A 230,686-nucleotide genomic window follows, 5' to 3' on the forward strand; every position below is an offset into this window, starting at 1 on the left:
GGAAATAGCAAAAGGAGATTTAGCTTATCGTATTGAGAGAAAAGGGCAAGATGAAATCGCTCTTTTAACAGATAATATCAATCAGATGGCAGAAGAAATCATGACAAATATTGAAATAGAAAGAAAAATTGAGCAACAAAAAAATGAGCTCATTACAAATGTTTCACATGACCTAAGAACACCACTTACCTCGATTATGGGTTATTTGCGTCTATTAAGAGAGGAAAAGTATGAGACAAAAGAGCAATATGACGAATATTTGAAAATAGCCTTTTCTAAATCCGAGCAATTAAAAAATTTAATAGATGATTTATTCGAGTATACAAAGCTAACGAATGATAAAAATACCGTAGTGCGACAACAGGTCTGTTTGAATGAGCTGCTCGATCAATTAATGGAGGAATTAGTGCCGCTTGCGGAGGAAAAGCAGCGCATATTTATTAAACACTTTTCGGAGGAACGAATTATCGCGGCGCTTGATTCGGAAAAAATTGTTCGTGTGTTTGATAATTTACTAATCAATGCTATTAACTATAGTGCTGGTGATGGGAAAATTTTGGTCTCCCTTGAAGGACAAGACAATCAGGTCCGAATTAGTGTTGCAAATAAAAGTGACAAGTTTACAGCGGAAGAGCTTGATAGTTTATTTGAAAGATTCTATAAAAAAGATCAATCAAGATCCAACGTTACAGAAGGCTCTGGGCTCGGGCTAGCAATTGCCAAGAGCATCGTGGAGCTTCACGGAGGAACAATTCTCGCTAAGTACAAGAACGGGACATTATACTTTATTATCACATTACCACTAGCGCAATAATATCGGCTACAGTGGATGAATAGTGATAGCGTGATGTGTTTGTTTATGTTGTGAAAGCATTTCTTGCATTGTTGCGAATATGGTCACGTCTTTTATCAATATTTGAATTTCGGTCTGTTTATATTGTCGTTGAAAGTCAAAAATATAATCTCTGATGATTGGTAAATTATACTGATTATTAATTTCTACCTCGACGAAAAATGGCAGTGTTAAATCGGGAAGCTTTGTACTGCCTCCACGACGAATCCAAACAGCTTCTTGCACATAGTAGCGAATAGGCAACTGGCGGTTACTAGCAATATATAAATCCATATAAAGCTCCTTTCATTGGCTAATTACAGCCTAAAGGAAATAAGTTCAGTCGTCAAAAGAAAACATGTGGAAATCTCATGAAGGGATTTTCTCATGTTTTTTTGTTTGTTTTTTGTTGATTTTAACTTGAATATGTCCGTTTTTTGGACTGATTGTAAAGTTGATGTAAACATTTAATTAATCCATTGTAAATGATATGTACAGACAGCTTAAAACTATTAATAATAAAGTCTGACAACAAGGAAAGGGTTGAATGGATTGGGTATCAATGTACAGGAGATGATTTTCCAATTTCTTGGAGGGTTAGGTTTATTTCTTTTTGCTATCAAATTTATGGGAGATGGCTTGCAAAAGGCAGCTGGTGACCGTCTACGAGATATTTTAGATAAATTTACAACAAATCCAATAATGGGTGTACTAGTTGGTATTGTTGTAACAGTTCTTATACAGTCAAGTTCTGGGACAACTGTGATTACAGTAGGATTAGTAAGTGCAGGACTAATGAAATTACGCCAAGCAATCGGAGTTATTATGGGTGCCAATATTGGGACAACTATAACTGCATTTATTATAGGAATTGATGTAGGTGCTTACGCATATCCGATTATGGCAGTAGGCGCGATTTGTTTATTTTTCTTTAAGAAAAGCATTATTCAAAATATTGGGCAAGTGTTATTCGGATTTGCAGGTTTATTTATTGGTTTAGAGCTTATGAGTGGTGGGATGAAGCCACTTCGAGATTGGCAACCATTTTTAGATTTAACTGTACAAATGTCTGATGTGCCTATTTTAGGCGTTTTAGTAGGAACGATATTCACGCTAATTGTTCAATCTTCCTCAGCCACAGTAGGTATTTTACAAGGGCTATATGCTGAAGATTTAATTTCTTTACATGGTGCATTACCTGTCTTGTTTGGAGATAATATTGGGACAACCATAACAGCCATCTTAGCTGCCTTGGGTGCTTCTATTGCAGCAAAACGAGCAGCTGCCACACATTTACTATTTAATGTAGTTGGTACGATCATCTTTATGCTGATACTAGGGTTATTTACGAACTATGTTGAATGGATTGCAGGTGTATTAAATCTGGAGCCAAAAATGCAAATTGCCTTCGCACATGGAACGTTCAATGTCATTAATACACTCATTCAACTGCCGTTTATTGGCGTATGGGCATATGTCGTAACAAAATTAATTCCTGGTGAAGATTCAGTCATCGAATATAAACCTAAATTTTTAGATAAAAACTTAATCGTCAAATCACCTTCGGTTGCACTAGGTCAAGCGAAAATGGAAGTAGTTCGCATGGGTGAGTATAGTATTCAAGGTCTAGAAGAAACGTTAACCATTTTGAAAACAGCAGATGCTAAATTGATAGGCAAGGTCAGTCAATTAGAGGAAGCAATAAATAATTTAGACCGTAAATCCACTGAATATTTAGTTGAGCTATCGAAGCAATCTTTATCGAAGCAAGATTCTCAAATGCATCATGCTTTATTTGAAAATATTCGAGATATTGAACGAATTGGCGATCACGTAGAAAATATTATCGAACTTCTTCAATATAAAGATAGTAATCGTGTTCGCTTAAGTGATCAAGCGCTGAAGGAGTTAGAAGATATGTTTGTTTTCACATTGGATACTGTGAAAATGGCAATCGAATGTTTAGATAAGCGGGATCTAACTTTAGCACAGCAAGTCATAGAAAAAGAGAATGAAATTGATAATATGGAGCGACGTTTACGTAAACTGCACATTAAGCGATTAAATGAGGGCGTATGCTCAGGTTCTGCAGGCATTGTATTTGCAGATATCGTAAGTAATTTAGAAAGAATTGGTGATCATGCTTCCAACATAGCGGAAACGGTTATTGCCTAATAGAGAGCTGTTCAGCGGAGAAATAGGCGCTGAACAGCTTTTTTAATAGACAGACAGGTAGAATTGCAAAAGTAACGGATGGCATTTTAAATGTGACGGTTCAGAAGTGATAGTTCAAACCCTCACAACGTTGGTAAGCATCTAGAGATTCTAAAAAGAACTGTAATATAGGTGACTGTACATCATCCTTACGATAAATAAACCATGTGGGAACATGTGCTTGCTTGTTCGTTAATTCGTGCAGTGTCAATGCTTGTGTCGTCATATATTTTTCCGCAATAGCACGGGGAAGTAAGGTGATACCTAGGCCAGCAGCAACACAGCCAATGATGCCGTCAAGTGTACCAAATTCCATTCTATTTTGTGGTTGTACGCCATCTTCATGTAACCAATGTTCCAAGATAGCCCGATAGGAACAACCATGACGGAATGTAATGACTGTGCTACCTTCTAAATCTCGTAGATTAGAAATAGGTTTATGCTTGTTGGATGTGATAACAACGAGCTCCTCACAGACAAATTCTTTCACCAATATATTTTCTTTGTATACAGGTCCAGTGACAAATGCGCCATCCAATTCATAGTTTTCTAAACGTTCAATATTTTGCTGAGACGGGCTTGTCAAAATCGTGATATCCACCTGTTCGTGGGCTCGATGAAATGTTGTTAACAGCGCTGGTAAGTGTAAAGCTGCAGTCGTTTCCATCGAACCAATCCGTAAAACGCCTTTTTGCTCCTCTGTATCTTGTACGATTTCAAAAGATTTTTCATAGAGATGAAGCATCTTTAATACTAACTCATAAAATTGTTCCCCTTTAGGAGTTAGCCGTATGCCTCGATGTCCCCGATAAAAGAATGTTGTATCATACGTTGCTTCAAGGCTTTGTATTTTCATTGAGATGTTAGATTGAGTGTAACTAAGTGCTGCCGCAGCTTTAGAAAAACTCCCTGTTTGGACGACTGTTCGAAAGATCGTTAAATCATTAATATGCATAGACCCTCCAGCTATCAATTTTTTTGATATCTATTATAACGAATTGAATCTATTTGTGATACCTGGATATTCGATATAGTGAGAGGGAAAGGATTGATACTATGCACAAGCAAACCAATCAATATTTAATTGGCGGGGTATTTACGTTGGTAATCGCCATGGGCATTGCTCGTTTTTCCTATACAGTTATTTTACCGTATATGCAAGAAACATTTGAATTTAGCCGTGCTACTGCAGGTTATTTAGCAACAAGCAATTATTTAGGCTACCTAGTTGGAGCTTTAGTGGCAGGGCGTTTGCCAATAGAAAATAAACGCATCCCATTTTTGCAAACTGCACTTGTTATCAGTATGTTGACTACTGCTTTTATGGGCTTTACGAATGCCATCATTTTATGGCACATACTGCGGTTTATCTCCGGTGTTATGAGCGCTTTTATTTTTGTGGTCATTGCTAGCCTCGTTCTTGATCAGTTGGCTAGTAGCGGTAAGACTCACTTATCAGGTCTTTTCTATAGTGGGGTTGGCGCAGGGATTGCGTTAAGTGCCATTATTGTTTCACCAATACATGCGGTCTTTAATTGGAATGGAACTTGGATTGCTTTAGCGCTGTTTTGTGCTATATTGTTTGTTTTTATCGTGATATTCATAAAATCCACTCCACAGAGTAAGCAACAAATGACGAGTCAATCTATTACATCAAAGAAGACGCCGCCTAAGACATGGATGAAGTGGTTAATCATGGCCTATAGTTTAGAGGGCATGGGCTATATTGTCACGGGTACCTTTATTGTGTCGATTGCACAAGAGTCGACTAGCTTTCATGGGAATGCAACCTTCGTGTGGTTTGTTGTTGGTATAGCAGCATTTCCATCATGTATTGTATGGTCAAAGCTTGCACAACATTATGGTTATGTAAAAACACTGTTTATTTCTATGCTACTGCAAGCAATTGGTATTGCTTTACCCGCATTTGCTACAAATACAATCACACTCTACGCTAGTGCCTTTATTTTTGGTGCAACTTTTATGGGTATTACAACGGTTGGCACAACACTAGCAAGACATATTGTTCCTGTTAACAGTCATCAAATTTTAGGCTATTTAACGGCTGGCTATGCTTTAGGACAAATGATCGGACCCTCCATTGCAGGGACACTTGCCAATGGTACAAATAGCTATCAATATGCATTGATTGGTGCTGCCGCAGTAGTAATGATTGGGGCATTATGCTTAATAGGTGGTCTTAAATATGAAATGACAAATGATTCTTTATCCTCTCAAAGTAGTAAATAAACAAAAAAGTAAGTAAGACCTTGTACGTCTTACTTACTTTTACATTAATGGATATCTCGTTTCTTAAAGTTCCCACCGCGAACCTCAGAAACATCTGAAATGACAACGAAAGCACCTTCGTCGATATCTTTAATAATAGTAACTAGTTTATTTTCTTCCATACGGTTAATCACACAGTTTAAAATTTCCGTTGGTTCATTGGAGAAACCGCCACGCCCATGTGTATAAGTAACACCACGACCTAGGCGAGCTTGGATTGCATCGCCAATCTCCTCAGATTTTGCACTGACCACACGAACTTCTTTTGATTTCTCTAAACCTACTTGGATAATATCAATAACATTTTTCGCAATATAGTACGTTAACGCTGAGTATAAAGCACTCTCTAAGCCGAAAATAAAGCTAGCCCCTAAGAAAATAAAGGCATTGATAAATAATATAATATCACCAACTGAAAATGGAATCTTACGCGATAATAGTACAGCTAAGACCTCTGAACCATCTAAAGCGCCACCGTTTCGTAAGACAATCCCAATCCCAACACCAAGCAGCATACCACCAGATAAGACAATCAGTAGTGGATCATTTGGGCCAAGAATAGTTTTAACATCATGCAAAAGTACAGTAGAAATAGATAATGCTGCGATACCAGCACTACTCATTAAAGCAAAGGTTTTTCCGACTTGCTTATAACCGATATAAATGAACGGAATATTTAATACAAAGAGCAGTAAGCCTAGCGGAATACCAAAGAGGTGAGCCCCCATAATGCTTATACCCGTTACACCGCCGTCAATAACAGCATTTGGAATTAATACAGCTTCTAGTCCGTAAGCGGCAATAACTGCCCCTATAATAATCATGATTAATTTTCGTGTATTTTCTAGTGACTTTCCTTTTTTCATAAATCTTCTCCATTTCTTTACGTCAATAGTACTAAGGTTTTGGAATAATATTTATAGCAATTGTTTTCGTCTCAGAACCTTTATTTGAGTCGGCCATATTATAGTATTTAGTAAACAAATCGTTTAATTCATTATCAAAGTTTCTAAATTGATCGATTGTTAACGTTAAGTCGACTAATGAAAAAGTTGCTAAATCAGTAGTATTTTCTTTTTCATCAAGAGAATGTAAATAATTTTGATATTGAGATAATAAAGCCAATTGATAGTAGGAAATATAATTTAATTTTTGCTTGGTTGTGAGTTGCGTCCAATCCTCCTTACTAAGTTTTGCTGCGCCTTCATTTAATGCATAAAACTTCTCTGTAACAGAACGTACTTTTCGCTCTTTCACAATTTTTATAATGTTTTCGTCCACTAAAATTTGGATATGTCGATATAGAGTTGCCTGTGGTACATCCTTAATGACAGAAATCATCTCCAAAGTGCTTAATCCTTCTTCTTTATTTTGCATTAGAGCTTGTAAAATTTTCATTCTCACAGGGTGCATTAATACCTCTGCTTTATTACGCATAAACCGATCCTCCTATCAGAAAAAATGAGATGGCATCAAGGGAAGCAATCAAATGTTATCAATATGAGAACATTATCAAAAAATATACTATAGATATTTTTTTTAATTGTACAGTAAAAAGGTAATGCAATTTTTTTATTCTTTTGTTATCATTATCGATAATGATAATGAAAGGGGCTATAAAAATGAAGTTACATTATGGCTTTGAAGATTTACATCAAATTGATTGGGCGAGTATACTTCCAATTCTTTTACCTTTTTTATTCGTAGGATTTTTACTCATCGTAATTGCCTTAGTTGATTTATACAGACATCGAGAATCGAGAGAAAACATACTTATGTGGACAGTTATTATTTTGTTCTTTAATACAATTGGCTCTGTTCTATACTTCGTTATTGGTAGAAAGGATGTAAATAAACGTGCGCTTAGAAATTAACAATATTACGAAAAGGTTTAAACAAAAAACGGCTGTGAATGATTTTTCTATGGTAATTGATGCGAATGAGTGTGTTGGTCTTATAGGACCAAACGGGGCAGGGAAATCCACCTTGATTCAAATTATTGCTGACATTCTGTATGCAGATCATGGGGACATACTTCTTGATGGACAAAAGATTTCAAAGATGAAAGAGCAAATTGGTTATTTACCGCAGTATCCTAATTTTTTCTCGTGGATGACAGCATTTGAAACATTGTCCTTTATGGGAACACTTTCCGGTCTATCAAAACACGATTTACAGGAAAAAATTCCACTCCTTCTAGATAAGGTGGGTTTAGGGAAAGAAGCGCATTTTCATGTCGGGACATTTTCAGGAGGAATGAAACAACGCCTTGGCATCGCACAAGCTTTATTGCACAAACCTGCATTAATAATTATGGATGAACCAGTATCTGCACTAGATCCAATTGGTAGGCGAGAAGTGTTGAACCTATTAAAGGAGATTAAAAAAGAAACGACTATATTACTTTCAACGCATATATTAAGCGATGCGGAGGAAATTTGTGAGCGCTTTGTGGTAATTAAAAATGGTTACAAAATAGAAGATGCCACAAAGCTAGAGTTGCTTGATCGTTATCATGACTCAGCTATCTTTCTAATGATTCGAAAGGAAGATTATTCTTGGTTAACAACGATTGAAAATTTACCGTATGTAAAGAAAATCGAAAGTTGTGGTAACGGCTTTAAAATATATGTAAATCGATTGGAAGATGATGCACATCGATTGTTACAACATGGATTGGATTCAAAAGTGGTATTTATAAAGTTTGATCTGGGCATTCAAGAAAGTTTAGAAGAAGTCTTTTTAGAATTGGTGGTGTAACGTGGCGTGAATACGTTTTTAGCATTAAGTAAAAAAGAAATAACCCAAATGACAAAGGAATATAAAATTGTTTGGTTACCAATTGTATATATTTTACTAGGGCTAACTCAACCAATCATGATGTATTTTTTGCCAGCTATTCTACAATCAATGGGCGGCATCGAAGGGATTATGATTGATCCTTCAATGGCAAAGCCAGAGGGAAGAGAGGTGCTTGCCTCAACACTTAATTCACAATTTGACCAACTAGGTATTATCATTCTAGCCATTGCAACGATGGGTATTATTCAAGGTGAAAAAGCCAATGGGATGATGGCATTTATACTAACAAGACCAGTTTCGGTCTCTTCCTACATAAATAGTAAAATCCTTATTCATTTTGGATTAGCCGTCATATGTATTACACTTGGATACGCAATGTCCTTTGGCTATACATCCTATTTATTTACTGCTGTTCCCATTACACAGGCATTTTTAGCCTTAGTATTTTATTGTGTTTGGCTATTATTTGTTATTACGTTTGTTGCAATGATGAGCACATACTTTAATAATTCTGCATTTATAGCGTTAATAAGTATCGTTGTCCTATTCGTATGTCGTTTCTGCGCTGGCTTACATCCATTGATAGACGTTATTAATCCTGCAAGCAATAGTTTGTATGCTACATCTATTCTATTGACAGGTGAAGTAGAATTTTTGTATTGCTTTAATATTATTGTCACAGGGCTACTTGTTTTATTAATGGTTGCTATCATGCATAATTTTATTGCGAAAAAGAAATTTTAATTTTAAAATGGAGGGATTTCTCGATAAATGAATGTCAATGTAAATCGAAGGAGTAAAATTCCATTTTATCAGCAGCTAACACAGCAACTTCTTTCAGTCATAACTACTGGTATTTTAAAAAAGGGTGACCAATTACCTTCCATTCGCAATCTAGCGACACAAACAAATCTCAATCTTCATACTGTTCATAAAAGCTATAAAGAACTTCAGAAAAAAGGGATCATCACGATTAAACCTCATTCCAGAGCTTTTATTATTGTTGATTCTAGAAAAGCGAAAAATATTTCCCTTCAACAAATATCTATGAGTATCGAACAAATAATGATAGAGGCTTCTATTTTAGAGATTAATGAATTTCACCTAAAACAGCTGTTCGAAGGAGGTTTACAAAAATATTATAGTGAACGTTAAATTAAAAGAGACGGCACCTGTTCCTTAAAAAAGGGCCATCTCTTTTTTACTGTATTTAAATCAAAAACACCGCTACAATCGTTGTCACAACAAGCCCAATGACCACAGGGATTAAGTTACGTCTTGCGAGTTCAAATGGGCTCACATTACAAATAGCTGCAGCTGGAATTAATGCCCAAGGGATCAATGCACCACCACCAACCCAAATAGCTGTGATTTGCCCTAAAGCAGTTAAAGTTGCCGTCCCTCCACCAATGGCATTACCAAACAAACTGCCGACAGAGCCTGCTAAGGAAATTCCTGAGAAGCCTGAGCCATCTAACCCAGTAATGGCGCCAACTACCGCTAAAGTGATAACAGCAATTTCCTTTGTTAAAGGTACTACCGCTGCAAGACCAACACCGAGATCATTGACAATACCGTGCGAGGTAGCGGGTAGGTGATCACCAAGAATCTGTGTAAAGCCAGCATCTCCAAGATAGAAAAATGCTGCGATTGGGATTACGGGTCCAAAGACTTTAAAGCCGAATTGGAATCCTTGAATCAAATAGCTTGTTGTTTTTTCAAGTCCCTCTGATTTATGAGCAACAATGCTAAGTAAAAGCAAGATGAATACAGAGGTTCCACCGATCAAGGCAGTTGCATCGCCACCCTGTAATTTAAAGACTGCCATAGCAATTACATCTAAGATAAAGGCAATGGGAATAAGCACAGCAAAGAATCGTTTTTGCCCAACTGACAGCAAATTTTCCAATATTTCTTGTTCATCGATTTGATCTGACTCGCTGACATTGTTTACAAGTAAAGTTCCTCGTTTCATATCTCGTCGCAGGAAAATATAAGCAACAATTGTCGTCACCACCCCCATTGTGATGACGAGCGGAATACTAGCGGAAACAACCTCTCCAACAGGTATACCAGCTGCATCAGCTGTAAGCTTTGGCGCCCCCTGTATGACAAAATCACTCGATAAGGCAATACCATGCCCAAATAAATTCATCGCCATGGCAACGCCAAGTGCAGGGAGGCCCGCACGGATCGCAACCGGCAAGAGCACTGCTCCTAACAATGCAACAGCAGGCGATGGCCAGAAAAACCATGAGATAAACATCATTAATAGACCAATCGTCCAATAGGCTAGGGCAGGCGTTTTAATGATTTTGGTGAAAGGCGCAACCATGACCTCATTAATACCAGAAGTCATCATCACTCGACTCATGGCAACAATAATAGAAATAATAAGTATCGTAGATAACAGCTCTGTAATGGCATAAATAAAGCTGTTAAAAACACCACTAATGGAAGAAGTTAAATCGCCAGTCGCAACAATTGCTAACATGAAGATGCCTACTACACAAATGAGGGTGGTATCGCGACGTTTAACCATAAATCCGATGATAAGCACAATAAAAACAACGTAAATCCAATGGAGAGCAGTGAATTCAATCCCCATAACGTTTCCCCCTCAATATTCGACCTGATTCTATAGAATATGAAGAGATAAAAAGATGGTGATGGATTTGAAAAATTTCGATTTAGGTAAAAGGTTAGATAATTGCAATTATATTAATAAAATAAAAAAGATGATCCCTAAGGCAATAGTATATTTAGTAGGATTAACTTGTTTTCCATCTTTTGTAGCATAGAAAATAATCTTCAAATCAACTTTTAGGAAGTGGGTATCTCATTGTTTGCGTCTTTGTAAATATATAGTAAAGTATGGATAAAATAAAAATGTATGGTGTGGCAATTAAATGTGTCAGCGATTCCTAAAGAAGGTTTTACAATTATGGTAGCAAGTTAAAATCTTTATCTCATCTTTATCTCATTAGGGTATTCTTACATCGTACTAACCTTTATGACATTGCGAGGGAGAAAAATGCAAAAAAAAATACTAATTGTAGAAGATGAAGACATTTTACGGGAAATAGCGAAAGATTATTTATTGAATGAAGGATATGAAGTATTAGAAGCAGTAAACGGAAATGAAGCATTGGCTATATTTGAAAAACATGAAGTACATTTAATTATTTTGGATATTATGTTGCCAGAGTTTGATGGATGGTCTGTTTGTAGACGAATTCGCAAGTCTTCTAACGTGCCTATTATTATGTTGACAGCCCGTGAGGATGAAGACGATACGTTACTTGGTTTTCAATTGGGTGCTGATGATTATATTACAAAACCATATAGTCCACCAATTTTATTGGCGAGAGTAAAACGATTAATTGAAAGCCGATATGCTCAAGCCGGTCATGTTCCTAATGAAGATAATTTGATTAATAATGGTATTCATGTCCATTTGCCTTCACGTACATTGACGGTAGATGGTGAAAATATAAATTTGACATACACAGAGTTTGAAATATTAACGTATTTAATGCAAAATCCAGGAATTATTATTACGCGAGAACAGCTAATTATTAAAATTTGGGGATATGAATTTGCTGGTGATGATCGCACGGTTAATAGTCATATCCGAAATCTACGAAATAAATTAGGGGATAAAGCAAATTGTATTGTAACTGTTATTCGGGCTGGTTATAAATTTGAGGGCAAAGCATGAAAATAGGCATTGTATCAAAATTATTTTTGCTAACAACGTCTTTATGTATGCTTATTTTGGTGACTATTTTTATAGGACAAACCATATTCTTCAAGCAATATTATGCGAACCAAAAGGTAAATGATATCGCAGAGCGTATTCAATCTTTTAAGGAAGAGTACTTAAAGGCAGGAGAAGATGTACCAACAATTCACAAGCTTGAGCAGAATTTTTACGAAGAAAATACGACATGGATTTTGACATTAGATAGTGTAGGAAATATTAAATACGCAAATGATTTTTCTGTAGAAATTCAATTAGATTCTTCTCAAAATAATAATTTTTCTAACCGTGTTATGAACATCCCACTATATAGCTTCACTGGTTTAGAAGATTTGCAAAGGTTAAAGTTTAACTTTGAACAGGGTAAAGGTATTATTGTCGACGGAGTGAAAAAAGATAATTTTGTAATTCCAGCAATTTTAACGGTAGAAAATATTGCATTAGAGAATAGGCTGCTATCAGAAAAGTTATATGGCAAAAAAGATACAGCACCTACTTTTCAAGGCACCTCCCCGTTATATCTAACGGGAGTCATTAAGAAATTACATTTACCAGAGGGTTCAAATATTTATGCAAATCGTGTGGTTATAGAAAGAATAAAACAATTTCAAGTCGATTTACTTTCAAATGGGAATCGAAAAAGCAATGTGGAGACAATGGACTATGAAGAAAATAATATAAACTACAAAATATTTATCAGTCCCGTAAAAGATATGTATGGCGAAACAATTTATATTTTTGCTATGACATCATTACAACCAGTGGATGAAGCTGTTCAAATGTTAGGAGATTATTATATATATCTAATTATATTAGTGCTACTCCTCATCGTTCTTGCATCATTTTTTTATTCAAAAATGATCGCTAAACCGTTATTACAAATAAATGATACTACCAATAAAATAGCAAATTTGGATTTTTCAGAGACAATACCGATTAAAACAAAAGATGAAATTGGTACTTTATCCTGCAATATTAATACACTATCCAAAACTTTGCATTCGTATATTAATCAGTTGCAACAAGATATAGAGAAAGAAAAGCAATTAGAAAATACACGTAAGGAATTTATTTCTGGGGTTTCACATGAATTAAAGACACCTCTAAGTATTATGAAGAGTTGCATCTCCATCTTGGAAGACGGTGTTGCAAATAATAAAAAAGATTATTATTTTAAGGCAATGGCAAATGAAGTAGATAAAATGAATATTCTCATTGTTGATATGCTTGAATTAGCAAAATTTGAGTCTGGTACGTACAAAATGGAGATGGATAATTTCTATATTGACCAGGTCATTGAGTATATATGTGAGCAATTAGATATTGACATAAAAAATAAGCAATTACATGTTCATAAACAACTTTCTAGCATTATGGTTGTTGCAAATCAACATCGAATTGAACAAGTTTTGACGAATTTTATTACCAATGCGATTCGATATACCACAGAAAATAATAAAATTATGATTTCCACGATAGAAGAAAACGAACGTATAAAAGTATGTGTGGAAAATCAAGGGGCACATATTGCGCAGGAACACTTAGCGAAAATATGGGATCGTTTTTATCGTGGTGACACGTCTCGTCAACGTTCGCAAGGTGGAACGGGACTAGGGCTTGCTATTTCAAAGAATATTTTAGAGTTGCATGGTGTACAATACGGTGTATCAAATACAGAAAATGGAGTGCTGTTTTACTTTTATTTAAATAAAAAATTGTAGTTGTTTTTATTGGAAACTTCTTATTATTTGTGCCATCCGTTCAAAGTTTTTTTGAACGGATTTTTTTATGACAATCTATAGCTACAACAACATTTCTCATTCTTTAAATGATATTGTCCTCGTCTTTACCTCATCTTTATCTCGTTATATTAATCTTTCTAATGTAAAGAACACTATAGCGTTCTTTAATCCAAATAATTAGGAGGTATATTGTTATGACGAAAAAAATTTTTTTAAGTGTGTTTATTGGAATTCTTGCAGTATTTGCTACGGCCTGCGGAAACAATCAAATTGAAAAGGAAATAGTTGTTGCTGATGCAAAGAACCCGTATAAATCTTTTTATGGTAAAAGTGTTTTTTTAGGTGATTCGCTTTTAATCGGTTTATCTGATGTGTTGGAGGACTCTAATGTAATTGCTAATGCAGGCGCAACAGCTCTATTCGCCATTGAAGAAGTTGATAATATTGTGAATCAAAAACCAGAACACGTATATATCATGTTGGGTTCAGATGACTTATTGTTCCCTGTAGACAACCCACAGAAAGATTCACTGGAGAATTACGTCAAATTAATAGAAAAAATAAAGGGAAAGCTGCCAAATGTGAAGATACATGTTTTATCAGTTCCATCTGTGACAAGAGAAGCAATTAAGGTAGAACCACGCTATAAAAATATTCCTGACTATAATAAGGGACTTGAAGAAATGGCGGTAATAGAGAAGATTGATTATATCGATTTATCTTCTATTTTCGAAAAAAATCAGGGGTTATATAAAGAAGATGGAATACATTTCAAGTCGGATTTTTTTCCTATTTACTTAAACCATATTAAAAAACATATCGAGTCCTCTAAAAATAATGAAGGATAAAGTAGAAATGGATGGAAATGAAATTAAGAAAAATCGTTATATGCCAGGGTTAGATGGAATAAGAGCGCTCGCCGTATTTGTTGTGATTGCCTACCATCTTGATTTTGAATGGGTTTCTGGAGGCTTTCTAGGTGTAGGCGTATTTTTTGTACTATCTGGATATCTCATTACAGATCTATTAATCTTGGAATGGGCTAATACAGGACAGATTAATTTGCGTCATTTTTGGATCAAACGCGCTAAACGTCTTTTACCAGGACAGATTCTCGTATTGATTGTAGTGGCTTTATGGCTATTGCTGTTTAACTTTTCAAGATTAGATATCCTGTGGGGCGACCTTTTAGCTTCAATTTTTTATGTGACGAATTGGTGGTTCATTTTTAATGATGTTGGCTATTTCTCAAATTTTGGAGAACCTTCACCTCTATTACATTTCTGGTCACTTGCTATCGAGGAGCAGTTTTATCTGTTTTGGCCATTTTTGCTCTTACTTGGACTCCGTTTCGTTCATAATCGTAAGCTGTTTATTGGGTTTATCCTTGTTGGTACATTAGCTTCTGCATTAGGAATGGCATATCTTTATCAACCAGGGTTAATGGATACAAGCAGAGTATATTTTGGGACAGATACTCGTGCGTTTGCATTGCTGATTGGAGCGGCACTCGCATTATGCTTTCCTAGCAAAATGTTTGAGGGGAATGTTGCAAACAACAAATATCTGCGTATTTCCTTGGACATAGTAGGTGGAATAAGTTGTGCTATTCTGTTTTGGATGATTTGGCAGACCAATCAGTACGAGGCTTTTCTTTACCGTGGGGGGATGGTGCTACAGTGTATCACTTCGGCTGTAGTTGTTGCTGCAGCGGTTCACCCATCAACTTGGATTACGCGTATTTTGGGTTGTAGGCTGTTACAATGGCTTGGTGTTCGTTCATATGGTATTTACATTTGGCATTACCCGGTTTTAGTTTTGTTCTTCCCACTGTCAGGTGGAGAAAATTCCATACCTCATATTCTTATACAAATTGGAATTACTCTTCTTGTCGCATCGATTTCTTGGCGATTTATAGAGCAACCAATTCGTTATGGAGAAGTAGGAAGTATGTTTAGGGGAATTTGGCGATTTGGAAGTAAAGAATGTTCCACTACTAAAAAGTAATAACACTGTCCTCTTCAAAACTGACCCTAGTCAATGAATACCTGACTTTAAATGTGGCAGATAAACACTGTGATGAAATCTGTTAATCTAATAGCCGATACACCTTGGTTATTGGCTAACAGATTTTTTGTGGATAAAATTTACAATCTGAGAGGAATGACTAAGTTTTTTTTCTTTAAATAACATCGACATTACCTTCACATCATCTTTATCTCTTTCTATTAATCTTTACAAAGTAGAAACATATTTTGAAATGAAGGGATTGATTATAGATGGCTATACAGTGTAAAAATAAAAAAAATCATAGAATAAAAAGGAAAATAATAATGTGGGTATTCCTAACAGTTACCACTTTTCTATTAATTTACATTTTGGGCACATTTACTTCCTATTCACCAAGAAAAATGATTGAAAATGGCATGGAAAAAGTTTTAGTCAATAAGAAAAATAGCGAAACAGGAACTCATCTCAATTCAAAAGATCCTTACGAAAAAGTAATTTATTTAACATTTGATGATGGTCCTTCTACTGCCACAGACGATATTCTTAATGTTTTACAAAAAAATAATGCTGCAGCAACGTTTTTTATGCTTTCACCCCATATGAAGGAACGTCCAAACACGGTTGAACGAATGATTAAGGAAGGCCATAGTGTTGGGTTACACGGTGTAACACATGATGTTAATCATTTTTACCATTCCAAACAAACGGTTCTTGATGAAATGAATGAAGCTCAAGAAGTACTAGAAAGTATTACTGGGATACCTTCCGTATTAATTCGTACTCCCTATGGAAGTGTACCCTATTTGATTGAACCTTTTAGAAAAGCTCTGAATACAGAGGGCTACAAATTATGGGATTGGAACGTGGACAGTCGTGATTGGGAACTGGCAGATGGGAATTACGTAAAAAGTGTTATTGATCAAATAAAATCATTGGAAGAAAGCGGAGCCACACCAGTAGTGTTGTTACATGACCAGCCCAAAACAGCGAAATATTTACCGCAATTAATGACCTATTTAGCAAATCAGGGATATCAAATAAAGAAACTCGATGATTCCGTTGAACCTGTAAAATTCGAGTGCGCTGACCGTTGTCATCCTATCGACGATTAAAGACAAAAAAGAATTTCATTGAATCCTTGTATTCATGAACGAAAAGGGGGGAACATACTGAGTAATTGAAATAAAGACCGATAATTCCTATTATTGTATATAAAAAAGGTCGATTCATTAACATGGAATTCGATCTTTTTTAATTCACTGTCAAAAACGGGGGTCAGTCCCATGATACTCATCAGCTTTTTTACTGTTATGTTTTGTATAGGAATTTCCAATGTCTGTCGGAACTGGTCGGGTACAATTGCGCTTTTGTTCATGAGAAAATATGATTGCATAAAATTAGAATTATCATAAAAGTTTAATTATTACAATGCTAGAGGATAAAGGACCTACTATTACTATTCTCATAAACATTGTAAAAGTTTAATATGTACTATTTTACATAAAATTTAGAATATTAACATTAAATTAGAATGTATTTATTATTTTTCTGTTAAAATTAATATGTTAACCAATATTTTGGTAAGGTAAATTTTAACAAAATTATCCTTATTAAATAGGGATGGGGAGGTATTACTCTAAGTATGAGTAAATCGAGGAAATCGAAGTATTTAAAAGCAATAACAGCAATGGCGTTAACGGCTTCAACGGTAGTAGTGGTAGCACCGATTGCATCTGAAGCGAGTAGTTTCAAGGATGTACAGCGAACACATCAATTTTATGACGAAATTAAAAATTTAAATGATCGTGGCATTATTAATGGGTTCCAAGATGGTACGTTTAAGCCTGAACAAAATTTAACACGTGGTCAAGCTGCTAAAATTATTGCGGGAGTATTAGGGCTGGATACATCGAATGTTAACAATCCAAACTTTAAAGATATTTCTACTTCTCATTTATATTTTGGAGCAATTGCTGCATTAAAGCATGAGGGAATTATAGATGGCTATGAAGATGGAACATTCCGTCAGGACGAATTTATTCAGCGTAACCATGTAGCAAAAATTTTAGCGAATGCCTTTAATTTAAAAGCTTCAAATACGAATTCATTACCATTCACTGATGTGCGTGCAGACTACAAAGACGCGATTGCTGCTTTATATGAAAACAACGTAACGACTGGTAAGACAGCTACATTATTTGATGGCTCTTCAAATGTAACACGTGGACAAATGGCTGCATTTATTACTCGTTCAGAAGCTGTTAGTAATCCGACTACTCAGCCTTCTCAAAGTGTAACGTTTAAAGTTGAAGAATATACAGCGAATGAAATTGCTATTAATGGTACGACTTATTTATTTGACGATTCAGTAAAGTCAATTTTTACAACTGAAAACAAAACCGCACTAACAGGGGCAAAAATTACAGCAACAATTAAAAATGGTGTTATCACAAAAGTAAATAATGTTGATTTAAATAATGCAGGTTCAGCAGAGATGGGCGTTGTATTCAATACAAATGCAACGCTCGATTCCATCACGATTAACGCAGATGGTGTGACAGTTAAGAATGTATCGGTTACAGGTAATGCAATCATTAACTCAAATGTTAAGACTAAAATTGAGTTTGATGGTGTGGCAATTACTGGCGATATTATTATAGCTGATGCAATCGATGGTCAAAGTACACCCGTATTGAAAATCAAAAATTCGAAAACTGGAAAAGTACAAGTCAAGCGTAATAATATGTCGATTGTGTCGGACACAGTGATTCCAGAAATTATCATAACAGCTACCATATCTGCTATAAATATTGACGGAGCAGCAACGAAGGTAACAATAGAATCTACAAAACTGAATATGACTGGGAATGTAAAGTTTGAACGACTAATAGTTTCAACGGCAGTGGAGTTAGCGTTGAATGCTGTTGGTTTAGTGAATTATTTAACGGTTCTAAGCCCTGATACTCGAATTACAATCGGTACTGGTTTACTAATAAATGACTTGTCGATTCCAGCAGGCTCAACGGTATCAAAAATTATTGTCAACTATGCCTCAGTTGCTTCCCAAATAAAAGCCATTATTGGCGGTTCTACGCCAAGTACTGGCGTGCCAAACACAGGTGGAGGAAATGTTGCACCCGATCCAGTTATTCCACCAGAAAAAGTGAATGAATATAATGTAAAGAATGCCGAGGAATTAACACAAGCAATAAAAAAAGCTAAAGCAGGAGACTTGATTAAGTTAACAGCTCCAGTGACTGCAGATGTAGCGCTAACAGATTTAGTAATGATTGATTTGAATGGACATACCTTGAAGGGGAATGTAACGATAACTGTACCAACAGCATCAGGGAAGTACTCTTTAATGCCATCTGATAGTACGGGTACTATTTCAGGGGATCTAATCATTTATGCGCCAAAAGTTAACATCAGTTTAGACGGGTTAACTGTTGAAGGGAACACAATAATTGAATAATAACTTCACGTAAATCCCTTTGCAAAATAGGGAAAAGGATTATTTTATAGATAAAAAATCATAAGGAGCTAAACGAATGAAGAAATATGAATTTAATTTCGTTTCCAAAATGGCGTTATCATTTATACTTGTCATTTCTATGATGTTGCCTTACTTATCAGTTGTAAAGGCGGAAACGACAGAAGCTATTGGAGTGGAGGAAGCGGTAAATCAATTTGATTCAACTTCTGAATTAACAATTGCCGAAGCTCGTGCAGCTGTTGGGACGGACCGCACAGTTCAAATTCAAGGGACGGTTACGACAACACCTGGTAACTGGGGGAGCAAGGCCTTCTATGTACAGGATGAGTCGGCAGGGGTATATGTTTACTCTAGTTCTGCAGAAGCAGGGAGCTTAACTGTTGGAGATATTGTCAAAATCACAGGGAAAACAAGTTTATATAATGGAGAAGTTCAATTTAATTCGCCGACAATTGAACGGATTTCTACAGGGACAGCACCAGCACCGCAAACAGTAAATCTCCCGATTGATGACAGTATACAAGGCGAATTAATTACACTTGAAAATGTGAAGATAAAAGATTTAAGGTCATCTGGTACGTCTGGCACATTTGAATTTAAAGCAGTCGATGCAGCAAATAACGAGCTGTTAATTCGCCATGATAACCGTACAGGCTATCAGCTCTCTCAATTTGAAGCAGATGGCTTCAATAACAATGATGTGATCACAGTGACAGGGATTGCTTCAATTTTTAACGGTACATATCAATTAAAAACGTTAAAAGCGGAAAGCTTCCAATTAGTATTAAACTATGAGCCAACACAAGTAGCGAATATAAAAGCTTTTCCAGCAACGGGCGAAGTCTATGCAGGAACAAAAGTAACATTGTCTACAGATACACCTAATGCAACAATCTATTACACGACAGATGGTTCTGAACCGTCAACAGCTAGTGAGGTTAATGATGCAGCAGCGGGCATTGTTGTAAATAAAGCAATGACAATCAAAGCATTCGCTACTGCAACGGGCTTAAACGATAGTGAAATGGCGTCCTTTAATTATGCAGTTAAAGAAGAGCCAACAGTTATTTCAATTACCGAAGCTCGTAATAAAGAAGTCGGACAAAATGTAATCATATCAGGTATTGTAACAGCAAAATTAGAAACTGCTACAGCGCACATTCAAGATGAAGATGGTGCGGCGATAGCAATTTATCCTGTAGATAGGCTTACTGCAAATGTCGGTGATCGGGTGACGGTGCAAGGTCAAGTAGCTGAATATAGCGGACTAAAGCAATTAATAAATATTTCGCTTGTTGGCATGCCTGTTCCTTCGACAATACCAGAGCCTCACATTATTAAAAGTATTGAGGTTGCAGAAGACAATGAATCGAAATTAGTAACGATTAAAAATGTTGCAATTACTGGTTCCGGTCAAAACTTTACAGGAACTGACGAAGTAGGCACATTTGCTATTTACGATAAAACACGAGACTCAGGTTTAGTGAGTGGAAAAACGTATGGGGAAATTACAGGGATTGTTGGTCAATATACAAACCACCAACTGCTCCCGATTCGCATTATTGAAGATGTAACAAAGGTTCAGGATATCAAACCTTCTCACGTTGGTGGGGTAACAGCTGGCACGAAAGTTACACTTTCTACAATGACAGAAGGTGCAACGATTTATTACACAGTGGACGGCTCAACACCAACTACAGCTAGTACAAAGTATACAGGGGAAATTCTTGTTAATAACCCGATGACGATTAAAGCGGTTGCGGTGAAAGAAGGTTTAGCAAATAGTACGATTGCTATTTTTATTTATGAAATTATTGATACTGAAAATGCCACGATTAGCGATATTCAAGGGGCAAGCCATATATCACCATATGTTGATTTAACGGTAAATGATGTGGAGGGAATTGTAACATTCGTTATTAATTCAACTAGCTTCATTATGCAAGAAGTCGAGTCGGAGTTCGATGGCGTAAAATCAACAGCAATCAAGGTAAATAAGTCGGCACATAATGTAGTGGTTGGGGAAATTATTAAAGTATCAGGAAATGTAAAGGAAGAGGGTGGAAACTCTCGATTGAAAGATACACAAATTTCAGCAACAAATATTACAAAAACAGGTACAGCAGCAATACCAGAAGCTCTTGTCATAGGGAAGGACCTAATCCCACCAACTAAAATCATCGATAATGATGCCTTTGCAATTTTTGACCCACAAGAAGATGGTATCGATTTTTGGGAATCAATCGAGTATATGCGGACATCATTCCCGGATGCGAGAGTGATTGGACCGATTTATAATAATGATTCACCAATTGTTGTACCGAGCACAACAAATAATACATTTAATGTGAATGGCGGTTTAAATATTGCGGCCGACGATTATAACCCTGAAAAAATTATGCTTGAAGGGGTAGCGGGGAAAAATTATGAATCAGGTGATCGTTTTAATGAAGCGCTTATCGGATTTGTAGAAAACTTTACAGATGGTTATCGACTAAACACAAATAAAGTCTTCCCGGAAGTGACAAAGGCAAATCTTCAACAAGAAGTGACGCATCTCGAACCAGTAGCGGACAAGTTAAACGTCGCTTCTTATAATGTAGAAAACTTTTCGAATAATCTTGCCAATACATCAAACGAAAAAGTAGCAAGAATTGCAGCGACATTTGTGAATAATATGAAGTCACCAGATATTATTACATTAGTCGAAGTTCAAGATAATGACGGCCAAATTGATTCAGGAAATGCTGATGCATCGGAAAGCTACATGCGATTAATTAATGCGATTAAAGCTGCGGGTGGTCCTGCCTATGATTGGATTGATGTCATGCCAATTAACAATACAGTAGGTGGTGCACCTGGTGGTAATATTCGTGTAGGTTACTTATATAACCCGACTCGTGTTTCATTAGTGACAGGTATAAAGGGGGTGGGTGACCAAGCGAATAAGTGGACAGCAGATGGAAGCCTTGCTTTAAATCCTGGCTTTGTTGACCCTTCAAAATTTGCAGATACACGTAAACCAATTGCTGCTGAATTTGAATTCCAGGAAGAGCGTGTAGTCATTATCGGAGCTCACTTAAATTCTAAAGGTGGAGACGGTTCACTTTGGGGACCAACACAGCCGCCAGTGTTAGAATCAGTAACGAAACGTCTTCAGCTTGCTCAAGCTATCAATGATTTTATCGATGAAGGACTTGCAATTAATCCGGATTTAAATTTCATAGTAGCAGGGGACATGAATGACTTTGAATTCACCCCAGCACTTGAAACATTAAAAGGTGATGTTTTAACGAATATGATAGATAAAGCCCCAGAAACAGACCGTTTTACGTACTTCTTCCAAGGGAACAATCAAGTGTTGGATCATATTTTAGTTTCGAATAATCTTGCTGACGTTACGGATATTGACTTGATTCATATTAATGCGAACTTTACAGAAGCACAAGGCCGTGCATCGGATCATGACCCAGTATTAGTTCAAATTGATTTGAAGGCAGGGAAAGAAGAAATACCAACACCAATAATACCTGAAAATGTATATAGCTTTAATAACTACAAAACAGGTAAATTAATAGTGAATCGCCCAAGTGTCTCGCTAACATTAGGGGAAAATACAATTATTAAAAATGGAATTGCAGTTTTTAGTGAATATGCGGAATTCCACGGTGTTGGATTTGTAGACAAAACGGTAACAATCAGTCCCAAAAAAGGAAATGCGATTATTGATTTTAAAGGTACGAAAATTGGTGAAATTATTATCGAAGGAAAAAATGTAAAAGAAATTCGTAATTTACCTGCTGGAACGACTATAACGTATACTAAAGGGGCTTCGGCAGCGGAAATTGAGTTTAAGTAATAACTAATTGCAGTTTTTAGAGGAGCATCATTCACATAAAGAATGATGCTCCTTAATTTTGAAAGAGATATAAGTTGAACTAACTATTTGAGAATAACCACCTTAAAGTAATGGATGCTTTAGTGGAATAAGGTGGTTTAGAATAATCAATCGTTTTTGGGAGACGCCTTTAAAACTAGTGTAAAGAGAAAATATAATTGCCCTATCCATCTGTTTACTTATAAAAGAAGTAAGTGAACAGATTTTTTGTCTGGTATAAATATTGACATTTATCCAAATAAATTGTTGCGTTTTTTTCATTGTTTCACCCTTTCATACAAACTATAATAACTTTGTAAATGATAATCATTTTCATTTAAAGGTAAAAAGGAAAGGGGTAATAAATGTGAAAAAGCTTCTACGAAAGCAAATTATACTATGGGGAGGGAGTTTCCTTCTGTTGCTGTTGATATTATCAGCATGCAATTCTAATGGCAACGCATCTGATACGCAGGAAAAGGAAAACGAGAAAACAGCTCAATCTGATGTGCAAGCAGAGAAAAGTGAGACAACAGTTCAATATACGACGATTACAGGCGAACAAGTTGAAATACCTGCAGATCCAAAGCGAGTGGTTTATATTGGTCAGACGACTGGTGATTTCTTGGCGATGAATATTCCAGTTGTTGGAAATAATATTCCTCAAGATCCTGCTAGTTACTATGGAGATAAACTTGAAGGAATCGTTGATATTGGAAATCCTGCTAACTTAGAGACGATTCTGACTTTAAAACCTGATCTGATTATTAATGGTTATTACAAGGCGGATCCAAATCTAAACGAAGAATTGTCAAAAATCGCTACTACGATTCCCTTCAATCCAGCTCTTCCTTATACAGAACGTGTAAAGGAGATGGGGAATATCTTGGGTAAACAGGAGGAAGTAGCTCAATTGATTGCTAAGTTTGAAACACAGTCTAAAGAAATGTTTGCTAAGCTTCAATTAGCAGAAGGGGAGACCGCAACAGTATTCTACCAGTTAGGTAAAATGCTTTATGTTATGGGCGATCGTAACTTTGGTGCCATTATATATGGAGAAAATGGTTTTGCCGTCCCACCAGCTGTACAGAAGAATATTATTGATGTAGAAGGTGTATCTTTCCTTGAAGTTTCCGAAGAGGTACTTCCAGAGTTTGCTGGTGATCATTTGTTTGTAATTGTACAAGAGGATGATGAAAGTGAAGCAGAAGCTGATCGACTGCTACAAAGCCCGATATGGGGAACTTTGCCTGCAGTCAAAAAGGGAAATGTTTATGTTGTACCTAATGGATGGAATACAGATAATTTATTAGCTTTGGAGCAATTGTATAAAAAGTTACCAGAATGGATGCACAAACAGTAAAAAATGTATTTGCCCAATCGATTTTTTAAACCGTTTGTATTCTACAATAGCACATACTCGAACAATAGTTGATAGAGGGTCATTATATGTTACAATAACGATAATGAGAATCATTTTCAATAGTTGGAGAGTTGCTTATGAATCTAGCACCCCTATATATTAGGCTACAACATTATGATCGATTTCAAGTTGATCAGATAATGCCAGCTAGTAGCCACAATGAGGGAATAAATGATAATGAAACAAATTTATGCACATTATTGATAGCACTCAGTCATGGCATACGACTGTATGTAGATAAAATGGCTATCGATCTACAACAAGGAAGCTGCATTCTAGTTTTACCTGTACAACGCTACATAGTTGAACCAAGAAACAAAGAGACACAGCTTGCGCGCTTTACTTTTGAAACCTTTGAAGTTGAAGGAATGTCTTTGAACCGGGTTGCTCATCCACCCTTGCTTTGTGGTTATCCCTATCATCTATTATTTTCTCAAGTCAAACAGATATTAGGAAATGAAGCATGGATAAATAATCAATTTTGCTCCTCTCTATCCACATCAGAAATGGCGATGATGCAAGGTAGACTTCAGCTGATACTAGGGTTGATGGCTCAGTTAGATGAGCAAGCTACCCAGTTGCAGAACAAAGACAAGATAAAATTAGTTCAACAAACTGTACAGTACATAGAACAGCATTATGATGAGGACTTGTCAGTAGAACAACTGGCTAACATGGCTGGAATGGTCAGATGGCAATATAGTCAAAAGTTTAAGACATTGACTGGCAAAAAGCCAAATGATTATTTGGTCCAGTTACGTATAGAACATGCAAAGGAGCTTTTGTGTAATTCCACCGAGCCATTGAGCAAAATAGCTAGACAAATTGGGTTTAAGGATGAATACTATTTCAGTCGGTGCTTTCATAAATTAACTGGAAACACCCCACGTGAATATGCAAACATTCATCTTCATGCGCAGCAAAGAACCGTTATCGATTCACTGGGCAGAAAGATTCATGTTCCTACAGGTGCAACACGTATTGTGACTGATGGTAAATTTACACTTGGGGAATTACTCGTTCTAGGCATCTCCCCTATAGGAGCGGCCATCTCTATCATGGGAGATAACGTGGTTTATCATAATAGGCTGCGAAATATTCATAGTATCGGGTGTTGGGCAGATCCAGATAAAATAGCACCGCTGCAGCCTGAATTCATATTGCTTAGCTATTATCCACAAGATTTGCAGGAACTGGATGCACTTGCTCCAACTGTGGTACTGGACAAGAAGTTTAGACTATTTGAACGGTTACGCTATATCGCTAAACTAGTTGAACGAGGTAAAGAGGCGGAGAAGTGGATTACTACATATGAGAACAAAGTAAGATTGGTACGTAGGCAATTAGCCGATGCTTATGTTGCTGGGGAGATGGCTACGGTTTATCTCAAGTTAGGTGCAAAATTTTATGTTATGTGTCAGACCGGGTTGGCTGCCAGCTTGTATGAATCTCTTGGTTTTCGCCCCACTCCCAAAGTAATGCAGCTAATTGAGCAAGGGCAAGCATGGATAGAAATTCAGCAACACCAAGTAAATCACTATGCTGGAGAGCGTAATTTTATCTTGGCTTCTCCCCAAGAATTACAAACTATTACTCACTGTCCACAGATCGCCACTTTAGCCGAGTTAACTCCCAGTAAGACTCATTTCGTAGATTTTACATGGAATCATTGTGATCCTATTACACGTGAGCGGTTGTTAGATGTGTTACCGTCTATTTTTAAGAAGAAAACGATGTAATTAGTAATTTTTCCTCCCAAAAGGTACACACCAAATATGTTGAGTTTTTGTCTGTCTATTTAACATTAAAGATTGACAACATAATAAAAATCATCTCTTAGTTATACTTTGAGGTGATTTTTTTTGATGCTAGTAGTTTCACTTGAGATAAACTTTGCTTAAATTAATGGAGCAGGAAAGTTACACAAAGTTATTCTTTAAATCGGAACTTTTACCAATATATACCGTTAAATTTACATGTGGAGAAATGTTACAGAATCTGTAGTTTATTATGAAAGGGGAAGTAGAAGTGTTGAAAAAAACTATAATTTCAGGAATTGTATTTACTTCAATTTTGTTAGTTGGGTGTAATGGAGAGGAGAAAGGAGGACAATTAATAGAAAGCGAGCAGGAAGCAGTAGTTGCTCCGGCAAATGAGGGAAATGATGAATTAAAGTTATTATCAGAATTAAAAAATGAAATAATAGTATCTATTACAGAACAATCGGAACTTGATAGTGAGTCAATAGCCATAATGGTAGATGGTAATCCTTTTAAAGAAATGACTATTTCAGTAAGTTTCCCGAAGGATGTAAAAGTTGATGATACGATGATTCAACAAATAATTGAAGATTCTATAAAGAAAGTTTCTGAAACAGAAAACGTAACAATTAGCGAAGAAAATATAAAAATAAAAATTGAGACATACAGAGAAGTTCTTAAAGGATACAATCAACCTTAAAGGTACAGTTACTTTATAAGATTGTGAAAAAATGTACTTAAACAATTGGGTGTTAGTTGAATAATGTAAAGTGATGAAAATAACGTTTTTAATTTTAAAAGTTCAAATAAGTATGACTCCATCTAAATTTAGGATGGGGTTATACTTATTTAATTTTGAATGCAAGATACCTTTCTACAATGTAACAATAAAGGAGTTTAAAAATGAATTCTTTTACTCTATGAGCGTTTATACATTTTCATCGTAATGAGAGTAGACTTAGTTTATAGGGTCATTGATACGTTTACCCTCTTTACATGTACCCAAGTATATTTATTGCACTTCATAATTTACTTCTCCTAAAAATGAATCTTTATTATAAAAGTTATAGCTAAAATATTACTTAGTATGTACCTTTAATGGAATATAGTTACTGAATGTTTTTGATGTTAACTCAAAGCTCCATATAATTAACGATGCAGGTTAGTTGAATAATATATCTTTCATCTGTTTTATTGTATGCCGGCTCATGTTATAATGAGGAACTTAAGATAAGTAATACCTTTTTTATAACGGATGCCAAGAAAAGCCTCCGCAACAATAAAATATGGAGGTGTAAGAAAATGAATAAACGTTGGACGATTGATAAAATTCAAGAATTTGTTGAGAACAATTCAGAAAGTAAGTTGCTAACGACGGAATACCACGGTTTTTCTCAAAAATTACTATTTAAATGTGCATGTGGTAGTAACTTTGAAAAAACTTTTACGAAATTTAAAAATAAAAACCAAAGAAAATGTGATGTATGCCAACCGCCAAAAGAGTCACGCTAAACGCATAGCAGAAACGTATCATCAAGAGCTAAATCAAAAAACGTTATAAAAAAAGGAGTGATACCTATTTGTCATTGACTAATAGGTATCACTCCTTTACTTCTTGTTCAACAATCGCACCATGTAATTGAATAAGAATTTCCTTCAAATATATTTACTTCAGTAAAGGCTTTTTATAAAACGTCCTTTACTTATTTATTGCCAAGTTGTTCCGCCAAACCGATTAGAAGTCCTTCGATGCCACGAATGTAGCAGAGTCGATACGAGTCCTCGTACTGAACCACTTCGCCAACGAGCTGAGCGCCATACTTAGTGAGTCTGGAAACCATTTCGTCAATGTCTTCAACGGTAAACATGACGCGTAGATAACCAAGGGCGTTTACAGGAGCAGTCCGGTGATCTGATATAGTAGGTGGGGTCAGAAAACGTGAAAGTTCAAGTCGGCTGTGGCCATCTGGGGTAACCATCATAGCAATCTCTACGCACTGAGCACCCAATCCGGTTACGCGACCAGCCCATTCGCCTTCGACAGTGGCTCGCCCTTCGAGGCTCAAACCAATTTCCTCGAAGAAAGAGATTGCGTCATCAAGGGATTCTACAACGATGCCGACATTGTCCATTCTTAGTAATTTGTTTTTTTCCATAATCGTATCTCCTTATGTGTAAAAATTTATTATCTGATCATCTTCATCATTATTCTATTAAAAAGTGACAAATTCCTTCTAAACAAAAACACCTTGTCACAGTATAGGATAATAAAGTTATTTCAAACCTAATTCAAAGAACTTAATTTTCAACCTTTTTGTTTTTTTTGTGTCAACCTGCTTGGATTATTAATGAAATATCGTGGACAAACAAAAGCCAAACCCTTGATATATCAGGTTTTGGCTTTTTTACTATTTCCGTAAATTGACTTTCTTTCACCCAGGAGATTCGTTTTTGTAATCCATTATTACCGAAAAAAAGATTGTAAAATAACAATCAGTGATTTATATTGGAGATTATGATTTTTTTTCAAAATCTCAAAATCATAATCGAAATTCAATTTATATAAAAGTTATAAGAGGGAAGTGAAAAATGAAGATGTATCTTTATCCCCTATTAGTAGTTATTGCAGCTAGTAGTTTTGGTATCGTTTCAACTATCATAAAACTGGCAATGCGTAGTGGTTTTTCTGTCTCTGAGGCAGTGACAAGTCAGTTTTTTATAGGCTTTTGTATAGCAGTATGTATCTTCATCGTTACAAACAGATCAAAACTAAGCTTTAACGGCGTTAAAATCCTTTTATTTGCAGGCATTTTAACAGGATTAACAAATATTTTATATGGTCATTCTTTGAACTTTTTGCCTGCTTCTTTAGCAGTTGTACTATTGTTTCAATTTACATGGATCGGTATGTTGATTTCTTGTATCACAAAGCGACAATTTCCAAGCAGAATTGAATTAATATCGTTAATCATATTGGTAGCTGGAACAATACCAGCAGCTGGTATAATTGATGTTGATTTATCCCAAATACCTTTACAGGGGTGGTTATGGGGGTTAGCAGCTGCTCTTTGTTATTCCTTATTTTTATACGTGAATGGAAAATCAACTGCAAGTATGACAACCTCTAACCGTTTAGTTTTGGTTTCTTTCTTTGCTTTCACGATTACAGCGGTTTTTCAGTCTCCAGAAATTATTTGGAATGGTACTTTGTTTAACGAAGGGCTTTGGATATATGGATTGGCATTAGGATTATTTGGCATGATCATACCTGTTTTCCTATTCACTATTGCAGTTCCTAAAGTTGGTTTAGGTATGTCATCAATATTAAGTGCTGTTGAATTGCCAATCGCGGTGATGGTATCTGTCATCCTATTAAGCGAAACGGTTACAACTTTGCAAATAGCAGGAATCGTAACGATTGTTATCGGTATAAGTTTACCAACAATACTAGATAAAGATGGCTTGTTAAAAAACGTCAAAACTAAATACAAAAAATCCAGCAAAGAAGTAGCAAAAGGATCTTCGATATGAAGATCCTTTTCCATGGAAGGTCTTCTAATGAAAGAAAAACTATGAAAATAGTTAAGTATTTAAAAGATAGTTTTCGGTACCCCAGTTGTATGAATCAAATGAATCAAGACAACCTTTTTAGGGTTACACTACGAATGATCTCTTTACAGTCAAGTTGAAGCAATTATTTATTAGCACCTACATCTTTTATGAAAACATGTATATTAAATTTTTGAATAGAATTTTCATCAATGGCATTTAATTCATCTACAGTCCATGATGAGGACTTGAAACGATAAGCTTTTTCTGAAAAATTGAAGATGTCGGCATTTATTTCTAAACCTTTTCCAAATGTTTTTTGAAATTGTGATGAAATAATTTTTTTAATCTCATTTTCAATTGTTTCTTTTTCGATATTTTCCTGATTTTCTCTAATGGATGCTTTTATTTCCAAATTTATAGTGTATTTAGGGATTTTATTACCTGATACTTCTATACGATAATTTATATTATCAATAAATAAAGATACAGACTTATCCTTTATTGCTAATTTCATTTTATTAAAATCCTTATTAAACCAATCTAGTCCTGAAAGTTCCTCCTCATTTATCCATCCTTTAAATTTTTGTTGTGAAAGAAAATAGGCGCCACTAATTTTTAATACTTCTTTTGTATGATTATCTTCTATCCAATAATCATTACTAATTTTTATTGAAGGGACCATGATAGATCCAACTGGTTCGTAATATCTTTTAATCATGTCTTGTACAGTACTAGTTGAGATGAAAGAATTAAAGAATAATTGCTCATTTGGATCATACGGAAATGTTAATGTAGGAGGTTTATTAAAGAGACCTTGTATATTCATTATTTCTTTTATATTATCCTCAAACCCATAAACTAACGTATTGTAACGTAAATAATAGTCCCTACTAAAAAAATCCAAAAATTTATCCAAATGCCCATCCAAAACATTTTTGGAAATGAAGATAGTTTGTATATGCCCATAATACAAAGGATTAACAGAATTTTTTTCAATATCATCTATAGCGCCCTGGATAGTTTCACCTTCTCCATGTCCGATAACAATTGGTGCAGGCCCAGGTGCAATGCCTGGATCTGAACCCGCAACATTATTAAAACCGAAAGCTTGAAAATATAAATGATACTTATCATCCGAATAATCTATACCAAGGGCGGTTATATAGACTTCACTTTGTATTTCTTTTGTACCTAAGCAACCGCCTAGTATAAATAATAATTGAAAAAATAAGGTTATTCTCAATGCGGAAGTAAAGAAATTGGCCATATACAAACTCCCTTCTGCTTAATTATTGTATAGACAATCAGTCTTTCATTTTGATTCTGAACGGCATTTTTAAGAAACCTTTGATAAGATTTGGAACATTAACTTTATATAGGGTGGAAAGGTAAGGATGCCCGAAGCTTTCTAATGAGGATATATACGTTAATAAGAATAGAACACTTAAAACAAAACCATACATACCAAAAAAAGTAGAGGCAATTAAAGTGGCAATTCTTAATAAAAATACATTCCCTAATATATTTTGATTAATTAATGTGTAACTAGAAATGACAGTAAGGGCTCCAATTACTAGTGTTGAAGGTGATGTAAAGCCTGCTCTTATTGCAGCATCACCAACTATTAATCCTCCTAAGACAGCAACAGTTTGACCTACAGCTTTAGGTAAACGTATTCCAGCTTCTCGAAAGAGGTCAAAAAAGATGAGCATTATTAGAATTTCAAATGCAGAAGAAATTGGTAGCCCAATTTTAGAAGCAGATATCGACACTAATAAGGGGAATGGTAACTGGTTAAGTTGGTGGACAGTTAGAGCAATCCAAAAACCAGGTAAAAAAATACTTGTCAATAAAGATGTAATTCTTAATATGCGTGAAAAACTCACAAATAAGAAATTTGTTTGATCATCTTCTGGAGCTTTTAAAATAAGTAATAAATTTACCGGTCCAATTAAACAGCTTGGGCTTCCATCTACCAATATGACAAAACGCCCTTTATTGAGGGAATTTACTACAAAATCTGGTCGACCAGTATAATCAAGGAGTGGGAAAAGGGTATAGGTCTTATCATAAAGTAATTCTTCAATATGATAACTACTTGCAACGTTATCTACTTTTATATTATCTAGTTTGTTTTGAACATTATCTAAAGTAACTTGTTCAATATAGTTGTCAATGTAAAGTAATAAAACTTTTGTTTTACTTGTTTTTCCAATTGTGTATTTTTTACTTGATAAATTATTACTTTTTAATCGCATTCTTATCAAAGAAAAGTTTGTATCTATATTTTCAATAAATCCATCGCGGGGTCCCCTCAATGAAACCTCCATATTTGATTCTTCAATTGATCGTTCAGGTAGTTTAGCTAAATTGATTGAATATAACTTATTTGATTGAACATGATAAAAATATAAGAAACCAGTGAAAATGCAACTGTTTATTTCATCCAATTTCGTAATGAACTCATTAATCTCTTTTACTTCTAAATAACGATTTATTATTTCTACATCATTTAAATTCCCTTTTTCAGCCAGGAGTCTAATATTTGGTAATAATGAATTAAAATAAAGAACACTATCAATTAAACTATGGCAATATATAAAAACCACTTCTTGTTTTTCGTTATTAAAAACATAAAATTTATTACTTATTGTTACATCCGATTGATTACTTAATTTTTGATATAGTATATCTTTATTTTCAGTCAAAGTTTTTACCTCCCTTTCCTCCTTTAATTTTTTGTAGCACATAGATAACAGTAATAAAAAAGGATAAAAACAAAAAATTAGAGAGAAGATAAACGCGATTTATAAATGATAAAAAATCAGAAACTGACCAAGGGATTAGTAATCCGATTGTTAAACATAAATAGACAATAAATAATATTAATTTTCGGTTTTTAAAAAAGGAAGAAAGGATATACATAAATAAACTTACGCGAACAAACGCTATTGATAATATTTGGAGAACAGATAAGGAATCCATTCTAGTAAAGTACTTTCCAAATGATAAAACCCGCCATTGTTCGTTAATAGGGAAGAGCATTTTTTGAGTTATATAAATGCCGAATTCTGATATAGTAGTCACAATTGTAATAAAAACTGATAAGACAAACAGTATAGAGAAAACTAATATTCCCTTAATATGCAGCCTTTCTTTTACATAATCCTTTAATACAATTAAAATGAATCCCATTTCTAAAACACCAATACATATGTATAATATTCCCCATAGAATGGACGGAGTATTACTTGTATTTACTGGTAATATAAGTTCATATTCATTGCTCATTGCGTTTCCTAAATTAAGGAGTACAAACAAAAAAATGTATAGTGTACAAATAATTAATGACTGGATAGCTATAGTTTGAATACCCTTTAGAGAACCATAAAAGCATAATAATATAAATAAAATAACTGTTATAAAGTATGGATAATCAGAGTTAAAACTTTCATCAGCCCAAATAATTGTAAATTTGAGCGAAACGAAAGTTGATGAAATTAAATAAACTATATATGAAGTAATTATGAATAAATAGAGTGGTCTATTAAGCTGGACAGATCTGAAGTCAAGGATTGCACTATTATTTGATGAAGAAGTAATTTTTGAAATAAGTAATGCAAAAAGAAATATTGGAAGTAAACTTACCAAAGCGCTTATCCATGCTTCACGTTCAACCACTGTAAAAATGGTAGGAATTAAAACGAAATTTGCTAAAAAGCTAACAGATAAGAATAACAAACAATATACATGTATGGGTTGTATAACTTTGTTCATTTTATCGTAAACCTCCTCCTCACAATGCTTCCCATGTTTGTTATCATCTAATCTAAATGGGCGTGTTTTAGTTGGGTTTAGTATGGATTCACACACTCCCGACAAGATGGGTTTAATATATTCGAACTATCAAGGAGGTCGAAATTGAATTTTATCAAATGGTCATTTTTAATTGTTAAAGTAAGGAGATCAATCCATTTTTAGTAATCTCCAATTTAGTATTAGCTGACTTTGAAAAATTTTGCCTTTAAGAATGCTGGCTATATGATGCATATAGAACCACCAATTATTATAGTGGTGGTTCTTGTTTTAATTGACAATGATAATCATTATCGATAATGTGAAAATAAGCGAGAGTTCTCATGTTCACCTTTCCGCATTCCAGCGGCTATTAGGTCCATTTATGGCGGCATGATGAGCGTTATAGAAGAAATGATTTAACCAAAATGGGGAATCGTGAATGTGGGGAAACACGGACCTAAAAAACTTCTCGATGCTAGTGTCTCCTTGCTGGAACAGTAGCTTGTTGAACTGTATATGCTCTTTGTGGTCAAAAGCTACACAAAATCTCCAGCTATGATTTTAGGGATTACACGGGCAAATTATTATTGAAATGAGGTATGCAATGTGAAAATCGATGTTAATCAATTAGCAGAGCATTTAGCACACACTCCTTTTCAAGTAGAAGGAGTCTATCGATATGATAAAAATTCAGGTGTGCCTTACGCTGACTATACAGATTCCTTTCCTGGTTTTGTTTTTCCACTTACAGGAAAGATACAATTTCAATTCAATGGCACGCCTTATATCTTTTCGCCAGGAAAAGTTGTGCATGGGGGTGCAAAAATGACATTAGATCAAGAAATTTTCGGTAACACAAATTGGGAATATATTCTTGTTTTATACCGGATATGTAATTCAGAGCTAGAAGAGTCAAGCTTTTCGCATCAGCATTTTGAATTATCAACTGGACAATCTCCCCGTCTTATCGAATTAATAATGCGTCTTTGGCATGTGTATAATCAGCGTGGGGGCATTTCGAAGTTTCAGACCGAAATGCTGTTTCGTGATGTATTGAATGAAGCCTTATTATGTGTTGTTAATAGGCAAAGTAACTGTGAATCACACACTTTATTCGAACGGGTAACGAATTATATTCATGAATACTATTATCAAAGCCTAACTATATCATCGCTTTCAGAGCAAAATAACGTTAATCGAAATCGACTTTCTTATGTATTTAGAAAACATGCAGGTATGGGACCGGCAGAATACTTATTAAAATATCGTATAAACATGGCGCAAGAAATGTTATTTACAAGTGACGTACCTGTACAACAAATTGCCGAAACTGTTGGCATTGGGGACCCCTTTTATTTTAGTAGAGTGTTCAAGAAACAATTTGGTATTTCTCCTACTGAATATCGAGAGAATTTCATCAATAATCCATGCTAATTTCAACAAGCATCCATTCTAATCTAAAAATACCTTTACTATACTAATAGCATATTAAAGATAATTTTTTTGGAGGATTTTCGGATGCAAAAGATTAAAGGACTGCTATTCTTACCGCTATTATTAGCAGGCATACTAGCAGGTTGCAATGAAACACCTGTTGAAAATAAAGGAGTAGCTACAGAAGACACATCTACATCAGCAGTTAATGTAGATGCAACAGATTGGCCAAGGACAATTAAGGATTCCCTTGGTAAAGAAATTGTGATTGAGAAAAAACCAGAAAAGATAGCCTCCCTATGGTATTTTTATCCTGAAATATTAGTTGCATTAGGTGAGCCACCTGTAGCTTCTACTGACAAAGAGTATCTATCCACTTTATCTTATTTAAATGGAAAGCTAGATTCAACTGAGGAATTAGGAGATAAATTGTCTCCTAGTATTGAAAAAATTCTATCGACTGAACCTGATTACATTTTAGCAACGGAGCATCATGAAAAATTATATGAGTCACTAGAAAAAGTTGCACCAGTCATTACGCTGAATTCGAAGGACATCTATGATGACTGGCAATATGGCCTCCGTACAGTAGCCGAGATTATAGGAAAAGAAGACAAAGCGGAAGAAGTAATTGATAAAATGATGCAAGAAATTGCAACTGGGCGTGAAGCATTAAAATCGATACAAGGAGAGTCAGTAGCACTTATATTGTCTTGGGATGGAAAAACTTTTAATGTTCTAGGTGAAGAAAATCCTGTATATACACTTGCATTTGATAAAGAAAAGGGATTGGGGCTTACACCAGACGTTACATTTAAGGGCAATAATAATCAATTTGCTGCGTTTGAAGGCATTTCAACTATTCAAGCAGACCATATTTTCCTTATAGGTGACATTACAAAAAAGGAAACATTAATGACTGAATTAAAACAAAATAATGTATGGAATAATATGAACGCCGTAAAGAAGGGTAATATACATTTGATGGATACGTCTGCTATTACTGGAGGTCCATTAGCTATCGAATACGCTTTGCAAAATATAATAAATGCCCTGCAAAGGCCATAAAACGAAGAATTTAATTTGAAAAACTAACAGTGTTAAGAAAGTCATTAAATAATAAGGAGAGATAATTATGCCCTACCAAGTAATAAATATAAATGAGAATTTAGCTAAAATAAATGAGCTCTGGTCTCCGAAAGTCGTAGGTGAAATAAACGATTTTCAATTCAAACTAATTAAGATTGAAGGGGACTTTATATGGCATGAGCATCAAGGTGCCGATAAGGTATTTATGGTGCTCGAAGGAGAGATGTTCATCGATTTTCGTGATGGTCAGGTGAAAATTTCTAAGGGAGAGATCTTTATTGTTCCGGGAGGAGCTGAACAAAAGCCTTTCGCTGAAAAGGAATGCCATGTTATGTTGGTGGAGCCTAAAGGGTACAAATAAAAAGTAGACTATGCTTCTATTATTTACTATTTGTTACGAGGATTAACTCAATGGATGATAAAAAGTTTCAAGTAACATAGGCTCGTCGAACGGATATTACATCCAAACCTAAAAAGCCTCACTAAGTCATATCAAAGAGAACTGAAGTACAAATAGTAGAATTAACCTTGGGGAAGAATGACATACACAATATGAAATGAAGGCGACCGTTTAAATACTATGAACGGTCGCCTTTTGTTTTCTTAAATTTGTCCTTTTCGCGCATCAATGCACGAGTGTTAGCTTCCATATATTTAAAAATACAAGAATTAATGGATGTGTTTGAAATAAAACCAAATTATACCCCTTAAATTGCTTCTTAACGGCATGAGGATGAGTGCCCAAATTATACCTCTATACTAATAAGTTGGCTTTTATTAGAATGATAGAATATTGATTTTTAAGAGGTGTTAGTATGAAAAAATGGGCAATTTCAGCATTTATATTATTTACTTTTACAATGCTAATCCCAGATGTGCAAGCTGCAAGTTGGCAACAAGGAGATGTCATCAAAGGCTATTATGCTGAAAATGTCTATGGTACACATTCATTATCGCTTGAAGAAGATGCACGTGTAGAGTTTTCATTAGTGGATGGTGTTAATAACTATAGAGGATATAGTTCGCCTAATTCCTATATTGTCATTTTATTTGATAGCAATGATCAGCGCATTGGAAGCATAACGACGCATCAAGATGATGGAGATCATTCAAAAACAGTACAGTTTATCAATTTAAAAAAGGGAACATATCACATTAAGGTTTCTAGTTACTGGGTTAGTACAATGGGTGATTATGAGGTAACGTACAAAACAAGTCCTATTGAAGGCACAGATGTGGAGCCGAATAACGAAAATTCAACTGCCAATTTGTCCACAATAGGAAATATGTATAGTGGTGAATTGTACGGGGCAGGCATTTCCTTAGATAAGGATACATACAAAGTAGAGATTCCTAAATTCGGTAAGGTAAAAGTTCAACTACAAGAAGCTACAGGTATGTCACTCGGCTCCAGTGAATTTAAGTTAGAAGCAGTTAATGAGAAAAACAGGAAAATTTTTTCGGTTAGGAGCACGGGAAAACCTAGTGAGATTTTTGTATTACTTCAGCCAGGAATATATTACTTTAAAATAAGCTTACAAAACTCCCTTAAACCAACCAATAATTATTCTTTTACAACAAGTTTTGAACCACTAGTGGAGAAAGATTGGGAAAGTGGTCGCAATATCGATGAGGCTAATGCCGATTTATTAGAAAGTAATAAAACATATAATGGTTTTTTATTCGGTGGCAATTACAGCTACGATCAGAGTCGAGATTTTTATAAGTTTACACTGACAAAGAACGCTACCGTGACATTTATCGCCCATTCAAAGCGGGAGGGGTTTGGCTCACTAATTTTCCTAGATGAAACAGGCTGGCAACTGAGATCAGGTGGTTACGCGACGAGTGATACGAATACAATTATTGAAACAAAAGAATTAAGTTCAGGTACATATTATGTGGAGTATATTCCCCGATATGGATTGGATGGCTATGAAGAGTATAATCTCACAATGCGCATTCAACGTTTTACAGACGTACCGGCGATGCATCTGTATTATGAACAAATAGAAGCACTTGCTCAATTAGGCATCAATAAAGGCTATACAGATGGTACGTTTCATCCAAATGAAGCCATCAAACGGAAACATGTTTTTGCCATGTTAAGTCGAATAGATGGACTCAAATTACCTAAATTAAGAACAATGAAAAATTTTAAGGATGTAACAACAATGCACCCCAATTATCCAGAAATAAAGACGTTTTATGAAGCGGGAATCATCGACGGTAGTGGTTTGTATATGAACCCTGATATGGATTTAACACGTGCACAACTGGCAAAAATTTTAGTAAATACATTTCATTTGAAAATGAAAGGAGAAGGAATAGCGTTTAGCGATATAAATTCGACTAATAGTTTATATAAATATGTTCAAATATTAGCGAGTAATGGAATCACTTTAGGATATAACGGAAAATTCATGCCAGATGATACAGTCACAAGGCAACATTTCTCTGTCTTTTTACAAAGGACTTTATAAATGATTTGGTAAAAATTAATTGACCATTTCGTCGAATCAATTGTGCAGTTGTTAAAAGAAAATACTGAGGGCATGTGGCGCAAAAGAGGAATATTTAAATAAGGTATTTATTTTGAACAGAACGCATATTTTTCACTAAAAAATTTTATTAAGATGCCCTTCATCTACGCGAAATTGCAATTTGAATGCAGTCTATTTCGTGTAGATGAAGGGATTTTTTTGTTGAGATAGGGAGAGAGCACATATAATGAATTTTGCAAACTCATGAGATATGAAGCACATTAAATGCTTAACGACAAAGGAAAGAAGGGGCATGCTTCAACTGAAGTTCAAAAGTAAGGGCTTTTAAGTCAAGTTGGATCGTAAATTGTACTTTCTCCCTCTAAAAAAGAAGAACTTTTATTTAAAAAGAAATTGCTAATTGCTTCTTTTAGTTTCGAAAATGATTATGTGCTAGTAGAGTTGCCGATTTATATTCATCAGGTAAATCGTCTTCAAAGAAAATAGCCTCTACTGGACAAACTAATTCACAAGCACCACAATCAATACAAATATCAGGATTAATTACATATTGGGTATCTGAAATAACAATGCAATTTACCGGACAGACATCCAAACAGATAGCTGCTTTTTCATCCCTACATAATTCTGTAATTACAAAAGCCATTATAAATCCTCCTGTATAGATAGTTGCTGTTTTAATTCATCAGGTGACTCTCTCCAGTACTCTTCATTAAATCCAGATAAAAACTGATGGAGTAGTTTTTTTGAATTTATATCGACATGATTTAATAGAAACTTCCCTTTAAGTGCCTTATCTAAATAATTTACTTGTTCTGGCAACGATTTATAGCCAAGTTTAATTCGGCGTACTTCTTTTGATACCCGTACTTCACTTGCTGTACATCCTGCATAATAAGGTCCATTTTGAGCAATCTGAATAGCTACCCAAACAATCCAATATCGATAATAATCGTCACTAGCATGAGCTAAATCAGGTGAAAAACGAACTTTTTTTTCAATTATACTTCGCCCATGTAAAGCTTCTAAATCTATAAACACGTGTTCATTTTCACAATCTATAATAATAGGCGTTACATTATTTAAATCAAGGGTACCTGCTCCGTAACCGCCATCTCCATCTGTTGAATCGTTACTTAATATGGTAAAATGTAATTTTTTTTTCATAGACATCACCCCACAAACGATTGTATTACATGTTTACTTAAGGTTAATAATTTTCATACACCAATAATTTTCAATTACTATTAGTCAATGGTCTGACAAAAAATACATGTCTTGTACATAGCTAAACTGACATAAAAAAACATTGTACTTTAAGAGTACAAGGTACTGCATATCGTAGTAATTTTTTCAGTGCACTATAACAAACACATTACGTATAGTTTTTTATAAAATAATGTAATTGAACGTTTTAGCAGTATTTTTTTACTATACGTAATGGTTGTCTAGGATTTCTCCTATTACTTTTTTAATTAAAAAGTATACATGAAATATACTATTTAATTTCATTACTTGTCTTCAGACTTACGTCTGAATTGTTATGGATTGGTAAATTAACTATATACAGTGATTCTACATCTTTTATTGAAATTCACATAAAATTAGTATAAAAAGCTAAACGATATGTATAAAAATTTCTTTTGATTCCCTCGGTACGCTAATTTCAGGGTGGCCCACATGTATCGCAATGGTTTCTATGATTTTTTTATAACTTTCGTGACAGTTAAACAGCTTGTAATTTTTCTTCTACAGTCCCTTTAGTTATTCTTTAAGTTATTTTTTTGGATATTTATGTTAAAATTGATGTTTATCGTTGTTTAAATTTTACTTAAACAACGAAACAGGTTAGTTCAAAAATACCTCTTATTCTAAAATAAGAGTAACTAATGAAGACCAACAGGAGGTAGATCATGAACGAAAACGAATTTTATGTTTATCATATCGTTACTAGAAATAAAATGAGCACAGGACAGATAATTAACTTTGACAAGAATCAAAAAATACCTTATACCGTTTCTTTTTTGAAAGGGAACAATTGAACGCTAAAGGTGAAGACTTTATTAAGATTTTATACGGTCACTATACGAATGAGGGCTTGAACATTAGTAAAGAGAATGCTGAAGTAGCTATTAAGTATGTAGAACAAACAATCAGGGCTATTAGAGAAGTTGTAGTAGAAATGGTTAGGCTTCAAGAACATCCTGAATATCCTTCAAGATTGTCTTGCTTATACACTGCAAAAAGCTATGAAGATGCTTTGAAATGGAAAGAAATATTTGATTCATACAATCGTCATGTTTTGCAGATTGTTAAACTTAGAGTTATGGGGAATTATTTTGAAGGTGATGCAAACCTTTTACCAAAGGAGGATGGAATTCCTTTCTCTCAAAAAATTGAACAAGCTAGAGAATATTGGAGGGGTAATGTTAAAAACGAGCTTACTGAACTTTTAATAAATGGAACAATTGAAGTTGTAGAAATTATTGATGATTTCTCAACTTTAATTTCTAAAATTCGTAAAATGTTATGGGTGCTGTGATACGTTTAATAGGGGGTTTGTTCAACTAATAATGGATCAAACTTTTTTTAACATGGAGATTTTACATTAGCTAATAAATAAAGTTTGCAGGAAATTTTTTAATTTTTTTCAAAAGCTACAAAAGATTTGCTCGTTCAGATACAGACGCTATAGCTAAACATCGTTCTAGTTGAGGACGTTGATTATTCATTAATAAATTATCTTTTCATAAAAATACTTCGTTTATTTAATCGTATATTAGTCCTTATTTTCCTGATGTACCTCAATTCAATAGAATAGACCCTAGGCAATAGGCATCCTTCTAATTTTCGCTAATTATTCAGAGACATCAAATTATTTACATATCTAAAGAAACGTTGAAATAGAATTAAACGGCACAGCATATATTGAACTTTAATCCTCAAACATAGGAGTGGGGCAAGTGAAGGGCATAGATTTGTTTTTAAAGAAATTAAATTATTTTGATAAACAATTTGAGTTATTTATCAATCAAAACAATGATCATCTATTAGTTGCGTATTCAGAGTTGTGTGAACTAATAGATGATTATTCTTCTTTTATTATAAATTTTGACAATGAAAAACATTGGAGTAATATAAGTCAATCAAATGAAATAATATCATTAATTGAGAATCTAAGAACTAATTCTTCTGTTTGTGTCCAAATTATAGAAAAATATCGAGCATTCGTATTAGAAATTGAAAATGAGGAGGTTACTGATTATTTTCGTAACATAGAAGACTGCATTGAAAAGCAATTTGGAGATGTTCAAATTACTAGTCAGTCAAAGGTACTCTTGGTAGGTTCGGGTGCTTTTCCAATAACATTATTAATGGTTGCAGAACGGACAGGTGCACAAGTTTTTGGAATAGATATTGATGATGAAGCGGTTCAGTTGGGGAAACATGTAGTAAATCAATTAGGAAGTCATTTATCAATTCAAATTGACAAGAAGACAGTAGGGGAACTAACAGTTATTAAGCAGATTAGTCATATTATATTTAGTTCAACCGTTAGTAGTAAATATGACATATTAGAACAATTATATGATTTAACGAATAAAGATGTGCTTATTGCTATGCGTTATGGAAATGGGTTAAAGTCTCTTTTCAATTATCCAAAGCAGAAAGTAGATGCGACTAAATGGCGTATAATGGAAAATATTAAGCATCCTCAAAGTGTATTTGATGTTATTTTATATCAAAAAGTATAATGTCCTAAATAGACGAGGAGAAAGATATGACTTATTTTAATAAGGTTTTACTGTTAGGAACAGGACCTACAGCAATCCAATTAGCTGTGAATTTCAAAAATTATTTTAATGGTAAAGTAGCTATCGCTGGAAGAGAATCCTTACGCTCAAAAAATTTTTTTGAAACTATCGTTCAGCATCAACTTGCACTGAAGGTATTTATACAAAATACACAACATGAGGCTGTTGCAGGAAAATGTACGATTGATACGTTTTTTAAGGGCTATCATAAAATATATGGAAATTGGGATACCGTTATACTTTGTGTTACTACAGATTCTTATTTATCAGTATTAGCACAAATTGATACTAAAGTGTTACAGGCGGCTAGCTGCTTTATTTTAATTTCACCTACATTCGGTTCTAGTCTTTTAATAACTAATTTCCTAAAAAATCTATCTCCTCAGGCAGAGGTAATTAGTTTTTCAACATATTATGGAGATACTAGATGGCTAGGTGAAGTTCCATCAAATGAGGTATTGACAACAGGCGTAAAGAAAAAAGTGTATATTGGTTCAACTTACTCAAATTCGGATAGAGTTGTTGAATTGTCTGAATTGTTTCGTCATTTGGGTATTCATTTGAAAAACCTAGCATCTCCGCTTGAAGCAGAAACAAAAAATATTTCTTTATACGTGCATCCTCCCCTATTTATGAATGATTTCTCATTAACAGCAATATTCGATGAGCATAACATAACTAAATATGTGTATAAACTTTATCCTGAAGGTCCCATTACTTATACAGTGATTCATCAATTATTAAATTATTGGAAAGAAATGATGGAAATTGTGAAACACTTCAATATTCAATCTCTAAATCTATTAAAGTTTATGGTAGATGATAATTATCCATTACAGCAAGCAAGTATACCGCGCCAAGAAATAGAGAATTTTAATGAACTTGAGTCCATACATCAAGAGTATTTGCTCTATATTCGCTATGCATCCTTATTAATTGATCCATTTTCTAAACCAAATCAAGAAGGAAGATACTTTGATTTTTCAGCAGTGCCCCTTAGAAGGATTTTTAAAAATCATGAAGGAGAATGGGATATTCCTAGAATGCCGAAAGAGGACTATTATCGTGTGAAAATCATTCAAGGAATTGCTAATGCCCTGAAATTGAAAAGTCCAACGCTCAATCATTTTGTACAAACTTATGAAGAAAAACTGCAACAGGTAGTGACTTCTTCTGAGAATAAACGATATTCAGAAGCCTTCCAAGTAAAATCTTTTTCACAAGATATCGACATGATATGTAAAGAATTACTAGCAAGTAAAAACAAAATACTACTAGATATAAACTAAGAAGCTAACGATTTTGGCTAAATAGACAAACAGTGTGGTAAAGAAGGAGAAAAAGGCTAGACATATAAGTTACCTCTAACTATTTTTAGACAGGTTCTATTTGAGTCATGAACAATGGGATTATAAGACATATTTTCTATCAAACGAATGAAGAGTATTGTTCGTTGCTGCAATCAATTTTTGTGGGTGCGATTGTTCAGCAATATACTACCGATAATACCAGGAGCTCATAACAGTGAGTACCTGGTTTTTTTAGATACACTTACATATAAAGGGTGATCACAGCCGAGGCAATTGACTCCAAACAAAGTTCACAATACAATCCACAACTCCTGCAATGGTAGAGAGTACAAAATAATACTTTAATCCCAATCCGATTAGTAACCGTGGGATAATTTGATGTATCTACAGTAAAGTAATTTCGCAAGAACGGATGAAGCATTGGTGATCTACCTGTGCTATAATGAGCATTTTCAGGGATAGCTATATACTTGGAATGATGTATAAAATAACGGCTGTAAAGTACAATAAGACTGGAGTAATCAAGGAGAAATGGCAGTTTTTTTATGGTATCTAAATGAGTTGTCCTCTAAGAAACATCGTTTGCTTGTCGCAGTCTGCGTTGTTTTTTCATTCCATATCAGTCTGTCTCATATAGAAGGGTTAAATACAATGATTAAAAATAAAAGGATAACATTAAAAACGAAAATACTAGGATTAATTAGTTCGCTTATACTTCTTATTATTACGCTTCTTGCAAGTGTGTTTGCTTATTTACAAGCTATAGATACTAGGAATCAAGTAGAACAATTAGCCTTGCAAGCGGCAAAATCGATTTCACTTATGCCTGAGTTAAGAGATGCGATTGAGCAAGAGGAACTTGAAACCCAATTCCGTCCTATCGCTGAGCAAGTGAGAGATCAGGTAAATGCTTCAAATATTATCATTGAAAATCGCGATAAGATCATTTATTCTCATGTAGACCAAAATGATAGTAGAGAAAGTGGTTTAGATGAAACCAATGATCTTGCACTTCTATATGGAGGTTCAACTATTTTTGAAGTTGAACGAAGAAGTGGCTCTGTTATTGTTGGTAAAGTACCAATAATGGCCGAATATGGTGATTTCGATCGCATAATTGGGGTCGTTTCAGTTGAGTTTTTAAAAACAGATATTTATCGAAATATCATTAGTAGGATTAAGACAATCGTTTTTGCCGCTATTATTATACTAACGTTAGGAATCATAGGAGGTATCTTTTTAACGAAAAGTATTCGAAAGGATATTTTAGGTTTAGAGCCACATGAGATTTCATCGCTATATCTGGAAAGAAGCGCAATTCTTTTGTCTATTAAAGAAGGAATTCTTGCAGTGGATCAGAATGGATTGTTAACACTAATCAATCATTCAGCCAAGGAAATGATGAATATTAATGAAAAGATGATAATTGGCCAGCATATTAATGACGTTCTAAAGATTTCAACAATTGAAGAGGTATTACAAACGGGAGAAACAATTCACGATGTTGAGATTTTCTTGAATCATAAAGTTTTTATTTTTAACGTTATTCCTATCATATATAACAATCAAATTAAGGGTGCAGTATCTAGTTTCCGTGATAAGACGGAATTAAAGAATTTAATCAATACAATATCGGAGGTTCGAGATTATTCAGAAGGATTACGAGCACAAACTCATGAATACACCAATAAATTATACTTACTATCTGGTTTGCTTCAGTTAGAACGATATAAGGATGCTTTTGATTTTATTCAAAAAGAATCAATCACCTATCAACATAGAAATCAGATATTATTTAATCAAATTCATGACACAAATGTTCAAGCCATTTTATTAGGGAAGCTTGGTAAAGCATCTGAAAAGAAAATAATATTAGAAATGGATCCTGAGAGCCATGTTGATCCATTGCCAAGCCATATTGGGGTAACAGACATCATCACAATTATCGGTAATCTTATTGATAATGCCTTCGATGCAGTCGCCAATCAACAGAGTAAGAAGGTGTCGTTTTCAATTACTGGCTTTGGTAATGACATTATAATAGAAGTAACGGATAACGGAGAAGGATTTCCCGAGGACAAAATTGATACTTTATTCACTTTAGGCTATTCTTCTAAAGGGAAAAATAGGGGATATGGCTTATTCAATGTTAAACGAATTGTGGAGTCATTAAGTGGCACAATCGAAGTGCATCATGTTAAAACCGGAGGAGCCATTTTTACAGTATACTTGCCCAAAAAGGCTTTGATGTGAGGAGAGAACTAAAGTGGTGAAAATTGTAATTGCAGAGGATGACTTTCGCATTGCACAAATACAAGAGGAATTTTTAAAAAAAATACCAGAAGTAAGCTTGGTTGGCAAGGCATTAAATGCTAAAGAAACATTGAAACTTCTCCAACAAGAAGAGGTTGATTTACTTTTATTAGATATCTATATGCCTGATGAGCTTGGAACCGAATTACTTCATAAAATAAGAGAGGCCTATCCTAAAGTTGATATTATCATGGTTACGGCAGCAACTGAAAAAGCAATGCTTGAGAAGGCTATTCGTCATGGAGTTTTCCACTATCTTTTAAAGCCAGTAACAATGGAAAAGTTTATTGAAATAATTGAAGAATATAAAAGGAAGAAAAAATTATTCAATAGTAGGGATGAGGTCGATCAGTCAATAATTGATAGTTTTTTTGGGACCTCTATCCAAACTGTGATGAATCAAAAATCCCTTCCTTCTGGGATCGATCGCTTAACCTTACAGAAAGTGAAAGAAATAATGACTGAACTTAAAGGTGGGGTTTCAATTGAGGAAATGGGAGAAAAGATGGGAGCATCTAGAACAACCGCAAGAAGATACTTAGAATATCTAGTTTCTATCAATGTTTGCACGACTAAACAGGATTATGGAATTGTCGGAAGACCTGAAAGGAAATATGACCTCCTATGACAGAATGCTATAAATTTATTACTAGGACATAGTGAATGAAGAAGAAACCATTATTCTTATTGCTACTGTTCGTTACAATTTTCTTTGTTTGCTCTTCAAATGAGTTTGAAATCCACGAACCAACCACAAAAGAGATAACAATTATTGCGCCTAGCTCAATTGGCGGAGGATGGGATATCACAGCTAGGGCAATGCAAAATATTTTATTAAGTGAAAATTTAATTGACAAGAATATTCACGTCATAAATAAAGCCGGTGTTGGTGGCGAATTAGGTTGGAAATATACAAAGGATCAAACGGATTCTGTCATTACAATTAATTCAAGCTTACTTATAACAAATCATTTATTGGGTCAAAGTAAATTGACTTATAAAGACTTTACACCAATTGCTACATTGGCTACAGAATGGGAAGTAACCATTGTCTCAAAAGATTCTCCAATTTCTAGTGCTAAACAGTTAATGGATGATCTCTATAAAGAGCCTCAAGCTTATAAAGTAGGTGTTTCCCCAAGGTTAGGAAATGACGATCAACTTTCATTTGTATTAGCTAGTCAACAGGTCGGATTGAAAACGGAACAACTCGGTTTTTATGTTTATGATAATAGTGAACAAGTCGTGGAGGCATTATTAAAAAAACAAATCGATGTTGCTACGATGTCTTTATCAGAGGCGAAAAAATACGCTGATTCTAATCAAATAAAATTACTGGTGATTTCTTCTGAAAAAAGGTTAAAGGTGCTACCAGAGGTTCCGACGTGGACTGAGCAAGGAATTGATTTAGTTTTTGAACATTGGCGTGGAGTAATGGGGCCGCCGAACATGTCAAATGCTGAAATTCAATTTTGGGATTTAACAATCGAAAAAATGGTGATGTCTGAGAAATGGGAGAAGACGCTGCAAAAGTATATGTGGAATGATTTTTATAAAAATAGAAGAGAAACAATTATTTTTCTAGAAGAGCAAAGTAGGATGTATCAACAATTAATGGGAATTAAAACAGATTCGTAAGACGAATTTTTAGTACTATTTGAACGAAAAAAAGGGCCGCTACATCTTAAAAGTAGCGGCCCCACTTGTACTAATTATTATTCATAGGATAAGCCAATAGGTATACATAGTGGTGATTGATCAACTGGATTTTCAATAATACAGCAATTTAGTCCAAATACTTCCTTAATCATGCTTTTCGTAAATACTTTTTCAGGTGGCCCCTCTTGATAGATTTTCCCATTAACAATACTAATGAGATGATCCGCATATTGTGCAGCTTGATTTAAATCATGTAAAACCATGACAATTGTTCGACCGTGAGTTACGTTTAAAGTGCGTAATAACTCGAGTATTTCAATCTGATGCGCCAAATCTAAATATGTAGTTGGTTCATCTAATAATAAAAGATCTGTGTCTTGTGCTAAAGCCATCGAAATCCATGCCCTTTGCCTTTGTCCTCCAGATAGTTCATCCAACGTACGATCCACAAAACCAGTCATTTTTGTTGCTAATAACGAACGATTTACAATCGCATCATCTTCCGGAGTTTGTCTAGATAACAATCCTTTATGTGGATGTCTACCATAATAACATAGGTCTTTAACCGTTATATCTTCCGGAGCTTCTGGGCCTTGAGGTAAAATAGCTAATTTCTTTGCAATTTCTTTTGAAGATTGCTGATGAATGGCTTTTCCATCTAAATAAACCATTCCTTCTTGGGGTGTTAATAGTCTAGCTAAGGAACGCAAAATAGTTGATTTTCCGCAACCATTAGCCCCAATAATCACACTTATCTTACCTTCAGGAACAACTAAATTTATATTATCAAGGATTTGAGCTGATCCATAGGTGAGAGAAAGATGCTCAGCTGATAATGTTGTCATTAATGTTCACCTTTCTTATGCCTTTTTTCGTTCAGAACGTAATAAATATAAAAAATAGGGTGCACCAATCACTGCTGTAATAATCCCAGCAGGTATTTCTAGTGGGGGAAATAGACCTCTACCAAGGCTATCGGCTACTAGCAAAAGGGCAGCACCGACAAGAGCGGAAGCGGGAAGTAAAACTTTAAATTTAGATCCTACAATTCTTCTAGCAATATGAGGAGCAATTAAACCGATAAATCCGATAGAACCTACTGTGGCAACACATACGCCAATTAAAATAACTGCAACGCTTAATAAAATATATCGCAGAAATTTTGATCGTTCACCAAGACTTGTAGCTATATCATCACCAAGGCTCAGAATATCTAATTTAGAAGTTAATCCAATTAATAGTGGGATAAGAATGAGGCATGGAAGTAGAATATACACATGTTCCCATCCTCTTGCCCATAAACTTCCCGTCAGCCATAAAAGAGTTGAATTTACGTTATCTGGGAATTTAATCATAAAATACTCTATCCCTGCTTGACATATTGCTCCTAGCGCTATTCCTACCAAAGCTAATGTATTTGGTTGTGCACCTTTCTTATAAACAAACAGCATTAAAATAGTAGCAATAATAGCTGCTCCAATAAAAGCTGAAAGGGGAAGAAAAATGATTGGTGATGATGGGAATAGAACGATAATGATAACGGCTGCTAACCCGGCACCTTTCGTCACTCCGATTACATCAGGTGAGGCTAATGGGTTACGGAGAATTCCTTGTAGAATCGCTCCAGCTGTTGCTAGTCCAGCTCCTACGATGATAGCGATTATAATACGAGGAAGACGATAATTGTTTAAAATAAATCTTTGACTTTGTGTCTCTTCACCAATAAAATTTCGAATGATTTCTGACGGTGTAATATAAATAGCACCTAAACCTAGACTTACTATTGATAAAATTAGGATGATGATCAACAGTACAAGAAGAACAAGGTTAGGGTGAAAATTACGATTTAGTAAAAGCTTTTGTTTAGTATTCATTGTTTAATATTTCTTCCTTTCTTTGCTAAATAAAGGAAGAATGGTGCCCCGATAATAGCTGTAACAATTCCAACTGGCGATTCAAAAGGATAAGCGATAAAGCGAGCGAGAATATCTGCATAAACTAAGAGTAAAGCCCCGAACAATGCAGAGAATGGAATGATTCTTCGATAATCTCCACCTACTAATCTCCTGACAATATGAGGAACTATTAATCCAACGAAACCTATAGGACCAGCGACAGCTACAGAAGAGCCGGCCAAAATAATGACCAGTATCCCAGCTAGAATTCGGATGTGATTTACTCGTTGCCCAAGCCCTTGTGCAGTACTTTCACCTAGGACGAGAATAGAAATTGACCGAGAAAGCAATAAGCTAATGAATAGTCCGACAATAGACCAAGGAAGAATGATCATAACGTGTGTCCAAGATTTTCCACTAATCGATCCCACTAACCAATATAGAACATCCTTTGCCTGTTCACTAAAGATAATGATCCCTTGAGTTAAAGAGGATAAAAGAAAGTGCACGGCAATGCCAGCTAACGCTAGTTTTACATGTGTCATTCCCCCTCCAGAGGCAAAGGAATAGACTGTTATTCCTCCTACTGCTGCCCCTATAAATGCAGAGAAAACGAGAGATGGGGAAGAGAGAGAAGGAAAGAGGGCAAAAGCAGTGACAATAAAGAATGAAGCACCTGCATTCACACCAAATACTTGAGGTGAAGCTAATGAATTTCGAGTAATTGCCTGCATAAGAGCACCTGCCACAGCCAAATTAGCACCAACTAATGCTCCGATTATCGCTCGGGGCAATCTAAGCGTTTGTATAATTAACTGTTCTTTTGAAGGATTTATTTCGAAAAAGGACTTCAACACCATTAAGAGATCTACATCTGCTATCCCTACTGAAACACTAATGATAATTCCTAAAATCAATAGAATGATTGCAGTTATTGCTGTACTATATATTTTTATTTTACCTTTAACTACAGATTCCATTAACTACAACACACTTTCTTACAAAATATAAGACTTATTAGAAAGAGAAGTAAGTAGGCTATTTTACTTACTTCTCTTTTGTTTACTTTACTTTTCATTCAGCTTTGTTAACGTGTCTTTAGCAATTGCTTCTGCTGAAATAATTCCTCGGAATCTTGTCCATAAATCTCGATCAACACTATAAATCTGGTCATTTTTTACTGCTTTTAAGTCTTTCCAAAGAGGATTATCCTTCCACTCATCAGTAAGTAGTTTGCCTTCATTATTAGCTAAAAGTAGTACGTCTGGATTGATTTCAACAAGTTGCTCTAGACTCATTTCAACATAAGGTTGTTCGTCCTGAATGGCTACCTTCAGGCCTAATTTCTCTAGTAATTCTCCATCATAAGAAGAAGTAGTATGTGCTTGAAATGATGTATCTCGTACAACTGCAGGTAAAACAGTTAGATTCGTATCAAGATTCAGCTTTGAATTGATTTCATTTATTATTTTTTCATGTTCACTTAATCTCTTTTCAGCAGTTTCAGCCTGACCTAATGTTTCTGCAATTGTTTTAAAAGAGTCTAAATTCTCCTGATAGGTCGATTCGCGACTCTTTAAGACAATTGTAGGAGCAATTTGCTGTAAATCTTTATAAATAGCACTATGTCGCTCAACATCGGCAATAATTAAATCGGGCTGTAAAGAGCTAATCACCTCTAAGCTAGGCTGTTCACGAGTTCCTACAGAAGTATAGTCTATGTCACTGCCGACCAGCTTTGCGATCATATCCTTTTTATTGTCATCGGCAATTCCTAGTGGCGTCATTCCTAAAGTATTTAAAGAATCAACAAAAGATAACTCTAAGGTAACTATCTTTTTGGGTGTATTTTTAATTACGGTTTCACCCATTTCATGTTTAATAACTCTACCTTTAGATTCTTTTGCTCCCGTAGAAGTTTGTTCCTCTTTCTCTTTGTCTGTATTATTTTGAGCAGCATTACATCCAGCTAAAACCATCATGATTGTGAATAACAAGATGAGCGTTAGCCCGCTCAATTTCCCTAATTTAATAAAACTTTGCATCCTTCTAACCTTCCTTTTCCGATGATGTAAATGAAAATGATAATCATTAACAGGGATTATAATAGAATGTTCAATGGGTTGGGTCAATATAATGAAAGTATTGTGAAATAAAATTAATATGAGTAAAACGTTCATTTTGAACATTTTGTTCATAGAATCATGTAGTTGCCTATTCGCTTTATTGTGGTTGAAACGTAGAAGAAAGCTATCAGTCCTAATTTCCTTTGAGCTACTGCACTAATGCTACTGTCGTCTTATATATTTTTTATATTAATTCGTTATTAATAATATATTATCCATATTAAAATCGGGTCTTTATAATAAAGCTATTACTATAAAAGGGAGGATTTAGAATGGAGTACTGTAAACTTGGCAATAGTGGATTATCATTAAGCAAAATTGCATATGGAAACTGGATAAATCATGGTGGGAAAGTAGATGAGGATACTGCAAATGCGTGTGTTAAAGCAGCACTAGATGTGGGTATCACAACATTTGATACGGCTGATGTTTATTCTGACACGAAAGCCGAAGAGATACTCGGTCGATCTTTACAAGGTATACGACGGTCGGGCATTGAGCTATGTACAAAGGTGTGCCATCCGACTGGGAACGGCCAAAACGATAAAGGTTTATCGAGAAAACATATCCTCGAAAATTGTCATGCGTCTTTGCGTCGGTTACAGACCGACTATATTGATGTCTATTATGCACACAGATTTGATCCAACTACTCCTCTTGAAGAAACGATGTTAGCTTTCGCAGATCTGGTACGACAAGGGAAGGTACTTTATATCGGTGTAAGTGAGTGGACAGCAGAACAAATCACCCGTGGTGCAGCGCTTGCACGAGAATTGAATATTCCGTTCATTGCTAGTCAACCCCAGTATTCCATGCTGTGGAGAGTTATTGAAGCCGATGTGATACCAACCTGTCAACGTGAGGGACTTGGGCAAGTAGTATGGTCTCCACTAGCACAAGGTGTTCTTACTGGAAAATATCTACCGCAAAGACCAGTGCCAACTCAATCACGGGCTAACTCTACTGCGGGGAAACCATTTTTTAATAAACTTGCACAGCGTTGGATGAATGATAATGTACTAACTGCAATACAGCAGCTTAAACCCATCGCACAAGAGATGGATCTTTCCCTCGCTCAACTTGCAGTAGCTTGGGTACTCCAAAACCAACATGTTTCCTCAGCTATTATCGGTGCCTCAAGCCCGGAACAGGTAAGAGAGAATGCATTAGCATCTAGCGTCAAACTAGAACCGGCACTAATGAAACAGATTGACGGAGTATTAGAAGGCCTCATTGAGTACGATCCAAGTAAAACAGGTTGATTTTTTACACTTGATACAATAGGTATTTCTTTCTAGTACCCATCCCTTTTAGGATGGGTTTTTATTCATGGTGATTAAGTTGAGAATTGGAATATACCTCTCTAACAATTGTTAAAAAATGATCTACTGCAGTAGATGTTTCATCTTGCCTCCATCCAACATATAGACTTACTTTTGGTGTAGTCTCTTTGATTTTTTTATAGGTAACCCCAGAACGTTTATAACTTTCCACCGATGAGGGAACGACAGAAACACCCATTCCTGTTGCAACTAGATTAACAATCGTTTGCATTTGAATAGCTTCTTGAACAACATTTAAATTTACACCGTGATCCCAAAAGTAGCTAATAATTAAGTCATAAAAATTTGGACCTAAATGGCGGGGAAACATAATAAAAGGTTCATTCCTTATCAATTGTAGTGGAATTTCAGGCAATGTGACCAAAGGATGATCTTGATGTAAAACCAATCTTAAAGCTTCTTCACAACAAACTTCAGTAGCCAGTGTCTCATTGTTCTGCTTAGAACGAATAAAACCAATATGAATTTGTTTCTCATAAAGTGCCTTCAGTTGCTGCTCCGTTGTCATCTCGCATAATGTAAGATGGATTTTAGGAAAGCGTGCTCTGAACTTATTTAGAACTTCTATAACAATTTCTGTGGAGTCGACAAAGCCAACAATTACGTTTCCTATTTTCCCCTCAGCTGCAAGTTGTGTTTCTTTTATCGCCTTTTCGAATTGAAAAAGTGTTTGCTGAGCCCCTTCTAAAAATATCTTCCCAGCATCCGTAAGTTCAACCATCCTTTTTGTTCGATGAAAAAGTTGAACGCCCAATTCATCTTCTAATTTACGAATTTCTTGGCTCAAGGGAGGTTGTGCCATCCTAAGACGTTCTGCTGCACGCCTAAAATTCAATTCTTCTGCCACTGTTATGAAATAGCGCATTTTTCTAATATCTATTTTCATCCATCCCTTCTACAAAAAAATCTATAGATCCAACTCAATTAAATACTTCAAGTCTAGCAATGCTTAGAGTTAATTTTAACAATTAAAAATTTTTAAGCATAGAATTTACTCTTTTATTGAGGTTAAAACAAATAATCTCAATAAAAGAGGATTAAGTATAAAAAAAGAAAGAGTTCGCCATTATATCAAGAAAGTAATATAACACTAGAAAGGTAATAGAAGTGCTTATCAAAGATTCCCTCAAAACGGATATATTTTATCTTCATTTTGTCACCACCTCATTATATTTTCTATATTATAGTAATTATTTATGAAGAAATTACCTATATATCCAATGTAGTATTAATATTACCTTATTTTTAGCGTTTATTTATTGGTAATCTAGTTATATTATTGTCTTGTAAAGCAAATTACAGTTTGATTGGGATATTTAATCTTGGTAATTTTAGAAGTTTGCTTTCCCTATAATTGGTTTTAATTATTATTTGTGAGAACACATTATACATATTTTATAATTAAATAGAGCGATAATATTGTTTTCACAGAATAATATATTTTATTAGAATTCTGGAGGAATAAACTATGAAAAAACAAAACAAAGGTCGTAAATTTTTCGCAACTACAGCTACAGCAGCACTTGTAGCATCAGCAATCGTACCAGTAGCATCAGCTGCTGAATTCAACGATGCAGATAGCATTTCATCTTGGGCAAAAGAAGCTGTACAATTTTTAACTGACAAAGGCTTCATCCAAGGCGATGAAAAAGGAAACTTCAACCCAGCTGGTACACTAACTCGTGCAGAAGCTGCTGAAATTTTATCAAAAGCATTAGATTTAAAAGCTACAGGAACAGAAGACTTTTCTGATGTAAATGAAAATGACTGGTTCTATAACGCAGTGCTTGCTACTTCACCAGAATTATTTGATGGTATGGGCAATGGTAAATTTGAGCCTAAAGCTCAATTAACAAGAGAACAAGCTGCGAAAGTTATCGTACAAGGTTACCAATTAACAGGTAAAGCGGATCTAAGCCAATTCGCAGATGCTTCTAAAGCTTCTAAATGGGCTGTATCTTACTTAGAAACAGCTGTAGAAAACGGCGTAATCAACGGTAAAGGTTCTTTATTAGCACCACAAGATAAAATCAGCCGTGAAGAATTCGCTACTATGGTAAAACGTACAATTGATGCAGTTCAAGATGTAACACCAGCTGTAGCATCTGTAAAAGGACTTAATGCAAAAGAGCTTGAAGTGAAATTCAACACAGCTGTAGATGCTAAAGATGCTGTATTAACAGAGAAATATGCAGTTGAAGGTGTAGCTATCACTAAAGCAGTAGTATCTGAAGATGGAATGACTGTTACTTTAACAACTGATAAAGAGTTAAAATTAACAAATGGAAAAGTGACTGTAAAACCTATCAAAACAAAAGCAGATGCGAAAGTTCTAACTGAAGAGTTTAACAATCTATTAACATTTGCAGATTCAACTCCTGTTAGCGTGAATACGGTAGAAGCAAAAGGCACTACAGCAGTGATCACTTTTGATGAGCCTGTACAAAGTGAAGGAACAGTAAGCTTAAATGGTGCTGAGCTTTCTAAAGATCGCTATACTTTAAATGGTAAAACGTTAACAATTAAAGGATTAACTGCTGAACAAACATATAAAGTAGACATTGTTGGCGCAACTGACTTCGCTAATAATATGGCTAATCCTATTGCTGTGAACTTCACAGTTGCTAAAGCAGACGTTGATAACTCAAAACCAACTGTTTCAACAGCAGTAAACGGTACTGAAATCACGTTTGATTTCTCAGAAGAATTAATGAAACAAAACCTTGATGGTAATGCTACGACTGAAGAGTATGCAAAAGTAACTGTTGGTTCAACTGTTTTCTACTTAACAGATGCTGATATTAAAGATGCTGCTGATAAAACTGTATTCACTATTGATGCTGTAACGGCTCTAGGAAATGCGACATTTATTAATACAAACATTAAAGTAGAAGGACAAAAAGATGTAGCTGGTAATGCTGGTGATGCATTTGAATTCAATGCTATTCTAACTAAAGATATTACACCTGCTACATTTGTATCTGCTTCTACTAAAATGTTAGTAGCAGATGATGTGACTGCAACAACTGACGTAGATGCTTTATACCTTACTTTTAGCGAACCAGTAAAAGTAGATGGTGATTTAACGCTTAAATCTCAAAATGGTGTTGTTTACACTGCAGGCAAAGTAACAGCAGTAAAAGCAGATGCTGGTTTCGACGTAGATGGTAACGGTAAAATTGAGGGTGCTGAGAAAAACACTGTGAAAGTTGACATCGATTTAGATAGCAATTCAACATACTCATTTGAATTAGCTGCTAAAGCAGTGACAGATTTATCTGGAAACGTAACTGCAGATACAATTACATTTAATGTTGCAACTGGATCATTCGAAGTTGCACCTGCAACAGATTCATTAGTATTTGGCGCTACACCAGTTGTTGTAACAGATAATAATGTACTAACAGTTGAATATGCTGCAGATGTGACGGCAACAGCAACAACTGCTGCTAACTACACACTTGGCGGAAAAGAACTTCCTGCTGGAACTCAACTTCAGTTTGTAGATGGTACTAAAAAAGTAAGATTCACTTTACCGGAAGGTTCTATCACAGCTAATGGTAATTATGTACTTGAAGCTAAAAATGTAGTAGATACAAAAGGGAACACACTTAAAAATGGTAAAGCTACAACTACAGTAGCACTTAAAGAAAATATTGTTCCTGTAGCATCTAAAGTAACAGTAGTAGATAGCAAAACATTTACAGTAGATTTCTCTGAAAATATTGCTGATCAAGCTGCGCCATCAGGTGTAACTGTTAAAATTGCAGGATCAACAGTAGAACTTGCTACTGCTGCTGTAGCTGGTGGTAAACTTACTGTGACAACTAAAGCTGACTATGCTTTAACTGATAGCATTGTAGTTGAATTTAAATCAACTAACCTAGTTGATGCTAACAACAACAAAGTAAAAGACGGCTCTATTTCAAAATAATTAGTCCGTTGTATTTTTTAAAGCCCTGTGGAGACCATCTCTACAGGGCTTTTTTTAGTTTCTATTATGATAATGATTTAATTCATCGTTAATTGTTTGTTTATTTCAATTTGTGCATGTGAGCTATTTGCGAAATTCAGCCAATTATCCATATGAGTATTTTCCTTATTCATTACCAAAAGCTCTATCCTATCTAAATGTGAAAGGGTAGTTGTAACGGATTTCTTTTCTCCATTAATTTTAACGTATTTCATTTGGATAGCCTTATCAGGGTTAAAGGCAAAAGCAAAGTCAATAGCGGTGGAGCCCTGTGGTAGATGGATAGGGTCTAATTGAGGTGTAAATACAGTAATTGTATCCTGTAAAAATTCAAATGTAATGAGATCACAAAATTCGAGAGCGTCCTGGGTAACAAGATTATTCGTCGATATCGAATTTCCTATTAACGGATAGCTAATAGCTTGATCGGTGTTATTTTTTGAGAGAAGGTGAAAAATACCTTGGTCTCGTATCTGTTGATTTGATTCTGTTTCTATACATATCTCAATCTGTGAATGATTAATCTCTACTTTTGTCTTTAAGTAATGGTTGAATAGATCATTTTTAATGGCTATATGATCTTCAAACTGTAGAGGAACTGGTTTATATAATTGATGAATGATACCTAGTATTTTATAACAATTTAAATCACCTGTGGTCGTAACGATTATTTTGGATAGGGCGGCTACATCGTGGCTATCTTTTAAACTAGAATAGGCCGTATACATAGGCTTCATTTCATAATGTACGCGATATACTATACTTGGTTCGAGCAAGTTCTGCATGTTATGCGAGATGTTCTGTGAAAGTTCTTCTAATAAATAGGCATATTGTTGTAGAATTTTTTTTATACTTTTATATTTGGAGCGTTTGAGATAAAGAAAACTTAAATCTTCTAATTCTTGTTGAATGTTTAATAATCTTAATTTTTTACATAGGGGCGAGTAAACTTTGAGTGTTTCACTTGCATAAGGGACCTGCTTTTTGACTGCTTTCACTTGTAACGTTCTCATGTTGTGAAGACGATCTACAACTTTGATAATGGCTACTCGTATATCTTTTTCTGAAGCTAACAATAACTTTTTTAAGTTAACTGCTTGATATAGTTCTTTGTTTGAAAATTGATCTTTATCAACTTTAGTTAATCCTTCAACAATTTCAGCTACCTTTTTGCCAAACGTTCTTTGTATCTCTTCAATTGTGACATGTGTATCTTCTACTACATCATGTAGTAACCCAGCTACTAAAGTTATTATATCTGCTTTGTAATCTAATAGTATCTCTGCAACCGCAAATGGGTGGACAATGTAAGGTTCACCTGATACTCTAAATTGACCTTCATGAGCTTTCTCGGCAAAGCACATTGCTTGATAAAATTGTTCCAATTCTAATTTGTGAAGATAGGAGGACTTTTTCAATAATAGTTCTTTCATACATTCACCTTCGTCGTAATTTTTAATGCTAATAATAACATAATCTATTATAAATATGGAATTTTTAAATTATTATGTATAGTCATAAAAAGTTAAAACATATACACAGCCAGTTGGCAGGGTTGAACCGACAACTGGCTGGATATATGTTTTCATTCAACTATAGTAGAGGCTATTTATATGGAAACTTCTTCGGAATCGGCCCAAATGCAATCCAATGATATTTAAAAAATCTACCCATTAATAGCACAATCATCCATGAGACGAATAGAGCAAAGATAAATCCACCAACACTCCATAGATGATAGATGATACTATTGCCACCAGTACTTATTTGTCTGTAAAGGAAAAGAAAAAATGGATGCAATAGATAGACGCCAAATGATACTATTCCTAGGTTAATGAAGCCATTCACCAATGCATTGCTCCATTTATCATAGATCCAGAAGGAGAACTGTAATAAGCCGATGCAGGCGGTTAAAGATTGTAGCTGAAAAACTAGTTCAAATAGGATGCTGTTGGCTAAATAGGTTTGTGTTGAAAAGACAAAGTAATATAAATAAATATTATATATAGTAGAAAATAGCCATATACACCATATGAAAAGTATGGTGATAGGAAAATTTTCTTTTTTTAGTTGGAGCCAACTTTTGTACTTTTCAAAATAAATACCTAAAAATGCACCTGCCAAGAAATAGAGAATATAAGAGAAGGCGATACTCCCTCTATAGGGGTACTGCCATAACTCAGCATTTAACAGAATAAAGACCCATTGTAGGATAAAGCCAATCCAAATTAGATGAGGAGATAGGGCTGGTTTTTTCTTTAAAATATATAGGAATAAAGGGAACATAAGATAGAACTGTACAATAATAAAAATATAGTATAGATGTGTGTAGGCTTTTCCTATTAAGAGTTTTTCAAGAAATTCAATACTAAATAGGGCATGCCATGTTAATGATAAATCATGCGTCACATAAAATTGCATGGCGGCATAATAAAAGATAGAAAAAAAGAGATATGGAATGAGTATTTGTGTCATTCTTTTTTTATAGAAACTAACGATCAGCTCCTTTGTTAAGTCTTTTTGTATATAGTTATAAAATAAAACAAATCCACTTAAGAAGATAAAAACAGGTACAGCGAATTTCGGGAAAATATTGAAAAATACATAAAATGGGTATAGTTTTGATTCACTTGATAAAGCCGTAACAGGTGTACTAGTAGAATGGATGAGAAGTACAGCTAAAATGGCTAGTGCACGAGTAATATTTAATTCATTAATATGTGCTCGCTTCATACAATCATCTCCAAAAAATTAGTATAGTATTGAGTTCCCCAAAATAGGCATACATACTCTATTAATATGTATGCCACCACTAAAATAGACAACTTTGACGTCAGAATCTATGCTGCATGAAGAATACTCCCTCTAAAAGCTACTGTTGGGGCGTCCAAGGTTTACTATAAAGGGCATTTATGTCAGGCAGATGTCAGCAATAATAAAAGGCTATAACGCTCTTAAAGCGTCATAGCCTTTTATAATAGTTCACTGCAAGTCATCAATAGATTTTTGGTTCAGTAAATGTTTTTTTGTACTGAAAGCGAAGCGTCAGCACCTAGAAATAAAATCCTGATTTTCTAAAGGAATGCCGTAATCTGTTTCCTCTGTGACTACAGCAAGTAGAACGATGGATAAATAACCTAATCTTCGAGAATCAATCTGTCTTGCAAATCCTAAATCTAGTCTTCAAATAAGACGATACGTCTATGGTAAGAAGTTGAAATTCCATAGGATATGCAAGTGAAAAAAGAGCATTCATCGGATGGATTATTGGTATGTATGATGAGGTTACTTTTAGTTTGCTTTACGCAAACTTGGGATATAATTTCATTAATTTTATAAGATGTTCCTTTTTTTCCTAAAATTACTGTCTTAATTTTCTTAAAAAACTATAAAAATAGAAAAGTTTTGATATTTTATTTAGAAATTTATTACAAAAGGATGAGTATAATAGGAAAAAAATTCATTGTTATTCATTGATATAGCGGTTATGCAATTATTTATACAAGAAAAAACCTATGTTTTTAATAATCCAAACTGTATAAAAATTTAAAATAATGTCAGGTTGAGTCAATATACCATTTTCTTTATACTGTGAAAGTAATTATTGGAGAGGAGAAAACATCATGAATAAAGAAGTAACAATTATTGGGGTGCCCATGGATTTAGGTCAAACTAGAAGAGGGGTTGACATGGGGCCGAGTGCTATCAGATATGCAGGATTAACTGAACGACTTGAGGGCCTTGGTTATTCGATTTATGACGAAGGGGATTTAAATATTGATATAGTAAAAGTAGATAATGAAGCGGAAGCAAAAACAAACTTAAAAAATTTAAAAATTGTAGCAGATAGTAATGAGAAGCTGGGACAGAAAGTAGATGACGAAATTTCCTTAAATCGATTTCCTTTAGTTTTAGGAGGAGATCATAGTATTGCTATTGGAACATTATCGGGTGTCTCTAAGCACTATGAGAATTTAGGTGTCATTTGGTATGATGCCCATGGCGATTTAAACACAGGTGAAACATCTCCTTCAGGGAATATCCATGGAATGTCTTTAGCTGTAAGCTTAGGTCTTGGTCACCCTGCACTCACTAATATTGGAGGCTATGCCCCAAAAGTAAAGCCTGAGAATGTCGTCATTATTGGTGCTCGTGATTTAGATCCAGGTGAAAAAAAGCTAATTAAGGAAATTGGCATTAAAGTGTACACGATGCATGAAATTGATCGTTTAGGAATGACAACAGTTATGTCAGAAACGATTGAATATTTAAAGGAACGTACAGACGGTGTCCACTTATCTTTAGACTTAGATGGACTTGATCCAAATGATGCACCAGGTGTAGGAACACCAGTTGCAGGTGGTATTAGTTACCGTGAGAGCCATTTAGCGATGGAAATGCTATCAGAAGCAAATATCATTACTTCTGCAGAGTTTGTTGAGACAAACCCAGTATTAGATCAATATAATAAAACAGCTATTGCTGCTGTAGCTTTAATCAGCTCTCTATTCGGCGATACATTACTTTAAGCAATGGGGAGAGAAAATCAATTATCTCGTAAAGGAAGAACTTTTCTTAGAAAATTAGGTCACCACAACCAAATATAAGAAAGTAGCTCTCCCTAAATAAAGTTTACAATAAAAAGAGCGATTGCTCTAGCTAATCTATAGCATTTATTTTGTCAGAAAATTGACAGTTCATAAAATATACTAAATTGATAACCTATCAATTATTAAAATTTCTAGTAGTTATCTTTCATGCACGGAGAAAAGAAAGTGCTTACAAGATAATTAGTGTAAGGAGCTTTTTATGGCAGCAGAACAACAATATGAATTAAAAAGAAGTATGAAAGCAAGACACTTATTTATGATTTCACTTGGAGGTTGTATTGGAACAGGGTTCTTTCTTGGATCAGGCTTTACCATTAACCAAGCTGGACCAACCGGAGCCATCCTTGCCTACTTAGTAGGCGGTGCAGTTATGTATTTAACTATGCTTTGTTTGGGTGAATTATCTGTTGCTATGCCAGTTTCAGGTTCATTCCAAACATACACGACGAAATTTATTGGCCCTGCTACTGGTTTTGCTGTTGGGTGGCTGTACTGGTTAGGCTGGGCAGTAACTGTTGCACTCGAATTTTTAGGGGCTGGGCAACTTATGCAAAGGTGGTTTCCTGAATCACCAATATGGATGTGGTGCTTACTATTTGCTGCCCTTCTTTTTGTATTAAATGGTTTATCGGCCAAAGCATTCGGTGAAGCAGAATTTGTCTTCTCAAGCATTAAAATATTGGCAATTATTATGTTCCTTGCAGTTGGTGGAGCGGCTATGTTCGGTCTGATCGACATGAAAGATGGTACGGATGCTCCATTTCTTTCTCATTTTTTTGAGGGTGGACTTTTTCCAAATGGCATAACAGCTCTGCTTATTACCATGATTACCGTAAATTTTTCATTCCAAGGTACAGAATTAATTGGTATTGCGGCAGGGGAGAGTGAAAATCCTGAGAAGACCATTCCTAAATCTATAAAGCAAACCGTCTGGCGTACACTTTTCTTCTTCGTATTATCTGTAGTCGTACTTGCAGGTATGATTCCTATGGATAAAGCGGGAGTTGTTGAAAGTCCATTTGTTGTTGTACTGGATAGTATAGGAATTCCCTATGCAGCAGACATCATGAATTTTGTTATTCTGATAGCATTATTATCAGTTGCTAACTCGGGTCTGTATGCAGCAACACGTATGTTATTCTCTCTTTCTGTTGAAAAGATGGCAAGCCCAGCTTTGGGGAAGGTTAATAAAAGAGGAATTCCTATGAATGCATTATTGATTACACTTGCTGTGGCTGGATTGTCATTACTGTCAAGCGTATTTGCTGCAAAAACAGTATTCGTTTGGCTACTATCCCTAGCAGGTTTAGGCGCACAAATTGGTTGGATTGCTATTACGGCTTCTCAAATTGCTTTTAGACGGTCTTATATACGTCAAGGTGGAAAAGTGGAGGATTTAAAATTCAAAGCACCATTGTATCCGGTTATTCCTATTTTAGGTTTAGTAGCGAACTGTATAGTGATGGCAAGCTTGGCTTTTGATCCAGCTCAACGATTAGCCCTTTATTGTGGTGGAGCATTCTTCATTGGCTGTTATATCGTTTATTATTTAAAAGTAAAAAAAGTTGCCAATTTAAAAATAAACCAACAAGAAGTTCAGTTAAAGTTAGATCAAAAAATGTATCTTTAAGTGCAAGGAGTAGCTGCATAATGCGGCTACTCTTTTTGTATTATAGGATAATTTATTAGTGTGAAAATGTAACTATATGTAATTTAATTGATCTAAGAAGTAGTACAATAAACTTAGAGGTGGTTCAATGGAAAAATTCGTGTTTCTGATTTTATTTTGCCTATCTTTACTTACTGCTTGTTCGAATGAAAAATCGCGATCATTAGAAGAACTTTATATAGATGCAAAAATTGAAAATGTAGATAAAGTTATTATTCAAGATGGCTCAACTGGTTATTCTAAAACGATAACGAAGCAAGAACAAATTGATGAATTTCTACATCTGATTAATGATATAGAATTTACTCCACAAGAAAATCAAGAAGAACGGTCAGGCTGGCGATATGGTATTGCTCTTTTTGATGGCGAAAAAGCATTTAAATTTACTCTAATTAAAATTGATAACGTTTATTATGATGCAAACCCCGATATTCATCCAATCGTAGAGAACTATTATAAACAGTTAGATATTGTAGAAGAATAATAGATTCAACTGACCTCATACATATGAAGCCATTTTGTAAATTTCAACGTTTATCGTGAAGAAATCCTCTGTATTTGCTTTACAGAATAAAATTTCTTTTAGTTTCCTCGTTAATTTAGAAAAATGAAAGACGTATTTAACAATGTATAGTTCCAAAAAAAGAGAAAATAATTTATCGTTTTTCGATAAAAAAATATTGAAATAAGATAATTAATCGTTTATTCTTCATACAAGAAGATGAAAAATAATTTTGATTAAGCTAATTCCCTTACATTGGCATTATAGAGGTGGATGAATGTTGAAGAATGTTTTTAAAGACTTAGGTACCTTTACGTATCATCAATCATTATCTTGTATTTTTCCTGTTGTAATATTTGTTACGCTGGCTTTTTCTAAAGCCATGCAAATACCTGGTATAGCTAGATACGACTTTATTCTAATTGTCTGTCTTGTGACGCAATATTTGATGTATAAATTTGGTTTAGAATCAAAAGATGAAATAAAAGTCATCTGTTTGTTTCATATTATTGGGCTTGTGCTAGAACTGTATAAAGTGAATTTTAATTCTTGGTCCTATCCAGAAGAAGCGTGGACAAAAATAGGGGGTGTACCGTTATATAGTGGTTTTATGTATGCGAGTGTGGCAAGTTACATTTGCCAAGCATGGCGTAGGTTTGATTTAAAGATTATTGATTGGCCAAAAAGTTATGTTGTCATACCATTGGGAGCCATGATCTATTTAAATTTTTTCACACATCATTTTATTTACGATTTTAGATGGCTGCTAATGGCTTTACTTTTTTTTGTGTTTTACCGTACAGTTGTCAAATTTACAGTACGAAATAAAATCTATAAAATGTCCATCGTTGTATCATTCTTCTTGATTGGCTTTTTCATCTGGATTGCTGAAAATATTGCTACTTTCTTTGGTGCATGGTCGTATCCTAATCAAGAGGTTTCGTGGAATATCGTTCATTTTGGTAAAATTAGCTCGTGGTTTTTACTCGTGGTCATTAGCATCATGATTGTTGCACAGCTTAAATTATTTTATCGAGATTCGGGTAAATAAAGTGTAAAACTCGATTTATATTTTGAAGTTGTACCCATTCCTTTTTATAAAACTGTCCCTTTTTTAGAGGACAGACCTACTGTAGACTCCTCTATAGAAGATGATAGGGGGATATAAGGATGGAAACAGATATTCGAATGCAGAAAAGGGCTTGCACAGATGAAAATAAAATTAAACGATTTTTACAAGACGCACAAACGGCTTTCCTCGGTTTAGTGGATCAAAACATACCATATGTTATTCCATTGAATTATGTAGTGAAAGATGGAGATTTTTACTTCCATGGGGCAAACGAAGGGAGAAAAATCAACGTCATGATGACCAATCCAAATGCATGTATAACCGTATGTGAAAATTATGGGACAATGGTAGATCCCGTTCCTGCTAAAACGGATACAGCTTATTTAAGTGTGATCGCGAATGGTATAGTAGAAGTTGTCACAGATTTAAATGAAGCGACTGCTGCCATGCAGGCAATGCTTGATAAATATGTCCCAGACTATTATAATACCACTTTATCGAAAGGACATATTGAGAAATATCAATCAACTTTAGGTAGTAAAACACTTGTATTTAAAATAAAACCAATCAATCTAACCGCAAAGGAACATAAATTAAATGAACAAATGCAATATTATCCTGGCAGAGTAGTTACACAGGATATGAACAGAAAATCCTCTCCTATTGCAATCAATCTTACAAATTAATATTTAAAACTTTAAGGCTTGGGATTAAACCTGAGCCTATTTTTTACTAACTCTTTAAGTGTAACGTATCCTTATTAATAGATATAGCCATAAGTAAGTGCTATAATGCCTGTGAAAAATCTTGAGGGTTGGAGGGGGCCATTTAGTTGAATATTTTAGTTGTTGACGATGAAAAAGAAATAGCGGATTTAATTGAGCTTTATTTAAGAAATGAAAATTATCATGTGTTTAAGTATTATACCGCTCAAGAGGCTCTGGCGTGTATTAAGCGTGAAAAATTGGATTTAGCTGTCCTGGATATTATGATGCCAGACATTGATGGCTTTACAATTTTACAGAAAATCCGAGAAACATTAAATTTTCCGGTGATTATGCTTACGGCTAAGGAAGAAGAGATTGATAAAATAAATGGATTTTCTCTAGGAGCGGACGATTATATAACAAAGCCTTTTCGCCCATTAGAATTGGTTGCTCGTGTAAAGGCACAACTACGGAGGTTTACATTATACAACCAGGGCACAAAGCAAAATGAAGATATGATTGATTTTGCTGGTTTGATTATCAATAAGGACACACGACAAGTCTTTTTAAATGAAAGACAATTATCTCTTACTCCTACTGAATTTTCTATTCTATGGTATTTAAGTTCAAATCGAGGGAAGGTCATTAGCTCAGAGGAATTATTCCAAGAAATCTGGGGGGAAAAGTATTACAACAGCAATAACACCGTAATGGTTCACATTAGACATTTGCGAGAAAAAATGAAAGATTCTGTGGAGAACCCAAAGTTTATTAAAACAGTCTGGGGAGTGGGGTATACCATTGAAAAATGAGTTTGGCAGACTGAAGAGGAAGATGGTTTTACAAATAGTTGTTATTCTTGTTATTGCAATCATAATAGGTCTAATCATCAATTTTGCATTCATCGATGGTGTTTTACAAGCTCCTTTTGCAGATGCCTTTATTGCCTTTTGCGAAAATGTATTGCAGCTAGATTATTACGCAGCACGAAATGCTTATAATGTATTATTCCAACAGAATAAACCTCTTTGGCTAACTGTAGGATTCATTCTTTTATTACTTATCATTTTTTATATTGCCCTATCCCGTTTTACGCGCTATTTTAATCATATTAGTACCAGTATCACGATGCTTTCAGATGAGTCAGATAAGGAAATTCAACTTCCTGCTGAGCTTGATTTTTTGGAAAAGAAATTAAACGATGTGAAAAATAAATTAGAAAAACGCGCGAGGAATGCTCAAGAAGCAGAACAACGAAAGAATGATTTAGTTGTCTATTTAGCCCATGATATTAAAACACCATTAACATCAATTATCGGCTACTTAAGCCTTTTAGATGAGGCAAAGGACATGCCTGCGGAGCAGAAAGAAAAATATGTAGCGATTACACTAGAAAAATCAAATAGGCTTGAACAATTGATTAATGAGTTTTTTGAAATAACAAGATTTAATTTACAATCAATTGTATTAGAGAAAGATCTTATCCCACTTAATTATATGTTAATGCAAGTTGCTGATGAGTTTTATCCATTGTTAGCTCCAAAAGGTCAAAAAGCAAGCATCAAAATGGATGAGGAAATCAATATATATGCAGATGGCAATAAATTAGCAAGGGTCTTTAATAATATTATAAAAAATGCAATTAGTTATAGTGAGCCAAATAGTACAATTGAAATTAGTGCTAAAAGCGAAAATAATCAGACTATTATTTCATTTACAAATACAGGAAAGACCATACCTCCAGAAAAACTAAATAGGATATTTGAAAAATTTTATCGTTTAGATAGTGCAAGGTCATCACAAACGGGTGGTGCGGGACTAGGTTTAGCCATTTCAAATGAAATCGTACAAGCCCATGGTGGGACCATTACAGCTACTTCAAGTCATGAAAAAACAGTCTTCACGGTCATGATTCCTACCAATTCTTAAGAAACCTTAAGAATTCACTAATAGTTAATTAAAAAAACGCTCCTTTTTTTATGTTTGAATAAAAGCATAAAGAGAAGGAGTTGTTTTTATGTTCACTAGAAAAGGTATTTTTAGTATATTGTTCATTTTCACCATGTTAGTTGTTTATTTTATTTTTAACGAAACACCCGTATCATTACGTCAGGAGATTGTGGATTCACCAAAAGTAGTACCAACAATGAGCAATAATATGCTTGATATCGAATTACACAGTACTAATGCGATTTTAGTGAATTTGAATGAAAATAAAGTTCTATTAGATAAAAATAGTGAGGATATGATTTATCCTGCATCTTTGACAAAAATGATGACTGTTTTAGTTGCAATTGAACAGATTACAGATTTACAAGATGAAATCGTTTTACCCAAATATATATTTAATGATTTATATGAAAAAAACGCTTCAGTGGCTGGTTTTCTTCCTAATGAGAAGCTGACGTTAGAGGATTTATTGTATGGTTCCATGTTACCATCGGGTGCAGAGGCATCAATCGGCTTAGCTGAATATGTTGCTGGTTCAGAAAGAGGATTTGTAAAACTTATGAATGAGAAGGCCAAGCAACTAGGGATGGAAAATACACATTTTATGAATACAACTGGACTGCATCATCCAGAGCATTATACGACTGTAAAGGATATTTCTTTACTTTTACAATATGCATTAACAAATAATGAGTTTCGGAATGTTTATACAGCAGAAAAATATTCTATTAAGCCAACAAACCTTCATCCAGAAGGCATTACTTTTACAAGTCGCATGTTTCAACATATGACTTCAAGTGCATTGCCAGGAGGAGAAATTTTAGGTGGGAAAACGGGCTATACAGAAGATGCTGGTTTATGTTTAGCAAGTTTGGCTACAGTAAATGGACAAGAATATGTGTTAGTGACAGTAGGAGCTGAGGGAAGTTCCCGCACTGAGCAATTTAATATAACGGATGCTTTTTTAGTGTATAGTCAATTATAAAGCTATTTATATTACTTTAAAGGAGCTGTTTTATGGTGATTTATAAATTGGACAGACAAGACTACTATAAAGTTAAAAATTTGCTAGATCCTGCTCAGAAGAATACTTTAACTATAAATGCCATTATAAACGGGGTAAATAGAGGATCAATTTATGTAGATAACCCAGAGGAGCCAACAACAGCACTAATAGATGAAACAGGTATTATTAGTTTCTTTATAGGAGATGTGACAAATCAAGCATTTCTCGATGCTTTACCTGATTTTATTGATAATCAATTAAAAATGGATACGTACGAATCCTGTGGAGGTACTTACTTTATTGCAGTTGTACAAAATAATCAATGGGGACAAGCAATAGAAAAGGCGATTGCTCATAAAGAATATGAAACAGATAATGAACTGTACTATCATTTTGATCCTGAAATGTTTCATTCTTTGAAAAAACAATACATTACTTTACCAGATAACTTAACGTTGAAGAGAATAAATAATGAGGTAATCCGAAACGATTCAGATGGAATTCTTAAAGGTGTATTGGAGGAGGTATGGTATTCGCTGGAGGACTTTCATCAAGATGGGTTTGGCTATTGCATCACAAAGGGTCATACCATACTAAGTGCATGCTTTTCTTGCTGTGTGTATGAAGATCAACATGAAATTAGTGTAGAAACATTTGATGATACGTACTTGAATAAAGGATTAGCGACTCTAGTATGTGGTGCTTATTTAGAGCATTGTTTAAAAAATGATTTAGTGCCACACTGGTCAACAATGGACACAAATCATGGCTCTAAGCGTTTAGCGAATAAATTAGGGTTTGTATGTGAGTCAAAATTAACAACATATGAGTTTGAATGGAAATAGAGAACAATACGTGATTTCAAGGAAATCATTGTGGTTAAAAGTATAAATACATTGTGATAGATAAATTGAATTAATAGAAAATTCATTAATATCTAGTTGTTTTATTTTCCAACCTTGTAAAAATGCTTTATAGTATATGTATTCAACAATTTGGGTCTTTGAGGAGGATACTATGGGGAGATTAGTTCATTTTGAAATTCATGTAAATGATATGGAGCGAGCAAAGGGCTTCTATGGAAAAGTATTTGGGTGGTCATTTGAAGATTGGAGTGACTATGCAGGAATGCCTTACTTTGGAGCAGTAACAGGTGGTGAGGATGAACTTGGCATCAATGGTGCTTTAATGCAACGTCAAGGACCTCCGCCAGAAGCAAACCAAGCGTTGAACGGGTTTGCCTGTACAATGGGTGTTGAAAGCTACGAAGGAACAGAAGCCAAAATCATTGAAAATGGTGGCAAGGTTGCAATACCGAAATATGCTCTACCTGGAATGGCATGGCAAGGATATTATGTCGATACCGAAGGCAATGTATTTGGTATTCACCAACCTGATAAAAATGCGAAATAACAAATGTTAATTTTTTCACAATCGCTCAAAGGTGGGAAGCCCCCACGAAAAAAAATAGCACTTTTAGTAACGATCTACTATATGGCAAGGCCTATGTTCGTATTTTCTCGGACATAGGTCTTTTTTTGCTTCAGTAGTATCCTTATTTAGATATAAAAGGTTTTATTTGTAAAAAATATACTGTTTTATTTGGGCGAATTTGGTATGGTTGAGTTATGGAATTTTTTTATTATACATAATGATCGAGGAGTAATCGTCATGAAAAAAAGAAAGCGAATGTTATTGTTAATAGCGCCAATTTTGTTTATAGCATCTTGTAGTGGAGAGGATGAGGGTGTTGCTAATAACGAAAAAATGTATAGTTCATCTATTCAAAAAAAGGAAGTTTATGAATTTCAACAACCTGCTAAGTCTAATATTACTAGAGGCTTAATAATAAAAAATATAAACAATGCCTTAAATATAAGTGAAATAGAAATAGGACTCATGGACTTATCAGCAAATCATTTTTCAACAGATAAGTTTTTTATGCAGGAAGGTCAATATTTGAATGATAAAATGATTAGTCAATGGTTGGGCAGAAAATCAGAAGAAGGAATTGGTTTAAACCCAGCCATTAAAAATAGGACTGGCGATGTTTTAGAGGATGAAAAAAAATATCCTTTGATCCTCTCTCATGTATTAGAACATAATTTTATTAATAAAGAAAATGACAAATTAGAGGGCATGTCGATTGCGATCTCGTTAAATGAATTTTATGACATACGAGTAACCGATGCCGAAGGTTTAATTTACACTGGCCAAGTAAAAGTAGATCAAAACGATGATGATATCAATGATGTAAAAGAATACGGTGAAAAAGTAGCTGAAAAGATTGTTAAGGATATGAGAAACAATAAAAAGTTACCGAAAGTTCCTATTTATTTAACTTTATATCAAGAATCAAATATAAACGATATTCTTCCAGGCGTTTTTTTAGTAGAAACATTTATTCCTAAAGAGGAAGATACCATATCAAAATGGTCTGAGATTGATAAGAAGCATTATACGTTCCCATCAGATGCATTATTTAGTTTAGACCAAAACGTATATAATAAATTATTAATTTTTAAAGAGGATATTCAAGAAGGGTTTAAACAATTAAACCCTAAAATAAATGGTAAGCTTCAATATGAAAATGGCAAACTAACGGATATTAAAATAGAAGTAAACGTTCCTCTTATTAATGATACGGAATTGGTTGGTCTGTTACAGTTGATTAGTACTAAATTAAATACGATTTTATTTGATTATATTCCCATTACAGTTAGGGTAATCGATCAGAAACAGGATGTGGGAATTGTCCTTTGGGACCCAGCAGAAAAACAAATTTTTGCAGCGCCGATTTAACCTATCAACAAAGAAAAAATGGTCGTAATATAAAACTGTTTGAATTGGTAGTTTTAAGTAATTGATTGCAATCTTTGAAAGGAATGTTTATTATGAAAATGATAATCATTTTCATTTAAAGTGAGGAGAGAGTCAATTGCCTATGAAAAGACATCTTATTATTGGTATGCATTTAGCTGTGCACGGTGATTCTGGCAAAAAAGGTGCATTGATTGAGGAACATATTGCATTTGCACAGCGTGCTGAGGCAGCCAAGTTAGATTTTGTATTTAAGGCTGATTATTTAATAGCTCATCCAGAATTAATGGCTAAAACGAAAGGAACAGTTGGATTAGACCCTAGCTTTTTAATGGCAGCAGTCGCTAGAGAAACAAAGCAAATTGGTTTAGTTACGACAATCTCTACATCATTTACGCCACCTTATCTGATTGCGCGTCAATTACAATCATTGAATTGGATTAGTGATGGACGAGTAGGGTGGAACATCGTGACCTCTATCGATGGGGCCTACAATTTCAGTAACGAACCTATGCCTTCATCAGAGGAACGGTATGCTAAAGCAGAAGAATGTACTGAGGTTGTCAATCAGCTATGGCATAGTCATCCTTATGAATTGTTAGATACAGATGGGAATTTAGAGAAAATAAAAGAGCTTGTGAAGCCAATTGATCATGTAGGTGAGTTTTTTCAGTGTAAAGGTCCATTAAATATTCCTATGCATCCAGCAGGAGATATTCCGCTATTTCAAGCAGGTGCATCGGATGTAGGGCGTCAGTTTGCAGCAACAGTTTCGAATGCTATTTTTGCTGCGACACCGGCTATGGAAGTTGGTATTGAAATGCGTAATGATTTACGTAAACGCGCTGTTGAGATTGGACGTTCAGCAAATGATATTCGTTTGTTACCAGGACTTTATTTCTTTATCGGTGATACATATGAGGAAGCATTAGAAATGCACCGTCAAGCACATGCATATTTAACACTTGAACGTCGTTTCAATGCTTTGGAATCAGTTATTGGCATGGATGTTCGTCATTTGGCACTGCACGATCATGTGACCATTGATATGTTGCCACCAAAAGATCAAAAAGTACGTAGTAAAACACATGCTGATTTGGTGCGTCGCTATATTATTGAAAATGAACCGACTGTTGAAGTATTGCTAGCACGTCCAGAAGTAATTGGTTCAGCTCATCTTGTAGCAATCGGCACACCACAGGATATTGTCAATCAAATCGTTACTTTTTATGAAAAGGGCGCATTGGATGGATTTATCGCTGTTCCAGGTGGTCCTGCGAAATCTTTAGATTTATTCTTTAGTGACGTACTACCAAGGTTAGTAGAACAAGGGTTATTCCGTGCTGAATATGAAGGTACCACATTGCGCTCTCATTTAGGTTTAGATGTGCTACTACCAAATTAATAGTAGAATAGGGCAAAGATGTCGTTGGTATATACTTTGCCCTTTTGTTATTTTAGAAGCTCATCCGAATAGTAATAGGGTATAGGTAGGGGGATTCGGGTTGTTCTATTGTTACCCAATCATCAATATGGATAACAGGTAAGCTTGCACCCTCATAAGTTGTTTGACCGATAGTACCTATTACTTCAATCCATGTATCTTCAGTGATAGTAGTTGCCTCAGGAAATTCTGTTAGAAAGCCCACGATACTTGCATCAGCGACACAGTGGGTTATGAGGAATCTTGAAATAACTAATTGATTTTCCGTAAAGCTTTCTTCCTTTAAAACAAAGCCCTTTAGCTGTATTTGCTTACCTAAATAGTTTGCTAAATGCTGATTAATCTCCTCGTAATAAATCGTATAATCATCATCTGTCATTTTCAGCGTAGTTTGTTGTGCTAGTTTTTGCTTTAATTGTTCATATTGTTTTTTTGTCATCTCCTGCTTTTCTTCTATGAGTCTAGGATCGGGATCATGCTCATCATAGATGTTTTCATCAATCGTTTCATTTGTGGTGAGATAATCCTCTATTTTTGACTTTTGACTTTGTTGTGTAAGAATGAAAGCCCCGCCTTTTTTATCAGCGATTGCAGCATCTAAAATTTTTGCAGGCACAAAGAAGCCCGTTATAATTGGTGTCATAATAATTAAATAGGAAATTATTTTTTTTCGTGTAAAGACTGATTGACCATGGTCGTGATGTGAACAACAAGCTTGTCCAGTATCGTGACAATGCTGTGTAGTCTTTGAAAGTGAAACAACTCTTGTCAGTTGAACAAGAAACAGGATAAAAAATAAAATGCTGGCTGTTTGACTAAGGCTTTCATATTTAGGATTAATGAATTTTGTTAGTTCCTCAGTCCAATGCAGGCTGGCAATCATAGCTGAAAAAGCGAGTAGCATAAGGGCTCTTAGCGCTTGTTGAAAGTGAAATTTCATAGTTTCCCCCCTTAGAGATACGCTGAAAGGATCAATATACTAAAATAGACAACTGTAGCGACTAAGGCGACTAACGTTAAAACAAATTTTAAGCGAAAAACGCTCATCAACATAATGGTATTTTTCAAATCAATCATAGGGCCAAAAATGAGAAATGCAAGAATAGAAGGGGTAGAGAATATAGCGTTAAAGGATGCACCAATAAAGGCATCAGCTTCTGAGCAGAGTGAAAGAATGAAGGCTAAGCTCATCATGACCAATATAGAAGTGGATAGGCCATCTCCTATTTCTACGAGTGTTTTGGTAGATACATAGGTTTGGACAAAGGCAGCCAAAAATGCCCCGATAATTAAGTATTTGCCCATATCAAAAAATTCATCGATGGCATGTTTAAACATATTTAATAATTTTGTGATGAATGATGGTGTTTGTGTATTGATTGACGATGAAGGGGGATGTAAGGAACCTTTAAATTGAGAACCTTTAAAAAACAAACTAATAAGTAATGCTACAATAATGGCTATGACAAAGCCTATTATCATACGAAGAATGGCGATTTTAAAATTATTACCAAAGGCCATGTAGGTTGAGAGAATCACAATTGGATTAATGAGTGGACCTGTTAACATAAAGCCTATTGCTGCATGTATAGGAACTCCTTTAGCGATTAATCTTCTAACAATAGGAACTATCCCACATTCACAGGCTGGAAATAATGCTCCCACAAGACAGCTCATGATTACGGCCATTAAAGTATTCCGAGGAATCCATCTTTGAATGTGCTCCTCTGTGATGAAAATCTGAATAAAGCCTGCAATCAGTATCCCAATTAATACAAAAGGTAATGCTTCGATTAATATACTTAAAAATATCGTATGAAGGCTGAGTAAAGAGGAAATTAGCCCTTTTAGTACTGAGAAGTTAAGTATCAGTGGTGGAAGAAAACCTACAATTAAAATGAAGATGAACCAAAAATTAAATACATACTTAGGAATAGGAAGACGCTCCACATATACCTCCTTAAAGTGTAATGATTACGTTTTAATATAAGGTATGTATTAGGGCATACATGTATTACTACCAATACGTAAAGAGAAAGTGAGATTTTGCTCCGTGAGCCTTTTCACTTTCTCTCCACAGCAAATCACTTATGAGAAAATTTATTTCTATATTGCTTAGGTGTGATACCAGTAAACTTCTTAAAGACTTTAATGAAATAGCTTTGATCTGTAAAATTAAGTAATGTACCAATGTCTAAAATGGGATAGTTTGTAAATGTTAGTAGCTTTTTTGCCTCGTCAATCCGTTGCTGCTGCATATACTCACTAATGGAAATTCCTACTTCCTTTTTAAATAAGGAGGAAAGATAATTGGGGCTTAACTGACAAATAGCTGAAAGTTGATCTAGTGTCATTTCACCATAGAGATTATTTTCAATAAAATGGATACATGTTGTCATTGTCGCTGAATATTTTCCTACTTTAGCTCGTGATACACGGTTTGTATAATCGTAAATGGCTTCCTCCATTAAGGAAAGTATCCCGATGAGACTGCTTTGATCCTCTAGTTTTTGGATATAAAAATCACTTAATGTAAAGGCAGTTTCTTCATTTAATCCACCTTCAATTGCTGCACGACAAACTAGTGCGACACCTATGATCATTAAATTTTGTATACTTCTTAAACTGTTGCGTTTTGAAAGTACGCCAAGTTCGGCTTGCTCGACAATTGAGTAGTTTAGAACCTCCGTTAATTTCTCCATACGTCCATTTTTCACATAGTCTAACAATATTTTTTCATAGTAAAGGTTTGTATGAACAATATCGTTTCTTCTTGCATATGAAAGCTCAAGAGCGGTATTTTCTTCATGACGAAGGATAGGCTTGAGCGTTTGGTTGTGATGAATGACAGCCGTTTTAGTTAATTTTTTTTGGTAGATTGCATAATAAACAAATAAACTGATGGCTAAACATTGTTGATAATGAAGAGTTGGAATCACTTCTTCATCCTGACAGATATTTAGCATTACGCCTTCTGCTATATCTAGAGAAAGGGAAGGACCAACTACAATTGCTCCTAAATATTGATCATCCATATTCAAATTAATATAGAAGTAATTAAATTCAGCAGTAGAGAAAAAAATTGGGTAGTCATTTGAAGCCGCATGATAAGGGTATGCTTTTAGCTGTTCCTTTAAAGAAGCGTATAAAAGACTATTTTGAAACGCTGTTGATGTATATTCAAAGATTATTTCTCCGAATGAGTCGACATAAGAGACAGGAAGATGATGTGTTTCATAAATTAGTTGGCTTATGTATTGAAGATCGATTGTGGAAATTTTCACGTTTCTTCACCCCAGTTCCTAATGATGCAATCAAAATGCATTTACAATGAGAAAGTACTATTTTGTGTAGAATAATACAATAAATTATGGAGAAGTAGCAATAAAATAGACAATGAATTCAAAAAGCTAGGGAGGAATGAAAGATGGATCTTTTGAATAAAATTGCAGTTGTAACGGGAGCTGGAAGCGGCATTGGAAGAGCCAGCAGTTTGAAACTTGCTAGCAATGGTGCAAAAGTGGTTGTTGTTGATTTCAACAAAGAGACTGGGGAAGAAACAGTAAATTTGATTAAAGAGCAAGGCGGAGAAGGCATTTTCGTTCAGGCAGACGTTTCGAAAAGTGAAGATGTTCAGAAATATGTCAATGCTGCCGTTGAAACTTATGGACGTATTGATGTTTTCTTCAATAATGCAGGGGTTATTCAAAAAATTTCTCCATTAACAGAGATTGATGATTCAGAATATGATCGTATTATGTCTATCAACGTGAAAGGTGTATTCCTTGGCTTAAAACATGTTTTAAAAGTTATGGAAGGACAAGGTAGCGGCTCTATCATTAATACGGCTTCAACAGCAGGTGTTCGTAGTGAGCATAGTATGGCTGTTTATTCTGCAAGTAAGCATGCAGTAGTTGGTTTAACAAAATCTGCTTCTTTAGAGTATGTGAAAAAAGGTATTCGTATCAACGGTATTTGTCCAGGTGGAGTAGAGACAGCGTTAACAAATAGTGTAACGACTATGTTTGAAACAGGTGGCTATATTCCGGAAGAAATTCCAAATATGAGAATGGGACGCTATGCAAAACCAGAGGAACTAGCAGAAATGGTTGTGTTCCTAGCATCTGATAAGGCAAGCTATATGACAGGCTCAATCGTGCTAGTTGACGGTGGATTAACTTTATAAACAACATGAAATCCAGTGAAAATTTCTTTCACTGGATTTTTTCGGGGTCATTGAAATTATAATGTGAATTTCTTTAGCTCATTCATCAAAGTATCTGTCATTTCTTGAAGATCGACTATTTTTGCATTAATTTTATTGAAGGATAGTAACTGTTCCTGAGTGGATGCCGAAATTTCTTCTGTACCAGCTGCTGTCTCTTCTGTAATCGCTGAAATATTTTCAATGGTAGTATTTACTTGTTCGCTCATCTCATTTGTTTGCACCATTTCTTTTGTAAGATGCTGTAAATCTTGATGGATGTCGGCAATATGAGCAGCAATAGCGGCAAATGAGTGTTCTGTTTCTACCATCGAGTGAGATTGTTCATTTGACAGTTGGTACCCTCGCTCAGCCGTAGAAAGAATGTGTGCAATACCTTCTTGAATATGGGTTACCATAGAAGAAATTAAAGTCGTTGCATTCTCCGTTTCTGTAGAGAGCTTTTTTACCTCCTCAGCTACGATGGCAAATCCTTTACCTGCTTCTCCAGCACGTGCAGCCTCGATAGCAGCATTTAACGCTAATAGATTCGTTTGGCTGGCAATCGTGTGAACAACATTGGCCGCTCCTTCAATTTCTGAAGTAAACTGCGAAAATTGAGTTACAGCCTCTTTAATATCAATTGATGTGGTTGAAATATCCTTAGCAATGGTAGATTGTTTTTCTAATGAATACTGACCATTTTGAACTGCCTCCAGTGCCTGTTTGCCATTATTGGCTGATTGCTCACTCGTGTGCATAACGCCCTTAAATTGCTCAGCCATATTATTCATGAGGAGGGCTACTGATTGAATATCTTCTGACATCGTGTAGCTGCCCTTTGCTAATTCATCTGTAGATGTTGCGATTTGATTGCTACCTTCATGAATGTTCATCATATGGCTTGTTACATCTTGTGTAAATAAGTTTACATCTTTTCCGATATGATCGATGGATTGCACTGTACTTTTTAAATTATTCATCATCTTTGAAAAGCTCTCTGTTAATTGATCAATCTCATATCGACTGTTTGATTGATAGGAGAGGGTAGAGGTATCTATTGTTAGATCGCCTGTCGCTGCAGCCTGTGCACAACCTACAATCTGATTAATAGGTTTGGTAATTCTTTGCGCAGCAACATATGAATAAATGATCGTTGCAATGATTAATAGCACACTACCTATGATCGTTGTGGTTGTTATGAAACCAATTTTTTGCTTTGTTACTTGTATCATTTCTTGATACCATTCATTCGTTTCTTTTTTGAGCAAATGCATATCGTTTAAAATGCCTTTAATTCTGATGGACTGCTTTTTAATCTCAGAGCGGTTGTTTTCTTGAAAGCCGTTTTCTGTAGCTTTTTCTAGTTGTTCGAATTTACCAGTGATTTTATCGATGATAATTTTATGATCAGGTATTTTTGAGAGAGAGGCTAATGCTTCTAAATTACTTTTTGTTTCTTGTAAAATAGCAAGAGCTTCGTTTTTATTTGCTTCGCTGTCTAAATAGGTGTAATTATTTAATGATTGGCTGGCAACAACCAAACTTTGTTCTAGCTCTTTCACTGCAAGTAAAAGTTCCGTATCATCCTGTGCTGTTGTTTGGATATTAAATGTTTGAATGATAATAAAGCCAATCATAGCCATTGCAAGCACGATTGGTATCAGTGTGTTCATAAATAATTTTTTGCGTAATGTCACTGGCCGTTCCCCTTTTCTGCAGTAACTTTTATCGTGCCTGAAATAATGTCTTCTTGTGCCTTTTTAATGGCAGCCTGTTGCTCAGCCGTCAGTTTAATAACACGAATATCTGCTAGTCCCACACCTTGATCTGCTAAACCTAATGCAAATGATTTTTCAGCAATCTTGCCATCTTCTACTAACGTTTTCACAAGTTGATAGACGGCATGATCCACATTTTTCAGCATAGAGGTAACAACTGTTTTTTCAGCAACAAAAAATTGATCGATATCAACACCTGCTGCATAAATGCCCATTTCTTCAGCCTTTTTAATTGCTCCAAAGCCAGTGAATCCAGCTGCATGGTAAATAAAATCAACATTGTTTTTGATAAATCGAGCTGATATTGCTGCCCCAGCCTGGGTATCATCAAATGTACCAGCATAATCACTCATAATTTCAATAGTTGGTTGTACGTAACGAGCTCCTTCGATAAAACCATTTTCAAAGTGATGTATAACGGGAGCATCTGCACCACCAATAAAGCCAATTTTTCCAGTTTTACTTGTCATAGCAGCAACCATGCCAACTAAGAAACTACCTTCTTGTTCTTTAAAGGTAATCGAAATAATGTTGTCAACCTCAGATTGTCCATCAATCAGTATGAATTGTTGCTCAGGATTTTGTTTAGCTGTCTTTTCTAGTGCTTCTTGCACAGAGAAACCGAGAGCAATGATGATATCATATTTTTCAGCTACAAGTTCGTTCAGCTTTTCTTCATAATTACCATCTGGGGCCTCTTTATAATCAAACAAAATACCGAGCTCGTCTCGCGCCTTTTCAAGTCCTTTAAAAGCAGAATCATTAAATGATTCATCTCCCAGTCCTGCATCAGATAGTAAAATACCTATCTTATATCCTTCATTTGATGTCTCTGTCTGTGCTGATGAACAGCCTGCGATTAACAGAGTAATCAAAAGAAAAGTAATCATTAATTTCTTCAAAATGCGTACCTCCTGTTGTTTCCTTATTTATAAAGTATATATCGGCAAAAATTTAATATTTTTAGTCGGATGTCAGACAACGAATAAAATAAATTTCTGTATGATCTATAAGAATATATATCCAAATCTATATACATAATAAGTTAATAATATAAAGCTAGATGACTAATCAAATAATAAATTTGTTGAAATTCCCTAGTTTTCCATGTATGTACATTAACGATAAAAGCCCTACGCAATCTGCGTAGGACTTTTATCTAGATTTTAAACAGCTCCGAATAATTTTAATAAATTAATAATAATAATGCCGATAATGCCGAAATCTGAATCGCCAAAGGTTGTTCCTTCATAGCCAATATCGCCCATAAATAGAAGGAGTATGGCTGGAATAAAACTAATTAATAAACCATTTGCAAAAGCCCCTGACATGGCACCAATTCTACCACCTGTAGCATTTCCAAAAACGCCCGCTGCAGCACCTGTGAAGAAATGGGGAACAAGTCCAGGAACAATGACTTTTAGTCCGATAAAGGGGAGTATAAACATGGAGACAAGCCCTGCTAAAAAACTAAATATGAAACCAATAATGACCGCATTCGGTGCAAATGGAAAAATAGTTGGGCAATCTAGTGCTGGTTTTGTGTTTGGAACAAGTTTATCAGCAATGCCTTTAAAGGCAGGAATAATTTCAGCAATTAACATCCGTACACCAGCTAGAATAATATAAACGCCTGCAGCAAATGTAATCGCTTGCATGATAGCGAAAATAATAAAGTTAGAACCAGCAGATAATTGTGCCTCAATATAGGAAGGTCCTGCGAAAAGGGCAACAATGACAAAAAATATACTCATAGTTAAAGAGATAGCGACAGATGTATCTCGTAAAAAGCCTAGTGATTTCGGTACTTGTATGTCCTCTGTTGTTTTCGCTTTATTGCCAAAAAGCTTACCAATCTTTGCAGAAACATAATAGCCAATACTGCCAAAGTGACCGACAGCAAAATCGTCACTACCTGTTATTTGCCGAACAGTTGGTTGTAAAATAGCAGGGAATACAACCATACAAAGACCAAGAATAATAGATCCAACGATAATAAGAGGTGTGCCACTCATACCTCCTACTGACAATGAAGCAGCGATTAAACAAGCCATAAATAATGTATGATGCCCAGTTAAGAAGATATATTTTAATGGCGTAAATCGAGCGAGTAATAGGTTCACAATCATACCAAATACCATGATCAGTGCAGTAGCTGTTCCAAAGTTAGTCTGAGCAGCTGCCACGATGGCCTCGTTGTTGGGAATGACTCCCTGAACTTGAAAGGCATGATCAAACATTTTACTAAAATGATCTAATGAGCCAATCAAAACGGTTGCACCTGCACCAAGAATGACAAAGCCCATGATTGTTTTTAAGGTACCTGAAAGAACAGTGGAGCTTGATTTCTTTTGAATAAGTAAACCAATAAATGCGAATAGGCCGACTAGTATAGCTGGTGTTCCTAAAATGTCATGCATGATAACATCTAACATACCAACACCTCATCCTATCCAAATTTTTTATGCTTAAAGCAAGGGTTCAAGCTTTCCTTTTATTTCTGAAATACTCATCATATTGACGATGCTGACAATAATTCCTTTGTTTATAGCTAATTCATTGACAATATCTGCAGCACCTAAATAAATATCTGCTTTCTCCGCTTTCGCTGATGCTAAATCTGTATGGGAAACCTCTGCATCTTTACCCAATGCCTCCAATGCTTTTTTAACATTCAATTCTAAGATAAAGCTACTTCCTAAACCACTCCCGCACACGACTAAAATTTTCATCCTGTTGACTCCTTTGTCGTATATTGTTTGATTTTCTCCCATATGGTGTCTTCATGCTGACATGCAATAAGACAGTCGATCTGTTCGGTATCTTGTAATACTAATGTTAGATCAGCTAAAGCTTGTAGATGTGAAGCGTTATCAATGGCAGCTAGCACAATAATTAAGTTAACAGGCTGACTAGGACTGAAATAAACAGGCTTTTGTAAACGTAGCAAACTCATTCCTAGTTCATGGACACCATCAGTTGGACGTGCATGTGGAATGGCCACTTTTGGTGTAATGATAATGTAGGGGCCATATTGCTCAATGGATTGAATCATGGCCTCAACATAGCGTTGTTCAATTTTGTTTTGCTGAACTAATGGGCTTGCAGCCAAATAAATCGATTCTTGCCATGAATGGACAAAGTTTGCAAGCTGTATACAATCCTTTGTTAGAAGCCTGGTTAGCAAGGACAATCCTCCTTTCTTAAAAATATCCTCCCATTCCATGTTATTACGACTACCTGTGGAATTATGTCATAACAGGAGACATTTTTAGTTGCTTCGCTACTTCGAAAACCGACATTTTGACAAATTCATTAATTATAAGAACAGCTATTTTCCGCAGGCTATTTCAGTATAGATTAACGTGGTAAAACAATATTTTTTCTGGATAAATAAGTAGGGTTGTTATAAAATTGTAATATTTTGATAATTGAAGAGTTTTTAAAGACACATTGGATAGAGGGGGGCAAATTTTTCTTTATGAACAGAGAGGATAAAAAAGTAGGTCCATGCTTGTTCTAACTTTGATAATTTCGATTACACTTACTATAGGACGAACTTTGGTTGATATGAGGGGGAAATGACATAGCGAAAAAAATGGGCATTGTTATGCTACTATTATTCGGTGTTTACGTGCTTTGTATGTACTGGTATATATTCCATAGTGGAGGAGGTAAAATACCTAGTGCTTTACAAGGAACTGTTGCAGATCCAGTGATGTTTATGTCTGGTAAAGAACTTTTTTTAAGTGGTGAATATTCAAAAATACGGAACTTTTTATTTTTTGTAGCGACACCTTTGGAATGGCTTGTTTACTTCATGATTTTACTGTTGGGTGTCTCGCGTTATTTTGAGAAAGTGACGACATCCCAAACGAAGTGGAGGCTATTACAAAATGCAGGCTACTTATTCCTATTGTCTGTATTACTATATATTGTTTTATTCCCACTTGATTATTATCGTTATTATCTCAGTAAAAGCTATGGAATCAGTACGCAAGCATTTGGGTCTTGGATGAAGGATGGTGTTATTGATTTTTGGGTGAGCTTTGGCATGAGCTTCATTATTGTGACGGTCATTTATTGGCTCATTAAAAAGAGCGAGAAAAGATGGTGGTTCTATGCATGGCTATTAACCATCCCCTTTACAATCTTTGTGATGTTCATCCAGCCAGTTGTTATCGATCCTTTGTACAATGATTTTTATCCGTTGAAAAATAAAGAGCTAGAAACCAAGATACTATCACTTGCTACGCAGGTAAATATTCCAGCAGAGCATGTGTATGAGGTGAATATGGCTGAAAAGACCAATGCCTTAAATGCTTATGTTACAGGTATTGGTAGCAATTCAAGAATTGTCCTTTGGGATACTACATTAAATAGACTGACGGACAATGAAATTTTGTTTATTATGGCGCATGAAATGGGCCATTATGTTGAAAAGCATATTTATTTTGGCATCGCAGGCTATTTATTACTAACATTGGTAGGCCTGTGGCTAACGGCAAAAATGATGCGACGGCTTGTTGCACGATATGGACAGGTATTTAAAATTAATAAACTCAGTAGTATCAGCTCATATCCATTATTTTTACTTATTACCTCCATTTTATTATTTGCTTCCAATCCAGTGTCGAATTTCGTTTCAAGATATCAGGAAACAAGAGCGGATCAATATGCGATTAAACTTATGAATGATCGAGAAGCGGCTGTAACTGCATTTCAAAAGCTAACGATTTCAGGTTTAAGCGAGGTCAACCCACCGCTTTTGGTGAAATGGTTCCGATATACGCATCCACCGATGTTGGAACGCATCTATAAGGTCGCTGATACTGATGAATACAAACAAAATGGTCCTTTAAAGGAAGAACAGAAGAAAAAGTAAGGAAATAGGTTTTTCATCTAGTGAAGTTGGGTAGTCTATGAAAAAGATGTATCAAAATTTGGTCGTTAATTGATAGGGGACATCATTATGCGTAATGTGATTATAATTACTCTTTCTTCGATTCTAGTGGCCTTTGCCTATAATTATTTGTTAATCCCCCATGAAATATTGAGTGGGGGATTGAGCGGTATTGCGATCATGCTTGGGATTATTACCCCGTTGAATACAGGGGTGTTAAATTTACTACTTAACTTGCCTTTGCTGATTTTAGGTGTGATGAAGCTAGGCAAGCGATTTATCAGCTATACGATTCTTTCAGTCGCTGTTTTATCAGTGAGTTTATATATTATTCCGATTCACAAAGCGACACAAGAGCCAATCCTTGCGTCATTATTTGGTGGTGTCATTGTAGGCTTTGCGATGGGGATGATTTTCCGTGCAGCAGGTTCTTCAGGGGGCTTTGATATTATCGCCATGCTATTAAGCCGTAAACGTGATTTTCCACTTGGAACCTTAATTGCTGTCATGAATGGTGTGGTAGTGGCAGCTTCCGGCTTTGTCTTTAGCTGGGATGCGGCATTATTAACGCTTGTTTCCATTTATGCTACAGGAAAAGTAGTAGATACGATTCATACCAGTCATATTAAACTAACACTGATGATTATTACGAGTAAAGGCGACGAGGTCAAACAGCAACTATTAGAAAAGCTTCATCGTGGGGTAACGATTATCGATGCGAAAGGAGCATATTCTGGCGAAGGTCGTAAAGTGTTAATCACCGTTATTACGCGCTATCAACTCGCAGATGTAAAAAGCACGATCAAGGAAACCGATCCAAAGTCGTTTGTGAATATCTTACAGACTACAGAGGTTATGGGGATGTTTGATCGAAGTACGAGCTAAATAATAAGGCTAGTCCCTACACACGTTTTAGGTTATACTAACTATAATCGAACGTGTGTTTTTATTTTGGGGTCGAAAGGGGATTAGAAAAGATGGAAAAAGAAATGATTCATACTTATTGTTTACAACTTCAAGGAACAACTTATGACTATAAGGAAGAATGGCAAGCAGATCGCTATCATATTGGCGGGAAATTGTATGCCATGATTGGGGGAAATGCCACTGGCAAGCCAGTGCTTACGTTAAAATGCGAGCCTGCGCGAGCAGAGGAATTACGAGAATCCTATGATAGCATAATACCTGGTTATTATATGAATAAAACACATTGGAACTCCATTTATATGGATGCTGAGGATGTTCCAATGGATTTGATAGAAAATCTTATTCAACATTCCTATGAGCTTGTTGTCAGTAAATTAACGAAAAAAGCCCAGCAGGAAATTCAATTACTAAAAGTGAATAAATGATGTTTCTAGGGAAATTAACAGCGCATTTACCTTCATCAATCTAGGTAAATGCGCTAGGATAGAAGCTTAAGAATTATAGCCACGCTCACCATAAGGCTTTAGCGTGTCGAGCCATTTTTGTTCTAGCTTTTCGAGCTCTTTTTTTGCATCGAAATAGCCCTCTTCCTTTTTCTTTAAATAGTCAACGATTTCCACCTCAAAAGCGTCTTGACCAAATGAATTGTAATCCGCTTGAAGCTCCTTATTCGTATGTGTATTGGTTTTGAGCATAAATTGAAAGCCATTTAAACGCTTCAAATTATTAAAGCTACCCACAAATACTTTCCCTGTTTGGGTATTGGTCATTGTAAAAACGCCCGCTTCAATTTTCATATCCTTATACATTTCTTTTAACTCTTTTTTATGATCCATTTCAATAACCTGCCTTCTTATTTTTTAACCCAATAAGCACTACCGTCTGCTTTGCGGTCTAGAAAACCGTATTCAATTAAGTAGCGACGTATATGGACGTAGTCTTCATACATCGGTTTGATGACTTCGTTTAATTCTTTTTCTGTATATTGTTTTTCATCGTCAAAGAATTTTGTAATGGCACGAAGTACAACAATTTTCTGTTTTTCACGCTTAGGGAAGCGCACTAGCTCCTTGCCAACACCGTGTGGAAATAATTTTTCTAATAATTGCTGTTCTTCTGAGAGGGTGACGTTATAGCGATCGTCAACCATTGTAGCTGTTTTATGAATAGACACAAATGTATCCTCCTTCCGATCTTGTTCCTTCAATAACTCCATCATGACCAACAACATTTTCGCTTGGCGTTCCTTTTCCTTTAAAGCAAAACGGTGGTGGCGAATGGTCGTGGCACTGCCGATTTCTAGTTCTTCCTTTATTTCCTGGTCCGATTTTCCTTCAAAAAATAAGCGTAAAATATGGCTTTGATGTTCTGTTAAGCCTGTCATTTTTTTATTAAGACCATTTAAGAAATGAAAAACAGATTGATGCGCCATCGTAATATGCTGTTGCATCATTTTCTCGGCTTCGTACAATAAGCCTTCATAGGGATAAATTATCCCTTTTTCTACTTTTTCACCGCACAATAGACAGGTGAAATGTGTGCCTTCGTCGAGGTAACCCTTTTTAAGGTCATCGATAGGAGCTTGCCAAAATAGTTCATTCACATCCATTGAGAATCCTCCAATAATATAAACATTTTTATTTTTTGTTTATTAATTTATATTTAAAATAACAAATTGTTTGTTTAAATGCAATGAAAAACACATCGTTTTCTAAACGATGTGTAAATCTGTTGGTTAAAATTTATTTGTATTTTCTTTTAAATAAAATTATAGATGCTAGCGCAAGTATGACGATTGTACACACGATAATGATTAGGCTAGTTGAAGTACTGAGTATTTTTCCATGGAGGTCATAGACAATGCCATAATTGATTTTATAGTCTTCCACATAGGAAGCAGGCACACCATTAAAAACATCCCCGATAGAGCTGTCCATAAATGCATTTCGTAACAATAATGTTGTATGACTGATAGGGAAATACATAATTAAATTTTGAGCAAAGCCTGGTAGTGCACCAAGAGGTACATAGACACCGCATAAAAAGCCGAGTACTGTCCCAACGATTGTGCCGAGGGTTGAAAAAGCATTTTGTGTCGACACAAATAATGAAAGAAATAAATTAAAGACACTCGCGAGCAGAACAGACAACAATAAAATGCCGAGTACTTGAACGAAATCCCCAATGCTTAGTAGCTTACCACCTGTTGCTACAATAAAGATTTCACAGCCGATGAGTGCGATAAAGGAAAAAATACAGCCAATGATAAACGCATTGAGTACATAGCTCAACTGAATGGTTGCACGGGAAAGGGGAGCTGTTAAAAAATCTGCTTGTGCTTTTGACTCCTGATCCTTAACGGCAATGCCATATGCACCAAGTGTAGTAGAAACGGCAATCATCGATAGTAACCCTGCTACAAGCCATTCATTAACCATTGTGATTAATTCTGGTGTAGCTTTTGTAATTCGTTCTATGGCATCTATTTGCATTTTCTGAAGAAAGACAGCGTATAACACAATGACAATAATGACTGATAGTAGGGAGAAGAACACTTGTGTTTTATCCCTTCTAAATACCTTGTTATTTCGTTGGACTAAACTAATTAAGGCTACCATTACGCGACCTCTCCTCTGCCATAATATGAAGAAAGACATCATCCATTGATCCTTTTATGACTTCAAAGGATGCAATGAGTGGTTCAGCTTTTTTTAAAAAGGTGAGTGCTTGCAGGGTAGACGTTAAACGGATTGTGTAAATTCCTTGTCTTTCTGCGTAAGAGATTGTATTTTCTTCAAGCCACTTTATTCCTTCTATAGGATTGTGGAAAACGAGAGCCATTGAATCATAGGCATACTTTGTTTTCAGCGCATCGGGTGTACCCTGTGCAACAATTTTTCCTTGCTTTAAGACAATGACTTGGTGAGCGACTGCTGCTTCCTCCATATAATGTGTTGTTAAAAAAACGGTCATATTGGTTTCATGTTGAAGCTGCTTGATAGTTTGCCAAACAAATTGTCGCGTTTGTGGATCTAAACCTGTTGTAGGTTCATCTAGAAATAAAATATTAGGACGATGAATGAGTGCACGAGCGATATCTGCTCGTCTTTTTTGTCCACCTGATAAAATTCCATATTTTTGATTTTCGATATCATCTAAATGTAAATACGTGGAGACAAATTGATAGTTTTCAGCAAGTTGTGTTTTCGATAAACCATATGTTTTACCTCGGTGGAGGATATTTTCGCGTACGGTTAATCGTTCATCTAATAGACTTTGCTGGAAAACGACACCAATAGATTTGCGGATATCCGCGTTATCATTGCTTGCGTCAAGAGTGAAACCATTAATGGTTACTTTCCCGCTCGATTTTCTTACTAAAGTACAAAGAATTTCAATCGTTGTAGTTTTACCAGCGCCGTTTTCCCCTAAAAAAGCAAACAGAGTGCCTTGTTCAACTGTAAATGAAATATCTTTGACAGCAGGATGTTCACCATATTGTTTACTTAAATTCTCAACTTTTATTGCAAAGGTCATCTATGTTAATCCTTTCTTTTTTTTATTTCTTGATTCATTTTTTCAATATCCTGTAACTGAAGAATGTAAAGAATACACCAAACAATAAAATAAATAATAGCTTCGGATAGTAGCACATATGGCACTCCTGAATGTTCAAACCAATTCCCAAAATAGCCTGCTGTTAATACACATGCTGTAACAGCCATTAAATGTAAAAGTAACTGCACCGTAAAAGGCAATGGCTCGATATCAAAAATGACGGATAGGAGTCCGATCGCAATACCAAGAATGGCTGCGATAATAATTTGCTCCAGTAATTCTGATCCTGACACTAACGCATTATTTGATAGGACGCTAAGTGTCACTAAGATATAAGAAGAGCTAAGGGAAATGAGTAGACCGATAATCATCATGCGTAAATATTTCATGCTATGAATCCCTCCCAATGCCTAAGTGTCGCTTTAGTTCTTTTAAATATTTTCGACTGACATGAATGGCTACATCATTTTCGAGTAGTATTTGTGTTGTACCGATTTTGCCCATATGTATTGAGGCGATTTTATGGATATTGACAAGGGTAGATTTACTTACTCTTACAAAGTCTTTGGCTAGCTGTGCCTCTAACTCATATAATTTTTTTTTGGACTCAAACTCTTGCTCATCCGTTTGCAAAAAAACTTTAGCATCCTCTGCATAGATGGAATATATATCAGAAATTTTTAGCAAATGAATTTCTTGTTGAAAATACCCATCTAGCATGGATGTTTGGGATGCTTGGAGTTGCTTCATCAGTCTTTCTATTTGCTCATTGAATTCTTTGGCATGTATATGAATCTCTGTTTCTTCAAGTTCATGATTAATGGTTAAATGAATTTTCATAGGAGGCCTCCTTTACTCTCCATGGTTGGAGAAAACGCTGAATCAGGTAATAATAATGTAGCATAGAAAATTTTAGCAAAGGGAAATTGTTGAATAAGAGGTTCAAATTCATCGATAACAGGTTCTTTTTTAGCCATAGCGAACCAAACAAAGTCGCTTCAATAGAAAAGAAGTTTAAGAAACGTCATAATATAGTTATCTAGTTGTAAGGGGTTGCTAGTATGTTTGTTTTGGATAAGCATATGTTGATCACATTTGGCATTGGCCTAATAGGAGCTGTTGTTTTTCAATTTTTACATATACCTATGCCCTGGTTGCTAGGCGCGATTTCAGCCGTTCTCATCGTACAATTGTCGACCAACGTACAATTGAGATGGCACTCTTCCTTCCGTAATTTTGGCTTAGTCGTAGCGGGGTATTCTATTGGCTTTGCCTTTACACCAGAGGCCGTACAAGATATTAAGCTTTTTTTAGGGAGTATTGTCGTTTTAAATGTGGTATTTATTTTATTATTTTTTGGTGTCAGTTATTTAGTAGCCAAACGTACAGATTTGGATTTTGCAACGGCATTGACATGCTGTGTACCTGGTGGCATGGCACAAGTCTTGACCTTTGCCGAGGAGCAAGGCGATATGGATATGGTGGTCATTACGTTCTTTCAAATCCTCCGTGTTCTTTTAATCGTCGGCTTTGTCCCATTAATGGTGACAGGTGCTGGTGGAAACAGCTCTATGAACAATGGAATGTATACATGGGGACTTGTCGGTATACTACTTGTTTGTTGGTTAGCAGGATGGCTTGCTCAAAAGCTTAAAATTCCAACAGGTTATATGCTTGGCCCAGTATTTTTATTGATGGGTGTGAATATGGTGGGGATAGAAGTGCCTAGAATACCCGTATCCCTTCTTCATATTGCTCAATTGATGGTTGGGATCTATATTGGGTTATTGTTGAAAAAAGAGGATTTACATTTATCGAAGAGACGTATTTTTTATGCATTTGTATCAGCTGGTATTTTTATTGGGGCAGCCTATGGACTAACATTTGTGATGACAGGTTTGTATAGTCTCGATTTTAGGACAGGTTTTTTAAGTATTGTGCCTGGGGGACTTGATCAGATGGGAATTATCGCCGCTTCTGTACATGCAAATGTGACAATCGTCACTGCTTTTCAGCTCTTTCGTGTATTAGTAGTATCGATATTTCTTGTACCTGTTGTCAAAATGTTTGTGAAAAAAGTGAAAACATGAAGGGATGGGAATGAACCAGCCCTTCATGTTTTTTGTTCTAACTACATCTTAATATTTAAATTGATGAATCAGATCCTGTAAAGTTTCTGCGTTTTTTGTTAGCTGTGAAGCTGCATCATTAATGTCATCCATTGATAAGAGATTCGTTTCAGCAATTTGAGTAACGACTTTTGATTGTTCACGAGCATCTACGGCAATTTCGGCCATAATCTGTGTAGAAGCATTTGCCTGTTCAATTCTTGCATACAATTCCTCGGCAATTCCTGAAACCTCTTGAATTTTATTTGTCACCAATGACACTTTCGAAGTAATTTCTTCAAATGCTTTACTTGTTGTGTGGACCACCTCTTCGCTTGTTGAGGCCTCCTGTTTACTTTGCTGCATATGCACCCGTGCTTCCTTAGACAGTTGTTGCATTGTATGAATAGTGTCCGTAATTTCTGCTGCGGACGTTTTTGATTGTTCAGCAAGTTTACGTACTTCTTCAGCGACGACAGCAAAGCCTTTACCATGTTCGCCAGCACGGGCTGCTTCAATCGATGCGTTGAGCGCCAATAAATTCGTTTGCTCTGCAATGGCATGAATGACTTCAACAATTTCATCAATCTTATTGGCGTGCGTATCAAGAGCTGCAATGGCATTTGCACTTTCTTGAACGGCTTCGGTCATAGCTTGCATTTGAAGCTGCATTTCTTGTGCTGCTTTTTCACCGTGTTTGGCTGTATCAAAGGCATCAGATGCATAAGTGGACACGTCCCCATTAGTTTCTGTGACTAGTTGAATGCCTTCAGCAATATCTTGCATGGCTTCAACATTCTCGTTGGCACTATGCTTTTGAGTACTTGCACCACTTGCTAGTTCTTGCATATTGGCTGTTAGTTTTTCCGTTGTTGACGTAGTAGAACCTGCAGTTGCAGACAGCTCTAAAGACGATGCGGAAACTTGATTAGCTGTTTCATCTACTTGCTGCATCATACTACGTAACGTTGTAAGCATGTCATTAAATGATTTTGCTACCTTGCCAATCTCATCCTGTGAATTCACCACAAGCTGTTGTGTTAAATCGCCTTTCCCAGCTGAAATCGTTTCTAGCTGTTGATGTAATTGTTTCAAAGGTTTCACGATACCACGAACAAAGAGCATGCCTGCCATCACTGCAATAATGGCAGAAATCACAGCTATAATCCCTGTTTTTAGTAACATTTTTTGAGCTACTACATCAATGTCAGTTGAAGGTACACCAGCAAAGATCATGCCAATCGTTTCGCCGTTTGTATTTTTAATCGGCTTATATTTTGTAAAATAGGGTTTGCCTACAACTTCGGCTGTGCCAGAGTAAATGTTCCCTTGTGTTAAGACAACCTCAGCCACTTTAGGATCCACAGTTGTTCCCACAGCACGCTGCCCATCTTTGACAATATTTGTATTGATTCTTGTTTCGCCAGCAAAAATCGTAATAGCAGCTTGTGATAACTCTCCTAAAGTATCAATAAGTGCCGTTTCGTTCGCTATGTTTACATTGCCTTTGTAAAGTACACCATTTTTTATTTGCCAATCACCTGGGTGTGTTTGGTCAAGGTTATGTATACTTACATCTAAAATTTGGTTGAGCCGTGTATTGTACTCATTTTGTAAGGTTTTTTTCATTTCGCTTGTATTCATTAAACCTATGGCAATCAGTACGAATCCAATGATGACCACAATTAACAAGCTCATTTTACTTTGCATACTTAGCTTTTTCATTAAATGTCCCTCCACATTTTTAGCTACATCCATACTATGCATGAAAACCCACTACCAATAACCTAAAAATTTAAATAAAATGGTAAATAATTTCTATTTCCTACTAGTATATAACTACAATGACTTTTTGTATATTTATAAAAACAAATTGTTTGCTAAATTTCGTCCTTTCCAAATTGTCTAAATAATGTTATGATAGCTTTAATTAATTTGAACGGAGGTGAAAAGGAATGAATAAAAACGCTATGAAAACATGTGTAAAAGTGGATACAGCTATGTATTTTGCACGTGTGATTACTTTTGATTTTGCGAACAACGGGATAGGTCTGTCTATTTTTAAGCAAAATCAAATAACAAACGTAGCGAATTAACCATTCTTTTTCACAAATTTTTAAATGAGGAAGACTGCTTGTTAAGGAGCAGTCTTTTTTGTGTTCTAAAGATGTTTCGCGCGTTTCATTGGAGGAAAAAACGATGCAGATGAAAGCTGAACAAATACAAAAAATTATGGGTGGAAATATATTATTCGAGAATTTACAGTTAGAGGTAAATAGTGGTGAGCATGTGGCCATTGTTGGTGTGAATGGCAGTGGTAAAACGACTCTATTACAGCTACTTGCGGGTGTAGATATGCCTGATAAGGGGCGAATGATTAAAAGTAAAGAAGCAACGATTGGCTATTTACATCAAATCCCACATTATCCACAACATGCTGTGAAAGAAGTGCTGGAGGAGGCATTTGCGGATATTTATGCATTAAAGGCAAAAATGACGCTACTTGAGCATGAGATGCAGTCAACAGTAACAGATAAAATATTATTGCAATATGGGCAAGTGCAGGAACAGTTTATGTTACTGGGGGGCTATGAAGTAGAAGCCCAATTGGCGATGATCGCAAATGGGCTTGGCATTACGGATATGCTGGAGCAGCCGTTTAGTAGCTTAAGTGGTGGAGAAAAAACAAAGGTAATGCTTGGGCAAATTTTATTAAAAAAGCCTTCTATTTTGCTATTAGATGAACCAACGAATCATCTTGATATGCAAGCAATTGAATGGCTTGAAAATTATGTGCGAAACTTTGAGGGCATTGTCATTGTTGTATCCCATGACCGTCATTTTATGAATCAGATAGCCCATAAAATTATTGAAATTGAAGATGGAGAGGCCGTTACGTATAGCGGTCATTATGATGCTTTTATGGCACAAAAAGAGGCGAAGATTGAACAACAGTTTTCTGACTATGAAGAACAACAAAAGAAAATTAAAAAAATGCAAGAAACGATTAAACGATTAAAGCAGTGGGCGAATGAAGCAAATCCACCGAATGCTTCTATGCATAGACGTGCTAAGAGTATGGAAAAAGCATTAGCACGTATCGAGCGAGTAAAAAAGCCCCTCACAAAAAAGAAAATGAATTTAGATTTAACGATGTCTGAACGCAGTGGCAAAGAGGTAGTACAGTTAAAGGACATTCACCATGGATACGACAAACCGTTATTGAGGGACAGCGACCTAGCTGTGTACTTTGGGGAAAGATTAGCGATTGTAGGTAGCAATGGTAGTGGAAAATCAACAATATTAAAAATGATGTTAGGGGAAATCGTTCCCAATTGTGGTGTCTGCCATGTTGGTAGCAATGTGAAAATTGGCTATCTATCACAACAATTTGACCATAGAAATCCTTCTATTCGATTAATCGATGCCTTTCGTGAAAGTGTTTCAGTATCAGAGGCTGAAGCCCGTCATATTCTCGCCCGTTTTTTATTCTATGGCTATGACGTCTTTAAAAAAGTAAAGGATTTAAGTGGTGGGGAAAAAATGCGTCTACGATTGGCGCAATTAATGCATGAGGATATTAATGTATTGATTTTGGATGAACCGACCAACCATTTAGATATTGAAGCAAGAGAGGTATTGGAAGACACATTGGAATCTTTTGAAGGAACGATTATTGGTGTGTCACATGACCGTTATTTCCTACAAAAGATATTTACGAAAACGGCATGGATTGATAATCAAACCATCCATGTTTTTGAGGGAGATTATGAGTGGGCTAAACAAAAACGACAGGAATTTTCTAAACAAACGGTTGAAAAAGAACCATTGAACAAAATGCAGCCTGCTAAAAAAGGAATACCGATTGAACAACAAATTGAAAAGCTAGAAACAAAACTACAAGAACCATCGCTTGCGAAAGAGCATCGACAGAGGCTTAAACAGCAATTAGAGAATTTATATGAAAGATGGGTAGAAGGAGGAACAGAACATGTTTGATTTAGAACGTATCATACAGCTTGATATTGATTATGTGAAGAGTTTTAGTGAGATGGAGGCATGTCAAGAAGGAGCACTATTTTACAATAAAGCCATCCCAACTTATTATGACGCAAATCATGCACATATATGGCGAAAGATAGAAGACCCTCATGTGTTTTTACAAAACATAAAAGATTTTTATCAATCTAAGTCTCTTGTACCTCGACTGTATTTATATAACCTTGAGGAAAATCAGTCATGTATCAAGGCATTAGAGACGAATGGCTTTCAATATGAGCATTTTAACGATGAAATACAGTGTTGGAATGGAGAGTTTTTACTACTAACTCCTAATCCTACTATCCAAATAGAACGTGTAACAGCCGCCAATATGGAGGAAGCATTAGCAGTAGAAATGAGCATTTCTACTTTTGGAGAGCCTTCATTAATTAAAAAGGCTTTTGAGCAAACATATCATTCACCAAACTTTACGTACTATTTATTAAAACTAGATGGGGTGGCATGCTGCTCAGCAAGCATTTTTGTGTCAGGAAACCAAGGAAGAGTTGAAAGTGTAGCTACAATTGAAAGCTACCGAGGGCGTGGTTTAATCGGCTATATGTTGCAGCATATTCAACAACAATCAGTAAAGCTAGGATTGGAGCGACTTTGGATTTTGCCGATAAACGAGCAGGTAGCAAAGGTCTATGACAGGGCAAATTTTAAATCAGTAGCCACCATCTCATCTATCCATGCGTTTACTGAAGGTAAGAGCATTCAAGATATAAGACAAAATTCTTAAATAAGGAAAAAATAAAATTCGCCAGATTCCTTTGTGACTCACAAGGAATTTGGCGAATTTTTTAGAACTGTACGTGCCAATTATGATTACATGTTGCTTGAATGGAAGGATGCTTTAACAAATAGTCAGCAATTAACTCAGTCATATCGATCTGAATCTCCTTCACAACAGGTCGATTTCTTAGAAAGTCAAAATTCCCTGCACCAGTTGCACGATAACTGCTCATTACGACATCAAATTCTTCATCCATTTTAGCAGCCTCGCCATTATATATAAGTTTCGTTACACGTTCACCTATTGGCTTTGAAATATCAAAGCTGTATTCGATTCCTTCCCACATATCATAATTATAGGGCTGTGCCTTAGGGAAAAGGAAAGACTCCGCTACCTTCAATTGACCTACCTCTACCGTAAAATAGCTAGCTGATTGTTCAAGGGCAAGTAAAATGTCCTTCCCTGAGAGTCGGAGTACCTTTAATGTATTAGCATAAATATAGTTTGTGACAATGTCACGCATAGTGACAGCTTGCTTTAACCCACCTCGTTCATCATGAAAAAGAGCTGTACAAGAAATAGAAGCTCCAGACACAGCCATTTGTACGTGATTGATAAATTCTATATAAGGATGCTCCTGAACGCGCGCAAGAAACGGATTGTCAATTTGTAAATCCCCATGAATCATGCCAATTGTTTCATCTAACCACGATTCGGTTTTTTCGAATGTAGGAGAGATAATCTGGCAAACGGACGATTGAGGTATTGTGTTTTCTGAGCTATAAATAAGAGCTGGTGTATGGGAAATAGAGTGAATCGTATTTTGGTCATCCATCTCGATTTCTAGTTCAATCTTAGCGATGCAAACCCCTTTAGTACCAGGTTGAATAACAGATTTCCCCATGATTGTTGTACTAATCTCACGATGTTGATGACCAGAAATGATGATATCCACCTCTTCAATTTCTGTGCACATGCGATACCCTTGATTTTCTCCATCCTCTGTCTCAAGTAATTCTCCTGTTTCAAGATTTCGCTCGAATCCTCCGTGATAACAAAGAATGAGAACGTCAATCTGTTCATTGGCACGAATCCATTTTGCCCAGTAGCTAGCACTCGAGAAGGCATCCTTAAAATGAAGCCCTTGGATATGTAGAGGTTCCTCCCATTTTGTTACAAAATGCGTTGTCACGCCTAAAATGGCTAATCTCACTCCATCTACTTCTTTCACAATATATGGCTTTGTAAATGGCTTGCCATCCTCAGTACTTATATTCGCTCCTAGCCATGGAAATTGGGATTGGTTCATAACAGATTGTAACACCTGTAGTCCATAATTAAATTCATGATTGCCGAATACCATGGCATCATATTGAAGCTCATTGGCAACCTGAATTAATGGGTTCGGTTCTTGGGCTTGAAATTTCTGATGATAAAAGGTCATGGGACTTCCCTGAATAAAATCGCCATTATCAATTAAAAGGGTAGGCATTTCTAGCCGTTTTTCCTCTATGATTGTTGCGAGCTTTGCTAACCCAAGTGCTTCATTCCAATCGTTGCGGAAAGTCGTTGGCATGATATAGCCGTGAATATCGCTTGTAGCAAGTATTTGTATGGTTTTTACAGTCATAAGTAATCCTCCCATCATGAGTATATCCATAGTATATAAAGTTATTTCTACTAAATTAGCGTATTTACAATATCAAAATATTGTTTTACGAATTTGAAACATATATTTACCCCGTTTTAACACTAGGAAAATATTTACTGTATATACTGAGGAAGCATTTCAAAAATGGGGAGGATAACACTTTGAAGAAATTACTACTTTTCACGTTAACATGCATGCTTTCTGTGTTCTTGATGGCATGTGGAAATGAGGCTACTAGTACATCAAATGCTGATAAAACTGTAGATGCGTCCGCAGAGGCAAGTGGCAATGAGTGCAATGAGTCGGTAGAAAAATTAACAATCGGCTTTGTGCCTTCACGTAATCCAGATGAAATCATTACGGCTACAGAACCTTTAAAGGGTTTACTGAAGGACGAGCTAGCAAAATTAGGTTTTGATGTGGATGAAATCGATATTACAGTAGGAACAAATTTTGAAGCGGTAGGGGAAGCCTTATCTGCAGGTACAACCGATATTGGCTTAATCCCTGGAGGGACATATGTGCTATATGATGATGGTGCAGAAGTAATTTTAACCGCTACACGTGCAGGTTTAAATAATGATTCCGATAATCCTGTTGATTGGAATAAAAACAAACCAACTGAACCGACAACAGCACAGGCAACTTCTTATAGAGCTATTTTAGTGGCGGGGCCATCTGAAAAGGGCAAGGCGCTAGCAGCGAAAGTAAATAACGGTGAAGCATTAACTTTTGAAGATTTAAATGATGTTACTTGGAACGTTATGTCTTCTTCTTCACCAGCAGGTTATATTTATCCAACATTATGGTTAAGTGAGAATTTCGATAAAACGATTCCTGATTTAGCGAAGGTTGTCCAGGCAGATTCCTATGGTAGTGCCTTTGCACGTTTAGCAGCAGGTCAAACGGATGTATTGGTAACATATGCAGATGCACGTCGAGATTACGAGGAAAGCTGGCAAGGTGAATTTGGTCGCTCCGCTTCGATTTGGGAGGAAACAGATTTAATCGGGGTAATGCCTGCCATCTATAATGACACGATCAGTGTGAGTAAAAACTCGGAAGTCATGACGGAGGATTTGAAAAAGGCTGTTCAGCAAGCATTCATTACTATTGGCAACACTGAAAAAGGTAAAGAAGTTATCGCTATCTATAGCCATGAAGGCTACCAGACTGCAAAGGATAGTGACTATGACAATGAGCGTAAGGCACAGGAATTAGTGCAAAATCTTGGTTCTAAATAATCGTTAATAATGATAGGTAAGAATCTGCGGCTTGCGGTTACTCCGCAGAAAGCAGATTCTTCTTTCATTAGTTTACAGTGAAATGGAGCGGTTCTAGTGATTGAATTTAAAGAGGTAGAAAAACGTTATCCGAATGGTTTACTTGCCTTAAATCAAATTAACCTACAAATTGAGCAGGGAGAGTTTGTTGCTATTATCGGCTTATCCGGCGCGGGGAAATCAACACTACTGCGCTGTATTAATAAAATGCACGATATTACAGGAGGATCATTGCGTGTGAATGATGTGAATGTTCACCAATTAAAAGGCAAGAGTATTCGCAATCTACGCCGTAATATTGGCATGATTTTTCAGTCTTTTAATCTCGTTACACGTGTGACTGTATTGAAAAATGTGCTCGTATCCTTTGTGCCGAATATGCCTGTTTGGCGAAAAATACTTGGCATTTTTACGGAAGAAGAGAAGCGTAAAGCATTAATGGCACTCGACCAAGTCGGTATTTTGGATAAGGCTTATGTACGTGTCGATCAGTTGTCTGGAGGACAGCAACAGCGTGTTGCTTTAGCTCGTACGCTTGCTCAAAATCCCCAAATTATATTAGCAGATGAGCCTGTTGCATCACTTGACCCTGTAACGGCTAAGCAAGTCATGGAGGATTTTAAAAGGATTAATCGAGAGTTAAACATGACCATTATGATTAACATTCACCACGTTGATCTGGCATTAACTTACGCAACACGTGTTATTGGCGTGCGCAGCGGTGAAATTGTATTTGATGGACGAGCGAGTGAAATAAATGAGGAAACGCTGTCATTCATCTATAACAATACGAATCAAGAGAGAGGCGTTACTGATTATGCAATGGAAGCTGCTATCACCGAAAAAAATAGTATTGCCTAATGGAAAAGAAGTACTGGAGAAACGTTCATTCATGCCAGTCGTGTGGCTTATTCTACTTGTTTTCATTTTTCTTTCCATTCGTATTACAGGCTTTAGCTTAGATGTACTTGTCAACCGGATTGAACAATTTTTTGTCATCCTACAACAGATGATGCCACCTAATTGGGCCTATTTATCAAAGCTATGGCAGCCACTATTTGATACGATTAAAATGTCATTATTTGGATCTGTTGCAGGGGCTATATGCGCTTTACCAATGGCCGTACTTGCTGCGACAAATATAACTAAAAATAAAGGAATTGCGATGGTGAGCAAATTTATTCTAAGCTTGCTTCGAACATTACCAACCTTAATTATTGCTCTTATAGCTACGTTTATTTTTGGGCTTGGAACGATGGCCGGCACAGTGGCCATTTTCTTATTTACAATTGCGTATGTCGGAAAGTTATTATATGAACAAATAGAAAACGTCAATATGGAGGCATATGAGGCCATGCAGTCGATGGGGTTAACGACCATTCAAGCATTTCGTTATGCAATCTTGCCGCAAATCCTTCCCAATTACTTGTCGACATCATTATTTTGCTTTGAAGGAAACGTTCGTTATGCGTCTATTTTAGGGTATGTTGGTGCAGGGGGAATTGGCTTACTTCTTAATGAAAGCTTAGGGTGGAGAAGCTATGCCAATGTCGGCATGATTCTTCTAATGCTCGTTTGTACCGTTTTTCTTATTGAAACAACGAGCGAATATTGCCGTAAAAAATTAATGTAGAGGTGATAGTATGAATGCTATCGAAAAACAATTGAGACTACAACCAAATCGACGCATGTCATACATCATGACAATTTTTATCGTTGGTTTGTTATTTATTTGGTCTGTAACAACGGTTCATTTTGATCATGTTTCGGCAAATGGTACGAAAATTGCTAAAAATATATTTGTAGGCTTGCTGAACCCCGAATGGTCATTAATAGTTAATATGACGACAGCGGGTATTCCTTATTTATTAATCGAAACAATGGCAATAGCCTTTCTCGGAACAATCGTAGGTGCAGTGCTGGCTATACCTTTAGCCTTTTTATCGGCTTCGAATATTGTGCCAAAGCCTGTTGCCTTTGTTGTACGTTTGCTGTTAATTATTATCCGTACCATCCCTGCAATTGTTTATGGACTTATGTTTATAAGGGTCACGGGTCCTGGACCATTTGCTGGTGTACTAACCATGTCATTAACTTCTATAGGAATGCTGTCAAAGCTCTATGTTGATGTTATTGAGGATTTAGATAAAAGTATACTAGAGTCGATGGAGGCAATTGGTTGTACATTAATGGAGAAAATACGTTATGGTATCTGGCCTCAGCTAACAGCGTTATTTTCATCTATTGTCATCTATCGCTTTGATATGAATTTGCGGGATGCAACCGTACTTGGTTTAGTTGGTGCAGGGGGAATAGGTGCACCACTCATTTTTGCCATGAACGCATATAAATGGTCAGAGGTAGGGTCGATTTTATGGGGGCTTGTTATGCTTATTTTAGTCGTGGAGTATGTATCGAATCGCGTGCGAACTAAGCTTGTGAAAGGGTAAGGTTTTAATGTTAAAAATAGTAAAATCCTGAATAGTATCGACTATTCGGGATTTTTGATTTATTCTTAAAAAGAAGGATTTTCAATTATTAAAAGTTTTTTACTTGAAAAAATGCCGTATTCGATTTATTGTCTTTAGAGATACTTGTTTATGGACTTGGAGGATATGGAATGCACGGAATTTATATACGCTATAATGTCTTAGAAGAAACTCAAGCAGCAAAATGGCCCAAAAAAATGGATGCATTTGCGTATGTTCAACGAAGAAAACCACAACAAGATAATGACAACTTGCTGTCAACAGAAGAGCTAAAGAACCATGCTATTCGCTATATTAGAAGCTTAAAAGACAATGCAAGTGAACATTTAGTAGAGCAACGCAACGGCGAAATTGAACATTTTGATCGACGCTATATGGAATCATTGAAATTAAAAGAAAGCATCGATTCACAACTTATTAATCTAGAAGAAATTCGTTTATTATTGCAATTAATGAACGTCTTGAATTTATCTCATGCTTTCGGAGAAAATGCTGGAAAACTATTACGCCAAATTACTCCATATGCAAAAGAGGTTGAACACCCAACATTCCAAACAACTCGTGTAGAGCGACACTTTTATACGGAATTAATTGAACAAATTGAAATGGTTTTTGCACGAATTATGCGTCAACACAACCCATCAACAACTGAAATGCAGCATTCAGAAAAGCTTTGGACAACAGTCTGTGAGCAAGCAATAGAAAAAGTAGAAGCACGAATTGAACGCCTATCTTCTATCAAATTAAAACATGAAAAAAATTTGCTAGAGTTTAGTCATTTAAAACAACAAAATATCGAGGCGAAGGAACGCTTAGATCTAGCTGTTAACGAACTCGATGCAATATTAAATGTATTAGAATCTTAAGAAAAGCATGTCTACCGATTGGAGTGTCAATCGGAGACATGCTTTTTATGTTGTAGATGGATAGAAACGCCAAAGTGACGGATAGAAATGAGGAAATGGTGGATTAAGTCGTAAAAGTGACGGATAGCGCCACTCTTGCTTTACTTTTCCTCAGTTTGTTCTCGTTTGGCTTGACGCGAAATACGCATTAAATCAAATCCAAGCAACACGACAATGATATAGAAAAGAGGGCTAGTGAACGATAAACCAATTTGTGATTGGCCCCCAAGTAATGTTAATACAATCCATAAACCAACCGTATACAGTGTTAAACCAACATAGGCCTTCTTTGACATTTTTTTAAATCTATCCGTATCTAAGGCTATCTGCGAGATGACTAGAACAACCAATAGAAGTAGAATTATTTTTTTAGTTAATAGTGCAGCAATAGCTGTGTCAGGGAAAAAATCATTAACGAATAATAATGTGAAAAATACTAAAATTAAAAAATTTAAGATCGTTGAAAGCTTCATGCCATATCTCCTTAGTTGCCAGAATTCTTTTCTATTGTAACATGGTTCAGATAGAGAAAAATGAATTTATGATAATTTGTAGAGAAAATTATGTATGGTGTAGGAAATATTAATGTTTATTTATTGAATCATCATATCTTTTTAGCATAGTTGCAAATTGCTCACGTGTTAAGAAATTTTGAGGATTAGAGCCATCAGTTATCCCTTTATTTCTTAACCATTCCCATGCAGTATTATGTATTTTAGCGGGTTTTCTAGAAGGGATAATGGCTTGCTTTGTTGTTATTGCCTCCTCAAGCTCTTTTATTTTACTGAGTAATTCTGTATATTGTGACATGGTTAATTCTCCTTTGTTAGCTAAGATAGTATTTGTTAAAGAAATAAATTTCATCGGATCCACAGCATTTGGCTGACCTTTAGCCCATAGGCCTTCATGAATTTCAAAATGAAGGTGAATCCCGTATGCTCGACCAGTCTTACCCATCACACCAATTTGCTGTCCTTGCAGAACTCTTTGACCAACATGAACACAAGACGAATCTAAATGCGCATAATTCGTTTCGTAAATTTTGCCGTTAATGATATGTTTAATCATCACTACATTCCCATAGCTACTTAACGCTTGTGCACGGCTAATAATTCCAGTAGCACTAGCATAAATTGGGACTTTTCCTGTTGAAGCAAGATCAACTCCTTGATGCCATTCTTGTCCAAACCCAATATTTCTCCACCCAAACTTGCTTGTTAATCTTGCATCTCTTACAGGACTAATGAAACTTACCATTTTCGTTCATCTCGTTTCGGTTTCTTATACATTAAGGCACGAGATGAATCACTTACGCTAGCTGTTGTTGGATCTAAAACGGCATTATATGTACTGACGGCCATTAAGGCTAATATATAGGGATTGGAGGCTGCGTTGACGAGTAAGGTCTTTACACTAGACCAGGTGGTTAAATCGGCTCCTGTAATGCCATAGTAGGCAAATAGGGGGGTAATAATAGATAATCCGACCGTAATCCAAAATTGGGGATTATGAATGCGAACTTTCCAATTGATTTTCATAAATATCAAGTCCTTTCTTATAGACCTAAAGTTTTTAAAATTAAAGCACCAATTATTATAGTGGGAATGAGAATCCACCAGTGTAGGTATTGTTTAATCATGTCGCTAATAGAAATATTGTCTTTTGCAGTTTCCTGTTTCAAATCATCTTCAATGCTGTCTACTCGTTTTCCAATAACTTTAACATCCTCTTGCAATTCAACTTGAGACATATTTAATTTTGTTAAATTCATATTGATGTTGTTAAAAGTCTTATCCATTCTATTTAGTTGTATTTGTTGATGTTTATTCATTTCTTGCTGTTGTTCAGATACAATTGTTAAGCGGTAAAGTAACTCATGATTACCTTCTAATTTTGAAATTCGGTTTTCCTGATTCTTAATTTCAACTTCTGCACTAGCTAATCTTTCACCAAATTTTTCATTTTGCACGTAATCACCAACTTTTGTAAAATAGAAAAGGATAGATGTAGTAATTCATCTATCCTTTAAAAATTTATACTGAGTACCCTCAGTCTGTTAATAGTTCTATCTCTTCAAAAATTTCACAAAATCGATCATAGAGGACAGCCTTATTTCCCGTAAACTCTAAATCACAGTTTAAAATGATACTTTGTAAAGTTGTAAGCATTTCAATTTTATCGGCCGTTTCTTCAATAATATAATCCTCATTCATCATTAGCATAATTTGCATTTGTGCTTCTTTTTCAGCTTCTTCACATTGAAATAGTACAATCTCTTCCTCTTTGTTATGTATTTCCTTCGTTTCAGTAACGATTTTACCGTTCTCATCTTTTAAAGCGTAATCGTTAATAAGCTGTTGCCTTTCTATCTTTAATAGCTCTATTTGATCTTCCAATAATTTAATAAACCTAGTTCGCATTCTAGATTCTTTACCCTTGAGAATTAAATTGAAAAGGAATGATTGTAATTCTCCAATTTCATAGTTTTTCATTATCATAGTTAATATTCTCCATTTCTTTTACAGTATAAATGCGTAGCCTGATACTGAACCATTGACAGTAATGATTGTTATTTTGTTATCTACCATTAAGATACGAGGCTCAATAATAGCCGGAACTTCCTGGTCAGCCCATGTTGGAATGGTAATCTCTGTTTGAACGAATCTTCTGTTTACTGAAATTTCAGTATGAACTTGTGATACCATTTTAATATCAATTACAGTATCAACTTGGCTTACGGCTTTTACGTTAAGTTCACTAAAAATAGCTTGAACAAATTTAACGAATATTTCGGTATCTTCCTCGGATTTATCATAAAGCTGTACGGCAATAGATACATCGATGTAAGGCTTAGAAACAATGATTTCAGTGAAAACATCTGACTTAATATTAGGTTCAATTTCTACCAAAATGTCATTTCTATGTTTAATTTCAATTTCTGTTTCAATTTTTGGTTTTGAGACATGAATTACGGCAAAGAGATTACTATCTTTACCAACCCTAGGCGTGATTTCTATTGCTATTTTATCTTTTGCTACAAAAAGTTCTGTGTAAACAATAGAAGTCCAAATATCATTGATTTCAATTTCTGTGAAAACTTCATTTTTGTCATGGAATGGTACAGAAATTTCAGCATTGATGGAAGGTCTTGTTATCGAAACAGTTGTATCCAAAGAACTTGTGTCAATTCTAGCGCAGTCGATTTGAGCTAAAGTAAAGGGCGCATTAATTGTAACTTCAGTAAATATTGTTCCTTCTAATGACCTTCTAACACCAACTTCAATCAAAACCTCATTTTTATCACGAATCGATGAAATGATCTCAGTCTCTATATATGGCTTGGTGATGGTGATTTCAGCTTGTGCTTCGAAGTCTAAAGGAACTTCTGGTCTATGAACGTAGATTTCAGTATAAATATTTTCAAAACTGAAAATGGAATCAACAGTGACCTCAGTAAACCTTTCAGAATGGTTTCTTTTATAGGCAAAGATTTCAGTAAGTTGCTGACTTCTTCCTTGAGAGAATATCCTTGAATCGTAGTATTTTACAATTAATTCAGGTGGGGAAAACGTTTCCCTTGTATAGAAGATTGCCTGTCCAAAAGCAGTTTCATTGGATAAACGAATAATAAAACCATTATTATTTTTTTCTAGAGCAACCCAATATTCAACAATTTCAAGTACATCAAATTCTATGTATCTTTGATTGCTATTACCAGTGAATTTATCGGCAATTAAATCAATTGGGATTGGCCTATTTAGGTGAGTAATGTTAGTTTCTTGCCACTCACTACTAGCATTTAATATTTCTAGTTTAAGATTTTCAGGGTCTGCACCTTTGTAGTATAGACGTAAATAGGATTCTTTTAGCACATAGGAAGGATGAATGGAAGATAAGTCAAATTGCACAAATGAGCGCCAAATATCATCCTTACTGCGACCAACAACCATAGATGAGTTACTTCCATAGTTGATTGATTGGTAAGCTGCTTCTTCTCTTGTGAAAGCGTCTTGAGTAGGATTGTACACATCTGTAACGATAGGTGGTTGTTGAACTTCATAAATAGCATACATTCTATTATGAGGCGGTACTTCAATCTCTGCTTCTAGGAAGTTGTAACCAATAGGTTGAATCTCAGTATAAACTTCTGAGTTACCACGATACATAATGTTTAAATAGGTGTCTCTATTACTGACACTTAAAGCACGAGAAATAAGCTCAGTTTGTACTCTACTTTCATTTAAAGGTCTAGCTATAATCTCAACATCTTGCTCTATTTTTCCTACAGCAATTAGCTTATATGTTGCTTTAAAACTGTTGTGAGGACTTACTTCAATTTCAGTATATACATCAAAAGATTTATCAAATGGTATTGTATTCTCAGTTTCTAATTTAATTCTATGAGAGGAAATGTCTGTTTCTAATCCAAAATCTTGATCCTCCATAATCTCACTTCCTTATCACATTGTATTGTGATTAGGCTTTGTCTGCTCTCACGATAATGTCGAACGAACCGTTAACGTCAGGCGTTGAACCTAATTCAGATTTTAGTCGAATAAAAAATGGAATTTCTTCATTGTTTTTTAACACGCCACCTAGTCTTAAATCAGGTCGAGGTGTAAAAGGAGATGAGCTTGTACTAAATTCACAAGTCATTCCTGAAGGGAAGTTTGCTGTATTAGCGTACAAGTGAATATCCTTAACATCATAGCCATATTGGTTTTTAAGGAATACTTCATGTTCAATTGTAGTTTGACCTGCGATGATGATACCAAAATCAAGATATTGAAGAACTTCACCGATTTCACTAGAGAAGTATTGACCATATACATCTTTGAACATAAGACCTGTATATGTTCCCATGAATTGAGTAGACCAATAATCAGTTGTACCAAAGAAATCTTGGAACTCTACTTTAAGTGTGTTCCAATTATCAATCCTAATGTCTTTACTACCAATCGCTAACTCAATATTCTGAGGGGATTCACCTAGTTTAGTAAAGCTTCCATCAGAAGGGTAGTAGTAGCCATTGTTTAGTAATACACGATATTGAACACGCGTTAAATCATCATCACTTAACACAGCCCTAAGAACATTTGTGTCAAAAGAAATGTCAATTTTAGCAGTAGTGTTTAAGATGTATAGACTTGAGTTTTCAATAGTTGTCGTATCGCGAGGGAGATAGTCTTCGAACGAGATTTCTTCGACAATTGTTTTGATTGTGTCACGAGGGTTGTCTGTAATAAACATACCAATATTAATGTAGTCACTTGTCCATGTCCGCCATTGTATATCAGTGATATTGTTTAAGTCTTTGTAAGTCATGCCTGTTAACATGATTTTTTGTGGACTTGAAGCATCAGCAACAACGAATTTCTTTTCTTTTTTGTCCCATACATACCATTTATCAGGTGTTTCTCTACCGACAAAGTAACGAGCTTCATCACGATAGGATTGTGAAATATCATTGACAAATACATCATCTAAAGAACCATACAAACGTTTAGGGTTAACTAGTTTAACGAATTGAGGTTGTGGTATTGCTTTCATATCAAGCACTCGTTTAGCAGTATCAGAACCTTCATCTGTCCATGTCACTACTTCAAAATCACCTTCAAGTTCATCTATAGGCGACCAATTAGCTTCAAGAATTAAATCAGCATTTGTTACAGTTTCATCATCTGTGTAATAAAGAACTTCAACACTTTCACCAAATTCATCATAAATATCAAATGGCTCAACATTAGTCGATACAACAATATCATCATTAGACTCTGTATAAATGGCTACTGTAGGTAGCTCACCAATATAGTCATAGACACTATAAGGTTCAACACCTGTTTCTACAGCGATTTTAGAAGTGTCTGAATCAGAGTAGTAAATTGCTTGAGCTGAGTCACCTAGTAAATCTTGTGCTTTGAAGCTCTCTTTGTTTAACACAACCGATGTGTATTGCTTATCTTCAAAGTCAGACCACATAATTACTGATTTATCTCCTGTTAACTCTTTCCATTGTTTTTCTGTAATATGGTTTAGATTGTTCATACCATACTGCATAAAGTTTTCTTCTGTTGGTGTTGTTAACTGCCATGCAGTACCATTATGGTATTTGTAGTCTGCGTTGTGTTGCACTAGGTATTTATCAGTGGTAGGGGAGATTACTCTGTCGTAGATTTCTATTGAGTCTAGCTGTCCATTAAAGTAGTTTATTGCTGATACCGCTCGCTTACCAATGACTAAGTTGTATTTATGTGAACTGAAACCAACGAAATCAAAACCTCCTGCTACTATATTTTGAGGTGATGGCGTTGATAAATCATTGATATATATTTTTATAGAGTTAACCGTTGCTGTCCCATCATAAGTAACTAAAATATCGTTCCATATTCCTGTTGTTATAGTTGCTAATGTATTTACATGAGCATATTTACCTGTTCTATCTCCACCTATAGTAACTCCTAGTTTTCCATCTGTTTCTAAGCGTATTGTGACCCCTGAGTTGGTACTAGCTACAAAATCCATTGTGTCAAGAATTGCTCTCTCAGATGAAGATGTTAAAGAAGTAATGTAGAGCTTGAATCTAATAGAAAATACTCCTACTGAAATCAAGCTTCCATTAAACTCTACATACTGATTAGTTCCATTAAAACTCATTGCATAACCTTGACCATTCCAACCTGTCACACGAGTAGGGGCATTATTTAAAGCTCCTGTGTACCCACCAATGGAATCCATTGTATTACCACTAGCTTCATCAAAACTAATAAAGGCTTTGCCATATTTACTTAAATTATCTTTACTATTAGCCATTGTATTGACCCCCAATATTTTTCCATATTAAAAGGACAACCAATTAATAGTTGTCCTCAATCATTGCTGTTTTAAAATCAGTACCAATAGGAATTGTAAACATTCTACCTTTTCCTAATGGTGTTCTGTTATTAGTTACAAGCTCATATTCAGTTGTATGCTTAGTGAAATCAATTGGTGGTCTATCCACTGCTGAGTCAATCTCCCTAACTACACCACCTTGAGCTAACATCATATATTCTGCTGTGTTAGGAATCTCTTTTACACGTGTTGAGGTAGGAGATAAAACAAGGTTTTTATTGTCTGTTGATTTAATTACTAATCGTTTTTGTTCGAAGTCAGATGGGGAGAGAGCTTTATTGTAGATTTGTAAATCATCTAATTGACCTGCATACCACCCATTTAATAGATTAGAAAGTCTTCCTATGGCTAAGTTAAAAGCACTACCATTATTAGGGCGCTCTGCTCTGACCACTCCTGCTAACTCTTGGTTGATGTACATGGAAGCTAGAGAGCCTGCCTTTCCATTCCAAGACAGCATAACGTCATACCAAACTTGCGGTGTTATTTTATTTGACGAATTTAACACGAAGCTTGGTTGATTAGCTTCACTAAAAAAGTTCCATCTTAAAGTATTGCCTGTCACCTTACAGAAATTAAAGCCTTTTTGAGTAGCAGCATTGTTATGCGTTGCAAATACATATTCTGTATTATTATTTTGATTAAACTTAATCTTGAATCTAATTGTTAATTCTCCTGATAGGCTAGAACCAAAATTCATAGATACAGCATTACTTGTACCGTTAAATAGTAAAGAATTACCATCGTTGTTCCATCCTGTTGTTCTAGTAGCAGTCACATCTATGCCTACATATAGACCTAATTTATCATAAACATTACCAATTGCTTCATCAAAACCAAACCATGCGACACCATATTGTGCCATTAATTGCTCTGTAGTTGCCATTTATTTCACCTCTCTTGTTCCAAACTTTAATTGACCAATTGCTAGGTAAAGTGCGTTACCATTGTTTCTTGTAACATTTAATCTATAAAATCTATATGAGACTTTTTCAGGAAGTGAAAATATTAGCTCACTGTTGTTTGCGCTCCAACTTGTTTCATTAGAGATTTCATGGACAACATCAAATGAAACACCATCATTTGACCCTTCTAATTTCCAAGTGTTAGGTGCAGATGTAAAAGCAAACTGAGCTGTTGCCTTTTCACCTCTTGTTGATATTGAATATAAATTCACTTCTGTAGGTTTACCAAAATCTAATTGCAACCAACCTGTGTTAATATTTTTTGAGGTAGCCCAACAGTCAAGTGGTGCAGTTGTATTTATTTGACCATTAAAAGCTAAGTAAGCAGAAAATACACTACCTATAGAATATTCACTACTCGCACTAGCAACCAATGGGGAAGGGGCATTATTAGAAGTCATTTTTGTGTTATGCCAAGTGGTCATAATACTTTTTTCTTCTGTAATTCCTCTGATACTCAAAGTATTTAACTTACCAATTTCATGTGTAAACACTTTTCCACTTGTGATAGCAACAGGAGTGTTATTAAAGTATCTATGTTTATCAAAAGGAACATCTAATTGAATATACCTGCCTTGCTCAATCCCATGTTCAATAATGCTTTCAGTTGTGTTGTCAGGAAGGTGAATAAGAGTATTGTCTGAAAGGGAATAGGTGTTATTGTTTGTTGGGCTTTTAATAACGAGAAAAGACTGTTTCGGTGGTGGTATTGTAATTGATTGAACTGAAGTTCCTTGTACTAATGTTCCACTAGTTATTTTGTCCCATTTTGTGCTATCGTTACTTCCTTCAACCATATAATTCCTGACACCACAGTTAGCACCAGTGTATGAATCAGACTGATATTTAACTGTATCAATGGATACTTTGTTTCCAAAATCAACAATAATCCATTGATTTGTAGTTGCACCATTAACTGTTTGCCATCCTGCGTTGCTTTCGTTCCAAATATTGTCAAATACTCTTGACGGTGGATATGAAGCAGAATAAGATGATGATGAAGTGAAAGATGAACTAGGTAGACCATCTGTTAAATCAAAACCCTTGTTTAAAAATTCCATTTCTGAAATCATTATATATGTTCCGCCATAGTTATCAAACATATAAAATCTATAGTATCTATACATCTTGTCATTCCTTTTGTCTATTTAATTTATTTTTCCAAACAAAAACTCAGCACTAATTAAAACTAATGCTGAGTGGTTTTTTGTTTATTTTTTTCATCATAATGTATTCGGAATTATCTGTTATTATTCCTTCTAAAACATACCCCATATTTCCCATAGGTTTATTCATATTAAACAATCTAGTGCTTCCATAGTTAAGAAAAGATTTTATTGAAGAATTATTTAGCATCATAAGAGCTGAACCATTAAGTGAGTAGACTATGTCAACAACCCCTGAATAAGTTGCATAACCATTGTTATCATGTATGTGAAATCTATAGTAGCGATACTCTACAATATGATTAAAACTAAATCCTCTACTCTCAAATACTCCCCAATTCATTTGATTGTTTATTTTAAGTACAGGATAAAAGGTAATTCCATCATTTGAACCAAATACAGTAAAGTTTTTTGGGCTTGATGTTGTGTTGACACCCATTCCAACCACTTCAATGTGATTCACTCTTTTTTTATCCTTGAAATCAATTTGCACCCATTGGTCTGTTAGTAATGAAGATGAAGTTATCCAACAGTTATTTACATCAGTTCTAGTACCATTAAATGCAAGCCAAGCAGGGTAACTTGATGAATATATACTACTTGCACATGTAACTAGAGGTGAAGGTGTTGTGTTTGAAGTCATTTTTGTTACATGCTTAACATTGTTTGATTCATAAGAATAAATACTATCATTTGATTTTAGTAATACACTCTTAAAAGAACTTAGTGTTGGTGTTAATGCTGAGTAGACTTGGTTCTCCACATAGGTTGAAGTAATATGTTTTTCTTGTAACAATAGGTTTTGAGATTCATCTGTTACAATTATTTCAACTGCGTTTTGCTTTCTATCTGAGCCATTTCCACAATAAGGAACAAAATCAATCCTGCTTATTTTCACAGACTTATCAAAAGTTATTTTTATTGTGTCTACTGAACTACTTAACCAATAGTTGGCACTAGGATAATTAGTTACAATTAATTTATCAGTATCAAAAGGAGAATCGACAAAATAGTAAGTTCCATAACTATTTGTGGTACTTACTGTTCCTGTTATATCTGTTCCCTGAATGTAAAATTTATTAGAAGTTAGACCATTCTTTGATGAAAACTTTATAGGATATATATTGTCATTTTTATCATAAAGTCTAATCCCTCCAATAGCGTAGTATGCGCTTGCTTTAGTACACTTGAAAGCTATATCTTTTACTGCCATTTTATCACCTCATTTTCAATCAAAACTAATGCTGAGTGGTTTTTTACCTAGTTTTTTTATCCAAAAACCTTGCTCATGTTCTGATACTGTACCCTCCTGTAGAATATAGTTTTTAGTACCTATCGCTTGATTCAATTTTGAAAATAATGGTTTACCATAATTTACGAAGTTTTGTATAGAAAGAAAGTTCATTTCATACTCTGCCATACCATTACCACTAAATCCTACTCTAACTTCACTAATTCCTATATATGGAGCACCATTATTAGTTTCTACAAAAATTCTAATGTATTGATATTTTTTTACAGGAAAAGAAAAAGTTTTTATTTCTTCTTTTGTCCAAGATAAGTTGGTAGAAACATGTAAGTCATCCCAAACAATATTATCGTTAGAACCTTGAAGTCTCATGTTTTTTGGAGTAGCTGTAGTTAAATAAGAGGTAGTAATAGCAGATGATACTCCTTGAATACTAATAGAGTCAATTTGTTTCCTTGTTCCTAAGTCTATAGTAAGCCATTCATTTGTATTACCTAATGAAAGCCAAGATGTCGTGAGTTCATTGTCAAATGCTTTCCAAGCAGGGTATGCCGTACCGTAAATTCTACTCGCACTAGCCATCAATGGAGAGGGAGAGGTATCAGATGTCATTTTTGTGTTATACCAAATGTCAGTAAATTCTAATGAATACGCTTTATTGTTCGAATGAAGAAGGCTTCTTCCAAGAGTCCAATTAAAGTCACCCGAATATATACCAATATCTAGAACGTTCTCATTAAGATTAGTAACATGGTATTTTGGATTAAAAGATACTTTATCATAAATATTTTTTTTAATACCTTCGCTGTAAAAAGAAAAATTTGTTACACAATTCTCTAGTGTGATTCCATTACTACCTGAATAACTTCCTACAAAATTAGTTGTAACATCAAATGTACAGTTTGTGAATTTTGTAATAGATGTTCCTGCATTTGAGTAGGAAAAGTTAGGGTTAGGACTAATAATCTTAAACAAACAGTTTATAACCTCACCTCTAGTGACTGCATCTCCAATACCACAAATTGAAGTAGAGTAGTTGTTTGTTCTATTGCCAACACTGTAGTCAAATGTTATTTGGTATGCTTTTGTTCCTGCATTTTTAAACATAATACAATGCGTATCTCTACCACTGTGTTTAGTGCCATCACATACAAAGATTGTTTTTCCTTTTTCACCAATAAAGGATATTGCTTTGTTATCATCCCAAAGTCCACCTGAGTCATATGTTCCTGCTATTCTTGTTACATTATGTGTTCCTGCTAATGCAAAAATTGCGTCACCTGTTGTAGCGCATTTTGAAACTGCATAATTTACAGTTAGAAAAGGGGAGGATATTGAGCCATTATTTGTATCTAAGCCTTTTGTTGAATCAACATAGTAGATATTATTAAAAGTTAACACCTGACTGTTTATTCTTATTTTAGGCATCTTATCTCACCTCAACGTTTAAGTTTCTAATATCAAAATATTTCTTTAAATCAATAGTTTTACTAAATACTTTTCCTGTCTCACCAACACCTAAAATCCCACTTTTATCTGTCATTGTAGTAGGCTCTAACTCTGTTACTTTTCGGCCAAATAGGGGAGATAGATTGTCTATTCCTCGCTCTAGGAATTGTGTAGAGCTTGGGAGAGTAGAAGAAACCGTTGTCCAATGAGCAGGTATTCTATCCACATGTTTCTCAAGCAATACCTTAGGTGGGAAAAAACGAAGTTCTGCAAACCCTGTATATGAGTGATTGGTTGCACTTATATTTAATCTATATGCTCTGAATGTAGATTGTTCTTCTAATGTAAAAGTTTTCTTCTCATTTGCACTAAAATAGATTCCTGTTCTACTATCAATTTTTGTCCATGTACCATCTAGTCCTGTAGTGGAGTCATTCGAGCCTTCTATATTGAATATTCTAGGAGCGTATGTTGCTATGTTGTGTGCCTCTATTTCATATCTAGCAACAGTGACTTCTTTTGAGAATATAATACCTAAAATACCTGAACTACCATCCCTAGAAATGCCACTATTTTCTGAACCAGTAGCATAATCAAACACATTATATGCAATACCTGCCCCTGGTTTACTTGTGTTATATGTCCAAAAGGCAATTTGACCATTAGATGAATTAGAAGTCATTTTTTGAACAAGATTAATAGCATCATTTGACCAAACCTCTTGTTTTTCTGGTATTTCTTCATCCCATTTTTTATATTCACCATCATGTAAAACAAATGATTTATTTACTACCATATTTTGTGCGAAGAACTCTGAGAATACAGGGTATCTTGAAGTTGAAGTGGCAATTCGGTAAGTGCCTGCTGATATTTTGCCTGTCATATCTAACCAAATAGTAGTATTTAAGGGACAATTTGTTTCTTTTAGATTTACAAAAGTTCCATCAATTTGTTTTTTCTGAATGAAGACTTTTCCTGAGCCTGAGTTACCACCACCATCTGAGTAATATCCACCACAAGCCCACAAAGTAATTTCTTCGCTACAAGAAAATTCAATATAGCCATTTGTGTTTAGAAGTGTAGCGTTTGATAATCCCTCACCTACTACACCATTTAATAATATTGACTTTGGGTCTGCTCCTTCGTGGTATGAGGACAATATAGTAATACTAGATTCATACACACCTTTTAAGTGAGGGGGTCTTGCTTGTCCTGCCATTATTTCACCTCATTTCTTATACTTCTAATATCTAAATATTTCTTTAATTCTATAGTCTTGCTGAACACCTTGCCAACCTCACCAACATCTAAAATGTCATTTCTTTGTGTCATCGGGATTGGTTCTAATGTTTCTATTTTACGGTCAAGTAGGGGAGATAGATTGTTCATACCTTTTTCAAGGAATTGCTGTGGTTTAGGGAGAGTGTCTGAAATCGCTGTCCATCCCTTAGCAAACTCAACCTCAAACATCTCTAGTTCGCCAATAGCAATGTATGTTGAATTACCATTGTTGCTATAAATATATATTCTATAGTGTGTATAAGCTTTGTTATTACTGAAAGTGAAAGTTCTTTTCTCAGTTGTTCCCCAACCTGTTGAATTGTTTACAGTGTGCAAATTTTCCCAATCTGTGTTGTTGTTTGAACCTTGAAAAACCCAACTCTTAGGCATCCTTGCTGAACCTTCTGCGTAGTTGAATGGAACTAGTGAATATGCTACCACAGTTTTTGGTAATTTGAACTCATAGGATAACCAACTATTAGTAACTATCCCTGAACTAGTGTGCCAAGCGTCAATATCAGATGAAGCATAAGCAGCATTAGTTTTGTTGAAAGCTTTATAGGCATAAGCGTAATATGTTGTTCCACCCAACTCACTACTAGCTCTTGCAATACCATCAGTAGAGACATTATTATCAGTCAAAGTAGGTATAACATTTCCTGTCAAAGTTTCATTACTGTATTTTTTGTATAATCCCTCATGGTAAATAAAAGATTTGTTATCATAAAGGATTGATTTTTTTGAGTGGTAGGTAATAGAAGCGTTTGTTGGGGTATTGGTTACTTCATTTTTAGAGCCTGTGGCTTCATCAAACAGGTCATACATAATTAGTCCACTTATGTTTGAAATAAGTTTTCTTTTGTTTTTATAGCTTTCAACAATTTCATCCTGAGTTAGTTGTCTATTCCAATATCTAGGGAACTCAATTATTACACTATTTCCGATAGTTAGCTTATTAACATTTCTACTTTCTGCAAGTATTGCATTGCTTGAATAGTCAACTACTCCATTGACATATATTTTACAACCATTACCACCCATAGTTACTGCAACATGATACGCTTCGTTTTTCTCTAATTTTGTGTTTCCATAGTAAACTGACCCTGAGTTGCCATAGCTGTTTACAGCATGTCTAGCACCTATTCTACCTGTTCCATCAATAGCTATTTCTGCAAGAGTGCTACTTCTGTTATCACTAAATAGGCGAAATGCTTGTGAAAATTCATTTGTTAATTTAATCCAAAACTCAACTGTATTTGTACTAGGGGTTGATACATTATACTTAATAGTTCCACCTTTTATAGCTCTTGTTTCCACTTTCTCACCTCTTACTTATCAGTAATATACAATCTATCAATTTTTATAAAATCATTACGAGTGATTTTTTTTCTGTGTAAACTTCCTGTGTCTGACCAAGTTGAATCTAATTCCATGTCGTAGAGATAATTACGCTTAAGACTTAATGAAGTTTTTCCTTCCTCATAGAAATCTAATTCTCCTACACCTGCATAAGCGCCACCATTTATCTCATAAAACTTAATTCTGTAGGCAATATAATTAGACCTTTTTGAGACTGGTACTTCATATACTTTATCAGTGTACCCTGTAGTCCAAACCTGATAAGTTTGTTTATCTAAGTCAACCCAAGTTCCATTAGTACCATCTGTTGTATCTTTTGAGCCTTGAAGAACCCATGATTTAACCATTGTTGATAAGACATTGTTGCTTCTAATCTTGTACTTAGAAACTACCACGCTATTTTTAAAACAGAAACCTAAGAACCCTGTTTTAACTCCATTAGCAGAACAATATCCTTCACTTCTATCTGCTTTATCAAATGCGTACCATACGTCATAGGTAGTGCTATATCTTGTTTCAGCAAATGCAAAACCTTCGGTTGACGAAGTGTTTGATGTTAATTTAGGAACAACATACCTACCTATTTTTACTTCCTTTTCTTCAAGAAATTCATTGGTATTGAAATCTGATTTAGCAATTATGAAGCCATCAGTAACAAACCCTGCAAACAGGTCAATTTTTACCTGAATGTACTGTTTTGTATCAGACTGAATTGTTCCATCTTCTGCAATTGGTGTCCAATCAGCCCAATCATAATTATTTGATGATACCCTTGTTAAAACAGCGAAAGAGCTTGCGCCATTGACTGTGCTGTCTATAAACACTTTCTCAAAGTCTTGAAAAATATCTCCTAAATCAATAACATCAGAAGTCCAAGAGCCTTGCTCTACATAGATAGGTCTTCCTTCACCATCTACATCAATATCAACTAACTCTAAAAAACCTGTGCCTTTGTTGATTTTAGTTTTATCATGTGTTCCTGAAACACCGATAGATAAGCCTATTTCCTTCTTCTCTATATTACCGCCTATAAGAGCCATATGAGCATTTTCCTTTCTTAATTGTTGAGTATGATTATATTGCCATCTTGCCTATCGCCTGTATCGATAGATTCAATGCCACCAATAAAAGTAACAAAACTACCACTTACGTTTGTAAATGAATTATCTAAGAACAACACCAATAGTTTTGTGTTTTTAGGTGCTTTAATTTCTCCAATTTTTACGTTTAATCCTTTGCTAATAAGATTGTCTATTAGCGTTCTAAGTGAGTATTTTCCCGTTTCTATCGTATAAACTTTCTCATTTGAAGACTCAAATAAAGATAGTTTGTTGTTAGCAGTTGTTATTTCCAATGAATCATTTTTCAATGGTAAATGTAGCCAAAATCTTTTCATAGTGATTTTCCTTTCTTTGTTAACTATTTAATAGTCCAATTCAACTGACCTGCTCGATTGGCTTCTAAAGGGGCATAGAAGCGTTCCACCTCAATCCCTCTTGTTTTGAATACCAAATAACCATCCATTGATTTATTGGAAGTTAACTTAACTTCAATAAAAGCACTATCATTAAAGGGAAGTGAGACAATAGGCTGAAAGAATAATTGAACATCATCATTCTTGTAAAATGTTTTGTAGCCAAAATTAATTGACTTAATATCTGAGCGTTGTACAGCACCCTGTACACCATTGAAGTCAGAATAAGCTTCTTTATATGTAATAAGGTCTTTGTCTTCAAAGTTTGTTGTTAAATGATAAGTCTTTCCATCTTCATCAATGTACTCGATTTCAATTCTTTTACCACCTAGGTTAAAAGAGCCATCTGCCATTTCGAAGAAAAATTTCATTCCTTGACCAAACAAACCAAAACGTATGACCTGATTTCTCTGAATAAAATAATAATCATTTTTCTTATGCGTGAGTAGGTCATACTCAGCATAGTTTTTACCATTTACATAATCAGCGTTCCAATTGAAAGGAATACCGATTGCTTGAGCATTTCTTGAGTTTGAGAATAACATTCTTATCATCTCCTTCATTGCATTGAAGTTTTCTTTAAATAAACCCATAAAAAATAGGGTAGGGGAGAAAGCCCCTTACCCTGTAAAATCATTATTTTATTTCTAAAGTATCATTATGTTATTTTTACACATAACGGTAAGAAACACGTTGGATTAACAGATTTTTACCTGCTGACGCTGTGATTGGCACATCTGCAAACACAGAAATCTGTACAAAGTTACCACCTGCTAAGTCAGCATTACCACCATTAACGTCAGTGTTGTTAGCGAAGCCTAAAATCTCTTTTGCATTAGGTTTTTTCTCAATTTGAATAGCCATATATTCTACTGTTCCATCAAGTACAGGATTTCCTTCAACTTTCACCCATGATGTAGGCTCTGTTCCATCTGTAGTACCTGCTTTAGTTACTTTATAAATGAAACCATTAGCTACTGTTGGTTGAACATAAGTGTCTAATGTCAAAAATTTAGAAGCGGACCAAACTTGAGCAGTCTCAGCGTTCACATTTGTTGTAGTTCCTGTTGTTCCTAAATCTTTAGTTCCAGGAGGGTTGGCTGTACCAACCCCACCCTTACCAACAGGTGTCCATCCTGTTTCATTCAGGCTATCAACACGCACATTAAACCAGTTGTCACGAACAGCTTCAATGACATTTCCTTGTGCGCTACCGTCACCACCTTGTCTATCACGAGTAGTGAAGACAACTTCCTCCATTTTAGAAACATCTTCTGTACCACCACGATTGTTCCAAATATAGAAAACTTTAATTTGTGATTGAGAGTCTGCATCAACAGTATCGTAGTTTACTGTGTTTTTTACTTCGCTTGATTTTGTGTTAGCACCTTCATACCATGATACTTGAGGGTGGTTTGTCATATTAAATTCCTACTTTCCTATGTATTATTTAAATTAAATTGTTGAGGGTATTAATAGTGAGTTTTAAATTATTTCAATGCTACTTTTACATTGACAGATAAATTTTGTGCATCCACAGAAAAAGAAGGGATGTATAGTCTAAACACATCTCCCTTCTTCACCGTACTGTTCATTAACGTATATACTTGATTATTTAAATAACGATCTTCATCAATGATTACTGGATTATCTGTGATATCCAACCAATCAATGAAATTTGATGATTTTTGTATTTGAATAGGGGTGGGTACTGAACCTTGAATAGAAATCGATGCTTGAATATCAACAATTTCACCGTCCCAATCAAATATGATATGTGGGTCTTGCACACCTTGCAAAATATCTTTCGGAACAATAAATACAATTGTTTTCTCATTTACAAATTCAGTAATATTTTGAACCTTAACGAATTGTTCTTTACTCATTAATCCATTTATTACTTCGTTGGCTAATGGCACATTTCCACCTAAGGCATCGATAGGAATCCATGCCTTTCCATTCCAACGATAACGTATGCCTGTATCAAAAACCTGTGTTGTCCATCCAACTTCGGGGTAGGGGAATTTTTTTACAATGTCATCATATGTATTGACGAATGGCTGATAAATTAAAACTGTTGTTTTGTATGCATCTCTTACTAGTTCGGTTGCTTCATTAGCATTGTGAGTGGCAATTAAAGCCTGGTCAGTAGCATGATTTGATTCATTAATAGCAATGACCAGCTTTTTTAAATATTCTTTATAGTTATCCGTTTGATCAATTAGTTCTTGAACTTGTTTTTTGCTTCTTTCAATAATTTCGTGTAGTGTCTCGGTAGAATTGGTACTATCATAATGTACGATTCGTGTAGAAGGGTAAAGGATTAAACCTCTTCCTTTGTACACCATTGACATAGTTTCTGCTTCTTTCACTGCATGGAAATAAACAAATCCATTAGAATAGTCTACATAAAATTCATTATTTTCTAAGTTGTGCTTTATGAATTTTTCATAATTAATTTCAAACATACCTGAAATTCTAACCTTATACATTTCATCAGGAATTTCTAATAAAAAAACACGTTGATTGACTACACGAGCGATATCCAGTCGATCGATGTATGGGTCGTTTGGTGTTCCTTTTCGCCAAACGATATGAATAGGGTTATTAAATTCTAAATAATTAATAGGTAGTGACAATTTTCTCACCTCCTTTCCAAGTAAATTTAATTGGCAAACACATTATTAGATCCTTCTTGTATAGAAGCGCTGGAGTCTGCATGGGTTTTTACAGAATCACCTTTTCTAGCAAGCGGTTTACCGCTCACAAATACCCTGGAACTTCCTGTGCTTACAGAACCATTTGCGCTAAAATGTCCGCCACTGACATAAGACCAGCCACTAGGAACATTATATGAATCTTGTTCTTGTGTTTTGGCACCTGAAAATGCAATTTCCTTGCCATTCACAAAAACAGTAGGTATTCCTTCATTAATGGTGCCTTCCACAGTTGCATCGATATCTAGCTCATCGTAAGGCGAGCTAGGTGGGATTTCGATACCATAACAAACATCTCCCACCCAGTAGCCTCCAAAATACTGACCATCCATATATTCTGGAACACACTGAGGCTGATTAGGTTTCCTTACTTTAACGTGCTTACCAGCAATAGAGCTACTTATTTTATTACCTCTTACTGATACTTCAGGCATGCTAACGCTCCTTAGTTTAGATCAATACGAGTACCATTTAATTTAATGCCTGTTGCAGACATAGTCATCGTATTACTTCCAAATTTTATTTCTAAAAGTGAGTTATTCATTGTGATACTACCGCTCCCACCTTTAATTGATACTGTTCTAGGTGAATTAATTTCTATAGATTTTGTGCTTTCTGTGTTTAAATTAATAGAGTGTTTTTCACCAGTTTCATCTATATACTCAGTAAAGAAACCTTGAGGGGTTTTATATTGCTTAGCTTTATTATTGTTAGTATTATTTCCAGAACCGCTCCCCCAAATAGCAATAGGGTAGGCTTGGACTCCTGAACCCTCAAAATACATTTCATATTTAACATTTTCTGTTGAACCATTTTTGGTAATAAATCTTAAGAATTTTTGTTTAATATGAACAAAATTATCAGGGTCAATAGGGTCATAAGTTCTTAGTCTAGTAACCGTCAAATCAGAGATAAAGCTATCATCCTCATCTAATCCTTCAAGAATAGATTCATCTAATTCACCATTCATAATGAAAAGCTTTCGTGCGTACAAGTGCCCTTCTTTACTTACCCAAAATCTAGGTTCATGATTAACATCAATCGCAATACCTTCATTAGCGTTTAGGCGAATTTCCTCACCATTATTCCCATTAATAGTGATACCATCATTTTGGTCAAAGGTAATTTTTTTACCTAAGAAACCATCAACTATTTTAAGATTGTGAGTAGTAATGTCTTTTGCATAAAGCCTTCCATCAATACCTACGTAAAATTTCTTCTGACCATCGACATAAATGGAGATAGCTTCATTAGCATTTAATCTAATTTCCTCACCATTTTTTCCATAAATAGTGATACCATCTTTCCAGTCGAGAGTAATGGCATCACCTAAGTCACCATCTACAATTCGAAGATTTTTCGTTACCAATCCTTCAGCGTATAGTGTTCCGTCTTCCCATTTAGAATCTCCTAATGTGGCAAATAATTTACTAACCCATTTATCATTTTCCCATTTCTGTAACGCAAGTCCATTAGTGGCATTTAGATAAGCTCGATACTTCCCATCATTACGAACAGCGATAAAGCCAAAATCGCTCATAATGAGGTTGTTGTGATATCTGCCCATTGTGAGACCCGAATAGAATAAGGAATCCTCAATTTCTTGTCTTAGTCTAGTTGCTTCATCATAATAATTTTTAAATTTCTGCACAAAAATACCACGATTCTCAATGGGACTCGTGGATTCTGTAAGTGGATCAGTCATATCAATATTTAAGTAGGATGATTCAAGGTAACCAGTATTTATGATTTTGATATAATTGGACATGTAAGTTGTTAACTCTAAATATGCATTTTTTATTGCACTTGTCGAATACCTGTCAGTAGTAGAGTAAACGGTAGGGAAGGTTTGAGTTGCAGTATTAAAAGCACCATCAATATCTGAAACATTATCTCTCTCACTTCGTATGTATTTTTGTGCCTGTTGAAGAAGCAATTTGTAGTCTGAATGGATTTTATATAATTCTTTAATGAGCTCTAATTTTTCAAGCGTCGTTAATTTGCCATCTGCGACAATCTTGTCAAATAAACCAATATTAAAATAGTTATTTTCAGCATCTAAGATGACTTCATCAAGATTATTTACAATCTTAATATTCTCAGCAATCATGTTTCTAGAGTAGAGAGTACCATCTGTATTAGCCCATAACACCTTTTTCCATTCGTCATTATCTTTTTGGCTAACAGAAAATCCTTCACAAGTAGTTAATGCAACCCTTGTTACATCATTCCAAGACACCAGTCCAAAGCATTCATTGTCCTGAGGAATTAAGTTTCCTTGTTCATCTTTTGTATTATTAGAAACTAAGCCTAAATACATGGTTTCTTCACCACGTCGATTATAAATCGTTGTTCTCGAGCCCTGTGTTACCCAAATACCAGATTCATCTTCAATAATCAAATTAACACCAGATATGATCTTCCCAAAAATACGCTCGCCAAAAATTCCATCCTTTGAAATTGCGTGTTTCCATGACTCACCATTATCATTGGTGATAGCGAGAAATCCATTTTGTATAACAAGCCAACTTAATGGATCTTCTAAATCTCTCACAATAATGCCACGTTCGCTTATTTCTATCTTCTGGTTATAACCGGCCATGACAGCATTTTTTAATGCATCCCATTTATTATTGATAATATCATTAATGGCACCGTTGTTCTGTTCAGACAAATTCCATTTCCATTTATCCATCTGAACGATTGTAGAAGTATTGCCTGCTTTATTAAGCTGTTCTAACCAATTATTGTCTTCATCGAATTCATTTTCGATAACAACAGAAATACTTTCATTTTCAAAGTCATGCGTAATTTCAGTAATTTTGGCTTTTATATCTACTTGTAATCTATCATATCTAACTCTAATAATATCTCCTAAACTTAACTTGTCCCAATCATTTTGACATTCAACGATGGATAGAAAATCAATTAAATTCATATCTAATCTGATTTTTGGCTCCAAAAATTGTCTGAATATTTCCTTACCATCTTCCATTAAGTCCTCATCATCAACAATTGAATCATTAGTATATTCTTTTTCTATTTCAAAATCTGATAACTCGGCTAACTGCTCAACTGTAAAGTTATTTTCTCTAGTTAACTTTTCCTGTAACGCAAATAATTCATTTACGTAATCAGAAAGCTGATAGTTTAAATCTCTTATGAAAGCTTCTTGATTGGAGATCTCTGATCGTTTGGCCTCTAAACGTTGAATGATGTCTTGATGTTTTGGAGTTGAGGAATGAAAATTTGCATTGGATAAATCTAATTCATCTTCAATAATGACTCTTTGTGTATTCAGAGTACTTAGTTTTTGTTCCTCCGTTTGGATAATTGAATTTTGTGTAGTGACCATTGTGGTTAAGTTAGTAAATTTCTCTGATAAGGATTCAACCAACGCTTGATAGTCTTCTAATGCAATGCATAAACTATCTGTTAAATATTTAGAATGACTGACAACAACCCCGTTTTCACGTTTGAAAGGGTAGAGGTAGTACCTGTAATCTTCAAGATATGATTGACCTGTAGGATTTAATCGATGTATGGATAAGCCATCTTGACCATACACTTTTAAACGAGTGATTGTATCAATTGTGTTTGTCGCTAAATTGAATGACTCTAAATATTTTCCATCACGTAGGTGAAAACCTTTATCTTTACCTATATTTTCCGGTTTATAGAAATTGATTTCATATTTTACTGAATCCCATACAATTAAAGCGTTCCAAACTTTTGCTAAATCATAAATAATTTCTAAAATGTTATTTGAAGCAACCTCATAACTTCGATAAATCTCCTCGAAGGAACTGTCAACGTAGCCTAGTTTCCATTTTGTATTTACAGAAGATAAAATATCAGTAGTAATTTGAGACAATGTTTTACTGACTACTTCAAATTGTCTTATATTTTTATCACTTAATTGAACACCGAGTGACAAAGCTGTATAACTAATATACTCATCATCACTATATGATTTACTTGATTCGTTCATTAAAAAGTATTCAGTGATTTGGTCGTATTTCAATTTAAAAAGGTACCTGTTCTTTATTTTATCGATATTTTTATTTTCAAAAGGAATACCATCATCCATTAGGACAGTAGGTATCTTAAATGAAATTTCATTTAGTACCGAAACTTTAGTACTATAATTGATATCATATGCCTCACTAATTCTGGCAATTGTTTTTTTATCAGGGCTACATAAAAATATTCTTGCATCATCTGGTTTTAAACGGTAATCTATTTCACCTAATTTCAATGTTTTTCACCTCACTCCTGCAAAAAGACATACTGATGTCTAACATTCATATCGAAATCCCCTTTTCCTTTTAGGAGATTAGATCCGACTACTAATTCCAGGTACTCATCATTATGGTCATCGTACCGATAAACACCTAGGTGCTGCCTGTCAGAAATAATATCTTCTTTTTGACAATCAATAAACACTTCTTCATTATCGATAAGATTGTCTACAACTAACGTTTGGTCTGTCATGATATTGGTTAGTTCTATACTGCCTTTTCCATTCTTTTTCTTAATCCATAGTTTTGGTTTAACAATAAAATCGCCCAAGTTTTCTAAGGATTCGCAAGGATCAAAGGCGATAGAGAAGGATTGTATATAAGGTTTTTCGTTATCTTTTTTTGCATGAAGAACAATCTTATATCTAAAAATTAAACCATCTAAATTATATCCATCTAACAAATTGTTATCATTGAAATTTATTGCTTTCCAATTGGTCCAATTCTTGTAGTCGTAAGAGAGGGAATAGAAAAACTCTATTTGTTGATGGTGTACGTTTATAATATTGGCGAGGATAGTTGTTAAATATTTTGAAGAAGCATTTGTAATTTCATAAAATTTAGATATATAAGAGCCTGTTGAGTTTATTAAAGAACCCCATTTCATTCTAAATACTCCTATTCTATTTTTCCAAAAGGTCTAAATTCACTATTCGTGCCAACCTTTTTCCAAATAATATTTTTTGCCTTTCTCCATACAACTGAATTATCAATAAATGCTGTATCGTTTTGAACAGAAGACCATTCAGGTTCAGTAGTGGAGGAGTAGCCTGCCGTCTCACAAAGATAATAATATGTCTTACTTCCATTTGTAGGGAATACCAAATCTCCTACCTCATAATTGAATTCTTTGCGCCAAATTTTTCCTGTTACCTCAGGGAATTCTTGTTGTAAGGAAGTAATAAAGGTTGGAGGGGTAGTGGAACTTTTCCCATCGACCACACATTCATAAAGGCCACCATTATCTACAGGGGGCTTTACTAAATTGCCAATACTGTAATTTTTATTTGGTAACCATTTTTTTGCTTGAATACCTTCTCTCGTGACAACCCATCCGATAAAAGAACCTGAAGCAGGTACCTTATTCCACATAATATGACCAATTGGATAATATTTATTATCACTTAGATCCTCAATAGATTGAGTAGAATCTTTTAAGTATTTTTCTAATTTACTAAAATTATTGCCATATTCAACAATGGTATTTTTTATATCATCATCTTCAAAAGAGGATTCAGTAGTAATATTTAATTTAAGTCCATTTGTTGTTTCCATATTTAAAATTCACTCCATTTTTTGATATGGGCATATTGTGCTCCCCAAGAATTATCTATTTTATCAATCGTTAAACCATTAGAAGTAACCTTTGAATTAAAAAAACTTCCTTGTTCAAAGCTTTTCATGTCGTCGTTAATTTGATAACCGGTATTAGAATTTCTAAATGCCATATTATTAAATATAAGTTCATGAGAGTAGGTATAGGGAGAATCACATCTAATAGTTAATTCTACATAACCTTGCTTTAATCCATTATGTAATAAGGCAGAATTTCCTTCTACAAGGGCGTATAATACTCTATTTGGATTATTGTCAAAAATTAACGGTTTGTAATAAGGCTGGAATAACCAGCGAGCAATCTTTCTTATATCTTGGTCATCGAGCCAATTTTCAAGATAAAAGGACAAGTTAAAAGAGAGGGGTTCATGTTCAACTTTTTGAAAATACGGTTTTTCATTATTAGCAATTTTTTTCTCAATAATTCTCCTCCTAGGGAGAAAGTTCTCTTCAAATAAACCTCCTCTCGTTGAAGCAATTTGAATACCCATATCTTTCGATGAAATGTTGTCATACATAAAATGAATAGATTCCAACATTACTTTCTCATTCCTTTCCTACGCAATAAATCATCATCAATCATTTTACTAAATCGATTTAAGTCGTTTTTGTCACCGTTCATTTTATCGATGTGGAAGTTTATCTTGATGTCACCATAAGTATCGCCAGTACTAACAGAGGATGGTTTTTGGAATGGGGCGAACTTTAGTAGGAAAGGGGATAGATTATTCATGATACTATCCATTATATTGATTGAATTAAACAAACCTTGTGTATCAGCTTTATTCAACATAATTTCTTGAGGGTGAGCAATAATAGCTTTTCCTCCTTTACCATCAATCCCAATTCCAGTCCAATTCATGAAACCGCCACTGTCAAGTGAAGCAATTTTTTTCTTCATTAATTCACGTGTTGTAGTATTTTCAATCATTTTTAAATTAGAATTAAAGAATGATTTTAATTGATTAATTTGTTCAGAAGAGTACTTATTTTTTACAGAATCAAATGTTACGTTTTCGGAGATTCGGGAATCTTCATTTCTGCCTTCTGAAGCGAGATTATCAGCTTTGTTTTTTAGAGCAATTTTTGTATTTGCATTTAAAGATGGTTCAGGTACAAGTTTCTCGTAAATAAATTTGCCTAACATAACTTTCATATCCGCATCAGATAGTTTACTTCCATTTTCTTGTGTATTGCCTGAATTCTCATTGAAAAACTGCTCAAAAAAGCTATTATATTTCCCGCCAAGCAAGTTTTTATTACTATTAAAATACTCTGATAATGAATCCATTTCTGCTTGTGTAAGAACCCTTGTGGACTCATTAAAATTAGCACCATTTTCAGTAAATCGAGAATCAGCCTTATCGCGACCCTTTGATGCTAAATTTTTTGCCATTTCACTAACGGCACTTTGATCCTGGCCAGAAACATTCGGCAAAACTCTGTCATATAAGAACTTTCCTAATAGAACTTGTAAGTCCGCGTTAGATAAGTTGCCTTTAGATGTTTGTGGATTGGAAAGATTCGATTCAAATGAACCATTATCTTTTGATATTTGACTATCATTAAATTGATTTATTAATTTCAGAGCCTCTTCTAACTCGAAAATAACATTATCACGAATTGACCTACCTACTGTTTCCATAGTACCGCTTAAATTGTTTCCTATCTCTGGTAGAGAAGCTTTTAATTTATCATGAAACTGATTGAATTCTGCCCCAACATTACTTAAATGACCAGCGACGATATCTTCTCTCAATTTAGTGAATTTGCGTTCATCATTTAGTAAATCGCTATAATGCGACTCCCAATATTCTTTTTCAAGATTAATTTTATTAACTAAATTTTCATGCTCTGACTCTTGTAACTCTATCTTTTCATTTATTTCTTCTTCTTTTGATTCTAAAGCATCATTTAACGATTCTTTACGTAAATCAATTTCTCGGTTATGGCGTTTTTCCGTAATTGTTTTATCAATCTCATCTAACTGTTCCTGTAGACTTTTCCTCTTTGCCTTCGCTTCATAAGAATTATCTAGAGCTAAAATATTTAACTGGCTCTGTACATTATTCCGTTCATTTTCTAAATCGGAAATCTCCATATCATAACTTCTTTGAGCTTCTTCTCGGTCAATGAGCCTTAGCTTATCTTCAATACTTTTTCTAAACAAGTCCATTTCTTCTTGAAGATTTTTCATGATTGCTTCATGTTTTTTATTTTCGCGCTCAATTTCCTCATCAAGTTGCTTAATATGTTCATCTCGAAGTTCTTGATAATAATCTTTATAGGCACTAATAGCTTTATCTGCAATTTTTTCGAGTTGGGCTTTTTTTGCATCTTCCTTTTGCTTTGTATAGTCTTTAATAGCTAACGTGGCATTTAAATAGCCATTATACTCATCATTGATTAATTTTGTAATTTCCTTGATACGTTCAGCAGTGATATCACGCTGTTTTAATTCCTCTAGCAAATTATCTCTAGTTTCTAAATGCTGTTGAGCAATTCTTTCTTGGGCATTAATGATAATGTTTGTATATTTCTCATAATCTGCAGAACCTTCATCAAACATTTTACGAATTAATTCAGCTCGATTTATTTCGGATTCTATATTATTTATTTTCTCATCCGATTGGGTTTTGATATTGATTAAAATATCATAATCACTATCTTGAATATCAACTTGTAATTCTTTCATCCCAATCGTTAACTCTTCAATTCGTTGCTTAGCAGATTGTAATCCATCGCCAAATACTTTATTTCCATTTACTAGATTTTTTAATTGAGTTAGTTCATAAAGATTGGCATTTTGTTTTTCCTTCATCGCATTATTAATATTCACGAGCGATTTTACATACCTAGCAGAGGAAGTATCTAATTCTTCAAGTCTAGCTTTCTCATATGCAATAACGTTATCTTGTATTTGACGTTGTTCTTCATACTTTGACATGTAGGATTCAACTTTTTTTGAACCTACATCCCAAATGGCAAAATCTATCTCACTGTTGACATTGTTCAGTTCATGTAGACGTTGCGTATACTCATCAACGACCTTTTTTGAGACAGTGCCACTCTTAATAACGCCTTCAAGATAAGCAATTTCATTTTGGTTAATTTTCTTTTTATCATTTAAAGCAGCTGTTTGTTTGTCTAGTTCTTTACGATAGGATTCTGATGTGACAGTTAGTTTCCTTAATCTGTTATCACTAGTTTCCAATAAGTTATCAATAGTTGTCTTTTTGTTTTCAAAAGAGGAAAGATAGCTATCAATTATGCCGCGCTCAAGGTCTTCTACTAAATCTTTTTGGTTTAAAATCTGTTGCTGTAAACTTACTACTTCAGATTTAGTTTGATCAATAGCTTGTTGTGTCGTGTCAACTGCATAGAATGTAGAAGATGTGACTCCATTTTTTGCATCAGTATAGTAACTTGTTGGATCTACACGTTGTCCATTAGCATTCTTCACTTCGTAATGTAAATGTGGACCTGTCACTCTACCAGAAGCACCAATATTACCTATTTGCGTTCCCACATCAACGTAATCACCAATTTTAGCGATAGCTTTATCTAAATGGGCATAAAGATGTTTGGAATTGTTAGCATCTTGTACGACAACGATATTGCCATAAGAACCATCATATCCATTTTTAATAGCATCACCACTAGCTATTATTTTGCCTGCAACATTCGCATCTAAGCGAGTTCCTTTAGAACCTGAAATATCCACACCGAGGTGGTTATCCGATTTTCCAGTAATCGGGTCTTTACGGCCTCCATATGCACTAGTGATTTTGCCAGACCAACCGTTTAGATTAGTAGTTGTAGAAGAAGTGGTGGACTTGCTTGTTATATTACCTGTTTGCTGAATTTTCCCTGAGGCAATCTGATTTTTTAAAGAAGCTTCTTGCTGTTGCATCACACTAAGTTTTTCTTTTTCAAACTGAATTTGAGTTTCTAAAGCTCTTCGATACTCACTAGAGTGTTCAGGTAGCTTAGACAGCAATCTTTGTTGTTTTTCAATTCCGAGATTTAACTCTTCTAGTTTTTGTTTGTATTTATCGGTTATATAGACTGATTGTGTTGTTGTTTTATTAGCATTATTGGTTGCTTTTTGTGAATGACCTTTAGCATCAATGAATTTATCTATTGAAGATATATTACTATCTAATTCTTTTTGATAGCTGTTCAACTCATTTGTTAAATCCTCAACTTTTATATCATTGGAAGCTTTGATCATTGAAGCTCTCATTGCTGCACGACCTTCAGCATCAGTCATTTTGGCGCCTTTATTCTGATTGTCGATAAATTGTTGTAAATAAAAATTTGATGTTAGTAGAGCTTGAATTTCACTTTTCTTAATTTCAATTCTATCTTTTGCGGCTTTAGCAGCATCCACTGTCATTTGTTGCTCTGTAGTTAATTTACCATCTCGTGCTAACTTATAAGCTTTTAATAATGTTTCGTTTGCATGGTTTTCAGCTTGAATTGCATTAATCTTTTCTTCACTTAGTTTGATTGCTTTACCGTCTTGATCAAGTAGTGATGGATAAAGAGTATTTAAGCTATTTAAAATTAAATCTCGAGAATTCAAAGTATCTACAAGATATTGTTCTTCTGCAGTTAATTTGCTTTTTTGATTTAGATTACGAATCTCTTCTTCTGTAAATCCATTTAATCGATTCGTTAACATTTCATAATTAAATAAAAGATCAGAAGTATCATTTACTCTTTTCTGTGAGACTCCTGCTAATCTTTCGTGAGAGGTAGTAAGGTTTTTAACTTCATCTTTGTAGCCTTCTACTTTTGCTTTTGCTTCAGCAAATGTTAAATTGTTAACCTTCATTTCAACAGATAAATCTTTTTGTTTTTGAGTAGTATTTTCGTAATGTTGCTTTAAAGAACCCATAATACTACCTACTTCTTTTTCACTTAAACCAAGCTTGGACAAATCAGTAGAAATACTGTTCATATTATCTTTAGTTTTATTTGCCATCGATTCAAAAGTTTCAGAAGTAGCATTCTCCATATTTTGGAACGAACCTACTATTTCATTGATAACGGAACTGGCTTTTTCATTTGAAAATAATGATGTTAAAGAATCCTGTAAATTGTCTAGGTCGTTTACATCGGCGGAAGCAATTAGCTGGGCAGCAAAACCTTCTGCATTATTTTTAACACTATCCGTCAATCTATTATTCTCGTTGATAACATCAGCCATATTAGTAATATAATCATTCTTTTGCGCTAATATTTCTCGTTTTAATTCTGCATCAGATTTTATAATAATATCTATTTGGCCTTTTGCGATAGTACTTAATTCTTTATAATAATTTGCTAGAGTTGTGTTACCATCTTTTTCAGCTTTTGATTGTAAATTATCTAATTCTTTAATTTTCTTTTCGAAATCTTCAGCAGATTTAAGGAGAGGTTTAAAATTATCATCATAAAATTTAACATCCCCTACAATGAAGGAACTGTTAGCTTGGTGGCTAAGAATTCTAGCTGCTGAATCTATGTTTGAATTATGTGAGTCCTCAAGGTCAGAGATTGACTTTTTCCGAGTATCAATATCATCATTTCGCTTATCTTGGGCTGCCAGATTAGCAATTTCTGCTTCAATAGTTTGCTGTTCTTTAAGGAGTCCAATTTTCACTCTCAAAGCATCCGCTGAACCAATAATCTTATTCCCGAATTCGTCCTCTTGAGCGACGATGTTAGGTAGAATCTCACCAAGTCTATTAGAAATTTCTTGATATTCATTCATAACAGAAGGGTCTGTATTTCCTAACGCCATAGCATTTTCTAGTTGAGAATATTTTTCTAACTGACTATCAATTTCACTGGCATTCGAAGTATAAGATTTCAATATTTCTTGTTCTTCAGTTTTTAATTCTTCTATTTTTTGTTTGGTTTTTTCTCTGTCTTCAATTATTTTATCTAAAACAAATCCGCCAACACTTAATCCAATTCCAACTAGATTAAATCCAAGCAATGCTCTACCAGTAATTGCTGTTCCCGTGCCTAAAATATCTTCACCAAGTGTTTTAAGTGTAGAGGCAAGGCCAATGCCATTCATTATGGAAGAGGCAAATGATGTAGAAGTTTGAGCCGCTTCTGCTGTATTCTTCCCAAATGTCACTATACTCTGGTTCATCTTTTCTAATTGGTTTGAAATATCGGAAATGCCCGCTATGTTTAAGCCTTCGCCAAGCTGCATATTGTTCAGTTGGGTATTTAAATCGGTGATTTGAGAAGCTAATTGTTCGAAGTCAGTAGTGTTTGCATAGGCTTTTTGGAGCTCGTAGATGTTATATAAATTAGATTCTAAAGCCTGTAAATTTTGCTGCGTTTCTTGGATGCCATAGAGTTTAAATTGATTAGTAGCGATTGTTTCCATGTCTACTTTCAATTGTGTCACTAAATTTATAAGAGAATGGAGATCGCCAGTAGGGATTTTACCCAGCTGTTTATAAAATGCGTTAACATTTATTTTTAAATCATCAAATGTTTCATTAAGAGTATCAATAGATTTTATAGAGTCAGTAAATTGCTGCTTGAAATCTTTGAAGATGGAAAGGGGAGCAGAATTTTCTGTTCCAACATTTTGCAGTTTTAAATGAAGCGTTTCTAATTGCTTCTCCAATGCTTTTATTTGTTTTCCATACTCATTAAATATTTGAGTATTAGACCCTTTAACGTCTAAGTTGATTGTTGGTTTGGGGATGTTTTTTAATTTTTTTATGTATGTAGATATATTTTGTTTCGAGACCTTGTCGTTGATTCCTAGAGCGACAAGAAGCTCTGTTGGTTTTTTTTGTTCACCACCAGTACTCAATCAATTTTCCCTCCTCATTAAATCATCCATTCTGCTACTATGTTTCAGATGGAAGCTGATTTAATTTGATTATTTTTTTTATGTGACAGTAAATATCCTAAATATTCAAATACCCTCCCAATAAGGTAGGGAGTAGTTCAAAATTTTAATATTCTTTTCGCATTATGTATTGAAATTAACAGTTTGTCATCTATGATTGAGTTCTTCTTCTAACGCTAAATATTTAATACTTAAATTTAGTCGTTTATTAATTTCATCTAAAACATTAGAAATTTCGTGGATTGTGAACATGTCCATCAGGAACAACTCATACCAGCCGATATCAACTAGCTCATTCATAGTAGCAAAATGAAGTTCAACTGATTTATCTTTTAATTCAGTTTGTAAGTCAGTGAAATGTTTAATAATTAAAAATAAAATATAATTATTTAATTCGTCATCATTGTTGAAAAAATCTAGTTTATGCTGCTCTACATAGGACATCGTATTGGATAGATCATTGATTAAAATAGTTATTTTACGCTTACTAAATTTAGGGTAGTAATAAATAAATTTTCCTTGATCTTTATCAATGAAAAATTTTTGCTTTTTATTTAATTCTTCTGCATTCCTATGGATATCTGTCAATGTTAATTTCGTCTCACGTTTTGTCATAGTACACTCCTTTACTGAGTTAAAAGTGAAAAGGGTAGAAGAATTCTACCCTTTTTAAATTAATTCATTTATACGATATCTACAATAATTTTTTCGCTGTATGTACCATCAGTTACTTCAATAATTGTTTGATCGTTGACTTTTGAAGAAGCTCCTAAAGCAACGACACCATCTGCATTGACAGTTGCAATGGATGAATCCTTTGATGTCCAAGTTAAATCAGTGTTTTGTAATAAAACATTGCTATAGCCTGCGCCACGAATACCTAATACTGAAATTCGTTGTGAATCTCCAACGATAGTGGAATCAAGAACTACATGAGATGGATTGGCAGCTAGTGCCGTAAATTGTACTTTTTCCTCTGATAAATTACGAAGTTTAATATAAGCATAATTACCTTTTTTATCGGCAAGCGAGCTACCAGCTAGGGAAGAAGAAGCTACACCTTCATGTGTCATTGAAATTTCAACAGCACCATTCGGTTTGAAGTTCGGCACTTCAATAATAACTTCCCCAGTTTTCCCGTTATTTGATCGAATATCTACGTTTAATTCCATACGAACAGCTTTAGGGAACGAGTCAGCAGAAATCTCAATTGTATCCATCATTTCCTGAACAGCATAGATAACCTGGATCTCTTTTCCAGCTAATGCAGGAACACTAATTTCTTTACCAGTAGGCGTATATTGTGTAAATGTCCCGTTTAGCTGTTCTACATGCACCATGCCGATAGGCGTCTCAGCTAATGTGCCTTTCCCAGCTGCATCGAGTAAAATAATTTCATCTGTATAGTATTCAGCTAGTTGATGATTGATTTCTGTACCATTTTGTAAAGCGATATAAGCAGTATCAAAAGCAGCATCTTCAATGGAGAATGTTAATTCCTTTTGATAGTTAAGCTCGTATACCTTTTTAGAGCCTTTCCCTGCATGAATAGCCTGTGTTTGAATTGCTTGCGTCATAGATGAATTAAGTAATGTTTTACCATTTAAAATTAATTCATTTGTTAAACGGTCAAATAAACGAACATTTGCTACTGAAGTTAAAAATTGATTTTGTTGTGACATAAAAATTACCATCCTTTTAGTTTTTATTTGTATTGGAACTAGGCTCAAGTCCTAGCTTTTTCATTTGTTGATCAAATGCTGATTTTGTTATAATGACATCTTCATTTTTCTTTGGTTCTTCAATATAACCTAACCAATGGGGGAGATCTTGGTCATTTTTAAATTCGATCATCCCTGAGTAGCGTGCATTTAGAATGGCATCGCTACTTACCATATAGTCCATGCGTGATAATCCTTTATGGAATTGATATAAAGTTAATTGTTCAATTTCATGGTAGGGTAAACTAGATTTACAATGGTAGGCAATTATTTGTTGCTCTAAATCTGCCTGTCTGGTTTTTCTTTTCGCCATAAATGCACGTGCTTCTTGTATGGCTTTTTTTGTCCCAGGATCAATAAAATCATCATCTAAGTCAATAAGATTTTGTTCACTAATAATGGTCTTGATTTTATCGAAATCTCGCTCATACAAAGTAATACCATCAATCTTCATAAAAACCATACCTTTTTCATTCATCGAAATTTGAATATCTTCGGTCTTAAAAATTAAACGGTATAATGAAATTAATTTTTCTACTATTTCATGCCCACCATCGTTTTGTGAAACGGAAATTAAAAAGAATAAGTAGGACATTCTAATTATTTCAGGCTGTTGAAAATCGTTTTTAGGTAAAAGTAAGCACTGCACAGCATCATAAAATTCATCTACATCCTTCATTTTTACAGGATAAATATTCAAACCCTTATAATTAAGAGGTTTTCCAAAAGCCCTTTTCGTGGTAATGTTCATGATCTATACCCTGTAGGTTGTTGCCCTGAGGGCATAATGTAACTCCAGCGATAACCAACAAAACCATTTGGTAAATTGGTGATGGGGAGTCCACTATGGAATCTTAAATCCCCAAATTCTTCAATGTCCTCTTGAAATAAAACCTCATTTAGCACTTCACCAAGCCAATCAATACGAAAATCAATATTATTGACAGAATCAGGTGTATAAATATCAAAATTATATTGCTGAGTGCTTGAATAGGGGTTATCTGAAAATTGATTGATGCTTTTTAGATAATTTTTTTGAGGCATCCGAGATCCTGTATATAAGCAAATTCTACAAAAGTTTGTTTCTAATGATAAATCACTAATTTTGTCACCAATAACGATTAAATTATTAAGTATAAGATCTTTCTCGGGTAATTGAGAGACATCCAATTTTGAATCGTCTAGTGGATCATCGAATTGATCTTTTGGTATGTAGTACAGCAAACGAAGAAGTTTTTCATTATTGATTAATGAGTGATAAAATTCAGTTATGTTTTTTACAATTTTCATTCTCCTTTATCCTCAGCCTCCTAAAGAAGAGTTTAATTTTGAAGGTTTCATCAATAATAATTCTTAACATTCATTTATACATACAATAGGCATCACCTTCTTTCATTTATTTATAAGGATTCATACTAGCCTAGTTAAACTGCATGCATTAAAAGTCTAAGCTACTCTATTATGAAGATGAAACCTTCATGATAGGTCTGTATAAAAAGCAGTACAGACCTATTAGAAAATTTCATTTTAAATATGTATTTTAAATTAATTCACTTATTAGATAGACTCCTCATCTAAATCCTCGATGCCAAGTGCAAGAGCTTCAAAATATGAGGTATTTGAAAATGTATTATGTCTGTTAGAGCCTTTTTTTATTTCTTTCTGTTTATAGTGGGAGAGTACATAATTATCTTGTAATTGATGAGGTGTACTTTGGTTTTTAAGTAATTTTGCTAATTCTCTCCGTCTTTTATTACGCCTTTTAGCTTCCTTAATATATTTCAAGTTTTCTTCTTCTAATAAAAGCTCTTCTCTAGTAAAATATCCTTTAGTCATATAATACCCAAGCATATCCAATAAAACGATTGTATGATGAGCTTGCGAGGTAATATTTAAATATATTTCTAAAGAAATCTCTTCTCCACCATAAACGATTTTCTCATTTTCTAAAATTGTTTGTATGTATTGAACTCGCTCTTGTATTGGAAGCTCTAGATTTAATTCAATTATCGTATGTGGTAATTGTATTTTCATATTAATTCTCCTTCTACTTATTATGGTGACTAGTGTAGGTTATAATCCAAGTTTTTCGCCCAAACGTATAATGTCTTTATTTTTTACATTTTTTACATTGGGAATGGAATAAATCTCTACTGCTGCTATTCAAACTAAAAAATTCATCTGTAGCAGGGAGAATATCATGACATTTACTACATCTTTTTGTTTTTAATCTTAATTTATTAATATAAGTTACTTTTCTCCATTGTCTATCATTCTCTTGTTTAATTTTTAGACAGATTGTATTAAATCTACTTCCAACAGTTTTGACGGGAATTCCTAAAACTTTTGCGATAGTATAATAGGAATAATCTTTTGTAATATATGAAAGTAGTTTAATTTGTTCTTCATTCAATGCTTTTTTAATTAATTCATCTAAATCCGCAAATAGACTGATGACATCTGTGTTCATTTTTAAAGAATTTGTTGCACAAGCACCTTGATTAAAGTTTGTATCATCAATCGATCCTCTAAAAGTTAACAGCTCTTTTATAACTGTTATATCAGATAATACTAACTGATTATATTTCGTATCCTTACTTGTTTGAAAAGCCATGCCATATTCATCTCCTTTAATTTTTCCATATTTATGCTTTTATATTATAGTCTTATTATTAAATAAATCAATATTTTAAATTAATTAATTTATTGAAAGGGGTTTTACACGAACTTGTGTTGATAATTTAATTGGATTAATTAATTTAAAAATATTATAATTGAAATTATCATGTGTTACTATTAAAGTAAATCCATGTAATTGGAAAATAGAGGAGGAAAGAGTATTGAAGGTTGGGAAAACTAAAGAATTATTAATAGAAGAGATTAAAACAAAAATTCCTTTGTTGGTTCAAAACGATTTAAAATTAGATGAAATTTCTGCACAACTACATAAACATCATATAAGTATTGGTAATATTCTTGAATTAATTAATGATGAGAGTAGGTTATATGAAGCAAACCTACAGGAACTTTTATTACTGGGAGAACAGCTTTATTTAAAATTTAATGATGCTGATGAAGATTGGATAACGAAATGGCTAAATACATCAGAAGTCAAAGAGTTGAGGTTGTACATAAAGGAATCACCTTATGAAGAAACTATTACATTGCCATATACTTTTGAGAATACTCTTAAAACTGGGCACAATGAGTATGTGGCTGTAATTCCTAATTCAATTATTGGTAAACTTTGGATGAGTGGTATTGCAATGTATAATCCAAATATTCAAAGGCAAGCAAAAAAGAAAAAGATTAAAAATGGGATTATAGAGGTTATGAATTTAAATCCAAAATCTTTACGAGATATTGAAAAACAGGCGTTGGAAGGAGATTTAATAACCTCTACTTTGCGCTATAATGCCAAAGTAGGTTCTGGGGAAAATGGAACTGAATTTATTTATGATGATCGTGATAAATCGCTCACCTTATTGGAGGGATCGTCATTAGATGTTTTAGATGGAGCACATCGAACTTTTTCTATTTATAATGCCTATATGAAAAAAGTCGACTTAGAAGGTGCTATGATTGTTATTTTTTCTAATATGACGGAAGCTCAATGTAAACGAGTTCAAGTAGATATGGCAAAAGCGAATCCAATACCAAAACCTCGTTTACAAGAATTAGCTAAAGATAAATTATCTGATGAAGTTGTTATTGAATTAAAAGCTGAGGGAGAGTTAAAAGGGAGAATTACATCGAACTCCAATGTAAAATATTCATTTGGAGAAGTAGTAACCTTTTCTGAATTATCAAATGCGATCGATAATAGTTTTTCGATAGAAAATCGACTTGAAGTTATTAATATAGCTAATATTGTCAATGAATATATGATGTACCTCTTTGCTCACTATAAGGCAAACTTAATAGATAAACATTCATTAATGTTTAAGAGTAGGATGTTTATAGGACACATTGAATTGGCGGCTAAAATGTATGAGCATAGTATCCCATTTGAAAATTTAAAAAAGAACTTAGATAAATTAGATTTCTCAATTAATAATGCCATGTGGGAGGAAGTAGGAATACTTAAATATGGTAATATCAGTTCTCGTAATAGAGTGAAAATCCAAAAAATATTTCAACAATTAATTTTAGAATGAGGTGTAAAAGGTGCTTAAAGAAAACGTATTAAATAAAGATATTAAGGAATGGTATCTAAAATCATTAGATATACAAGATAACAGTCTTACTACTTATTTATCACTATTTAATAAGGCAACATTACTTGAAAATCAAAAGAATAAAGATATCTTTGACATGAATAAAGTAGAGTTGGAAGAGTTGTTTTATAGTTTAAAGTCGCCTAGCCCCCAATCCATCAGTGCATCTATCGGTTTTATTGGAAGATATATAGATTGGGCTATAATGAATGGCTACACAGATAACCGATCACAGAGACTACCAAGTATTATTGATATGGAATACTGTAGTAGATTTGTCTATAAAGCATCAATAGTACGTTATACAAGAGAACAATTATTAACATATATGCAGTTATTTGAAGATCAAAGACATGCAGTATTTTTACTATGTTTATTTGAAGGAATAAAAGGTGAAGGCTATAGTGAGATCTTAAATTTAAAGATGGAAGATTTAAAAGATGATAACGGTGTTTTCCTGGCAAAATTGACGAATAGTAAGGGCTATAGCCGAATCATTGAAATATCCGAAGAACTATATTGGCGGTTAGACAGGTTAGATAAAATATCTTCAACAAGTTTACAGCCTAAGCAAGGCCAAAAATATTTTTCGGATAGCACTTACATTTTTAAAAAAGCGAATGCAAAAGGAGAAGATATTCAGCTTAGGGCATCATTTGGAAATAGAGCTTTAGATTTAGCAAAATCAATTTTTGACAATAGCAATTTGATAGCTAGTACAATTCAAGTATCAGGGATGATGTGGTATATATGGGAATTGCTTAAACATCATGAAGAGAAGATACTGAATAAAGAAGTTTTAGAGAAAGTTGCTAGTAAATATGATACTGGATATGTAAATAAAGATAGCAAATATGTTAGTTATTCTATCCTTCAGCATAAACTAGATTTTGATTTTATTAAAACTAACTATGGTTTTATCAATATAGGATTATAGAACTGGTGTATACCAGTTTTTTTTATTTGGTGAAAAATACTAATAGATTTAAATTTGTAAATAATCTCTAGTAAATCACTTGAAAACGAACGTCTGTTCGTGTTAATATGAAAACAATATAATTGGTTTTATCTATAAGGAGCGATTTACATGAATGATAAGGAGACAACAGCAGTATTGGAGCTTGTTATTTATAAAGATAGTGATATTTCTTTAGAGTTAATGAATAATTTCTATGGCAGTATTTCCAATGTAATTTTAAACGATGAAGGAGGAAATGCTTTAATTTGTGAATGCATGGATAGCTCGCTTTCTAGTTTAATTCTTATGGATAAATGGAATGATGATGAGGTGGAGCTTATTAAGGCAATGGGTGATACTAAATTTATCTATAAGAAATCTCAGGCTATAGATATCCATTATGATAGTTTAGTTCAGTTAGATGATAATAAAGATAATATTTTTAGTGTTGTAGAGTTCCAAAATATTGTTTATTTATATAGTGGGTACCAAAGAAAATCAATTATCGATAACAATATTACATGTCTAAATAGTCTTAAACATTATTTGAATAGTAACTATCCAGAACATAAAATTTTAGAAAGAATGAATTAAGTTGGATTATCGTTATCAATAGATAGATTAATGTAAAAAAACGAGGTGTTTTAATGGAGAAATATTTAGTTAAAGAGTTTGCATCCGAAATAGTTGAACAATCGAGAGGTAGAATAAGCATGATAGATGCAGAAGCATTAGCGATTGTTTATATAGCAAAGATGAAATCTATCCATCCACCCTCTAGCTTAAGAAAAATTCTTCAAAAATTGGTTAATAACCTTTAGTACATATATATTTCTCATAAAAGGAGGCTTACATATGAAAGCAATCATGAAAGATGAAACAGAAGAAATACTAAATACTAATTTTGTTGAAATTCTTTGTATGATCAATCAAGGAAGGGGTATTGAAAATGAACAAAATTTTAGGGAATGTATGAAAAAGTGTATAAAGCTTCAAGTAGGATTACTGAATTCTATAGAACTTGTTGAACGGACATATTTGGAATTACATAATAAATATGAGCATACTCATTTAGCATTAAATGCTGAATCTAATACTTAATAACTGTTACAACTAGTAGGAAATAAGTAGTGATCATTAAAGATTCTATTCATTTAATGAAGGGAATGAGTTAAATGAACATAGTAAAAAACGAAAGAACAATTGCTTTGAAGGTTGATAGCTATGCTATGGCGTTAGGTTATCAAGAAATGGGTGAACTAAATCTACTTATTTCAATGGAGATGGATCATTTAGAATGGGAGGCGCATAAAATTATAGAAGGTTTATTAAAAAGGGTAAATGAATACATATAGAGGAACAAAATTGGCTCTTTCAAAAACTACTTGAATACGCAATCTTTACTTAACATACAATATCAATGGATTTTTTACATAATGTTATGGAGCATATTACATGTATGCTCCATTTTTAAATTGAAAAATTAAGAAAATTTTTGAAACTTTTCCTGCTGTACATCCGTATAGTAGGTAATATGATGAAAAGGGGTGAGCAACTTGACGCTATTTGGCTATTCACTCGAGCAAATCTTTTTGGTGGTTTTAATTTTCTCTGGCCTTGCCACAATATTAGTTATGTTTTTTGGTGACGCTGTCGAAGGTATTGGTGAAGGACTGCCCATTTTTAACCCGAGTGTCATTCTATCTTTCATTACGTTGATGTCAGCAGCAGGTTTTATTTTAGAAAAACTAGCCTTGTTCTCTAGCGTTTGGAACATTATTGCTGCATGTATCATAGGCGCTATTTTAAGTACGTTGTTTTATTTATTCGTCCTTGTTCCGCTACGGTCAGCTGATGTTTCGTTGGCTTATACGGAGGAATCACTAGCAGGGCAATTGGGAAGAGTCATTGTACCAATCCCTGTAGATGGCTTTGGAGAGGTTGTCATCGAAACGACAAGCGGTATGATTTCGAAGCGGGCAACAGGCTATGATAATGAAGCCATTGACTATGATGAAACCGTGCTTGTTGTGGATGTGAAGGACGGGACACTATTTGTCAGAACGTATGAGAAAAAATTTGTCTAAAGGAGAGATCTATCTATGTCAACCGAGATTTTAATTGTTTTAGGAATAGTAGCGTTCGTATTAATTGCACTAGTCGGCTTATATGTGACAAAGTATCGTACTGCGGGTCCTGATGAAGCACTAATTGTCACAGGTAGCTATCTCGGCTCCAAAAATGTACATAAAGATGAGTCGGGGAATCGCATTAAAATTATTCGTGGAGGCGGTACATTTGTCTTCCCTATTTTCCAGCAAGCACAGCCATTAAGTTTATTATCTAGCAAACTAGAAGTGACAACGCCTGAAGTGTATACAGAGCAAGGTGTTCCTGTAATGGCTGATGGTACAGCTATTATTAAAATCGGTGGCTCTATATCAGAAATTGCAACAGCAGCAGAGCAGTTTTTAGGAAAGCAAAAGGCGGAGCGTGAAGGTGAAGCACGTGAAGTTTTAGAAGGTCATTTGCGTTCGATTTTAGGTTCAATGACGGTTGAGGAGATTTACAAAAACCGTGATAAATTCTCACAGGAAGTTCAACGAGTTGCCTCTCAGGATCTAGCTAAAATGGGTCTTGTTATTGTATCCTTTACGATCAAGGATGTACGAGACAAAAATGGCTATTTAGATTCACTTGGTAAACCGAGAATCGCGCAGGTAAAACGAGATGCTGATATTGCAACGGCAGATGCGGAGAAAGAAACACGTATTAAACGTGCAGAAGCGTCTAAGGAAGCGCAAAAGGCAGAATTAGAGCGTGCAACTGAAATTGCTGAAGCAGAAAAAGAAAACCAATTAAAGGTAGCTGAATTCCGTCGTGAGCAGGATATTGCGAAAGCTCGTGCGGACCAAGCCTATGAGCTCGAAACAGCCCGTTCTAAACAGGAAGTTACGGAACAAGAAATGCAAATTCGCATTATCGAACGTCAAAAACAAATCGAATTAGAAGAAAAAGAGATTTTACGTCGTGAAAAGCAATATGACTCCGAAGTGAAGAAAAAGGCTGATGCAGATCGTTATGCTGTAGAACAAAATGCGGCAGCAGAAAAAATGCGTGAACTTGCACAAGCGGATGCGGAGAAATACCGTATTGAATCATTGGCGAAAGCGGAAGCAGAGAAAATTCGATTGGATGGTCTTGCGAAAGCAGATGCAGAACGAGCACAAGGGGAAACAGAAGCGGATATTATTCGACTTCGAGGTCTTGCTGAAGCAGAAGCAAAACGTAAGATTGCTGAAGCCTTTGAATACTATGGTCAAGCAGCTGTGCTTGATATGATTGTCCGTATGATGCCAGAATATGCGAAAGAGCTTGCGAGCCCTCTTGGCAATATCGATAAGATTACAGTTGTCGATACTGGTGGTGGAGAAGGTAGTGGTGCGAATAAGGTTACTTCTTATGCAACCAATCTAATGTCTACGCTACAAGAAACGTTAAAAGAAACTTCGGGTATTGATGTGAAAGAGCTGATAGAAAGTTATGCAGGTAAGCACACATTGCGACCAGAACTAGAGCAAATTGCACTGGGTCTTGAAAAAAAGCAAGCACCTGTTAAAGCAGAAGAAATGAAAGAAGCAGTTGAACAATCCTAATCAATTACGCTACGACAATCTCTTGATTCAGCGGCGTTTGAACACCTATTAAAAAAAGCGAGCAGTCAACTCCCTCCCTATAGTGGAGGGAGTTTTCTATGTCTGACGCTTCGCTTTCGATAAAAAATCATTTGCTGACTCAAGATAAAAGCGATCTGATGAATCATCTCATCAGGTCGCTTTTTTTATTTTTGTTGCTGATATTCACTCGCAAGCATGCCATAGACAACATGATCCACATAATGATCATAGAGCCATTCTGATGCGCGAATAGTGCCTTCATTTACCAAGCCAAGGCGTTCTGGGATCGCACGGCTTTTATGATTGCCTTCAGCTGCACGAATTTCTACTTTATGCAGCTGTAGCGTTTCAAATGCATATTGTAATAAAGCTTTTACCGTTTTGGTCATGATCCCATGCCCCTGTGCGCCTGCACTTAGCCAATAGCCAATCGTACCGATTTTATTGTTAGCATTAATCGAATTAAAGCCTGCAATGCCAACTATTTCATTTTTAAAGAGAATAACAAGAGAGAGGCTACTATTTGCTTCATGGCCATTGATACAGCTTTCGATATAGGTTCTTGTATCTACTACGTCTTTTGTATAATCCAACCAGGGTAGCCATTCTTTAAGATACTCTCTAGAGGCGTCAGTTAAAGCAAAAACCGTCTCTGCATCCTCTAAGGTTATCGTACGTAGCGATAAGTCTTGATCAATTGTAATTTGCATGGTGTTCACCTCGTGATTATTTTAAAGCATCGTGCATAAAGCCTTTCATTTCTCGGCTAAGTACAGTCAGCTCTTCAATGATTTCGCTGAAATCTTGTACGAGCAGCGCTTGCTCATTCGTTGCATCATTGATTTGTCCCATATTTTGTTTCAGGTTTTCAAGATTTCTATTAATGTTTCGTAAGGAAGATTCAATATTTTCGGTAGCACTGGACGTCTCAAAGGACAATTTTCGAACCTCCTGTGCCACGATATTAAAGCCAGCACCATGCTGTCCAGCACGAGCAGCCTCTATGGATGCATTTAAACCAAGTAAATTGGTCTGGCGGGAAATGCTTTTGATTAAATCTGTCACGGCATTTGTTTTTTCAGAATCTTCAAGAGCATGCTGTGCCTGTTTATTAATTTCCTCACTCGTGGCAGCTAATTCCTCTGAATGGGAAGCAATCGTATGTACTTTATCTTGTAGATTGTTGACTATATTGTCCATCGTACTCATATAATCTTCGAGTTTGAGCTCATTATCGATAGGCAGACCAAAAGCTAATGCACCGACAACTTGACCATTTTCGCGAATGGGGAATGAAAAAGCATTGATTGCTACGCCATATAAATCCTTTGGAATAACCACATCTGCATTTTGTCCATTAAAGGCAATGTAAACATTTTGGTCATTGGCATTTACTTTTTGTCCATCATGATAGCCTGAATCCACACGTTTGCCTGCTAAATATTTGACGACTGTTTCACTTTCCTTTTCAACGACAGCTACAATGGCTTCTTGCTTTAATGCAAGGTGAATATAAGGTGCTGCAAGGGCTAAAGCTTCAATAATTTTCATGAAAATTCCTCCAAGTCTAGTCAATGAAAAATGGTTCGTCATCTGTATTCATTGTGACAATGGTTCTAGATGATTACTTTTACTGTAGCACAATATTTGCCAAGTCAAAATAGTAAATTATTTTTTATTAAAGCTATTTTTAAAGTGAATTGAAAGATTTGATTGTCAATTAAAATTTACTGTTCATAGTAAAAAATGATAATAATTTTGTCTATTTTTTGACGAAGGGTTCGTGTGTTTTGCGTAATATTGTATTAGAATAATAGTAGCATGTTGGAGAAGTTAAGGAGAGAGTTTTCATGGAATATATACAAAAGGGTACGAAGGCGTTTCATAAAGCAAATTGGGCCCTATTTTTAGCAGGCTTTATTACTTTTGCTAACCTCTATATAACGCAGCCGTTACTACCGACATTTTCAGAAGTGTATCATGTGTCACCAGCTGTAGCTAGTTTATCTCTTTCAGTAACTACTTTCGCTTTAGCAGTAAGTTTAATTATTGTAGGTTCGTTATCAGAAGCATGGGGAAGGAAATCATTAATGACGATTTCTATTTTTGCAGCTTCCGTTTTTACAGTGGCGCTTGCATTTTCTCCTAACTTTGAAACGATTTTAGTATTGCGTGTTCTTCAAGGCATCGTTTTTGCGGGATTACCTGCGATTGCCATGGCTTATTTGGGAGAGGAAATGGAACCAGCGAGTTTAGGTGTTGCCATGGGTTTATATATTAGTGGTAATTCTGTAGGAGGGCTTAGTGGACGAGTGATTATTGGTACATTAACGGACCATTATAACTGGCATATTGGTATGTTGGTGCTAGGGGGAATCAGCCTTCTTGTCAGTGTGTTGTTTGTCTGGATGCTGCCGGGTTCTAAGCATTTCAGCGCCAGACCTTTACAAATAAAAGCATTGACCAAAACGCTGTTTCAACATATGAAGGACCCTTCCATGCTTTGTCTTTATGGGATAAGCTTTGTTTTGATGGGGAGCTTTGTCACGCTTTATAACTATATTGGTTTTAAATTAATGGCACCTCCTTATAATTTGAGTGCTACGATAGTAGGTTGGATATTTGTGATTTACTTAGTTGGGACTTTTAGCTCCGCGTGGTTTGGTAGCTTAGCTGATCGTTATGGACGCCAACGAATGCTATTACTGGCCATTGCCATTATGCTAACAGGAGCCATTGGGACGCTCAATGGTCTACTTGCTTTGAAAATAATGGGGATTACGGTTTTTACCTTTGGCTTTTTTGCAGCTCACGCAATCGCAAGTGGCTGGGTAAGCAAACGGGCATCACATGATAAAGCACAAGCATCATCCCTTTATTTATTCTTTTATTATTTTGGTTCGAGTGTTGGCGGAACAATTGGTGGCGTATTCTGGATGAAATATGGTTGGGTAGGTGTTATAGCGATGATTGCACTGTTTTTATTAATTGCTTGTATACTATCTTTCTTACTAAAGAGAATCATTGCTACACAACGTAATAGAACCGCTCTATAGCATTTAATGATGTGAGGTGTCGATTTGCTGGAATTCATTTTCTATCTGTTTATTATCCTAACAGCAGCTATTTTGCAAACAAGTACTGGATTTGGCTTCTCGATAATGGCTACACCGTTTTTATTGCTGCTTTTTTCACCACAAGAGGCAATGCAAATGAATATCTTGCTGTCCCTTGTTATTTCTTTCTCGTTGGTTTGGAAAATTAGATATGACATTGATGTAGCTTTGCTGAAAAAGGTGATGATAGGCAGTGTTGTAGGCGCTCCCTTTGGTAGCATACTTTTTGCACTAATAGATGTTACGACATTCAAACTGATCATTGCCCTTCTCTTATTAGGGTTAACGATTCTTTTAATTAAAAATCTCTCCATTCAACAAACAAGTAGTAGAGATTATGGTGTTGGCCTCGTCTCAGGAATGTTGACAACTAGTATTGGAATGGCTGGGCCACCACTGCTATTGTATTTTGCGAGTACTCAAAAAAAGAAAGAAACGATTCGAGCAACTTCATTAGCATACTATATTTTTATTTATCTTATTAGTTTACTTTCACAACTAACGATTGAAGGCACAAGTAAAGTAGTTTGGCTTAATAGTATGTACGCCTTGCCAATTGTTTTCATTGGTCTTATTCTAGGACAAATGTTATTTAAAAAGCTTAATCAAAAGCTATTTTTAACATTCGTTTATTTTTTATTAATTGCGGCAGGCATGATGTTATTGATACAAAGTATATGGACAATGCTGTAAATGGAAAAAGAAGTATGGAAGAGATTACGTATCTTCCATACTTCTTTGTTGTTAACCCATAATATTGTAGCCAGCATCGATGTAAATTGTTTCACCAGTGACACCACGTGATAGGTGAGATAGCATAACAATTGTCATATCCGCTACTTCGTCTTGTTGAACATTACGTTTTAATGGAGCCGTTTCTTCAATTTTGTGTAAAATTGTATTAAAGGAAGGCACACCTTTTGCAGCAAGTGTACGAATGGCACCAGCTGAAATGGCATTCACGCGAATATTATCCTGTCCAATATCAGCAGCAAGGTAGCGCATGGAAGCCTCTAATGCAGCCTTTGCCACACCCATTACATTGTAGCCATCAAGCACACGTTCCGCTCCTAGGTAACTCATTGTGACAATAGAGCCACCCTCAGTCATATATGGATGAGCCGCTTTTGCTGTTGAAATAAGTGAGTAAGCGCTTGTATCTTGTGCGAATGCATAGCCTTCACGTGTTGTTGCAAGGAAGCGATTGTGTAAATCTTCAGCATGAGCAAAGGCTACTGAGTGGACAATACCATGAATAACGCCAACCTTTGCGCCGATTTCATCAAAAGCTGCTTTCGTACTATCATCGCTATTTACGTCACATTGAACAATAAGAGAATCAGACTGGCCAATATTGTCTAATTGTTTTTGTAATTTTTTTAATGAACGTTCTTGACGATAAGTGAAAATAACGTTTGCACCTACATCAAATAAGCGTTTCGCAATTCCCCAAGCAATACTACGATCGTTTGCCACACCCATGACAACAATGTTCTTATCTTTTAATTGTAATAGATTATCCATCATTTTGAAGAACTCCTTTGTGAGATAATATCTGTTATTAGTACCAACTACTAAAATCTTATCATACATAAAATACTGTTGCAATAACTAAGATGAAAAGAGTAGAGGTTTAATGAATAAAAAAAATTCATCTCTTACTTATAGAGACGAATTAAATGCTGTACTATTTTGTTACATGATTTTCATACATATCGACTGCTCGATTTACTGCACTGCTAACAGTGATTCTAAAACAATTTTGTGACCGAATGGTTTGTGCTAATATTTTAATGGCTCTTGTTTGATCTTTATGAAAGGTAGCGCCATCGGTTTGAAAATCATCATCTAAAAAAGCGAGAAAATAAGGTTTTTGATCTTGAGGCGCTAGCAAATCAGCTTCAGCACTTTGACCTACTGTTTTATATATCCATAAGTCAAGTGAATTTCCCAATTGAAAGGCTACAAAGTACTGTAAATCATCATTGTTATATTCTCTTGTTTTTTGAATTATTTGAATTTTTTCGAGCTCATCTATTAAAAATGTATTGATTGAATAGTAGATGGCTTTTGTAGGATTGAGAAGAAGTTCATCAGTGTGCTTAGATTTTAAGAAAATCCAGCTATTTAAAACGATTGCCCATGAATCTAATGTATTCAAGCACTTTGCATAAACATCTGGAAAAATCGTTTGCCATTTTGCTGCAAGATATTTAAATTGATTCATATGGTCCTCATCAATATGAAATAAACTATGCTCTACTTGTAACTGCTTAAACATGATCATTCCTCCAATAGATTGGTATGTATAGCAATGGACCATATGATGATCATCTTGATGCAAAAGTTGTTAGCAAAATCGTTCAATCAAATAAGAAGGCACCCAACGAAGGATGCCTTTTAGGGTAAAGATTCAATTGATGACTATTCGAATTTTAATGAGTCGCCATCAAAAGTTTCATCAGCTACTTTGATAGAGTCTGTTGGACAGCCTTCAAAAGCATCCTGCATATCTTCTAGTAGATCTTCTGGAACTTCAGCAGTTCCCATGTTATCATCTAAAATAACGAAGGCAATCCCTTCATCATCATAATCATAAATGTCTGGCGCTGCGGCTCCACATGCGCCACAAGCGATGCATGTATCTTTATCAACTATTGTGTATTTAGCCATTTTTTTCTCTCCTTTAACGATGTTCCTACAAAGCTTCATACTCATTTTAAAGATGTTTAACTTACATTTCAACTTAAATACTATTAAATTGGAGGAATTTGCGTCAATGTTTCATCAAATTTTATTGCAAATCTTTCAAAAACTCAATAAGGAGCGGACGATTTCAGCTGCGTATCATGTTCTAAGAGGAAAGCGTTCAGGCCAGACAATTCAAGATATTGGTCTTTTTCAGCTGCATCAATATTTTGGGTTATTACCAAAATTATCCCGTGCCACATTTGACGAGGCGGTAACCTTATTTATGCAGTATAGTTGGTTAAAAGTGCAGGAATCCGGTCATTTTTACATGGAAAAGCTAGGCGTGCAACTTGCTCAACAAACACCGACATTTTTCTTTGATGGTTGGCAATACCGAGGAAATGAGCATGTTTTTTTTGCAAGGCTTTCTCTAATTGTGCAAAGTTTGTCACACCAAATTGCTGAAGTTCGTTCTTTTTCTCCTATTAGTAGGGATCCGGTGACTCAAACATGGGTACGTTCTTTTTTACAGGATCATCATTACCAAAAAGGTCATTTACAGCAACAAGTATTAGCGGAATGTACAAGGGTGCTAAACAATCTACCTGTTTCAGATACTAGCAAGCAGCTTGTTCTTTACCGCTTAAGTGGGTACCGATTACCTGGCTGGACATGGCAACAGCTTGCGGATGAACGTAAGGAATCCGTTCTAGATAGTCAATTAGCTTTTATTGAAACACTACATATATTATTAAATGAAGTGCATCAAAAAGGTGATGATTACCCATTACTTGGGCAAGTGGCAGCAGGACTAAAAGTTAAACTATTGTTAACCGATTCTGCACAACACACAGCGCAATTATATGAGCAAGGTTATGCCATGGAACAAATTGTGCATATGAGGAAGTTAAAGCAAAGCACAATTGAGGATCATTTTGTGGAATTAGCGATGTATGAACCGAACTTTTCTATTGGACCATTCGTCTCATATGAAGAAGCACAAAAAGTTTGGCAGGCATCGAAGCACTATCAAACAAAAAAGTTGAAAATATTACATGAAGCTTTAAACGATATGAGTTATTTTCAATTAAGGCTTGTCCTTGCGAAAGGAGAAGTGTAAATGAAACTTGAACAATTATTGCACAAGCATTTTGGTTATTCAGCATTTCGACCAGGGCAGAAAGAAGTCATTGAAGCTATCTTGCAAGAAAAAGATGTCATTGCTTTATTGCCAACAGGAATGGGGAAGTCACTTTGCTATCAGCTCCCAGCTTATACTCTGCAAAAGCCAGTGTTAATTGTTTCGCCATTGCTTTCATTAATGCAGGATCAAGTAGAAGAGCTGAAACGTTTTGGGGAAAAGAGAGTAGTAGCTTTAAATTCCTTTTTATCCATAACAGAAAAACGCAATGTATTACTTTATTTAGAGCAATACCGTTTTATTTTTACATCTCCAGAGATGTTACTGCAGCAACAGGTACAAGAGAAGTTAGCGCAGATGAAGCTAGGCTTAATTGTAGTGGACGAGGCGCATTGTATATCACAATGGGGCTTTGATTTTCGACCGGATTATTTACGGATAGGCGAATGGTTTTCAAAGGAAAATCGTCCACCAATATTGGCATTATCCGCTACGGCAACGAGTAAGGTTGTTCAAGATATACGTGAAACCTTATCACTAAAGGAACCATTTGAGTTTATGTATAATGTTGACCGACCAACCATTCATCTGGGGCGTATCGTATTAGAGGATAAGGCCGATAAAGCAAGTTGGCTTATGCAACATATTAAAGAGACTGCTGGTCCAGGGATTCTATATGTCTCCTCCCGGAAACGTGCGCAACAATATAGCACAGCATTTTTACAAGCAGGCATTCGCACGGCTGCCTATCATGCAGGTTATGGTGCAGAGGACCGTCAATTTATCCAACAACAGTTTATAGATGGTGAACTGGATTGGATTGTAGCAACGAATGCTTTTGGGATGGGAATCAATAAACAAGATATACGTCAGGTCATACATGAATCGATGCCTGCTAATATAGCGAATTATATGCAGGAGATAGGACGTGCAGGTCGTGATGGACAGTCTGCGCTTGCAATTTTATTGTATAGTGAAGGTGATGAGGAGCTGGCGAAATTTGTTGTTACAGGGGATTTACCGACACCTCACCATGTCGATCGCTATCAGGAGCTACTTTTCCAGCAGATACAGCCAACACAAATGCTAAAAAATGGTGAGTTGAGTGAGACGGCTTTTAGAGTATTGGACTATTGGATTCAACAAGAATCTACTGAACAAGTAAAGGCGCGACTAAATCATTTAGCCCTAGAGAAATACCGTGCAGTGGATGAAATGCTTAAAATCATTCAGACAAAAGGCTGTATTCGTGAACATTTAGTCGGGTATTTTGGGCAAAAATTGCAGAAAAAACCGGAAAACTGTTGTGAAAATTGTGGAATCCATTATGATGAAATCAAGAAAACACGCTTAAAAGAAGATAAGAAAATAGAAATGGTTCCGTGGGAAAGTCGATTACAGCAACTTTTATTGGGTATTTAGACTAAAACTGACGGTCATTTACTTTTTTCGTAAAATTCGTCATAATAGAGATGATAAGAAAGCGTAGTAAGGTTGGGGGAAAGGCGAATGAGTAAAGAAGATTATCGCGATAAAATAGAAGAGCATCGTCAATCATTTGAGGATGAACAAAAAGAACAGCAATCCTTATCTAGAGTTTCCAGAATGAATAAAAATGGCAATAAAGATAAAAAACCAAAAAATTCGAAACGTAAAACACCGTTAATGACGATTCTTTTTGTTATTTTTATCCTTATTCCATTAACGATACTTATCTATTTTTGGAAATTTTATGAACCAGGAAAAACAATTGAACAAGCAGAAAAGGAATCAGCTGAACAGGTCGTCGAATTAGATACCTCAGAAGCATCAGCGACTGATAAAGATAAAAATAAGGATAAAGACGATCAAGCTGATAAGAAAGCACAGGAGCAGTCTCAAAAAGATGCAGATAAATTAGCTGCTGAGCAAAAAGCTGCGGAAGAAGCGAAAAAAGCACAAGATGCTAAAAATGCAGATGCAGCGAAAAAAGCGGAAGAAGCAAAAAAAGCTGAGGAAGCGAGAATAGCTCAACAACAAGCAGATGCAAAAAGAAAAGCTGAAGAGGCTAGAAAAGCGGAAGAAGCTAAACAAAATGCTAAAGCAAGTACACATACTGTAAAAGCAAGTGAGAACTTATACCGAATTGCATTAAATCATTATGGCGATGGCAGTGAAGCAACATTAGCTAAAATTCGTGCTGCCAATGGCATGTCTTCTAATACGGTAATGGTTGGGCAAGTAATTAAGCTACCTTAATGCGAATTTTTTATGTCCTATAGTTTTTCAAGTATAAAATAACAGACAAACGTTCACACCAAAACGTACGTCTGATTTAGCGAAAAGGCGATTCTTCTTAAGAAACGAATCGCCTTTTTGTTGTCGTAAGGAGAAGTGAGGAAATGCTATATTTAGGGCTATTTCTTTTAGTAGTCATCGTCTTTCTACTCTACATGTGGAAGGTAGCGCATGAGAATAATGTATTACACCACCAGTTATCATTACAGGGTGAACAGGAAAAGGTACGGCTATTTTTTATTTCAGATGTTCATTTACGTAAAATAAATAAGAAAATGATTGCACGATTAGAGGGACATTTTGATGCTGTCATTATTGGTGGTGACTTTGCAGATGGACGCACACCTAATGCACGTATTCATGACAATTTAAAATTATTAACTACTGTTGGCCCAACCTATTTTGTGTGGGGCAATAATGACAGAGAGGTAGGAGAAGAATGGCTAAAGGACATTTTTCAAGAGCATCAGGTTCAGATCATTGTCAATGATGCGGTACTGCTTCCCACAAAAAATCGTTTTTGGCTAAGTGCGATTGAGGATACAACAATTAAAGAGTATAGTTTCGAAAAGGCCTTTGCAAAGGTAGGAGAACAGGACTTAGTTGTTTTCATTGCACATAATCCTGGTGTTTTTGCGAAAGTTCGAGCAAAGTTCCATGCTGATTTAATGATGGGTGGCCATTTACATGGTGGACAGATTCGATTTGGTCCTTATGGTGTACATCCAAATGGTTCTTATCGGGAGCGTGATGGTGTCATGACCTTAGTAAGTAATGGCTATGGAACAACATTAGTGCCTTTCCGACTGGGGGCAAAGCCTCAATGTCATATTATTGATATTGATATTTCGAGTAAATAAACAACCAAAACTTGTGAGAAGGCGTATAATAATAAGGTATCGTTTATTCTATGATTATGTGAAAGCATGGAACAGCAAATATTGTTGTTTAATTTCGATTGGAGTGTCAAAAAATGCAACAAGCAGATGCAATTATTGTTGGAGGAGGCCCATGTGGTTTAGCAGCAGCAATAGCTTTGCAAGATATTGGATTACAACCTATTGTGATTGAAAAGGGAAATATCGTGAATGCCATTTATCATTATCCTACACATCAAACTTTTTTTAGTACAAGTGAGCGTTTAGCGATTGGTGACGTACCATTTATTATTGAAGGACGTAAACCAAAACGAAACCAAGCACTTGTCTACTATCGCGAGGTTGTACGTTTGAAAAATATTCAAGTTAATCGCTTTGAAAAAGTACAAAGTGTTGTGAAAAATGATGATATGTTTACTGTAACATCAGATAAAGATGTTTATGAAACGCCATATGTTGTCATTGCAACAGGCTACTATGATCATCCAAATTATTTAAAGATCAAGGGTGAAGAGTTACCTAAAGTATTCCATTACTTTAAAGAAGGACATGAATTTTTCGATACAGATGTTCTTGTTATAGGTGGCAAAAACTCAGCTATAGATGCAGCGTTAGAGTTAAATAAAGCAGGTGCCCGTGTAACGGTTGCCTACCGCGGAAGTGAATATTCACCAAGCATCAAGCCGTGGGTATTACCCGAATTTGAAGGGGTAGTCAAAACAGAGGAAGTTGACATGCATTTTAATACGAATGTGCTAGAAATACGCGAACATGAAGTTGTTTTAGAAGTGGATGGCCAAGAGAAAGTAATGAAAAATGATTTTGTTTTTGCTATGACTGGCTACCATCCAGATCACTCCTTTATCAAAGCCATGGGAGTTGAGATAGATGAAGAAACGGGGCGTCCTTATGTTACGCCCGAAACGATGGAAACAAATGTCGAAGGCTTATTCATTGCAGGTGTTATTGCCGCAGGGAATAATGCCAACGAAATTTTTATAGAAAATGGTCGTTTCCATGGGGAATGTATCGCTCAAATTATTGCGCAAAGAAAAAAATAATGGTGGAGGCTGTATAGGCATGACGCTTGTACAGCCTTTTTAGCAAGGAGGAAACTCATTGATTGGGTTGTATTGGCTCTTCAGTTGTTTAATAGGAAACTTCATGACGGCATTTTTCGTTGGTAAGATATATGGAGTCAATTTGCAGGAAGAGCGCAGTAAAAACTTAGGCGCACGTAATGCGGGAAGTGTTCTTGGAAAGGTAGCCTTTATTTGGACTTTGCTTGGTGATTCAATGAAAGGTGTATTAGTAGTTGGTTTAGGCCGTTTGTGGCACTTACAAGAATGGGTCATTATTTGTGGGGCTGCATTGGTGATCGTTGGGCATCTATTTCCGATATGGCTGAGATTTAATGGAGGCAAGGGCGTGGCTACTTTTATTGGTGTTGGTCTTGCCTTATCGCCAAGCCTATTTTTATGGATGATTGTTGGTACTATGCTTGTATCTTCCTTTACAAGAAGCTTGACACTTGGTATGGTTGGTGGCTTTATTTTTTACGTAGGTGCGATCATTCAGGCAGGGAAAATAGAGCCGTATGGAGCTCTAATCATAGCAATAGTGTGCATGCTCATCAAGCATATGTCTAATATTCAGGAGTCTTTGGAAAGAGGGAAGTGAAGAAATGTATTGGTGTAAAATTGCACAAACAAAAGAGGAGTTTGAGGACATTGCGCGCTTAAATTATGAAACTTTTGTGGAAGAAATTCCTCAGCATGAACCGAATTTGACAAGAAAAAAAGTGGACCGATTCCATCAAGAGAATACGTATGTTGTCGTCTATAAGAAAACTGAATTAATTGGTATGGTGGCATTTAGAGATCAACGACCCTTTTCCATTGATGAAAAAATAGGCAAGGTTGAACAATATTTACCAAAGGAAAATTGCGCTAAACTTTGCGAAATGCGTTTACTTTCGGTGAAAAAAGGTTATCGGACAGGGCGAGTACTACTGAAACTTACACAAGCTTTAAACAGATTTGCCTACGAAAAGGGCTATACAGCTGCAGTTATTTCAGGGACAACGCGGGAAGAAAAGCTTTATAAGCAGATGGGCTTTCGGCAATTTGCGCCAGCTGTAGGGGCAGAGGATGCATTGTTTTTACCTATGGTGCTAACAAGACATGAATTTGAACAATCATTGCAACATAGACTAACGACGGAACACTTTACATTTTATCCAGGACCTGTGAAGCAACAAGAGTCGATCGGTTATTCAGACTTATCTCACCGTTCGTTAACATTTCATGCACTTTATGAGCGAGTACAACAAAAGTTACTGCATTTATCGAATGCTAATCATGTTGGGGTAATAGTTGGTACGGGAACGTTGGCAAATGAAGTGATGCTGGCACAACTAAAGGTACAGCAATTAGGGAAAGGGCTTATTTTAACAAATGGTGAATTTGGCGAACGTTTACAAAAGCAGGCAACTCGTTGGTCATTACAATTTGATACAGTAGAACAAGGCTGGGGGACAACATTTGATGGTGATGCATTGACGTTGCTACTAGAAACGGGTTCTTATCAGTGGATGCTGGCAGTGCATGGAGAGACTTCCACAGGAACTTGTAATGACATAGAAAGCCTTAGTAAGCTAGCTAAGCGCTATGATGTAAAACTATGTATAGATAGTATCAGTACATTCGGTGCCATGCCAATTTCTTTACAGGATTGTTATTTGGCCACCGCAGTTAGTGGTAAAGCCATAGGTGCATTAAGTGGGCTAGCATTTGTGTTTTCGCAATCACTTGCACCAACAGCAAATACATTACCCGCTTATCTTGACTTAGCAAATTATCAACAAGGTGCCATACCATTTACTCTACCTGCGGTGCTACTTGGTAATGTTGATGTGTCTTTACAAGCCTATCCAGCACGCTATGACCAGCTACAGCAACGCTTTAAGGCACTACTGCAGTTACCAATCATGCGTTATCAATTACCTACAACCCAATATCCAATGCTAGTAACAGTTCAATTACCAAAAACACTTTCGAATCTACACATGGATTTAGCATTAAATGGGCTATTGGCTCATGGTGATAGCTGCTATTTACAAGAAAAAGGATTTCTCCAATTTTCTGTTATTCAACCAGATTTCGATGATGCCCTTGAGTGTCTATGTGAAGTATTGAGCTATTATGAACAGGTGATAGAGGCGTAGCAGCGTATTAAAGAAGAATACATTGGCATTATAGGAAAAAGTCCTTTAAGTTTAAAGGACTGCCAGTTGTATTCAGTCCAATTAATAATTTTAAGCGTGCTTTTTGACCATTTATACCTGTGGCAAAAATTGCCCCTAAGTCTTCTAGCATTTTACCGCCGCCAACATAGCCGTAAACACCCTCTGCAATACCATTAAAGCAGCGGGAAACGAGTACTACTGGGATGTCTCGCTGTAATAGGCTTTCAATGCCCTTTACAACAGATGGTGGGACATTCCCTTGACCTAGTCCTTCGAGTACAACACCATCATATTTGCATGCAAGCACGACATCAAGTAAGTCTTCCTCCATACCTGCATAAACTTTTAACATCGCAACGCGCTTTGATAAATTGTTCACATCTACATATTGTCGACGAATGGGCGCATGATGGAATAAGATACGTGATTTTGTAATAAGTCCAATCGGTCCATATTGAGGGGATTGGAAAGTATTTACAGAACTTGTGCTTGTTTTTGTTGTATTAACAGCAAGATGTACCTCATCATTCATCACGACGAGTACGCCTTTGTCACGTGCTTCTTCATCAACCGCTACTCGGACTGCTTCCACTAAATTATAAATGCCATCTGCCCCTAGTTCGTTCGAAGAGCGCATTGCACCAGTCAGTACAATAGGAATGGCTAAATTCGTTGTCAGCTCTAAGAAATAGGCGGTTTCTTCCAATGTATCCGTGCCATGTGTGATGACAACACCGTCAATTTGCTCTGCTGCAATTTGTTCCATAATCAAGTTACGTAATTGCAGCATTTCTTTCGGTGTGATATGTGGAGAAGGAAGGTTAAAAGCTTCTATTTCGTTAATAGTTGCAAGTGAAGCTAGCTTGTTACTTTCCTTCATGAGTGGATTTTCCTTATTTGGCATGACTGCTCCTTCAGCACTCATTGCCATGGAGATTGTGCCGCCAGTATGAATTAATAAAATTGTTTTTTTCATAAAAATAAAATCTCCTTTTAAAAAGTTTTTTTGTCATTACATGGTATAATAATAAGCAGTCTATTGTTGAAAGGAGCCGGCATCATGATCATTTTATTATCTGCTGCCATTGCTCCCGGTCTAGCGCTTTTTAGTTATTTCTATTTGCGCAATCAGATGGCTACGGAGCCAAGAAGAACTTTACTACAAACATTTTTATACGGTGCATTCTTAACGTTTCCTATCATGTTTTTACAATATGTATTAACAGAGGAAGGGGTTTTTCGATATCTTTACCTTCAAGACGTTCTTTTTTCTAGTGTCATTGAAGAATTTTTTAAATGGTTTGTTCTATTAATAGCAATTTACAATCATGTAGAATTTGATGACCCTTATGATGGTATTTTATATGGTGCCAGTGTATCTCTTGGTTTTGCTACGATTGAAAATGTTCTCTATTTACTTTCTTTTGGCTTGGATACAGCATTTATGCGAGCCTTATTACCAGTATCCAGTCATGCGTTGTTCGGTGTAGTAATGGGCTATTATTATGGACGTGCTAAGTTTTCGAAGCATGTAAAGACGAAAGAAATGATTGCTATGGCGCTTTGTGCACCGGTAGTACTTCACATTCTATACAATACAATATTATCATTCAAAGGTCACTGGGTTTATTTAATGATTCCTTTTATGTTGTTTTTATGGTGGTTTGGCTTGCGAAAAGTGAAGCTTGCCCATTATCATCTGGTGCAACATTTGCATATGCAAAAAAAAATTTAAGCGTAGAAATCGTCAAAGATTTCTACGCTTTATTTCTTTTTTATCATGTATAAATTACTTCTTTTGTTTCAAGCTATAAAAAAAAGGAGTGATAAAAGTGCGTTTAGTAAGCATACTTTTTGCTTTGATATTAGGAATTAGTATAATTGCGATTCCTCAAAATGATGCCAATGCATTTAGCGATCAGCAAATTACTCGTGGTGCCTATGGTGATGATGTCATTGAGTTGCAGGCAAGGTTACAATACTTAAGTTTTTATAAGAGTAAAATTGATGGCAAATTTGGCTATAACACATACTGGGCTTTACGAAATTTCCAAGAGAAATATGGTTTACCAGTAGATGGAATCGCTGGCACAAAAACAAAGAAAGCTTTAGCGGGCAATTCTGATTATGATGAAAAATGGGTGAAAGCACAATTAAATGCAGGTAATCAATTTACTTACTATGGTGGTAAGCCACTTGATCAGCAGGTGAAGAAGGGAACTAGTGGCGGTAATAGCAGTGGTAATAGTAGTGGCAGCACTAATAATAATGGGACCCAGACACAAGTACCTCCTAAATATACGGAACGAGATTTACAGTTAATGGCGAATGCCGTGTACGGAGAAGCTAGGGGAGAACCATATGAGGGGCAAGTAGCAGTAGCGGCTGTTATTTTAAATCGTTTGGAGAGCCCTGAATTCCCAAATACTATTTCAGGTATTATATTCCAACCATTAGCATTTACAGCGGTGGCAGATGGACAAATTTGGCTCGAGCCAAATGAGCGAGCAAAGGAAGCTGTTATTGATGCAATGAACGGTTGGGACCCTTCTGAAAATGCATTGTATTATTTCAATCCAAAAACAGCAACAAGTAAATGGATATGGTCACGTCCACAAATTAAACAAATAGGAGAGCATATTTTCTGTTCATAGAAAGGAGGAGTATAGATGAAAACTTGGCTCGTGGTCTTAACGATAGCTGTTATTGGGTTAGGAGCATACAGCATTGATTTACATGGCGATAAAGAAGATTTACAACGTACTGTGTTGGCGCAATATACAGATAATTTAACAGATGCATCTGAAAAACTATCCCATCTCCAGCGAGCAGTATCGCAATCACTCTTGTTTCAGGACGAGCAGGCGATTCACAGTGAGCTAGATTCGGTTTGGCGTTTAAGTTCAGAAGTTCGTTCTTCTATTGCTACTATTCCAATTGGACAAGAACTGTCGAATGAATGGATGAATTATTTAGGTCGACTTGGCGATGAAGCGAAACGAACAGCAAAAACAGGTGATTATGAGGCTTGGCGTGAAAAGATGCCTCAGATCTCTACGAATTTACAGTCTCTTTCTGATGACTGGACAGCTGCTACGGTAGATTTTTATAAGAATGATGGGAAAATGGATGTTTGGCTACAGCAAGTAGATAATAAAAATCCAAACGCTACATTTGATAATGTGAAAGATACCCTAAAAGGATACGGAGAAAAGGATTTCCCGTTGACATTATCTGAGTCTGATTGGCAGAAAAAGATTGAGTTAAAGGCATTGCAGGATGCTGTTATTACTGAGAAAGAAGCAATAGAAAAAGTGAAATATTTATTCCCAGTCATCAAAGACGCAACTTTCACTGTCACAAAAAGTAATGATACGGCTCCTTATCCGTTCTATCATATACAATTCCATCAAGGAATTCGTTTAGGGTATGTTGATTTGACAGAAAAGGGTGGACACTTATTATCATATTTAGTAGAACGTCCTGTGGATGAAGCTAAACTCTCACAAGAGGAAGTCATCAAAAAAGCGCAAGAATATACCAAGAAACTAGGCATGAAAGATGTGGCCTATGTAGAATCACGTGAAAATCATCAAGCATGGCATGTGACATTTGCCCGTGTACATCCTGGGGATAACGCGTTAATTTATGCAGATGGCGTTCAACTAAAAGTAGCCAAAGATTCAGGTGAGCTGTTAGGTGCTAATGCGATGGAGTATATTCAAGAAGAGAAAATTAAGCCGCAAACAGCTAAACCAATTGATTGGAAAACATTCTTCCAAGATGATGTTCAAGTACAAGAGGTAAAAAACATTTATACAGATAATGGGCAATTTGAACAACGACTATGTTATGAGGTCATTGCATTGCGTGACGGGGATTCACAGGAAACATTCAGAATTGTCATTGATGCGGAAAATCACAATGTTTTGAAAGTGGAATATTTAACTTAACAACAAGAAAATACTACCAATTTTTATAGCCAAAATAAGCATCTCATGAGATAATTAAACCATATTTTTTGTACGGGGAGATGCTCATGGAAATAAAAATTGGTACACAATTACAACTTGAACCTACTTATACAGAGCGTTTGGAGAAATTCCGCTGTAAAGTTGTAGAGCAGCAAGAAAATATTCTTTATATTGATTATCCGATTAATGTCGCAACGAAGAAAACGGCATTTTTAATCGACGGCTCAGAATTTAGAGCAACCTTTCGTACCGAGGACAAACAATCCTTTGCATTTAGTACAGAAGTGATTGGGCGTAAATCTGGCAATATACCGATGATTATGCTGCACTGTCCAAAGCCAGAGGAATTTATAAAAATTCAACGACGAGAATATGTTCGTGTTGAAACACCAGTAGATGTTGCCATTCAGTTCAAGGATTACAAATATCAGCTTGTGGCATCGGACATTAGCGCAGGCGGTTTGGCACTCATCTTGAAAGGTGAGGTAGCTTGCAATGATGGTGATGAGGTAAAATTAACAATTGTATTGCCATTTACCAATGGAGAAGTTAAATACGTCATTACGGATGCAACAGTAGTGCGCATTTTTGAAAAAGAGGGTAAACGAATTGCGACAATCCAGTTAACGGATACAGATGATGTCGATCAACAGCATATTGTACGTTTTTGCTTTGAGCGCCAATTAGTTAATCGTCGTAAAGAATTGAATCCATTTAATGTTTAATTTTTATCATTAATATTTTTTCTAAGCCCTCTCCTGGCAGAGGGCTTTTTTTGGGTTATATGGTACAATATGAGGTGACAGAAAGTAGGGAAGAATATGAAGAAAAACATTCAAATTGCAATAGACGGACCTGCTGGTGCGGGTAAAAGTACCATAGCGAAAATTGTTGCTGAGGCACTTGGTTTTACTTATATTGATACAGGTGCAATGTATCGAGCAGTTACGTATAAAGCAATGAAACAAAACATACATTTAGATGATGAAGTAAAATTAGCAGAGATGCTAGCGACAAGCATCATTGAATTAAAACCATCTCCTCAGGGACAACTTGTCTTTTTAGATGGTCGCAATGTGTCAGCAGAAATACGTTCAAATGAAGTCACTTCATCAGTATCTCAAGTAGCTGCCCATGCGAAAGTTCGTGAGCTATTAGTTGCACAACAGCAAAAACTTGCTGCTAATGGTGGCGTTGTCATGGATGGCAGAGATATTGCTACACACGTATTAAAAAATGCAGAGCTAAAGATTTTTATGTCTGCCACAGTAGAAGAACGTGCAAGAAGAAGATTTATTGATAATCAAAAAAGAGGAATTGACTCATCGCTTGAAAAACTTCAGGAAGAAATTGCACTACGTGATAAAAAGGATAGTGAGCGTGAAGCATCACCGCTTATTCAAGCCGAAGATGCCGTATTTTTAGATACGACAGCATTGTCCATTGATGATGCAGCACAAGCTATTTTAAAATTAGCAGAAGAAAAAATGCTATAAATCCTAAAATTTCAGACATTTTTAGAATTTAAGGGATTTATTTTTGTCTTTGTCTTCAATATCGAATAAAATAGTAAGGGAAGATGCGAAGGAGGGTTACATATGTCTGAAGAAATGAACTATGCAGAACAAACGTTTAACGAGGGTGATATCGTCAAAGGTATTGCAGCGCAGGTCGATGAAAAGGCAGTATCTGTTTCAATTCCAGGTGCACCGTTTGATGGTATTGTACCGATTAGTGAATTATCAAGCTTACACATTGAGAAAGCTTCTGATGTCATCTCTATTGGGGATGAATTAGAGTTGATGATTACAAAGGTTGAAGAAGAAAATTATGTTCTATCAAAACGTAAAGTTGATGCTTTAAAAGCATGGGATACACTTGAACAGCAATTCGCCGCAGAGAAAATTTTCGAAGCGGAAGTAAAGGATATTGTTAAAGGTGGTCTTGTCGTAGATTTAGGTGTACGTGGCTTTGTACCAGCTTCACTTGTAGAAGACTACTTTGTCGATGATTTTGAAGGCTATAAAGGAAAAACATTAAGCTTTAAAATTGTGGAGCTTGATAAAGAGAAAAATCGCTTGATCTTATCTCATCGTGCGGTGGTAGAAGCAGAAAAAGCTTCACAAAAGAAAAACGTCATCAATCAAATTAAAGCTGGCGAAGTATTGGATGGTAAAGTTCAACGTCTAGCATCATTTGGTGCATTTATCGACCTAGGCGGTATTGATGGGCTTGTACACATTTCACAAGTATCTCATGAGCATGTGAGCGATGTGAGCGAGGTTTTAGCTGAAGGTCAAGATGTAAAAGTAAAAGTTCTATCAGTGGACCCAGAAAATGAACGCATTTCATTATCGATCAAAGAAACTATTCCTGGACCTTGGTCAAATATCGAAGAACGTGCGGCTAAGGGCACTATTTTAGATGGTAAAGTCAAGCGTCTTACTTCATTTGGTGCATTTGTAGAAGTTTTCGCAGGTGTAGAAGGCTTAGTGCATATTTCACAAATCGCCCACAAGCATATTAACACGCCACATGAAGCGTTAAAAGAAGGACAAGGAGTACAAGTAAAGGTACTTGATGTAAATGCTGAGGAAGGCCGTTTAGCGCTAAGCATTAAAGAATTACTGGAAAATCCAGACGCAGAAGAAGTGATCGATTATGAATTACCTGAAGAAAACACAGGCTTCTCATTTGGAGATGTAATTGGCGATCAATTGAAAAACTTTAAATAAAGTGATGAGCGAGGATACGATCATGTATCCTCGCTGTTTTTATGGTTGAGGTGATGGATAGAATCTTTGGATTGAAGGATAGAACTATTAAAGTGGTGGATAGAATCCTGGAATTGAAGGATAGAACTATTAAAGTGGTGGATAGAATCCTGGAATTGAAGGATAGAACTATTAAAGTGGTGGATAGAATCCTGGAATTGAAGGATAGAACTATTAAAGTGGTGGATAGAATCCTGGAATTGAAGGATAGAACTATTAAAGTGGTGGATAGAACCTTTGAATCGAAGGATAGAACTATTAAAGTGACGGATAGAACCTTTGAATCGAAGGATAGAACTATTAAAGTGACGGATAGAATCCAGGAATTGAAGGATTTAAATTAAAGTGGTGGATAGAATCCTGGAATAGAAGGATTTAAATTAAAGTGATGGATAGAATCTTTGGATTGAAGGATAGAAATATTAAAGTGGTGGATAGAATCCTGGAATAGAAGGATAGAACTATTAAAGTGACGGATAGAACCTTTGAATCGAAGGATAGAACTATTAAAGTGACGGATAGAATCCAGGAATTGAAGGATTTAAATTAAAGTGGTGGATAGAATCCTGGAATAGAAGGATTTAAATTAAAGTGATGGATAGAATCTTTGGATTGAAGGATAGAAATATTAAAGTGGTGGATAGAATCCTGGAATAGAAGGATAGAACTATTAAAGTGACGGATAGAACCTTTGAATCGAAGGATAGAACTATTAAAGTGGTGGATAGAACCTTTGGATTGAAGGATAGAACTATTAAAGTGGTGGATAGAACCTTTGAATCGAAGGATAGAACTATTAAAGTGACGGATAGAACCTTTGAATCGAAGGATAGAACTATTAAAGTGACGGATAGAATCCAGGAATTGAAGGATTTAAATTAAAGTGGTGGATAGAATCCTGGAATAGAAGGATTTAAATTAAAGTGATGGATAGAATCTTTGGATTGAAGGATAGAAATATTAAAGTGGTGGATAGAATCCTGGAATAGAAGGATAGAACTATTAAAGTGACGGATAGAACCTTTGAATCGAAGGATAGAACTATTAAAGTGGTGGATAGAACCTTTGGATTGAAGGATAGAACTATTAAAGTGGTGGATAGAACCTTTGAATCGAAGGATAGAACTATTAAAGTGACGGATAGAATCCTGGAATTGAAGGATTTAAATTAAAGTGATGGATAGAATCTTTGAATCGAAGGATAGAAATATTAAAGTGATGGATAGAACCTTTGGATTGAAGGATAGAAATATTAAAGTGACGGATAGAACCTTTGAATCGAAGGATAGAAATCAAAGTGACGGATAGAATCTTCCAAGCAAAGAATAGACATCATAAAGCGATGGATAAAAAACCCTCAAATCCAAGGATCGCCCCTTCAAAACAACGGCTAAAATTAATCGAATGAGTAGTTTAGTCATACATAGCGTTCTACTTTATGGATATGATATGATATAATGGCATTTTTCGTGTATAATAGCGAAAGACAAGAAGTTGGAAGGATGAAGTACAGATGACGAAACCAGTAGTAGCCATCGTAGGTCGTCCGAACGTAGGTAAGTCGACGATTTTTAACCGTATCGTTGGAGAACGTGTTTCCATTGTGGAGGATATCCCAGGCGTAACACGTGACCGTATTTATAGTTCGGCAGAGTGGTTAACACATGATTTTAATATTATTGATACAGGTGGCATTGAAATTGGAGACGAGCCGTTTTTAGAGCAGATTCGTCAACAAGCCGAAATCGCCATTGATGAGGCAGACGTTATTATTTTTATGACAAATGGTCGTGAAGGGGTAACGGCAGCAGATGAGCAAGTAGCTAAAATTTTATACAAAACTAAAAAGCCAGTTGTATTAGCAGTCAATAAAATTGATAATCCAGACATGCGTGAAATGATTTATGACTTTTATGCACTTGGCTTTGGTGAGCCTTGGCCAATCTCAGGTTCACACGGCTTAGGTTTAGGGGATTTATTAGACGAATGTGCGAAACATTTCCCGAAAGAAGATGAAGAGCAATATGGAGACGATGTCATTAAATTCTCTTTAATTGGTCGTCCGAATGTTGGGAAATCTTCATTAGTAAATGCTTTCTTAGGGCAAGAACGTGTGATTGTAAGTAATATTGCAGGAACAACGCGCGACGCTATTGATACGCCTTATGAGTATGATGAGCAAGAATATGTCATTATTGATACAGCCGGCATGCGTAAAAAAGGGAAAGTCTATGAAACAACTGAGAAATACTCTGTTTTACGTGCGCTACGTGCTATTGAACGCTCAGACGTTGTTTTAGTGGTATTTAATGCAGAAGAGGGTATTCAGGAGCAAGATAAAAAAATTGCTGGCTATGCACATGAGGCTGGAAAAGCTGTTGTGATCGTTGTGAATAAATGGGATGCTATTGAAAAAGACGAAAAAACGATGAATGTCTTTACTCAGCAAATTCGCGAGCATTTCCTATTTTTAGACTATGCACCGATTATTTTCGTATCGGCTAATACAAAACAGCGTGTTCATCAAATTTTACCGATTATCCAGCGTGTAAGCGAGAATCATGCGATGCGTATACAGTCTTCTATCTTAAATGAAGTGATTGAGGATTCAGTGGCACGTAATCCTGCGCCAACTGATAAAGGTCGCCGTTTACGTATTTACTATGCCACTCAAGTTGCAATTAAGCCACCGACATTTGTTGTTTTTGTGAATGAACCGGAGCTTATGCATTTCTCATACGAACGTTTCTTAGAAAATCGAATTCGCGAAACATTTGACTTTGAAGGGACGCCAATTCGTTTAATTACACGTGCTCGTGCTTAAGGCAATCGCCATACACTTACAATACGCCAACCCGACATGTTTGTTGGGTGGCGTCTTTTTACAAGAAAAGAACTTATTATAGACAACCCAACAAAGGGAGGATTTTTTTATGGAAAAAGTTTGTGTGTTAGGGGCAGGCTCTTGGGGGACTGCACTTGCAATGGTACTTGCGGAAAATGGCCATGATACGCTTGTATGGACACATAGAGCTGAGCAGGCAGAAGAAATCAATAACTTGCATACAAATAAAAAATATTTACCAGAAACCATTCTGCCGACAAATTTACATGCGACGAGTGATATTGCGAAGGCAGCAACGCATGCAGAGACCATTGTTGTGGCTGTTCCAACAAAAGCGATTCGAGAAGTTTGTGAGAAATTAACGGCTGAATTAACGAGAAAAGTTTTGTTTGTTCATGTCTCTAAAGGGATTGAACCGGATTCCTTAAAACGTATTTCTGAAATTTTGGCAGACAGCTTACCAGCTGAATATGTTGAAGAAATTGTTGTTCTATCTGGTCCAAGTCATGCAGAGGAAGTAGTGTTACATCATCCTACGACTGTTACAGCTGCTTGTGCCAACATAGATGCTGCTGAAAAAGTTCAGGATTTATTTATGAATCAATTTTTCCGTGTCTACACAAATGAAGATGTAATCGGTGTAGAGGTAGGGGGGGCGCTGAAAAACGTCATCGCTCTAGCGGCAGGTATTACAGACGGTTTGAATTATGGAGATAATGCGAAAGCGGCACTGATTACGCGTGGTCTGGCAGAGATTTCACGTTTAGGTGTCAAAATGGGTGGTAATCCATTTACGTTCTCGGGGCTTACTGGCATGGGTGATTTAATTGTGACATGTACAAGCGTCCACTCTCGAAACTGGCGTGCAGGGAATATGCTAGGACAAGGTATGAAGCTACAAGAAGTTCTGGATCAAATGGGAATGGTTGTAGAAGGTGTCCGTACCACGAAGGCAGCCTATCAATTAGCAGAAAAGTATGGTGTGGCAATGCCTATTTCTATAGAACTTTATAGTGTGCTATTTAATGATGTTGAACCGAAAGTTGCGGTTGATGCATTAATGATGCGTATGAAAAAACGTGAAATAGATGATATGAAGCATTAATATTAATTTTTTGATTAAATTTGTCATGAAACGGACATAAATAAGGTGTCTCAGCGAATCTGTTGAGACGCCTTATTGTGTGCTACTAGTTGAATAGTTAAAGCACTGTAAAAAGGTTGTCCATTTCTTGATAGTTAGGGGACAACTATTTCTTTTTAGCAAAGGCACATAGTATAATATACTTTGATTGTGTCTTGACATTGAAAGAAAGGTGGTTATTTGAAATGGGCCCGTTAGCTCATATGCCGGCACTAGATGTAATGTGGGTGTCGTTTTATTGCATCGCATTTATGATTATCTCAGTAGGCTTAATTTATTTAGCTCGTAACAAGATTTCAAATGTATTTTTACGAACAATCGTAAATTTATGTGCATACATACTGTTTGGACTTGGCACATTTTTAATGGTACTAGTAGTTGCCACGTGGCCAGCATAAAAAATAATGAGGTGTCAGTAACATGAAAAAACTAAGTGCTTTCCTGTTGGTATTTGCAACCGCCATACTGTTAGTAGGATGTGCGTACCCAGAAGACGAAAAAAGGGCGAAGGTAACGCCTGATGTCGACCAACTAGCAGCAGTTCAACGAGCCGTTAACGAATACCGTGAAGCAACTGGTGGTCTAGTACCAATAAAAAATAGTGAATTGGATACGGATATTTATATTAAATACTTAATCGATTTTGAAAAACTTATGCCGAAGTATTTGACGACAATTCCAGGAAATGCTTATGAAAAAGGCGGTATATATCAATATATCATCTGGAATCCTGAAAGTGATGCGACAGTCAAATTAGTAGATTTAAATGCGGCAGAGCGCATACGTGAAATAGGTATTCGTAAACTATCTACACAGTATTTACCGATAAAGAGTGCAACATCAGAAAATGTTTATCAAATTAATTATAAAGATTTGGGCTATAAAACAGATGTTACGGTGAAAAGCCCCTATTCTGGCGTCGAATTGCCGCTCTTTATGACTGGAGACGGTGAACTGCATGTAGATTATGCTGTTGATTTAGGGCAGCTCTTAAAAGACGACAAACCGGATGTCAAACCTGGTGATGATATTCGCCAGTTACTAGTTGATAAATACCCTGTAGTGCCTGCTTATTCTATTCCGTATACGGTCGATGATAATGGTGAACCAATTTATGATATGGAAACCTATAATGCTGATGTCAAAAAGGCTAAAGAACGACAAAAACAAGAGGCAGAAGCCGCAACCAAAAAAGAATAGGCAAAAAGCTCCTTACATTTGTGAGGGGCTTTTTCATATTTGTCTACAAGCTTGCATATAGTGAAAAAGCGTAGATAAAGGAGGCAGAAACCTTGAGTGAAGCAGTATTTAGAGAAATTGCAGAGCGCACAAATGGCGATGTTTATATTGGTGTTGTCGGTCCAGTACGTGTAGGTAAATCAACATTTGTAAAAAAGGTAATGGAATCAGTTGTGATACCAAACATTGTGGATGAAACAGAAAGAATGCGAGCACAGGATGAGTTGCCACAAAGTTCACCGGGGCCAGTCATAATGACTGCTGAGCCGAAGTTTGTGCCTGCCCAAGCAACCCGTATTGTGGTCGGTGAAGATGAAATGCCATTTCAAATTCGTTTAGCAGATTGTGTTGGTTATGTTATTGATGGAACAAAAGGCTATGAGGATGAAAATGGGCCTAAATATGTTCATACGCCTTGGCATACAGAGCCTATTCCATTTCAGGAAGCAGCTAAAATTGGCACAGATAAGGTGATTCGTGATCATGCGAATATCGGTATTGTCGTAACAACTGATGGTACTGTTAACGGTATAAGCCGCCGTGCCGCAGAAAAGGCCGAAGAAGAAATTGTTGAACAATTAAAAGACATCGGCAAACCATTTGTGATGTTACTGAATTGTCAAATGCCAGCGAGAGAAGAAACAGTTCAGCTTCGCAATGAATTATTTGAACGTTATAATGTTCCGGTTATTGCTATGTCCATTGATCAAATGAGAGAAACTGATATTCAGTATATTTTGCAAGAGGCGTTATTTGAATTCCCAATTCGCACAATAGAAGTGGAGAAACCAGATTGGCTGGACGTGTTAGATGCCACACATCCATTGAATGTTGCTTTGATTGATTCGATGGAGGAAGTACTTTCTTCTGTTATGAAAATTCGAGATGTTCAACAGGCATCAGATGCCTTTAAAGCCATTGATTTTATTGATCAAAGTGAAGTTGTCCATGTGGATGCTGGTATTGGTACGGCTGTAATTCGCGTATCCTTACAGGGTGAATTATACAAATCAGTATGTAATGAATGGCTAGAAGAACCAATCGAAACGAAAAAAGATTGGTTGCTCTTTATTAAAGAGGCGGCAGAGGCTAAAGAAGCGCAAAAACGCTTTAAGAGTGCTATTCATGATGCTGATACGTCTGGATATGGTGTGACATTACCGATGATGCAGGAATTTGAGCCAACAGCCCCTGAGCTAATCAAACAAAATAATTTCTTTGGTGTACGAATGAAAGCAAAAGCACCATCTTACCATATTATTCGAGTGGATATGGAGTCGGAATTTGCACCATTAATCGGCTCGGAGTTCCATAGTCAGCAACTTCTAAAAGATTTAAACCATGCTTATTTACATGATCGTGATGCATTATGGAATACACAACTGTTTGGAACACCTTTACATGAAGTATTAAAAGAAGGAATACGCTATAAAATGGATGCAGTTCCATCAACTGCTAAAAAACGTATGCGTCAAACCATTGAACGAATGGTTAACGAAGGAGATCGAGGTTTAGTAACATTTATTTTATAGTGATAAAAATCAAAAAAAATTATAAAAAATATGTGCAGGGCTTTTCGTTTTTATGCGAAAAGTCCTTTTATTTTTGTTTTTTGGGTGAAAAACTGATTTTTTGGTTATAATCATGAATGAATACAGTTGCGTAGCGGTTTTCTATGTGTTACTCTTTTTACAGAATTGGTTCATGACCCTTTGAGAGGAGGTGAATGGTGTGAATAAAACAGAATTAGTAAACTCTGTTGCTGAAGCTGCAGGTCTTTCTAAAAAAGACGCTTCTAAAGCAGTTGAAGCTGTATTTGATACAATTCAAGATGCTCTTGCAAAGGGTGACAAAGTACAATTAATTGGTTTTGGTAACTTTGAAGTACGTGAACGTGCGGCTCGTAAAGGTCGTAACCCACAAACTGGTAAAGAAATCGAAATCGCTGCTAGCAAGGTGCCTGCTTTCAAACCAGGTAAAGCGCTTAAAGACGCGGTAAAATAATACTCGTCTAGTAGTTACATAGGGCAGTCTTCATGTATACGAACATGAAGGCTGCTCTTTTTAACGTCAATATTTATATTACATAACATTATGATACGGGGATTTGCTTATCTATAAGTGAATTTTATATGAAACAGGTAAGTCATTTTGCGCTTACCTTTTGGATGTGCTACGATGCATAGGGAAATGTGTAATGTTTTGATACGCAGGAGGTTTTTTCGGATGTCGAATATAGATTTATTGAAAATAGAAGAAGCAGTAAAAATGATTTTAGAAGCGGTAGGTGAAGACGTAAATCGCGAAGGTTTATTGGATACACCGAAGCGTGTAGCTAAAATGTATGCTGAAATGTTTAGCGGCTTGCATGAGGATGCAAAAGATTATTTTAAAACGGTATTTCATGAAGATCATGAAGAATTAGTGCTTGTTAAAGATATTCCTTTTTATTCGATGTGTGAGCATCACCTAGTACCTTTCTATGGCAAAGCGCATGTCGCATACATACCAAATGACGGCGTTGTTGCCGGGCTTAGTAAATTGGGACGTGCAGTGGAAACAATTGCTCGTCGCCCGCAGCTACAAGAGCGAATTACATCATCTGTAGCAGAGACGATTATGGAAATGTTATCGCCTAAGGGTGTTTACGTTGTGATTGAGGCTGAACACATGTGTATGACAATGAGAGGGTTAAAAAAACCTGGCTCTAAAACGGTAACATCAGTTGCACGCGGCATTTATGAGGAAGATGAAGTGAAACGCAGGGAAGTACTGTCATTTATTCAAATGTCTTAAATTGCATGTCTAATTATGTTATGATGTACTAAGAATTTGTCGGATTTAAGGAGTGTACAAAGATGTCACAAGATTATATTGTTATTCAAGCAGAAGAAGATGGTGTACATGTCATTGGTTTAACTCGTGGAACAGATACTAAATTCCATCATTCAGAAAAGCTAGATGCCGGCGAAGTAATGATTGCACAATTTACGGACCACACGTCTGCAATGAAAATACGTGGAAAAGCACAAATTCATACTGCACATGGTGTTATAAATAGCGAAGCGAAAAAATAATGAATTTGGTATTTATGAATAGTTTTTGTCTTGTTTATCTTGATTGAGCCAATGTTTTTTTCAAAAAAGCGAAGCGTCGCTAATCAAGATTACCTCCAGCGAATGTCACAGGATTTGTCGAGACACTTTTCGAGCAAGTTCGAAAAAATCTGAACGCCATTACGCCAAGGCGAAATGATTGTACAACAGACACATATAAAAACACTAGATGTGAAAAACTGAGTATAAGGCAGTTAGCATTCCCGTATCCATTTATGGGAAAGCTTTACTGCCTGTCCTATGAGGGAAGCAAAATATTTTTATTCCGCATCGTTGCGTATGCTATAATGACTCAGTAAGCAAGCGTTAAGCCTTCGTTAGGGCTAACGTATCTGAAAGTGAAATGGAGTAAGGTCTATGAATGCAACATACATTCAAAATTCAATTGCACAGTTAAAAACAGAGATTTTCATGGATGTTCGTCATAGAACTTTGCAAAAATACACAGGTGTACCTGTGCTAGATGAAAATCAATTGTTTTATTTGTTAATCCCGTTTTTGAATGGTGAAGAGTGGCAACAAGAGCAACAAGAGGCTGCAATTACTGTTGGCATTGTGTACGCAGCTTTAGCGGCTCACGATCATATAAAAGAAGTAGATGCAACATCAAAAGAACAGCAGCTTACCGTTTTAGCTGGGGATTTTTATAGTGGTCGTTACTATGAAATATTAGCGATGTCAGGGAATGTCGCATTGATAAAAAGTTTGTCAAAAGGTATTGTGTCGCGTTGTGAACATCAAATTAAAGTATATGAAGACGAACAACGATCAATCGAGCAATGGTATGCTTCGATGCGTAATATTGATGCAGGGTTAATTGCTCAATTTTTCGGTCTGTATTCTTTCAGTGAATATATTCCACTTATAGAAAAAAGCTTATTAATCTTGCGTTTAGAAAGAGAATGGGCTGCTCATCAGCGTGGACAAATGTCTTTAATAGGTAAGGCACTTGAAGAAAGAATTAGACAAAATGGCGCAACATTTCATAGCGTCATCCAGGAAAAAATTGTGCATCTAAAAACAGAACTGTCACAGATGGTTGATCATGCATCCTTTTTACAAAGTGACGTCAAACAAGCTTTACATGCACATGTAGAGGCTTCCATTGCTTCTACTAACGGATAAGAGAGGTTTTTCAAAATGGCTAAAACGAAAGAAGAACACGTTCACGAAGTATTTGAGAGTATTTCGGAAAACTACGACAAAATGAATGGTGTAATTAGTTTCCAGATGCATGTAGGCTGGCGTAACGATACGATGAAGCACATGGCTGTAAAACCTGGATCAAAAGCACTGGATGTATGCTGTGGTACAGCAGACTGGTCTATCGCATTGGCAGAGGCAGTTGGTGAAAGTGGAGAAGTAAAAGGGCTCGACTTTAGTCAAAACATGCTGAAGGTTGGTGAACAAAAGGTACAGTCATATCCACAAATTGAATTAATTCATGGAAATGCCATGGAATTACCATTTCCAGATGATACGTTTGATTATGTGACAATTGGCTTTGGTCTTCGCAATGTACCTGATTATTTACAAGTCTTGAAGGAAATGCATCGTGTCGTAAAACCAGGTGGTATGGTTGTATGTTTAGAAACATCACAATCTGAAATTCCTGGTTACCGTCAACTGTTCCGTTTTTATTTTAAATTTATAATGCCGATATTTGGTAAAATATTTGCGAAAAGCTATAAGGAGTATTCTTGGCTACAAGAATCTGCGAATGATTTCCCAGGTATGAAGAAGTTAGCGGCAATGTATGAGCAGGCAGGATTAGAAAAAGTAACGTACAAAGCATACAGTGGCGGTGCTGCGGCAATGCATATGGGCTTTAAAAAGATACGTTAATGGGGGAAGGTTTTCACACGTGGAAAAGATGAAGCTAAAACTACTCTATTCCGATTTGAAATCAGATATCGATATCATTGAACGAGAGTTAGAAAAAGCGGTGGACTCGTCTTCATATTTGATCAACGATGCTTCTCTCCATTTATTACAAGCTGGTGGCAAACGGATACGACCAATTTTTGTGTTACTAGGTGCGAAATTTGGCGATTATGACATTGAGAAGATGAAGGACGTAGCAGTGCCTTTAGAACTCATTCATATGGCATCACTTGTGCATGATGATGTCATTGATGATTCCAATATGCGAAGAGGACGCCCAACTGTCAAATCACAATGGAATAACAGAGTAGCAATGTACACGGGCGATTTTATTTTTGCACGTGCGCTTGAATATATTACAAAGCTAGAAGACCCACTAGTTCATCAAATTTTAGCACGTACCATGGTAGAGATTTGTAACGGTGAAGTCATTCAAATTGAAGATAAATTTAGATTAGATCAAGGCTTAAAAGATTATTTTAGAAGAATTAAACGTAAAACAGCATTACTTATTTCCTCTAGCTGTGAGTTAGGGGCTGTCGCGGCAGGTGTTGATCCTAAAACAGTGCGACATTTAAAGCGCTTCGGCTACTTTGTGGGCATGAGCTTCCAAATTATCGATGATGTTTTAGATATTATGGCAACAGATAAGGAGTTAGGTAAGCCAGCAGGTAGTGATTTATTGCAGGGCAATATTACCTTGCCGATTTTATTGTTGAAGGATGATCCGGAAATGCAGCCTTACTTAGTAAAAGTATTTGCAGGTACGTTAACAGAACCGGAACGACAAAATATGTTGCAATATGTGCGTAAATCACATGCAATTGAGCAAGCTAATCGTATGAGTGATAAATATTTGAAAAAAGCCTTACAGGAAATTGACGCTTTACCAAAACATCCCGTTAAGAAAAAGTTACGCGATGTCGCATTGTTCATGGGTAAGCGTAAATTCTAGCTTTTTGTTGTACAAAGGCGCATTTTTTGTTAATATTTATCGGTAGGTGTAAAACCTGTTAGATGAATTTAAGGAGTGTTTTAAACATGGCAATTGAACAAACTTTTTTAATGGTTAAGCCTGACGGCGTTGAACGTCAAGTAATTGGAGACATCGTTGATCGTTTCGAACGTCGCGGTTTTGTAATGAAAGGTGCTAAATTAATGGTAATTCCTACAGAATTAGCAGAAAAGCACTACGCTGAACATGCTGAGCGTCCATTCTTTGGTGAATTAGTTGATTTCATCACTTCTGGTCCTGTATTCGCTATGGTATGGGAAGGCGAGAACGTAATCAAGCTTGCTCGTACAATGATGGGTGCAACTAAACCTGAAGAATCTAACCCAGGTACAATCCGTGGTGACTACGCAACAACTGTTTCTCACAACATCATCCACGGTTCTGACTCTCTTGCTTCTGCAGAGCGCGAAATCGGTTTATTCTTCGGTGAAGATTTAGTTTAATTTGCGAATAGATTAGGCAATCTCAATTCAGTTGGGATTGCTTTTTTTATTGCCTAAAAAACGTGAAGCTTAGCAAGGGAAGATCTAATAGATGCCATAGCGATATATACAAACTATTTCTAGATACATATAGAATTGTTAAAAACTGCTTACTCATGTACAATAAATGATATAATATTCTGATAATTAAGTTAGGAATATATTATTAGACTTGTCAATAAAATGTGAAGGATGAAGAAGAAAAGGGGTTATGGACATGAGAGAAGTAGTGATTGTTGCAGCTGTGCGAACTGCTGTGGGGCGAAGTAAGGGCGCTTTAAGTCAAGTTCGAGCAGATGATTTAGCAGCTGAAGTGTTACAGGAGGTTGTAAGACGGGCAGGTATCGGTAAGGAACAAGTGGATGATGTCATTTTGGGCTGTGTTAGCCAAACAGCTGAACAGGGTGCAAATATTGCGCGGACATCTTTATTAATGGCTGGTTTTCCAGAGAGTGTGCCAGGGGTAACCATTGATCGTCAATGTGGTTCTAGCCAACAAGCCGTACATTTCGCAGCACAGGCAATTTTAGCGGGTGATATGGATGTTGTGATTGCTGGTGGTGTGGAAAGTATGTCAAGGGTACCGATGGGGTCAAACATGCAAAATGCACACGCTAGTAAACGGTTACAGGACAATTATAATATTATTCACCAAGGATTATCAGCGGAGAAAATCGCAACAAAATGGTCTCTATCAAAAGAGCAGCTAAATAATTATGCTTACGGTAGCCATCAACGAGCATTAACTGCCATTGAAAAAGGTTATTTCAAAGATGAAATACTACCGATTCAAGTTACACAAGAGGATAGTTCTGTTACAACGTTTGCTGTTGATGAGGGCCCTCGTGTAGAAACAACTGTAGATATATTAAATGGATTAAAAACCGTTTTTCAAGAGGATGGTGTAATTACTGCTGGCAATGCGAGTCAGATGAGTGATGGGGCATCAGCTGTAGTTGTGATGGCTTTAGATAAGGCCCAAGAACTTGGCATTCAACCACTCGCGAAAATTGTGACAAGAGTGGTCGTTGGTTCTGATCCAACATACATGTTAACAGGGCCAATCGAAGCTACTAGAAAGGCGTTAGAACGGTCAGGCCTCAGCATAGATGATATTGATACGTATGAGATAAATGAAGCCTTCGCACCAGTACCAATTGTATGGCTCCATGAAATTGGGGGAGACCCAGAGAAGCTCAATCCAGATGGAGGAGCGATTGCACTTGGACATCCATTAGGTGCTACTGGCACAAAATTGTTAACGACAATGCTTTATCGTATGGAGCGAGAGAATTATCGTTACGGCTTGCTGGCTATCTGTGAGGGAATGGGAATGGCCAATGCTACAATTATCGAAAAAATGTAAGAGGGGGTATGTTAGTTGAAAAATCATGAAGTGGTAGCGGTAGTAACAGGTGGTGCATCGGGTTTAGGGGAGGCAACTGTACGAAAACTTGTTGAACAAGGTGGCAAAGCAATTATTTTTGATGTAAATGATGAACGTGGCCAAGCTCTTGTGGAGGAATTAGGGGAAAATGTTCTCTATGCACGAGTGGATGTCACAAAGGAAGAGGATGTGGCAACGGGTCTTGAGCAAGTCATTGCAGCTTTTGGTAAGGTCAATGTTGCAGTGAACTGTGCTGGCATTGCTGATGCAAGTAAAGTGATTTCTAAGAGGGGTGTACATGCCTTAGCATTATTTGAAAAAGTGATTACTGTTAATTTAATTGGTACATTCAATGTCATCCGTCTTACTGCTGAGAAAATGGAGCGTAATGAGCCAAATGAGGATGGACAGCGTGGCGTCATTATTAATACTGCGTCAGTAGCTGCATTTGATGGGCAAATTGGACAAGCTGCATATAGTGCATCAAAGGGCGGTGTAGCGGCGATGACGTTGCCAATTGCGCGAGAGCTTGCGGAGATAGGTGTCCGTGTGATGACCATTGCCCCAGGATTAATTGAAACACCGATGTTTGCTTCGTTACCTGAGCCTGCAAGAACAGCCCTTGCTCAAATGACACCATTCCCTAAGCGACTTGGCAAACCTTCGGAATATGCCCTTTTGGTTGAAAGCATTATCCACAATGGTTTGTTAAATGGAGAGGTCATTCGCCTAGACGGGGCCATCCGCATGCAGCCCAAGTAAGAATAAAGTTTAATTTTGAAGTGGATTCTAGTAACTGTCAGTCTTGGACGTTTCAAAAATTCGTTTATGAAGGGAAGCGGTATAATGCATATGATGGATACGCCTTTATTATTAACAAGTTTTTTGAATCGCGCAGAACGATTTTTTCATTCAAAGAAAATTTATTCACGAACAAGTGCTACAACTATTCACGAATTTACGTATAAAGAATATGTCAAACGGACTCGTCAATTAGCTGATGCTCTTACAAAGCTAGGAATGAAGCGTGGCATGAAAATAGGTACGTTTGCTTGGAACCACCATCGCCATTTGGAAGCCTATTTTGCTGTACCGTGTGCAGGGGCAGTTCTGCATATGATTAATATTCGATTAGCGCCGGAGCATATTGCCTATGTTATCAATCATGCAGAAGATGAAATATTATTAATTGATGACAATCTAGTGCCTCTTATTGCGCCAATTGTGTCACAGCTTAAAACGGTCAAGCACTTTATTATTATGGGAGATGCTGTTGCAGTAGAATCTATTCCCATTCCGAATGCTCTTTCCTATGAAGCGTTACTAGCAGAAGCCAATGACCAATTCACGTTCCCAGAAGATTTAGATGAAAATACACCTGCTGGGATGTGCTATACAAGTGCAACGACAGGTATGCCTAAGGGTGTTGTTTATACACATCGCAGTATTGTACTACACAGTTTAACGGCTGGTCTTGCTGATAGTATTGCTATTTGTGAGTCGGATGTGGTGTTACCTGTTGTACCCATGTTCCATGCCAATGCATGGGGATTACCTTTTGCTGGTGTGGCATTTGGTTCTACACAGGTGTTACCAGGACCGATGTTTACACCACAACTTTTGCTTGAGTTATTTGAAGTATATCAAGTAACGTTGACGGCAGGGGTGCCTACGATATGGTTGGGTGTTCTACAGGAACAGCGTCAAAACCCTCGCGACTTATCGTCCATGCGATTAATTGTTTGTGGGGGGTCTGCTTCACCAATTGGTCTTATTCGAGGCTTTGAACAAGAACTAAATATTCCTTATATGACAGGCTATGGTATGACAGAGACATCACCGTTAGTGAGTCTTTCCACATATTTAACACATATGACAGACTACACAGCTGATGAAAAGATGCATGTTCGCATTACACAAGGGATGACCATGCCTCTAATTGAAACACGTGTTGTCAATGAACATGGTGAAGTGCCATGGGATGGCAAAACGATGGGAGAACTCACAATTAAAGGTCCGTGGATTGCTAATGAATACTATCATGATGAACGCACAGGAGAGTCCTTTAAAGACGGCTGGCTCTATACAGGGGATATAGCGGTGATGACATCAGATGGCTATATAAAAATCACTGATCGTACAAAGGATTTAATTAAGAGTGGCGGTGAGTGGATTTCTTCTGTAGAGCTTGAGAATGCTTTGATGTCCCATCCAAAAGTATTTGAAGCTGCTGTTATTGCCATTCCACATGAAAAATGGATGGAGCGACCGTTAGCCTGTGTAGTAGCGAAGCCTGAATATAAGGAAACGATTACTAAAGCAGAGCTACTAGAGAGTTTACAGACACAATTTCATAAAACATGGATTCCAGATGACATTGTGTTCATAGAAGAAGTACCGAAAACATCGGTAGGTAAATTTTTAAAGGCTAAATTACGAGAAGATTTAAAAGAGTATCGCGTAAAAGTTTAGAGATAACGATAGAATGAGGGTGGTGGAAAACTACCTTCATTTTTATTTGAAATAAATTCCTGAAAAGTGAAACTATTTTTGCGATTTTACCGTATAATCGTTAATAACGAAAGGATGTGGACGGATTGTCAATTGCCATTGTTGCGATTATTGGGGGCGTCATTATTTCATTAGCAGGGATTTTTACGGACGCTCGGACAAGACAACAAAAAATTAAACTGAAAGCTATCGAGAAAGAAGTGGAATTAGAGAAGCTTAGATTGGAAACCTATACGATAGAAACAGAAAAAATGCGTCTGGAATTAGAACAGTCGAAAGTGCTCCTATTAGAAGAAAAACAAAACTCAAGCAAGTAGATGGGTATACATGAGAAAGACTATTTCAGGATTGGCACTTTTCCGCTATAATGGAAATACAACGCTAGAGGGGAAGATGACCATATGTCTGATTATGAACAGTTTATAGAAGGTATAAAGCGCAAAACAGGAATAGATTTAGCGTTATATAAAGAAGCGCAAATGAAAAGACGATTAACCTCTCTTTACGAGAAAAAAGGCTATCGTCATTTTGTAGACTTTCTAAAGGCACTTGAACAAGATCGTGATTTAATGAATGAATTTTTAGATCGTATGACGATTAATGTTTCCGAATTTTACCGTAATGGAAAGCGTTGGGACGTATTACAAAAGAAAATCTTTCCGAAGCTGTTACAAACAAATAAGCGTTTAAAAATTTGGAGTGCTGCTTGTTCAACAGGTGAAGAACCGTATTCCTTAGTGATGGTATTATCACAATTGGTGCCTTTATCTCAAATTCAAATTATTGCTACTGATTTAGATGAGAATGTTATACAAAAAGCAAAACTAGGTGTCTATCCTGAACGCTCTTTAGCAGAGGTGCCAGCTGACATTAAGGCAAAGTATTTTGAACAAGAAGGCTCCTTTTATCGAGTGAAGGATGAAATTAAGCGTTGTGTAACCTTCAAGAAACATAATTTGCTCAATGATTCCTATGACAGTAATTATGACTTGATTGTTTGTCGTAATGTCATGATCTATTTCACGGAAGAAGCGAAAGATCAAATTTATAACAATTTTAGTAAAGCACTGCGCAAGGATGGGGTTTTATTTGTTGGATCAACAGAGCAAATTTTTAATCCCGGACGTTATGAATTTGATGTAGAAGATACGTTCTTTTATCGGAAAAATAGTTAATAATATGGATGAAAAGCTTTGTACAAGTGACCAGAACAGTCATGTACATATAGTAGGCCAGGTATTAGACATAGATATTTCGTACGCTTTTCGCTTATCCTAAGCAAAGGCGTATTTTTTATCTTGATTCAGCACATGTTGTTTACCGAAAGAGAAAACGTCAGATCTTGAAGACTCTTCCTCTATAATGGGAAACACTTCATTTGAGTAATCTAACAAGTTCTTTAATAATGTCGTTCAGAATATTCGCATTTAGGGGTATAGAAATGGCAGGTACTTAAAAGACATTTGTAAAAGGACTGTTTTTTTAAAGAATATATGTTATAGTGAAAAATACATACTTTAGCGAGTTGAAGGGAGAAAGCGTTTATGCGTTACTTAACAGCAGGTGAGTCACACGGACCCCAATTAACGACAATTATTGAGGGCTTACCGTCACTCTTACCCATAACAGCAGAAAGCATTAATCACGATTTAAAACGACGTCAAGGAGGTCATGGACGTGGGCGCCGTATGCAAATCGAAACAGATACGGTTGAGATTGTCGCTGGTGTTCGTCATGGACAGACACTAGGGTCACCTGTCGCACTCGTTGTAACAAACGATGACTGGAAGCACTGGACTAAAATTATGGGTGCTGAGCCTTTGGATGAGAATGTCAATCCTGAGGATATCAAACGTCAAATTTCACGACCTCGACCAGGTCATGCCGATTTAGTAGGAGGCATGAAATATGGTCATCGAGATTTACGAAATGTATTGGAACGTTCTTCTGCGCGTGAAACAACTGTACGTGTAGCAGTCGGCTCTGTGGCGAAGGCTTTGCTAAATGAATTAGGCATTTCTATTGTCGCCCATGTTACCGAGATCGTGGGAATTAAGGCAGATACGTCCTTAATAGAAGGCAGAACAACGGAAGAAATTCGTGCTATTGTTGAAGCTGATCCATGTTATTGTGTAGATCCAGTGGCTTCAGCCAAAATGGTTGAGGCTATTGACGAGGCGAAAAAAGCTGGTGATTCTATTGGTGGTGTAGTAGAAGTCATTGTAGAAGGTATGCCAGCAGGTGTAGGCTCCTATGTACATTATGATCGTAAGCTTGATGCGAAACTAGCCGCTGCCATGCTATCCATTAATGCATTTAAAGGCGTAGAATTTGGACTTGGCTTTGAAATGGCACGTCGTAAAGGCTCTGAAGTGCATGATGAGATTATTTGGTCTGAAGAAGAAGGCTATACGCGTGCGACGAATCGACTTGGTGGCTTAGAAGGTGGTATGTCTACTGGAATGCCAATCGTTGTGCGTGGTGTGATGAAGCCAATTCCAACATTATATAAACCATTACAAAGTGTGGATATCGAAACAAAAGAGCCATTTAAAGCGAGCGTAGAGCGCTCTGATAGCTGTGCTGTACCAGCTGCATCTGTAGTTGCTGAGCATGTTATTGCCTGGGAAATAGCCAATGCTATTTTGGAGCAATTCCATAGTGATCAACTACCTCAATTAAAAGCTCAAATTGACGAGCATCGTCAATATACAAAGGGGTTCTGATTTATGCGTGTACCAGTTGCAACAAAATCGCATCATTATGAGGTAGTACTTGGCCATCAATTTCTAACTGAAGCCATTCAAACATTTGAAGATAAACTGCAAAAGGCAGATAAGCTTATTGTGTTTACAGATGCCAATGTATGGGCTGCACAGGGAGACTATTTCAAGGCAAATTTCCCATATAATTTTGAAGTTTTTATTTTGCCTGGTGGTGAAGCATGCAAAACTTTTGAACAATACAACGCTGCTCAAACATTTTTATTGGAACAAAAGTGCTCCCGGAAATCATTTATTTTTGCCTTTGGTGGAGGAGCTGTTGGAGATTTAACTGGGTTTGTTGCGGCAACTTATATGCGAGGGATTCCATTTATTCAAATTCCAACTACCATTTTAGCGCATGATTCAGCAGTTGGTGGTAAAACAGCTATTAATCATCCATTAGGAAAAAATATGATTGGCGCATTTTATCAGCCAGAAGGTGTTATTTACGATACTGTTTTCACTGAAAGCTTATCTGAGCGCGAGGTACGTTCAGGAACGGCAGAATTAATCAAGCATGCGATGATTTCCGATGCAGTATGGTTAGAGGAATTAATGACAGCAGATTCAGTCATTCATTTTAATCAAAATGAACTAGCAAAACAGCTGAAAAAAGGAATTGAAGTCAAAGCACAAATTGTAGCTGAGGATGAAACAGAGCAGTCCGTTCGAAAATTTTTAAACTTAGGCCATACATACGGACACGCGGTTGAAGCGGCTGCTGGCTATGGCAAAGTAGCACATGGTGAAGCGGTTATGATTGGACTCGTATATTGTTTATTATTAAGCGAGCGATACGGAGAATTGGATCGAGCATTCACCAAAGCATTTTTACAGTTTGCAGTGAAAAATGGCTATCCTTTTGAGGCTGTAAATGATTATTCATTCGAACAGTTAACAAGCTATTTGATGAAAGATAAAAAAGCGGAATATGGCATTTTACAATTTGTTTTATTGGATAAAATTGGTAAACCTTTTGTAAGGGCTATTGATTTACAAGAATGCAAAAAAGTAGATGAAGAATATAGACAGTTATTAGCGGAGGTGCTTGTATGATTCGTGGACTTAGAGGGGCAATAACAATTGAATCTGACAAGCCAGAGCTTGTATGGGATGAGACAGCTAGACTAGTTCGTGAGGTTGTGGCAGCAAATAACGTGGAGATAGATGAGATTGCATCGATTCTTATTTCCACAACACCAGATATTACTTCTGCATTTCCTGCACGTGCGGTACGCTTGATGGACGGATGGCAATATGTGCCTGTTATGTGTACTCATGAAATGGATGTGCCTAATGCGTTACCATTGTGTATTCGCGTATTAATTCACGCGAATGTAGAGGTAGCACAAAAAGATGTAAAGCATTTGTATCTCAATGATGCAGTGAAATTAAGACCAGATTTAGCTCAAGTTAAATAAGTAGAGGAGATGTTTTAGATGAAGTGGAAACAACAATTGGACGGTATGCAAGCATATAAGCCAGGGAAACCAATTGAAGAAGTACAACGTGAATATGGCTTAAAGGAAGTCATTAAATTGGCATCTAATGAAAACCCGTTTGGGTGTTCACCTAAGGTAATAGCTTACTTACAAAATAATGCAGTGAATCATGCACTTTATCCAGATGGCTATGCACAAAATTTACGTACAGCTGTTGCGAATCATCTAGGTGTTAAAGAGACGCAGCTTCTTTTTGGTAACGGCTCTGACGACATCATTGCTATTATTACTCGTGCACTGTTGTATCCAGGGGTAAATACTGTTATGGCTGACCCATCTTTCTCTCAATACTGGCATAATGCTGAAATTGAAGGTGCTGAAGTACGTAAAGTGCCTTGTATTGAAGGTGCACATGATCTAGAAGCAATGGTGGCTGCAATTGATGAGAAAACATCCATTGTTTGGGTATGTAGTCCGAATAATCCTACGGGGGTTGTGATTCCAGGTGCTGCATTACGTGCCTTTCTTGCCAAGGTACCAAACGATGTCCTTGTCGTATTAGATGAAGCTTACATCGAATATGTGACGCACCCTGATCACTTGAATACACTACCAATCATTGATGAATATCCGAATGTTCTGTTATTGCGTACGTTCTCTAAAGCTTACGGCCTGGCATCGTTCCGAGTTGGTTATGCGATTGGGCAACCTGACATCATTGCGAAGCTCGATCCTGTACGCTCACCATTTAATAATACGATTTTAAGTCAAGCTGTTGCGACTATTGCGCTCAGTGATCAAGATTATATTGAAGCATGCCGTGAAGCCAATGAAAACGGTAAAAAGCAATACGTAGAATTCTGTGAAAAGCATAATCTAAAATACTTCCCATCTGATACGAACTTTATTTTCTTTGATACGCAAGCTGATAGTGATGTAGTTTTCCAAGAGCTTATGAAAAGAGGCTTTATTGTCCGCAGTGGCAATGCGCTAGGATTACCAGGATTTATCCGTGTCACAATCGGAACAGAGGCTCAAAATGCAGCATTACTTAGCCAACTTGACGAAGTATTAAAACAACAAGGGGTATTTGCATGACACGCAATGTGCTCGTTATTGGGCTTGGATTAATCGGTGGCTCCATTGCCCTTGCTTTACAAAAAGCGCCTGAAACAAAGATCATTGGCTATGATATGGACGCTCAAACGCGTGAGCGTGCAAAAACATTAAATATTGTGCATGATGTTGTCACGGATCCACAAGCTGTTGCTGCAGATATTGATATCATTATCTTTGGTACACCTGTTAATGCAACGCTCGAATGGATGGAGCAATTAAAATCATGGCCATTAAAAAATAAAGTCATCGTAACAGATACAGGAAGTACAAAAAAATTAATTATGCAAAAAGCCAGCGAATTACGTGAACTTGGCATAACGTTTATTGGTGGACATCCAATGGCTGGTTCTCATAAAAGTGGTGTGTTAGCTGCAAAAGCACATCTTTTTGAAAATGCGTATTACATGCTCACACCTCTCGCTGGAGAAGAAATCATTCATATGGCGCAGCTTGAAAGTTTACTAAAGTTTACGCATGCAAAAGTGGTTAGTGTATCTGCAAGTGAACATGATCATATGACAGCTGTGGTGAGTCATTTCCCACATGTCATTGCTGCTTCACTTGTGCATCAATTAGGTGGAGAAAATGGGGAATACCCAATGACACGTTCTCTTGCAGCAGGAGGTTTTCGTGATGTTACACGAATAGCTTCTTCAAACCCTATTTTATGGCGCGACATTACTTTGCAAAATCGCGATGAGTTACTCACTCAGTTAGAAGGCTGGGAAAAAGAAATGACTCGTATTAAGGAATTGCTGACGAATGGTTCTGCTCAGGAAATTGAATCCTATTTTTCTGTTGCCAAAGAGCTGAGAGATGAATTACCGATTAGTGCAGGAGCGATGTATACGCCGTTTGACCTTTATGTTGATGTGCCTGACTATCCAGGTGTTATTTCAGAAGTCACGGGTTTTCTAGCTGAAGAAGCGATCAGTATTACCAATTTAAGAATCGTCGAATCACGTGAAGATGTTTTCGGTATTCTGGTTATTAGTTTCCAAAACGAAAATGATCGTAAACGTGCTGTAACTTGTATTCAAAAACGAGCAAATTTCGAAACGTATATTTCATAGCAAAAGAAAGCGTCGGCATTTCGGCGCTTTCTATCTTCATATTGGAGGGAAGAAAGTTCATGAGTGAAAAAGTCTTACAATACAATAAACCTTCTTTACAGGGAGCTCTAACCGTTCCTGGCGATAAATCTGTATCTCACCGCTCTGTAATGTTCGGAGCCATTGCTAGTGGGACAACGACAGTGGAAGGTTTTTTATTAGGTGAAGATTGTTTAAGTACAATAGATTGCTTCCAAAAGCTTGGTGTTCAGATAGATGTGGAAGGAACGAATGTAACGATCCATAGCCCAGGAATGGAAGGGTGGCAAGAGCCTTCAGAGGTGTTGTATACAGGTAACTCTGGTACAACAACACGTTTAATGCTAGGCATATTAGCTGGTTCTACTGTCCATTCAGTGATGACAGGGGATGCATCAATAGGAAAAAGACCAATGCGACGCGTGATCGATCCACTTCGTCAAATGGGTGCACATATAACTGGGCGTGCAGACGGGCAATATACACCCCTTGCCATTCAAGGGACAACACTACAAGCTATTGATTACAAGATGCCTGTAGCAAGTGCACAAGTGAAATCTGCTATTTTACTAGCTGGCTTACGTGCAGAAGGAACAACCATTGTCAGAGAAACAGAAGTATCTAGAGATCATACAGAGCGCATGCTACGTCAATTTGGTGCCCATGTAGAAGTTAATCAAGGTGTCGTTTCAATTGAAGGGGGACAATCCCTTAGTGGGACACATGTTGCTGTACCAGGAGATATTTCCTCAGCAGCCTTTTTCTTAGTAGCAGGAGCGATTTGCCAAAATAGTCGATTAACACTAAATAATGTTGGCATCAACCCAACACGGGATGGCATTATCGAGGTACTTCAAAAAATGGGTGCAACGATGACAATGACGCCAAGTGATGATACGCAAGCTGAACCTACAGCAACAATCCAAATCGCAACATCTAAGCTATCCGGTACGGTAATTGAGGGTGATATTATTCCACGATTAATTGATGAGATTCCGATCATTGCATTACTAGCTACGCAAGCACATGGTCAAACGATCATTAAGGACGCAGAGGAGCTAAAAGTGAAGGAAACTGACCGCATTACTGCTGTTGTAACGGAATTGAAAAAGCTCGGTGCCGATATCGAAGCAACAGAAGATGGAATGATTATCAATGGACCGACGTCCTTAAAAGGTGCAAGTCTTCAAACATATGGTGATCATCGTATTGGTATGATGGGAGCTGTCGCAGCTTTCATTACAGATGGAGCAGTTACATTAGATGATGCACAATGTATTGCTGTATCCTATCCAACGTTCTTTGAGCATGTTGAGGCAGTGAAGTAACAATTAAAGATAGACTCTCCAAGCTTTTGGGGAGTTTTTTCTTGTTTCGAAGGTAAATGTTTTGTAGCATAAAGGTATTAATGAAAGAATAGGTGAATGACTGTGAACAATGCGATGACTGAAATGATGCAAGCACTTGAACAAGGGGACTTAGCATTAATAGATCAGCTATTAGAATCATTTTTAATGAAGGAGCTACCCGAGGAGATTTATGCACTTGCTGAGATTTTTATGCAATATGGGTACATGAAAGAAGCTGACCGTGTTCTGGAGCATTTACAATTTTTATTCCCAGAAGAGGCACAGTTAAAAATAGATCGTGCAAATGTATTAATGGAGCTTGGTGACGAAGATGAAGCGTTGGATTTATTGCTAGAAGTTGAAGAATCTTCACCAGAATATCCTCAATCTTTATTAGTTTTAGCTGATTATTATCAAATGCAAGGGTTATTTGAGGTTGCAGAAAAGCGTATAAATGAAGCATTAGCAATTTTACCAGACGAGCCATTATTACATTTTGCGAAAGCAGAGCTTTTATTTGAAACAGGTCGTTTTTTAGAGGCTGCAAGATTGTATGAAGAATTATATGAGCAGCAAGAAGAATTTGCTGGTATTCATCTTGTCGAAAGATTGGCAGAGGTTTATCGTGCAGGGGCTGCCTATGAAACGGCTTTCGATTATTATGTAAAGGCCCTTGAGGATGAGGTAAAGCCAGATATTTTATTTGGAGCTGCTTATTCAGCTTTCCAATCGCAAAAATACGAAATGGCTATTAAACAATTAGAGGAATTGAAAGAATTAGATCCTGATTACTTCTCAGCCTACTTATTGCTTGCGGAAAGCTATGCTATGACAGAGGATAATCCAAAAGCATATGCCGCCATTCAAGAGGGCTTAACACGCGATGAATATGATAAATCGCTCTATTTGTTTGCTGGTAAAATGGCGTTAAAAAATGGCTTGCCTGAAGAAGCAGAGCAACATCTGCGAGAAGCCATAGCGCTGGACCCTGAATATATGGAAGCAGTACTGGCACTTATTTCTGTGTTAGGGCAGCAGGAGCGTCATGAGGATGTTATCGAATTATTCGAGACTTTACAGCAAAACGATTTTGAATGGAGCACATTATATCCATTTGCAGCAGAAGCATATGAAAATTTAGAATTGTACGACCGTGCATACGAATTTTACCGTTTGGCATATAATGATTTTAAGGAAGACGCAACATTTTTAGAAAAATATGTTTTCTTCTTATTAGAGGAAGGAAAACGTTCAGAGGCAAAAGAGGTTCTTGGACAATTAATCAACATTCAACCGGGTGAACCAGAGTGGCAAGAGAAGTTAGAAACCTTAGAATTTGAGTAAAGGAGGGAGTGGGTATGACTGCTTCTGTATCAGTTGTTGATAAAAAAGCATTTGTTCGATGGTTTTTAAAAAATTATCAATTGAAACGTCGTGAGTGTGTGTGGATTTTAAATTACTTATTAAGTAATGATGATTTATTAAAAAGAATCCGATTTGTGGAAGAAGCTCACTATTGTCCTAGAGCGATGGTAATGTCGACAGTAGACTCAACAGGTGTGCCTTTTCGTTTCTACAAAGGCAATGTAATGACGGCGGATGCCGAGAAGTCTTTCCATGATTTACGCTTACATGAACAAGAAGATATGTATATACAATTGAATTTTCCAAATATACCACCAAGTGCACAATACTTAGCAGTTCTCGAAGAAAACCCTTATATGCCAGAAACACTGCTAGTCAGTGAAAAAGATCGTTTACTGGCGGAAGAGCTGCTTTCCAATAGCTTACTCGTATTCCAAGAAGAAAAATTACTCGCACAAATTGATGAAGCCCTCGACCAGGGAGATGAAGAGCGTTTCTATGAATTGTCTAATTTGTTACAAGCACTAAAGGAAACGGCTAATTTACGTTAATTATAGGTAAAAATTGAATGTCCTTTATCCACTTCAATATGGTAACATTACTAGTGAATGATTGTTTTCACTTTTAGTTGGGTATCCTATTGAAGAGTGGATAAGGGCATTTTTTATTTTGTGATAAAAGGAGGTTTGTTGAATGTATTTTAATGCAAACGATGTGACATCGTTTATGGCGCAGAAAGATTTCATTGATACTGCGATTGTTCCACTCGTATCCATCGATTTATCTTCTGAAAAAATGAAACAGAGTGGTGCCGAAGTAGATTTTGTAATGTCTTTAACTTCTTTTATAGAGCAGCAGTTTAAAGGCCGTTTACTTGTCATGCCACCATTTTCTTATATGACAACTTTAAAAAACGATGAATTACCACAGCAATTAGAAGCACAATTACATAATGCTGGATTTAAGCATGTGTTCTTCATTACTTGTGACCACGCTTGGACAACTAGTGGAGATATAGTAAATATTATTTGGTTACCAGCTATTCCGTTAGAAAGTATGGATGCAAGTGTGAAAAAATCTATTATGGAAGATCAATTACGACAAGTGATTCCGATGCTTTCGACTAAATGGGCACAGATTTAACAATTAGTTTCAATAAATGTTCACATTCTCCAGCTTTCCACAGAATGCTATATTGACCAAGCTATGGACTTGATATATCATATATATGTCCTAGTATTACTATTTGTAAAAGTATGTCCGTTGGACTGACCTTTAAGTTAGAGGGGGGAAAATAATGAGTAATAATCGAGTTTCACGTCGTCAATTTCTAAGCTATACACTTACTGGTGTAGGTGGATTTATGGCGGCAGGTATGCTAATGCCAATGCTTCGATTCGCAATTGATCCAGTATTACAAAAGCATGATGGTGGAGATTTTGTAAAAACAGAGCATAAAATCGCTGACCTCACTGAAGCACCTGTAAAAGTTGACTTTTCATTCGAACAAGTTGACGCATGGTACAAATCGAATGTTACAAACGTAGCGTGGGTATATAAAAACGGCGATCAAATCATTGCTCTTTCACCAGTTTGTAAGCATTTAGGCTGTATGGTGGACTGGGGTGGAGATTCAGCTCACCCAGATCAATTCTTCTGTCCATGTCACGCAGGGCGTTACGAGAAAAACGGGAAAAACGTTGCAGGTACACCGCCTCTAGGTCCGTTGGATGAATTTGAAGTACAAGATCAAGATGGCTATTTAATGATTGGTCCAGCAAAAGCAAATACTCTAGTTAAATAAGTAAGGGGGTACGACAACAGTGCTAAATAAAATTTATGATTGGGTCGATGAGCGCTTAGATATTACACCGATTTGGCGTGATATTGCCGACCACGAAGTGCCTGAGCACGTTAACCCTGCACATCATTTTTCAGCATTCGTTTATTGCTTTGGTGGATTAACGTTCTTCATCACAGTAATTCAAATTCTTTCTGGTATGTTCCTAACAATGTATTATGTACCAGACGTTGTGAATGCCTGGAAATCAGTTTATTATTTACAAAACGAAGTAGCATTCGGTGAAATCGTACGCGGTATGCACCACTGGGGAGCTTCATTAGTAATCGTAATGATGTTCTTACATACACTTCGTGTATTCTTCACAGGTTCTTATAAGAAACCTCGTGAGTTAAACTGGATGGTTGGTGTAGGTATTTTTGGTGTAATGATGGGTCTTGGTTTTACAGGATATTTATTACCATGGGATATGAAAGCATTATTCGCTACTAAAGTAGGTATCGAAATTGCAGCATCTGTACCGTTTATCGGTGGAATAATTAAAGTACTATTAGCGGGTGACACTACAATTCTTGGTGCTCAAACGTTAACTCGATTCTTTGCGATTCATGTATTCTTCTTACCTGCAGTATTGTTTGGGTTACTTGCAGCACACTTTATCATGATTCGTCGTCAAGGAATTTCAGGACCGTTGTAATTGTCTTGACGGTTCGATGATCTTTAAAAGGAGGGGACACTATGCATCGCGGAAAAGGAATGAAATTTGTCGGCGATTCTCGTATTAAAGCGAATCACAGAATGCCGAATGTTCCAAAGGATTATTCCGAATATCCAGGTAAGACGGAAGCTTTCTGGCCGAACTTCTTACTGAAGGAATGGATGGTAGGTGCTGTATTTTTAATTGGATACTTATTATTAACTGTCGCTCACCCGTCACCACTTGAAGGGCCGGCAGATCCAACTAGAGCATATACACCGCTACCGGACTGGTACTTCTTATTTATGTATCAACTTTTAAAATACTCATTTGCTTCTGGTCCATACAATGTTATCGGAGCTATTGTAATTCCAGGTCTTGCATTTGGAGCGCTATTATTAATGCCATTTTTAGACAAGGGTCCAGAACGTCGTCCATCTAAACGTCCATTACCAACAGCGTTTATGTTATTATCTCTTGCTTCTATGTTCTACCTAACTTGGGAATCAGTTGTTAACCACGACTGGGAAGCTCAAAAAGCTATGGGTGCGATCGTAGAAACAGTTGAGTTCGATGAAGAATCAGAAGGTTATAAAGTCTATGCTGGTTCAGCATGTATTACATGTCACGGTGAAGGTTTAGAGGGTGGAGCTGGTGCGCCAACTCTAATGAACACAGGTTTAACTGCTGATGAAATTAAGGACATTGCACATAACGGTACAGAGAGCGGTAAAATGCCTCCAGGGTTATGGACAGGTTCTGATGAAGATCTGCAAAAACTTGCTGAATTCATCGAAAGTTTAAAAGCAGAGTAATAGTAAAAGAGTCAGGAAACTGGCTCTTTTTTTTCTACCTTGTTATACTATTGGGACTGATAGCCATGCAAAAAGGTTCCCTTTTACAATGTTTTTTAGCGAAAAATGTCGATAAAACAGTTGTTATCTTGATGAACGGGAGTTTACGCATTGTTTATTTGAGTGAAAGCGAAGCGCCAATTATGCCCAGGCGCAGTTGATTGAGAGAAGTAAGCGAATCAAATCAATAAAATAACACATATTGAAGTTAAGGAAACATAAACGGTAGAGGTTTGGTTCTAGGTTTCAAGTACTATACATAAAAAACTTTTTTAAGTGAAAGGAGTTGAAATCTTGCAAATAACAAGAGCAAATATTTGGTATCTTCTCACACACAAATCATTTTTAATAGCTCTGCTTATTATTAATCTATTGGGCACTATTTATGGCTATTATTGGTACGGTTGGCAATTGGCGATAACGAAGCCTATTTTTTATATTTTTGTTCCAGATAGCCCAACAGCTAGCTTATTCTTTTGTTTTGTATTGATTGCTTGGATCTTGGGTAAAAGCTGGCCGTTAATGGAAGTACTAGCCCTTGTTACATTGGTGAAGTATGGTTTATGGGCAGATGTCATGAATATTTTGACGTTGATTGAAACAGGATCCATTGGATGGCAAGGTTGGATGTTGGTCGGCTCGCATTTTGCCATGGCAGTTCAAGCCATTTTGTATATGAAAAAATATGTCTTTACTTATTGGCATGTGGCAATAGCAGCTGTTTGGACATTACATAATGATGTCATCGACTATGTTTTTGGTCAAATGCCTATGTATCGAGATTTAGCCGAATACACAAGCTATATTGGCTACTTTACGTTTTGGTTATCAATTGCGTGCATTTTTCTTGCGGTCTTCTCAATTAGGTGGCGCAAATATTTGCCGAATTAGGGTATAAATTATAGAATTATAGTATAGAGGTAGAAAGGGGTTAGAAAATTGTCAACAAGCATGTATATTGTTTATTTTGCGATTATTATGCTACTTCCACTTTATGCACAAATGAAAGTGAAGGGTACGTATAAAAAGTTTGCAAAACAACGTACAATGAAGGGGCAGACAGGTGCAGAAGTAGCGCGTGCGATTTTAGATGCGAACGGCTTATATGATGTACGAGTTGTGCCAACGCAAGGTGTGTTGTCTGATCATTATAATCCGGCAACAAAAACAGTTGCTTTATCAGAAAGTAACTTTTATGAAGCGAGTGTTGCAGGTGCTGCGGTTGCTGCCCATGAGGTAGGTCACGCCATCCAACATAAAGAAGCTTATTCTATGCTTACATTACGTAGTAAGCTCGTTCCAGTAGCAAGCATTTCTTCCAATATGTCTTGGATTTTTGTAATGGTTGGTATTTTTGCAAGTAGTACGAATTTCTTGCTGTTAGGTATCATATTATTAGCAGCAGGTGTTGTTTTCCAATTAGTGACACTGCCAGTGGAGTTCGATGCTTCGAAGCGTGCCTTAGTTCAAATGAATTCATTAGGTATTATTACAAATGAAGAAGAACGTCCAGCACGAAAAGTGTTAAGTGCAGCAGCACTAACATATGTAGCAGCGGCAGCAGTAGCTGTACTTGAGTTATTACGTTTAGTGTTAATTTTTACAAATATGCGTAGCGATGACTAAGAAAAAACTTGTTATAGTGGTGCACCACTATAACAAGTTTTTTATCTTCGTATGCTTAATGAAGTGGTTGCTTTTGATCGTCAAGTGTAAAGCCTTCGCCTGCCACATCTCGGACTTCTATTATAGAAACGAATGCGTGCGGATCGACTTCATGCACAATCGATTTTAATCGTACAACTTCATTGCGGCCAATAACACAATAAATAACTTCTTTAGGCTGCTTAGTAAAATGTCCATGACCTTCTAAAATCGTGATACCTCGCTCCATTCTTAGAGCAATCGTCTCAGCAATCACACCAGACTTTTCAGATATAATGAGAGCACCACGTGCAGCATAGGCACCTTCTTGTACAAAATCAATCACACGTGCACCAACAAATACAGCGACTAGTGTATACATCATCGAACGGGCATCTAGGAATGTAAGCCATGACAGGATAATGACAATGGCATCGAAGACAAACATGGTTTTCCCCATACTCCAACCAAAATATTTATGCCCAAGCCGAGCCAGAATGTCGACACCACCTGTAGTGCCGCCAAAGCGAAAGACAATACCAAGTCCTAGCCCGACAAATAAACCAGCAAATAGAGCAACCAGCAACATATCATCCTCTAAATGAATAGTAAATTGATACTTTTGGAAAATTTTCAGAAACAGAGATACGGATAAAGTACCTACAAGTGTATAGACAAATGATTTTTTTCCAAGTAATCGATAACCTATAATAAACATTGGGATATTTAATAACAGGTTCATTAAGGCAGGGTCCCATCCTAGTGTAAAGTATAGTATGAGTGTAATTCCACTTAGTCCACCTTCACCCAGTTGATTTTGAATGTTGAAGTGAACAAAGCCGAAGCTGAAAATGGCAGCTCCGAGCATTATTGCGATAATATTACGAATTTTAATCTGTTTTAGCATTTGACCTCCTGTAGTCCAAACAAATGAAGTGGTATTATCTATTATCTGACATTTTATTGGTTTTGACAACAATGGTGTAAATTTTATACGATGGTAAGTAGGAGTGTGATTTTAATGACTGATCAACTATCAATGCAAGCATTGCAACAGCGTGTTGATGATTATATAGGACAATTTAAAGAGGGATATTTCCCACCATTCGAGCTACTAGCGCGTTTAACAGAAGAATTAGGTGAACTGTCACGTGAGGTTCAAGATGTTTATGGACAAAAAAAGAAAAAGAGTACAGAGGACACAAATAGTATCGAAGAAGAGCTAGGAGATTTTTTCTTTGTACTAGTATGTTTTGCAAATGCACAAGGTATTAAACTGGATGAAGCTCTTTTACGCGTCATACATAAATTTGAAACTAGAGATAAGGATCGTTGGACTAGAAAGGATGAAGAATGATGTCGATTCGTGTAGCCATTGCGGGAGCAAGAGGAAAAATGGGAGCTGAGGCTGTACATACAGTCATGAAACATGACAAAATGGAATTAGTAGCTGTACTAGATTATAAGGAAGTAGGAAAAACTTTAGCTGATTTAGATATGTTTCCAGCAAGCTATACGGTACCTGTATTTACGGAAATGCACGAACTTGTAGAAGCAACTGCACCAGACGTATTAGTGGATTTAACTAACCCACATTCAGTATACAAACATACGAAGGAAGCATTGAATTTAAATGTACGACCTGTAATTGGTACAACAGGATTTACAGATGCACAACTAGAGGAATTATCAGCCATGGCCAAAGAAAAAGAATTAGGTTGCATTATTGCACCGAACTTTGCGATTGGCGCTATCCTGATGATGAAATTTGCAAAAGAAGCGGCCAAATATTTACCAGATGTAGAGATTATTGAAATGCACCATGATCAGAAGCTTGATGCACCATCTGGGACAGCAGTAAAAACGGCACAACTAATACAAGAGGTCCGTACGCAAAAGACTCAAGGGCATCCAGAAGAGAAAGAAACCATTGAAGGTGCAAGAGGTGGTGACTTTGATGGCATGCGCATTCACTCCGTACGATTACCTGGTTTAGTGGCACACCAGCAAGTATTATTTGGAGGAGATGGGCAGCTACTAACGATTCGCCATGATTCATTAAACCGTAACTCCTTTATGTCGGGCGTTGCGTTTTGCATAGAAGAAGTTATGAAAATGGATCAGCTTGTTTATGGTTTAGAAAACATCATCTAAAGATTGGGATGGAAGCTATATGAAAATCGCATTGATTGCACATGATCGAAAAAAAGATAATTTAGTACAGTTTGCTATTGCTTACCAAAATATTTTACATGAACATACGCTATATGCAACAGGCACAACAGGACTGCGTGTGATTGAAGCTACTGGTCTAGAGGTCACACGCTTTCGTTCAGGGCCACTTGGTGGCGACCAACAAATTGGCGCTATGATTGCCAATAACGAAATGGACATGGTTATTTTTTTCCGGGATCCTTTAACAGCACAACCACATGAGCCAGACGTTTCTGCACTTATTCGTCTTTGCGATGTTTACCAAGTGCCACTGGCGACAAATATGGGAACAGCAGAAATATTACTAAAAGGCCTGCAAGAGGGCTTTGTGGATTGGAGACTGATACAAGAAAGACGTAATTAATAAAAGACGTGATTTAGAAAGGATGATCATCGAATGAAAAAGCTAAAAATCGGCATTACCTGTTATCCAACAGTTGGAGGCTCTGGTGTAATTGCAACAGAATTAGGCAAAATGCTTGCAGAAAGAGGGCATGAAATTCATTTCATCACCTCAAGCGTACCATTTCGATTGAATAAAATTTATCCAACCGTCTTTTTCCATGAAGTCGAAGTTAATAATTATTCAGTGTTTCAATATTCTCCATACGATATTGCATTAGCGAGTAAAATGGCAGACGTCATAAAGGATGAAGAGTTGGATGTGTTGCATGTGCATTATGCCATTCCACATGCAGTATGTGCGGTATTAGCACGTGAAATGAGTGGGCGGAATATCGGCATCGTCACAACACTTCATGGCACAGATATATCGGTGCTTGGGCAGGATTCTACGCTTTCACAGGCCATTAAGTATGGAATTGATAAATCTGATATTGTGACAACCGTGTCACAGGCTTTAAAAGAACAAACCTATGAATTGATCGATACAGTAAAACCAATTGAAACGATTTATAACTTTGTGGATGAACGTGAATACTTCCCTCGAAATTCAGGGAATTTAAAAGCGCAATTTGGTATTCAAGAAGATGAAAAAGTCCTCATTCATGTTTCTAACTTCCGTAAAATTAAAAATCTTCCCCATATTGTCGACGCTTTTATGAAAATTCGTGCCAACATGAAAGTAAAGCTCTTATTAGTAGGAGATGGCCCAGAAAAGCACCGAGTAATGGACCAAGTAAAGGAAAGTCCATATATGAAGGATGTTTTATTTTTAGGGAAACAAGAAAACTTGGCTGAATTGTATGCAATTAGCGACCTGAAATTGTTACTTTCTCAACAGGAATCGTTTGGACTGGTTTTATTAGAGGCGATGGCTTGTGGCGTACCTTGTATTGGCTCAAACGTAGGTGGTATCCCTGAAGTCATTGAACATGGCGTAGATGGCTATATTGTGGAATTAGGGGATACAGACGCAGTTGCAGCGTATGCGACTCATTTATTGCAAGATGAAGAACAATTATTGCGTTTCAGAGAAGCGGCAATCCGTGCAGTAAGTGAAAAATTCCACTCATCAAAAATTGTTGAACAATATGAAAATCTGTATGCGAAGGTTGCGGAAAGAAATCATGCAAAACAATAAAGAATGGCAGGCAGCCTATTCAGTAATTGAACAACTAGAACAGGCAGGCTTTGAGGCGGTTATTGTGGGTGGAGCTGTAAGAGATGCCTTACTTGATCGTCCTGCCCATGATGTAGATGTCGCTACAAACGCTACGCCCGAAGAAGTAAAATCTATTTTTCAACGGACAATAGATATTGGGATTCAGCATGGGACGGTACTTGTTATCGTACCCACTGGACCTGTTGAAGTGACAACCTATCGTACAGATGGGGAATATATAGATCATCGTAGACCTGAAAAAGTACAGTTTGTCCGTTCCCTACAAGAAGATTTACAACGTAGGGATTTTACCATGAATGCCATCGCAATGCGTCGTGATGGCTCATTTGTGGATTATTACGGTGGGGGCCAAGATATTGAAATGCGCGTTATTCGAGCTGTAGGAAATGCCCAAGAACGCTTTACTGAAGATGCTTTACGTATGCTGCGAGCGATACGCTTTTCAGCACAGCTTGATTTTACAATAGAAGCGACTACACTCACTGCGATAAAAAATAAAGCGGCTGATATAGCTTTTATTGCAAGAGAACGTATTAAAGCAGAGCTCGATAAGCTATGGGTAGGAAATGCTGTTTTTGGTGGTATACAAAAATTAGAGGAAAGTGGTTTGACAGCCAATCTAACAGGTGATTTTCATGCTGAGCAATGGCGTGGCTTTCATACACAGGACAAGCTCTTAGGCTGGGCATATTTTGCCTTACTGCAAGGAGCAAATTGGCGTGAAGTACTTCGAGAATATAGACTGTCCAATAAAGAAATGGCGTTTGTCCAATCGGTTTTGAGCGCATATGAAGCGTTAAAAGAGGGATGGACAAACACCCATTATTTTATGTACACAACACAGGAGCTAGAGGCTGCACTGTATTTTGCGAAGCTGCTTCAACTGGACGCTCAGTTCCCACAGCAACCTATTCAAGAATTACAAGCAAAGCTACCGATTAAACATAAGCAAGAACTAGTGGTGAATGGGGCAGATCTATTAAAATGGTCTGGTAAAAAAGGTGGACCATGGGTAAAAGCTACATTGGAGGACATGCTTACGGCCATTCTTCATTACGAACTTCAAAATGACCGACAACAGATTAGGAACTGGCTAGAACAGCACTATTCCCATGAAGGATAATCTTACTTTTAGCCAAATACATCTTCATACAACAAGCCGTCTCTAAAAATGTGGGACGGCTTTTATCTTGATTTTAGCAACTGATTTTGTGCCGAAAGCGAAGCGTCAGGTACAGGCGATTCCCTCCACTATAAGAGGAAGGTGAATGCTTGTTTTGCCTTTTTCTTTGGGAATCAAACGCCTCTGAATAGAGAAACACCATCAAAAAGTGCCATGTCCTTTGACAATGACGCCGAGGAATAATTGATTGTATGACTGCGTTTAAATTCACCATCTCTGGTGGTTATTTCGTATAATTTACAGTATGATAAAGACGATATAGGTTACATAAAAAATAGCTGAGTATACTAAAGGATTGATGTGAACATGACAATTTCCATGAAGGATGAAATTTTAAAAAGAATACTGGCTGCTGATGGTGAAGCAGTTTCGGGTCAAGAATTAGCAGATTCTCTTGGTGTCTCAAGGACGGCAGTGTGGAAACATATGCAGACGCTACAGGAGGAAGGGTATACTTTTGAAACGATAAAGAAAAAAGGCTATGTCTTGACAGGTGTGCCAAATAGCTTAAGCCCAGCACAGATTGAGCTTTTTTTAAAAACAGAGCATTTTGGACGTCAAATTCATTATTACGATATTGTAGATTCTACACAAACAATTGCCCATAAGCTTGCGCAGGAGGGAGCACCACACGGTACAATTATTATTGGTGAGGAGCAAACGGCAGGTCGTGGTCGAATGGCTCGTCCTTGGGAATCTGCACATGGTACAGGGATTTGGATGACCATTATTGTACGACCTGATGTCACACCCCAGCAGGCATCATCCTATACACTTGTCGTGGCAGTAGCAGTCACGATGGCCATCAAAACATTATATCAACATGTAGAACCAGCCATTAAGTGGCCCAATGATTTGCTGATTAATGGCAAAAAATGTACAGGCATTTTAACGGAAATGCAGGCAGAGGCTGATCTTGTTCAAGCTTTACTTGTTGGGATAGGGATAAATGCTAACCAAGTAGTTGCCGATTTCTCACCTGATATTGCTGATATTGCCACTTCACTGCGATTAGAAGCAGGAGAAGAAATCAATCGTGCAGCATTGGTGGCATCTATTTTACACTATTTAGAACAATTTACAGAGTTATATGTAGAAGAGGGATTCGCAACCATAAAAACGCTGTGGCAGCAATTGTCCTGTACAATAGGCCAACGTATTGAGGTAACGACAATTCGTGAGCGCTTTGAAGGCATTGCTAGTGGGATTACAGATGATGGGGTCCTCCAGCTGACTCAGGACGATGGGACGATTCGAACAATCTATGCAGGTGACATTAAAATATTATAAAAAGAAGCTGCAAGGAAAGAAAAATCTTGCAGCTTCTTTAAATTAGCTTTATTTTAGTGACACGTTTAAATCACCATGTGACAAGGAAACATTTAACTGGTTGTTTTCTTTGTTTAATTGCGTAACGGTACCACTTTGTTCTTCATCATTAATGGTTACATCACCAAAACTTGTTTGTAAGTCATAGCCTAGATCACTTTGTTTGTTTTGTAAGTGCAGTGTCGTATCGCCAAAGCTTGACGTAATGGTTGATTGACCATTTAATGTTCCATCTATATTGATATCACCATGCTCACTTTCAATGTTGACGCCGTTACTAGCGTATTGTTGAAGCGTTAAATCACCAAAAGACTGAGCAATCTCTGTACCCTCACCTGTCGTGTTAGTGAAGGTAATATCCCCGTAATCTTGCATCAGTTCAAGCTGTTGATAATGTAGCCCATGAATGGTTGTATCTCCAAAGTTACTGTCTATCACAACCGAATCTATTTTTGTTTCTTTTGGGATATAGAGCTTAATAGAGGGAGAAGAAAAATTACTAAAGCCAAATTGAAAACCATCTTTTTTCTTCGCCTTTGTTTCAATGGTTAAAATGCCATTGTCAATATGATAGGTTACGTCTTGCTGCTCAAAGACCTCTGTCTCTAATTTATAGTCGTTATCACTTACAACAATTTCAATATCGCCATAATCATTCACTATATTAATATTTGAAAACTCTTCTAACGCATGAGACTGACTAACTAATTTAGTATTACTTGGCACGTGAAGACCATCATCATCTTTAAGAATAAGCCAGCGCCCACCTGAAAAATAGCCGACTAATGCAAGTAAAATACCTAATGCAACCATCGTCATAGCAATGAGGGTATTTTTTGACGTCATTTTAGAAGCCCCCTTTCCGTTTTTTCGTTATTTTGTGAAATAGTCTTCCTAATGTTTCAACAGAGACAAGGACGATTTTCTTAATAATGCGAGCGACAATTGGAAAAAGGAAAACACCTAAGCCCGTAACAATCAAACCTACACCCATAAAGAGAAGGGCAGTCGGCCAATGCTCTGTTAAGATGAAGAATCCTGCAATAAGGACAGCAACGCCACCAGCAAAAATACTAATAACTGTAGCTCCAATTGCAAAAATAAAGCTGATAATGACTGCGCCGAATGAAAAAATAAGTGCAATCGCTGTTGCAAGTAATGGCAATGAAAGTGGTGCAGACAGTATAGCTAGAATAATTAGCCAAAGGGTTGTCATATTCTTTTTTGTCGATCTTGCTGAAGCAGTTTCTAAATCCTTTAAAGCGAAATCAGCTAGTATTTGTGAGGCGACATGTGAGGGGGAGCCTAGTTGTGAAATAACCTGTTGTACATTCTCCTCTCCTGCTTCCTCAAAGTATTCTTCATAATAAGCAAGCGCAGCGTCTAACTCATGCGCAGGAAGCCGACGTAATTTTCCTCGTAGCTGTTTCAAATAGCTTGCTCTATCCATCTAAATTCCCTCCTAAAAGTACACAGTCAACCTTTTCTTTATACACTTGCCATTCTTTTAATAGCTCTAATAAGCGTATACGTCCTTGTTCTGTAATTTGATAATAGCGCCTATTTCTGCCTTGATAGGGCTGATCGTAGGTTGTTAAGTAATGCGCTTTTTGTAAGCGGCGTAATACGGGGTACAGTGTAGATTCCGAAATCTCCATGACCGATTGTACTTGCTGCGTTAAGGAATAACCGTAAGCGTCCTCTTTGTCAACGATGGCCAGTACACAAGCGTCAAGTAAAGCTGAACCAAGCTGAAATGTCATCTTTTCACCTCACATGTAATACCTATACATCAGTTTATATTATATGCCGTATAGTATAGGGATAGTATATGACGTATAACATTGATTGTCAATTTTTTCTTGATTCAGCAAAATTTCTATGAATTGAAAGCATAGTGGAAGATACAGAATAATTCCTCCTTTGCAGATGCTTGTTTTGATTTTTTTTAGTGGGCGTTCAAACATCTACTGAATTAATATAAGGCCACTGCCGATGCGCCAGCTGCAATGACGCAGAACTAAAATTGATTAAAGATAAATTTTTCCAATAATGTTGGCGAAGATATTGTAAGAAAATAATATTTGAAGATTAATAGGAGAATCTGTTATAGTATGTGCAGAAGGGCAGTATCCATTGTGAACGGCACCTTCAAAAGCGCAAGATCCCATACTAACAAATATCTGCCTTGATCTTTTAAGACAGGGACGGAAGAAAACAATACGTTCAAACATAGCTTTTACGTTTGCAAGCTATGGTCTCTTGTCGAGAACTTTTAACAAGAGGTTTTTTATCAATGAACGAAACACTACCCTTCTGTCTATTTTCGGTACAGAAGGGTTTTTCTGTTTTCTTCCCTTAAAAAAGGAGGACTACAAAATGAAAACAACTACAGATTTTTTAAAGATGAAAGCAGCAGGCGAGAAAATTGTGATGGTTACGGCATATGATTATCCAGCTGCTAAATTCGCTGAGGACGCTGATGTTGATATGATACTAGTCGGTGATTCACTTGGAATGGTCGTACTTGGTTATGATTCTACAATGCCAGTGACTGTAGCGGATATGGTTCATCATGCAAAAGCGGTGCGACGTGGGGCCAAAAATACGTTTATTGTTGTTGATATGCCATTCGGTTCGTATCATGGCGATGTCAATGAAACATTAAAAACAGCCGTTACTATGATGCAAGAAACAGGTGCCGATGCCCTAAAGGTGGAGGGAGCAGGAGATATCATTCCTGTTATTCGTAAATTAACGTCGGCTGGTATTCCAGTGGTTGCTCATTTAGGCTTACTGCCACAATCAGCAGGTGTGCTTGGTGGTTACAAGGTACAGGGGAAAACGGCTGAGCAGGCTGCCACACTTATTGAGGATGCAAAACAATGTGAAGAGGCTGGTGCTTGTGCAGTTGTGTTAGAATGTATCCCACATCAGCTGACAGAGATTGTTTCAACCAGTCTTGTGATTCCAACGATAGGCATAGGAGCAGGTGTAGAAGCGGATGGACAAGTGTTGGTGTATCATGACATGTTAAGCTACGGCTCGCACCATGTGCCAAAGTTTGTTCAACAATTTGCTGACATGGGAAAAGAAGTAAGGACAGGCATGGTTCGCTACGTTGAAGCGGTGAAAGCAGGTACTTTCCCTGCACCAATACATTTCTTCACGATGAAAGAGGAAGCGTTAGATCAGCTATACGGGGGTGTCAAATGATGAAAGTTGTAACGACTATACAAGCATTAACTGCAGAAATTCAGGCAGCTAAGCAAGGACAAAAAACAATTGGGCTTGTTCCGACGATGGGCTATTTACATGAAGGCCATTTAACATTGGCGCAAACAGCTCGTGCAGAAAATGATGTCGTTGTGATGAGCATATTCGTTAACCCAACACAATTTGGCCCAAATGAAGATTTAGAAAGCTATCCTCGTGATTTACCTAGAGATATAGCCTTGGCAGAGTCTGTCGGTGTAGATATTGTGTTTGCACCAAGTGTGGAAGAAATGTATCCCCAAGATGGCGGAATTCGTATCCATGCGGGTGAACAAGCAACGATTCTTTGTGGAGCGAGCCGCCCTGGTCATTTTGATGGTGTTTTACAGGTTGTCTCTAAATTATTCAATTTAACACTGCCAACACGGGCTTATTTCGGTCAAAAAGATGCACAGCAAGTTGCGATTATTGCTACGATGGTACGTGATTTTAATTTCCCTTTAGAAATGCGCGTTGTACCAATTGTGCGCGAGGAGGACGGTTTAGCGAAATCTTCTCGTAATGTCTATTTAAGTGAGTCAGAGCGACAAGAGGCACCTGCGATCAATGAGGCATTACAATTGGCACGCGATAGCTTTTTAGCGAACGGTGATGTGGATAGCGCACTTGCAAAAGCAAAAGCTCATATTCATGCTCGAACACATGGCCGTATTGATTATATTGAATTATTAGCATACCCTGATTTAACACCAGTGACAGCTGCAACACAGCAAGCCCTGTTGGCAGCAGCCGTCTATATAGGTAAAACACGCTTAATCGACAATTGTATTTTTACTGTGAAAGAGGGACTATAACATGTTACGTATGATGATGAATAGTAAAATCCACCGTGCAACAGTGACACAGGCGGATCTTAATTATGTAGGGTCAATAACAATTGATGAAGATATTTTAGATGCAGTAGGTATGCTGGCAAACGAAAAAGTACATGTCGTTAATAATAATAATGGCGCTCGTTTTGAAACATATATTATTGCTGGTGAACGAGGCTCGGGAGTGATTTGTGTCAATGGCGCAGCAGCAAGACTTGTACAACGCGGCGATATTGTGATCATTATTTCCTATGTGTATGTAGATAATCATGAGGCTAAAGATCATAAACCAACGGTAGCCATTATGGGAGAGGGCAATATGATTAAAGAAATGATCGCACACGAGCCTGAAGCGACAGTGATGTGAAAATGAGTTTTACAGCAATTGTGTAAGTTTAATAGCAGATAGGAGGATGGCAAAGCAAAGCCAATCCTCCTTTTTTTACGATTGAATTTATTATAAAAGTATCTGGTAAAATTTCGCTTTCATTACTATTAAACTATTTTTTAAAATTATAATTTTACAAATGTTCTAGTATTTTGTGTCATATTTATGTAGAATTTAGTTGTAAGTACATCAATTTACTAATGGAGGTATCTTTTGTAATGGAAAATAAACGTAGCAAATTTTTAACAGTAACTGCAGCAGCCTTAGCAGTAACAGCGGTAGCGGCAGCGCCAGCATCAGCGGCAAGTCCATTTTCAGATGTAAAAGAAAGTCATGCAGATTATGAAGGCATTGTTACACTTCATGCAGCAGGGATTATCAGCGGATACACAGATGGTACATTTAAACCAGATACAAATGTCACACGTGGACAAGCTGCAAAAATGATTGCAGGTGCATTAAAGCTGGATACAAAAGATGTGGAGAATCCAAACTATACAGATATTGATGTATCTAATCCATTTTACGGCCCAATTGCAGCACTTGCAGGATTAGATGTCATTACAGGTTATGGTGACAACACATTCCGTCCAAACCAAACGATTACACATGGTGATTTAGCAAAAATCTTGGCATCTATCCAAACATTACCAGAGCTAGAAAGTGCTAAAAACCATGCGGCTAGCGATAATGTTACACGTGGTCAACTAGCAACTTTAATTGCGGAAGCTCTAACAAAATCAAACACAGAAACACCAGAGACTCCTGAAAAACCTGAAACGCCAGAAAAACCTGAAACACCAGAAGATGCATTTTCATTATCGATTTTACATGTGAATGATACACATGCTCGTGCTAACGAATTGCCTAAATTAGCTACAGCAGTAAAAGAGCAGCGTGAAGCTAAAGAAAATGTACTAACATTACACGCTGGTGATGCATTTAGCGGTACATTATACTTTAACGAATTCCATGGGAAAGCTGACCTTGCACTATTAAATGAAATTGGTTTTGATGCCATGGTATTTGGTAACCATGAATTTGATTTAGGTTCATCACCTGAAGGACATCAAGCACTAGCAGATTTTGTTAAAGGTGCTAAGTTCCCATTCGTTGGTGCCAATACAGATTTCTCAGCAGATGATAAATTCACAGGTTTATTTACAGACTTAGTTTCAAGTGAGCCTGAGAATGGTAAAATTTATTCAGGTATTGTGAAAGAAATCGATGGAGAAAAAGTAGGTATTTTTGGCTTAACGACAGAAGAAACATTGGATATTGCTTCTCCTGGTAAAGTAACATTTACAAACTATATTGAAGAAGCAAAAAAAGCAGTGGCAGCCTTTGAAGGCATGGGCGTCAACAAAATTATCGCTTTAACACATATCGGTTACAATGATAATCCAAATGTAGATAATGATATTTTATTAGCGAAAAACGTACCAGGCATTGATGTGATCGTTGGTGGACATGACCATACGAAATTAGACAAGCCATTTGTTGTTGATACAAACACAGTGGGCGAAGCAAAAGACGCGACATTAATCGTACAAGCAAATGAATATGTAAAATATTTAGGTACTCTTGATGTAACATTTGATGGAAATGGTGTTGTAACTGAGCATGGTGGCGAATTAATCGAACTTGGTAAAGTAGCAGAAGACCAGACATTAGTGAAATTACTTGAACCGTACAAAGCAAAAGTAGATGAAGTTAGTAGCAAGGAAATCGGGGTAAAAATTGCTGAAGAGTTAGCAAATCCACGTGCAACTGAAGAAAAACTTGAAAGTGTACGTAGCAATGAAACAGCTCTAGGTAATATCATTACAGACGGTATGCTAGCAAAAGCTCAAAAATATACAGATAAAACTGTTGTGATGGCATTGCAAAATGGCGGTGGTATTCGCGCAGCAATTCCAGCTGGCAATATTACAGTTGGTCAGGTAATTACTGTATTACCATTTGGTAACACATTAGCATTAATGGATGTTACTGGAGCTGATTTAAAGGCAGCATTTGAAGTATCTCTGAAAAGTGCACCGAAAGAAAACGGTGGTTTCCTACACATTGGTGGAGCAAAACTACAATATGATTCATCAAAAGAAGTAGGCTCACGTGTTGTATCTATCGAATATTTAGATAAAGCAACTGGAAAGTATGTTGCTTTAGAAGATAATAAAACATATACAGTGGCAACAAATGCTTTCACTGCTAAAGGTGGAGACGGCTTTGATATGTTTGCGAAAGCATATGAAGAAGGTCGTGTTACAGATTTAGGCTTATCTGACTGGGAGAACCTACAAGAGCAATTGCTTTCACTAAAAGAAGTGAAAACAACAACAGAAGGTCGTATTGTTGATCTTGCAAAAAAACAATAATACAACAGGTAGAATAATTTCAAATTGATTCACTAATTTGCGTAACCTTAGGGGCTTCCTCTAAGGTTGCGTTTTTTGTATGGAATATGTGCTTTGTTATTTTCAACTTTATAGACTAAACTCATCGACATCAGGGGGTGAAAGGATGCCGTAGAGCCAAATATATGATAAAATTCAACTTATCTAATGTGAACTGTGAGTTGAGATGTATGATGGAAAGTCAAAAATATGCAATTGTAGATTTGGAGACAACTGGTCATTCACCAGCAAATGGCGACCGCATGATTCAAATTGCAGTTGTGATTATGAAAGATTGGGAAATTGAGCGCAACTTTACGAAGTTTATTCACCCAGGCAAAGCCATTCCGTCTTTCATTCAGGATTTAACACATATTACGGATGAGGATGTAAAGGACGCCTTGCCGTTTGAGGCGCATGCCGATTACATATATGAGCTGCTTAGTGACTGTGTATTTGTCGCACATAATGCAGATTTTGACTTATCCTTTTTACAAGCGGAGTTTAAGCGTGCAGGTCTCCCTAAATGGCAGGGTAAAAAAATGGATACCGTGGAGCTGGCGAAAATATTATTTCCGATGTCACTTAGCTTTAAGCTAGGTGATTTAGCAGCAGATTTAAATATAGAGTTAGCCAATGCACACCGAGCGGACGACGATGCACGTGCAACGGCTGAATTATTTAAGCGTTGCTGGAAGGAGCTACTGAATCTTCCACAGCTAACACTTGAACAAATGCATAAACGCTCATTTAGATTAAAATCCAATTTATCTCAGCTTTTTTTCGAAGCTCTTCAAATTAAACGCCAGCATGTGACAGTTAATGAGCATGTGCATTATTACCGCAATTTTGCTATTTGTAATGGTCGAAATATGCACAAGAATACGTCAGAAATGATTGCCTACCCTCAAACTATTGAAGAAAAAATAGCCTTAATGACAAAAGCACTGCCAAACTTTGAGGAGCGTCCTGCACAATTTGAGATGATGGACACAATTTGGCAAGCATTACATGACCAACAGGAGTGTGTGATTGAAGCCTCTACAGGTATTGGTAAAACAGCTGGCTATTTACTTCCTGCTATTTTATATGCCCGTGCTGTCAATAAAAAGATAGCGATTAGCACCTATACTTCGTATTTACAGGAACAGCTTGTAGAGGAGGAGTTACCTAAGATAGAAAAAATTCTTGGGATGAAAGTGAACTTGTGCGTGCTAAAGGGCATGCAGCATTACATTGATCTTGACCGCTTTGAGCAATGTATGGCATATGCTGATGGGTCCTATGATGATACGTTTACTATTTTACAAATACTCGTTTGGTTGACGAAAACAGAGACAGGTGTGTTAAGTGAGCTAAATGTTTCAGGCGGCGGACAATTGTTTTTAGAGAAAATCCGAAAAATACCGAATGATAAGTCTTCAAGGGGCTTTGATTTCTATGAACAGGCTTTAAAGAACAGTGCATTTGCTGACTGTATTGTGACGAATCATGCCATGGTGTTAAGCGATTTAGTGCGCCAAACGCCAATATTTACACAAATTGATGGCTTGGTTATTGATGAAGCGCATCAATTTATTCAGGCAGCCATGCAGCAGGATGAAGTAGTCTTCTCCTATACACAATGGAAATATATTTTTGGACAAATTGGTACGATGGAGGATACCGCTCTATTTCAACAATTTTGTCATGCGGCGAAGAAAAAACAGCGTGTGCCAATGCAAAATTTACAGCGATTGGATGCACAATTTATACGCTTACAACGGACATTTGATGAGACAATCCAGCGTGCTATCCAAAAAATGCAGCACCAAGTGAAAGGGAAGCAAGCAGGTAGTAAATGCTCCTTATTTTTAGAGGATGTATCTCTTGCTAAAGAATCGTTTTCGCAAGTAAGTAAGCAGACACAGCAATGGCTTGATCTCGCGACGGGAATTACCCAGGCATTCGAAAATAATATCGAGCAACTAGATAATAACGACATCTATGTGTTATCTGAATGGCAATATTGGATTCGAGAAGTAAAAATAAAAATTGCTGAATGGGAAGAAATTTTTCTGTCACCACAGGACGGAAACTCTGTTTGGATAGAATTTAATGTACGCAGTGTTCCTGGCAGTTTACATGTCTTTAAGAAGCCAGTTAATGTCACACCAATCATTGAACAAGTATTAGCGCCACTTCGTCAGCAAGCAAGTATTGTTTGGACATCAGGTACTTTAACCGTACCAGGCAATGAGCGTTTTGTCACACGGCAGTTAGGGATTTCTGATGCTGTAGAGGTCATGAAACTGCAAGCACCACCAGCCTATTATGCTGGTGCTAAAGCATTTATTGTTACAGATATGCCAGATATTCAGCATGTCAGTCAAGAAGAATATATTGAAGCGGTTGCTCATGCGATAACACGGACAGTCCGTATGACGGAGGGGCGGTGCTTTGTGCTCTTCACGGCACAGGATATGCTGCGAAAAACAGTCGAGCTTATTCAAGACAGTGAACTTTTAGATGACTACATGATTTTTGCACAAGGTGTTACGGGCGGTAGCCGTATGCGGATTCTAAAATCATTCCAAAAATTTAGCCATGCTGTTCTTTTTGGCACAAACAGCTTTTGGGAGGGTGTGGATGTTCCAGGCGATGCTCTTGCCTCTGTCATTGTTGTGCGGTTACCATTTTCTTCACCAGAAGAGCCTGTTTTTAAGGCGAGAGCGAAGCATCTAACAGCTCAAGGCCTCAATTCCTTTACAGAGCTTTCCTTACCAGAAGCTATTATGCGCTTTAAACAAGGCTTTGGTCGATTAATTCGTTCTTCTCAGGATAAAGGAGCCTTTATTGTACTAGACCGTCGTATTACTAGTAAGTCCTACGGTAAAGAATTTATTAAGGCACTACCACCAATCGACGTAAGGAAATTGCAGCTACCCGAATTGTTAAAAGAACTGAATGATTGGCAAAAATAGAGAAAATCCCTTTTAGCACAAGCTAGAAGGGATTTCTTTTGCATTATATGAATTTTTCAATGTCATGAAATAATTATTTTGCTATCATAATTATTTTTTATTTTTCTCATCAAAAAGGTTGGCATTTAGAACAATTTCAGTAATATATTTCATGACGATTTCAGTAGCTTGTTGTGCATCATAGCTTTTGCGATTGTTTAATAGGTTGGTAAACATACCTTGCCAAATTAATAGTGTTAATTCATTGATCGCATCAACATTACCTTCTGTTAAATATCCTTCTTTTAAGGCAATTTCTAGCATTGAACGTCCCCGTTTGGTCAGGCTATGTTGGAATAGAATGGCCGTTAAATCTTCAGGAATATTGATTAAATCATTGGGATAAAAATTATAATAATTCTCCAATAGTTTTTCTGGCGTTTCTCCTAGGTCCATGATAAAGACTGCATGGAAAATTTGTGGTTGTTTAAAGGAGTATTGGCAAAAGCATTCCCATGCCAATAAATATTTATCAATGGGGTCTTTGCCTCTTTCTATGTAACGGGCAACTTCGTTTGTATAATCTTGCATACATCTCATCGATGCAAAAAAAAGTAGATGGGAGATTTCTGAAAAATAGTTGTAGATAGTTGCACTATTATAACCGGCTTTATCAGCAACTTTTCTAATCGTTACATTTTCTAGTCCTTCTTCTTCAATAATTTCCGCTGTGGCGTCTACAAAGTATTTCCACATACGGCGCCTTTGCATTTCCTTTTTTTTCAAAATAGAACCCCTCCGACCAACAATTATAATGTAAAATCATTTGTTGAATGTATAAATTTACCTTATATACGCTAATTTAATCTTATTATAGCATAGCAATTTAAATTTCTATCTTCAATTATATCACTTGATTTTGCAATTTTCAGAGTTGTGCATTGGATTTTCAGGTGATATACTAATCACAATTATTTTATAATCATGATTACTAAATAATCTAGATTAACAATAATGAAATTACGCCTACGTTAGGACAAAGGTAACTGGGCTTAGACACAAGGGGAGGATTTATTCAATGAGTAAAAAAATCATTACACAATTTGAGTGTACATATCAAACTATTGAAAACACATGGATTGAGTTAGCGGATGGTACAAAACTTTCTAGTCGCATTTGGCTACCTACAGTAAAAGAGGGACAGAAAGTACCAGCAATTTTAGAGTATATTCCTTATCGTAAAACAGATGGAACAAGGGCGAGAGACGAGCCAATGCATGGCTATTTTGCAGGGCATGGCTATGCTGTTGTTCGTGTAGATATGAGGGGATCAGGCGAGTCAGATGGTCTATTGAAAGATGAATATTTAAAACAGGAGCAAGATGATGCCCTTGAAGTGATTGAATGGATTGCCAATCAAAGTTGGTGTGATGGTAATATCGGGATGATGGGTAAATCTTGGGGCGGATTTAACTCGCTACAAGTAGCGGCTCGTAGACCTAAGGCATTAAAAGCCATTATTACAGTAGGGTTTACAGACGATCGTTATAACAATGATATTCACTATAAAGGTGGATGCTTATTAAACGATAATTTCTGGTGGGGCGCCATTATGTTAGCGTATCAGCTTCGTCCACTAGATCCACACATCGTTGGAGATAGCTGGCGTGATAAATGGATGGAACGATTAGAAAATATGCCATTATGGATGGCTCAGTGGATGGAGCATCAAACAAGAGATGACTACTGGAAACATGGTTCAGTTTGTGAAAACTATGATGATATAGAAATACCTGTTTTTGCGATAGATGGTTGGGAAGACTCCTATACGAACACAGTCTTAAGTTTAATGAAAGGGCTTTCTGTACCTAGAAAAGGAATTATTGGTCCTTGGGCACATGTTTATCCGCATGATGGGGTTCCTGGTCCGGCAATGGGCTTTTTACAAGAAGCCGTGAAATGGTGGGATCATTGGTTAAAAGGAATGGACAATGATGTAATGGATGGACCGATGGTAAATGTATGGGTAGAAGAAAGCATGCAGCCATCTGTAAAGAAACCGATAAGCAAGGGATATTGGGTTGGATTAGAATCATGGCCAACAGCTGATGCAGTGCAAACAAAGGCATATCAACTGACACATGGCAAATTGTTAGAAGAACGAGATGATAATGAAGAGCAAGTATTATTAAAAACACCATTAAATCATGGTCTTTTATCAGGTGAGTGGATGGGTGCAGGTGTAATAGGTGAAAGTCCTGCAGACCAACGTCTAGATGATGGAATGGCAATGGTTTTTGAAAGTAACACGCTAGAGAATCCATTAGAGATTGTTGGCTATCCGAAATTTGAAGTGGAATTAATGAGTGACAAACCACATGCGATGCTTTTTGCTCAGTTATCAGATGTTGCACCAGACGGAGCCGTAACACGTGTTTCCTATGGTGTGATGAACTTAACACATTTAAATGGGCATGATCGTGTGGACTTATTAACACCTGGTGAAAAAGTGAATGCATTTGTACAGTTAGATTGCTGTGGACATCAATTTAAAGCAGGGCATCGTTTACGCTTATCATTAGCTACAACGTTTTGGCCGATGTTTTGGCCAATGCCTGAAGACGCTACACTGACTTTAAATCTTGAAACGGCTACCTTGTCCTTACCAATCTACCATGGCAATCAAGTAACAGGACCAAATATGAACCCTGAAAGTGCGCCACTAACGCCGATCACAACACTACAAGAGGGAAGAGTGGATCGTTCTATTGCGTACGATATTTTAAGTGATACATGGACATGTATAACAGATGGTGTCGGAGGGGTATTTGGTGAGGGCATCTATCGCTTTGATGATATCGATGTCACTGTAGAACATAATTTGAAGCGAGAATTGACATTATCGAATGCGGATCCACTCTCTGCTCAATATACAATCTATCAAAAAATGAAAATTGGTCGTGAGGGTTGGTGGATTGACGCTGACATTACAGTCACAAAAACATCCGATCAAGAAAATTTCCAAATTGTCGGGGACATGGTGATCAAAGAAAATGACAAACAGGTCTTCCAAAAGGAATGGGATCAAAAAATTAAACGTCACGGATTGTAAATAATATGTAAGGGGTAAACATATGGAAGCTAAGTTAAAAAAGAATACAGCTACATTAGTTATTTTAGCTGTTTCAGGTGCGTTAATCTACGCATTGCCTTATTTTAGAAACTACTATTATGATGTCTTTCTAGATGCCTTTCATTTAACAAATACACAAATGGGGACACTTGGTAGTGCGTATGGTGTTTGTTGTTTAATTTCTTATATTTTTGGAGGTTTTTGTGCAGATCGCTGGAAAACGAAATATTTATTGACGATTTCTTTAGTGGCCACAGGACTATTAGGTTTTACTTTATTATTGTATCCGCCATATCCAGTGCTTTTACTGATCCATGCTGCTTGGGGTATCACATCGATTATGACATTCTGGGGAGCATTAGTAAAAGCAGTTCGTTCTTTAGGTTCCGAAAATGAACAGGGGAAAGCTTTTGGATTTTTTGAAGGCGGGCGAGGCGTAACAAATATCATTCAATCTGCTGTGATTTTAGGGATTTTTGCTTTTTTTGCGAAACGAATGAGTGATAAAATGGCTCTTTCGGCTGTAATTACGGTTTATTCAGTTATTTGTCTTTTATTAGGGTTAATGATTATGATGCTTTATAAAGATCCAGGCCAAGCAAACACAAGTAATGAAGAGAAGGAAAGCCGTAAATCGTTTGATTGGGCGGTCCTTTGGAAAGTATTGAAGATGCCAACAACTTGGTTAGCGACGATTCTTATTTTTACGTCCTACGCAATGATTATTAGCTACTATTACATCACACCGTATGCAACAGCAGCTTTTGGTGCTTCTACGTTAATTGCTGCGGCGTTGGGTTACTTCTCTCAATACTGTCGTCCAATTGGTAGTTTTAGTGCAGGAATCATTGGTGATCGAATTGGTGTATCCAATATGGTGTTAATAGGCTATATTTTATTAGCACTAGGTTTAGTAGGGCTCATTTTATTACCAGGTAAAGCTTCCTTTATCCTTATGCTATTAGTATTTATAGGGATTATTTATACGTCTATGTACGCATTGCAAGCCATGCATTTTGCGATATTAGTAGAAGGGGATTATCCAGTAGAATCAACAGGAACGGTTTCGATGCCGCTGATGATTATTGGCTATAGTGGTGAAATCTTCATGCCTATTATCGCAGGAGCTTGTTTAGATTATTGGGGTGGTACAGCAGGCTATAAAGTATTCTTTACCATTCTATTAGTCTTAGCCATTATTGGATTGATTACAGTTGTGATTTGGCAACGTGTAACAAAAGAAAAACGACAAGAAATTGCCTTGCAACGAAAACATGCGAAGGAACAAACAGTTTAATAAAGAATTGTTACGTCCTAGGAGGCAAAAAGATAACTTCGGTATATTTCCGAAGTCATCTCAGACTGTAGACAAACTCAAAAAATTTGAGAGTTTGCCTACAGTCTTTTTTCTTTTACAATGAAATAAAGTAAAGCTGTTGATTTCCACTACGGGCGGGGTCGAGCTGACGTTAATGACAGAATTGCCAAATTTACCGATTCACCAGGAGCTAGAGATTTTAAATAATTACACGCCTTGGTCGAAAAAAATCCAAGCCACATGTACAAACTAGCCATCTATCCGAAAAAAATTAGGATAGATGGCCATTCGTCGTGAGTACCGAAAAGGTACATCTTGCATAGCGATCAAGGTTCTGTGTACACATCATATGCGTATCCAAAATCAGTCAAAGAAAAAGGAATTACCCTAAGCATGTCCCGCAAAGGTACGCCCACTGATAATTCCCCAATTGAAACGTTCTATCTCGACGGAATCTACCGCACGACAAATGCGCATATAATTCAAATCGTCGAAGACAAAATTACCTATAATAACAATATCCGTATTCAAGCAAAATTTAACAGCTTGTCCCCCATACCTGAATGAAAACACTTCTATCATTCAAAAAAAAACGTTACATCTGCCAGTTTACTTAAGCTAAAATGCTCTCTGACTGTATACTAGTTGGTTTATAGGAATTTCGCAACTTCATGTACCTACAATAATTTAGATTACAATTATGTTTATATAGTAACTAATTCAGCTTTCTTTTTCTTAAGTGGTGCAAGCGCTGGTAGACGTACCCAACTTAAACCAAGCGTTCCTTCACCTGCATGAACCGCTACACAAGCACTTAGTGGTAATACGGAGAAGTTTATGAGCGGATATTCGTTCTCTAAAGCTTTTTTCCAAGCGGTTGCGCCTTCTTCATCATTACAGTGAATAATTGCAACTTCAGGGATAATACTTTTTTCTAGATCTGTATTTAAAACATTTTGTACATATGTTTTAGCTCTAGTCGTAGCGCGTACTTTTTCTTTCATAACGGGCTTCCCATCTTCAAATGAAATGACAACTTTAATATTCAACAAGTTACTTAAAAATGCCTGAGTCCCTGAAACTCGACCACTTTTATGTAATTGTGATAAGTTAGCCGGAATAAATGAAAGCTCACTGTTATCTGCCATCTCATTGATTCTTTCAACAATATAGCCAGGTTCAAAACCTTCACGCTCTAACTGCTGACCGAGTTTAATCATTTTCATCATTGGAAATGACCCGATTTTTGAATCCACTGGATATACTTCAAATTCTGCTTGATCAGCTGCTGTGAAAGCGCTTTGATAAGTGCCTGAAAGATGTTGAGAGGTATGAATTGCAATTGCACATGTATACCCTTGTTCTTTTAATGATTTATATAAGTCTACAACTTCACCAATAGCAGGTTGTGATGTCTTTGGATTTTTTTTAGCATTTCGTAGCTTTTCGTAAAACTGATCATGTGTCATATCAACAGTTTCGCGTAAAGCCCCTTCTTCGAACACTATATTAAGTGGTAATACGTGAATTTGATTGTCCTGTATGAACTTTTCATCTAACAATGCTGCTGTATCTGTAACCCATGCAATTTTCTTTCCCATTTAAAAGTAATCCCCTTCATCTATCGTAGAATATTATTCATTTTATCTTATGCAACTATACACAGATAAGATCATCATGAGTAGTGATATTTATAATACTCTATTATTTTTTTACAATCTTCGACATTATTTCGACAATAATTGCGATAAAAATAGCATTTTATAAGCATACGGTAAGCTATCTAGTATTTCATTCGCTAATTGTTGGGCGCATATACGACGTTATTGGCTGAAAGCCGATAGCAAAAATGGGATAGGCTTGGCTTGGATTACTGTAATCAACTGTATCGCTTAGAACAGTTGGGGGTGTAAGCTGGGTAGTTCCTCCTGTTCAGTGTACAACGACATGTCATGCACAGGGAACACAGCCTCATTCTTGGCAGGCAGTTGCTACGGGTACAACTTCCATTGCTCATAAAGGGATGCTCCATGCAGGGGAAGTAATGGCTGCTACTGCTGCTGCCATACTTGCTCAACCTCAATTAATAGAACAAGCAAAATAAGAGGTAAAAGAGCGTTTAGGGAATGAGGTTTATCAAAACCCAATTCCTAATAATATTAAACCTTTACACATTAGACAATATGCATCTGAGGTCAATGAGTAAATCAATGCAAAGAGGCGTCACGATAACGTTGGCGCCTCTTTATTAGTCTCCAGACATGTATCATCAAGTATAAATTCCACACGGTTTCTACCATGATGTTTCGCCTGATATAAAGCTTTATCACATCTTGATAATAAAGAATGAATCGTATCGCCAATGACAAAGCTTGTCACACCAAAGCTACTCGTTTTGCGTTGGACAACTGGGAATGAATGCTGTTCAAGCTGATGACGAAGCTCTTCGGACAGTTGTACAGCATCCATTAAAGGAGTATTTGGACAAATAACTAAAAATTCTTCGCCACCCCATCTACCAACGATTTGTTTCATGTGCACATTATTTTTCAAGAGTTCTGCTGCACTCTTTAATACCATGTCACCTACCTGATGCCCAAATTCATCGTTCACGGCTTTGAAGTAATCTATATCTAACAGGATAATAGAGAGTGGCGTTCCATTTCCTTTAGCTTGTTCAAATTCTTTTTCTAATACGTAATCTAAGCGCACACGATTTGGGATTTGTGTCAGACGATCCGTGTTAGCTAATGCCTCGAGCTTGTGTTTGGCTAATTCAAGCTCTTGTGTTCGCTCTTGGACTTTCTGTTCAAGCGTGTCATTTAATGTTTCCTGCATGACCTGGTGTTCTTTCTTTATAATATTGATTTTATCGCCTAATGCTAATGATAAAAATATTGACTCAAATATAGCACCAATAGCTGGAGCTTCCTCAAATATACGAGGATGGAAGGGGATAACACTTAAAAAAGCCAACGCTTGAACGATAATGGAGCCCAGCAAAACCGTCCAACCAATAATATAATATCGAGCCATCTTATGACCTTTTATTAAAACTAAAATGCCTGACAACCATAAGAAGATAAAGACAACAACAGCAAAACTGGTTGTGAAATTATTCGTGATAGAAACATCAGGAACAATAAAGGAGGCTATTAAAGAACAGATTGTGATCCAAAAGAGTAGTTTTCCGATTTTATGGAATGGTGGTAAATACTTTTTTAATTCTAAAAACTGATTGCAAAATAAAAGCATAAATAAGAGCAAAAGATTTCCACTGATTGTTAAAGATTTGATAAAAAACGCTTTAGGCAACAATGATCCAAGTAATTCTATGTCTAAAGAATTCAAAGTTGCTTGATAGAAAATAAAGCTCAACATATATAAAACGTAATAAAAATAAGCCTTATCCTTTAATGAAAAATATAAAAACAAATTATAAATCAATAGGGCAGATAAAAAACCATAAAAAATGCCTGTCAAAAATTTATATTCACTAATCTTGTTTGTAAAACTAACTTCTGTAAAAAGATAGGAGGTTAAACTTAATGGCAATGCCCCGTCTAGTTTTATATAAATCTCATGAATAGTGGGGCTTTGGATTTGAAATAAATTAGAACGAGAAGGGATAGATTGTTCACCTAAATTGGCGATTCCCCTTTTTTGCACATCATAAGAGCCATCTGACTTCACTAAGAACATTTCAATACTATCTAATTTATCTGTTACCTCTAGCCAATAGGTCCCCTTTTTATCTCCTAAAATAGCATCGATAGATAAATGCAGCCAAATGGTGTCATTTGTATGCCAAAAGAAAGGATATTGTTGATCACTAGCAATAAAATGATGCTTATAGGTACCACTCAAAATTTCTTCAAAGGAGACTTTTTTTGAAGTGTCTCGAAAAACATCATAATGTGGCCCTAAGGTAATAGGATCCACCAGTTCATCTGTTGGGCTCATTGAACTGGCAGTGGAGATATGGGTGAACATAAAAAGGGTAAAAAAGAAAAATAAAGCTATTTTTTTGTTTTTCATCAAAGATTCATTGCTCCTATTCTACGGTTACTAGATCATAAGTGAAACAATTGAATTTTATATAAATTTCAACATTAATTTTGTTGAATTTGCTCTTTTTAGAAATTTAAGTTAATTGCTACGGTATTATTATAGACCATAACAGCAAGATTGAGGACGAAATAAACGGATATTTCCTGATAATATGAGGTCTAATAAACAGTATGGAGGCTTCAATATGTCAAAAATTCAAGAATTCAATGACTTGCATTTTACACAAGAGCTATTATTTATCGGGAATGCGTGGGATGTATTATCGGCAATCATGTTAGAAAAAGCAGGCTTTCAAGCGATTGGCACAACAAGCTGTGGCATTGCCAATTCATTTGGCTATACAGATGGTGAATGTATTGATTTCCATCGACACCTAAATATCATTCAATCCATAGTAGAGCATGTGAACATACCAGTATCTGGAGATATTGAGGCAGGGTATGGACAGGATGAACAAAGTATTATCGATAATGTATTAAGAACGGCGGATGTCGGCGTTGCAGGGATTAACATCGAGGATTCCCTTAAAAATCAATCCGGATTAAGAAGTCTAACAGAACACGGTCGCCTGTTAACAAGCATGAGGGTAAAGTTAGATCACCACGGTTATAAAGATTTCTTTATTAATGCAAGAACTGATACGTATTTTCAATTGGAGAGACCATTCGAAGAAACGATGAGTCGAGCAAAAGCTTATGTTGAGAGCGGGGCAAGTGGTATATTTATCCCTGGATTAACAGATGCCAACGAAATAAAAGCCATTACAAGTAATGTAGAGGCACCAATTAATCTTCTTTCATTACCAGCCTTAACAAATTGCCAACGATTAAAAGAATTAGGCGTGAGACGTTTTAGTTTTGGCAATGCACTTTCAGATAAAATTATTGCTTTTTTAACAAAAAATGCTGCACAATTATTAGAGAACCAAGATACTTCATGTTTATATGAGTAATATGTGAAAACGAGGTGAGAGGTAGTGAACAGTCCAATCAATTTATCCTTCGAAGAGAAATGGGAAAAAATTATGGCTTGTGACCAAACCTATGATGGGCTATTTTATACTGCTGTAAAAACCACTAAAATTTATTGTCGTCCTTCCTGTAAATCTAGAAAACCAAAAAAAATGAATGTTGAATTTTATGAGGATATCCAAAAAGTAGAGGAGGCTGGCTATCGTGCATGTAAACGATGTCAGCCTGAAATCGAACATTCACCACATACGCAATTAATCAAAAATGTGACAGCTTTTATCATCAACGAATATAAACAAAAGGTGACACTACAAAATATGGCAGAGCATGTTGGCATTAGTCCATTTCATCTTGAACGACTATTTAAACAGGAAACAGCGGAGACACCCCGAACATATTTAGAAAAAATTAGAATCGATAAGGCTGCGCATCTATTAAAGCATACAGACTATACAAATTTAGAAATTTGCTATGAAGCAGGATTTCAAAGTCCCTCTAACTTTTATAAAGTTTTTCGACGGTTAAAAAATTGTTCACCTACAGAATATCGAAATCTTTCATAGAAGGAGTCAGGGTATGAACTGGATGAATCACGATACGTATCTAGAAATCGAGCCACCGAAAGAATTCAATTATTCAGAGTGTTTGCTGTTCTTAAATCGCTCTAACCAAGAAATTTTACATCATATAAATGAGGGCTCTCTCTGTAAATTATTGAAGGTCAGCGAACAACCTATTTTATGTGTATTGAGTAAACAAGCGAATAAATTGAAAGTAGATTTTCCAATGGATCAGCCATCTGTCAATGAAAGAGCAATAATTGTGCAATATATAACAGAGTGGTTTGACTTAAAAAAGGATTTGCATGACTATTATAAAATGGCTGAAAAGGATCAAATCTTGCAGCCACTCACGAAAAAATATAGAGGATTACGGTTAATTGGGATACCTGATTTTTTTGAAGCATTAGTATGGGCTATCATCGGACAACAAATCAATTTAACATTTGCCTATACGTTAAAAAAGCGATTTGTAGAGCGTTTTGGAGAGAACGTAACCTTTAAGGGGCAAAGCTACTGGCTGTTTCCAACACCTGAAAAAATAGCTACCCTACAAGTAGATGATTTGCGAGCATTAAAATTTACACGAAGGAAATCAGAATACATTATAGATATTGCGAAAAACATCACTAACGGTCAATTAACAAAAGATTTATTGCGTCAAAAAGACGACTACCAAGCCATGAAAAAAAGTTTAATGGCTATTAGAGGAATTGGCGCATGGACAGCAGATTATGTACTTATGAAATGTTTACAAGAGCCATCTGCCTTTCCAATAGCAGATGTTGGTCTGCATAATGCATTAAAAACACAATTGTTGTTAGACCGAAAACCTACGATTGAAGAAATGAATGTCTATGCGAAGCACTGGCAAGGCTGGCAAGCATATGCCACCTTTTATTTATGGAGGTCATTATATGAAACGGTATAAATTAGATTACAAATCGCCAATTGGTATTATTGAAATAGAGGGAAGTGATACTGGTATTTTGGGGATTAACTTTTCAGAGCAAGAACAGATCGTCAATGTTCCCGAACAAGAAACGCCTCAAGTTCTGCTAGAGTGTTCCAATCAGTTGCATGAGTATTTTATTGGTGAACGTCAGGAGTTTTCATTTCCCTACGTATTTGAAGGAACAGACTTTCAACAAGCTGTTTGGCATGCGTTACCTAATATAGGCTATGGTAAAACGGCTTCTTATAAAGATATTGCCATTGCCATTAACAATGAAAAAGCCGTAAGAGCTGTCGGTAGTGCGAATGGCAAAAATAATATAAGCATCGTTGTTCCCTGTCATCGAATTATTGGTTCCAATGGAACGTTAACTGGTTATGGGGGCGGAATGTGGCGTAAAGAATGGCTACTTCAGCACGAGCAAACTCATAAAAGTCTATCCAAATAATATTCGTACTTCATCGTACCTTCCTTTGTCACTTTGACTGATACCATGGCAATTCTACACTGTATAAAAAAGTGGTAATTGCAAAAAATAAGATCGTCAAAATGGCGGTTTTAGTGACTAGTCTTTGTCATTTTATCGCTTCTTATGACATCTCCCTGCTGAGAATTTAGTTTGGAGTATAAGACGATAAAGGAGGTGTACTCATGAACGTACTTTATAGAATCGCTTTAGTATTAGTCATTATAGGGGCAATCAACTGGGGACTCATTGGATTCTTTAGGTTTGATTTAGTTGCCTATTTGTTTGGTGGACAAACTGCGGTCTTATCTCGATGGATTTATGCCCTTGTTGGACTTGCGGGGCTGATCACAATACCAATGCTTGTGAAGCGATTTGAAGACGAGGATGATGTGGATACATTCACTCGTATGGACAGAAATCCTAGCTATGGCATGGAGGCTGGGGAAGAAGCGGATTTCACTGAAGTAACAAAGACTGAAGTGAAAAAAGTGGAGAAAAAAGAGAACGAATAATCAAATTGGAAAAACTGGTGGCCACTTGGTTCGTCAGTTTTTTTAATATCGAGCAGAAACATTCGCGTAGAGACTATGCGAATGTTTCATGTTGTTGAAAAAAGGTGATGTCAACGGCAGAAAAAGCAGTTTTTTGAAAGGTGAGAGGATAATTTCCGTTCCGCCAGCGTCCTTTCCAGGGGGCGTCCGATGAGCCGCTTCACTCACTCCGTTCGCTCCAGGGTCTCACCTGTGGCGCTAAATCCCCTAGGAGTGACGCTGGCTCCACTCCAATCACCCATGTGAACAAGTGCCTTTTCCTTATCTTTTATACGAGCCGTAGTGAACAAAATAGCCCATTATTTGTCTAATTAGAGAATGGATAGGCTCTTATTTTCAATGTGGAGAAGTGATGAGTGACAACACCTCTCCATAAAGTGTAATGAATACCTTCACTTCATTTGAAAACTTTTGCTAAAAAGAAACATTTTTATGGATTGGAGTGGAAGGCTACTTGACTCCCGTGGGATAGCGAGACAGGCGAGCCCCTGCACGGAGCAGTAGCGGAGGAAGCGGCTCGGCGCTCGCCCACAGGAAGCCTTGCTCTACGCGAAAGCGAAGCGTCAGCGACAAAGCAAGTAGCCTGCAACGGAAATCCATTTTCACCTTTCGCAAATTCTGTGGATGGTTTTGTTTTTCAACACTATGAAGGAAAAGCAAATGAAGTGGTTGCATCATGCCCTTGTTCAACCCATTTTTCAGAAATAGTTTTTGCTTTTGTGAAGAAACGCACTTGATCAGGACCAAACATATGCCCCTCACCAAATCTTGAACGTTTCCAGCCACCGAAATTATGATAACCTACTGGGATGGGAATCGGTACATTGACACCAACCATTCCTACTTCAATTTCAGTGGTAAATTTTCAAGCCGACGCACCGTTATTTGTGAATATTGTGACACCATTGCCAAATTCATGGGCGTTGATGAGGGCAATCGCCTCATCTAATGTTTCCACACGGACAACGTTACGTGCAGGACCAAATACCTCTTGCTCATAAATTTCCATACCAGGCTTTACATGATCAAGTAGGGTAGGACCAAGGTAGAAGCCGTTCGAATGCTTGGCAATATCAGGATTTCGTCCATCATAGACAATAGTAGCTCCTTCTTCTACGCTACGGTCGATAAAGCCAATAACGGCATCCTTTGATTGTTGCGTGATGACTGGCCCAAAGTCGACTTCTGAATCTGTATAGGGACCCACTTTTAATTTGGCAATTTTATCAGCAAGAATACTGACTAATTTATTGGCAGTATCCTCACCTACAGGAATAATAGTAGAAAGTGCCATACACCGCTGAGAGGCTGCTCCATAAGCAGCACCTAAAAAGGCATTCGCAGCTTGTTCTAAGTCCGCATCTGGCATAACAACCATATTATTTTTACCACCACCCAAAGCCGTGACACGTTTCCCGTGTTTGGAGGCTGTTGCATAAATGGCTTCTGCAACTGGCGTAGAACCTACAAAGGAAATCGCTTCGATTGCTGGATGTGATAATAGCTCGTTGACTGCATCTTTATCGCCATTGATCACTGTCCAAACACCATCTGGTAAACCTGCTTCCTTCCATAGCTCAGATAAAAACAAAGCAGAGCAAGGAACACGCTCTGAAGGCTTTAAAATAACACAGTTACCGACAGCTACTGCCATGCTAGTAATGGCAAGCGGTACCATGACAGGGAAATTAAATGGCGAAATAGCTGCCACTACGCCTAATGGTGCTTTCGCAGAATAGGCATTTATATTGCCTCCAACGTTAACGGAATATTCACCTTTTAACAGATGGGGTGCATTGATGGCTAAATCTACCGACTCTAAGCCACGTGTTATTTCACCTTTAGCATCCTCAATCGTTTTGCCGCTCTCTGTGCAAATCATATCGATTAGCTCATCCATATTTTCTGTTAGTAATTGACGAAACTTTAGGACGATTTCTGCTCGTTTGCCTACCGATAATGCGCGCCAAGCAGGGAAGGCGGCTTTGGCAGCTGTGATTGCTTCCTGAACCTCCTCTTTTGTTGCTAAAGGAGCACGCGCAATCACGGTGCCAGTGCTTGGGTTGTAAACGTCTGAAAACTGTCCACTTTTCCCTAACACAATTTGTCCATTGATGAAATGACCTAATTCTTTAATATCTGTATTCGTTACCATCTAGTAGTTCCTCCTACTGTTTGATTGAATGTAAGGCTTGAACAAATTTTTCAACAATGAAATCTATCTCATCTGTGGAGATTATCAGTGGAGGAGATAGCGTCAGCACATTATTAAAGCCTGCAACGGTTACACCATTTTTCCCAATGATTAACCCCTGTTGCTTACATTGCGCAATTACTTTGTTCACAAGCGTGACATCCAGTGGTGTTTTGCTGCTTTTATCTTGAACAAGCTCTACACCAATTAATAAGCCTTTTCCACGAATATCACCAACATGTGGGTGTTCATTTAATTGCTCCTGTAAGGTAGTAAGAAGCGTAGCACCTAGCTCAGCTGAGTGGGCAAATAAATTTTCTTGTTCCATAATATCAATATTTTTTAACGCTACGGCACATGCCGCTGGCGATCCACCGAACGTGTTGACATGCCGGAAAAAGTCATATTCTTCACTGCCTGCAAAAGCCTCATAAATTTCACGTCGAACAGCAGTAGCAGAAAGTGGCATATAAGCGCTTGTTAAACCTTTAGCCATTGTGACAATATCAGGTTGGATGCCGTAGTTTTGGAAACCGAATGCTTTGCCAGTGCGTCCAAAACCACAAATTACCTCATCAACAATGAGTAGTGCACCATGCTTTTCACAAACAGCTTTGACCCCTTGTAAGTAATTGTCATGTGGCATAATAACGCCACCACCTGTTATGATAGGCTCCATAATAACAGCAGCAATCGAATCTGACATTTCCCATGTCATGACATGATCAATCGCTTGAACAGATGGCAATGCATAAGGATCCTTACTTTTAATATGGTCTTCATTTGCACGATACGAGTCGGGCGGTGTGACATGTAGAAAACCAGGTGCCAGTGGCTCATATTTATATTTTCGTTGGGCTTGTCCTGTTGCTGCTAAGGCGCCCATTGAGCTACCATGATAGGCACGATAACGTGAAATGATTTTCGTTCGATTGACGTGACCCTTTTGTTGGTGATACTGTCTAGCGATTTTGAAGGCAGCTTCATTTGCTTCAGAGCCACTATTTGAGAAAAAGACGACATAATCTTCCCCCAAAAGCTCACTAATTTTTTCACTTAATCGAATGGCAGGTATATGCCCAACAGATAGTGGAGTATACGTATTTTCAAGCAATTGCTCATAGGCGACCTTGGCAACTTCCTCTCGTCCATAGCCAACATTCACACACCATAAACCAGCCATAGCATCTAAATAGCGTTTTCCTTCAATGTCGGTAATCCATGCCCCTTTAGAAGATTGGACAATCATCGTTGCATTTGGATTGTATGGTTTCATTGAGTGCCAAACAAATTGTTCATCTTTCACTTGCCAATTTGGACTTGTTACATTCGTCACGAAGCTTCACTCCTTCTGTACAGGTAGTAGATTAGCATGCATACGTTTTAGTCAGATGTGGGCAACAAAAATGCACAGTCGACCCCATTTGTACTTTATATGTATGCCATCTGAATTTTAGAAGGGGTATTTATAAGAAAGAAAATTCAGAAAATTTAATAGTGTGTCAAACTATTGATGTGTTAAAATATCCTCTATTAAAAAGGCAATATACAAGTTTGTCTTCGTAAATGGATTGCTTAAGTCCATGTCTAATAACATTTCGATCTTTTTAATTTTATAAAGGACCGTGTTACGATGAATAAATTGGCGCTCACTTATCCTGCTCGTACTACCATTTTCCTCAACAAATATACGTAAAAAAGGTACATAATCTGTGTTGTGTAATTCATCATAGCGGTAAAGCAGGCCTAAAATATCCTGACTGAAGGACTTCATCAATGGTTGATTTTGCACAGCCATGAGTATTTTATAGGCACCGATTTCTTTATATTTGTATAAATAACGGTTGTTATGAAGCTGTGCTAAATGAATGACGGTTAAAGACTCATCATAGCTTTTGCGAACATTTTCTAGTTCTTTATGATAGTTTCCTTTTCCGATGATAATATCCAAGAAACCATTTTTTATTGTGATTTTTTCATAGATTTCTTCAACGATTTTTGAGAAAGGTATATTTGGTGTATTGATTTGTGTTTTATCAATTAAAAAGATGAGGTGGTTTTTATGCTTTAATTTTAGGAAGCGTTGATAGCGATTTTGAAAAGCGAATTGCATCATCACCTCATAACGGTCAATAGTGGCTTGAGTACCAATTGTCGTGCAAGTAATGATCGCTAATTCTCTCCCTTGAGGAAAACCTAGCTGTGCTAATTGATCTTTCATAGAGTTTGCGTTTTGTTTGTAATGAAATAGTAGATTGAAAAGAACTTTTTCTTCGACGGAAAGCTCCTGATGGTGGTTAGCAATAAATTGAAAGGTAGTTTTTAATAGATCAGCAATGCGATAATTCCATGGCATTTGAAAAATAGGGAAATCATGTTGATTAGCAAAAGAGATGACGGCTTCTGGAATATCAGGAATGAATGGTCCTGTATTAATGATAAAACCAGCTACTTTTTTCACGTATGCTTGTTTCACAAGTTGTTCTAAAGAATCTTCCTGTGCATCTAAATTAATACCTGTTGTGACGACTAATTCATTGGGTCTACAAAACATGATTAAATCACTGCTTTCAACGACATTAATACCCGTAACTCTTCGATACGTACCACTATGTCCCGCGACTAATGTAAGCATTGGGAATTGAACTCCCTCTACAATTTTACGAATCGTCCCCATACCTTCCCCCCTTAATTATGAACATAACTTACCATATATGATGTGCAGTTGCACATATTTTTTTAGTTTTATATCCATATCTCACAAATTTTATCTATTTTAGAATGTTTATTAACTACTGTGAAAGAGAGGACTTGCATATGTATAAATGTAATAGTAGACGATTGCAAGAGTTAATCGAACAATTTAGTCAATTTGGAGCCACCGACAATGGTGGTGTCACACGTTTGTCTCTTTCGGATGAGGATGTTTTAGCAAGAAACTATTTTTGTGAGTGTTGTGAAGCGTTAGGCATGGACATTCAGGTGGACGATATGGGCAACATTTATGCCACGCTTCCTGGGAAGAAGAATGTGCCGCCAATCGTCATGGGTTCCCATCTTGATTCGGTTGAAAAAGGTGGTAGATTTGATGGCGTGTTAGGTATATTAACAGCTATCGAGGCGATTCGAACAATTAAGGAAAATGATATTGAAGTTGAAATTCCACTTATGATTGTGAATTTCACGAATGAAGAAGGCGCGCGCTTTGATCCAGCCATGATGAGTTCAGGCGTAATCACCTCGAAATTTGATAAAGAAAAGATGCTACAAGCCAAAGATAAAAATGGTATTCGTTTTCAAGAAGCATTACAAGCAAGTGGCTATGAGGGAGAGCAAGCCAATCGTCTGAAAGAAGCACTTGCTTATATTGAGCTGCATATTGAGCAAGGGCCAGTGTTAGAGGCGAAACAACGTGAAATTGGTGTTGTTGAGGGTGTACTCGGCATGGTTTGCTATGAAATTACGATTACAGGGCAATCGAATCATGCTGGAACAACGCCAATGTCGATGCGCAAAGACCCGATGATTGTTGCATCAACGATTATTACCGAGCTTCATGAGCAATTAGGGAAACTGGACGAACAGCTTGTTTTTACATTTGGTCGCATGAATGTTTTACCGAATATTCATACAGTGATTCCAAATAAGGTGACATTTACAATTGATTCGCGCCATCAAAAGCCTGAGGTCATGCAACAGGTTGAAGATATTCTAAATGTTCTTCCAGAAACAGCAGGGGGATGCAGTATTCAGCCTGTAAAACTATGGGGTAGGGATACTGTGTATTTTGATGTTGCCATTTGCAATGAAGTAGAAAGAGCATGTCAGAGCTTCGGTTATTCTGCTCATCGCATGTTTAGTGGAGCGGGGCATGATGCACAGTATATGGCGAGTATGGTACCATCCGCAATGATTTTTGTCCCAAGTATCCAAGGGAAGAGCCATTGTGAGGAAGAGGAAACAACCTTTGAGGATTGTGCAAAGGGAGCAGATATTTTGCTAGAAACAGTTTTAACGCTACAAACAAAGTTTAGTATGGGCGAAACATATACATTGCATTAAAAATCAAGCATTCTCTAATTTTGTGATGAAGGGTGAGGGGCAGATGAAAAAAATCATTAAAGGTGGACGAGTAGCAACTGCTGCTGATGTATTTGAGGCAGATATTTTAATTGAGAACGGTAAAATTGTTCAAATCGGACAAAATTTAACGGATACTGGCGCTGACATTATTGATGCTACGGGTAAGTACGTATTGCCTGGTGGGATTGATCCCCATACGCATTTAGACATGCCATTCAATAATACGGTTACAGATGATGATTGGAAATCAGGCACGATTGCAGCGGCTTTTGGTGGGACAACTACTATTTTAGATTTCTGTTTAACAGCTGGAGAAGAAAAATTATCTGCAGCGGTGGAGAAATGGCATGACAAGGCCAAAGGAAAGTCAGCCATTGACTATGGGTTCCACCTGATGATTGGTGAATTAACGCCTGAAACCGAAGCCGAATTACCACAACTATTAGAGCAAGAGGGCATCACTTCTGTAAAAGTCTTTATGGCTTATGCAAAAGAATTTCAAGCGACGGATCGTACACTATTTAAAGCTTTCAAAATTGCAAAAAATCTTGGTGCCGTAGTGATGGTACATTGTGAAAATGGCTCTGTTATTGATGAGCTAGTAGAAGAAGCTAGACGTTCAGGACATAAGGAACCGATCTATCATGCATTGACTCGCCCAGCCGAATTAGAGGGAGAGGCAACAAAACGTGCTATAGAATTAGCGCATATAGCTGGTGCGAAACTATATGTTGTGCATGTGACATGTAAGGAAGCAGTAGATGAAATTATTGCTGCTCGTGAAAAGGGCTATGACGTTTATGGTGAAACATGCCCACCATATTTAACACTCGATCAATCAGCCTTAGCACAGCCAGGCTTTGAGGGAGCAAAATATGTTTGGTCGCCACCACTGCGCCCGAAATACCATCAAGAACATTTATGGAATGCATTAAAGGCAAAACAGCTACAGACAATTGGTTCTGACCAATGTTCCTTTAGCTTTAAGGGCAAAAAGCAGCTCGGCCTAAATGACTTCTCGAAAATTCCAAATGGTGGTCCATTTATTGAAGATCGCTTCAGTATTTTATATTCAGAGGGCGTTGCAAAAGGTAGAATTTCTATCAATGAATTTGTTGATATGATTTCAACTAGTGCAGCAAAAATATTTGGGTTATTCCCGCAAAAAGGGACGATTGCCATCGGCTCTGATGCAGATATCGTTATTTTTGATCCAGAGGCTAAACGTCAAATTTCAGCTAAAACACATCATATGAATGTTGACTATAACCCATATGAAGGCTGGGAAGTAACAGGTGAGCCTGTGAGTGTACTAGTGCGTGGAGAATATGTCATTAAAAATAAAGAATTTGTAGGCGTACTTGGCAGTGGACACTATATTAAGCGTCCATTAAAAACAGTAACTGCGGAAGCGCTGAAAATTTAGCTTCCTTCAGTATAGGACCGATTGCTTTGAGTGGAGAGCAAAGCAATCGGTCTAGTAATTGATGTACGGAAAAAATGAACACATGAGGGGGATGTGGAAATGGTTCCGATTCAAGAAAATGTGATGACAATGCAGCTTAGACGTAATTTTATGGAATTAAAAAGCAAGATGACAAAGAATGAGGCTATTGAGGAAGCCAATCGTTGTCTATATTGCTATGACGCACCATGTATTAAAGCATGTCCGACAAGTATTCAAATTCCAAATTTCATAAAAAAAATTGCATCTGGTAATATGAAGGGTTCTGCTACGACTATATTAGAAGCAAATCCTATTGGTGCAAGCTGTGCAAGGGTTTGTCCCACGGAAGAACTATGTGAAGGGGCGTGTGTCTTAAATTCATCAACAAAGCCAATTAAAATTGGTGAGTTACAGCGTTATGCAACGGATTGGGCAATGGAAACTAATGCTCAGCTATTTAAGCCGGGGCAAAGTAATGGACAGAAAGTTGCCATCATTGGGGCGGGTCCTGCTGGTTTGTCAGCAGCACGTGAACTCAGTCGCTTAGGCTACCAAGTAACCATTTATGAGGCTGAGGGGAAGGCTGGCGGCTTAGGTAGCTATGGTATTGTAGCGTTCCGATTACCAAATGATGTCGTGGATTGGGAAGTAGAGCAAATTGAACAACTTGGAGTGGACATTCAAACGAATACAGCTGTAGGTGTGGATATATCTGCGGATGAAATTTTGGCGCAATATGACAGCGTTATCTTAGCTGTCGGTATGGGTGCTGTACCGAATCTAGGAATTGAAGGAGAAGATTTAGATGGCGTACATGATGCCATTGAGTTTGTTAGAAAAACAAAAATGGGACCGCTTACAAATGACATTGTTGGGAAATGCGTTGCTGTAATTGGTGCTGGTAATACGGCAATTGATGGTGCTACCAGTGCGGTGCGTTTAGGTGCTGACAATGTACAAATTCTTTATCGAAGAACACAAAAAGAAATGACGGCGTACAAATTTGAGTATGAATTTGCTAAGCAGGATGGTGTGGAATTTAAATGGCTAACAGCACCAAAGAAAATTATTGGCAATGAAGCGGGCAAAGTAACAGGCATTGAATGTGTGAAAATGAAGCTCGGTGAGGCAGGTTCTGATGGTCGACAAAGACCAGAAGAAGTAAAGGGTTCTAATTTTGTTATTGAAGTGGATGCAGTTATTAAAGCGATTGGGCAAACCCGTTTTGTGTCGTTAATTGAAGCCTTTGGTTTAGTTCATACAAATGGAGTTGTCGATATAGATGAGACGACAATGCAAACATCCAATGTCAAAGTGTTTGCGTGTGGAGATGTTGTCTTTGGCAATGGGCAGGGCGAGGCGATGGTGGTGACCGCTGTACAGCAAGGAAAAGATGCAGCATACAAGATTCATGAACGTTTAAGAAAACCAAGTGAGATTGCATAAAGTGAACCTTCAATCAGTGGAGGTTTTTCATCCTCCACTGATTGTTAGTTTCACCAATCGGGTTTTTACAGGCTGTTGTTCTCCCATTTAAATATTTGGGCGTTACTTTACATTTGAAGTGGGAATCTTATAGCCTGTACCTGACGCTATGCTTTCGGTACAAAAAAGATTGTTAGTACGGGATAGAGGGGGAACTTACATGGCAGACTTAAGCATTAACTTAGCGGGCATCAAATCACCGAATCCATTTTGGCTGGCATCCGCACCACCAACAAATTCAGGCTATCAAGTGCAGCGCGCATTTGAAGCAGGATGGGGTGGCGCTGTATGGAAAACATTGGGGGAACCGATTTTAAATGTGTCTTCTCGTTTTGCTGCTGTTAGTTATAATGGTCAACGTGTGGCAGGTTTCAACAATATTGAATTAATTACGGATCGACCGTTAGAAGTGAATTTAAAAGAAATTTATGAGACGAAAAAGAAATTCCCTAATCACGCA

The 230,686-nt window shown here is 36.3% G+C and carries 216 protein-coding genes and 4 pseudogenes (2 of these 220 only partly in view); 138 read left to right on the top strand and 82 right to left on the bottom strand.

What is annotated here, in order from left to right; genetic code table 11:
- Positions 1–814 carry the 3' portion of a sensor histidine kinase gene (locus GJU32_RS03120; protein ID WP_155590472.1) on the top strand. The gene continues 701 nt to the left of window position 1, outside the view, so only the last 814 of its 1,515 coding nucleotides appear in the window; its start codon lies beyond the left edge, outside the window; the stop codon is at positions 812–814.
- Between the two features lie 6 nt (positions 815–820).
- On the opposite strand, the gene GJU32_RS03125 is transcribed toward GJU32_RS03120, so the two are convergent.
- Positions 821–1,126: a hypothetical protein gene (locus GJU32_RS03125; protein WP_155590473.1), complete on the bottom strand. Its 306-nt coding sequence runs from the start codon at positions 1,124–1,126 to the stop codon at positions 821–823.
- Between the two features lie 279 nt (positions 1,127–1,405).
- Between GJU32_RS03125 and GJU32_RS03130 the strand changes: the two genes are divergently transcribed.
- Positions 1,406–3,007: a Na/Pi cotransporter family protein gene (locus GJU32_RS03130; RefSeq protein ID WP_196426566.1), complete on the top strand. Its 1,602-nt coding sequence runs from the start codon at positions 1,406–1,408 to the stop codon at positions 3,005–3,007.
- 100 nt (positions 3,008–3,107) lie between these two features.
- On the opposite strand, the gene GJU32_RS03135 is transcribed toward GJU32_RS03130, so the two are convergent.
- Positions 3,108–4,001, bottom strand: coding sequence for a LysR family transcriptional regulator (locus GJU32_RS03135; RefSeq protein WP_155590475.1), 894 nt, complete (start codon positions 3,999–4,001; stop codon positions 3,108–3,110).
- 101 nt (positions 4,002–4,102) lie between these two features.
- Here GJU32_RS03135 and GJU32_RS03140 point away from each other — a divergent pair, with 101 nt between their 5' ends.
- Positions 4,103–5,296 (top strand): YbfB/YjiJ family MFS transporter, encoded by a 1,194-nt coding sequence (locus tag GJU32_RS03140; protein ID WP_155590476.1) that lies wholly within the window; start codon positions 4,103–4,105, stop codon positions 5,294–5,296.
- A gap of 44 nt (positions 5,297–5,340) precedes the next feature.
- On the opposite strand, the gene GJU32_RS03145 is transcribed toward GJU32_RS03140, so the two are convergent.
- Together GJU32_RS03145 and GJU32_RS03150 are read right to left on the bottom strand one after the other, a co-directional pair.
- Positions 5,341–6,201 carry a YitT family protein gene (locus GJU32_RS03145; RefSeq protein WP_155590477.1) on the bottom strand — a complete coding sequence of 287 codons (861 nt, stop codon included), beginning with the start codon at positions 6,199–6,201 and terminating at the stop codon, positions 5,341–5,343.
- A gap of 31 nt (positions 6,202–6,232) precedes the next feature.
- Positions 6,233–6,772, bottom strand: a complete 540-nt coding sequence (locus GJU32_RS03150; protein WP_155590478.1) for a transcriptional regulator — start codon at positions 6,770–6,772, stop codon at positions 6,233–6,235.
- A gap of 185 nt (positions 6,773–6,957) precedes the next feature.
- Here GJU32_RS03150 and GJU32_RS03155 point away from each other — a divergent pair, with 185 nt between their 5' ends.
- Genes GJU32_RS03155 through GJU32_RS03170 form a run of 4 tightly spaced genes read left to right on the top strand, consistent with a single transcriptional unit; the run spans position 6,958 to position 9,292 of the window.
- Entirely contained in the window at positions 6,958–7,209 is a 252-nt protein-coding gene (locus GJU32_RS03155; protein WP_155590479.1) for a PLD nuclease N-terminal domain-containing protein, read from the top strand.
- The gene (locus GJU32_RS03160; RefSeq protein WP_155590480.1) at positions 7,193–8,095 is read left to right on the top strand and encodes an ABC transporter ATP-binding protein; all 903 of its coding nucleotides are present in this window, start codon (positions 7,193–7,195) and stop codon (positions 8,093–8,095) included. Before GJU32_RS03155 ends, GJU32_RS03160 begins: the two co-directional genes overlap by 17 nt.
- 6 nt (positions 8,096–8,101) lie before the next feature.
- Positions 8,102–8,881 carry an ABC transporter permease gene (locus tag GJU32_RS03165; protein WP_155590481.1) on the top strand — a complete coding sequence of 260 codons (780 nt, stop codon included), beginning with the start codon at positions 8,102–8,104 and terminating at the stop codon, positions 8,879–8,881.
- A gap of 27 nt (positions 8,882–8,908) precedes the next feature.
- The gene (locus GJU32_RS03170) at positions 8,909–9,292 is read left to right on the top strand and encodes a GntR family transcriptional regulator (RefSeq protein ID WP_155590482.1); all 384 of its coding nucleotides are present in this window, start codon (positions 8,909–8,911) and stop codon (positions 9,290–9,292) included.
- A 55-nt stretch (positions 9,293–9,347) separates the two neighbouring features.
- Here the strand turns inward: GJU32_RS03170 and GJU32_RS03175 are convergent, their stop codons facing one another.
- Positions 9,348–10,745, bottom strand: a complete 1,398-nt coding sequence (locus GJU32_RS03175) for a hypothetical protein (RefSeq protein WP_155590483.1) — start codon at positions 10,743–10,745, stop codon at positions 9,348–9,350.
- Positions 10,746–11,171: 426 nt separating this feature from the next.
- Between GJU32_RS03175 and GJU32_RS03180 the strand changes: the two genes are divergently transcribed.
- The 10 genes from GJU32_RS03180 to GJU32_RS03225 all read left to right on the top strand — a co-directional run bounded on the left by GJU32_RS03180 (position 11,172) and on the right by GJU32_RS03225 (position 26,908).
- Positions 11,172–11,858, top strand: a complete 687-nt coding sequence (locus tag GJU32_RS03180; protein ID WP_155590484.1) for a response regulator transcription factor — start codon at positions 11,172–11,174, stop codon at positions 11,856–11,858.
- Positions 11,855–13,621, top strand: coding sequence for a HAMP domain-containing sensor histidine kinase (locus tag GJU32_RS03185; RefSeq protein WP_155590485.1), 1,767 nt, complete (start codon positions 11,855–11,857; stop codon positions 13,619–13,621). The genes GJU32_RS03180 and GJU32_RS03185 overlap by 4 nt, the downstream gene beginning before the upstream one ends.
- Positions 13,622–13,836: 215 nt before the next feature.
- Complete coding sequence (locus tag GJU32_RS03190) at positions 13,837–14,490, top strand: GDSL-type esterase/lipase family protein (RefSeq protein ID WP_155590486.1); 654 nt, start codon at positions 13,837–13,839, stop codon at positions 14,488–14,490.
- Positions 14,491–14,497: 7 nt separating this feature from the next.
- Positions 14,498–15,649 carry an acyltransferase family protein gene (locus tag GJU32_RS03195; protein WP_196426567.1) on the top strand — a complete coding sequence of 384 codons (1,152 nt, stop codon included), beginning with the start codon at positions 14,498–14,500 and terminating at the stop codon, positions 15,647–15,649.
- Positions 15,650–16,068: 419 nt separating this feature from the next.
- Positions 16,069–16,764 carry a polysaccharide deacetylase family protein gene (locus tag GJU32_RS03200; protein ID WP_230874911.1) on the top strand — a complete coding sequence of 232 codons (696 nt, stop codon included), beginning with the start codon at positions 16,069–16,071 and terminating at the stop codon, positions 16,762–16,764.
- A 530-nt stretch (positions 16,765–17,294) separates the two neighbouring features.
- Complete coding sequence (locus tag GJU32_RS03205) at positions 17,295–19,127, top strand: S-layer homology domain-containing protein (protein ID WP_196426568.1); 1,833 nt, start codon at positions 17,295–17,297, stop codon at positions 19,125–19,127.
- 76 nt (positions 19,128–19,203) lie between these two features.
- On the top strand, positions 19,204–23,007 hold the full coding sequence (locus GJU32_RS03210; RefSeq protein ID WP_155590489.1) for a chitobiase/beta-hexosaminidase C-terminal domain-containing protein: 3,804 nt from the start codon (positions 19,204–19,206) through the stop codon (positions 23,005–23,007).
- Between the two features lie 385 nt (positions 23,008–23,392).
- The gene (locus GJU32_RS03215; protein ID WP_196426569.1) at positions 23,393–24,388 is read left to right on the top strand and encodes an ABC transporter substrate-binding protein; all 996 of its coding nucleotides are present in this window, start codon (positions 23,393–23,395) and stop codon (positions 24,386–24,388) included.
- Positions 24,389–24,525: 137 nt separating this feature from the next.
- Positions 24,526–26,187 carry an AraC family transcriptional regulator gene (locus tag GJU32_RS03220; RefSeq protein ID WP_155590490.1) on the top strand — a complete coding sequence of 554 codons (1,662 nt, stop codon included), beginning with the start codon at positions 24,526–24,528 and terminating at the stop codon, positions 26,185–26,187.
- A gap of 271 nt (positions 26,188–26,458) precedes the next feature.
- On the top strand, positions 26,459–26,908 hold the full coding sequence (locus GJU32_RS03225; protein ID WP_230874912.1) for a topoisomerase: 450 nt from the start codon (positions 26,459–26,461) through the stop codon (positions 26,906–26,908).
- A gap of 263 nt (positions 26,909–27,171) precedes the next feature.
- On the opposite strand, the gene GJU32_RS23730 is transcribed toward GJU32_RS03225, so the two are convergent.
- Positions 27,172–27,234, bottom strand: coding sequence for a tetracycline resistance efflux system leader peptide (locus GJU32_RS23730; protein WP_155590714.1), 63 nt, complete (start codon positions 27,232–27,234; stop codon positions 27,172–27,174).
- A gap of 276 nt (positions 27,235–27,510) precedes the next feature.
- Between GJU32_RS23730 and GJU32_RS03235 the strand changes: the two genes are divergently transcribed.
- Positions 27,511–27,720, top strand: coding sequence for a hypothetical protein (locus GJU32_RS03235; protein WP_155590491.1), 210 nt, complete (start codon positions 27,511–27,513; stop codon positions 27,718–27,720).
- A gap of 191 nt (positions 27,721–27,911) precedes the next feature.
- Here GJU32_RS03235 and GJU32_RS03240 read toward each other — a convergent pair whose 3' ends face one another.
- The gene (locus tag GJU32_RS03240) at positions 27,912–28,364 is read right to left on the bottom strand and encodes a VOC family protein (protein WP_155590492.1); all 453 of its coding nucleotides are present in this window, start codon (positions 28,362–28,364) and stop codon (positions 27,912–27,914) included.
- Positions 28,365–28,803: 439 nt separating this feature from the next.
- Here GJU32_RS03240 and GJU32_RS03245 point away from each other — a divergent pair, with 439 nt between their 5' ends.
- Positions 28,804–29,739 carry an EamA family transporter gene (locus GJU32_RS03245; RefSeq protein ID WP_155590715.1) on the top strand — a complete coding sequence of 312 codons (936 nt, stop codon included), beginning with the start codon at positions 28,804–28,806 and terminating at the stop codon, positions 29,737–29,739.
- A gap of 163 nt (positions 29,740–29,902) precedes the next feature.
- On the opposite strand, the gene GJU32_RS03250 is transcribed toward GJU32_RS03245, so the two are convergent.
- Genes GJU32_RS03250 through GJU32_RS03260 form a run of 3 tightly spaced genes read right to left on the bottom strand, consistent with a single transcriptional unit; the run spans position 29,903 to position 33,537 of the window.
- On the bottom strand, positions 29,903–31,027 hold the full coding sequence (locus GJU32_RS03250) for a Ger(x)C family spore germination protein (protein WP_155590493.1): 1,125 nt from the start codon (positions 31,025–31,027) through the stop codon (positions 29,903–29,905).
- A gap of 37 nt (positions 31,028–31,064) precedes the next feature.
- A complete protein-coding gene (locus tag GJU32_RS03255) occupies positions 31,065–32,468 on the bottom strand; it encodes a spore germination protein (RefSeq protein WP_155590494.1) in 1,404 nt (467 codons plus the stop codon).
- Positions 32,461–33,537, bottom strand: a complete 1,077-nt coding sequence (locus GJU32_RS03260; protein ID WP_155590495.1) for a GerAB/ArcD/ProY family transporter — start codon at positions 33,535–33,537, stop codon at positions 32,461–32,463. Before GJU32_RS03260 ends, GJU32_RS03255 begins: the two co-directional genes overlap by 8 nt.
- Positions 33,538–34,164: 627 nt before the next feature.
- On the opposite strand from GJU32_RS03260, the gene GJU32_RS03265 reads away from it, so the two are divergent.
- The 4 genes from GJU32_RS03265 to GJU32_RS03280 all read left to right on the top strand — a co-directional run bounded on the left by GJU32_RS03265 (position 34,165) and on the right by GJU32_RS03280 (position 38,564).
- Positions 34,165–34,992: a helix-turn-helix transcriptional regulator gene (locus GJU32_RS03265; protein ID WP_155590496.1), complete on the top strand. Its 828-nt coding sequence runs from the start codon at positions 34,165–34,167 to the stop codon at positions 34,990–34,992.
- Positions 34,993–35,076: 84 nt separating this feature from the next.
- Positions 35,077–36,060: an iron-siderophore ABC transporter substrate-binding protein gene (locus GJU32_RS03270; RefSeq protein ID WP_155590497.1), complete on the top strand. Its 984-nt coding sequence runs from the start codon at positions 35,077–35,079 to the stop codon at positions 36,058–36,060.
- 67 nt (positions 36,061–36,127) lie between these two features.
- On the top strand, positions 36,128–36,442 hold the full coding sequence (locus GJU32_RS03275; RefSeq protein WP_155590498.1) for a cupin domain-containing protein: 315 nt from the start codon (positions 36,128–36,130) through the stop codon (positions 36,440–36,442).
- A 454-nt stretch (positions 36,443–36,896) separates the two neighbouring features.
- Positions 36,897–38,564 (top strand): S-layer homology domain-containing protein, encoded by a 1,668-nt coding sequence (locus GJU32_RS03280; RefSeq protein ID WP_155590499.1) that lies wholly within the window; start codon positions 36,897–36,899, stop codon positions 38,562–38,564.
- Positions 38,565–38,994: 430 nt separating this feature from the next.
- Here the strand turns inward: GJU32_RS03280 and GJU32_RS03285 are convergent, their stop codons facing one another.
- Together GJU32_RS03285 and GJU32_RS03290 are read right to left on the bottom strand one after the other, a co-directional pair.
- The gene (locus tag GJU32_RS03285; protein ID WP_155590500.1) at positions 38,995–39,231 is read right to left on the bottom strand and encodes a DUF362 domain-containing protein; all 237 of its coding nucleotides are present in this window, start codon (positions 39,229–39,231) and stop codon (positions 38,995–38,997) included.
- Positions 39,231–39,752 (bottom strand): YwhD family protein, encoded by a 522-nt coding sequence (locus tag GJU32_RS03290; protein ID WP_155590501.1) that lies wholly within the window; start codon positions 39,750–39,752, stop codon positions 39,231–39,233. The genes GJU32_RS03285 and GJU32_RS03290 overlap by 1 nt, the downstream gene beginning before the upstream one ends.
- A 746-nt stretch (positions 39,753–40,498) precedes the next feature.
- On the opposite strand from GJU32_RS03290, the pseudogene GJU32_RS03295 reads away from it, so the two are divergent.
- The 6 genes and pseudogenes from GJU32_RS03295 (at position 40,499) to GJU32_RS03320 (ending at position 47,661) form a co-directional block, all read left to right on the top strand.
- Positions 40,499–41,127: pseudogene (locus GJU32_RS03295) on the top strand (DUF2441 domain-containing protein).
- A 421-nt stretch (positions 41,128–41,548) separates the two neighbouring features.
- Positions 41,549–42,340: an SAM-dependent methyltransferase gene (locus GJU32_RS03300; protein ID WP_230874913.1), complete on the top strand. Its 792-nt coding sequence runs from the start codon at positions 41,549–41,551 to the stop codon at positions 42,338–42,340.
- A 26-nt stretch (positions 42,341–42,366) separates the two neighbouring features.
- Positions 42,367–43,689, top strand: coding sequence for an opine metallophore biosynthesis dehydrogenase (locus tag GJU32_RS03305; RefSeq protein ID WP_155590503.1), 1,323 nt, complete (start codon positions 42,367–42,369; stop codon positions 43,687–43,689).
- A 672-nt stretch (positions 43,690–44,361) separates the two neighbouring features.
- Positions 44,362–45,963 (top strand): ATP-binding protein, encoded by a 1,602-nt coding sequence (locus GJU32_RS03310; RefSeq protein WP_155590716.1) that lies wholly within the window; start codon positions 44,362–44,364, stop codon positions 45,961–45,963.
- 13 nt (positions 45,964–45,976) lie between these two features.
- Entirely contained in the window at positions 45,977–46,651 is a 675-nt protein-coding gene (locus GJU32_RS03315) for a response regulator (RefSeq protein ID WP_155590504.1), read from the top strand.
- 35 nt (positions 46,652–46,686) lie between these two features.
- The gene (locus tag GJU32_RS03320; protein ID WP_230874914.1) at positions 46,687–47,661 is read left to right on the top strand and encodes a tripartite tricarboxylate transporter substrate binding protein; all 975 of its coding nucleotides are present in this window, start codon (positions 46,687–46,689) and stop codon (positions 47,659–47,661) included.
- 77 nt (positions 47,662–47,738) lie between these two features.
- Here the strand turns inward: GJU32_RS03320 and GJU32_RS03325 are convergent, their stop codons facing one another.
- From GJU32_RS03325 to GJU32_RS03340, 4 genes are all read right to left on the bottom strand, one after another.
- A complete protein-coding gene (locus tag GJU32_RS03325) occupies positions 47,739–48,527 on the bottom strand; it encodes an ABC transporter ATP-binding protein (RefSeq protein ID WP_155590505.1) in 789 nt (262 codons plus the stop codon).
- A 15-nt stretch (positions 48,528–48,542) separates the two neighbouring features.
- Positions 48,543–49,556 (bottom strand): FecCD family ABC transporter permease, encoded by a 1,014-nt coding sequence (locus GJU32_RS03330; protein ID WP_155590506.1) that lies wholly within the window; start codon positions 49,554–49,556, stop codon positions 48,543–48,545.
- Entirely contained in the window at positions 49,553–50,557 is a 1,005-nt protein-coding gene (locus GJU32_RS03335; RefSeq protein ID WP_155590507.1) for a FecCD family ABC transporter permease, read from the bottom strand. The genes GJU32_RS03330 and GJU32_RS03335 overlap by 4 nt, the downstream gene beginning before the upstream one ends.
- A gap of 87 nt (positions 50,558–50,644) precedes the next feature.
- The gene (locus GJU32_RS03340) at positions 50,645–51,622 is read right to left on the bottom strand and encodes an ABC transporter substrate-binding protein (RefSeq protein ID WP_155590508.1); all 978 of its coding nucleotides are present in this window, start codon (positions 51,620–51,622) and stop codon (positions 50,645–50,647) included.
- Positions 51,623–51,975: 353 nt separating this feature from the next.
- Here GJU32_RS03340 and GJU32_RS03345 point away from each other — a divergent pair, with 353 nt between their 5' ends.
- On the top strand, positions 51,976–52,965 hold the full coding sequence (locus tag GJU32_RS03345; protein ID WP_155590509.1) for an aldo/keto reductase family protein: 990 nt from the start codon (positions 51,976–51,978) through the stop codon (positions 52,963–52,965).
- A 61-nt stretch (positions 52,966–53,026) separates the two neighbouring features.
- Here the strand turns inward: GJU32_RS03345 and GJU32_RS03350 are convergent, their stop codons facing one another.
- Positions 53,027–53,926 (bottom strand): LysR substrate-binding domain-containing protein, encoded by a 900-nt coding sequence (locus GJU32_RS03350; protein WP_196426583.1) that lies wholly within the window; start codon positions 53,924–53,926, stop codon positions 53,027–53,029.
- Between the two features lie 588 nt (positions 53,927–54,514).
- Here GJU32_RS03350 and GJU32_RS03355 point away from each other — a divergent pair.
- Positions 54,515–56,980: an S-layer homology domain-containing protein gene (locus GJU32_RS03355; RefSeq protein ID WP_155590511.1), complete on the top strand. Its 2,466-nt coding sequence runs from the start codon at positions 54,515–54,517 to the stop codon at positions 56,978–56,980.
- Positions 56,981–57,057: 77 nt separating this feature from the next.
- Here the strand turns inward: GJU32_RS03355 and GJU32_RS03360 are convergent, their stop codons facing one another.
- Both GJU32_RS03360 and GJU32_RS03365 read right to left on the bottom strand, forming a co-directional pair.
- Complete coding sequence (locus GJU32_RS03360; RefSeq protein WP_155590512.1) at positions 57,058–58,452, bottom strand: HD domain-containing protein; 1,395 nt, start codon at positions 58,450–58,452, stop codon at positions 57,058–57,060.
- A gap of 172 nt (positions 58,453–58,624) precedes the next feature.
- Positions 58,625–59,752 carry an acyltransferase gene (locus tag GJU32_RS03365; RefSeq protein ID WP_155590513.1) on the bottom strand — a complete coding sequence of 376 codons (1,128 nt, stop codon included), beginning with the start codon at positions 59,750–59,752 and terminating at the stop codon, positions 58,625–58,627.
- A gap of 890 nt (positions 59,753–60,642) precedes the next feature.
- On the opposite strand from GJU32_RS03365, the gene rocF reads away from it, so the two are divergent.
- The 12 genes from rocF (at position 60,643) to GJU32_RS03425 (ending at position 72,760) form a co-directional block, all read left to right on the top strand.
- On the top strand, positions 60,643–61,548 hold the full coding sequence (gene rocF / locus GJU32_RS03370) for an arginase (RefSeq protein ID WP_155590514.1): 906 nt from the start codon (positions 60,643–60,645) through the stop codon (positions 61,546–61,548).
- A 280-nt stretch (positions 61,549–61,828) separates the two neighbouring features.
- The gene (locus tag GJU32_RS03375; protein WP_155590515.1) at positions 61,829–63,259 is read left to right on the top strand and encodes an amino acid permease; all 1,431 of its coding nucleotides are present in this window, start codon (positions 61,829–61,831) and stop codon (positions 63,257–63,259) included.
- 127 nt (positions 63,260–63,386) lie between these two features.
- Positions 63,387–63,782, top strand: coding sequence for a hypothetical protein (locus GJU32_RS03380; RefSeq protein ID WP_155590516.1), 396 nt, complete (start codon positions 63,387–63,389; stop codon positions 63,780–63,782).
- A 295-nt stretch (positions 63,783–64,077) separates the two neighbouring features.
- The gene (locus GJU32_RS03385; RefSeq protein WP_155590517.1) at positions 64,078–64,851 is read left to right on the top strand and encodes a DUF817 domain-containing protein; all 774 of its coding nucleotides are present in this window, start codon (positions 64,078–64,080) and stop codon (positions 64,849–64,851) included.
- Positions 64,852–64,970: 119 nt separating this feature from the next.
- A complete protein-coding gene (locus tag GJU32_RS03390; protein ID WP_155590518.1) occupies positions 64,971–65,558 on the top strand; it encodes a pyridoxamine 5'-phosphate oxidase family protein in 588 nt (195 codons plus the stop codon).
- A gap of 146 nt (positions 65,559–65,704) precedes the next feature.
- The gene (vanR, locus tag GJU32_RS03395) at positions 65,705–66,391 is read left to right on the top strand and encodes a VanR-ABDEGLN family response regulator transcription factor (RefSeq protein WP_155590519.1); all 687 of its coding nucleotides are present in this window, start codon (positions 65,705–65,707) and stop codon (positions 66,389–66,391) included.
- 22 nt (positions 66,392–66,413) lie between these two features.
- The gene (gene vanS, locus GJU32_RS03400) at positions 66,414–67,508 is read left to right on the top strand and encodes a vancomycin resistance histidine kinase VanS (protein ID WP_196426570.1); all 1,095 of its coding nucleotides are present in this window, start codon (positions 66,414–66,416) and stop codon (positions 67,506–67,508) included.
- A gap of 88 nt (positions 67,509–67,596) precedes the next feature.
- Positions 67,597–68,514 carry a D-alanyl-D-alanine carboxypeptidase family protein gene (locus tag GJU32_RS03405; RefSeq protein WP_155590521.1) on the top strand — a complete coding sequence of 306 codons (918 nt, stop codon included), beginning with the start codon at positions 67,597–67,599 and terminating at the stop codon, positions 68,512–68,514.
- 32 nt (positions 68,515–68,546) lie between these two features.
- A complete protein-coding gene (locus GJU32_RS03410) occupies positions 68,547–69,380 on the top strand; it encodes a GNAT family N-acetyltransferase (RefSeq protein ID WP_338016787.1) in 834 nt (277 codons plus the stop codon).
- A 172-nt stretch (positions 69,381–69,552) separates the two neighbouring features.
- On the top strand, positions 69,553–69,948 hold the full coding sequence (locus tag GJU32_RS03415; RefSeq protein ID WP_155590522.1) for a VOC family protein: 396 nt from the start codon (positions 69,553–69,555) through the stop codon (positions 69,946–69,948).
- A gap of 258 nt (positions 69,949–70,206) precedes the next feature.
- The gene (locus GJU32_RS03420; RefSeq protein ID WP_155590523.1) at positions 70,207–71,337 is read left to right on the top strand and encodes a CamS family sex pheromone protein; all 1,131 of its coding nucleotides are present in this window, start codon (positions 70,207–70,209) and stop codon (positions 71,335–71,337) included.
- 136 nt (positions 71,338–71,473) lie between these two features.
- Complete coding sequence (locus GJU32_RS03425; protein WP_420798362.1) at positions 71,474–72,760, top strand: NtaA/DmoA family FMN-dependent monooxygenase; 1,287 nt, start codon at positions 71,474–71,476, stop codon at positions 72,758–72,760.
- A gap of 52 nt (positions 72,761–72,812) precedes the next feature.
- Here the strand turns inward: GJU32_RS03425 and GJU32_RS03430 are convergent, their stop codons facing one another.
- The 3 genes from GJU32_RS03430 to GJU32_RS03440 form a co-directional block, all read right to left on the bottom strand.
- Entirely contained in the window at positions 72,813–73,739 is a 927-nt protein-coding gene (locus GJU32_RS03430; RefSeq protein WP_155590524.1) for a TIGR03943 family putative permease subunit, read from the bottom strand.
- An 11-nt stretch (positions 73,740–73,750) separates the two neighbouring features.
- Positions 73,751–74,749, bottom strand: coding sequence for a permease (locus GJU32_RS03435; protein ID WP_155590525.1), 999 nt, complete (start codon positions 74,747–74,749; stop codon positions 73,751–73,753).
- A gap of 134 nt (positions 74,750–74,883) precedes the next feature.
- On the bottom strand, positions 74,884–76,083 hold the full coding sequence (locus GJU32_RS03440) for an AraC family transcriptional regulator (RefSeq protein WP_155590526.1): 1,200 nt from the start codon (positions 76,081–76,083) through the stop codon (positions 74,884–74,886).
- Between the two features lie 143 nt (positions 76,084–76,226).
- On the opposite strand from GJU32_RS03440, the gene GJU32_RS03445 reads away from it, so the two are divergent.
- Positions 76,227–76,985, top strand: coding sequence for an SDR family NAD(P)-dependent oxidoreductase (locus GJU32_RS03445; protein WP_155590527.1), 759 nt, complete (start codon positions 76,227–76,229; stop codon positions 76,983–76,985).
- A 56-nt stretch (positions 76,986–77,041) separates the two neighbouring features.
- On the opposite strand, the gene GJU32_RS03450 is transcribed toward GJU32_RS03445, so the two are convergent.
- The 5 genes from GJU32_RS03450 to GJU32_RS03470 all read right to left on the bottom strand — a co-directional run bounded on the left by GJU32_RS03450 (position 77,042) and on the right by GJU32_RS03470 (position 81,971).
- On the bottom strand, positions 77,042–78,703 hold the full coding sequence (locus tag GJU32_RS03450; RefSeq protein ID WP_155590528.1) for a methyl-accepting chemotaxis protein: 1,662 nt from the start codon (positions 78,701–78,703) through the stop codon (positions 77,042–77,044).
- On the bottom strand, positions 78,700–79,686 hold the full coding sequence (locus tag GJU32_RS03455; RefSeq protein ID WP_155590529.1) for a BMP family lipoprotein: 987 nt from the start codon (positions 79,684–79,686) through the stop codon (positions 78,700–78,702). The genes GJU32_RS03450 and GJU32_RS03455 overlap by 4 nt, the downstream gene beginning before the upstream one ends.
- A gap of 264 nt (positions 79,687–79,950) precedes the next feature.
- Positions 79,951–81,219: a PTS ascorbate transporter subunit IIC gene (locus GJU32_RS03460; RefSeq protein ID WP_155590530.1), complete on the bottom strand. Its 1,269-nt coding sequence runs from the start codon at positions 81,217–81,219 to the stop codon at positions 79,951–79,953.
- Between the two features lie 33 nt (positions 81,220–81,252).
- Complete coding sequence (locus GJU32_RS03465; protein WP_155590531.1) at positions 81,253–81,516, bottom strand: PTS sugar transporter subunit IIB; 264 nt, start codon at positions 81,514–81,516, stop codon at positions 81,253–81,255.
- Positions 81,513–81,971, bottom strand: coding sequence for a PTS sugar transporter subunit IIA (locus tag GJU32_RS03470; RefSeq protein WP_155590532.1), 459 nt, complete (start codon positions 81,969–81,971; stop codon positions 81,513–81,515). The genes GJU32_RS03465 and GJU32_RS03470 overlap by 4 nt, the downstream gene beginning before the upstream one ends.
- Before the next feature lie 399 nt (positions 81,972–82,370).
- Here GJU32_RS03470 and GJU32_RS03475 point away from each other — a divergent pair, with 399 nt between their 5' ends.
- From GJU32_RS03475 to GJU32_RS03485, 3 genes are all read left to right on the top strand, one after another.
- On the top strand, positions 82,371–83,669 hold the full coding sequence (locus tag GJU32_RS03475; RefSeq protein ID WP_155590533.1) for a M48 family metalloprotease: 1,299 nt from the start codon (positions 82,371–82,373) through the stop codon (positions 83,667–83,669).
- Positions 83,670–83,756: 87 nt separating this feature from the next.
- Positions 83,757–84,572, top strand: a complete 816-nt coding sequence (locus tag GJU32_RS03480) for a YitT family protein (protein WP_155590534.1) — start codon at positions 83,757–83,759, stop codon at positions 84,570–84,572.
- A gap of 92 nt (positions 84,573–84,664) precedes the next feature.
- Complete coding sequence (locus GJU32_RS03485) at positions 84,665–85,039, top strand: MmcQ/YjbR family DNA-binding protein (RefSeq protein ID WP_155590535.1); 375 nt, start codon at positions 84,665–84,667, stop codon at positions 85,037–85,039.
- 66 nt (positions 85,040–85,105) lie between these two features.
- On the opposite strand, the gene GJU32_RS03490 is transcribed toward GJU32_RS03485, so the two are convergent.
- From GJU32_RS03490 to GJU32_RS23015, 7 genes are all read right to left on the bottom strand, one after another.
- Entirely contained in the window at positions 85,106–85,450 is a 345-nt protein-coding gene (locus GJU32_RS03490) for a GIY-YIG nuclease family protein (protein WP_155590536.1), read from the bottom strand.
- Between the two features lie 17 nt (positions 85,451–85,467).
- Complete coding sequence (locus tag GJU32_RS03495) at positions 85,468–86,223, bottom strand: DUF2087 domain-containing protein (RefSeq protein ID WP_155590537.1); 756 nt, start codon at positions 86,221–86,223, stop codon at positions 85,468–85,470.
- Positions 86,224–86,356: 133 nt separating this feature from the next.
- Positions 86,357–87,232 carry an ABC transporter permease gene (locus GJU32_RS03500; protein WP_155590538.1) on the bottom strand — a complete coding sequence of 292 codons (876 nt, stop codon included), beginning with the start codon at positions 87,230–87,232 and terminating at the stop codon, positions 86,357–86,359.
- On the bottom strand, positions 87,216–88,151 hold the full coding sequence (locus GJU32_RS03505) for an ABC transporter ATP-binding protein (RefSeq protein ID WP_155590539.1): 936 nt from the start codon (positions 88,149–88,151) through the stop codon (positions 87,216–87,218). The genes GJU32_RS03500 and GJU32_RS03505 overlap by 17 nt, the downstream gene beginning before the upstream one ends.
- Positions 88,152–88,156: 5 nt before the next feature.
- Entirely contained in the window at positions 88,157–88,561 is a 405-nt protein-coding gene (locus GJU32_RS03510) for a DUF3021 domain-containing protein (protein ID WP_155590540.1), read from the bottom strand.
- A gap of 1 nt (position 88,562) precedes the next feature.
- Positions 88,563–89,012, bottom strand: coding sequence for a LytTR family DNA-binding domain-containing protein (locus GJU32_RS03515; protein ID WP_155590541.1), 450 nt, complete (start codon positions 89,010–89,012; stop codon positions 88,563–88,565).
- Positions 89,009–89,149: a hypothetical protein gene (locus tag GJU32_RS23015; RefSeq protein ID WP_196426572.1), complete on the bottom strand. Its 141-nt coding sequence runs from the start codon at positions 89,147–89,149 to the stop codon at positions 89,009–89,011. Before GJU32_RS23015 ends, GJU32_RS03515 begins: the two co-directional genes overlap by 4 nt.
- Positions 89,150–89,233: 84 nt before the next feature.
- Between GJU32_RS23015 and GJU32_RS03520 the strand changes: the two genes are divergently transcribed.
- Positions 89,234–90,262, top strand: a complete 1,029-nt coding sequence (locus GJU32_RS03520) for an AbrB family transcriptional regulator (protein WP_155590542.1) — start codon at positions 89,234–89,236, stop codon at positions 90,260–90,262.
- Between the two features lie 48 nt (positions 90,263–90,310).
- Here GJU32_RS03520 and GJU32_RS03525 read toward each other — a convergent pair whose 3' ends face one another.
- A complete protein-coding gene (locus tag GJU32_RS03525; RefSeq protein ID WP_196426573.1) occupies positions 90,311–92,005 on the bottom strand; it encodes a methyl-accepting chemotaxis protein in 1,695 nt (564 codons plus the stop codon).
- A 230-nt stretch (positions 92,006–92,235) separates the two neighbouring features.
- Between GJU32_RS03525 and GJU32_RS23020 the strand changes: the two genes are divergently transcribed.
- From GJU32_RS23020 to GJU32_RS03535, 3 genes are all read left to right on the top strand, one after another.
- On the top strand, positions 92,236–92,376 hold the full coding sequence (locus GJU32_RS23020; protein ID WP_196426574.1) for an RAxF-45 family protein: 141 nt from the start codon (positions 92,236–92,238) through the stop codon (positions 92,374–92,376).
- A gap of 103 nt (positions 92,377–92,479) precedes the next feature.
- Positions 92,480–94,279, top strand: coding sequence for a ribosomal protection-like ABC-F family protein (abc-f, locus tag GJU32_RS03530; RefSeq protein ID WP_155590544.1), 1,800 nt, complete (start codon positions 92,480–92,482; stop codon positions 94,277–94,279).
- Complete coding sequence (locus tag GJU32_RS03535; RefSeq protein ID WP_155590545.1) at positions 94,272–95,063, top strand: GNAT family N-acetyltransferase; 792 nt, start codon at positions 94,272–94,274, stop codon at positions 95,061–95,063. The genes abc-f and GJU32_RS03535 overlap by 8 nt, the downstream gene beginning before the upstream one ends.
- A 61-nt stretch (positions 95,064–95,124) precedes the next feature.
- On the opposite strand, the gene GJU32_RS03540 is transcribed toward GJU32_RS03535, so the two are convergent.
- The gene (locus GJU32_RS03540) at positions 95,125–96,687 is read right to left on the bottom strand and encodes a bifunctional metallophosphatase/5'-nucleotidase (RefSeq protein WP_230874915.1); all 1,563 of its coding nucleotides are present in this window, start codon (positions 96,685–96,687) and stop codon (positions 95,125–95,127) included.
- Positions 96,688–96,869: 182 nt separating this feature from the next.
- On the opposite strand from GJU32_RS03540, the gene GJU32_RS03545 reads away from it, so the two are divergent.
- The 5 genes from GJU32_RS03545 to GJU32_RS03565 all read left to right on the top strand — a co-directional run bounded on the left by GJU32_RS03545 (position 96,870) and on the right by GJU32_RS03565 (position 101,346).
- Positions 96,870–97,952 carry a PhnD/SsuA/transferrin family substrate-binding protein gene (locus tag GJU32_RS03545; protein ID WP_420798363.1) on the top strand — a complete coding sequence of 361 codons (1,083 nt, stop codon included), beginning with the start codon at positions 96,870–96,872 and terminating at the stop codon, positions 97,950–97,952.
- Positions 97,953–98,048: 96 nt separating this feature from the next.
- On the top strand, positions 98,049–98,852 hold the full coding sequence (phnC, locus tag GJU32_RS03550) for a phosphonate ABC transporter ATP-binding protein (protein ID WP_155590547.1): 804 nt from the start codon (positions 98,049–98,051) through the stop codon (positions 98,850–98,852).
- Positions 98,809–99,624 carry a phosphonate ABC transporter, permease protein PhnE gene (gene phnE, locus GJU32_RS03555; RefSeq protein WP_155590548.1) on the top strand — a complete coding sequence of 272 codons (816 nt, stop codon included), beginning with the start codon at positions 98,809–98,811 and terminating at the stop codon, positions 99,622–99,624. Before phnC ends, phnE (GJU32_RS03555) begins: the two co-directional genes overlap by 44 nt.
- Positions 99,625–99,634: 10 nt before the next feature.
- Positions 99,635–100,441: a phosphonate ABC transporter, permease protein PhnE gene (phnE, locus tag GJU32_RS03560; protein ID WP_155590549.1), complete on the top strand. Its 807-nt coding sequence runs from the start codon at positions 99,635–99,637 to the stop codon at positions 100,439–100,441.
- Positions 100,442–100,611: 170 nt separating this feature from the next.
- The gene (locus GJU32_RS03565; RefSeq protein WP_155590550.1) at positions 100,612–101,346 is read left to right on the top strand and encodes a hypothetical protein; all 735 of its coding nucleotides are present in this window, start codon (positions 100,612–100,614) and stop codon (positions 101,344–101,346) included.
- A gap of 140 nt (positions 101,347–101,486) precedes the next feature.
- Here GJU32_RS03565 and GJU32_RS03570 read toward each other — a convergent pair whose 3' ends face one another.
- The 30 genes from GJU32_RS03570 to GJU32_RS03715 all read right to left on the bottom strand — a co-directional run bounded on the left by GJU32_RS03570 (position 101,487) and on the right by GJU32_RS03715 (position 136,778).
- The gene (locus GJU32_RS03570) at positions 101,487–101,858 is read right to left on the bottom strand and encodes a hypothetical protein (RefSeq protein ID WP_155590551.1); all 372 of its coding nucleotides are present in this window, start codon (positions 101,856–101,858) and stop codon (positions 101,487–101,489) included.
- Between the two features lie 109 nt (positions 101,859–101,967).
- On the bottom strand, positions 101,968–102,642 hold the full coding sequence (locus GJU32_RS03575) for a M23 family metallopeptidase (RefSeq protein ID WP_155590552.1): 675 nt from the start codon (positions 102,640–102,642) through the stop codon (positions 101,968–101,970).
- The gene (locus tag GJU32_RS03580; RefSeq protein WP_196426575.1) at positions 102,636–102,923 is read right to left on the bottom strand and encodes a phage holin; all 288 of its coding nucleotides are present in this window, start codon (positions 102,921–102,923) and stop codon (positions 102,636–102,638) included. Before GJU32_RS03580 ends, GJU32_RS03575 begins: the two co-directional genes overlap by 7 nt.
- A gap of 17 nt (positions 102,924–102,940) precedes the next feature.
- Positions 102,941–103,354, bottom strand: a complete 414-nt coding sequence (locus GJU32_RS03585; protein WP_155590553.1) for a hypothetical protein — start codon at positions 103,352–103,354, stop codon at positions 102,941–102,943.
- A gap of 79 nt (positions 103,355–103,433) precedes the next feature.
- On the bottom strand, positions 103,434–103,877 hold the full coding sequence (locus GJU32_RS03590) for a hypothetical protein (protein WP_196426576.1): 444 nt from the start codon (positions 103,875–103,877) through the stop codon (positions 103,434–103,436).
- 27 nt (positions 103,878–103,904) lie between these two features.
- Positions 103,905–105,830, bottom strand: coding sequence for a DNRLRE domain-containing protein (locus tag GJU32_RS03595; protein WP_155590555.1), 1,926 nt, complete (start codon positions 105,828–105,830; stop codon positions 103,905–103,907).
- A gap of 31 nt (positions 105,831–105,861) precedes the next feature.
- Positions 105,862–108,195 carry a LamG domain-containing protein gene (locus GJU32_RS03600; RefSeq protein ID WP_155590556.1) on the bottom strand — a complete coding sequence of 778 codons (2,334 nt, stop codon included), beginning with the start codon at positions 108,193–108,195 and terminating at the stop codon, positions 105,862–105,864.
- Positions 108,196–108,238: 43 nt separating this feature from the next.
- The gene (locus GJU32_RS03605; RefSeq protein WP_155590557.1) at positions 108,239–109,162 is read right to left on the bottom strand and encodes a LamG domain-containing protein; all 924 of its coding nucleotides are present in this window, start codon (positions 109,160–109,162) and stop codon (positions 108,239–108,241) included.
- Positions 109,163–110,344, bottom strand: a complete 1,182-nt coding sequence (locus tag GJU32_RS03610) for a discoidin domain-containing protein (RefSeq protein WP_196426577.1) — start codon at positions 110,342–110,344, stop codon at positions 109,163–109,165. It abuts the gene before it with no gap.
- Positions 110,345–110,420: 76 nt separating this feature from the next.
- Positions 110,421–111,620 carry a discoidin domain-containing protein gene (locus tag GJU32_RS03615; RefSeq protein WP_155590559.1) on the bottom strand — a complete coding sequence of 400 codons (1,200 nt, stop codon included), beginning with the start codon at positions 111,618–111,620 and terminating at the stop codon, positions 110,421–110,423.
- Positions 111,621–111,635: 15 nt separating this feature from the next.
- Positions 111,636–113,084, bottom strand: coding sequence for a discoidin domain-containing protein (locus tag GJU32_RS03620; protein WP_155590560.1), 1,449 nt, complete (start codon positions 113,082–113,084; stop codon positions 111,636–111,638).
- A 1-nt stretch (position 113,085) separates the two neighbouring features.
- The gene (locus GJU32_RS03625; RefSeq protein ID WP_155590561.1) at positions 113,086–114,324 is read right to left on the bottom strand and encodes a hypothetical protein; all 1,239 of its coding nucleotides are present in this window, start codon (positions 114,322–114,324) and stop codon (positions 113,086–113,088) included.
- Entirely contained in the window at positions 114,324–115,703 is a 1,380-nt protein-coding gene (locus tag GJU32_RS03630; RefSeq protein ID WP_155590562.1) for a LamG-like jellyroll fold domain-containing protein, read from the bottom strand. The genes GJU32_RS03625 and GJU32_RS03630 overlap by 1 nt, the downstream gene beginning before the upstream one ends.
- An 11-nt stretch (positions 115,704–115,714) precedes the next feature.
- Entirely contained in the window at positions 115,715–116,785 is a 1,071-nt protein-coding gene (locus tag GJU32_RS03635; RefSeq protein ID WP_155590563.1) for a hypothetical protein, read from the bottom strand.
- 17 nt (positions 116,786–116,802) lie between these two features.
- Complete coding sequence (locus GJU32_RS03640; protein WP_155590564.1) at positions 116,803–117,141, bottom strand: hypothetical protein; 339 nt, start codon at positions 117,139–117,141, stop codon at positions 116,803–116,805.
- A 23-nt stretch (positions 117,142–117,164) separates the two neighbouring features.
- Positions 117,165–117,812 (bottom strand): hypothetical protein, encoded by a 648-nt coding sequence (locus GJU32_RS03645; RefSeq protein WP_196426578.1) that lies wholly within the window; start codon positions 117,810–117,812, stop codon positions 117,165–117,167.
- Positions 117,813–117,888: 76 nt separating this feature from the next.
- The gene (locus GJU32_RS03650; protein WP_155590566.1) at positions 117,889–118,641 is read right to left on the bottom strand and encodes a hypothetical protein; all 753 of its coding nucleotides are present in this window, start codon (positions 118,639–118,641) and stop codon (positions 117,889–117,891) included.
- A gap of 68 nt (positions 118,642–118,709) precedes the next feature.
- Positions 118,710–119,858: a hypothetical protein gene (locus GJU32_RS03655; RefSeq protein ID WP_155590567.1), complete on the bottom strand. Its 1,149-nt coding sequence runs from the start codon at positions 119,856–119,858 to the stop codon at positions 118,710–118,712.
- Between the two features lie 26 nt (positions 119,859–119,884).
- Positions 119,885–120,370 (bottom strand): PAAR domain-containing protein, encoded by a 486-nt coding sequence (locus tag GJU32_RS03660; protein WP_155590568.1) that lies wholly within the window; start codon positions 120,368–120,370, stop codon positions 119,885–119,887.
- 11 nt (positions 120,371–120,381) lie between these two features.
- Positions 120,382–124,194: a phage tail spike protein gene (locus tag GJU32_RS03665; RefSeq protein WP_155590569.1), complete on the bottom strand. Its 3,813-nt coding sequence runs from the start codon at positions 124,192–124,194 to the stop codon at positions 120,382–120,384.
- Positions 124,195–124,205: 11 nt separating this feature from the next.
- On the bottom strand, positions 124,206–124,844 hold the full coding sequence (locus GJU32_RS03670; protein WP_155590570.1) for a hypothetical protein: 639 nt from the start codon (positions 124,842–124,844) through the stop codon (positions 124,206–124,208).
- A gap of 11 nt (positions 124,845–124,855) precedes the next feature.
- Positions 124,856–125,512, bottom strand: coding sequence for a hypothetical protein (locus GJU32_RS03675; protein WP_155590571.1), 657 nt, complete (start codon positions 125,510–125,512; stop codon positions 124,856–124,858).
- A 2-nt stretch (positions 125,513–125,514) separates the two neighbouring features.
- The gene (locus GJU32_RS03680) at positions 125,515–126,090 is read right to left on the bottom strand and encodes a distal tail protein Dit (RefSeq protein ID WP_196426579.1); all 576 of its coding nucleotides are present in this window, start codon (positions 126,088–126,090) and stop codon (positions 125,515–125,517) included.
- A gap of 20 nt (positions 126,091–126,110) precedes the next feature.
- Positions 126,111–132,404 (bottom strand): peptidoglycan DD-metalloendopeptidase family protein, encoded by a 6,294-nt coding sequence (locus GJU32_RS03685; RefSeq protein ID WP_155590573.1) that lies wholly within the window; start codon positions 132,402–132,404, stop codon positions 126,111–126,113.
- A gap of 186 nt (positions 132,405–132,590) precedes the next feature.
- Complete coding sequence (locus tag GJU32_RS03690) at positions 132,591–133,058, bottom strand: hypothetical protein (RefSeq protein ID WP_155590574.1); 468 nt, start codon at positions 133,056–133,058, stop codon at positions 132,591–132,593.
- Positions 133,059–133,126: 68 nt separating this feature from the next.
- Entirely contained in the window at positions 133,127–134,125 is a 999-nt protein-coding gene (locus GJU32_RS03695) for a hypothetical protein (protein ID WP_155590575.1), read from the bottom strand.
- Positions 134,126–134,141: 16 nt separating this feature from the next.
- Positions 134,142–134,864: a hypothetical protein gene (locus tag GJU32_RS03700; RefSeq protein ID WP_196426580.1), complete on the bottom strand. Its 723-nt coding sequence runs from the start codon at positions 134,862–134,864 to the stop codon at positions 134,142–134,144.
- A gap of 47 nt (positions 134,865–134,911) precedes the next feature.
- The gene (locus GJU32_RS03705; RefSeq protein ID WP_155590577.1) at positions 134,912–135,454 is read right to left on the bottom strand and encodes a hypothetical protein; all 543 of its coding nucleotides are present in this window, start codon (positions 135,452–135,454) and stop codon (positions 134,912–134,914) included.
- 267 nt (positions 135,455–135,721) lie between these two features.
- The gene (locus GJU32_RS03710; protein ID WP_155590578.1) at positions 135,722–136,198 is read right to left on the bottom strand and encodes a hypothetical protein; all 477 of its coding nucleotides are present in this window, start codon (positions 136,196–136,198) and stop codon (positions 135,722–135,724) included.
- Positions 136,199–136,274: 76 nt separating this feature from the next.
- Positions 136,275–136,778, bottom strand: a complete 504-nt coding sequence (locus GJU32_RS03715; RefSeq protein WP_155590579.1) for a sigma-70 RNA polymerase sigma factor region 4 domain-containing protein — start codon at positions 136,776–136,778, stop codon at positions 136,275–136,277.
- A gap of 226 nt (positions 136,779–137,004) precedes the next feature.
- Between GJU32_RS03715 and GJU32_RS03720 the strand changes: the two genes are divergently transcribed.
- The 8 genes from GJU32_RS03720 to GJU32_RS03755 all read left to right on the top strand — a co-directional run bounded on the left by GJU32_RS03720 (position 137,005) and on the right by GJU32_RS03755 (position 142,995).
- Positions 137,005–138,321 (top strand): ParB N-terminal domain-containing protein, encoded by a 1,317-nt coding sequence (locus GJU32_RS03720; protein WP_155590580.1) that lies wholly within the window; start codon positions 137,005–137,007, stop codon positions 138,319–138,321.
- A 10-nt stretch (positions 138,322–138,331) separates the two neighbouring features.
- Entirely contained in the window at positions 138,332–139,318 is a 987-nt protein-coding gene (locus tag GJU32_RS03725) for a phage lytic cycle repressor MrpR family protein (protein WP_155590581.1), read from the top strand.
- Between the two features lie 150 nt (positions 139,319–139,468).
- A complete protein-coding gene (locus GJU32_RS03730; protein WP_155590582.1) occupies positions 139,469–139,933 on the top strand; it encodes a hypothetical protein in 465 nt (154 codons plus the stop codon).
- Between the two features lie 53 nt (positions 139,934–139,986).
- A complete protein-coding gene (locus GJU32_RS03735; protein ID WP_155590583.1) occupies positions 139,987–140,160 on the top strand; it encodes a hypothetical protein in 174 nt (57 codons plus the stop codon).
- A gap of 34 nt (positions 140,161–140,194) precedes the next feature.
- On the top strand, positions 140,195–140,440 hold the full coding sequence (locus GJU32_RS03740; protein ID WP_155590584.1) for a hypothetical protein: 246 nt from the start codon (positions 140,195–140,197) through the stop codon (positions 140,438–140,440).
- A 74-nt stretch (positions 140,441–140,514) separates the two neighbouring features.
- Positions 140,515–140,694, top strand: a complete 180-nt coding sequence (locus GJU32_RS03745; RefSeq protein ID WP_155590585.1) for a hypothetical protein — start codon at positions 140,515–140,517, stop codon at positions 140,692–140,694.
- 201 nt (positions 140,695–140,895) lie between these two features.
- The gene (locus GJU32_RS03750) at positions 140,896–141,426 is read left to right on the top strand and encodes an NfeD family membrane protein (RefSeq protein WP_155590586.1); all 531 of its coding nucleotides are present in this window, start codon (positions 140,896–140,898) and stop codon (positions 141,424–141,426) included.
- Between the two features lie 15 nt (positions 141,427–141,441).
- Positions 141,442–142,995, top strand: a complete 1,554-nt coding sequence (locus GJU32_RS03755) for a flotillin family protein (RefSeq protein WP_155590587.1) — start codon at positions 141,442–141,444, stop codon at positions 142,993–142,995.
- 185 nt (positions 142,996–143,180) lie between these two features.
- On the opposite strand, the gene GJU32_RS03760 is transcribed toward GJU32_RS03755, so the two are convergent.
- A complete protein-coding gene (locus GJU32_RS03760) occupies positions 143,181–143,726 on the bottom strand; it encodes a GNAT family N-acetyltransferase (RefSeq protein ID WP_155590588.1) in 546 nt (181 codons plus the stop codon).
- Positions 143,727–143,742: 16 nt separating this feature from the next.
- Positions 143,743–144,567 (bottom strand): methyl-accepting chemotaxis protein, encoded by an 825-nt coding sequence (locus tag GJU32_RS03765; protein WP_155590589.1) that lies wholly within the window; start codon positions 144,565–144,567, stop codon positions 143,743–143,745.
- Between the two features lie 299 nt (positions 144,568–144,866).
- Between GJU32_RS03765 and GJU32_RS03770 the strand changes: the two genes are divergently transcribed.
- Both GJU32_RS03770 and GJU32_RS03775 read left to right on the top strand, forming a co-directional pair.
- Positions 144,867–146,072, top strand: coding sequence for an MFS transporter (locus GJU32_RS03770; protein ID WP_155590590.1), 1,206 nt, complete (start codon positions 144,867–144,869; stop codon positions 146,070–146,072).
- A gap of 27 nt (positions 146,073–146,099) precedes the next feature.
- Entirely contained in the window at positions 146,100–146,825 is a 726-nt protein-coding gene (locus GJU32_RS03775; RefSeq protein WP_196426585.1) for a sulfite exporter TauE/SafE family protein, read from the top strand.
- A 51-nt stretch (positions 146,826–146,876) separates the two neighbouring features.
- On the opposite strand, the gene GJU32_RS03780 is transcribed toward GJU32_RS03775, so the two are convergent.
- The 3 genes from GJU32_RS03780 to GJU32_RS03790 all read right to left on the bottom strand — a co-directional run bounded on the left by GJU32_RS03780 (position 146,877) and on the right by GJU32_RS03790 (position 148,805).
- Complete coding sequence (locus tag GJU32_RS03780) at positions 146,877–147,659, bottom strand: enoyl-ACP reductase FabI (protein ID WP_155590592.1); 783 nt, start codon at positions 147,657–147,659, stop codon at positions 146,877–146,879.
- A gap of 160 nt (positions 147,660–147,819) precedes the next feature.
- Positions 147,820–148,413 carry a hypothetical protein gene (locus GJU32_RS03785; protein ID WP_155590593.1) on the bottom strand — a complete coding sequence of 198 codons (594 nt, stop codon included), beginning with the start codon at positions 148,411–148,413 and terminating at the stop codon, positions 147,820–147,822.
- Positions 148,414–148,556: 143 nt separating this feature from the next.
- Positions 148,557–148,805, bottom strand: a complete 249-nt coding sequence (locus GJU32_RS03790; RefSeq protein WP_004232564.1) for a ferredoxin — start codon at positions 148,803–148,805, stop codon at positions 148,557–148,559.
- A 106-nt stretch (positions 148,806–148,911) separates the two neighbouring features.
- Between GJU32_RS03790 and GJU32_RS03795 the strand changes: the two genes are divergently transcribed.
- The 7 genes from GJU32_RS03795 to GJU32_RS03825 all read left to right on the top strand — a co-directional run bounded on the left by GJU32_RS03795 (position 148,912) and on the right by GJU32_RS03825 (position 156,345).
- A complete protein-coding gene (locus GJU32_RS03795; RefSeq protein WP_155590594.1) occupies positions 148,912–149,943 on the top strand; it encodes a YpbB family protein in 1,032 nt (343 codons plus the stop codon).
- Positions 149,944–151,386, top strand: coding sequence for a RecQ family ATP-dependent DNA helicase (locus tag GJU32_RS03800; protein WP_155590595.1), 1,443 nt, complete (start codon positions 149,944–149,946; stop codon positions 151,384–151,386).
- An 87-nt stretch (positions 151,387–151,473) separates the two neighbouring features.
- Complete coding sequence (locus GJU32_RS03805) at positions 151,474–152,202, top strand: LysM peptidoglycan-binding domain-containing protein (protein WP_155590596.1); 729 nt, start codon at positions 151,474–151,476, stop codon at positions 152,200–152,202.
- Positions 152,203–152,345: 143 nt separating this feature from the next.
- Complete coding sequence (locus tag GJU32_RS03810) at positions 152,346–153,101, top strand: metallophosphoesterase (protein WP_155590597.1); 756 nt, start codon at positions 152,346–152,348, stop codon at positions 153,099–153,101.
- A 113-nt stretch (positions 153,102–153,214) separates the two neighbouring features.
- Positions 153,215–154,180: a YpdA family putative bacillithiol disulfide reductase gene (locus GJU32_RS03815; protein WP_155590598.1), complete on the top strand. Its 966-nt coding sequence runs from the start codon at positions 153,215–153,217 to the stop codon at positions 154,178–154,180.
- A gap of 58 nt (positions 154,181–154,238) precedes the next feature.
- Entirely contained in the window at positions 154,239–154,799 is a 561-nt protein-coding gene (locus tag GJU32_RS03820; RefSeq protein ID WP_155590599.1) for a glycerol-3-phosphate acyltransferase, read from the top strand.
- A gap of 4 nt (positions 154,800–154,803) precedes the next feature.
- Positions 154,804–156,345 carry an aminotransferase class V-fold PLP-dependent enzyme gene (locus tag GJU32_RS03825; protein WP_155590600.1) on the top strand — a complete coding sequence of 514 codons (1,542 nt, stop codon included), beginning with the start codon at positions 154,804–154,806 and terminating at the stop codon, positions 156,343–156,345.
- Between the two features lie 28 nt (positions 156,346–156,373).
- Here GJU32_RS03825 and GJU32_RS03830 read toward each other — a convergent pair whose 3' ends face one another.
- Positions 156,374–157,342 (bottom strand): asparaginase, encoded by a 969-nt coding sequence (locus GJU32_RS03830; RefSeq protein ID WP_155590601.1) that lies wholly within the window; start codon positions 157,340–157,342, stop codon positions 156,374–156,376.
- An 84-nt stretch (positions 157,343–157,426) separates the two neighbouring features.
- On the opposite strand from GJU32_RS03830, the gene prsW reads away from it, so the two are divergent.
- The 41 genes from prsW (at position 157,427) to GJU32_RS04030 (ending at position 192,846) form a co-directional block, all read left to right on the top strand.
- Positions 157,427–158,101, top strand: a complete 675-nt coding sequence (prsW, locus tag GJU32_RS03835) for a glutamic-type intramembrane protease PrsW (RefSeq protein ID WP_155590602.1) — start codon at positions 157,427–157,429, stop codon at positions 158,099–158,101.
- Between the two features lie 97 nt (positions 158,102–158,198).
- On the top strand, positions 158,199–159,020 hold the full coding sequence (sleB, locus tag GJU32_RS03840) for a spore cortex-lytic enzyme (protein WP_155590603.1): 822 nt from the start codon (positions 158,199–158,201) through the stop codon (positions 159,018–159,020).
- A gap of 15 nt (positions 159,021–159,035) precedes the next feature.
- Positions 159,036–160,319, top strand: a complete 1,284-nt coding sequence (locus GJU32_RS03845) for a PepSY1/2 domain-containing protein (RefSeq protein ID WP_155590604.1) — start codon at positions 159,036–159,038, stop codon at positions 160,317–160,319.
- Positions 160,320–160,405: 86 nt separating this feature from the next.
- Positions 160,406–161,065, top strand: a complete 660-nt coding sequence (locus GJU32_RS03850) for a flagellar brake protein (RefSeq protein ID WP_155590605.1) — start codon at positions 160,406–160,408, stop codon at positions 161,063–161,065.
- Positions 161,066–161,161: 96 nt separating this feature from the next.
- The gene (gene cmk, locus GJU32_RS03855) at positions 161,162–161,836 is read left to right on the top strand and encodes a (d)CMP kinase (RefSeq protein WP_155590606.1); all 675 of its coding nucleotides are present in this window, start codon (positions 161,162–161,164) and stop codon (positions 161,834–161,836) included.
- 102 nt (positions 161,837–161,938) lie between these two features.
- On the top strand, positions 161,939–163,075 hold the full coding sequence (gene rpsA, locus GJU32_RS03860) for a 30S ribosomal protein S1 (RefSeq protein ID WP_155590607.1): 1,137 nt from the start codon (positions 161,939–161,941) through the stop codon (positions 163,073–163,075).
- 53 nt (positions 163,076–163,128) lie between these two features.
- On the top strand, positions 163,129–163,458 hold the full coding sequence (locus GJU32_RS03865; RefSeq protein ID WP_155590608.1) for a hypothetical protein: 330 nt from the start codon (positions 163,129–163,131) through the stop codon (positions 163,456–163,458).
- Positions 163,459–163,789: 331 nt separating this feature from the next.
- On the top strand, positions 163,790–163,996 hold the full coding sequence (locus GJU32_RS03870; protein WP_155590609.1) for a hypothetical protein: 207 nt from the start codon (positions 163,790–163,792) through the stop codon (positions 163,994–163,996).
- 125 nt (positions 163,997–164,121) lie between these two features.
- Positions 164,122–164,286 carry a hypothetical protein gene (locus tag GJU32_RS03875; protein WP_155590610.1) on the top strand — a complete coding sequence of 55 codons (165 nt, stop codon included), beginning with the start codon at positions 164,122–164,124 and terminating at the stop codon, positions 164,284–164,286.
- Positions 164,287–164,290: 4 nt separating this feature from the next.
- The gene (locus tag GJU32_RS23530; protein ID WP_274381798.1) at positions 164,291–164,422 is read left to right on the top strand and encodes a hypothetical protein; all 132 of its coding nucleotides are present in this window, start codon (positions 164,291–164,293) and stop codon (positions 164,420–164,422) included.
- 205 nt (positions 164,423–164,627) lie between these two features.
- Positions 164,628–165,938 carry a ribosome biogenesis GTPase Der gene (der, locus tag GJU32_RS03880; protein ID WP_155590611.1) on the top strand — a complete coding sequence of 437 codons (1,311 nt, stop codon included), beginning with the start codon at positions 164,628–164,630 and terminating at the stop codon, positions 165,936–165,938.
- Between the two features lie 109 nt (positions 165,939–166,047).
- Positions 166,048–167,064 carry an NAD(P)H-dependent glycerol-3-phosphate dehydrogenase gene (locus GJU32_RS03885; RefSeq protein WP_155590612.1) on the top strand — a complete coding sequence of 339 codons (1,017 nt, stop codon included), beginning with the start codon at positions 166,048–166,050 and terminating at the stop codon, positions 167,062–167,064.
- A 224-nt stretch (positions 167,065–167,288) separates the two neighbouring features.
- On the top strand, positions 167,289–167,501 hold the full coding sequence (locus tag GJU32_RS03890; protein ID WP_155590613.1) for a DUF2768 domain-containing protein: 213 nt from the start codon (positions 167,289–167,291) through the stop codon (positions 167,499–167,501).
- A 22-nt stretch (positions 167,502–167,523) separates the two neighbouring features.
- Complete coding sequence (locus GJU32_RS03895) at positions 167,524–168,303, top strand: hypothetical protein (protein ID WP_155590614.1); 780 nt, start codon at positions 167,524–167,526, stop codon at positions 168,301–168,303.
- 92 nt (positions 168,304–168,395) lie between these two features.
- The gene (gene spoIVA / locus GJU32_RS03900) at positions 168,396–169,874 is read left to right on the top strand and encodes a stage IV sporulation protein A (RefSeq protein ID WP_155590615.1); all 1,479 of its coding nucleotides are present in this window, start codon (positions 168,396–168,398) and stop codon (positions 169,872–169,874) included.
- A 199-nt stretch (positions 169,875–170,073) separates the two neighbouring features.
- Entirely contained in the window at positions 170,074–170,346 is a 273-nt protein-coding gene (locus GJU32_RS03905) for an HU family DNA-binding protein (protein ID WP_004232618.1), read from the top strand.
- A 222-nt stretch (positions 170,347–170,568) separates the two neighbouring features.
- A complete protein-coding gene (folE, locus tag GJU32_RS03910) occupies positions 170,569–171,138 on the top strand; it encodes a GTP cyclohydrolase I FolE (protein WP_155590616.1) in 570 nt (189 codons plus the stop codon).
- Positions 171,139–171,200: 62 nt separating this feature from the next.
- The gene (gene mtrB, locus GJU32_RS03915) at positions 171,201–171,419 is read left to right on the top strand and encodes a trp RNA-binding attenuation protein MtrB (RefSeq protein WP_155590617.1); all 219 of its coding nucleotides are present in this window, start codon (positions 171,201–171,203) and stop codon (positions 171,417–171,419) included.
- A gap of 396 nt (positions 171,420–171,815) precedes the next feature.
- Positions 171,816–172,583 carry a heptaprenyl diphosphate synthase component 1 gene (locus tag GJU32_RS03920; RefSeq protein ID WP_155590618.1) on the top strand — a complete coding sequence of 256 codons (768 nt, stop codon included), beginning with the start codon at positions 171,816–171,818 and terminating at the stop codon, positions 172,581–172,583.
- Between the two features lie 15 nt (positions 172,584–172,598).
- On the top strand, positions 172,599–173,303 hold the full coding sequence (locus tag GJU32_RS03925) for a demethylmenaquinone methyltransferase (RefSeq protein WP_155590619.1): 705 nt from the start codon (positions 172,599–172,601) through the stop codon (positions 173,301–173,303).
- Positions 173,304–173,322: 19 nt separating this feature from the next.
- Positions 173,323–174,297 carry a heptaprenyl diphosphate synthase component II gene (gene hepT / locus GJU32_RS03930; protein WP_155590620.1) on the top strand — a complete coding sequence of 325 codons (975 nt, stop codon included), beginning with the start codon at positions 173,323–173,325 and terminating at the stop codon, positions 174,295–174,297.
- Positions 174,298–174,383: 86 nt separating this feature from the next.
- The gene (gene ndk, locus GJU32_RS03935; RefSeq protein ID WP_155590621.1) at positions 174,384–174,800 is read left to right on the top strand and encodes a nucleoside-diphosphate kinase; all 417 of its coding nucleotides are present in this window, start codon (positions 174,384–174,386) and stop codon (positions 174,798–174,800) included.
- A 256-nt stretch (positions 174,801–175,056) separates the two neighbouring features.
- A complete protein-coding gene (locus GJU32_RS03940) occupies positions 175,057–176,205 on the top strand; it encodes a thiolase family protein (RefSeq protein ID WP_155590622.1) in 1,149 nt (382 codons plus the stop codon).
- A 15-nt stretch (positions 176,206–176,220) separates the two neighbouring features.
- Complete coding sequence (locus tag GJU32_RS03945; protein ID WP_155590623.1) at positions 176,221–176,988, top strand: 3-hydroxyacyl-CoA dehydrogenase; 768 nt, start codon at positions 176,221–176,223, stop codon at positions 176,986–176,988.
- An 84-nt stretch (positions 176,989–177,072) separates the two neighbouring features.
- Positions 177,073–178,698, top strand: coding sequence for a long-chain fatty acid--CoA ligase (locus GJU32_RS03950; RefSeq protein ID WP_155590624.1), 1,626 nt, complete (start codon positions 177,073–177,075; stop codon positions 178,696–178,698).
- Positions 178,699–178,823: 125 nt separating this feature from the next.
- The gene (locus GJU32_RS03955) at positions 178,824–179,054 is read left to right on the top strand and encodes a hypothetical protein (protein WP_155590625.1); all 231 of its coding nucleotides are present in this window, start codon (positions 178,824–178,826) and stop codon (positions 179,052–179,054) included.
- Between the two features lie 84 nt (positions 179,055–179,138).
- A complete protein-coding gene (locus tag GJU32_RS03960) occupies positions 179,139–179,912 on the top strand; it encodes a CheR family methyltransferase (RefSeq protein ID WP_155590626.1) in 774 nt (257 codons plus the stop codon).
- A gap of 369 nt (positions 179,913–180,281) precedes the next feature.
- The gene (gene aroC / locus GJU32_RS03965; RefSeq protein WP_155590627.1) at positions 180,282–181,463 is read left to right on the top strand and encodes a chorismate synthase; all 1,182 of its coding nucleotides are present in this window, start codon (positions 180,282–180,284) and stop codon (positions 181,461–181,463) included.
- Positions 181,464–181,466: 3 nt separating this feature from the next.
- Positions 181,467–182,558, top strand: a complete 1,092-nt coding sequence (gene aroB, locus GJU32_RS03970) for a 3-dehydroquinate synthase (RefSeq protein WP_155590628.1) — start codon at positions 181,467–181,469, stop codon at positions 182,556–182,558.
- Positions 182,555–182,923: a chorismate mutase gene (gene aroH, locus GJU32_RS03975; protein ID WP_155590629.1), complete on the top strand. Its 369-nt coding sequence runs from the start codon at positions 182,555–182,557 to the stop codon at positions 182,921–182,923. Before aroB ends, aroH begins: the two co-directional genes overlap by 4 nt.
- Positions 182,924–182,941: 18 nt before the next feature.
- Positions 182,942–184,042, top strand: coding sequence for a histidinol-phosphate transaminase (gene hisC / locus GJU32_RS03980; RefSeq protein ID WP_155590630.1), 1,101 nt, complete (start codon positions 182,942–182,944; stop codon positions 184,040–184,042).
- Complete coding sequence (locus GJU32_RS03985) at positions 184,039–185,136, top strand: prephenate dehydrogenase (protein WP_155590631.1); 1,098 nt, start codon at positions 184,039–184,041, stop codon at positions 185,134–185,136. Before hisC ends, GJU32_RS03985 begins: the two co-directional genes overlap by 4 nt.
- Before the next feature lie 59 nt (positions 185,137–185,195).
- The gene (gene aroA, locus GJU32_RS03990; protein ID WP_155590632.1) at positions 185,196–186,482 is read left to right on the top strand and encodes a 3-phosphoshikimate 1-carboxyvinyltransferase; all 1,287 of its coding nucleotides are present in this window, start codon (positions 185,196–185,198) and stop codon (positions 186,480–186,482) included.
- Between the two features lie 96 nt (positions 186,483–186,578).
- Complete coding sequence (locus GJU32_RS03995; RefSeq protein WP_155590633.1) at positions 186,579–187,847, top strand: tetratricopeptide repeat protein; 1,269 nt, start codon at positions 186,579–186,581, stop codon at positions 187,845–187,847.
- A 14-nt stretch (positions 187,848–187,861) separates the two neighbouring features.
- Positions 187,862–188,419: a ReoY family proteolytic degradation factor gene (locus tag GJU32_RS04000; RefSeq protein WP_036123193.1), complete on the top strand. Its 558-nt coding sequence runs from the start codon at positions 187,862–187,864 to the stop codon at positions 188,417–188,419.
- Between the two features lie 142 nt (positions 188,420–188,561).
- The gene (locus GJU32_RS04005; protein WP_155590634.1) at positions 188,562–189,011 is read left to right on the top strand and encodes a YpiF family protein; all 450 of its coding nucleotides are present in this window, start codon (positions 188,562–188,564) and stop codon (positions 189,009–189,011) included.
- A gap of 154 nt (positions 189,012–189,165) precedes the next feature.
- Positions 189,166–189,672 carry a Rieske (2Fe-2S) protein gene (locus tag GJU32_RS04010; RefSeq protein ID WP_155590635.1) on the top strand — a complete coding sequence of 169 codons (507 nt, stop codon included), beginning with the start codon at positions 189,166–189,168 and terminating at the stop codon, positions 189,670–189,672.
- Positions 189,673–189,691: 19 nt separating this feature from the next.
- Positions 189,692–190,366 (top strand): menaquinol-cytochrome c reductase cytochrome b subunit, encoded by a 675-nt coding sequence (gene qcrB / locus GJU32_RS04015; protein WP_155590636.1) that lies wholly within the window; start codon positions 189,692–189,694, stop codon positions 190,364–190,366.
- Positions 190,367–190,407: 41 nt separating this feature from the next.
- Positions 190,408–191,181 (top strand): menaquinol-cytochrome c reductase cytochrome b/c subunit, encoded by a 774-nt coding sequence (locus tag GJU32_RS04020; RefSeq protein WP_155590637.1) that lies wholly within the window; start codon positions 190,408–190,410, stop codon positions 191,179–191,181.
- 333 nt (positions 191,182–191,514) lie between these two features.
- On the top strand, positions 191,515–192,111 hold the full coding sequence (gene lhaT, locus GJU32_RS04025; RefSeq protein ID WP_155590638.1) for a lipoprotein heptaprenylglyceryl N-acetyltransferase LhaT: 597 nt from the start codon (positions 191,515–191,517) through the stop codon (positions 192,109–192,111).
- 60 nt (positions 192,112–192,171) lie between these two features.
- Entirely contained in the window at positions 192,172–192,846 is a 675-nt protein-coding gene (locus GJU32_RS04030) for a zinc metallopeptidase (RefSeq protein ID WP_155590722.1), read from the top strand.
- Between the two features lie 55 nt (positions 192,847–192,901).
- Here the strand turns inward: GJU32_RS04030 and GJU32_RS04035 are convergent, their stop codons facing one another.
- A complete protein-coding gene (locus tag GJU32_RS04035; RefSeq protein ID WP_155590639.1) occupies positions 192,902–193,771 on the bottom strand; it encodes a YitT family protein in 870 nt (289 codons plus the stop codon).
- Between the two features lie 114 nt (positions 193,772–193,885).
- Between GJU32_RS04035 and GJU32_RS04040 the strand changes: the two genes are divergently transcribed.
- The 6 genes from GJU32_RS04040 (at position 193,886) to GJU32_RS04065 (ending at position 199,136) form a co-directional block, all read left to right on the top strand.
- Positions 193,886–194,221 carry a nucleotide pyrophosphohydrolase gene (locus GJU32_RS04040; protein WP_155590640.1) on the top strand — a complete coding sequence of 112 codons (336 nt, stop codon included), beginning with the start codon at positions 193,886–193,888 and terminating at the stop codon, positions 194,219–194,221.
- Positions 194,221–195,018: a 4-hydroxy-tetrahydrodipicolinate reductase gene (gene dapB, locus GJU32_RS04045; protein ID WP_155590641.1), complete on the top strand. Its 798-nt coding sequence runs from the start codon at positions 194,221–194,223 to the stop codon at positions 195,016–195,018. The genes GJU32_RS04040 and dapB overlap by 1 nt, the downstream gene beginning before the upstream one ends.
- 19 nt (positions 195,019–195,037) lie before the next feature.
- Positions 195,038–195,442, top strand: coding sequence for a methylglyoxal synthase (mgsA, locus tag GJU32_RS04050; RefSeq protein ID WP_155590642.1), 405 nt, complete (start codon positions 195,038–195,040; stop codon positions 195,440–195,442).
- A 33-nt stretch (positions 195,443–195,475) separates the two neighbouring features.
- A complete protein-coding gene (gene bshA / locus GJU32_RS04055; RefSeq protein WP_155590643.1) occupies positions 195,476–196,621 on the top strand; it encodes an N-acetyl-alpha-D-glucosaminyl L-malate synthase BshA in 1,146 nt (381 codons plus the stop codon).
- The gene (locus tag GJU32_RS04060; RefSeq protein ID WP_155590644.1) at positions 196,608–197,786 is read left to right on the top strand and encodes a CCA tRNA nucleotidyltransferase; all 1,179 of its coding nucleotides are present in this window, start codon (positions 196,608–196,610) and stop codon (positions 197,784–197,786) included. Before bshA ends, GJU32_RS04060 begins: the two co-directional genes overlap by 14 nt.
- A 366-nt stretch (positions 197,787–198,152) precedes the next feature.
- Positions 198,153–199,136 (top strand): biotin--[acetyl-CoA-carboxylase] ligase, encoded by a 984-nt coding sequence (locus tag GJU32_RS04065; RefSeq protein ID WP_155590645.1) that lies wholly within the window; start codon positions 198,153–198,155, stop codon positions 199,134–199,136.
- A 48-nt stretch (positions 199,137–199,184) separates the two neighbouring features.
- Here the strand turns inward: GJU32_RS04065 and GJU32_RS04070 are convergent, their stop codons facing one another.
- Genes GJU32_RS04070 through GJU32_RS04080 form a run of 3 tightly spaced genes read right to left on the bottom strand, consistent with a single transcriptional unit; the run spans position 199,185 to position 200,938 of the window.
- Positions 199,185–200,021, bottom strand: a complete 837-nt coding sequence (locus GJU32_RS04070; RefSeq protein WP_155590646.1) for a DUF4097 family beta strand repeat-containing protein — start codon at positions 200,019–200,021, stop codon at positions 199,185–199,187.
- Position 200,022: 1 nt separating this feature from the next.
- Positions 200,023–200,625 (bottom strand): DUF1700 domain-containing protein, encoded by a 603-nt coding sequence (locus tag GJU32_RS04075; RefSeq protein WP_155590647.1) that lies wholly within the window; start codon positions 200,623–200,625, stop codon positions 200,023–200,025.
- A complete protein-coding gene (locus GJU32_RS04080) occupies positions 200,618–200,938 on the bottom strand; it encodes a PadR family transcriptional regulator (RefSeq protein WP_036124518.1) in 321 nt (106 codons plus the stop codon). The genes GJU32_RS04075 and GJU32_RS04080 overlap by 8 nt, the downstream gene beginning before the upstream one ends.
- Before the next feature lie 616 nt (positions 200,939–201,554).
- On the opposite strand from GJU32_RS04080, the gene panB reads away from it, so the two are divergent.
- The 5 genes from panB (at position 201,555) to dinG (ending at position 209,010) form a co-directional block, all read left to right on the top strand.
- Positions 201,555–202,391 carry a 3-methyl-2-oxobutanoate hydroxymethyltransferase gene (panB, locus tag GJU32_RS04085; protein WP_155590648.1) on the top strand — a complete coding sequence of 279 codons (837 nt, stop codon included), beginning with the start codon at positions 201,555–201,557 and terminating at the stop codon, positions 202,389–202,391.
- Entirely contained in the window at positions 202,391–203,245 is an 855-nt protein-coding gene (gene panC, locus GJU32_RS04090; RefSeq protein ID WP_155590723.1) for a pantoate--beta-alanine ligase, read from the top strand. The genes panB and panC overlap by 1 nt, the downstream gene beginning before the upstream one ends.
- Before the next feature lies 1 nt (position 203,246).
- The gene (gene panD, locus GJU32_RS04095; protein ID WP_155590649.1) at positions 203,247–203,630 is read left to right on the top strand and encodes an aspartate 1-decarboxylase; all 384 of its coding nucleotides are present in this window, start codon (positions 203,247–203,249) and stop codon (positions 203,628–203,630) included.
- A 239-nt stretch (positions 203,631–203,869) separates the two neighbouring features.
- Positions 203,870–206,029: a 5'-nucleotidase C-terminal domain-containing protein gene (locus tag GJU32_RS04100; RefSeq protein WP_155590650.1), complete on the top strand. Its 2,160-nt coding sequence runs from the start codon at positions 203,870–203,872 to the stop codon at positions 206,027–206,029.
- Positions 206,030–206,238: 209 nt separating this feature from the next.
- The gene (gene dinG, locus GJU32_RS04105) at positions 206,239–209,010 is read left to right on the top strand and encodes an ATP-dependent DNA helicase DinG (RefSeq protein WP_155590651.1); all 2,772 of its coding nucleotides are present in this window, start codon (positions 206,239–206,241) and stop codon (positions 209,008–209,010) included.
- A gap of 90 nt (positions 209,011–209,100) precedes the next feature.
- Here the strand turns inward: dinG and GJU32_RS04110 are convergent, their stop codons facing one another.
- Positions 209,101–209,745 carry a TetR/AcrR family transcriptional regulator gene (locus tag GJU32_RS04110; RefSeq protein WP_155590724.1) on the bottom strand — a complete coding sequence of 215 codons (645 nt, stop codon included), beginning with the start codon at positions 209,743–209,745 and terminating at the stop codon, positions 209,101–209,103.
- Between the two features lie 322 nt (positions 209,746–210,067).
- Here GJU32_RS04110 and GJU32_RS04115 point away from each other — a divergent pair, with 322 nt between their 5' ends.
- The 3 genes and pseudogenes from GJU32_RS04115 to GJU32_RS23315 all read left to right on the top strand — a co-directional run.
- The gene (locus GJU32_RS04115; RefSeq protein WP_155590652.1) at positions 210,068–212,101 is read left to right on the top strand and encodes a CocE/NonD family hydrolase; all 2,034 of its coding nucleotides are present in this window, start codon (positions 210,068–210,070) and stop codon (positions 212,099–212,101) included.
- 22 nt (positions 212,102–212,123) lie between these two features.
- Positions 212,124–213,419, top strand: a complete 1,296-nt coding sequence (locus tag GJU32_RS04120) for an MFS transporter (RefSeq protein ID WP_230874916.1) — start codon at positions 212,124–212,126, stop codon at positions 213,417–213,419.
- Positions 213,420–213,737: 318 nt separating this feature from the next.
- A pseudogene (locus GJU32_RS23315) lies at positions 213,738–214,007 on the top strand (IS3 family transposase); the annotation flags it as partial.
- A 137-nt stretch (positions 214,008–214,144) separates the two neighbouring features.
- Here GJU32_RS23315 and GJU32_RS04130 read toward each other — a convergent pair.
- The gene (locus GJU32_RS04130) at positions 214,145–215,041 is read right to left on the bottom strand and encodes a DegV family protein (RefSeq protein ID WP_155590653.1); all 897 of its coding nucleotides are present in this window, start codon (positions 215,039–215,041) and stop codon (positions 214,145–214,147) included.
- 166 nt (positions 215,042–215,207) lie between these two features.
- On the opposite strand from GJU32_RS04130, the pseudogene GJU32_RS23735 reads away from it, so the two are divergent.
- A pseudogene (locus GJU32_RS23735) lies at positions 215,208–215,341 on the top strand (IS66 family transposase); the annotation flags it as partial.
- Positions 215,342–215,663: 322 nt separating this feature from the next.
- Here GJU32_RS23735 and GJU32_RS04135 read toward each other — a convergent pair.
- Positions 215,664–217,478, bottom strand: a complete 1,815-nt coding sequence (locus GJU32_RS04135; protein ID WP_230874917.1) for a sensor domain-containing diguanylate cyclase — start codon at positions 217,476–217,478, stop codon at positions 215,664–215,666.
- A 217-nt stretch (positions 217,479–217,695) separates the two neighbouring features.
- Here GJU32_RS04135 and GJU32_RS04140 point away from each other — a divergent pair, with 217 nt between their 5' ends.
- From GJU32_RS04140 to GJU32_RS04160, 5 genes are all read left to right on the top strand, one after another.
- A complete protein-coding gene (locus GJU32_RS04140) occupies positions 217,696–218,463 on the top strand; it encodes an isocitrate lyase/PEP mutase family protein (RefSeq protein ID WP_155590654.1) in 768 nt (255 codons plus the stop codon).
- A 24-nt stretch (positions 218,464–218,487) separates the two neighbouring features.
- Positions 218,488–219,045, top strand: a complete 558-nt coding sequence (locus tag GJU32_RS04145; protein ID WP_155590655.1) for a bifunctional transcriptional activator/DNA repair enzyme AdaA — start codon at positions 218,488–218,490, stop codon at positions 219,043–219,045.
- A 13-nt stretch (positions 219,046–219,058) separates the two neighbouring features.
- The gene (locus GJU32_RS04150) at positions 219,059–219,973 is read left to right on the top strand and encodes a DNA-3-methyladenine glycosylase family protein (RefSeq protein WP_155590656.1); all 915 of its coding nucleotides are present in this window, start codon (positions 219,059–219,061) and stop codon (positions 219,971–219,973) included.
- Complete coding sequence (locus tag GJU32_RS04155) at positions 219,960–220,445, top strand: methylated-DNA--[protein]-cysteine S-methyltransferase (RefSeq protein ID WP_155590657.1); 486 nt, start codon at positions 219,960–219,962, stop codon at positions 220,443–220,445. Before GJU32_RS04150 ends, GJU32_RS04155 begins: the two co-directional genes overlap by 14 nt.
- 203 nt (positions 220,446–220,648) lie before the next feature.
- Complete coding sequence (locus GJU32_RS04160) at positions 220,649–220,978, top strand: DUF378 domain-containing protein (RefSeq protein ID WP_155590658.1); 330 nt, start codon at positions 220,649–220,651, stop codon at positions 220,976–220,978.
- Positions 220,979–221,660: 682 nt separating this feature from the next.
- On the opposite strand, the pseudogene GJU32_RS04165 reads toward GJU32_RS04160, so the two are convergent.
- The 3 genes and pseudogenes from GJU32_RS04165 to GJU32_RS04175 form a co-directional block, all read right to left on the bottom strand.
- Positions 221,661–223,172 (bottom strand): annotated as a pseudogene (locus tag GJU32_RS04165) (CoA-acylating methylmalonate-semialdehyde dehydrogenase).
- 13 nt (positions 223,173–223,185) lie between these two features.
- Positions 223,186–224,547, bottom strand: coding sequence for an aspartate aminotransferase family protein (locus GJU32_RS04170; RefSeq protein ID WP_155590659.1), 1,362 nt, complete (start codon positions 224,545–224,547; stop codon positions 223,186–223,188).
- Positions 224,548–224,718: 171 nt separating this feature from the next.
- Complete coding sequence (locus GJU32_RS04175) at positions 224,719–225,888, bottom strand: PucR family transcriptional regulator (protein WP_155590660.1); 1,170 nt, start codon at positions 225,886–225,888, stop codon at positions 224,719–224,721.
- Between the two features lie 140 nt (positions 225,889–226,028).
- Here GJU32_RS04175 and GJU32_RS04180 point away from each other — a divergent pair, with 140 nt between their 5' ends.
- The 4 genes from GJU32_RS04180 to preA all read left to right on the top strand — a co-directional run.
- Entirely contained in the window at positions 226,029–227,273 is a 1,245-nt protein-coding gene (locus GJU32_RS04180; protein WP_155590661.1) for a Zn-dependent hydrolase, read from the top strand.
- 43 nt (positions 227,274–227,316) lie between these two features.
- On the top strand, positions 227,317–228,720 hold the full coding sequence (gene hydA, locus GJU32_RS04185) for a dihydropyrimidinase (protein WP_155590662.1): 1,404 nt from the start codon (positions 227,317–227,319) through the stop codon (positions 228,718–228,720).
- A gap of 99 nt (positions 228,721–228,819) precedes the next feature.
- Positions 228,820–230,187, top strand: coding sequence for an NAD(P)-dependent oxidoreductase (locus GJU32_RS04190; protein WP_155590663.1), 1,368 nt, complete (start codon positions 228,820–228,822; stop codon positions 230,185–230,187).
- A 199-nt stretch (positions 230,188–230,386) separates the two neighbouring features.
- A protein-coding gene (gene preA, locus GJU32_RS04195; RefSeq protein WP_155590664.1) for an NAD-dependent dihydropyrimidine dehydrogenase subunit PreA crosses the window boundary here: on the top strand, positions 230,387–230,686 show its start. The gene runs 963 nt beyond the window's last position; only the first 300 of its 1,263 coding nucleotides appear in the window; it begins with the start codon at positions 230,387–230,389; its stop codon lies beyond the right edge, outside the window.

This window comes from Lysinibacillus cavernae, from assembly GCF_009724685.1.
GTDB classification, from domain to species: domain Bacteria; phylum Bacillota; class Bacilli; order Bacillales_A; family Planococcaceae; genus Lysinibacillus; species Lysinibacillus cavernae.

Coding starts and splice junctions, on each gene's coding strand:
- GJU32_RS03190 (WP_155590486.1), top strand. CDS start 13,837: ATGACGAAAAAAATTTTTTTAAGTGTGTTTATTGGAATTCTTGCAGTA.
- GJU32_RS03485 (WP_155590535.1), top strand. CDS start 84,665: ATGGAAAAAGAAATGATTCATACTTATTGTTTACAACTTCAAGGAACA.
- GJU32_RS03535 (WP_155590545.1), top strand. CDS start 94,272: ATGTTTGATTTAGAACGTATCATACAGCTTGATATTGATTATGTGAAG.
- GJU32_RS03790 (WP_004232564.1), bottom strand. CDS start 148,805: ATGGCTAAATACACAATAGTTGATAAAGATACATGCATCGCTTGTGGC.
- GJU32_RS03180 (WP_155590484.1), top strand. CDS start 11,172: ATGCAAAAAAAAATACTAATTGTAGAAGATGAAGACATTTTACGGGAA.
- GJU32_RS04040 (WP_155590640.1), top strand. CDS start 193,886: ATGACTGATCAACTATCAATGCAAGCATTGCAACAGCGTGTTGATGAT.
- GJU32_RS03770 (WP_155590590.1), top strand. CDS start 144,867: ATGGAATATATACAAAAGGGTACGAAGGCGTTTCATAAAGCAAATTGG.
- GJU32_RS03795 (WP_155590594.1), top strand. CDS start 148,912: ATGTTTCATCAAATTTTATTGCAAATCTTTCAAAAACTCAATAAGGAG.
- vanS (WP_196426570.1), top strand. CDS start 66,414: ATGGTTTTACAAATAGTTGTTATTCTTGTTATTGCAATCATAATAGGT.
- GJU32_RS03415 (WP_155590522.1), top strand. CDS start 69,553: ATGGGGAGATTAGTTCATTTTGAAATTCATGTAAATGATATGGAGCGA.
- GJU32_RS03710 (WP_155590578.1), bottom strand. CDS start 136,198: ATGAAAATACAATTACCACATACGATAATTGAATTAAATCTAGAGCTT.
- GJU32_RS03345 (WP_155590509.1), top strand. CDS start 51,976: ATGGAGTACTGTAAACTTGGCAATAGTGGATTATCATTAAGCAAAATT.
- abc-f (WP_155590544.1), top strand. CDS start 92,480: ATGCAGATGAAAGCTGAACAAATACAAAAAATTATGGGTGGAAATATA.
- GJU32_RS03290 (WP_155590501.1), bottom strand. CDS start 39,752: ATGAAAAAAAAATTACATTTTACCATATTAAGTAACGATTCAACAGAT.
- GJU32_RS03270 (WP_155590497.1), top strand. CDS start 35,077: ATGCAAAAGATTAAAGGACTGCTATTCTTACCGCTATTATTAGCAGGC.
- folE (WP_155590616.1), top strand. CDS start 170,569: ATGTCGAATATAGATTTATTGAAAATAGAAGAAGCAGTAAAAATGATT.
- GJU32_RS04150 (WP_155590656.1), top strand. CDS start 219,059: ATGAACTGGATGAATCACGATACGTATCTAGAAATCGAGCCACCGAAA.
- aroH (WP_155590629.1), top strand. CDS start 182,555: ATGATTCGTGGACTTAGAGGGGCAATAACAATTGAATCTGACAAGCCA.
- GJU32_RS03380 (WP_155590516.1), top strand. CDS start 63,387: ATGGAAAAATTCGTGTTTCTGATTTTATTTTGCCTATCTTTACTTACT.
- GJU32_RS03610 (WP_196426577.1), bottom strand. CDS start 110,344: ATGTTTGATAACTATGGCGGAACATATATAATGATTTCAGAAATGGAA.
- GJU32_RS04060 (WP_155590644.1), top strand. CDS start 196,608: ATGCAAAACAATAAAGAATGGCAGGCAGCCTATTCAGTAATTGAACAA.
- GJU32_RS04075 (WP_155590647.1), bottom strand. CDS start 200,625: ATGGATAGAGCAAGCTATTTGAAACAGCTACGAGGAAAATTACGTCGG.
- GJU32_RS03445 (WP_155590527.1), top strand. CDS start 76,227: ATGGATCTTTTGAATAAAATTGCAGTTGTAACGGGAGCTGGAAGCGGC.
- GJU32_RS03325 (WP_155590505.1), bottom strand. CDS start 48,527: ATGACAACATTATCAGCTGAGCATCTTTCTCTCACCTATGGATCAGCT.
- GJU32_RS03330 (WP_155590506.1), bottom strand. CDS start 49,556: ATGAATACTAAACAAAAGCTTTTACTAAATCGTAATTTTCACCCTAAC.
- GJU32_RS03250 (WP_155590493.1), bottom strand. CDS start 31,027: ATGGCCAATTTCTTTACTTCCGCATTGAGAATAACCTTATTTTTTCAA.
- GJU32_RS03155 (WP_155590479.1), top strand. CDS start 6,958: ATGAAGTTACATTATGGCTTTGAAGATTTACATCAAATTGATTGGGCG.
- GJU32_RS03920 (WP_155590618.1), top strand. CDS start 171,816: ATGAATGCAACATACATTCAAAATTCAATTGCACAGTTAAAAACAGAG.
- GJU32_RS03145 (WP_155590477.1), bottom strand. CDS start 6,201: ATGAAAAAAGGAAAGTCACTAGAAAATACACGAAAATTAATCATGATT.
- GJU32_RS04100 (WP_155590650.1), top strand. CDS start 203,870: ATGGAAAATAAACGTAGCAAATTTTTAACAGTAACTGCAGCAGCCTTA.
- GJU32_RS03740 (WP_155590584.1), top strand. CDS start 140,195: ATGAAAGCAATCATGAAAGATGAAACAGAAGAAATACTAAATACTAAT.
- GJU32_RS03615 (WP_155590559.1), bottom strand. CDS start 111,620: ATGGCAGTAAAAGATATAGCTTTCAAGTGTACTAAAGCAAGCGCATAC.
- GJU32_RS03745 (WP_155590585.1), top strand. CDS start 140,515: ATGAACATAGTAAAAAACGAAAGAACAATTGCTTTGAAGGTTGATAGC.
- GJU32_RS03890 (WP_155590613.1), top strand. CDS start 167,289: ATGGGCCCGTTAGCTCATATGCCGGCACTAGATGTAATGTGGGTGTCG.
- GJU32_RS03675 (WP_155590571.1), bottom strand. CDS start 125,512: ATGGAAACAACAAATGGACTTAAATTAAATATTACTACTGAATCCTCT.
- GJU32_RS03705 (WP_155590577.1), bottom strand. CDS start 135,454: ATGAAAATTGTAAAAAACATAACTGAATTTTATCACTCATTAATCAAT.
- GJU32_RS04005 (WP_155590634.1), top strand. CDS start 188,562: ATGTATTTTAATGCAAACGATGTGACATCGTTTATGGCGCAGAAAGAT.
- GJU32_RS03130 (WP_196426566.1), top strand. CDS start 1,406: ATGATTTTCCAATTTCTTGGAGGGTTAGGTTTATTTCTTTTTGCTATC.
- GJU32_RS03810 (WP_155590597.1), top strand. CDS start 152,346: ATGCTATATTTAGGGCTATTTCTTTTAGTAGTCATCGTCTTTCTACTC.
- prsW (WP_155590602.1), top strand. CDS start 157,427: ATGATCATTTTATTATCTGCTGCCATTGCTCCCGGTCTAGCGCTTTTT.
- GJU32_RS03805 (WP_155590596.1), top strand. CDS start 151,474: ATGAGTAAAGAAGATTATCGCGATAAAATAGAAGAGCATCGTCAATCA.
- GJU32_RS03780 (WP_155590592.1), bottom strand. CDS start 147,659: ATGATGGATAATCTATTACAATTAAAAGATAAGAACATTGTTGTCATG.
- GJU32_RS04135 (WP_230874917.1), bottom strand. CDS start 217,478: ATGAAAAACAAAAAAATAGCTTTATTTTTCTTTTTTACCCTTTTTATG.
- GJU32_RS23020 (WP_196426574.1), top strand. CDS start 92,236: ATGAATAAAAACGCTATGAAAACATGTGTAAAAGTGGATACAGCTATG.
- GJU32_RS03135 (WP_155590475.1), bottom strand. CDS start 4,001: ATGCATATTAATGATTTAACGATCTTTCGAACAGTCGTCCAAACAGGG.
- GJU32_RS04155 (WP_155590657.1), top strand. CDS start 219,960: ATGAAACGGTATAAATTAGATTACAAATCGCCAATTGGTATTATTGAA.
- GJU32_RS03125 (WP_155590473.1), bottom strand. CDS start 1,126: ATGGATTTATATATTGCTAGTAACCGCCAGTTGCCTATTCGCTACTAT.
- hydA (WP_155590662.1), top strand. CDS start 227,317: ATGAAAAAAATCATTAAAGGTGGACGAGTAGCAACTGCTGCTGATGTA.
- GJU32_RS04180 (WP_155590661.1), top strand. CDS start 226,029: ATGTATAAATGTAATAGTAGACGATTGCAAGAGTTAATCGAACAATTT.
- GJU32_RS03385 (WP_155590517.1), top strand. CDS start 64,078: ATGTTGAAGAATGTTTTTAAAGACTTAGGTACCTTTACGTATCATCAA.
- GJU32_RS03650 (WP_155590566.1), bottom strand. CDS start 118,641: ATGACAAACCACCCTCAAGTATCATGGTATGAAGGTGCTAACACAAAA.
- GJU32_RS03140 (WP_155590476.1), top strand. CDS start 4,103: ATGCACAAGCAAACCAATCAATATTTAATTGGCGGGGTATTTACGTTG.
- GJU32_RS03260 (WP_155590495.1), bottom strand. CDS start 33,537: ATGAACAAAGTTATACAACCCATACATGTATATTGTTTGTTATTCTTA.
- GJU32_RS03210 (WP_155590489.1), top strand. CDS start 19,204: ATGAAGAAATATGAATTTAATTTCGTTTCCAAAATGGCGTTATCATTT.
- GJU32_RS03765 (WP_155590589.1), bottom strand. CDS start 144,567: ATGAAAATTATTGAAGCTTTAGCCCTTGCAGCACCTTATATTCACCTT.
- aroC (WP_155590627.1), top strand. CDS start 180,282: ATGCGTTACTTAACAGCAGGTGAGTCACACGGACCCCAATTAACGACA.
- GJU32_RS03220 (WP_155590490.1), top strand. CDS start 24,526: ATGAATCTAGCACCCCTATATATTAGGCTACAACATTATGATCGATTT.
- GJU32_RS03390 (WP_155590518.1), top strand. CDS start 64,971: ATGGAAACAGATATTCGAATGCAGAAAAGGGCTTGCACAGATGAAAAT.
- GJU32_RS04065 (WP_155590645.1), top strand. CDS start 198,153: ATGACAATTTCCATGAAGGATGAAATTTTAAAAAGAATACTGGCTGCT.
- GJU32_RS03520 (WP_155590542.1), top strand. CDS start 89,234: ATGTTTGTTTTGGATAAGCATATGTTGATCACATTTGGCATTGGCCTA.
- panD (WP_155590649.1), top strand. CDS start 203,247: ATGTTACGTATGATGATGAATAGTAAAATCCACCGTGCAACAGTGACA.
- GJU32_RS03225 (WP_230874912.1), top strand. CDS start 26,459: ATGAAAGGGGAAGTAGAAGTGTTGAAAAAAACTATAATTTCAGGAATT.
- GJU32_RS03605 (WP_155590557.1), bottom strand. CDS start 109,162: ATGGCAACTACAGAGCAATTAATGGCACAATATGGTGTCGCATGGTTT.
- GJU32_RS03360 (WP_155590512.1), bottom strand. CDS start 58,452: ATGAAAGAACTATTATTGAAAAAGTCCTCCTATCTTCACAAATTAGAA.
- GJU32_RS03405 (WP_155590521.1), top strand. CDS start 67,597: ATGTTCACTAGAAAAGGTATTTTTAGTATATTGTTCATTTTCACCATG.
- GJU32_RS04030 (WP_155590722.1), top strand. CDS start 192,172: ATGTATATTGTTTATTTTGCGATTATTATGCTACTTCCACTTTATGCA.
- GJU32_RS03660 (WP_155590568.1), bottom strand. CDS start 120,370: ATGCCTGAAGTATCAGTAAGAGGTAATAAAATAAGTAGCTCTATTGCT.
- GJU32_RS03570 (WP_155590551.1), bottom strand. CDS start 101,858: ATGAAGCTTTCAACGATCTTAAATTTTTTAATTTTAGTATTTTTCACA.
- GJU32_RS03825 (WP_155590600.1), top strand. CDS start 154,804: ATGTATTGGTGTAAAATTGCACAAACAAAAGAGGAGTTTGAGGACATT.
- mgsA (WP_155590642.1), top strand. CDS start 195,038: ATGAAAATCGCATTGATTGCACATGATCGAAAAAAAGATAATTTAGTA.
- GJU32_RS04070 (WP_155590646.1), bottom strand. CDS start 200,021: ATGACGTCAAAAAATACCCTCATTGCTATGACGATGGTTGCATTAGGT.
- GJU32_RS03150 (WP_155590478.1), bottom strand. CDS start 6,772: ATGCGTAATAAAGCAGAGGTATTAATGCACCCTGTGAGAATGAAAATT.
- GJU32_RS03985 (WP_155590631.1), top strand. CDS start 184,039: ATGACACGCAATGTGCTCGTTATTGGGCTTGGATTAATCGGTGGCTCC.
- GJU32_RS03640 (WP_155590564.1), bottom strand. CDS start 117,141: ATGAAAAGATTTTGGCTACATTTACCATTGAAAAATGATTCATTGGAA.
- GJU32_RS03275 (WP_155590498.1), top strand. CDS start 36,128: ATGCCCTACCAAGTAATAAATATAAATGAGAATTTAGCTAAAATAAAT.
- GJU32_RS03245 (WP_155590715.1), top strand. CDS start 28,804: ATGTATCTTTATCCCCTATTAGTAGTTATTGCAGCTAGTAGTTTTGGT.
- GJU32_RS03625 (WP_155590561.1), bottom strand. CDS start 114,324: ATGGCAGGACAAGCAAGACCCCCTCACTTAAAAGGTGTGTATGAATCT.
- aroB (WP_155590628.1), top strand. CDS start 181,467: ATGCGTGTACCAGTTGCAACAAAATCGCATCATTATGAGGTAGTACTT.
- GJU32_RS04000 (WP_036123193.1), top strand. CDS start 187,862: ATGACTGCTTCTGTATCAGTTGTTGATAAAAAAGCATTTGTTCGATGG.
- GJU32_RS03760 (WP_155590588.1), bottom strand. CDS start 143,726: ATGCAAATTACAATTGATCAAGACTTATCGCTACGTACGATAACCTTA.
- phnE (WP_155590549.1), top strand. CDS start 99,635: ATGAATGCTATCGAAAAACAATTGAGACTACAACCAAATCGACGCATG.
- dinG (WP_155590651.1), top strand. CDS start 206,239: ATGATGGAAAGTCAAAAATATGCAATTGTAGATTTGGAGACAACTGGT.
- GJU32_RS03335 (WP_155590507.1), bottom strand. CDS start 50,557: ATGGAATCTGTAGTTAAAGGTAAAATAAAAATATATAGTACAGCAATA.
- GJU32_RS03305 (WP_155590503.1), top strand. CDS start 42,367: ATGACTTATTTTAATAAGGTTTTACTGTTAGGAACAGGACCTACAGCA.
- GJU32_RS03730 (WP_155590582.1), top strand. CDS start 139,469: ATGAATGATAAGGAGACAACAGCAGTATTGGAGCTTGTTATTTATAAA.
- GJU32_RS03240 (WP_155590492.1), bottom strand. CDS start 28,364: ATGGAAAAAAACAAATTACTAAGAATGGACAATGTCGGCATCGTTGTA.
- GJU32_RS03735 (WP_155590583.1), top strand. CDS start 139,987: ATGGAGAAATATTTAGTTAAAGAGTTTGCATCCGAAATAGTTGAACAA.
- GJU32_RS03170 (WP_155590482.1), top strand. CDS start 8,909: ATGAATGTCAATGTAAATCGAAGGAGTAAAATTCCATTTTATCAGCAG.
- GJU32_RS03580 (WP_196426575.1), bottom strand. CDS start 102,923: ATGAAAATCAATTGGAAAGTTCGCATTCATAATCCCCAATTTTGGATT.
- GJU32_RS03950 (WP_155590624.1), top strand. CDS start 177,073: ATGCATATGATGGATACGCCTTTATTATTAACAAGTTTTTTGAATCGC.
- GJU32_RS23015 (WP_196426572.1), bottom strand. CDS start 89,149: ATGGCTAAAAAAGAACCTGTTATCGATGAATTTGAACCTCTTATTCAA.
- GJU32_RS03365 (WP_155590513.1), bottom strand. CDS start 59,752: ATGAAGCGAGCACATATTAATGAATTAAATATTACTCGTGCACTAGCC.
- GJU32_RS03525 (WP_196426573.1), bottom strand. CDS start 92,005: ATGAAAAAGCTAAGTATGCAAAGTAAAATGAGCTTGTTAATTGTGGTC.
- bshA (WP_155590643.1), top strand. CDS start 195,476: ATGAAAAAGCTAAAAATCGGCATTACCTGTTATCCAACAGTTGGAGGC.
- GJU32_RS03815 (WP_155590598.1), top strand. CDS start 153,215: ATGCAACAAGCAGATGCAATTATTGTTGGAGGAGGCCCATGTGGTTTA.
- GJU32_RS04175 (WP_155590660.1), bottom strand. CDS start 225,888: ATGGGGACGATTCGTAAAATTGTAGAGGGAGTTCAATTCCCAATGCTT.
- GJU32_RS03185 (WP_155590485.1), top strand. CDS start 11,855: ATGAAAATAGGCATTGTATCAAAATTATTTTTGCTAACAACGTCTTTA.
- GJU32_RS03865 (WP_155590608.1), top strand. CDS start 163,129: ATGGATAGAATCTTTGGATTGAAGGATAGAACTATTAAAGTGGTGGAT.
- GJU32_RS03575 (WP_155590552.1), bottom strand. CDS start 102,642: ATGGTAAGTTTCATTAGTCCTGTAAGAGATGCAAGATTAACAAGCAAG.
- GJU32_RS03200 (WP_230874911.1), top strand. CDS start 16,069: ATGGAAAAAGTTTTAGTCAATAAGAAAAATAGCGAAACAGGAACTCAT.
- GJU32_RS04020 (WP_155590637.1), top strand. CDS start 190,408: ATGCATCGCGGAAAAGGAATGAAATTTGTCGGCGATTCTCGTATTAAA.
- mtrB (WP_155590617.1), top strand. CDS start 171,201: ATGTCACAAGATTATATTGTTATTCAAGCAGAAGAAGATGGTGTACAT.
- ndk (WP_155590621.1), top strand. CDS start 174,384: ATGGCAATTGAACAAACTTTTTTAATGGTTAAGCCTGACGGCGTTGAA.
- GJU32_RS03420 (WP_155590523.1), top strand. CDS start 70,207: ATGAAAAAAAGAAAGCGAATGTTATTGTTAATAGCGCCAATTTTGTTT.
- GJU32_RS03510 (WP_155590540.1), bottom strand. CDS start 88,561: ATGAAATATTTACGCATGATGATTATCGGTCTACTCATTTCCCTTAGC.
- GJU32_RS03670 (WP_155590570.1), bottom strand. CDS start 124,844: ATGAAATGGGGTTCTTTAATAAACTCAACAGGCTCTTATATATCTAAA.
- GJU32_RS03490 (WP_155590536.1), bottom strand. CDS start 85,450: ATGGATCATAAAAAAGAGTTAAAAGAAATGTATAAGGATATGAAAATT.
- GJU32_RS03540 (WP_230874915.1), bottom strand. CDS start 96,687: ATGACTGTAAAAACCATACAAATACTTGCTACAAGCGATATTCACGGC.
- GJU32_RS03960 (WP_155590626.1), top strand. CDS start 179,139: ATGTCTGATTATGAACAGTTTATAGAAGGTATAAAGCGCAAAACAGGA.
- GJU32_RS03595 (WP_155590555.1), bottom strand. CDS start 105,830: ATGGAGGATCAAGATTTTGGATTAGAAACAGACATTTCCTCTCATAGA.
- GJU32_RS03285 (WP_155590500.1), bottom strand. CDS start 39,231: ATGGCTTTTGTAATTACAGAATTATGTAGGGATGAAAAAGCAGCTATC.
- GJU32_RS03830 (WP_155590601.1), bottom strand. CDS start 157,342: ATGAAAAAAACAATTTTATTAATTCATACTGGCGGCACAATCTCCATG.
- GJU32_RS04120 (WP_230874916.1), top strand. CDS start 212,124: ATGGAAGCTAAGTTAAAAAAGAATACAGCTACATTAGTTATTTTAGCT.
- GJU32_RS03800 (WP_155590595.1), top strand. CDS start 149,944: ATGAAACTTGAACAATTATTGCACAAGCATTTTGGTTATTCAGCATTT.
- GJU32_RS03480 (WP_155590534.1), top strand. CDS start 83,757: ATGCGTAATGTGATTATAATTACTCTTTCTTCGATTCTAGTGGCCTTT.
- GJU32_RS03695 (WP_155590575.1), bottom strand. CDS start 134,125: ATGTCACAACAAAATCAATTTTTAACTTCAGTAGCAAATGTTCGTTTA.
- GJU32_RS03850 (WP_155590605.1), top strand. CDS start 160,406: ATGGAAATAAAAATTGGTACACAATTACAACTTGAACCTACTTATACA.
- GJU32_RS03340 (WP_155590508.1), bottom strand. CDS start 51,622: ATGCAAAGTTTTATTAAATTAGGGAAATTGAGCGGGCTAACGCTCATC.
- GJU32_RS04080 (WP_036124518.1), bottom strand. CDS start 200,938: ATGACATTTCAGCTTGGTTCAGCTTTACTTGACGCTTGTGTACTGGCC.
- rocF (WP_155590514.1), top strand. CDS start 60,643: ATGAATAAAGAAGTAACAATTATTGGGGTGCCCATGGATTTAGGTCAA.
- GJU32_RS03430 (WP_155590524.1), bottom strand. CDS start 73,739: ATGAAATTTCACTTTCAACAAGCGCTAAGAGCCCTTATGCTACTCGCT.
- phnE (WP_155590548.1), top strand. CDS start 98,809: ATGCAATGGAAGCTGCTATCACCGAAAAAAATAGTATTGCCTAATGGA.
- GJU32_RS04190 (WP_155590663.1), top strand. CDS start 228,820: ATGGTTCCGATTCAAGAAAATGTGATGACAATGCAGCTTAGACGTAAT.
- GJU32_RS04140 (WP_155590654.1), top strand. CDS start 217,696: ATGTCAAAAATTCAAGAATTCAATGACTTGCATTTTACACAAGAGCTA.
- GJU32_RS03645 (WP_196426578.1), bottom strand. CDS start 117,812: ATGGGTTTATTTAAAGAAAACTTCAATGCAATGAAGGAGATGATAAGA.
- GJU32_RS03355 (WP_155590511.1), top strand. CDS start 54,515: ATGAAAAAACAAAACAAAGGTCGTAAATTTTTCGCAACTACAGCTACA.
- GJU32_RS03620 (WP_155590560.1), bottom strand. CDS start 113,084: ATGCCTAAAATAAGAATAAACAGTCAGGTGTTAACTTTTAATAATATC.
- GJU32_RS04160 (WP_155590658.1), top strand. CDS start 220,649: ATGAACGTACTTTATAGAATCGCTTTAGTATTAGTCATTATAGGGGCA.
- GJU32_RS03715 (WP_155590579.1), bottom strand. CDS start 136,778: ATGGCTTTTCAAACAAGTAAGGATACGAAATATAATCAGTTAGTATTA.
- rpsA (WP_155590607.1), top strand. CDS start 161,939: ATGTCTGAAGAAATGAACTATGCAGAACAAACGTTTAACGAGGGTGAT.
- GJU32_RS03600 (WP_155590556.1), bottom strand. CDS start 108,195: ATGGCTAATAGTAAAGATAATTTAAGTAAATATGGCAAAGCCTTTATT.
- GJU32_RS03505 (WP_155590539.1), bottom strand. CDS start 88,151: ATGACCTTTGCAATAAAAGTTGAGAATTTAAGTAAACAATATGGTGAA.
- GJU32_RS04035 (WP_155590639.1), bottom strand. CDS start 193,771: ATGCTAAAACAGATTAAAATTCGTAATATTATCGCAATAATGCTCGGA.
- GJU32_RS03785 (WP_155590593.1), bottom strand. CDS start 148,413: ATGTTTAAGCAGTTACAAGTAGAGCATAGTTTATTTCATATTGATGAG.
- GJU32_RS03410 (WP_338016787.1), top strand. CDS start 68,547: ATGGTGATTTATAAATTGGACAGACAAGACTACTATAAAGTTAAAAAT.
- GJU32_RS03310 (WP_155590716.1), top strand. CDS start 44,362: ATGATTAAAAATAAAAGGATAACATTAAAAACGAAAATACTAGGATTA.
- GJU32_RS03320 (WP_230874914.1), top strand. CDS start 46,687: ATGAAGAAGAAACCATTATTCTTATTGCTACTGTTCGTTACAATTTTC.
- GJU32_RS03280 (WP_155590499.1), top strand. CDS start 36,897: ATGAAAAAATGGGCAATTTCAGCATTTATATTATTTACTTTTACAATG.
- GJU32_RS03495 (WP_155590537.1), bottom strand. CDS start 86,223: ATGGATGTGAATGAACTATTTTGGCAAGCTCCTATCGATGACCTTAAA.
- GJU32_RS04115 (WP_155590652.1), top strand. CDS start 210,068: ATGAGTAAAAAAATCATTACACAATTTGAGTGTACATATCAAACTATT.
- GJU32_RS23530 (WP_274381798.1), top strand. CDS start 164,291: ATGGATAGAATCTTTGAATCGAAGGATAGAAATATTAAAGTGATGGAT.
- hisC (WP_155590630.1), top strand. CDS start 182,942: ATGAAGTGGAAACAACAATTGGACGGTATGCAAGCATATAAGCCAGGG.
- GJU32_RS03500 (WP_155590538.1), bottom strand. CDS start 87,232: ATGGTAGCCTTAATTAGTTTAGTCCAACGAAATAACAAGGTATTTAGA.
- GJU32_RS03925 (WP_155590619.1), top strand. CDS start 172,599: ATGGCTAAAACGAAAGAAGAACACGTTCACGAAGTATTTGAGAGTATT.
- GJU32_RS03680 (WP_196426579.1), bottom strand. CDS start 126,090: ATGTATGACAACATTTCATCGAAAGATATGGGTATTCAAATTGCTTCA.
- cmk (WP_155590606.1), top strand. CDS start 161,162: ATGAAGAAAAACATTCAAATTGCAATAGACGGACCTGCTGGTGCGGGT.
- panB (WP_155590648.1), top strand. CDS start 201,555: ATGAAAACAACTACAGATTTTTTAAAGATGAAAGCAGCAGGCGAGAAA.
- GJU32_RS03460 (WP_155590530.1), bottom strand. CDS start 81,219: ATGTTAGATGTTATCATGCATGACATTTTAGGAACACCAGCTATACTA.
- GJU32_RS03755 (WP_155590587.1), top strand. CDS start 141,442: ATGTCAACCGAGATTTTAATTGTTTTAGGAATAGTAGCGTTCGTATTA.
- der (WP_155590611.1), top strand. CDS start 164,628: ATGACGAAACCAGTAGTAGCCATCGTAGGTCGTCCGAACGTAGGTAAG.
- GJU32_RS03515 (WP_155590541.1), bottom strand. CDS start 89,012: ATGAAAATTCATTTAACCATTAATCATGAACTTGAAGAAACAGAGATT.
- GJU32_RS03195 (WP_196426567.1), top strand. CDS start 14,498: ATGGATGGAAATGAAATTAAGAAAAATCGTTATATGCCAGGGTTAGAT.
- GJU32_RS04130 (WP_155590653.1), bottom strand. CDS start 215,041: ATGGGAAAGAAAATTGCATGGGTTACAGATACAGCAGCATTGTTAGAT.
- GJU32_RS04110 (WP_155590724.1), bottom strand. CDS start 209,745: ATGTGGAAATACTTTGTAGACGCCACAGCGGAAATTATTGAAGAAGAA.
- GJU32_RS04010 (WP_155590635.1), top strand. CDS start 189,166: ATGAGTAATAATCGAGTTTCACGTCGTCAATTTCTAAGCTATACACTT.
- GJU32_RS03845 (WP_155590604.1), top strand. CDS start 159,036: ATGAAAACTTGGCTCGTGGTCTTAACGATAGCTGTTATTGGGTTAGGA.
- GJU32_RS03235 (WP_155590491.1), top strand. CDS start 27,511: ATGAATAAACGTTGGACGATTGATAAAATTCAAGAATTTGTTGAGAAC.
- GJU32_RS03175 (WP_155590483.1), bottom strand. CDS start 10,745: ATGGGGATTGAATTCACTGCTCTCCATTGGATTTACGTTGTTTTTATT.
- GJU32_RS03465 (WP_155590531.1), bottom strand. CDS start 81,516: ATGAAAATTTTAGTCGTGTGCGGGAGTGGTTTAGGAAGTAGCTTTATC.
- GJU32_RS03690 (WP_155590574.1), bottom strand. CDS start 133,058: ATGACAAAACGTGAGACGAAATTAACATTGACAGATATCCATAGGAAT.
- panC (WP_155590723.1), top strand. CDS start 202,391: ATGAAAGTTGTAACGACTATACAAGCATTAACTGCAGAAATTCAGGCA.
- aroA (WP_155590632.1), top strand. CDS start 185,196: ATGAGTGAAAAAGTCTTACAATACAATAAACCTTCTTTACAGGGAGCT.
- GJU32_RS03940 (WP_155590622.1), top strand. CDS start 175,057: ATGAGAGAAGTAGTGATTGTTGCAGCTGTGCGAACTGCTGTGGGGCGA.
- GJU32_RS03995 (WP_155590633.1), top strand. CDS start 186,579: ATGACTGTGAACAATGCGATGACTGAAATGATGCAAGCACTTGAACAA.
- GJU32_RS03635 (WP_155590563.1), bottom strand. CDS start 116,785: ATGGCTCTTATAGGCGGTAATATAGAGAAGAAGGAAATAGGCTTATCT.
- GJU32_RS03375 (WP_155590515.1), top strand. CDS start 61,829: ATGGCAGCAGAACAACAATATGAATTAAAAAGAAGTATGAAAGCAAGA.
- GJU32_RS03205 (WP_196426568.1), top strand. CDS start 17,295: ATGAGTAAATCGAGGAAATCGAAGTATTTAAAAGCAATAACAGCAATG.
- dapB (WP_155590641.1), top strand. CDS start 194,221: ATGTCGATTCGTGTAGCCATTGCGGGAGCAAGAGGAAAAATGGGAGCT.
- GJU32_RS03565 (WP_155590550.1), top strand. CDS start 100,612: ATGCACGGAATTTATATACGCTATAATGTCTTAGAAGAAACTCAAGCA.
- GJU32_RS03895 (WP_155590614.1), top strand. CDS start 167,524: ATGAAAAAACTAAGTGCTTTCCTGTTGGTATTTGCAACCGCCATACTG.
- GJU32_RS03590 (WP_196426576.1), bottom strand. CDS start 103,877: ATGAAAAACTATGAAATTGGAGAATTACAATCATTCCTTTTCAATTTA.
- GJU32_RS03885 (WP_155590612.1), top strand. CDS start 166,048: ATGGAAAAAGTTTGTGTGTTAGGGGCAGGCTCTTGGGGGACTGCACTT.